This window comes from Bacillus sp. FSL K6-1106 (assembly GCF_038005245.1).
Classification (GTDB): Bacteria; Bacillota; Bacilli; order Bacillales; family Bacillaceae; genus Bacillus; species Bacillus altitudinis.
Map to the genome: position 1 here is coordinate 1 of NZ_JBBOSV010000002.1, position 230,686 is coordinate 230,686.

Below are 230,686 nucleotides of genomic sequence, written 5' to 3' on the forward strand. Positions count from 1 at the left end.
CGTCGATGATGATTTTTTCTGCTTTTTTCAGCATTTCTTCACGCTTTGTTTTGTCTGTTTCTTTTGCAGAATCATTCAATAATTGTTTGTACTCTTTGCTTTCCCATCCAGTGTCATTGTTTCCACCGTCTTTATCTTTGTAAAGCTCAAGGAAGTTCACTGGATCGTTGAAGTCTCCTAACCAGCCCATACGTCCGATTTGGTAGTCTCCACTGTGGATTTTATCGATGTATACGTTCCACTCAGAGTTATCAAGTTCAACGTTCACACCTAAATCTTTTTTCCACATTTCTTGAATTGCTTGTGCAATCTTTTGGTGGCCTTCATCTGTGTTGTAAGACAATTTCAATGTTGGAAGATCAGAAACTGACTTATAACCTAATTCTTTCGCACCTTTTTCAAGAAGTTCTTTAGCAGTCGCTACATCATGATCTTTGAAGTAACCAGTTTTGTTATCCGTGAATCCTTCCATTGTTGGAGGAACGATTGCCATCGCTGGAACTTGTTCACCTTGCGTAATTTTGTCAACGATTGCTTGACGGTTGATTGAGTAAGCAAGGGCTTTACGGATGTTCGCATTGTTTAAAGGTTTTACTTTTGTATTGAATTTGTAGTTATAGATACCAGCGATCGTTTGAATTTCAAGACCGCCTTCTTTTTTCAACGTTTTTAAAGACTCAGTTGGAAGGCTTCCAGTTGGAGAACCAGCCCAGTCAAGTTCGCCTTTTTTGAACATACTAAGTTCAGTGTTTGTATCTTTGATCATAGACATGTTAATCTTTTTCAATTTCACAGTGTCTTTATCCCAGTATTCATTGTTCTTTTCAAGTGTGATAGAACCGCCGTGTTTCCATTTAGAAAGAACGAATGGTCCATTAGATACGTAGTTTTCACCAGCATTTGTGTACCAGTTTTTATTCTTTTCAGCCACTTTTTTGTTGACTGGCATATACGTATAGAATGCAGTTAGTTCAGTAAAGAACGGTGTTGGGTTCTCTAGCTCAACTACAAGCGTTTTGTCGTCTTTTGCTTTAATGCCAACATCAGAAACTTTTGCTTCCCCTTTGTTAGCAGCTTCAGCACCTTTAATATAATAAAGCTGGTAAGCATATTGAGATTCATTTTTAGGATCTAATGCCCATTTCCAAGCATATTCGAAGTCTTGTGCTGTGACAGGGTCACCATTAGACCATTTTGCATCACGAAGTGTGAATGTGTAAGTTTTACCATCATCACTTGTTTTGATATCAGAAGCCATTGCGTTTTCTGGCTTACCTTCAGCGTTAATTCTTGTTAATCCCTCAAAAGTCTGACGGATGACACTTCCTGAAGTTGAATCATTTGCCAATCCCGGATGTAGAGAAAAAGGCTCAGTGGAGATATTCACATTTAATGTTGTTTTAGCCTCTCCAGAACTGCTCGTGCTGTCGCCTGATTTGTTTCCGCTGAAACCACAAGCGCTTAATACAAGTGTGAAAATAAGCATTAAAGTAACAACAGACCAACGCTTTTTCAACTGTATTCCCCCTTATAATATGTTTTTAGTTCAAAGGTCTCGATAGAAGATGAGATTCAGATTTAAGAAATAGCGTAAAAAAGTCCCTGAATAGCTTACTTTCTATTTCTTTTGTTTTTTCTGAATTTTCACTATGTAAAGAGCCTAGCACAAACGTGTGAACAAATTCATTATAATGAATAGAATAATTTATTGCAATATCAATTTCACATATTTTTAAAAAACGTAAATGGGGATAAAGATTGATTTTTATAAACTAAAGTCTCAATCACTTCAACAAATTAAAGCGTAAATTGATTAAAATAATTTGACAAATTCAGCAGGAATAATGTTTTATACATATAATTAATCATCCTTTTTTAAAAAATTCTGACAGATAGTTACTATTTTATCTAAAATTTTAAGTGTCAAACGACATGATGAGAAGGTCACAAATAGGCTTCGTGACTTTTTCATGGTCATCCTTTATAATAGATAGACATACTGTTGCGATGAAAAAGAAGAGTACATATATTCACCATTTACAGAGAGTCTGCGGTTGGTGCAAGCAGATAATGGCATGTATGGAATGGGCTTTGGAGCAGCTAACCGAACACTTGACAGAGTCAGTAGGCTTAGACGGAGCAGTCTCCGATATCAACGTCTTGAGTGATTTCGTATTGAAATAACAAGGGTGGTACCACGGTTCATTCGTCCCTTTTCTGTTGAAAAGTGATGGGTGGGCCTTTTTATATTGAAGAAAAGAGGTTTTAGTATGACAAAAAAGACGATTTTCTCAGGCATACAGCCTAGCGGTTCTGTGACATTGGGGAACTACATTGGAGCGATGAAGCAATTTGTCGATCTTCAGCATGATTACAACGGCTACTTTTGTGTGGTCGATCAGCATGCCATTACGGTGAGTCAGGATCGTTTAGCCCTTCGACAAAATATTAGAAGCTTAGCCGCTCTTTATTTGGCAGTGGGACTTGATCCAGAGAAGGCAACATTGTTTATCCAATCAGAGGTACCTGCCCACGCCCAGGCAGGATGGATGCTGCAATGTGTCGCTTATATTGGGGAATTAGAAAGAATGACTCAATTTAAGGACAAATCTGCTGGTAAGGAAGCAGTCGTTTCAGGACTATTAACGTATCCGCCATTAATGGCTGGCGATATTTTGTTATACGGTACGGACTTAGTTCCTGTAGGAGAAGATCAAAAGCAGCATCTTGAATTAACGAGAACGCTTGCTGAACGCTTTAACCGAAAGTATAACGACATCTTTACTGTACCTGAAGTCAAAATTCCAAAAGAAGGCGCTCGGATTATGTCTTTAACAGACCCAACGAAAAAGATGAGCAAATCTGACCCGAACCAAAAATCTTTCATTACCTTATTAGATGAGCCAAAACAGCTTGAAAAGAAAATCAAAAGTGCTGTGACTGATTCAGAAGGCATCGTCAAATATGACAAAGAAAACAAACCTGGAATAGCCAACTTGCTGACGATTTATTCTGTATTAGGGAACGTATCGATTGCAGAGCTTGAGCAAAAATACGAAGGCAAAGGTTATGGTGAATTTAAGGGAGATCTTGCGAACGTTGTCGTGGATGCGTTAAAACCGATTCAAGATCGCTATTATGAACTCATTGAGTCAGATGAGCTTGATCGCATTTTAGATGAGGGTGCTGAAAAAGCAAACCGTGCGGCAAATAAAATGCTGAAAAAAATGGAGAATGCAATGGGTCTTGGCCGGAAACGCAAATAAAACAAGCTTGCAGCATATTCAGCTGCAAGCTTTTTCTAATTCACTTTTGATTCGTTTTCCATTTCCCAAAGTTTTTCAAAAAATGGCTGTCCTTTAATCATTTTTTCACAAAAGGCTAAATGGTTTTCTGACCATCCATCAATGGTTTCGTTATAAAGCATGTTCCAAATTTCCTCGAAAGACATTCGTTTGATCTGGTTGTACATGCGCGGATTCCATTCTGTATACCAATAGGCAATTTCTGCTCGGTTTTGAAGCCCCTTTAGTTGATCTAGCGCCATAAACATCAGCTGCTTCAGCTGTCTTTCTTTTCTCGTTAATCCGCTGATATGCTGCGGTGGTAATGATAGGATGTGATATTCTTTCGTCGATTCAAGGCTGTCCAGCGTGAATTCATACTCCTCTGCCTTCACATCTTTCACCATTTCATAGACCAATTGCTCCTGTCTTGGAATCAATCGGCTCTTTCTCACAGGGATGGAATAACCAATCGTATCCACAGCGATGATTCTAATCCCGTCCGTAACCACAAAGCAATACTCTAATTTACGGCGTTCATGATTTTTTCGAATATATGATTTCTCAAATACAGTCTCTAGCAGCGTCTTTGGCAGCTCTGATAGATCATTCTCTATGTAATCAAACAAAGGACTCTGCACCTTGAGTAAAGGTACTTGATCTAACAGCTCCACGCTGTCCTCCTTGCGCCACTCATGAAAATGACACACATTATAGCCATTCTCTTCCCCTTCAAACCAATTCACCCATACGTCATGAAGAAATAACATAACCAATCCCTCACTTTTTAAAAACTGTTGTCCACAGTATGGGCAAGGGATAGAGAAATTATTCCAACTTTATTAAAACTTCGCCCTGACGGAAGGACGGCTTTATTTCCTGGGAAAAGGAGAACGTCTCACAGAGTCCTTTCACGATCTTCTATAAGCAGAACCTTATTTTAGCTTTTTAGGATCAAGGGCATCTCTCAGTCCATCACCTAAGAAGTTAAAGCATAAAACGGTAAGTAGAATCAGTAAACCTGGGAACAGTGGATACCACCATGCTTGCACCATTATGGAGAAATTTTGTGCATCTTGAAGCATGTTTCCCCAGCTCGCCGTTGGAGGCTGGATGCCGAACCCTAGATAGCTAAGTGTCGACTCAGCTAAAATAACAGAACCGACTTTCAATGTAGCAGACACAATGATAGGGCCGATACAGTTCGGTAAAATATGCGAAAAGATGATGACATGGTTTTTCGTTCCGATCGTTCTTGCTGCGAGTACGAATTCTCTTGTGCGAAGTGACAAGAATTCACTACGGATCAGTCTAGCAGTTGTTGTCCAGCCAGTCAGCGCAAAGATTAAAATCAATTTATCAATACCCGGTTTAAAAATTGTCACTAGCGTGATCAAGAGAAAAATATCTGGAATAGACAATACGACATCCACCATTCTCATGAGCACAGAATCAACAAAGCCTTTAAAGTATCCCGCTACCGCCCCAATGACGGTACCAATGGTGATGGCTCCGACTACTGAGACAAAGCCAACTAATAGAGACACCCTCGCTCCGTATAGCACCCTTGAAAAAATATCTCGACCAAACTTGTCGGTTCCCATAAAATGCTCTGCACTTGGAGGCTGTAGCCGTTTCAACAAGTCTTGCTGTTCCGGTGCGTAAGGTGCGATCACCGGAGCGAAAATAGCGGAAAAGATAATGACCAATAAAATAGCGGAGCCGGCAACCGCCAATTTATTTTTGAAAAATTTCTCGCAAAATAAACGAAGCATCGTCTCTGGTTTTGGCGGAAGGCCTTCTTTTAATTTGAGATCAACTGGAGGTGTTCCCATATTAGGTTGTGCCAATTGTGCTTCAGCTCCCTTCTAATATTCAATACGCGGATCAACGATCGCATAGAGAATATCCGCTATTAAGTTTCCAACGACCACGAGCACAGCAGAGATAACAGTCATCGCCATAATGACGGGATAATCTCTTGAAAAAGCAGAATCGATAAACAGTTTCCCAAGCCCTGGCCATGTGAAGATTTGTTCCACCACGACTGCGCCGCCAATAAAGGATGGAATCATGAGTCCAAAGATCGTAATAACAGGCATCAGACCGTTTCTCAATCCATGTTTGAAGATGACTTTGTTCTCTCTAAAACCTTTCGCTCGCGCCGTGCGAATGTAATCCTGCCGCATCACATCGAGCATACTTGACCTTGTATAACGTGTAAGGCCGGCCATATCAGCCGTTGCTAAAACAAAGGCCGGTAAAATAATATGATGAAGCCGGTCAAATAGATTAAAATCTGCATTTAAGGTAGAGACACCCCCGGTCGGAAACCATCCTAAATTCACCGATAACACCATAATAAGGATCAAACCAAACCAGAAATTCGGAATAGCCAGTCCGATAAATGATGTAACCGTAAAACCATAGTCAAGTTTTGTATACGGACGTTTTGCTGAAAGAACACCAAATGGGATGGCAATGATCAGGGCAACTAATGTAGAAAAGATCATGAGGATGAGGGTATTTGGTAGCCGGGCAAAAATCAAATCCGACACGGGCGTTCCTTTTTTTACAATGGATGTGCCAAAGTCACCTTGAAGCATATTACCGAGCCATTTCATATATTGCACATATTCAGGATCGTTCAAGCCGTACTTATCAATAAAGGCTTCCCGGTCTGCGGCACTAATGGTCGGGTCCATCATGAGTGACATCGGATCGCCTGGTGCTGCTTTCATAATCGCAAAGGACAAAATCGTAATACCAAACAAAATCGGGATGGAAAGAAGTGTCCTTCTAATGATATATGTAACCATGTGCACAACTCCTTTTTCATCGGATGGCCATACTATGATGAAAAAAGGGGAGACCCCTCCCCTTCTTCACTAGCAGACTACTGTTCAATCCACCATTTTTCAATTTTGTAATATTCATCTTTCGGGTGGTAAGAGTAGCCTTGTAGATTAGATGGCATCGCGCGATGTGAGTTGGCATAATAAAGGAACGTATACGGCTGGTCTTCTGCAATCAGCTCATAAATTTTTTCATACGCCTTTGAATACTCTTTTCGATCACTCAAGTTTTTGGCATCAACTAGCAGTTTATCGACTTCTTCATTTTTATACCAAATGTTATTTAAGCCTTTTTCAGACTGACTTGAATGGAAAATGCTGTATTGGTCAGGGAATGTCGCTAAGCTCCAGCCGAGTAATAACGCATCATAATCCCATTTTGGCGGGGTTGTTTGTTCGATTAATGCACTAAATTCTACAATTTGCGGTTTTGCTTCAATGCCAATTTCTTTGAGCTGCTGCTGGACAACGACAGCAATATCTTCACGGACTTTGTTTCCTTGGTTCGTCTTCAAGACGAAGGAGAACTTCTTACCGTCCTTATCAAGATAACCATCTCCATCTGTATCCTCCCAGCCTTCTTCTTTCAGCATCTTTTTCGCTTTTTCTTGATCAAATTCAAATACTGGGACTTTTTCATCTTTTGGGTAGTTCCATGACAGCGGGCTTTCTGGGATGTTGGCTACTTTCCCGTCTCCATCTAACACTTGATCGACAATCGTTTGACGATCAATGGCATGGGTAAGAGCTTGACGGACTTTTTTACTTTTGAACAGTTCGTTTTTCTGATTCCAGCCAATATATGAATAATTTAGCCCTAGATCAGATTCAATTTTGATGTTACTAACTTTTTCAGCTGTTTGCAGTTCTGCTCCAGGCACTGCAAAGAAATCAATATCACCTGCGGATAACTGAGCCATGGCTGCATTTTGATCAGGAATCGTTTTAATGGTGACTGTATCAAGGTATGGCCGTCCATCCCAATAGTCATCAAATGCTTCGAGTTTGACATAGTCTCCTTCTTTCCACTCGGCAAATTTAAATGGACCGGAGCCGATTGGATTTTTTCGGTTAAATTCATTTTCGCCAAGATCCTTTATAGGGACATCACCTAAAATATGCTTTGGTAAAATCCCATAGCTTCCTAGCGTGACATTATAAAAATATGGATCTTTTTTATTCAGCTTAAATTCGACCGAATAGTCCCCTGTTTTTTTGACAGACTCTAATACTTCAAAGCCTGATCCACGCTCACCATTGTAATCCTTATTAATCGGAATGCTGTATGTAAACACAACATCATCAGCAGTCAGTTCTTCTCCATCATGAAACTTCACGCCTTTTCTAATGGTCACATCAAACTGTTTGCCGTCATCGGATTCTTTAATATCTTCTGCCAACGCCAGCTGTGGGTTTAGCTTTCCATCTGTTTGTAGTAAAAAGCTATAGATTCTTTCTTCAATATCAGAACTTGCCACGTCTGTTGAGTAAAGTGAGTTAAATAATGTAGGCTCTGCAATCGAACCAATGACAAGATCGCCGCCTTGTACAGGTTTACCTGTGGATTTCTTTTCACTGTCTCCAGACGTTTTATTTCCACCAGAACAAGCAGCAAGGATCAATGTAAAGATCAGCAGCAAACTGACCAAAATGGACTTTCTCTTTTTATCTTTCATAGACAATTCCCCCTATCTTTTTTTAAAAAATGATGACAGAAGCCCGTTTTATCCCCCCTCTCAAAGATGAGATCATACAAGCGTGATCAAGCGTCGTAGAGGTGGCAGGCCACAAAGTGGTTCGTTTTTAATTCTTGAAATTGTGGTACTTTTTCTTTACAGACTTCTTTCGCTTGCGGGCATCTTGTATGAAACACACAGCCTTTTGGTGGATTTGCAGGGCTTGGTAAATCCCCTTGCAGCATAATCCGTTCCCTTTTCACCTGACCTTTTTTACGGGTGACTGGAACGGAAGATAAAAGCGCCTGTGTATACGGATGAAGCGGATCATCGTACAGGCTATGTTTATCCGCCAGTTCCATCATTTTCCCAAGATACATGACGCCCACTCGATCACTAATGTGGCGGACCACACTGAGATCGTGAGAGATAAAGAGATAGGTGAGGTCAAACTCTTCTTGAAGCTCTTCCATCAAATTGATGACCTGCGCCTGAATGGAGACGTCAAGCGCTGAAACAGGCTCATCTGCTATGATCATTTCAGGATTCATGGCCAGTGCACGAGCGATACCGATCCGCTGCCTTTGTCCGCCGGAGAATTCGTGCGGGTATCGATTCGCAAAACTTGGGTGAAGGCCGACTTTGGATAAAAGCTGTTCTACTTTTTCATTTCTTTCTTTTAAGGAATATAAGTGATGTGTTTTGTAGGGTTCTTTGATGATACTTCGAAGTGTTTTTCTAGGGTTGAGTGATGCAAAGGGATCTTGAAAAACCATTTGGATGTTTTTCCTTGTTGATTGTCTTAGTTTTGATTCAGATACATGAGAGATATCTTGCCCTTTAAATAGAATTTGTCCTTCTGTTGGTTCATATAAACGAATCATCGTCCGTCCTAATGTGGATTTACCGCATCCAGACTCTCCAACGATGCCTAACGTTTCTCCTTTATAAATGTTTAAGTCGATGCCGTCAACCGCTTTGACTGCTCCTACTTTCTTTTGCAGCACCCCAGCTTTAATCGGAAAGTGTTTTCGTATATTTTTTAATTCCAGGATGGTTTCTTTCTCAGATCGATCTGTCATGTATGGTTGATTTTCAGCAAGTGTCATGTTTGGCTTGCCTCCTCATATAAGAAACACCTGACGCTTCTACCATTTTCAAAGGTTGTCAGTTTGGGCAATTCACCTATGCAGCGTTCCATTACTTTCGGGCATCTAGGCGCAAAACGGCATCCTGCCGGAAGCTGATCTGGCGCAGGGACATTTCCTTTTATCGCCGTTAATGGCTGAATGTCTCCGTCAATGACTGGAATGGATTCAAGCAGTCCTTCTGTGTATGGGTGAAGCGGCTCATCAAACAACTCTTCAACGGTTCCATTTTCAACAACCTGTCCGCAGTACATGACAATGACGCGGTCTGCTACTTCCGACACAACACCTAAATCATGCGTAATGAGAAGTATAGATGTACCAAAGGTCGAACATAAATCTTTCATTAAGGTCAGCACCTGGGCTTGTATGGTCACATCGAGAGCAGTAGTCGGCTCATCCGCAATGAGGAGCTTCGGATCACAGCTTAGCGCAATGGCGATCATGACTCGTTGACGCATACCGCCGGATAAACGGTGCGGGTAATCTTTGATGATTTGTTCTGGCCTTGAAAAGCCTACAAGCTTTAGCAAATCAATCGCTTTTTTGGTCGCTTCTTTTTTTGAAAGTTTTTTGTGGTAAATGAGGATTTCTGTTATTTGTTCCCCGATGGTTAAGACAGGATTAAGTGAGGTCATGGGTTCCTGAAAGATCATGGATACATCATTACCGCGAATATTGCACAATTCCTTTTCACTATATGTAACAAGGTCTTTTCCATCAAGCTTAATGGAACCATCCATAATCTTCCCACCAGTCCCATTAATCAGACCCATGATGGATAAAGACGTAATACTTTTACCAGACCCAGACTCACCGACTAATGCGACTGTTTCCCCTTTTTTGATACTAAAATCAACGCCATCAACAGCAGGTATTGGTTCCTTTTTTCGAAAAAAATAGGTTTTTAAGTTTTGCACTTCAAGCAGTGTGCTCATGCATTCGCCCCTTTCTCCATAGATTAAATGAACCGAATCAAAAAATTCTGTCTTTTTAGAATAAAAAGAATTATCAAAATTTATATTTGTATATTATTACATCAGCATGACGAAATCAAGAATTATTTAGTAAAATTGTAATATGTCACTTTTTTTGTGAATGATTGTCTTTATGATTCTATCGCCTTTAAAAACGTTTCCGCTGGCTCCGCAATCATAGACTCCTCGCTGATTCGGTGCTCATCGAAATACTTTTTCACGATATAAAATCCAGTGGCATATCCAAGCATTTTGGGGTAGTTCCCTTTTCCATAAAGGAGATTCTGTATCAGCCTTTCGTCGTCCTGCACTTTCTGATAAAGGTGACTGGATACCCATTTCTTGTACATGCGCTGCAGCTGCGATTCGTCATATAAAGTCGTCCACTTTGCTGTATAGCTTTCTCCATATCTATGATACACAGCATATTCAGCGAGCCCCTCCATCATGATTGTATCAAGGAATGTAAAATCTTTTTCTTCTTTCGTGAGAAAATGCAACCTACATACATGGTGATATTCATGCGTCAGCAACGTACCGATTCGCTCCTTCGGTGTATTCGGGGATAAAAAAAGAAAGATTTTGTCATCAAATGCCATGCCTGATTGAAAGTAAAATTGTTCTCTGATCTCTTTGCTGCTCTCATTAACAGGCAAAATAAAGACGGGGACATCAGGACCTCCCCACTTTTTTTGCAGCGCTTTGTATTCTTTCATCACAAGCTTGAAATACCCTTTTTCTTTGAGCTTGTCGATCATTTCCTGGCAGGCGTTCCATGATCGCACCATTCCGTGATGTTGTAAATGGGCGAGAATAGATGATCCTTCTTTTTTCTCCGCTCCTTTAAAATAAGGGACAAAACGTGCCGCCAGCTCCTGAAATGATGATGATTGTTGGATGAGATATTGTGTATTGATCAGACCCATACCGCTGAACACCTCCATTTTCATCATATGCAAAAAGGCGGCGATCTGTTTATAGATCGCCGCCTTCTTAAGACATATTACGCTTCGTATTTTTTGAAGATAATTGTCGCATTGTGCCCGCCAAAACCAAGTGAGTTGCTCAATGCAACTTGTACTTCTTTTGAACGTGCTTCATTTGCTACATAATCAAGATCACATTCTTCATCTGGTGTTTCAAGGTTAATCGTTGGCGGAATGACACTGTCTTTAATCGCCAGAACAGAGAAAATCGCTTCTACTCCGCCTGCTGCACCAAGTAAATGACCTGTCATTGATTTTGTCGAACTGATCGCAAGCTGATTCGCATGCTCTCCGAACACTTCTTTAATCGCCATTGTTTCAAACTTATCATTATACGGTGTGCTTGTTCCGTGGGCATTGATATAATCAATTTCTTCCACTGTTAAACCTGCATCACGAATTGCTTCTTTCATTGCACGTACGCCGCCTTCTCCGTTTGGAGCAGGTGCTGTGATATGGTATGCATCTCCAGTTGAACCGTAGCCAACGATTTCTGCATAAATGGTCGCACCACGTTTTAACGCATGCTCTAATTCTTCAAGAACAACAATTCCCGCTCCCTCACCCATCACAAATCCGTCACGGTTTTTATCAAATGGACGACTTGCTGTATCTGGATCAGGATTTGTCGAAAGGGCTTTGTTTGCACAGAAACCAGCAAACGACATTTTCGTTAATGGTGCTTCTGTTCCACCTGTAATCATCGCATCTGCATCTCCGCGCTGAATCACTTTAAAGGCATCACCAATGGAGTTTGTTCCTGTCGCACATGCTGTCACTGTACAAGAGTTAACCCCTTTTGCGCCAAGTGCAATCGAAATTTGACCTGTCGCCATATCTGGAATCATCATTGGAACGAAGAACGGGCTTACGCGTCTTGCTCCTTTATTTGAATACACTTCGAATTGCTCTTCGAATGTTTCAAGTCCGCCAATACCAGATCCAACCCATACCCCAACACGAGGTGCGTTTTCATCTGTAATTTCAAGGCGTGAATCTTCTAAAGCCTTTTGAGCAGCAACGACTGCATATTGTGTGAAGCGTGCCATCTTTCTCGCTTCTTTTTTCTCCATGTAATCTTCGATGTTAAAATCTTTTAGTTCTGCTGCTACTTTTGCTGTATATTCACTTGAATCAACACGTGTGATCGGGCCAACACCTGATACACCTGCTACAGCATTTTTCCATGTTGTCTCTACATCGTTGCCAAGAGGTGTCAAAGCACCTAATCCTGTAACAACTACTCGTTTCTTATCCATTAATTTGTGCACCCCACTCTTTTATCGGCCCCATCGCATAGCGATTGCGCCCCACGTTAATCCTCCACCAAAACCAACCATTACAATCACATCGCCGTCATGAATTTTTCCGGCTTCGATTTCTTCACATAGTGAAATTGGAATGGATGCTGCTGATGTGTTTCCATATTTATGGACTGTTTTCGACATTTTTTCAACTGGCAGCTCTAAGCGTTCGCGTGCTGCTTCCATAATGCGAATATTTGCTTGATGCGGAATCAAGAAGTCTACGTCTTCTTTTGATAGTCCAGCTTTTTCAATCACGTTTACGCTTGACTCGCCCATTTGTCTAACAGCAAATTTAAATACTTCTCTTCCATTCATGATTGTATGATCTTTTTCATCTAAGTACAAGTGCTTCCCGCCTCTTCCATCGGCTCCAAGCTCAAATGATAGAATTCCCTTGCCTTCGCTGACTGTTCCTAGTACAGCAGCACCTGCTCCATCTCCAAACAAAACAGCTGTGTTGCGGTCATCCCAGTCGGTAATGCGAGAAAGCTTTTCTACACCAACGACAAGCACATGTTTGTAAGTGCCAGATTCGATAAATTGTTTTCCAGTAACAAGCCCATACATAAAGCCAGCGCAGGCAGCGCTAATATCCATTGCACATGCTTTATGTGCACCGAGCTGCTCTTGAATCATACAAGCGACTGTCGGAAATGCTTGATCTGGCGTAACTGTCGCTACAAGAATCATATCAATATCTTCTGCAGCCACATCTGCGTCAGCTAATGCTTTTTTTGCAGCAGCAAGCGCCATATGAGATGTATTGACATCATCAGATGCAATTCTTCTTTCTTCTATACCTGTTCTAGTACGAATCCACTCGTCAGAAGTTTCAACCATTTTTTCTAAATCACGATTTGTTAATACTTTTTCAGGTATATAGCGGCCAAGGCCAATAATTCCAGCATTCATTGAATAAGACTCCTTTTACTCATACGAGCATGTGATATTGTGATCTTATATTAGTATCTGGTACTAATTTTACCTTATTTTTTTCTCCTTGGCAATACAAACGTCTAACCTTTCCTCTCACTTTTTTCATAGATTAATGATATACCAATAGTAGAAAGGAACATGTGATATGGCGCAAAAGGATATTTTCTCAGCAATGATGTTTGGTCAGCCGCTTGAAAAGGAGAAAAGCAAGACAGAAAAAAAGGAGGAGCGTGCAGAGACTTCTTCAAGTGATGACTCCATTGACTACATGCATGTCATGAATCAAATTGGAAACATTATGAACTCCATCGATGAGCTGAAGCCTGTGTTTAAAGATGTCGGTCCTATGATTAGTGCCTTCAAGAAAAAATTATCATAAAAAAAAGCCACTATTCTGTGGCTTTTTCTGATGCTGCATCTGCTTTTCCAAGCTCATATGCCTCTTGCATGACAGATGTAAACAAAGAGAGAAGCGGCTGAAGTGCTTGTGGATCAAGCTGAATCCCTGCTTTATCTAATTCTTCTTTTGCTTGTGGAAAATACTTCATCGCAATTTGTAAAAACTCCATCGATTTTTCGTGCTGCATGTTCAACGTCCTCACTTTTCATTTGGCAATTTGCCTGTTTTTTTGTAATTCGCAATATCCTTCTCAATGTCTTTCACAAAAGCGCGGTCTATGGTTGAGCTAAATTTCCCCATTTCGATCACTCCTTCTTTAAAGTCAAAGGAGTACTCACCTTGTTCGTTTAGCTTGCCTTCATTAAACTTCTTCGCAATGATACTGTACGCTTTATCGACATGCTGTACAGTGCTAGTTAACACCGTATGGCTTCCAAGGTTGGATTGATCAGTGACATATCCGATCGCAGATAAATTGTCGGTTTTGATTTGTTCAATGACAGGGATATTATAACCATCACCTGCTGGATACACAACATCTACACCTTGTTTTTTCAATTTTTGATAGAGGTTCACCGCTTTGTCAGCATCATCCCAGTTTTCGACAAATTCCGCTAGGACTTGCACATGTTCGTCCTGATATTTTGCACCTTTGATAAAACCGTCTACTTCACTTTGCCAATCATATGTAGCCAGAATACCAATCTTTTTTGTTTTGGACATATGTGCTGCTGTCATGCCTCCGAAAAAGCCCATTGCTTCTCCTTTAAACGTGACGTTTGTGACATTATCAGCTTGAGGCTTGCCTCCATTGACCGTGATAAATTGTGTTTTCGGATAATCTTCACTGATCAAGTTGAAAATTTCGCTGTATTCATTGCCATGGCCAATAATCAAATTGACTCCTTTTTTATGAAATTCTTCAATGGCATCAACGATTTTCTCCTTGTCGACCATCCCTTCCTTATAATAAACATCTACACCAAATGTTGATTGGATATTTAATAAGCCTTTATAACCTTTCGTTCCCCAAACTTGATCATTAATCGTATCGGGGACGAGTAAACCCACCTTCTCAATATGTCCTTTTAACGGCGCCTGCGAGCAGGCAGATAGCATAAGAAGAAGGAACGAAAAGATCATGACAAGCCGCTGGTACTTCATGCCATGTTCAACTCCCTTTGCAACACGCAGGCATGAACCTGTATGTTAAATATAGGTTTATTTTATACTGAAAAAAGATAAGATGGAAGATCATTCTTGCTTTTTGTCGAAAAATGTTGAGTTTTGTCTTTTCCATTCTGCTATGATTTCTTCTGCTTGTTTGTCATCTGTTTGTCTTTCTACCTTCAATTGATGGATCATTTCCTGCCTTTGATCAGTCCGTGCCCACTTTAAAAGCTCCTTTGCGACATCTTCTACAAAAAATGCGTGATCGTCCTTTATTCGTCTCTCTTCATGGAGTGTCCACGGACCAAACATGCGTGGAAGGATAACAGTCGAAACGCTTTGTTCATGCGAATGGCTTTCGGGTTCTTCGTAAAACAAGCGGAATATGCCATGCTTCGCTTCGAGGTCTGTCTCTCTGTTCATTGAATCATCTGATTGAAAAAAGATCAGGTCATATGCCTCTTTCCTATCTTGACCATCAATAACGCGGACAAGATCATTGCGGCCGAGCCACATCATTCGCTCTTCTAATAACATTTTTTGCTCCTCTGACTGCTCCTTAGGATATGTGATATCCACTTGTATGCCCTCTTTCATCATATATTCACAAAGTGTCAGTCCAAAAAATTCATCTGCACCTATGATCAGTCCTGTTTCCATGTTCATGTCCCCTTTTTTAGCATATCGAATAAAAAGAAGAGCCCTTTCCATGAAGGGCTGTTATCATCCTATTCATTACAATTCTCTTTCATGCGATTTATAAAACTTGTGAATGGACTGAAAGATTCTTCTTGGATGATCAAACATATGCAAGGTAAGGTCCATCTGACAATGGTCTGGATTCATCATATGTTGATCAATAAAAGGCTTTGCATGTAGTTCATAGGCATACGGTGCGCCGTTTAGTCTCTGCCATATATGAATCGGTACATGAGCTGAATGAACGGGGCAAGAAGGAAGTGGATACGTTTCTGCTTCCTTTGCAGAGCACCCATAGCTCTGTGCGAGTTCTTTCATGAACTGTTTGTAGAAGAATTTGTGTTCCTTTTCTCTTTCTCTTTGTGCTTGCAGGTGTAAACATGGATTCATCATGGCTATAGACCTTAGCACTTCTGGCATTTCTTCGGCAAGACTCATGGCGACAAGTGCGCCCATTCCCTCTGCCAGCACATGAATTTCCCGGTTTAATATTTCTTGTTTTAATGTGTGATGAACAAGCTGTTTCGCACTAAAAACAGCATCTTCACATCCCCAGTGATTCCCATGAAGATGACTATTAAACAATGTATATCCTTCATCCTTTAAAGCAGTTAATAGCTGGTTTCTTCCGTAATGCTGAAGCCAGAATGATGTATTTTCCTGCACAAAGTGATTTCGGTCACCGAGGATTAGAATGCCAAAGCCATTTGGTTTTTGAGGAAGGTGAATGACGTTCCACTGGGAACCAAGCTGGAAAAAACGTTCGCTTACACCCATATGGCCAGCCTCCTTTCAGTGATTCTGCTTTCTATGATATGAACAACAACTCTTGTAGGAATAAGGAAATCCCCTAAAGACAGAAGAATTCTTTTTATTTTTATAGTAGAAGGTCTCAAAATGATCACATAAAGGCGGAAAACAGTCTTTTCTCTGAACTCGTATCTATGGTATGATAGTCAATAGATTGTTACATAAAGGACGGTGGAATAATGCATTACATTATCACCCTCATTTGGACTTTTCTGCTGACACATATGGCTGGTTACATCGTTTCATCTATGAATGGAGCTGCTTATGATTTTACGTTAACTTCCATTCTTGCCATAGTGTTTACGGTTATTTTATTCATCTTTGCTGAAGTAAGTCCAATGAAAGAAACAGAAAGTTCAACAGAACATTCTTAATATTGCTGGAAAAGAGCTAATGATTTGAGATTAGCTCTTTTTCTTTTTTTCAGAATGATGACTAGAAGTTGAGAGCGCACGCTAAAACCCCCTGCCGTCAATTACAGGGGGTTTTTGAGTTACACCTCAACCGTTTCGGACTTCTGTTTGTCTGCTGACAAATGGCTTTTCGCAAGCCCTGTGAACAGGAAGATCGCGATGCCCGATAAAATTTCAAGCACACCACCCCCCGCAATGACAGGTCCTGCTCCAAAGCGTTCTGCCAGGACGCCCGATATGACGGCTGCAAGCGGGAGAAAGACATTTGATGACGCATTGATCACGGCATATACTTGCGGCTGATCTTCTTGGTCAACAGACGTTTGAATAATAACCATCTCTGGGACATTGATCGCACTGACGGCTGCACCAAAAATAAAGGAAGCTAGAAGAACGACTGGAAGCCATGTACTCATTCCAGTGATAAAGAATGCAGCACCTTCAATCATGCCTGCGACAATAAAGAACAAGCCGAATCTTTTGATTTTCACCTTCGCCAGTGCAAAGCCCATCATAAACGCACCGACTGCAGCGACACCTCTTAAAATGGAATACACCATTGAATCACTTTGCAGCGCTTCTGCTACATATACAGCGGATAATGCCTGCCACGGAGCTGCAGCGACATTCATTAAAATACAATAAAGGGTCAGTGCAAATAAAATATGATGATTTTTAACGACTAGAAAGCCTCTTTTTAAGTTATACAGATATGTATTCTTTGCTTGTTTAATGTCTGCTGCTTTTTCTGCATCTGACTTTTGGAGTTTAACGCCAATAATGAACAAGCCCGATATGATAAATAAAGCAGTGGTGATCAGGAGCGTATCTGCAGGGCCAATTAATTTGACCAAAAGACCAGCGACCATCACCGCAGCAAGTGCGACAATTTCAAAAGATGATTGCAGGATCGCATTTGCTTTTTGAATGAGATGCTTTGGAACAATCTGCGGCAGGATGGCCACAGAAGCCGGGTTATATGCTGCACCTGTTGCCGATTGAATAACCATTAATGAGATCAATAACCATAGAGGCAATATGTGCGAAAAATGCAGTAGTGGAATAATGAGTACAATGGTTGCTCGAATGACATCTGAAGCAAACATCCATTTAGATAAATGATGTCTTTTCATAAGAGGTCCTAGTATTGGGGCCAACAATGATGAAGGAAGAACTGTCACTGCTAGAAGAAGTCCGGTACCAAGCGCTCCATCCCCTCTTAAAATCAATAACCAAAGAACGGATGTAAAAGCAAAACTTTCTCCTGTATTTTTTATGAGTCTTGATATGAACAATGAGGTGAAGCGTTTATTCCAAACACTTTCACTGAGATTCATCTTTTCCATCACACAAATCCTTTCAACCTTATACTATTCTTACATATTTTACCTTAATCTTTCTTTTTTTCATACTATTTATTTGAAAATTGGAACTTAATTGTTTTTTATTATAAAGAAAAAAGAGGCATGACACATGCCTCTAAAGACTTATTCATATGGACTCTTAGTCAATTGCTTACGGCTTTCTTTGGTACGTCCAAACACGGTTATGGTTCGAGTTATCCGGAAAGACGTCTCCTGCTTTAAGCTTTATCTTTAAAGGATCTTTCACCATACTACCGGTCTCACCGATTTCGATATAAACACCATTATTAGGTGCCTTATTACCAGATTTAAACTGATGCTGTTGACCCATTTCCATCCTCCTTTCTCGATTGATGTTATTATGTCCCGTCCATTGCCTCTCCAATCCAATATGTAAAAAGTCCCTGCTCAGTCGAGACAGGGACACTTGTGATTTATTTAGGTTGTTGATACATGAGCTCTTTGATTAACGCTTTTTGCACATGCAGGCGATTTTCTGCTTGCTGGAATACTTTAGAATGTGGTCCATCAATGATATCAGCCGTCACTTCTTCTCCGCGATGTGCCGGCAGACAATGAAGGAAGATATAATCTGCTGCTGCATGTTGCATGAGTTCCTCATTGACTTGATATTCTTTAAATTCAGCTAGGCGTTTCTCTGTTTCAGCTTCCTGTCCCATGCTTGTAAATACGTCTGAATAAATGACATCTGCATCCTGAACAGCAGCTACTGGATCTGTTGTGACGATGACTTCTGCGCCTGATTGTTTTGCAAACGCCTGAGCAGTGTCTGTCACCTCTTGAAGAGGTTCATAGCCTTTTGGTGATGCAACGGCAATGTCACAGCCTAACTGCGCGCAGCCGACCATTAAGGAATGAGCCACATTATTCCCATCACCGATGTACGCCACTTTCACACCTTTTAGTGTGCCTTTTGCTTCTTTAATCGTCAGTAAATCAGCCAGTGCCTGACATGGATGAGAGTAGTCCGTTAGTCCATTGATCACTGGAATAGAGGCGTATTTTGCAAGTTCTTCTACCTTCTCATGTTCAAAGGTTCGAATCATAATGCCATCTACATACCCAGACAGCACCTGCGCTGTATCACCAATCGTTTCTCCTCTGCCAATTTGCAGATCATTTGAGCTGAGGAAGAGCGCATGTCCGCCTAGCTGCGTCATGCCCGCTTCAAACGAGACACGGGTTCTAGTTGAAGATTTTTCAAAGATCATCGCTAATGTTTTTCCTTTGAATAAATCTTGATATGGATGTTGTTTCATTTCTTCTGCTTTTTCAATTAAGTACGCAATGTCATTGATCGAAAAGTCTTTTAACGATAAAAAGTCTTTTCCGTATAATGCCGGTTGCACGTCGACTTGGCTCATGCCGTCACTTCCTTTTTATATAATTCGTGGAGAGATAAAGGTGATACATCTCCATCTTTTCCTTGCAGGAACGCTTGCGCCGTTTCATATTCGGTTAGAACTTGAACACCATGTGTGAGTGCTTTTACACGCTGTTCTTTTGCCTCTTCATCATCACCTAAATGAATGTGGAGCGATTTATCGTCTTGTTGCAGCCACGATTCAAAGCTGCCAGTCCAGACGTCAAAGCCTGCTCGTTTTGCTTCATCTACGAATAATTCACTGCCTTGTATAAAGAGGCTTCCTTTATGTTTCCAGATCGGTGCAAACACTTTTTTCAAGGCGCTTTCGACGTTCTTTCCTACACACATTCCTTCACCCGTCGCCTTCATTTCAGGTGTGAGCTTTAAATCGATATCTTGAATGGCATGTGAGGAGAAGACCGGGAATTTAACAGCTGTGCCCCCCTTATTCTTCGTTGCCGGTTTCAATTCTTCAAGCATTGCACCAGCTAACAGCTGAGTCGCCATTGGAATCATGTCAACACCCATGACTTTACTTACAACTGGAACAGTCCGGCTTGCCCGAGGGTTCACCTCTAATACGAGCGCCTGGTTCCCTTTTATCACAAATTGAATATTCATAATGCCTTTAAAAGCTAATTTCTTTGCGATTTGTTCAGAAGCGTTATACACCTGTTGTTTGATGTCTTCACTAATAGAGACACTTGGTAAGATGGCAAAGCTGTCACCTGAGTGTACGCCCGCTTTTTCAATATGCTCAACAATGGTTGGAATGAATGTCGTTTGTCCGTCTGAAATGAGATCCACTTCCACTTCTTTTCCAGTGACATACTCATCAATTAAGATCGGATAAGGTAAATGATCTGGCTGATCAAGTAGTTCCTCCAATTGAGCTTCTGTTTGAACAACGATCATGCCCATTCCACCAATGACATATGATGGACGAATAAGAACAGGGTACCCGATGCTTGCAGCATGCCCCAGTGCTTCTTCTTTTGAATGAGCTGTATCTCCTTTTGCATGAGGAAGATTCAGTTCATCAAGAAGCTGATAGAATAAATCGCGATCTTCTAATGCATCTAGTGTGTCAAAGGACGTGCCTAACAAGGTAACGCCGGCTTTTTCTAATCCTTCCGCCACATTGATTGCTGTCTGCCCGCCAAATTGAACGATGACAAAATCAATTTGCTCCGCTTCAACTACGTTTAAAATATGTTCTAACGTGATCGGCTCAAAGTATAAACGATCTGCAATCTCATAATCGGTACTAACCGTTTCTGGATTATTGTTCATCATGATGGTTTCAAATCCAAGCTTTTGTAAAGTAAGAACGCCATGAACGGCACTATAATCAAACTCGACCCCTTGCCCAATTCGAATCGGACCAGATCCAATGATGAGTGCACGCTGCTTTGTTTTCTCTTGATGCTCTCCATCACTTTTGCCAAAGTACGTAGAATAGAAGTAATTCGTTTTTGCATCGAATTCAGCCGCACATGTATCGACAATTTTAAATGAAGCGGCAATGCCATACTCTTGACGAAGCTGTCTGATATCTTGTTCACTGCGATCCGTCAGAGAAGCGATTGTTTCATCAAGGAAGCCTTTTTCTTTCACCTTTTTTAAGGTGTCTTTGGATAGCGTCCCCTGATGATTCTTCAATTCTTGTTCGAGTGTGATCATATTCTTGAAGACATGTAAGAAAAACAGATCAATCTTCGTCGTTTCATGAATCGTTTCAACGGTTTCTTGTCTGGAAAGAAGCTCCATGACAGCGAAGAAACGGCGATCGTCCGGTGTTTTGATTAATTCAAATAACTGTTCAGTCGAATGTTCTTTCAGTTCAGGCAAGTGGAAGCCCTTTGTTTTGATTTCAAGTGATGCGACGGCTTTTTGAATGGCAGATTCTAAATTACGGTCAATCGCCATGACTTCACCAGTCGCCTTCATTTTTGTGCCTAATTTCCGGTCTGCCTGTTTAAATTTATCGAACGGCCAACGCGGGAATTTCACCACGACATAATCGAGTGCCGGCTCAAAGCTAGCATACGTTGTTCCTGTAAGCGGATTTTTCAATTCATTTAGTGTATAACCGACCGCAAGTTTTGCCGCCATTTTGGCAATCGGATAGCCTGTTGCTTTCGATGCAAGAGCAGAAGATCGGCTGACCCGAGGATTGACCTCAATGACAAAATATTCTTTGCTAAGTGGATCAAGAGCGAACTGGATATTACAGCCGCCAACGACATCAAGCGCTGAAATGATTTTTAAGCTCGCTGAACGGAGCATTTGATAATCCTGATCCGTTAATGTCTGTGACGGTGCAACGACAATCGAGTCGCCTGTATGCACACCAACTGGATCGATATTTTCCATGTTACATACAGTGATACACGTATTTTGACGATCTCTCATGACCTCATACTCGACTTCTTTAAAGCCAGCAATGCTTTTTTCAACTAAGCACTGATGAATCGGACTCGCTAGAAGAGCACCTTCAATCAGCGGTTTAAAAGCCTCTTCAGTTAAAGCGATGCCTCCCCCTTTACCACCAAGTGTGTAGGCTGGTCGAAGAATGACGGGAAAACCCACTTCTTTTGCAAATTGAAGGGCGTCTTTCGCATTATCCACAATTTCACTTTCTGGTACAGGTTCATTCAAATGCTTCATGAGAGCACGGAATTTCTCACGATCTTCACCGTTTTCAATTGTTTCAACTGACGTTCCGAGCAGTTTTACCCCATGCTTTTTCAGCACACCGGCTTTTTCCAGCTCGACAGCAAGGTTTAAAGCCGTCTGTCCGCCAAGATTGGCTAAAAGACCATCTGGTTTCTCTTTTTCAATGATTCTTGTCACTGAATCAACTGAAAGCGGTTCAAAATAAATTTCATCAGCAAACGACTCGTCTGTCATAATGGTTGCTGGGTTGTTATTCACTAAGATGACGTTGTAGCCTTCTTCTTTTAAGGCCATACAACCTTGTGTTCCTGAGTAATCAAATTCTGCTGCCTGACCAATGATGATTGGACCGGACCCGATGACTAGAATGGTTTGTATGCTTTGATCTTTAGGCATGTGCGACTTCTCTCCTTGCTTGTTTCACTTTCTCAATAAAATCATCGAATACCCATTCACTTTCTACAGGGCCTGGATGTGCTTCTGGATGAAATTGAACGGACATAATCAGCTTCTCTTTATGAATGAATCCTTCAACAGATCCGTCATTCACGTGGAGGAATTTGACGTCCACTTCTTTGTCATTCATGCTTTTTTCATTGACCACATAGCTATGATTTTGGCTTGTCATAAAGACACGTTTTGATTCTGTATCTTGTACAGGATGATTCGCCCCGCGGTGGCCAAAAGGAAGCTTATACGTATCCCCGCCAAGCGCAAGAGCAATTAATTGATGACCTAAGCAAATGCCTAGTGTCGGGAAGGTCATCATGATGTCATGAATGGTTTTTAAATATGGCTTCATTGTTTTTGGATCTCCAGGTCCATTTGACAAAAGGATCGCATCTGGCTTGATATCAAATACCTTTTCCATTTGTTTGTACGGAATCACTGTGACTTTACAGCCGCGCGCTTCGAGTGAGTCTGCAATAGATTTTTTAAAGCCAAAATCAATGAGCGCTACATGATCCTCACCGCTGCCTTGTGTGTATACTTCATCTTCTGTGACCTGCTCAACCACATTGTCTTGCTTCATTGCAGGTGGCGTTTCATTTTCGTCTAAACTAACCACTGCATTCATCGTTCCATTTGCTCGAATGTTCTGCACGACTGCGCGAGTATCTGTATGTGTAAGAAGCGGAATGTTCCACTTCTGTAAATAATCTTTTAAGCTTACGGCTGCAAGGTGATGAGAAAAATGGTCAGCTGCCTCATAGACAACGACCGCCTTCACTTGTGGTTTTTTGCTCTCAAAGTCTTCATGATTGATGCCGTAATTTCCGATGAGCGGATATGTGAAGACAATGATTTGTCCTTTATAAGAAGGATCTGTGAGCACCTCTTGATAACCTGTCATCCCTGTAAAAAAGACCACTTCACCTGTCATGCCAGCTTCTCCTGTCAGATCTCCTTCAAAAGAGGCTCCATCTTCTAAATTTAAATAACCTTTCATGCTTGTGTCACCCCATATTGAATAATTAATAATATAAATGCATGTTTATGCGTTCTGGTGTAAAAAAATTTAGACCGTTACTGCTTCATTTGCTAACACTTGAATGATTGCTTCAATGGCTTGATCCAATTCAACTTTTTTGACATTCAGCGGAGGTAATAATCGAATAACATTCGGACCAGCTGGAAGCACAAGCAAACCTTGCTCTCGAAGGGCTGTGATGTAATCACCTACTGGCTGATGACACTCAATTCCTGCCATTAATCCTTTGCCCCGTACTTCTTTCACGATGTTCAGCTGTTTGACTTCTTGCAGTCTCTTTAAGAGGTACGCACCCTTTTCTTTCACTTCTGAAAGAAAGTCTTCTTTGAATATTACATCAAGGGTTGCGTCCACAGCTGACATAGCGAGCATATTGCCACCGAATGTTGTGCCATGAGAGCCTGGAGAAAATGCATCCCCTAAAGCTTTTTTCCCTATCACTGCACCGACTGGAAACCCATTTCCTAAACCTTTTGCGGCTGAAATAATATCAGGATCAAGTCCCGATTGCTCATAGGCAAATGCTGTCCCTGTTCGACCAATACCCGTTTGGATTTCATCTACAATTAGCAGTGCTTGATGTTTTTTGCAAAACGTTTGAACGGCTTCTAGAAATTCAGCTGTAGCTGGATTCACTCCACCTTCACCTTGCACCACTTCCAGCATGACCGCTGCGACATCATCGATTTCACACGCTGTGATCGCTTCAGGGTCATTAAACGGTACATAATGAAAGCCTTCCAGCATCGGTCCAAAACCAGTTTTGATTTTATCTTGACCTGTGGCAGCCATACCAGCATACGTGCGCCCATGGAAAGAGTGCAAAAACGTCACAATATTTGTTTTACCTGTTGCTTTTCGGGCCAATTTGATAGCCCCTTCATTCGCTTCAGCCCCGCTGTTGCAGAAAAATACGAGATCTCCTGAACTGTTGGCTGCCAGCTTTTCCGCTGCTTTTTCTTGCAGTCCATTTTCAAATAGATTTGATACGTGCCAGACCTCGTCAAGCTGCTTCTTGATGGCTTGATTGACCTTTGGATGATTGTGACCTAAATTCGTGACCGCAATGCCTTGTATAAAGTCTAAATATTTTTTCCCAGTTGTATCAACTGCCCAAGAACCTTCTGCCTCTTTAATTTCAACATTCCACCGTCCGTACGTTTGAAAGAGATGACTCACAGGACCGCCTCCTTTTGTTTTACAATTCGAGTTCCTTTAAAGGTATCTCCTGTAAAAATACTGCCTTTTCCATTCACAATCATGACTTCATCCACATCTCCTGATAAAGCACTTAGCGCAGATTGCACTTTTGGAATCATTCCCCCGGAAATAATACCTTCATCGATGAGCTTGAGAGCTTCTTGTTCGGTGACAACGTCTAACAGCTCACCATTTTTTAAAATTCCTTCCACATCTGTGACAAACATGAGCTTATCAGCTTTCATAGCTCCTGCGACTGCTGATGCTGCAAGATCAGCATTCACATTTAACGTTTGGCATTCTTCGGTCATAGATAGCGGCGCAATGACGGGAATGAATTGTTTCTCCATTAGTGCTTTTGCCATCTCTGGATTGACTTCTTTGATTTCGCCAACGTACCCATATACATCTTGATCGAGAAAATCGGCGACAAGCATCTGTCCATCTTTACCAGATACACCGACAGATGATATATCATGCTTTGCCAACTCTGAAACAAAGTATTTATTCACCGTTCCTGAAAGGACCATTTCGGCTACCTCTAACACCGGCTTTGTTGTTTTGCGCTGTCCATCTACAAATTCCGTTTTCACTTCTAATTTTTGCAGCATGCTCGTGATTTCAGGACCCCCGCCATGTACGATAGCCAGTTTAAATCCAGCAGCTTGAAGTGAGCGGACATTTTCATAAAAGGTATCGGAAAGTTCTCGAATGACACTGCCTCCACACTTGAACACGATCGTTTTATCCATGTCTATCTCCTTCATTATGTGCGATAGCTCGCGTTAATTTTCACATAATCATAGGTAAGGTCACAGCCCCATGCTGCCGCTTCACCATTTCCTTCATTCATTTGAATGAAAATCGTAATCTCATCCTGCTCTAGATACGCTTTTGCTTCCTCTTCTGAGAAAGACTGAGGTTCATTATGTTTAAACAGACATTGCCCGCCTAAGTAAACTTCAACCTCTTCTGGCGTGACAGAAGCTGCGCTATGACCGATTGCTCCGATAATCCGTCCCCAGTTGGCGTCCGTACCGTATACGGCTGTTTTCACAAGACTTGAACCTACGATTTTTTTTGCAATAATTCCCGCTTCTAAGTTGTTTTTAGCACCAACAACTTTCGCTTCGATTAATTTGGTTGCGCCTTCTCCGTCTCTTGCAATCTCTTTTGCTAGATCTTCACAGGCTAGTTTTAATCCTTCTTTAAACAATGGCCATTCTGGATGTTCTTCATTCAGTGCCTGGTTTTCTGCCATTCCATTTGCCATCACAAGCACCATATCGTTAGTTGATGTTTCTCCATCGACGGTAATTTGATTAAACGTCACATCTGTAATGTCACGAAGAGCATTTTGCAATGCTTCTTGTTCGACATTTGCATCGGTTGTGACAAACCCGAGCATTGTTGCCATGTTCGGATGAATCATACCAGAGCCCTTTGCTGCACCTGAAATGAGAATCTCTTTCCCGTCTATCGTCAAGGAGTATGTCGTATTTTTAATGACTGTATCTGTTGTTAAAATCGCTTCTTCAAAGTGGCCATTTCCTGCTTTTGCTTCTTTTAGCTGAGCGATGCCTGTTTTGATTTTATCCATATCCAGACACTCTCCAATGACACCAGTAGAAGAAACAGCAATGTAATCAGGATCTGTGCCTAACATGTCTGCACAGGCTGCCTGCATGTCGTATGCATCTTTTAATCCCTGCTCACCTGTACATGCGTTGGCGATGGCACTATTGACAATGACACCTTTTAGTTTGCCCGTCTTTTTCAAGCTTTTTTGTGTGACTTGAAGAGGCGCAGCTTGAAAGTGACTTTGAGTGTATACCGCTGCACTCGCTGCTGGTACTTCACTGATGATCAAGCCAAGGTCTTTTTTTGAATAGCGTAATCCTATATGAATCCCCTTTGCTTCAAAACCTTTTGGTGATGATACGTCCCCGTCTATTTTGACAATACTTTTTTCATTCAATTCGATCATGTTTGTTGTCTCCCCTGTTCTTATGGATAGAGAGGTGTCATTGTGAGGCCCGCCTCTTCATGTAAGCCTTTGATGATGTTGAAGTTTTGAACCGCTTGGCCGGCTGCACCTTTCATGAGATTATCTATGACAGATACAATCGTCAGTCTACCTGTTCGCTCATCTAAATGAAAACCAATGTCACAGAAGTTACTGCCGTATACTTCTTTTGTTTGCGGATATATCCCATGATCTCTCACTCTTACAAAATAGGAATCTTCATAAAAATCCTTCATCTGTTTCATTAATTCTTCTTTTGTGACATCTGATTTCAATTGTGTATACATCGTCGCCATAATCCCTCTTGTCATCGGGACAAGGTGTGTTGAAAATGTGATGTTCGCCGTTTGCGGGTTCCATTCTCTAAGTACTTGTTCTATTTCAGGTGTGTGCTGATGTTCATTCACCTTATAAATTTTAAAGTTATCGTTCAGCTCTGAAAAATGTGTGCCAAGTGAGGCTGATCGTCCTGCACCGGACACCCCGGTTTTTGCATCTATTATGATCATAGATTCATCGATTAAATTCTGTTTCATCAGCGGTGCTAAACCTAGAAGAACTGCAGTAGGAAAGCAGCCGGGGTTTGCAATGACTTCCGCTTGCTTAATGGTTTCACGATTCAATTCAGATAATCCGTATACAGCTTGTTGAACCGATGCTTCATCCGCTGCCCTTCGTTTATACCACGCTTCATAAACAGTTCCATCTTGAATGCGCAAGTCACCTGATAAATCAATAATTGGCACCCCTTGATTCATGAGCTTCGGTGTGAGTTCACTTGAAACGCCTGCTGGTGTCGCTAAAAACACAGCATCTGTTTCTTGCACAATGGCCGCCGGATCAATGGCTTTTAATGTTTGGTCAGTAATCGTTGTCAGATGCGGATAAGATTGACTGTATAATTGCCCATCACCACTTGATGAATACAATATACATTCCTCCACATGTGGATGCTGCTTAAAGATACGAACTAATTCCGCACCGCCGTACCCTGTAGCACCTATAATACCTATTTTCAACGTCAATACACCCTCTTGATCTTTGTGAAATTATTTAACATTATAACATGTATAAAAATTAATTCAATTGTATATTTAATATTTGTTTTCATTTTTTTTCATAAAAAAATCCACATATCTTCGTGAGACATGCGGATTTTATCTATTGTTCTTCATATTGAGGACCAGAAGCGCACTGCATAAATATAATAGGGAACTTGCATAAAAAATCAAATGAATGGTGAAGAAATCAGCAAACAGGCCGCCAAGCATAATGGCGATCGATGAAAAAAGCGCTGTCCAAAAATGATAGTGCCCAACTTCTTTCATACGCTTTTTCTCGTTTGTGAGTTCGGTGACGAGTAATTTCTCTCCGTGCTTCTGAACACCACCTAGCACACCTAAGGCAAGCTGAATCATATAAACTTGCTCTACTTCTGTGATATGTGGAAAAAGTAGAAGAAGAAACGCCATACCAAACGCATGAATGATTAAAAAGAGACGCTTGTCGGTCGTTTCAGGAAGTTTTCCTAATAATAAATGAATGAACGCACCGCTCAAACCAAACAGACCATAAGCAAGACCAAATTGAGAATAGCTCGACCCAACATTTTTAATAAAAAGAATATAAAAAGGGAAAATGAGGCTACTGGCGAAAAACAGTAGACTTTGTGAATAGACGAACCATTTCATTGCTTTAGCATTCATTGTGTATTGTACCTTTCATAAAAGTAGTTGATAAATCTGCCATCTGGATCTGCTTGCTTTTTCTTTTGAAAGAATAGATCGGTTTTTGGATACGCTTGTTTCATTTGTGCTTTCGTTTGATACGGCATGTATGGTAAGTAATAGCTTCCATGGTGCCGCAAGGTGATATCTGTCATTTGCCGGATGACCCGCTCCGCTTCTGCCTTCTCTTCTTTCTCAAAACCATAATTCACTAACAAAACAAGTGCAAACATATCTTCTTTCGCATATGAGAGATCCGCTTTTTCATTTTTTTGTACGTAGCGGATCGTGATGTTCATTAAATTCAATTCTTCCTGTTGTAAAAAGCTTCTCATGTCATCGATATACGCACGAAAACGATCAACTGGAACAAAGTATTCTTGAAGCACATCGGTATCTGACTCATTTTCATATTCTAAAAAAGCAGAATCAGACCGCATCACGTTATTTCTTGTGATCAGCTGGTCATTTTGACTTTGAAAATACTTCTTTTGCAAGTTCCATAGCAAATCTTTCCCCATATCAAATCTTCTCGAAAGGCCGAGCATAAATTTTAAAGGGATGACGAGCTGATCTTCTTTGAGCTCGCGGTATGGATCGATCTGTTGATCAGAAGTAAGCGAATAATTCGTCACATACATCTCTTTCAAAAAATTTGTTTTCGCTGTAGAGATTCTTGCGAGATGCATGCGCACTTCTTTATTGTTCTCTACATGCTTTTGAAAATAATCAGTGTATTCATCGAAGTGTAGAGAGGTTGTCTCCATTTTATATAATTCATCCTTTGTTAAGGACAGCTCAACATCTAAAATGACACCGAATAAGCCGTATCCTCCAATCACGGCAGTAAATAAATCATCGCTAGGCTTTACTGTGATGATCTCTCCATCTGCTTTTAACAGTGTGAAAGAGCGCACAGTGTCAATGAGTGAGCCGTAGCGAATGTCACGTCCATGTGCATTTGCACTTAACGAGCCACCAATCGTAAAGATGTTTTGAGATTGCATCACCTTTACTGCAAGACCATATGGGTTCACATATTTTTGAATATCATCCCATGTGGCGCCGCTCTGGACCCGAATGGTCTTCTTTTTTTCATTAAATGATACGATTCGGCGAAATTTCGTCATGTCTAGTACAATGCCATTTTCATAATACGTGTGGCCGCCCATACTATGCTGCTTTCCGGCGATTGAAATGGGCAGATTCTTCTCTTTTGCTTCTTCTAATACTTCTTTTAAAGATTCTATTTCTTTTCCTTGCACGACTTTTTTTATTTTGACCGGCATAAGGTGACTCACATCTGTAAACGCCTCAAGTCCTTGTCTTTTGTGTGCTTGACCTTCACGTATAGAGACTGATGCAAAAAAGGCAGCGCCATATCCCATCAAAAGAACGATCCATATCCACTTTCGTTTCATTATAGGTACTCCGTTCTATAAAATTACATCCATTATATCAAGCCATACTCCTCCTCTACCTTAATTTTTCATAAAAAAACCTGGTACGAGTTCAACTCATACCAGGCATTTTTCGTATTTACTTATTGAATACCAAGCGCAATTTTAGCGTATCTTGACATTTTGTCACGTGTCCAAGGTGGATTCCAGACGATGTGAACTTCAGTTTCCTTCACTTCAGGCAAGTCACTTAATGCTTTTTTCACTTCATCGACGATAACTGGTGCAAGGGGACACCCCATTGATGTTAAAGTCATCGTGATATCCGCTTTTCCATTCTCATCAAGATCGACATCATAGACAAGTCCAAGGTTGACGATGTCTACGTTTAACTCAGGGTCAATCACCTGTTCTAGGGCGCCTAAAATATTTTCTTTCAATGCTTCATCCATGATATCCACTCCTTTTTCAACTAGTATAACGTACTTTTCCTTTTGGCTAAACGTTTGTGCTTTTCAGGTGTGTCACAAACCAGTCAATGGTTTCAAACATTGCTTGTCTTGAGACCTTATGGCCAGCCTGTCCATCTGTGATAAAACGAATCAGGTGCGGATCTTCTTTATATTGGGTTTCTGCTAACTCGTCATAAAGAGCTTTTGCATGTCTGTAAGGGACAACTGGATCGTTTTCTGCATGCCAGAATAACAGCGGTCTTTTGTTTAATCGATCTGTTTGCAGCGTTAAATCATAAGGGCGCAGCGCGTCTAATTGCTGATGAACCTCTTCATCTGTAATCTCTTTCATCAACCCTTTGTGCCGCATGTCCATAATTTGTGCTTGTAGGAATGTCGTATATTTCGGACTGCCCATCAAGCTGACTGCCGCTTTAATCCAATCATGTTTTGCGAGTGCACCAAAGGTCGTGATGCCTCCCATGGAAGTACCTGCAACACCTATTAGGTCGGCTTCAATCAATTGTTTTTCTTGAAAATGTGTCTTAAGTATATCGATTTCACGGATTTCGTTCAGGACGATTTCCCAAAACTTTGATGCCAGTTCCTCTAAGCTGAGGTTTTCTGATCTTACACCATGATAAGCACAGTCAGGCAAAATGACTCTCATGCCTTTTTCCGCCAAATGAAAGGCGAAGTGTAAGTTGTGCTCGCGTGCACTTGTAAATCCATGTATAAAAAATACAAGTGGCAGTGGTTTATCTTTATTTTCAGCTTTTACGATATGTAAAAATGGAATATCGTGCGTCATTTGCTCATCAATGGTGATCACAGCTTATGAATCCTCCTTTATCATTCCCGTCTTTGTTTATTTTAACATGTAGACAACGAAGATGTGATAAAGATACACTATAGGTGGAGGCACCCGCACCAGATGCCTCCTATTACTTACAGATCAAAGGAGATTTTATGGAGACTAAACCTTATCTAATCGCACTTGACCTGGATGGCACGTTATTAAAAGACGATAAAACGATTTCTGCACAAACACTTGATGTCATTCAAAAAGTGAAAGACAGCGGGCATCATGTCTGTATTTCAACTGGCCGGCCATTTCGTTCCAGCTCTCCTTATTATCAGCAATTGCAGCTCGATTCACCGATTGTGAACTTTAATGGAGCGTTTGTCCATCATCCTCTTGATGAAAAATGGGGCAGATTTCACACATCACTTGATCTTCAAGTCGTGAAACAGCTTGTGGATATTAGTGAGGAATATAAAGTGCACAATGTGTTAGCTGAAGTGCTAGACGATTTGTATTTCCATTATCATGATGAAAAGCTCATTGATATATTTAATATGAATGCAAACAAAGTGACCGTTGGTGACCTTCGGGACAATCTTGGAGAGAATGTCACAAGCGTCTTAATTCACGCAAAAGAAGAAGACGTCGGAGCGATCCGGAGCTATTTGACAGATGTTCATGCAGAAGTGATTGACCACAGACGCTGGGCTGCTCCGTGGCATGTCATTGAAATCATTAAAACAGGTATGAACAAAGCCGTTGGACTGCAAAAAATTAGTGATTATTACGGTGTGCCTCAGGAGCGGATTGTGGCATTCGGAGATGAAGACAATGATTTAGAGATGCTTGAATTTGCTGGATGCGGGGTTGCAATGGGCAACGGGATTGATGCAGTGAAACGCGTCTCTAATGAAGTGACAGATACGAATGAACAAGATGGGATTGCAAAATTCCTAACGAATTACTTCTCGCTTTAATTTTTCCATTCATACATAGCAGGTCGAAGCGGGCATACTACCGTTAGACAGGTTGTCCTGTCAGCTTGTGTAAAGGGGCGGATTCCGAATGGGTAAAAGAAGCAAATCGAAACGCTTTATACAACAAGGTAAAGATTCAGTCAGTCTGCATGACGCACGTTTTCCGTATCGTTCCACACTTGAAGAAGCTGCGGAGGACAGGGGAAATATGAAGACTGATGCTTCTGGAGGTTCATTGTGAGAAACGAACTTTTTGATCAAGCCAAATCATTTACTGAAGAAGCCCTTACTTCTTCATTTCCATCTGGTTTAGAGCGTCAACAAGCAGTTCAGCGAGCTAAAAACGCCGTATCATCTGCATTTGCTAATTCGACAGATGCAGAAAGAAACCAGCTGCATACGTTCCAAGACCTGCTTGATGATCTTTAACGAAAAAAGCTGTCCGCTTTGTGGACAGCTTTTCTTATGCTTATTTCACTTGGAACGTTTTCTTCTCAGTGATTTGCTTTAGCCCTTCTGCTTTTCCTTTAAATGTGACGACCGCTTCATACGTTCCTGGCTCCACACCGTTTGACCACGTATCTTGGAAGTCATATGTTTCATCTGCTTTCAGCACAAAGGATTGGATGGCTTGTGTGAACATACGGTCTTTCGAGTAACGGTATTTTTCATTTCCGTCTTCATCGTACACACTCAATTCGAATTTTTGGCTTGTGTTAAACGTGAATTCAATATCTCGATCTGATTCATTTTTTAGTGACATATGAAATTGAACCGAAGAACCTTTTTGGACGGGGTCTACTGTGAGTACAACGGTTTTTTCTCCCATTTGACCGGATACCTCCTTGTCTGGTTCATCCTTTTTTTGTTGTCCACAAGCTGTTAAAACCAATAGAACGAGAAAAAGCACTAACCCTTTTTTCATCTTCTACCCACCTTTTAATCTCGTCTGAAAAATCCAAGAATATTGGTTGTTTGAACAATATTTGTAAAGGCTTTTGGATCGACTTCCTTTATAATTTGTTCAAGTTCATACAGCTCATACCTTGTAATGACAATGACCATCATTTCTTTTTGTTCATTGGTAAATGCCCCTTTTGCCGGAACAGTCGTAATCCCTCTGACCATTTTTCCATAAATGGCTTCTTTGATTTCATCTGCTTTCTTTGTCACAATCATGGCGGTCAGCTTTTCATGTCTCGTATGGATGGCATCAATTACCCTAGTCGTCACATATAATGTGACAAGGGTATATAAAGCTTTCTCCCAACCTTGTAACAATCCTGCTGTAAAAATGATAATTCCGTTTAAAATGAAGAAATACGTGCCCACTGGTTTGTCTTTCCATTTCGCTAAAATCATCGCAATAATGTCAAGGCCGCCTGTAGATGCCCCATATTTCAGTGTAATCCCAATGCCAAGTGCAGAAATGACTCCGCCAAATACAGCATTTAATAAAATATCTTCAGAAACACTTGTCTCTGGTAAAATGCCGAGGAAAATCGTTGTCAGTGCCACACTAATAATGCTATACAAAGTAAAGGAACGACCAACCTTCATCCAGCCTAAAATGCCGACCGGAATGTTTAAAATAAATAATAGGATCCCTGTTGATAAATAAAACGGTGCATATTGATCGATTAAACTAGATAACAGCTGGGCAACCCCTGTAAAACCACTTGCATATACGTCAGCAGGGATTAAAAATAAATTCAGCCCAATCGCATTGAGTAAGGCACCAATGACGACGACGATGAATTTTTTTGCTTCTCCAATGAACATGTTGTCATTCCTCCACTTACCATTCTCTCTATGGTTTTCCCTAAAATTTAGAATTTGAACACGAAAAAATGATTTTCTATGATATAGTTAGGCTAAAAAGATGTAAAATATGGTTGATTTTTTAGAAAGAAGGGATTTTGATGACTGTTCATATCATAGCAGACAGTGCTGCTGATCTGCCTCTTTCTTATTATGATGAACAAAACATGACACTCATTCCGCTGCGTGTGTTACTCGGCGAGCAGGAATTTGAGGATTTGATCACCATTGAACCAAAACAAGTATTTGATGCGATGAGACAAGGTGCAAGTCCAAAAACATCACAAGCTTCACCGAACCGGATCAAAGAAGCCTTTGTTTCTGCGGCCCAAACCCATACATCCGCTATCTATGTTGCCTTTTCATCAGAGCTTTCAGGTACATACCAAACCGCTGTGATGATGGCAAACGAAGTGAAGGAAGAATACCCTGATTTCGATTTGCGAATCATTGATTCTAAATGTGCTTCACTTGGTTATGGACTAGCTGTCAAACACGCTCAATCACTTGCCATTGACGGAAATACAATACAAGAAATTGAAACGTCTGTAAAGCATTTTTGTGAATCTTTACAACATATTTTTACTGTAGACGATTTATCGTATTTAGCAAGAGGCGGAAGAATCAGTAAAGCGTCCGCATTTGTTGGCGGATTGTTAAGTATTAAACCCATTTTACACGTTGAGGATGGAAAACTGATACCCCTTGAAAAAATTCGTGGCCGTAAAAAATTGTTGAAACGCATTATCGAGCTGATGAAAGAACGCGGATCTGACTGGTCTAGTCAAACTGTTGGCATTAGTCATGGAGATGACCCTGCACTTGCAGAAGAAATGAGACAATTAATCGAAGCCGAATTTCACCCAAAAGAAATCGACATCCAGGTCATCGGCGCGGCTGTTGGGTCCCACTCAGGCCCTAGCACACTTGCCATCTTCTTTACAGGCAGCCCATCATAAAAAGCACCCTTCCCTGAAACATCACGGGAAGGGTGCTTTTCTTATGATAGCTTAAACCGGTGAACGGTTTCGTTTAACCTTGCTGTCATACTCATCAGTTCTTCTACTTGTTTGTTCATTTGATGGAAAGATTGCAGCTGTTCGTTTGCCGAGGCAGAAATTTCTTCGCTGCCCGCTGCCGTTTCTTCTACAACGGCACTAATATTTTCAATCGAGTGCAGCACTTGTCCGCCAAGCTCTGTTGATTGAATAATTTGGTCATTTAAGACCGCCATTTCTTGCTTAATATGTTGTGCTTTTGTTTCTATATCTTCAAAGGAGTGTGAGGTTTTGTCCATTGCATCTTGCTGCTGAAGTGATAGCTTGACCCCTTCTTGTACAGTTTGGCTAATGGATTGAATGCCTTTTTCAATATGACTCACCATGTCAAAAATTTGTCTTGTTGCACGAGACGATTCATCTGCCAGCTTACGAATTTCGTCCGCTACGACGGCAAACCCTTTGCCAGCTTCTCCTGCTCTTGCCGCTTCAATCGCCGCATTGAGTGAGAGGAGGTTTGTCTGGTCCGCAATATCAGAAACCGTTTTGGCCATTGCGGAGATTCCGCTTGCGTACTGAGTGAATTCTCCTGCTGACTCTTCAATTTGTCTCGTCGCACGTGTATTTTTTTCAATGGCTGCTTTTGTTTCTGTTAACGTGTGCTTTCCGCTTTCCACCGCTTCAATGGCATCCTCTGTACTACGGATGACTGTATGTGATCTTTCGGAATTCTTACGGCCATGTGAATCCATTTTCTCAATCAAACTAACGCCATGCTGAAGGTCTTCTGAAATCGCTTGTGAACCATTCGCCATTTCGTCTGTCGATACTGACACTTGATTGGCCGATTCCATAAGCTTTTTGTTTTCATCATCTAACTGAACCGAGAATGATTCTACTTGGCTTGAGACATGGCTGATTTCTTGAATCAAGCTAATCAGCTGATCCGTCATTTGATTGAACGACTCATTTAAGCCACCGATTTCATCTTTCCGCTTGATGTTCATCCGCTCCACAGCGAGGTTTCCTTCGGCAATCTGTTTTGCCCGGTAAGAAAGGGATTTGATTGGTGTCACAATGGATCTCGTTAAACCAATATTTAAAAAGACGGCGATGACAATCAGCGTGAGGGCTGCGACAGATGCGCTTGTGATGATCCTTTGCACATTGTCTGCCGCCTCCTCTAAATGGTATTCATACGCTTCTTGTGCTCTTTTATTCATCGTATGCACGTCGTTTAAAACACCGTCAATTCTGGCAGCCACTCGTCTGGCATCAGAGGCATTTTTTTCACCAATGGCATTGTTTGCTTCTTGCGTCCATGTGTCAAACTTTGAATTTAACCGTGTTAGGGCTTCTTTGTTCATATTTCCTGCGTTTTTGTTTAACGTTTGCAGCTGTTTTTTCGCTGTCGATATATCGCTTTGAACGACCTCTAGCTGTTCATCTGAAAGGGTCATGGAATAATTGGTCATGGCTTGTTCGACACTTTCAAAGCTGGCCTTCGTTTTTTGTACGTTCAGTAAGGTTTGAACTTCTGTTTCGCTTGATGACTGAATCTTTGTCATGCTCACAATAATAAAGGCAATTACGCCAACCGCTAAAAGAAGTGAAATGAGTGAGTTGAGCAAAATTTTGATGCGTAAGCTCATGATGCTGCCCCCTCTTCTTTCAGAAGTGTCTGCTTCAGTCCATTTAATTTTTTGGTCAATTTCTCAGCATCTTTGAGCACCCGGATTCTTGCCATATCGATTCCGTCATTACTTAAGTCATAGACGATATGCCCGCTTTTGATTTTGCTGCTTTTGACGAGCTGTTCGCTGAATTGATAAACGACTTCATCTACTTTTTTGACCATAGACGAAATAACGGCTTTTTCAGCTGTATAATACTGATCGCTGTCCACGCCAATTGCATATTTGCCTTGCGTTTGCGCTTCTTTTAATACACCAACACCCGTATAACCGGCTGCAGCATATAAAACATCTGCTTTCTTTTTGATCATGTCTTTCGCTATTTTACTGCCTTTACCTGCATCACTAAATGTGCCAGCATACGTGGATACGACCTTGATTTTCGGATTCACAGATTTTGCGCCTTTTTGATAGCCTTGTTCAAATCGGTGGATCACCTCTGCATCGACTCCGCCCACAAAACCAATAACATCACTTTTTGTTGTCATGGCAGCAAGTGCTCCCGCTAAATAGCTGCCCTGCTCTTCTTTAAAAGTCACTGATGTGACATTTTTCAGTTCAGACACAGCATCAATGAGTAAAAATTGCTTTTTCGGATATTTTTTCGCTACCTTTTCTAAGTCTTCTTGCATACTGAAACCTACACCGATGATCAGGTCATTTCCATCTTTCACAAGCTCGGTCAGCCCTTTTTCATATGTATCGGTTTCTGCAATTTCTCTATAATCGAATTCAATGCCAAGCTCATCACGTGCTTTTTCTAATCCTTTAAATGATGAATCGTTAAATGATTGATCACCAAGACCATCATCCGTCAGCATGACACCAATATGCTTCGCATTTGATATCGGTGGTCCTCCCTGCTGATTGCTGCATGAGGCGAGTACCATGATCATCGCTGCCATCAGAAGTAATGAAATCTTCACTTTCATCCAAAAACACACTCCTTTTATCATCCTACCCCTTATTTATCGGATTTGAGAGGCATTGTTTCAATGATAAAGTGAAGGATTTTCAGCTTTTTTCATGACTTTTTTCACTGAAAAAAACCATTATTTATGATAAAAATAAAAAAAGCGAGCAAATGCTCACTTTTTCTCGTATGTCCATCCTTCTTTTTGGTAAACAAGATCATTTTTCATCAGATGACCTAATGCTCGTTTGAAGGCTGCTTTGCTCATTTGAAATCTTTCCCGGATATCTTCTGGATCACTTTTATCCCCGTAAGGCATTGCACCGTTTCTCGTTCTCATGTAAGTTAAAATTTCTTCTGCATCGACAGATAATGCATCCTGTTTTCTAGGAAGCAGAGAAACGTTCACGGTTCCGTCCTCTTTCACTGCAATGACGCGTCCTGTCACGGTCGATCCTAATCTAGGCTCTTCCTTTCGTTCCGTGCGGTGGATAAATCCACGCACGCCTGTATCTGTCAGCATAAAAGAACCTGTCGCAATTAAGCGATAAATCGTTCCCGTCATTTCTTTGTTCATTAACGTTTCTGGCGCCTCAGTAAATAATTCACTGATCACATCTTCAGTGGCTGGTTTTGCGAACATTCTCCCGTAACTTGTCACTTTGAGCATACAGTATAGTTTGTCGCCTTTTTTCGGCCACGCTTCCTCAAAAGGCGGGAGGTGTTCAGTTGCAACAAGTGCATCCTTTGACAAACCTATATCGACAAAAGCACCCATATCTTCTACAACGTCTACGACTTCTACCCAGTCGTATGTATGTGCATTGATTTTAGGAATTTTCATCGTCGCTGCCAGTCTTTCCTCATGATCTACATATAAGTAGACCTCTACTTCATCACGATCTCCAATATCCTCTGTCATCTCACTGCGATGTAGGAGAACAGAATCTTCGCCATCTGTTAAAAAGTAGCCGTATTCCATCTCATTATCTATTTGCAAGGTCAGTTGCTCACCTGGTCTCATGTTCTCTTCCTTCCTATCTGCCCTTAAAAGAGCGTTCGTTCATCTTTTGATTCACTTTATTCTACTATACTTCTGTCATCATGAACATCTCTAGTTCTGTTAGCTAAAGTGGACAAACTGTACTTGAATTATACCGCATACATCTGAACTCTCTTCGATAAAGTTTCTTCTTCCCCTATTGGCATGATAAAATAGACGCAATATCTATAGTTGGAGGTCATATGTGATGGCAAAAGAAAGTTCATTTGATATTGTATCAAAGGTGGAGCTGCCAGAGGTGCAAAACGCCATTCAAGCAGCACTGAAAGAAATTAAAAACCGTTATGATTTTAAAGGAAGTAAAAGTGATATTTCACTAGAAAAAGAAGAACTCGTTCTCATTTCTGATGATGACTTCAAGCTGGAGCAGCTAAAGGATGTCCTTGTGACAAAACTGATTAAACGAAACGTACCGACTAAAAACATTGACTACGGAAAAACAGAACATGCCCTAGGTGGAACCGTTCGCCAGCGTGCAAAGCTGATTAGCGGGATTGATAAGGACAATGCCAAAAAGATCAATGCCTTGATCAAACAATCTGGTATAAAAGTAAAGTCGCAATTTCAAGATGACCAAGTGCGTGTGACAGGAAAAAATAAAGATGATTTACAAGAAGTGATGGCACTCATGCGCAAGGCAGATTTACCGATTGACGTCCAATTTATAAATTTTCGATAAATTTCAAATTTTCCATTGATTATTTCCGATTTTTTCGATACAGTTGATGGAAGTTCAATTCATTGACATGTTCATATCGCTTTCTTATCAAGAGAGGCAGAGGGACTGGCCCTGTGAAGCCTCAGCAACCGGTGTAGTAGAAATCTATTTTCTATGACCAAGGTGCTAAATCCAGCAAGCAACTGCTTGGAAGATAAGGAGAAGAATTTCAATACAGCCAAAAAGTCTTCTTCTTATCAGAAGGCTTTTTTTGTTACATAGAAATAAGGAGGAAACCAATGGGCCTATTACAAGACTTACAAAATCGCGTACTGATTGCTGATGGAGCAATGGGAACACTTTTATACTCTTATGGCATTGACCGCTGCTTTGAAGAATTAAATTTATCGAAAGAAGGTGAAGTCAAAAGAGTGCACGAGGCATATGTGCAAGCTGGAGCGGACATTATTCAAACGAACACATACGGTGCGAATTATATTAAACTATCCCGCTATGGCTTAGAGGAAGAAACAAAACGCATTAACACAAAAGCTGTACAAATTGCCAAAGCAGCCGCTGGCTCAGCTTATGTCCTTGGAACGATCGGCGGGATTCGAACATTTAACAAAAATGCCTACTCTTTAGACGAGATTAAACGGAGCTTTAGAGAACAGCTCTATATCCTTTTAAATGAAGAGCCTGATGGGTTACTGCTTGAAACGTATTACGATATTGAAGAAGCAAAAGCCGTTCTTGAGATTGCTCGCAAAGAAACAGCGCTTCCGATTGTCATGAACGTCTCCATGCATGAGCAAGGTGTATTGCAGGACGGTACACCGCTAAAAGACGGTTTATCTGAATTATCCTCACTTGGCGCTGATGTCGTCGGCATTAACTGCCGATTAGGCCCTTATCATATGATTCAGGCACTTGAAGGCGTTCCACTTTTGAAAAATTCGCATTTATCTGTCTATCCAAACAGCAGTCTCCCCTCCCTTGAAGAAGGCAGACTCGTCTATGATACAGATAATGATTATTTCCGAAAAAGTGCACTTGAGTTTAGAAATCAGGGCGCACGAATCATTGGAGGCTGCTGCGGAACAACCCCTCAGCATATAAGCGCCATGGCTGAGGCGGTCAAAGATTTAGCACCTATTACCGAAAAAGAAGTGAAAGTATTAAAAGAAGAAATCATTTCCATCCAAGATCAACGGACAGAACCAGGTCTTGACGAGCTGGCTGTGAAAAAACGTTCGATTATCGTCGAGCTGGACCCGCCGAAGAAACTGAACTTTGAAAAATTCCTCGTCGCAGCGAACGAATTAAAAAGTGCAGGCATTGATGCCCTCACACTGGCCGATAACTCTCTAGCTACCCCGCGTATTAGCAATGTGGCATGCGGCGCTTTATTAAAACAGCAGCTTGATATGCGTTCACTTGTCCATATCACATGTCGTGATCGCAATTTGATTGGACTCCAATCTCATTTAATGGGACTAGACACGCTTGGACTAACCGATATTTTAGCCATCACAGGCGATCCGTCTAAAATTGGAGACTTCCCAGGTGCGACATCTGTGTATGATTTAACCTCCTTTGATTTGATCCGTCTGATCAAACAATTTAACGAGGGACTATCTTTCTCTGGGAAGCCGCTCGGGAAAAAGACTAATTTTTCTGTGGCTGGTGCGTTTAATCCAAATGTCCGTCATATTGATAAAGCGGTCAAACGCCTTGAGAAGAAAATTGAATACGGTGCCGATTATTTTATTTCACAACCTGTTTACTCTGAGGAACAGCTTGTGAAGATTCATGAAGAAAGCCGACATTTGGATAAACCGATTTACATCGGTATTATGCCGCTAACAAGCAGCCGAAATGCTGAGTTTATTCATCATGAAATTCCCGGCATTAAATTGTCTGACTCGATTCGTGAGATTATGGCCAAGGCAGGCGAAGATAAAGAAAAGCAGCGGACAGAAGGGTTAGCGATTGCCCGCTCTTTATTAGATACAGCCTGCGAATTGTTTAATGGTATCTATTTAATTACCCCTTTCCTTCGATCAGATTTAACAGCAGAACTGACAACTTACATCCATCAGAAAGAAAAGGAGCCAAACATCCATGCCAACTATCACTGAACAGCTCAAAAAACGCATCCTCGTCCTTGACGGTGCAATGGGCACAATGATTCAAAACGCCGATCTCACAGCAGTGGATTTTGGCGGAGAAGAGTATGAGGGCTGTAACGAATATTTGAACGTCACAGCCCCTCATATTATCTCCACGATTCACCGGCAATATCTTGAAGCAAGTGCAGATTTAATCGAAACAAATACATTCGGCGCGACGAAGCTCGTTCTCGATGAATATGGACTTGGCCATCTCGCCTATGAATTGAACGTAAAAGCAGCTCAGCTGGCAAAGCGTGAAGCAGACCGTTTGTCGACACCAGACTGGCCCCGCTTTGTTGTAGGCGCAATGGGACCCACTACAAAAACATTATCCGTAACAGGCGGCACAACGTTTGAAGAGCTCGTTGCAAATTACGAAGAACAAGCCCGCGCCCTGATTGATGGGAAATGTGATGCTCTTCTTTTAGAAACGAGTCAAGACATGCTGAATGTCAAAGCTGGATTTAAAGGCATTCAAGAAGCCTTTCAAGCAACCGGTATTGAGCTACCACTGATGGTGTCAGGGACGATTGAACCAATGGGCACCACCCTTGCCGGTCAAGATATTGAAGCCTTTTATATCTCACTTGAGCATATGAAACCAATCAGCGTCGGACTAAACTGTGCAACTGGTCCAGAATTTATGACAGACCATATCCGTACACTCTCCTCCATCTCAAAGTCGGCTGTCAGCTGCTATCCAAACGCTGGTCTCCCTGATGAAGAAGGGCAATATCACGAATCCCCTGCTTCGCTTGCTAAAAAAATTGCCGCTTTTGCAAAAGAAGGCTGGTTAAATATCGTCGGTGGCTGCTGCGGTACAACGCCTGCACATATTCAGGCATTGTCAGATGAAGTACGTTCGCTTCAGCCCCGCAGCATGTCGCATGAGTCATCACCGCATACCGTATCAGGCATCGAGCCCCTCATTTATGAAGAAGCGATGCGCCCCCTCTTTGTTGGTGAGCGCACAAATGTCATTGGTTCACGCAAATTCAAACGGCTCATCGCAGAACAAAAGTTTGAAGAGGCAGCAGAAATTGCTCGTGCTCAAGTGAAAAATGGCGCTCACGTCATTGATGTGTGTCTAGCAGACCCTGATCGTGATGAGATAGCAGACATGGAAGGCTTTTTAAAAGAAGCCATGAAAAAAGTGAAAGCTCCTTTTGTCATTGATTCAACCGATAAACATGTCATCGAAAAAGCACTCATGTATTCTCAAGGAAAAGCCATTATTAATTCTATTAATTTAGAGGATGGAGAAGAGCGCTTTGAAGAGATTCTTCCGCTTGTCAAGCTATATGGCGGCGCACTTGTTGTTGGAACAATCGATGAGACAGGGATGGCCGTCACAGCAGATCGAAAACTTGAGATTGCCGTAAGATCCCATGACCTGCTCACGAAAAAATATGGAATCCCTGCGAGTGATATCATTTTTGACCCGCTTGTCTTTCCAGTAGGTACTGGAGACGAACAGTATATTGGTGCTGCTAAAGAGACGATTAAAGGCATTGAGCGAATCAAAGCAGCACTGCCTGAATGTCTCACCATTTTAGGCATTAGTAACGTGTCTTTCGGACTCCCGCCAGTTGGCAGAGAAATATTGAATGCCGTTTATTTGTATCACTGCGTAAAAGCAGGGCTTGATTATGCGATCGTGAATACTGAAAAGCTTGAACGCTTCGCTTCAATTCCAAAGGAAGAAATCAAGCTGGCTGAAACTTTACTTTATGAAACAAATGATCAAACCCTTGCTGAGTTCACCCAATTTTATCGCGGGAAAAAGAAAACAGAGAAGAAACCAAAGATCTCCTTATCACTTGATGAAAGGCTGGCACTCTATGTCGTCGAAGGGACAAAAGAAGGCCTGATTGATGATTTGGCCCTTGCTTTGGAGAAATTTGAATCACCTCTTCATGTCATCAATGGACCATTAATGCAGGGAATGTCAGAGGTTGGGCGCCTTTTTAATCAAAACGAATTGATTGTAGCTGAAGTCCTCCAATCCGCTGAGGTCATGAAAGCATCTGTTTCATACCTTGAGCAATTTATGGAGAAAAAGGACGCAAGCGGCAAAGGGAAGATTCTCCTCGCCACCGTCAAAGGCGATGTCCATGATATAGGGAAAAACCTGGTCGACATCATTTTGAGCAATAATGGCTTTCACGTCGTCGATCTCGGAATCAAAGTAACCCCACAAACATTGATTGAAGCGGTGCAAAAAGAAAAGCCAGATATGATTGGATTATCAGGTTTACTTGTCAAATCAGCACAGCAAATGGTCTTGACCGCTCAAGATTTACAAAAAGCAAACATCTCTGTTCCCATTTTGGTGGGCGGCGCGGCGCTTTCACGGAAGTTTACGAAGATGAAAATTTCGCCTCAATATGATGGCCCCGTCCTTTACGCCAAAGATGCAATGGACGGCCTGTCTTTAGCGAATGAATTAAGAGCGAACCCTCTTCAATTTCAAACAAAACCCTTAGAGGATCAAGAAACACTCCATAAGGAAAAAGAAACAACGCAGCCAAAAGCCGTGATTGAATTACTAGAAAAACGCGCGACACTTCCGGAGGCAGCCATTTTCACGCCAGAAAATACGAAACGCCATTATGTACGGGATATTGATTTGCACCACATAATGCCCTATGTCAATGAGCAAATGCTGATCGGCCATCATCTCGGCTTAAAAGGAAAGGTCAAAAAACTCTTGGCTGAACAGCATCCAAAAGCATTGGAGTTAAAACAGCTGATCACAGATCTTCTTCAAGAAGGCAGAGAGAAAAACTGGTTTGCACCTGCATTCGTCTATCAATTCTTCCCTGCCAGTTCAAATGGGAATGACCTGCATATCTATGATCCAGAAGCGCCTGACCGCGTCATTGAGACATTCCAATTTCCAAGACAGGAAAAACTTCCGTACCGGTCTATTTCTGATTATGTGCGGAAAAGCGGAGAGAACGAGAAAGATTATATCGCCTTATTTGCAGTGACGGCTGGTGCCCGCATACGAGAGGTTGCGCAGCAATTTAAACAAGAGGGTGACTATTTAAAAATGCATGCGGTCCAAGCTTTAGCACTTGAGCTTGCAGAAGGATTGGCTGAACGAACGCACCAAGTAATTCGTGATAAATGGGGATTCCCAGACCCAGTCGATTTCACGATGGAGAAACGGTTCCAAGCCAAATATCAAGGTCAGCGCTATTCCTTTGGCTATCCAGCGTGCCCTAATCTAGAAGACCAAGAAAAACTATTCCACCTGCTGCAGCCAGAAAAAATCGGGATTCATCTCACAGAAGGGTTTATGATGGAGCCCGAAGCATCTGTTTCAGCCATTGTCGTTTCTCATCCTGAAGCTCGATATTTTAACGTTCACTAAAAAAACCTCCTGAATTGGAGGTTCTTTTTATAAATAAAAATGGAATAAATATGAAATATTACGTTTATTTACCGATATTATAAATGAAAGTCATTTACTTAAAAGGAGATGTTTGTCATGTTCAAAAAGAAGATCGGGGTTTTATTGCTTACAGGCCTCTTTATCGCTGGCCCTCTTTTCCAATCACCTGCTCAAGCAAGTGAACCTTCTACGAAACAAACAAAATATTATACAGAAGAATTGGAGCATTTGTATCCAGACAGTGATTATGCAAACAATGATACGATGGAAAAAGCTCAATTCTTACAGCACTCTCTTCATCTAAACAAGACATATTTATATCACGAAGGCAGTATCTCTTCTATGAATGACATTGATTTTTACCGGTTCACCAGCTCTAAATTTGATGGAGCAGATGGCCGCTTTTCTATCAAACTCGTCAATGTGAAAGCTGGAAATGATTTCGATCTTTATCTTTACAATCAGAGCGGGTCACTCGTGTCTTCCTCTGTGCGGACAAACAACCAAAATGAAATCATCCATATGCCGAAAATTGCCGCAAGCACTGACTACTATTTAGCCGTCAAACCAAAGCAATTATTAAATGAAGAGGACAACATGTATCGTATTGTCTTTGATAAAAGTATTGAAAAAGGCACAACCAAACGATATGGATCACCTGCCACATTGAATAGTTTCAATGAAGCCGGATCTCCCAATTCTTCTTTTGATTTAAGCAGATTGCCGCAGGATGCCGTTGTCACTGGCCTGTCATTAGAAGCTGAAAAAGGCAGTACAAATGCATATAATTATGTATTCACCGTCTCTTCCTTAAAAGGCGGAACAGTGAACGTACCTTGGAACGGTCAAAAAGTTGACATCTCTTCTTATAAAACAAGTCAAGTGCCAGCAAAAGACCGCTTTTTTGTTTCTTTTAATGCAACCGAGGTTCCTCAATTGATCGGTGGAAGGTTAATCAAAGTAGGCGTTGTCTCAATTAAAAACTTACAGCTCACCTTTGAATATGAATACAACCGTGACCTCAATTATTAAACCATACAAAAGGAAAAGGGAGCACCGAAGCGCAGGACTGACACCAAATGCGAGGGTTTGTCTACACGCTGAAGGAAAAGGTATCCCCTTTTCCTTTTTCTTATGCGTTCTTATGGTACGATACATATAGTGAAATCAGCTAAGAAGGAGTTGCGTGTATTGCCAAACGTTATACAACGAACTTTAACCCTTGATGACATACCAGACCTTGTCGCATTGTCAAAAGAGGTCGACTGGCCTGATTACAATGCGGAAGAGCTCACATCTCTTTTAACAAATGGACATTTTACCGGTTTTACAACAACTGACGGACAAGTCATTTCATGCGCTGGACTTTTTCAGTATGACAGTGTGGCATCAATTGGGGCGGTGATTGTATCTGAGACACATCGAGGCCTCGGTCTTGCCCGTCAAATGATTGACACACTGCTTCGTCATAGTGATCCAAGTGTCCCTGTCGTTTTAACTGCTACTGTACAAGGACGCCCAGTTTATGAAAAAATCGGCTTTCAGACAGCCGGTTATATTCATACATACAAAGCACAAAAAACAAATCCTAGTGCCCTTCACCCGTCACATCAGATTCATCTTTTTCCCGCTGATCAAACGCACCTCCCGTCTATTGAAAGGCTGGATGAAAAAGGCGCAGGGACCAATCGATCAAACTTCTTAATAAAGCGAATGGAGCGAGCAGCATTTAAACTGATCGCAAAGGATGAACACCACGAAATCACCGGCTTCGCATTTGGTGTGGAAACACCAGCTAATCTGATGATTGGCCCGCTTGCAGCAAACGATGAACAAACGGCGCTATCACTCATTCAATCACTTCTCACGTCTTATTCTGGCGCCTTTCGTTTAGATATGCAGGAAGAAACAGCTGAACGCCTGCATGCATCACTTGTAGAAGCAGGATTTACGAAAACAAACGTCGCACATTTTATGATGATTCGCGGGAACGAAAAGCAGAACGATTCAGAGCTTCTCTATTTTCTGGCCTCACAAGCATTTTCTTAAAAAATCAAAAAGCTGTAGACAGATGTTGTCTACAGCTTTTCTTTTTTATTTTTCGCCTACGGATGAGAGAACTTGAGCGAGTGCATTTGTGACCTTGCCATGCTCTGATGCATGCGGCCGGTCATCTCCGTCTCCATAGCCGTAATCAATCATGCGATTACGGTTTAAGCAAAGCTTTGTCAGCTGAGGCTGGAATAGATCAAATAAAGCAAAACGATCTTTTAGCTGTGGAAATTGCTTTTGATACTGCTGAATTTCTTCTGCAAGCAAGCGCCAAAGCGTCGTTTCATCTAACAGATTGTGATTGTCTAACACGTTTGACACGTAACGAAGATTGCAAATAAACAGACCCGTAAAAATAAATTGTACAAGACCCTCAGGCGGCTCACTACGCAGCACTTCCTTTAGATCTTCTTCTAATGAAGCCAATTCCGGCAGCGGTTGATCACTAATGTTCACATCATCAACAAAATCTTTGATCGCCAAACGATGCGGCTTGTGATCTTTTAATACAAGAATTGTATTTTGTCCGTGCGGTGAAAACACCGTGCCATATTGATACATAAAGTGCAGAAGCGGCGGCATGACAACGTGGAAGAATGACGCCATCCATTCTTTTGCTGACAGACCCGATTTTTCAATGAGCTGCTTCAGATAAGGCTCGCCTTCATGATCTTCATACGTCAGTGCCGCCAGCGTAACAGGGCTCTCCCCTTCATCTAAATACGTATAAATGCTTTCTCTAAAAATGACCCCAAGCATTTCAAGGTATTGATACGGCGCACCAGGTAGCTTGCTGTAATAAGGATGATCAACATTGATACTCGCATTCTCACCCGGTAAAATCACGCGGCATACATCGGATAAAAAGGCGTCTTGATCGGCGATTCCTTTAATATGTGCTGTAATACGAGGAGCAATCACCGTACGTTCTGATGGGAGCCCCCGGTACACTAGCGTATTTAAAATACTCATTGGCAGTTTAATATGATGCTTGCCTTTATTTGAGATGTTTGTAAAGGTTCTGATCGATTGCTGTGGAATATATTGATCCAGCCCTTCTCCTAAATACACAATACGGCGCATGGCTAAATCTTCAGGGAAATGCTGGATGATCATATGCGTCCACTGCCATTTATGAACAGGCATCATATAATAATCAACCGCATTCAGCCCTTCATCCTTTAACACACGTTGGAATTGACGAATCGTGACTTCGTCTAATTCTTTGGCAATGATGTGCTCATAGTTCTCATGATCGACCGCATGGAAAGTCGCAAGTTCTCGGTGAACAGCAATCCAAGACAGCTGCACACATTCCTGCCTTTCAGGTGCATAGGCTAAGTAATCATCGTAGCTGAATCCAATACGCCCTTTGTTATAGACGATCCACGGATGACCAGTCATCTCGCCTTCAATCCATGCATAATCTGTATCTGTTAGCTCATCTGCACGAAGTGCTTTTTTCGACAGCAAATGAACATCCGCTAACAAGGTATGGTGAAGCTCTTTGATCAGATGGCCAGTTGTTTCAGAAGACATTGGGATGATTGGCTGAATGTCTAGTAAAAACACAATGGCACTAACGTCCTTTGTCCATGTTCCGTCTTGACAGCACTCGATCGATTCAGCAATCGTATCAAAACTATCAAACAAACGAGGTTTTGCGAGATAACGATATTTCTTCTGTTCGTGAATGATTAATTCATATTGGGCGATGCCATCCTGATGATTTAGCTGAACGGGATGCAGCATATCCTCATACATATATTCGGACAGCATTTTTGCCACCATTCGCTGGTTTGCTTTTTTCCAAGCAGCAGGATTGACCGCTTTTTTCAATTCATCTTGTACACTCATCGGTTCATCCTCCTTACCCTTTGATTTCTTCAAATGTATTTGCGTGTTTATGTGTACCGAATGTCTGGAAAACATGCTTTTGATAAAGTGGATACACAGGTCGACGAGCCAGTTCATTGATAATGACACTGTTTCGGTACGCCCCTAGCCCTAAATCTGGTGCGCCTACTCCATGTGTATGAAGCTCTGCATTTTGTACAAAAATATCATTCTCACCTAATGTGTTTGTTTTCAATCGATATTCACGTTCAACCTGGAAGCGTCCTTGATGATCCCACTGAATATGATGGGAAATCGGATCAATAAATGGCGGTAATACAGATTGATAGCCCGTTGCCAAGACGACAATGTCTGTCTCATGCGTAAAGGATTCCTCTTTGACCCATTGATTGCATGAAAGCGATAAGCCGTCCCTCGTTTCCTCAATCAAATTGACTTCCGTCATCGCCTGCAGCACGGTGTTCAGCTGCTCTCCGCAAGCAGAACGTTCATAAAGCAAGTGATAAATATCTCGGATCATCGCTGAACTGATGCCTTTATACAGCAAATCTTGCTGTTTTAATAGCGCATCTTTTTTAGGCTGCGGAAGCTCATAAAAGAAATCAATATAGTCTGGAGAGAAATACTCAAGACCCAAATTTGAATATTCCATTGGGAAAAACCCTTTAGAGCGTGTAAACCAATGAATATCCTTCGCCTCATCGTCTGATAAAATGTCATAGAATACTTCTGCCGCACTTTGACCAGAACCGATGACCGTCACGGATTTTCCTTTAAAACAGCCTTCTTTCTTTCGTTTCAAGTAATCAGCAGAATGAAACACCCGATCCCCTAAAGCTGGCTGAAGAGATGCTGGTACCGCAGGCTGTGTACCGATACCTAAAACAAGATGCTTACTCTCAAACACCTCTACCGTTTGATCTTTCACATGACGGACATGCACTTCATATCGTTTTTCTCCAGCTTTTTCAACGATGGAGACAGATTCGACATTCATGCCAAATCGGCAAGAATCTAATTGATCCGCGACCCAGCGACAATAATGGCTATATTCCTTGCGCGGGATATGGAAGTCTTCTAGAAAGTAAAATGAATACAAACGGTTTTGTTCCTGCAAATAGTTGAGAAAGCTATATTTGCTTTTCACATCCGCCATACTGACAAGATCCGCTAAAAAGGGGACTTGAAGTGTTGTCCCTTCAATGAGCATACCTGGATGCCAGTGGAACGCTTCACTTCTTTCAAAAAACAAAGCGTCAATTTCGTCTACTTCTTCAGATAATGCAGCAAGCCCTAGGTTAAATGGTCCAATGCCAATCCCAATGACATCCACTACATTATTTTGCTTGTTGAACCGCGTCATGGTTATACTTCCTTTCAAATCGATCTCGATGACAAAACATCAAAAGACCTGTTTTATCTGGTAAAGTGACTGGTTTCACACGTTCGAATCCACACTTTTCAAAGACATGAATCATTTTTTCGTTCCGAATATCTGGCTCAGCCACGATTTTTTCTGTTCGTTTGTTCTGCTCAAACTGAAATGCTGTCATGGCTTGAAGCAGCGGAGCCGCAAATCCTTTCCCTACATAATCTGGCTCTCCAATTAACAGGTGAATGCCTTGATCATGCGGAGAAGGCTCATAGTACGATTCAATGATATCCCCTTTCACATTGTATGCTTCAAAATAGCTCATCGGCGTGCCATCAATGGTTCCTAAATAAAGGGTTTGATGCGGATCATGAATGGCCTGATAAAAGTGCTTTTCAAAAGCAGGAAATGGAATATTCAAATGCCAAAATGGGTGGACATACTCTTCTTGCATCCACTTGTGGACAAGCTGGACGTCCCGTTCATATTCAGCGCGAATGAACCCAATTCGATGCCTCATCCAATCAGCGCCTCCTTATGTAAAAAGAGCGGATTCAATACAGACGTGTACCTGGATTGAGTTTCTAAAGAACCGGTCAGCTCATCCATATCTTCAAACCGCGTGAGTAAGTTCGCTTTTGAAGGCAGCTCCTGTGACCGAAGAAGACTGTTCGTCAGCTCAGATGCACCATATGTCTCTTCATGCGCAAGCAGTGTGTCTCTAATCAGGGCTAATAAATCTTCTTCTTTTGCAAGCCCCTCTGTACCAAAACCATTCACAAGACCAAACAAATGATTAAAGAAGAAATAGTAACGCAGTCTCTCAACCGCTACATCGTCTGCACAAATGGTTTCACTTCTGACGCTTAAGTTTTGAACAAGCTTCGCAAGCTGATCCTTTTTCGATTCGCTATAATAGTAGCCTTGGTTGTCACGATAATAGAATGTGTGCGGATATCCATTCTTTAGCTGTACGACAGCATTTTGCTGATGGGCTTCAAGGGCAAGTCCATACGTTTCAAACAGCCAAAGCATCGGCTCTAACGCAATCGATAAATATTGTGTGAACCAATCACGACTGACATCTTCTGTTGATCTGCCTTCAGCGTCTGCTAATTCATGGATAATGCCTGAAAGCCTTGATTTTCCTCCGTATGCATGATCCTGACATAGTCCTGCAATTAAGCTTGCCCCTTTTTCATGATGCAAAAATGGATTTTGACGAATGACGACTTCAAAGCCAGATTCCGCCTCATCCCCTTGAATAGATAGATACGCAGGATCTTCAATCACACGGAATCCAGAGAATTTGTCATATAAAGAAACGCCTAATTCTGTTTTTAAGATACGAGACATCTCAACTCCACGATCAAGTTCCTTTTGTTTGTTAACGCGTAAAGAGTTTGTGATCTTTACAGGGACAGAGAATTTAAGCATGTACGCAGAGTCTTTTTGATAGACCGTTCTAAAGGAAGATGTCGCTGTGTATTCAGATCCTAGCGGCCCTAAATACATCAGCATCCCGTCCTCTATATAACGCTTGACGAACGCTTTCTCCATGACCACTTGGACTTGTAGCGGATGAATCGGAATCAGGACATATTCACCGCCTTCTGTTAACGTCGTCAGTCTCTCTTTTTCTTCTGGCATCTGGCGCATGATCTCCTCAAACATGAGACTTGCCGCAGATTGTGAAAGAGAAGAATCCTGAAGCACAATTGACGGATGTGCTTTAAAGTAATGAAGCTGGAAAGAGCCTTTCAGCTCAGGAGAATAAATAGCTTCCTCCTCTTCTGTCATTCCTTGTCTGCTTTTTGGTGTAGGATGCGTTAAATGCCCAAGAAGAAGTGACTGCTCCGCTTCAATATATTCAAAATCAGCTGAAGAAAGAGCCGCTCGATCACTTTCTCTCTCTCTGATGAATCGTTCAATATTCCGGCAGCTTAAAATGATGCGAAGCATGAACTCATCCTCTGCATCTGTGCGGCCATATTCAATGAGAAGTTCCTTTGAACATAAAGCAACAAGTGTGGTGTAATCGATGATCGTTCCCTGTTGCTCACTGCCTTGCGGGCGAAAGCGAACGGGAAAATCAAAGAGATGACGGCCTACAGGCGAAAAATATCGAATCGGAATGACAAGCTCAAGATCTTGTTTTGCTAATGCTGCTACAAATACAAGTGAGCCGTCTGCTTTTGTCTCTTTCTTTGCAGATCGATCAATTCCTGTTTCACGTAAAAAACAGTTTAAAAAGCTTTGCATAGTTGCATTTTCAGCCATTTGTTTATATTGACTCAACGTAGTACCCTCCCGGATTGAATATGAGCGATCCCGATATCAACAATGTCAGAAAGGATTTCCTCAATATGTGTAATAGTCGTTCTCGGATTTAACAAAGTGAATTTTAAGCAAGTTTGACCATCGGCTACTGTTTTTGCTACGACAGCCGTTCCTGTTTGGAAAAGTGTGCGATGAATGATTTTATTGATGTCCTCTGCTTGTTGATCATCTATAAAACGAAACACGACTGCATTGATTTCTGGATCAGGATTGATCACCTCAAGATGCTCATTTTTCTCAATCAACGTAGCCACATCTTTCGCAAAATGGATGGTATGGTCAATGATACTTGCAAACCCTTCTTCTCCAATCATACGCAGAGAGAGAAGGAGTTTTAGCGCATCAAACCGGCGCGTCGTCTGAACAGATTTATTCACGAGATGCAGAATGCCTTCCAGTTCATCTTCCTTTGGATTGAGATAATCTGCGTGGTAATCAATCAAACCAAAATGTCTTTTATCCTTTAGTAAAAATGCCCCGCAGGAGATCGGCTGATAAAATTGCTTATGAAAGTCAATCGTGATCGAATCAGCCAGCTCGATGCCATCTAATTTTCCTTGGAAGGTTTTGCTTAATACAAGCGCCCCTCCATAGGCAGCATCTGCATGAATCCACAAACCGAAAGGCTTCACCATGTCATATATGTCACGTACAGGATCAATACTGCCAAAATCAGTTGTCCCGCAAGTCGCCACGACTGCAAATGGAAGCAAATCCTGCTCTTTAAGCTCCATAAGCTTCTTCTGCAAATCATGCAGATCCATTCGGTGATGTTCGTCCGTCTCAACTAACACAACAGCCTGTTCACCTAAACCTAGCTGAGATGCTGATTTTTTCACAGTGAAGTGGGCATTCTTGGAGCAAAGAATCCGCATACGGTTTGCCTCGCTCGGCAACCCTTTCTGCTGTACATTCCATTGCCAAGTGTTTTCACAAAATGCATCTCTTGCTAAAAGCAGTCCCATGTAGTTAGATTGGGTTCCACCGCTCGTAAAGGTCCCATCTGCTCGTTCTCCATAAGAAAACTTTTCACATAACCACTTGAGGATTTCCTCCTCAACCAAAGATGCAATGCCGCTTTGATCAAAGGAATCCATTGATTGGTTAAAGGAACTTACGATCACCTCTGCTGCCAGAGCAGGGATTAGAGGTGGGCAATGCAAATGTGCCAGGCATTTAGGATGTGACACATCAACTAAATGCGGTAAAAGGTGATTTTTTATATCTTGAAAAACAGACTCAATGGATTCACCAGCCGGTTGAATCTGGAATAACGATTCGACATGAGCCGCTAATTTCCCAGGCAATATTCCGCTATACGGTCCTCTGCTTGTTTGCCACTCTGCCAGTAAGCTGTCGATGGATGTGTAGAGAGCCGCTTGGAAGGACTCCCTCCCAAGCTGGCTTTGTTGAATAAATAATGAATCGACAGATGGTTTAGTTGACTGCATCGTAAACTGCCTCTTTAAAAATCGTGATGACTTTTTCAAGCTGTTCTTCTGTCATGATCAAAGGTGGTAAGAATCGAATCACACTTCCAAAACGGCCTCCTGTCTCCACAATTAAGCCTTTATCAAAACAATTCTTTTGAATGAGACTAGCTAGCTCTGGATTTGCTGGATAACTGCCGTCCACATCCTGTTTCTCATCTGGATTCACAACTTCAACACCAATCATTAATCCTCTTCCTCGCACATCACCGAGAGCAGGCACTTGTTTTTGAATGTCTTTTAGATTGGCCTGCATACGCTGACCAAGTGCTTCTACATGATCAAGCAGATTGGTTTCTTTTATAAATTTAAGCGTAGCAGTTCCAGCTGCCATCGCCATTTGATTTCCTCTAAACGTGCCAATGTGTGCACCTGGATTCCATTGATCTAAGTCTTTGTCATAAATCACAACGGATAGCGGAAGGCTTCCCCCAATTGCTTTTGATAACACGATGACATCTGGCACAATACCAGCATGTTCAAAGGCAAACATCTTACCAGTTCGGCCGATGCCTGATTGAACCTCATCAATAATAAGTGGAATTCCTTTTTCTTTTGTGATTCGTCTCATTTCTTGTATCCATTCAATTGATGCCGGGATGGAGCCGCCCTCCCCTTGTACCGCTTCAAAGATCATGCCTGCTGGCGGGAGAATTCCACTCTCAGGGTCATTTAATACACGCTCGATATAAGAGCTTGAAATGCGATGTGAGTCTTTACCGCCAATTCCAAATGGGCAGCGGTATTCATATGGATAAGGCAGGAAGTGAACATCTGGCATTAATCCTTGTACTTTTTCTTTTGGCGATAAGTTACCGCTTAATGACATCGTGCCATGTGTAGCACCATGATATGCTCCGTGGAATGATAGAATGGAACGATTTCCCGTTGCTGTCTTGACTAATTTAATTGCTGCTTCTATAGCATCACCACCAGTTGGTCCACAAAATTGAATTTTCGCTCTTTTTGCAAACTCCTCTGGCAAGTGAGAAAAAATCTCATTCACAAATTCTTCTTTAATCTCTGAAGTGATGTCCAGCGTATGCAACGGTCTTTTTTCATGAAGCATACGTTCAATAGCATCTATAACAACCGGGTGATTGTGACCAAGGGCAAGTGTTCCTGCACCTGCTAGGCAGTCATAAAATTCTCTACCATCTGCATCTGTCACGATCATACCTTCGGCTTTTTGCATGGCTAATGGGAACCGTCTCGGGTAAGACCTTGCATTAGATTCTCTTTGACTTTGTTGCTCTAAAAATTGCTGATTTTTAGAAACGGTTTTGATGGACATAATAAAACACTCCTCCAATTGATAAAGATTATCATTTTCATTTACTAGCCTAGAGGATGTAAGATACGAAAGTCAATTGTATTCAAAAAGATGATTCTAAAAGCATATGAATGCTATATTCTCTTTTTAACGAGTAATTTCGTGTATTTTTTACAAACATCTACAGCCATAAGGGCGATGTAACGTTTGAGTATGAAAAATATTGAAAAAAATTACAAAACAATTCTCCTGGTTCTTTTGCTCTATGCGTTGTAGCTCCCTTGTTTGATACGGGACGGCCGAATGAAATGAATGCAGTAAAACAAAAAATGAACGTTATTTTACCTTGATATAAATGGTTATGATGGTATAATTTCTCTGAAACGAAAGGGAATCGAGGGAGATCTGATGATTTTAACGAAGCATGACCTTCACCACTACTTGGCACAAGATCAGAAAGCACTTGCCATCAATCGAAAAAGACCAAAGTGGCTTGGGGATGATATTTGGAAATATCAAAGATATTTACGAAAATATGAGTACTATACGAATAGCGGTGCTACGTTACGCAAATGGTTTTATCGTTACTTACATAAAAAGAAAGGCATGCAGCTTGGCTTTGATATCCCAATTGGTGTATTTGGACCTGGGCTCAGAATCAACCATACTGGGCTGTTGATTGTGAACAAGCATGCCAAAATCGGCGCGTTTTGTGATATTCATCAAGGTGTGAATATCGGTCAAAACCATCATGAAAAAGATGTGCCCGTCATCGGAGATCATGTATGGATCGGCCCTGGCGCTAAACTGTTTGGAAATATTTATATTGCGAATCATATTTCCATCGGAGCAAATGCAGTAGTGAATCGCTCCTTTCATGAAGAGCGGATTGTCATTGCAGGTGTCCCAGCTCAAAAAATAAAAGAAAAAAGCCCTTCTTTATGAAGGACTTACTTGACCAAAGCAGTGAGCCACATGAGATAAAATAAGATGGATAAACATGAGGATCATCCTGCCCGAGCCCATCACCATTTATCCTATGATGCTTTGGCGCAATCAAACCATCAATCGGTAGCAACTTGAAGTGAAACAAATCACCACAGCCGTACTCTCTAATTTGCGTTGGAGTACCCGAAGACCAGCATGAGAAAGTACAAGACAAAGACGAGGATGGCAATCGCATAGATGAAAATGGACACAATCAGTACTGTCCAGCCCAACCCTTTTCTTCCTGTTTGAATGAGATATATTCCAAGTGTGAAGAGCCCGAGCAAAAGACCTAAGATGGCCCATAACCATTTATTTTTCCCGTGTTTTGGTGCATCAACGAATAGGTAGATTGCGACTAATATGGATACAAACCAACCTGTAATCCATTTCACATTCATCCGCCACCCTTCTTTTTCAATTTATTTAATCTTACTATACTTTTTTCCTAATCTTAAAAACAACTATTTAAATGAATGGTGCGGAAGGCTTTGCCATTCTTCTCTCAGCATCCCATACCGCATCGAATCATAATACTCCCCTTGATAGTAACGAACCTTACGCAGTCTTCCCTCAAGGATAAACCCGCATTTCTCTGCGCAACGCATCATGCGTTCATTTCCAGACCAGGTGGTCAGACCGATGCGTGGGATATCAATGTGTGAAAAGAGTTCATCGATCCATAGACGCAATGCCTTTGTTCCAACGCCCCCATTCCAAAAACGTGAGTCATAAATAAGAATCCCACACTCCAGCCAGCGTGTGCGTTCATTCTCCCAATAATAAGAAACTGTGCCCTTTAATTCACCTCCGACATCAATGCCAAATAGTTTTGGCAGGACAGAATCATCCTGTAAATAACGTTTTTTAAATGCAGCAAGCGATATGTCATGTTCAATAAAATACGGTGCATTCCACTTTCGATAGGCCTGGTCTGGTGCTTTAAACCTTAAATGCCATACCACTTCTAAATCGGTTTCGTCTAATGGACGTATGCTCACAATCTCTTCTTTTTTTCCTTTCATCTGTTCACGTTCCTTTACTTTGTCGTTCTTTTAGCAAGATGACGATACTCGATAGGCGTCATGCCTTCATTTTGCCGAAACAGCTTTGAAAAATACGTTGGGTCATCAATGCCTACATGTTCTGCAATGAGAGCTATTTTTTCATTCGTTGAAGCAAGCAGGCTTTTGGCTTTTTCAATTTTGAGTCGATTGATGTACTGGCTCGGCGTCAGTCCGTACACGGTCTGCATGCACCTTGTCATGTAATCAGGATGATAATGAAGAATCTCTGCCAGCTTCTCCATCTGTAATTTTTGTGTAAAATGACGTTCAAGATAGTGAACCACTTCTGAAGCGACAGTCTCCTTTGCACTTGGAATATGAAATGCTTCTTTTTGTAAATGAATGAGCATTTCCTCAAATTGAAGCTGCTTTTTGAGCTGAAGTTCAGACGCATCATCATTTAAAGCGCGCATCGCTAAAAGATGCTTCTGTAGCACGCTTTCCCCTTTCACTTTTCCTTTTCGGGGCAGACGAAATTCATAGCTTGCTGCTTTTTCAAAAGTGGCTTGATTTTGCTTCATGTCAAACCAGTGTTCTCTCGGCCGATCTGTAAACTCAAATGTATCAATTGAAAAATGCAGCCACTCATAAAGTGTTTCTTCTTTGCATGGCAGATGTCCACCATGGGCAAGTCCCGGTGATAAGATGATATATTCTCCCTCTTTTACGTGATGAGGCACCTCGTCTTCTGTGATCCACAGTTCACCTTTCGTGACATAAAGAAGATCAAATACGGTGAAAATTCTGGAGATATGTCGTTCTCCTCGATGGAATACACCTTTGCCTGAAGCAATATAGACTGGAAATGGTGGTACAGTAAATGTAATAAACGGACCCATATTCATCCCCTTATGAAGTCGGATTTCTCCAATAAGTTTCGGTTTCATCTCTTCTTATTATAGTCGATGCAAGGTACACTATAAATCGGATTTATACGAAAGAAGGCGATGTGATGAAACCACAAGCACTGACAATACAAAAGGTTCAAGCCAAAAGTGAAAAATCCCACCCTTCATTATTTGCATTAACTTGGCCTATTTTTATCGAAATCTCTTTATATATGCTGATGGGGAGCGCAGATACACTGATGCTCAGCCAATATTCTGACAATAGTGTTGCCGCAGTAGGGGTAAGCAATCAGCTATTAAATCTATTGATTGTGATGTTCAGCTTCATTACGACTGGGACGACGATTGTCATTGCGCAGCTTTTAGGAGCGAGCCGCAAGCAGGAAGCGACCCAAGTTGCCTATGTATCACTAGGCACCAACTTCCTCATTAGCTTTGTGATCAGTCTTCTTATGTTTGTGTTAGCTGTGCCCATCCTGCATATGATGGGATTATCAAGCGAGCTCATGCCAGATGCAACCGTCTTTTTACAGATTGTCGGCCTGCTTTCTTTTATTCAGGCGCTCATTATGACATATAGTGCTATTTTAAAAAGCTATGGATTCACGAGAGATACGATGTATGTCACCATCGGTATGAACCTGTTAAACGTTGCTGGTAATTATTTGGTCATCTTCGGACCATTTGGCTTCCCTGTATTAGGTGTCATGGGTGTCGCTCTTTCCACATCATTTGCACGGTTGATCGGTCTTACAGCCATGATTCTCATTGTTCGACACCGCATTGGATTGCGGTTTTCATTCAAGCGAATGTTTTACATCCAGCGAACGCATTTAAAAAAACTGCTAAAAATCGGCATTCCTTCTGCTGGAGAACAACTTTCTTATAATGGCTCACAAATGATTATTACGCTGTTTATCACATTTATGGGCACCCAAGCACTGGCAGCAAAAGTCTATACCCAGAATTTGATGATGTTCATTATGTTATTTGGTGCCGCCATTAGCCAAGGAACGCAAATCTTAATTGGGCGCCTGATCGGGGCGAAAGAATTTGATGCGGCCTATCGAAGATGCATGAAAAGCTTATACTGGGCCATTGCCATCTCACTTCTTTCTTCTACTGCTTTATCTTTATCATCGACGCATTTACTTACTTTTTTCACTAGCAACAGTGAGATCATTCAAATAGCGAGTCTCCTCCTCATATTGACAATTATTTTAGAGCCTGGACGTTCTTTTAATATGGTCATCATCAACTCCTTGCGGGCAGCTGGTGACGCGAAGTTTCCAGTCTATATGGCGATGATTTCAATGTGGGGCATCGGCCTTCCGATCGCTTATTTATTAGGCATTCAACTTGAGATGGGCCTTATCGGGGTTTGGATTTCTTTTATCGTGGATGAATGGGTAAGAGGTATCTTCATGTATAGGCGGTGGCGTTCAAGGGTATGGAAGGAGTACCGGTTTACTTCCACATAAAAAGGACTGCGGGTGCAGTCCTTTCAGATTGTTGACAAGGGGCTAAAACGAACGAACTCTATTTTACCCTTTGTCTTCTTTTCATTACGTAATATCTTCTAAAATAAGTGCTTTTTCTTGTGTTGAAATATATGACCGCTTCGTAAAGACGCGGTATTCGTTTTCTCTAGTTTTATCTAAAATAGCCTTATAAAAGTGAGCAGCTGCTTTCACTGGTATCCTTGAATAAAGTGGGAATTCATGGAGATGGTCAAAAAATTCCTCATAGTACGCCTCTGCCTCAAAAGCAATATATTCCCATACATGCTGGAAGGCTTGATTGACGATCCCTTCTTGTAATTCTTGCTCTGTATACCCAAATTGATCCATGACTTGTTTTGGCAAATAAATGCGGTTCCTTTCCGCCTTATCCTCACCAATGTCTCGAAGAATATTGGTCAACTGCATGCCAATCCCGAGGGAAATCGCAGCTTCTTTTAGCTGTTCTTTTTTACGCGGTGCAATGATCGGAAGCAGCATTAATCCAACTGTACTTGCGACATGATAGGAATAGATGAGCAGTTCATCTAACGTTTCATATCGATGTTGCTCTAAATCCATCTCCTGTCCTCGCAGCAGGTCACGGAATGGGGATTCATCCATACGAAACTGTTGAAATGTATACTCCAGCGCCACCCACATTGGATCATCACGATCTACTTCTCCTTGCAAGAAACGTTCAAATGCCTCCTGAAAAGACGCCAGTTCTTCCTTTGGTGAAGGAGACTCATCTACAATGTCATCCGCTCTCCTACAAAAAGAATATACGGCCCAAACAGCCTGTCTTTTCTTTTTAGGCAGCATGGAAAAGGCACGATAAAACGTTTTTGAATGGGTTTGAATGGTCTCTTCACATATTTTCAATGCTGTTTGCACATCAACCACTTAGCTTCACTTCCTTTCTGTTGTTCAACTCTTTAAGTAGTACAGAAGCCATGAGCTTTGCACTTTGCATCACGATCGGTACCCCGCCGCCGGGATGGATGGATGCACCTACCGCATATAGATTGTCTACATCTGCAACCTTTACTTGTGGGCGAAACACACCTGATTGAAACAAATTAGGAGCGAGGCCAAAGCTGCCGCCTTCAAACAATCCTTCTCGCATTGAATCATTCGGTGTTCTCACCTTTTGCCAGACAACCGCCTCTCGCAGCTGTGGAAAGCCTCTTTTCTCAAGACGCTCCACCATTTTATCCACAAAGTCTGTCTCTTGTTCCCAATTGATGTGATCTCCTGATGGAACAGGAATGAGCATATATAGGACACTGCTGCCTTCTGGGGCAAGGGATGGATCGATGGTCGATGGATTAAAAGTATAAAATGATGGATCTTGAGGTATCGTTTTCGTTTGGAACACCTCTCTCATATGCTGATCAAAGTGTTCTCCCATGAAAAATTGATGAACAGGTGCTTCATCGTATACTTTGTTTAACCCTAGATACACCATCACGCAGCCGGAGGATGGAACGTATTTACGCCGGTCTTGTTCACCTAAACCAAGCTGTTTTAACGCCGCTGGATAATCTCCGTTCATCACAAATGCATCAGCTGCTATGTGCTCATCATTTATTTTTGCCTTGACCACACGTTTCCCCTCAAACTCAAATTGTGCGACTTCTTCACTTTTTCTTATGTGTACACCCGTCTTTAAGAGCTGTCTCTCCAATATATCTACTAAACTCGCATATCCGCCTTTTAAATAGTAAATTCCGTGTGCGTGCTCACTATATGAAACAAGCGAATAAATGGCGGATGCTTCATACGGATTTCCTCCGACATAGAGGGTTTGAAGTGCATATGCATCTCGGAGGCGCTCATCTGAAAAATATTTTTTGAGAGAACTTTGAACGGTTCGATATGCTTTTAATTTCATTAAAATCTTCATGTTCGCTTTTGTAAAAAAGGTTCGTTTTTCATGAAATGATTTTTCTAGAAAAGCTTCCTGCCCTTCTTGAAACCGATCCGTCATTTCTTGCATAAATGTTAAATATCCCTGTTCTTCCTTTGGAAATACACGTTTGATTTCTTCTAGTTGTCGCAGTGTATCAGAGTATTTCGTATAGGAGGTTCCATCTTGATAGTGGATCGTATACAGCGGATCGAGCTGCAAGAGATCAAGAGATGTTTCATCAATGCCTACGTCATGTAAAATGCCTTTTAACATATCAGGAAGTAGGACAATGGTCGGACCTTCATCTACTTTATATCCTTTCTCACGTACAAAAGCAAGTCTCCCGCCGAGCCGTTCATTTTTTTCAACAAGGGTGACATCATGTCCAGCTTTTTTTAAATAGAGGGCTGAGATCATTCCGCCAATACCGCCGCCAGCAATCAATATATGTTTTTTCATGAGGCGCTCCCCTTTTCTTGATGTGGCACTCTTTTGTGCGTATGTTTCTCTTTTGACAGAATCGCATTTGTCGTAATACGCGCTGATTCTAAAATGGTTGGCAATCCGCTGCCTGGGTGGGTTCCTCCACCAACGAGCCAGCAGTGTTTCAACTCATCAAATTCATTATGCGGCCTGAGTACCATCATCTGCGTCAACTGATGACCAAGATTAAATGTAGCTCCTTCATATACATACAGCTCTTCTTCCCAGTGCTTCGGTGTGATCATCCGCTCGACTTCAATATGCTGCCTGATATTCTTAAAGCCTGTTTTCCGCTCCAGCGTATCCAGCACAAGCTCTCTAAATTCTTCTTGATGCGCTTCCCAGTCAATACCGCTTTGATTATTGGCAACAGGTGCTAACACATAAAGAGCGGACTTGCCTTTTGGCGAAAGCGAATCATCTGTCACACTTGCATTTTGAATATAAATGGATGGATCATCCGGCAGCTCAAAGGTTTTCGTAATTTCTTTGACGAACTTCGCATAGTCATCGGAAAAAACGATGGTATGATGTGGCTCATCATATATCGTATCTAAACCTAGGTACAGCATAAAGGTGGAACATGAGAATTTTTTCTTTTTCAGTTTCTTCTCGCTATATTTCTTTAAAAGACCCGGCTCTACAAGCTTTGTCATCACGTGTGCAAAATCACCATTTACGACCACCTCATCTGCTTGTATTTCTTCACCAGTTTCTAAGCGAATACCCTTCACTTTCCTGCCTTCCGTCAGCAACTTGTCAACTCCAGTTGATAGATGAAGGGTAGCCCCAGATTCAACAGCTGCCTTTGCCATCGCTTCTGACATCTGATTCACTCCGCCTTTCGGATGATAAACGCCTGTGTCATGCTCCATAAAGGAAAGAATTGAGAACGCTCCTGGGCATTCCCAAGGTGACATCCCTAAATATTTTGATTGGAATGTAAAGGCATATTTCACTGATTCATTTGAGAAATAATCCGACAGCACATCATATAAGCTTTTATTTAATGAGAGCTGAGGAAGTGCTTTGATGACTTTTGGACGCAAATAATGATGGAAACGATCCATTTTACTTTGTAGAATCGGCGTTAGGCGGTCCATTTTTCGTTTTGTATCATTCATAAAACGTACATACCCCTCTCCCTCACCAGGTGCAAAGGCTTCTAGCCGTTTGTACATTTCGTCTCGATCTCGAATCATATCAAGCTTCTCATCTTGAAAGATTAATCTATACATTTCTTTTAATTCAATCACATCTATATAATCATAGAGATTTTTACCGGCAAAGGTGAACAGTTCCTCTGCAATATGAATCATACTGAGAAAAGTAGGACCTGTATCAAACGTGAAATCACCAAGTTGAAACTTAGAGTTACGTCCGCCAACAAAGGACTGTTTTTCATATATATGAACATCATGTCCTTTGCTTTGCAACATCATAGCTGCTGCAAGTCCCCCTGGTCCTGCTCCGATCACAATGATTTTCATTATCCTTTTTCCTCCAAATTAATTCACTTTAAGTTAATTATACAAATTGAAGCGGTTAGATCAACTTTTGATGTGCTCTAAAAGTCTCATGTTATGTATCAAAAAAGCCGACTTCCTTTCAACAAGTGCAAGAAAGCCGACCCTTTGTTATGCTTCTATATCAATTCGATATGTTTCAAACCAATGATGAATCTGTGCCAAATGGGCAATGAGCTGTGGGCCTTTCATTAACTGACCATACCAAGGAACCTGGAAAGAAGCCCCTTCTGTTTCAATCAGCTGTTTTAATTCATGTGGATCTAAAAATTCATGAAGCACAGAATCCTTTTGCGCGAGACAATCTGTTAACATCTCTTTTACCGCCTGAGTATAAGCAGGATGATGTGTTTTCGGATAAGGGCTCTTCTTGCGATAAAGCACTTCATTCGGTAAAATTCCCTCTAATGCTTTTCTCAAAACCCCTTTTTCTCGATTTCCATACATTTTCATTTCCCAAGGAATATTCCATACATACTCAACAAGACGATGATCTGCGAATGGAACACGTACCTCAAGGCTCGCCCCCATGCTCATACGATCTTTTCGATCCAGCAGTGTTGTCATAAACCAAATCATATTTAAGTAAAAAAGTTCTCTTCGGGCTTTATCTACTCCAGTTTCCCCATCTAAAAGAGGGGTTTCTGCCACGGTTTCTTCATATTTGCTTTGCGCATATTCCTTCAGTGATAATTTCTTTTGCCATGAGTCTTGAAGAAGCTGAATGCGTGCTTCCGTTGATCTCATCCACGGAAATCCATTGGTTTCGCTTGCCATGTGAAACCATGGGTAACCTCCAAAAATTTCATCTGCACATTCACCTGATAAACCGACAACAAAATCCTTTTTAATTTCTCGACAGAACCATAGTAAGGAAGAATCAATATCTGCCATCCCCGGCAAATCTCGCACTTCAACCGCTTCTTTCAAATAAGAAGCCAGCTCTTTTTGCCCAATGATGCAGCTGTGATGATTCGTTTGAAACGCTTTGGTCATTCGATCAATCCACGGGCCGTCAGCATTGGGCTGGAATTGACTTGCTTCAAAGAATTGATCATTTCCGTCGTAATCAACGGAATACGTATGCAGCGGGGCTTTCCCTATTTTCTCAAAGTGCTTGGCGGCAATGGCCGTAATGGCACTAGAATCCACACCGCCCGATAAAAACGTACATACAGGCACATCTGAGACAAGCTGTCTTGTAACAGCATCGGTAAAGAGTTCCTTCACGTGCTGAGCGGTGTCATCAAGCGAATCTGTATGCTGCTTGCTTTTGACATTCCAGTACCTCCACACACGCAAACCATCTTTTGAAAAGGTTAGGGCATGAGCAGGTCTCAGCTCTTTCACCCCTTTAAATACGCCTTGCCCTGGTGTTCTAGACGGCCCTAAACCAAAGATTTCTGATAACCCTTCATGATCCACTTTGGCTTTCATTTCAGGATGAGCTAGAAGTGCTTTGATTTCTGAGCCAAACAAAAAGGAATGATGACGTTCTGTATAGAAAAATGGCTTGACACCGAGCCGGTCTCTCGCTGCAAATAATAATTCACGCTCACTATCCCAGATGACAAATGCAAAAATTCCATTAAAATGGGTCACACACTCTTCCTTCCATTCTGTATAGGCGTGAAGAAGAACCTCTGTATCAGAATGCCCAAGAAAGCGGTGCCCCCTTTTGAATAATTCTTTTCGTATATCCTCCGTGTTATAGAGTTCTCCATTGTATACCACCGTATAATCATGGTGTTGATGGGTATATGTCATCGGCTGCTTTCCGCCTTCAACATCGACAACGGCTAACCGTTTATGGCCGAAAAGAACGTGCTCACTTTTCCACGTATTTGTATCATCCGGCCCTCGTTTAGATAATGTCTCTGTCATTTGATTGATTACATGATCCTGTTGGATGAGCTGCTTTTTAAAGTCTGCCCAGCCTGTTATTCCACACATCATCATCAGCTCCCATCCGTTTTTCATCAAGTGTTCTCATTTAGCCTTTCTTAGTTTATGCATCGTCTCCTTGATAGTTGATTTGTCCTTTTTTCCCCCTGTGTATAGGACAAGCTTCATTTGGTAAGAAAAGAAAGAGGAAAGGAGGTTTTGCGAATGGAGAACCGAATGACATATCTTCAGCAAAACCACCCAAAATGGTGTAACGGGTTCTTACTGATGGAAAACGGTCATTGTCTGATTGTAGACGAAGAAGGAGACATCATGCTGCCTGAAAGCCTTCAAAGTTCTATGATCTGTTTGAAAGAAAAGGAGCGATGGACAAAAGGAGAATTGCTCGGGTCTGTCGTTCTTTGTGAGAATGGGAAGTTGATGGAGGTAAAAGGCGGTGAACGCATTCAATATACAGCGTCTCTTCCTAAAGGGTGGCTTGATTTGCTCATGTTCGTACCAGAAAGCGTCTTTTATCAGATCATTGACCATGTAGAACAGCTTGGCTTTTCCGTCTATGATTGTGTCTTCTCTTCCTTCCATCCTTCTCATCGCGTGTCTTTTTTTCAGTTTTCAGGAGACATGCAATCACTTGCCCTTCAATGCCACCATCATTCGGGTACAAATCAAGTTCAATTGGAATGGACGACATCTGACGGTCACCGGCTGATGTCTCAGTTTGATCTCACATAAAAAGGGCACTGCTTTTGATAAGCAATGCCCTTTTTATCTTAAAAGATATGGAAACCGATCGGCAGACGTAAGCCTAGAAGAATGGTCACAATGGCAACCACGATAAAACCAATGAATACACCCGTCACCGATTTTCCTTTTTTCTTGCGTACAAGGACCATTTCCATGAAACCAATCACAAGAATACCAAGTATCATTTTTCCAACATACTCGCCCCCGTAACCCGGGATTTTCATTCCTGTGCGAACATACAGCTCTACGCCTGTTGCAATAATAATCAAGTAGAACAGTCGTACGATCATATGCACAATTTTAGCGCCTTTATCGTTTTTACCTGCTAATGCAAAGGCAACGAAAAATAAAATAATACCTAGCACCCACGCTGTAATATGTAAATGTGTTCCCATTTGTGATTTCCCCCTTTATCAGAACAATTACCTTCTCATCGTACCACGAAATAAGTCGAACACAAAGCGACAATCCTGTGTCAACACGCCTTTATTTGACGCGATTTGATAACGTCCCAATTGGTTCAATTGTTACTTCAACCTGATCGCCTGAGGCTAAAAATTTTGGCGGTTCAAAACCTTTGCCGACTCCAGAAGGTGTACCTGTTGCAATGATGTCTCCCGCTTCCAGCGTCATCCCTTTTGAAAGAGTTGACACAATGTCTTCAATTGGGAAGATCATTAATTCCGTACTGGCAGACTGACGAACCTCTCCGTTTACCTTTGTTTCTACATGGAGTGCTCCATGATCCTCGATCACTGACTTGTGAACGATATAAGGTCCCATTGGACAAGTTGTATCTAAGCTTTTTCCTATGAAAAATTGTTTGTGTTTTTTCTGCAAATCTCTTGCCGTTATATCATTTAAAATGGTGTAACCGAAAATGTAATCGTGGACCTCTTCAGGAGCAATATTCTTTCCTGTTTTGCCAATGACAATGGCAAGCTCCCCTTCGTAATCCAATTCACTTGTCACATCTTCATGGAGAAGAATGTCCGCTTCATGCCCTACAACAGAGGTAGGCGCCTTTGTAAAGATCATCACGTCTTTAGGAATATCTGCCGCACTTCCCATTTCCATGACGTGATCTTGATAGTTTTTCCCAACACACATGATGTTTTTCGTTGGTTTTGGAATCGGTGCGTGGAGTGTCACGTCCGAAAGCGGATAGACATAAGAGCCACGGTCTTCTTCTTTTTTCTCCGCCCAATCAAGAAGCTGTTTGACATGTTCGACAAACTTGTCCCCCATGTTGATGCATTCAGATAAAGAGTTTGGCAATGTCTCCAGCTCAAATAGTTTTGCTTCTGCCTTTTTGACGTCCATCACCCATTCATCATCAATGACGACCCCGATAAACAATCTGTTATGTATCTCACCTGTAAAAAACTTCATGTCTTCCCCTCACAATCTTCATTTCACTACATTATGATGTCTCATTTTTATTTCTCTACGAAATAAAAAAAACCCTTTTTTATCATACTCTCTTTTAAAAAGGGTTTCAAAAATGAAGACCTGACATTTAGCGGTAGCGTCGATACTCCCACATATTCCCTTGATCCCATTTACGATCAACATTGCCTTGATAGCGGGAGTGATGTTTTTTCTTTCCGCATCTTCGGCAAGAGTGACTCCGTTTGTGGTGATGAGAACGTTTAGATCGATAGCTGCGGTGTGATTTGCGGCAGCTTTTCTTATGATGTGATCTGTGTTTGCTGCGGCATGATTTTTTTGGTTTACTCTTTTTACTGCGGTATGACTTTTTGCTTTTATACGACTTTTTGCTTTTGCATGATTTCTTGCTTCTATACGACTTTTTACTGCGGTATGATTTCTTGCTCTTTACACTTTTCTTTGAACAGCGACTTTTTTTAGAGCGATAGCTTTTTTTAGAGCGATAGCTTTTATGGCTTTTTTTGCTGCGATGTGACTTACGGCAGCCTCCTCCACCAAAGAACCAGTGACGGCGATTTGAATGACGAGAACGAGATGATTTGTGCGAATATCCCGATTCTGGTTCACGATCTAAGTGTTGATCACGCCCCTCACTTCGAAGTGAATCAACTGCATGTTCAATATGCGAATGATCAAATGTGCTCACGAACAATTCCCCTCCCAAACTGTGCTCTGACAAAACAAACAGACAAAGCTGTTTATCTTCTCTGCTTTATGTTACGAGACTCGGTAGACAAGTGTTCTTGGCGAATGCCTCTTTCTTAGAAAACTCCATGAATACCTACCAGCAGGTACAGGACATTCCTTCATTTTCATATAGTGGAGGAGATATAGGAGGGTGATGAACGCATGGACACAGAACCTTTAAAACAACTGGATATCTGGATTCATCCAAAAGATCTCATGGAATTAAAAAAGGACATATGGAACGATGAACCCGTCGAGGCCATTCTGAAAACCGGCCAAACGAAGTCACATATTTATGCCTCATACCGAGGATCACACATCCGAAAGCTCAAGAAAAAATCCTATCAAATTGAATATCGAAAACCAAAGCAAAGACAGGGTGAATCCCTTTTTCACTTAAATGCAGAGTACAATGATCCTTCTTTCATTCGCAACAGGCTGTCTTTTTATTTCTTTGAACAGATGGGTGTATTCAGCCCATCCGCTTCTCATGTGTTTCTGACCATTAATGGAAGAAAAGAAGGCATTTATTTAAAAATAGAATCTGTAGATGAGCTGTTCCTCCAAAAACGACAGCTGCATGGAGGCGGCATTTATTATGCTGTAGATGATGACGCCAATTTCTCTCTTTTAAGTTCATTTGATAAAAAGCCAAAAAAACATCTTCTTCTCGGTTATGAGAAAAAAACGGGAACTCCTGAACACGACAAGCAGCTGAGTGAATTTATTTACTTTTTGAACACCGCAAGGGACGACACGTTTGCAAATAAGATTGAGCAGTACCTTGATGTAACACAATATTTCCGCTGGCTCATTGGTGTCGTGTGTACCCAAAATTTTGATGGCTTTGTTCATAACTATGCGCTTTATGTGAATGATCAAGGAAGGTTTCAAGTAATGCCTTGGGATTATGATGCGACTTGGGGTCGTGATATTCACGGAGAAGAAATGGCGTTTGATTATATTCCAGTCAGCGGTTTCAATACATTAACCGCTAGATTGCTAGACATCCCTGCATTTAAAAGAGACTATTATGCCCTTTTCCAGCACGTACTAGATACACATTTTTTAGAAAAACGGCTTCTCCCCATCATTGAGTCATGGCATGCTTCGATTGAGCAGCGAATTGGAGATGATCCATATACGAAAAACCGACAAGACATGCTGCGTTCAGAGCGAGAATTAATCCGACAGTATATCAACAAAAGACGACGTTATTTACAAACTGAGATTAAAAAAGAGACATCGCGCCTGTAAAGACACTTTCGAATTTTGTCACTTTAGTTCTCATATTGACGAAAGAGCTTTTTTTATAGAAAAATAGGGTATACTAACCATATCCTTCTATTTGATAAAAAATGTGAGAGTTGGCGTCCGTTATGATCAATTATGAAATTGAACAAAAAAGATTACATTTGATTGAGACCGCAAAAAAATTCGGAATGAATGCCGAAGAAACTATCAGGTGCAGTCAAGAGCTTGACACACTCTTAAATAAAGGCATCAAAACCACCTCTAAAGAATGCTCGAATAAAGGGTAAACCATACACTTCATTCCTCTCATCAAAGTTCTTCAAAAAGACAATCACATATTAAAAGACCCATCATAAGCTATGGTGAAACGCCCAAAAACGAAGTGCCCTATTTTTCTAAAGGATGTGCACCGCTATGCCGGCTATTGTTGGAGCCTTTAAAGTAAATGCCGTCGGAACGAGCGGAGTCGTTCATGTTGGAGACTGCATCACCATTTCTCCAAATAGTCAGGTTAAAACGTTTGCCGGCGCAGGCAGTTTTAACACTGGTGATCAATTACGCATTAGCAACTATAAAAGTGTGACAAATACGTATGATAGTGATGTCATTGATCAACCGCTTGTTGGTAACTTGTAAGGAGTGAGAATCCATTGAACTTCTATATTAATCAAGCGATACAAATTAATTACTTACGTGTGGAGTCTGTGAGTAACTCATCCGTTCTGCAAATCGGCAGTGCTGGATCAATCAAGGCACTCTCCAATCTGTATAACACTGGAAGCTATGTAGAGTCAGCACCTGCCGCAGCAGGCACACAAGGAATTGAAGAGTCTCAAGGCGCAAGCACGGCACCTTTTGTACCGCTTCAGTCACCAACAACATAAGTTCATCTGCAATCCCCGGAGGTGTATGCATATGTATGACTATCAAAACAGCGCTTCACAAATGTATGGCATCATTCAAAAGCAAACACAGCAAATCATGATGCTTGAAAAAAGGCTTAACGAGCTTCAGCAGGAAATGCAAATGATCAAAGATAAACCGACAACAACGATTGAACGGATTGATTATCAATTTGATCAACTGAAAATCGAGCGGCTGGAAGGCACATTAAATATCGGCCTCAATCCATCTGATCCAAATAGTGTTCAAAATTTTGAAGTGGGCCAAACAACAACCCCGGGAATTGGAATGATGCAGCAAGAAATGGCTGATCAATTTTTCAATCAAACACGCCAGCTTGTCGATGCATTCTTAAATGAAGAAGCACCGCAGCTTCTTGAAGAACTAGAGCAGCGATACGAAGGCTCGCTTGATGAAAGCAACAAACACCATATCATTGAGGACATTCGAAAACAAATAGACAGCAGAATCAAATATTATGCGGGGCAGCTGCCACAAAGGGAAGATATGACCCCGCTTCAACGTTCCGAGCAAATTGCTGAATACGTGAAACATGATGTCAAACGGGCAATCGAGCACTTTTTAGCCCATATTCCAAACGAAACGAAAGGAGAGGAAAACGGATGAATTTCACAGTCGTCAACCGCAACATCGAAACTGGAAGCATTAAAGTAGTTGGGGTATCGTCCTCTTCCCTATTTATTATCGGGGACACGGACCATGTACAACTGTCATCGATTTTCGATACACCGCCAGAATCATTAATTATTGGCCCGTTTGTTCCTCTAGCCCCTCGATAATGATTAAGCGCACATCTCAAGTGAAGTTCTCGAAGGTGAATTCTGTCGGGATTGCAAGTGTTGTTCAAATTGGTGATACACAAGAGCTATGTCCGAACGTAAAGGTGCTAGCTGTCCAGCGAACGATTAGTTTATTTTATGGAAATGAAGCTGAAAACCTAGATGCAAAAGAATTTGAAGTGTATTATGAGCCGATCCCATTGATGCTGCCAGAACGAGCGGTTAGAACGGCCTTTTATCATGAAAAGCCTCTCATTAAAGTGTCGTCCATTCATGTAGAAGGGGTCTCTTCCTCCTCTATCTATCAAATTGGCTCTACGTGCGGAATAAATGCCGTTGCGCGAGTGAAGCATATTCGAGAGTTATTTAGCAACAATGACGAACATCCGCCAAACTCACAATTGGACCTACCTGCGCATATGATGGTGATATGACTTCGAATAAAGGATGTCGATTATGCCAGCAATTGTCGGACCCATTTACATTAACTCGATTTCTGGGGGCGTCGTAAACGTCGGTGACTCATTTTATCTTTCGCCTAAAAGTTCTTCAAAATCTGCTTTAGGCTCTGGAGCGGGGAATACCGGAGATTTCTTGATTTTAAATAATGGCATTAGCGCCACCAACTATGTGGATCCTGACTTAAATGATCAGAATATGGTAGGCAATGCATAAAGCGGCTCCTCTACACTCATTTCATTTAGAGGAGCGCTTTTTTATGCTTATTTCTTTCTGCGTTGTCTTGATTTCTTTGTTTTGACCAGCTTGCTTGCCGGCTGCTTTCGAATCCATTTGATGTACGGAACAAGCTTTTCATCTTGTCTTAGTGCATCCAGCGTATTCAAACGTGCGGCAAGCTCCTGGTTTGTATAAAGAGCATGTACTTGTTTATGGCAAGGGATACACAGGAAGGCAGTCGGTAGAAAAGCCCCTCCTTCTTCTCTTGGCGTTAAGTGATGTTCTGTAAGGACGACCTCTTGTCTTCCGCATAGCTCACATAATCCAATCGTTTGCTTTGCCATCCTGAGATCACCTCACTTTACATTAATTCCATCGAGACTGTTGTTCCTTTCCCGCTTGGATCTGCTGGGTGGACAATCAGTTTCTTTGGCAGTCTCATCTTTAATTCTTCCACATGGCTGATCACACCAACAGCTAAATTTTGAGATTGTAGCTTCTCTAATGCTGTAATCACCGTATCTAACAAGTCTTGATCGAGTGTACCAAATCCTTCATCTAAGAAGAAGAATTGCAGCGGGAACTCACCTCTCAGCTGAATTTGTGCAGACAGAGCAAGGGCAAGTGCTAAAGACGTCAGGAAAGTTTCTCCCCCAGACAAGCTGGATACCGGACGTCTGACACCTCCATTGGCATCATCCCGCATCACAAAACCGCCCTCTGAATCGACTTCAATGGCATACCTTTGTCTTGTCAAAATCCCAAGACGATGAGAAGCATCACGGCTGACACTTTCTAGCTGTTCTTCTGCTAGGAACTCAACAAACGTATTCCCTTTAAACACCGTTTGAAGCTTATCCAGCCGGTCAATTTCTTGTTGCAGTTCTTCAAGGCGTTCATGAATGCTTGCAAAGCGCTGATGGTTTGCTTCAATCACTCGCAGATGCTCCTGTGCAGATCCACTCAGCGCTGTCGCTTCTTCAAGCGCTTTTTCTGCCGCTTCTTTTTTTAGTTGAATGTCTGTCCACTCGTCTTCATCCAGCGACTCACCTTTTAACAGTTCAGAAATTCGCTTTAAATTTGCTGCACATTGCTTTCTTTTATCCTCAAATTCCTCAATTTCCTGTTTGACTGTAAGACGTACAGATCGATCCATTAAAGCAGGTACTATCTCCTGAGGATGAGCAAAAGGAGTAGAGGCTGTTTCTTTTTGCCACGCTTTCTCAGCTTCTTGTTTTCGCCGCTTCGCCTCTTGGAGCTGACGTTCACTGCTTGAGAAATGGCTTTGTGCCTCACTAAATAATTGCTGTGCATGCTTAAATTGCTCGTACGATTGCTGTTCTTTTTCATTTAGATGAGCAATAGATTGTTGAACTTCGTCCAGTTCATCAGAAAGAGAAGCGGCTTTTAAAGGATATCGCTGTAAATCTGTTTCATATTGATCGATCAGGTGTTGCTGGCTTCCCAGCTGATGTGCCAACTTATCGAGTTCCTTCTCTAGATCGTATATGGCTGTTTGCAGATGCTCTTTTGCCTGCTGTTTTTCCTCTAGAAAAGAAATACTCTTCTCAATACGCTCTTGATAACCTTCCGCTTGTTGATCCTTTTCGTCAATTTGTTGCTGCATTTCCTGCACTTGGTTGATTGTCAGGTGAGGAAAGGTCTGTTCAAATTGCGTCAGTTGTTCGGAAAGCTCAGATCGAAGCTCCTTGATCAGCATGTCTAATTCCTGCATGCGCTGCTGCTCAAATGTCAGTTGATCTTTTACTTTGCTCATTTCTGCCGCTTGATCATAAGTGACGTCCATTAAACGAGCTCGTTTGCTTTCGATTGCTTGAATATCTTGTTTTACGCCTTTCCATTCTTGAATCAGCTGGTGCAAAGACTGCGGATTCTGTACTGCTTCTACTGCTGCAGCTACTTCCGAATCGGGGGCTTTTTGAGATAAAAAGGAGAACTGTTTGACTAATTGATTGGCATGCGTTTCAAGCAGCTGCTTTGCAGCAAACATGTCTCTAGCATATTCCTCTGCCAGCTTGAGCTCTTTATCCATTTTTACAATCCATTCATCAATTTGGGCAACCGTTTCTTCATGGTCATTGTCTATCACAGCCTTTGGATCATGATGAATCGATCCACAAACAGGACATGGTTCACCGTCTACTAGCTCTGCCGCTAATTCTTTTCTTAATTCTGCAGATCTGACAACATCACGCTGTTTTAATTTTTCTTGTTTTTTGTCCTGCTCTTTATGACTCCATTCTGTAAGACCTCGTTCAAATTCACATACATAAAAATACAATTGCTCTATCGCTTGAAACGATTGATTTATTTTTTCATGATGATCTTTTTGCTGTTTTTGAAGCTTTTCATACGATTGTGTCGCCTGTGCTGAACGCTGTCTTAGCTCCTCAATCTTTTGTTCTTCCTTTTGAATGCTCACATTCATTCTTTGAACATTTTCACTGAAACGAAGTGCGTCTTGTACAAGTTTCCGCTCTTTGACAGAGACTTGTAATTGTTCCAGCTCATGCTTCAACTGTGTTTGTTTCGCAAGCGCACGCTCTAATAAAGATTGCACGTTTTCGGCTTCCGCTTTTTTTTGAGTCAATTGCTGCGCTTTTTCATTGTTTTGCTGCTCTAGTACGGTCTTTTCCTGAAGTGCTGTTTCTTTTTTTCGTTCAATTTCTTTTAATTGAATAAGCTGCTCTTTCTTTTGAAGAAGCCCTGGCTCATTTTCCATTTTCTTTTGCCGCGTTTGCTCATACTCCTGCGTCATTTGATCATAGATCGTTCGTTGATGAAGTAAACGTTTTTCTGCTTCCTGCTTCTCTTTTGATACTTGAGAGAGCTGCTTTTCAGCCTTTGTTAATGCATCCGCATAAGGCTTTAATGTCTCTGCCTGCTCTGCAATGTGAAGTTGATTCTTTTTCTCTTCCATTGTGGATGCCAGCAGATTGAGGTTGTGTTGTTCCTTCTCGTACGCTTCTTGTTCCTTTTGATACTGCCAGATGGCTTGCGCTTTTGTAAAAGCAGTGAACGCTTCGTCCCGCGTTTGTTTTTTCTCATGAAAAATAGCTTGCGCCTGCGCAGCTGCTTCTTTAGCTTTCGCTAATGCCTCTGGACCAGCTTCTCCTAATCCAGTCAGTTCAGCCAGCAGTTCGTTTTTCTGTCCATAGTGATTTTGAGCCTTTGCGCGTAAACGTTTGACGAGCTGATCACCATATTTCTCCAAATTAAACAAACGCTGCAGCATTTGGCGTCTGTCGGCTCCTTTCAATGAAAGGAATTCCGCAAACTTTCCTTGGGGTAAAACAACCGCTCTCGTAAAATCGTCAATGGTTAAACCAAGTAATTCTTCTATTTTACGATTGACCTCACTTGCTTTATCTGCAAGAACTGTCTGCGTATCACCAATTTCAATCAATCGGCATAACGTCGTTCTAACCTTCATTTCATCTGCCCGTTTAAAGGCACGTTCCACTTTATAAGAAATATGGTGTTCTCTTTGCAAAGCGAACGTAAAGGAGACAGACAGCTTTTCTTCAGCTTGGTTCAAAATACCATGCGTATTATTGAGTGCACGTTCGACCTTGCCATAGAGTGCGAGTGTCATGGCATCTAATATGGACGATTTTCCGCTTCCAGTCGGTCCAAAAATACCAAACACACCTGCATCACATAAGGAGCTAAAGTCAATGATTTGTTCTTCTCTGAAGCTATGAAGTCCTTTAATGGTTAACGTGATCGGCTTCAATTCGCTTCCTCCTCTTGCATGTCATTGGCAAGCTCTAAAAATAGCTTGACGGTTTTTTCATCAGGTAGACCTCCACCTGTCTGACGCTCATAAAATTTCACGAACCGCTCTTCAATCGAGAGCTTTTCCACTTGTTTTTGTTCTTCTTTTTGCTGTAACTCTTTAAACTTTGGTCTAATATGGACAAATCCACTATGCTGTTTTCTCAGCTGATGAATTTGTTCGATCGACAGCTGATCTGTTAAGTGAATCTCTAAATCAATCCAGGCTTGAAGATCCCGCTTTTCATCCAGCCAACTGTGTACTTGGCTCAGCCCTTCAGTCGCCTTCCACTTCATAAGTGGTTTACCGCTTGATAAAAACACTTCTTTCCAGCTTGCTGTTTCATTCGGTTTTGCATCCACAATGGTGACTGATTTGGCGTAGCCTGCTTCAGAAAAGCTGTATGCAAGTGGAGATCCAGAATAGCGGGCAATCGTTTTGGCACGTTTAATAGTTTGGGGGCGATGCAAATGCCCCAATGCGACATAACAAGCCGCCTCAGGCAGACTTTCGGCCGCAACGGTATATGCGCCTCCCACTTCAATCGGCCTTTCCGAATCCGTTTGACTGCCACCTGCCACATAAATATGACTTGTTGCGATATTGACCGTATCCGCCTGAAATTGGCTGCTTAAATGTTGAAACATTTGTTGTATTTTTAAATTGTACTGATCACGAAGCAGTTTCTCTTCAAATGTTTCAGCCAGCACCTCGTTTAGCCTTGCTTCAGACGGGTAAGCGAGTGCGGCAATAGATAGACGTTCACTTGCAGAAGAAACATCGACATGAATTAAATCATTTGTAGGATATCCAATTAAATGAATCCCCTGCTCATTCGTTAAAGGAGATGCGGCTGATAAACGGTCTGGGTTATCATGGTTGCCAGAGATCACAACCACCTGACGCTTTCCTTTATCAGATAATGCAGACAAACTTTCATAAAAAAGCTGTTCTGCGCGAGCAGGAGGGTTCACTGTATCAAAGGCATCGCCTGCCATCACAATGACATCAATGTGTTCATCCTTGACGATGTGATTTAATTCATCTAAAAACTCAGCCTGCTCCTCAAGCCGGCTTCGGCCTTCTAGGGTTTTCCCTAGATGCCAATCCGCTGTATGCAGAATCCTCATGTGATTCACCTCTCATTCATTCCACCTATAAAGAAATTTCTAGATTTCCATCAAAGAAATAAAGGATTTTCTCCTCTAATGTTCTGTTTGTTAAACGTTCTACCGCTGCTGAATACAACGATATTTGTGTTTCATAGCGTTTTTTTAACATCGCTTCAGCTTCCTCTAATCCACCTGAGAATCTGCCAGTCACTCGATCTGTTTTATAATCAAGTAAATAGAGCTTGCCATCTGCTTCAAATAAACAATCAATCATTCCTTGAATGAGCACAGGTTCACCTTCTGCATCAATATGGCTGTATACCTCTTTAACCGGTAAAACCATACTAAACGATACTTCTCGTTTCACCCAGTCCGCTTTCCGCAGTTTTTGACCAATAGCAGTAGAAAAGAAGGCCACAATTCCTTCTCGATTGATGGACTGGATTTGTTCATCTGTTAGTAAGTCTTTCTCTTTTAAAGAATGGAGCAGCTCTTCTACACGAGATTCATCATATGGTTCATTTGAAGGAAGAGGGATATGCTGCATGACTGTATGCATGGCCGTCCCTTGTTCTGCGGCTGTGAGTGTTTTTTTCTTCATAAAAGCCGGTCGTTCGTACAGTGTCGCATGAGCTTTTCGAATGGAAGAAGGCACACTGTATTCATCCTGTATTTCTTTCATTCTTTTGATCTCGGAAACTGACTGCTTTGTCCCTACTTGGGAGGCCGCTAAATATGGATAACGCCATGAAAGTCTTTCTTTTACTTCCTCCTCGTAATCGCCATATCCTTGAACAGGCATACCTTCCATTAATGCTTGTACCACTTCGTCTTGTTTTTGTTTTTCAAGTGACATGTCTTCTTGTAGAAGATTGGACGCTTGATGAAAGGTGATAGAAAATGATGATGGATGCGAGAGAACGACTTCTCTCGATTCTTCTAAAAGAGAAGACATCGCTTGATGACGGATAAGAGCAGGGCCAATAAAATCTAAGTATGTTCTCGCTTGATAACGTTCAAAATCAGGGAGGAGCCAGTCGTCTCCGTTTGCGGCATTTTGCCACTTGCTTAAAGCTTTCACTTGATTTTTGACAGAGCCGACTAAAAATAATTTTTCCTTCGCCCTTGTGAGCGCCACATATAGAACCCTCAGTTCTTCAGATAATAACTCTTTTCTCATCTTTTTTTTCATCGCGATCAGCGGTAATGTTGCATAACTAATTCTCAGCTCAGGATGAATATATTTGCTGCCAAAGCCTAATTCTTTGTCGAGCAAATAGGACTGGTTTAAATCCATCATGTTAAAGTTCCTGCCAAGTCCTGCAGTAAATACAACAGGGAATTCGAGTCCTTTACTGCTATGAATGGTCATCATGCGGACAACATCCTCTGTTTCACTGAACGTTTTTGCCGCTCCAAGATCATCTCCACGCTCTTGCATTCTTTCAATAAATCGAAGAAATCGAAACAGCCCTCTAAATGCAGCCTTTTCATACTGTTTCGCTCGATCATATAAAGCCCGAAGGTTTGCCTGTCTTTGCTTACCTCCTGGCATCCCGCCGACATAATCTAGATATTGTGTATCTCGGTACACTTCCCAAATCAGTTCTGCTACCGAATGCTGAATCGAAAAATCACGCCATTTGCGTAATTGAAGGAAGAATCGCTCCAGCTTTCTGCATGTCGGATGATCAGAGTGTGTCACACTCATAAATGCCTTCACAGCGTCATAATAAGTGCCTTTTTTATCACTGGTTCTAATCAGTGCCATCTCATTTTCGTCTAAATGAACAAGAGGTGACCTTAAAACAGCAGCGAGCGGAATATCTTGATATGGATTATCAATCACTTTTAACAAAGAAAGAATGACAGATACCTCTGTCGCTTCGAAATAGCCTGAGGAAAGATTCGCATAAACAGGGATTCCCTGCTTCTTCAACTCTTCCATCATTTGCGGAGCCCACGGCATTGAGCGAAGCAAGATCACAATGTCTCGATACTGCAAGTTGCGGGTCAGCTGCTGTTTTGCATCGTACACTTGAAAAGGCTGTTCTACCAATTCTTTTATTTTCTTTGCAATCACTCTCGCCTCAAATTGTACCGTCTCTAGCTCTTCTCGTTCTTCATCGCTTTCTGTGTCGTGCTGATCTAAATGAACAAGAAGCATTTCTGTCGTCGTGTCTTCGCTTTGCGGATAACTCGCTCCAAGCTTTAATTCAGCTTGTTCGTCATATTCAATTTCTCCAACTGTTTCTCCCATCAGCTGTTTGAACAGAAAGTTGGTACTGTCTAATACATCAGCCCGGCTGCGGAAATTTTTATTTAGATCAATTCTTTTACCTGTTTCTTTGCTATCTGCTTTAAATTGTTTATATTTATTTAAAAAGAGCATCGGCTCTGCAAGTCTAAAGCGATAAATGGACTGCTTCACATCACCAACCATAAAGCGGTTGCCTTCTGCAGGATGTTTCCCTTTAGACACGAGCTTTAAAATCGTTTCTTGGACAAGATTTGTATCCTGGTATTCATCCACGAGTACTTCTTCAAATTGCTTTTGATAGTATTTAGCCGCTTCTGTTTCAATGAGATTTCCTTCTGCGTCCTGCTTCGCTAAAATGCGCAAACAATAATGTTCTAGATCCGAAAAATCTACGATTGATTTTTCTTGTTTGGCTCTTTCGAAACGCTCTCCATATTGAATCACAAGCTCTACAAGTGTTTCTACAACTGGCTTCATTTCAGCCAAGCTTTTTAAATGCTGATCGGGACTGCGCATAAAGTATTCATCTTTTAGCTTTTCTAATTGTTTTTTGGCTTGATTGCGTGCATCTGTTGCTTTTTCTAACAGAGCTGGGTCATAGTCATCCCCTTTGCAAGTCTTTAACCTTTTAAAATTGATGTTTGGCAAAAGCTCATAAAGTGTACCAAAATCATCTTGATGCCTTATTAATTCATTTACTTGCTCTAAATCATCTATAAAATTCTCTGCTCTCGGTGCTGGACCGCCCGGCTCTTTTGATAAAGCGAGCGCTTGTTCCAGCAGTTCCTGGCAGCTTCTTAAAACGAGAGAAAGGTCCTCTTTGATATATGGATAAAAGGGTAATTCTTCTACCTTTGTCTGTGTATCCACATCATAAAGAGAAAGGAATGCCCGCATCCATTGTTCGGGCGCTGGATGTGATCTAGAAAACTCATAAATTCTTTTGACAAGCCATTGAAGATCTAAATCATGCCGATCAGATGTGTAACGATCAACGAGTTCAAAGAATGACGGCTTTCCAGCCTTATACTCATCCTCAAACAGTTCATCTAACACTTCATCTCCTAATAATTCTCCTTCTGTTTGATCAGCCAATCGAAAACCTGGATCAAGGTCAATCTCATAATAAAAGGTACGGAGAACTTGCAAACAAAAGGAGTGCAAGGTAGAAATATTGGCACGATTCATAAGTGACAGCTGTCTCCGCATATGAAGGGAACCAGGGTTTTTAGATAGTTCTTTTTCAAGTGCTTCAGTGATCCGGTGCTTCATTTCTGCTGCTGAAGCATTGGTAAAAGTCACTACGAGCAGCCTGTCCACATCAACTGGCTGCTCCGGCCGAGTCATTTTTCGAATGAGCCGTTCAACCAAGACCGCTGTTTTCCCTGACCCTGCCGCCGCAGCAACAAGAATATCTTGTCCTTCTGAAACGATGGCGTTCCATTGGTCATCTGTCCAAGTACTGTTATTCGGTTTTGGTATTTGCATACTGATCCCCTTCTTTTTTGATCCGGTCTAACATGACATCATCCTTCTCAGAGGTGAGCACCCTAAATTCATTATCTTCTATTGATTCATCAAATTGGCAAATAGACTTAAAGGAGCAAAAGCGGCAAGGGGTTTGATCCTTTAATTTATATGGGTTTATCTCTACCTCACCGCTTGTAATTCTTTCTCCTGCCTCTTCAAAGGTTCGCCGAACGTGTTTTGTGAGAATGTGAAAATGATCTTCACTTAATACCGCAGAGTCAGATCGGAAAGAACCATCCTTTTTCAAACCAGCTTGGATGACTTGTGATCTTCCTGATTCGAGTGTTTGATCCATCAACTTCACTGCTTCCACATCTTCGAGCAATAGACCCTTCATTTTAAATTTCTTCAATATTTCCTGCTCAATTGCATCTTCTCCAAGCGGAATAGGCGCTTGAATCAGCGGGTCATGAATATGGAAGTATAAAATTCCTGCCGGTGTCGCTTCCATGCCAAGCCATTCTTTAGAATACGTAATGGTTAGGTCTAAATAAGTGAGCATTTGCAAGGCTAAACCGTAGTAAACTTCTGCTAGATCAAGCCCCTTCTCACTGGACTTATAGTCGACAATTCTTAATAGAAGTCCTTTTGATCCTTCTGCTTTATCCACTCGGTCAATCCTTCCAACAAGCTCCATCGTGCAGCCGTTTTTTAATTGAAAAGTAAACGGCGGCAGAGGTCCTTGACCTCCAAAACCTAACTCAAGTCCAATCGGAGAGAATCCGCTCACTTTTGCATGTTCGCTTAATATAGAAGACACCCTGATGAGGATTTTTTGAAGCTTTTCTTTTATATAAGCATGCCGATTAGAGCTTAATAAAATTTCTTTTTGCAGACGTGGAGCCAGCTGTTCAATTGCATGCCTTGAGTAGGTCACACAATCTTCCTTCGTTAAGTTTTTCCAATCCTTTTTTTGTTCAATAAGCGTATCTGAAATCAGTTTTAAAGCCGAGTGAAAGAGCTGGCCGATATCAGGTGCTTCTAATTTGTAAAATTGTCGATCTTTTAGTTTTAGCCCGTGGGAAGCAAAATGAGAAAATGCACATGCATTGAATTTCTCCATTCTTGAAACACTGCCCTGAATATGGTCACCGTAAAGTTCTTTTGTGACATTCGGATTTAAACGTGTCGCTCTATTTGTAAAGAACAAGCTGGACATGATTTTTTTTGATACGTCGCGGTTGGACGAGGTCATCAAATGATTATATACACTCCACCATACGCCGCTGATCGGATATTGATTGAGCCATTGTTGCAGCTGCGAAACGGTATAGGATAACGAGACATGCTCGTTTGTTACAAATTTTAATTGCTCCTGATCATCCAACTGCTCTGGATCTAACACATAGAGGGCTTGCTGATGGTTTGGCATCAGTTCCTCACAATACTTGATGAGGGTCGAAGGCAAAAGAGACCGCCCTTCCGTATCTGAAGCTGAATAGGATAAATACAGGTAGTGCGATGGACTGGACAGCGCTTGATATATCAAAAATTGTTCATCCAGCAGCCGTTCCTTCCCTGTCTCTGCCAGCTCTGCTCCTGCCCGTTTTAACCATTCCCGGTCGTCTTCAGACAATACACTTTCATCAGAGGGCCGTGCAGGTATAACCCCATCATTTACTCCAATGACAAACGTACACTTTACTTGATACATTCTGGATAAATCCATACTTCCGATAAACACTTGATCAAGTGAAGGGGGAATCAAAGCGAACTTGAGAGAGGACAGTCCTGTATCCATCATCTGTTGAAATAATGGAAATGAGAGCTCCTCCTCGCCCAGCATTTCAACAAATTCATCCATCAATTGAACGACAGCATCCCACACTTGCCCATGCTGCATCGCTTCAGCTAACCTGCCTGCTTCTTCCGCCTCAAGCCTCGCCTTTTCAAGCTTTTCTGGCACTTGGGCTTCTTCTAGAAAGACATACACTGCCTCTACCATGTCTCTTAGCTTTTGCGCTTTTTTCAATCTTTTTTGCAATTGAAAGAGAGGCGGAACAATCCATTCTTTTACATCATTCAGCATTTGCTCCATTTCTATTTCTTGATCAGTTTGTCCAAAATCTTCATCTAGTGATTGGAAGCGGCGATAATGAAATCGTGAACCATTCGTCCAGCGTTCACCTTTTACACCGTAAGCAATACAATAGTTTTCAAGCTGATCCGCCTGTTCTCTCGCTTTGTTTTTGGCGAGTTCAAGCGGAAATAAGAACTCCGTTTTCACACAGCGAAACACCGCCTCATACCGCCAGTTCCCTTTTATGACATCGAGGCTCGAACGAATGAACTCAATGAGCGGATGATACTGCATCGATTCATTTCCATCAATAAAGAAAGGAATATCGTAATCTCGAAACACCTCTTTTAACGTATCTTTATAGTCGTCTACATGTCTTGCAACAATTGAGATGTCTCGTAACCTAAGACCTTCCCCTCTTACTAAATCAAGAATATCTCTCGCTACTCCCTCAATTTCAGCTCGTTTATTTGCACTTTTCGATACGGTAAGGTGAGGCGTTTCTTCTTGGTACGGCTGCAAAGGTCTCTGTTCATATTGATTTTCTAAATAAGCTAGATCTGGGGTATGAAGATGCCGCTTATTTCTCTCCAAAATGTTCTCAGAAATAGCCGCTCCGCACTCTTTGGCCAGCTGATAAAGCTGGGAATATGTCTTACCTGTCATGCGAAATAAATCAAGTTCATTTGGCTGCGTGTCATGATAGGAACGATCCACTGTGAATGCAGCTGTTATTTTTTCGGCATGTAGCAAAAGCTGTTCAATGACAAGAAGCTGCTGGGGGGTAAACTGATAAAAACCATCTATATAAATGTGTGCCCCTCTCAATTCTTCTGATAAAGGAATTTGCTGAGCCAGAAGTGTCAAGTAATCCTCTGAGTGCACATACTCATCTTGCAGATGCTGCTCCATCTGCTGATAAAGAACATGAAGATCATGCAATTTTTCCGCCGCACGTCTTTCTTCTGTATACTCTGAATGCATGCTGGAGGCCGAGATTTTTTCAATATCCTCCGGCATCATACAGTACCTTTTGAATTCAGCCATCGTCTTTTCTATTTGCTCAACAAATCCCGGTTTATCACTCGCCTTTTTGAATACCTTAAACTTGTCTTTCTGTTCTTCTATTACTTTTCTTAAGAGCATTTGAATCCCTGTGCTTGTGACAAATTGACGGTTCGCACCGCCAGTCTGCTGTAATATAGACCAGGCAAGCCGAGTAAAACTAAAGACTTTGGCCCTGATCATTCCACCAGCTTCAGACGTTTTTGCAAGCTCATATTCCATTAAAAATGTCATTTGATCCGGGACTAAAAAAATGATTGGCGGACCCAGCGGATCAAGCCGCAGTTGTTCTTTGATTTCTTCTAGAATTGCAGTCGTTTTTCCACTCCCCGATCTGCCTGCTAAAAACTGAATCTCCACGTTCCACAACACCTTTCTTATGTACTCATATTCTAGCGAAAATAAAGGTAAATAGCTATTTTCCTATCACCTTCCCTTTCTCCTCCGATTGAAAAGAAAATAGGCACCTTTCCCGACTCTTTTCATATCATAAACCATCATGATCTAAAAGGAGGCTGGCAATATCATGTATTACGGTTATTATGACTACTCGCCATATGACATGCGCCAAAACACAAGGATCATTGCAGACCTTGAAAAGGCCATCAATGGCGAATATTCTGCGATCCAATGCTATGAAAAACTTGCACAAAAAGCAAAAAATCCTGAAGCGAAAAAAATCATTCAAGAAATACGTCAGGATGAAGTCAGACATTATCAGCTATTTACAAAGCTATACTATTCTTTGACTGGTAAAAACCACAAACCAAGCATAACAGAGCCTTGTCCAGACCAATTTAGGGAAGGTCTCTTATTTGCCTTTAAAGACGAACAAAAAACAGTCGATTTTTACTTAACGGTATCAGACTATGTCCGTGATCAAGGAACAAAGGAATTAATGAAGCGTATTGCTCAAGATGAACAGCAGCATGCCGTCTGGTTTCTATATCTTTTAACGCACCATGTTTCTTAGTTACCCCTATTTTAATAGGAGATCGTATGTTCCGTCAAAAAATGAAATTGCTTTTTTGCTCATTCAATATGTGAAATAAAGGGCTGTCATCATCAAAACGCCTCTTCACTTTTCCTTTTTTAAGGATAAAACGACCTTTTGACCATAAAAAAACTCCTCTGCTACAAATCGCAGAAGGAGTTTTTTGTTATTTAATGAAATTTTGCTTCATTGCTTTGCTGCTGTTGTTTTAACAATCCATCAATCGATAGCATCTTGCTGCCACTAAGTGTCAAGTAAAGCGCCATGACCATTAAAGAAAGTTCAAATTCATAACCGCCCACAAATCCTCTTGCAAAACCAACTGTGATAATGGCTACAGCCATAATTGGCACAAATAAAGCTGCGAAAAGACGTGTGCCTAAACCTAGAATCAGGGCAATTCCACCAACCAGTTCAATTGTTTTGACAATATAGGCCATAAATTCTGGGACACCAATTTGACCAAAAAATGCAGCAGTGCCTCCTAGTCCACCTTGATATGCTTGAAGCCCATGTAAAAAGAAAATAATGCCTAAGATGACGCGTACAAAAAGTGTTCCTATTTCTTGATTTGTTTTCATATAGTGATTTCCTCCCATTTTTACACTACATCATGTAATGTTCATTCGTAAAAAAAATTAGTAATTTAAGTTGAGCATAATCATTAAGACCAGCATGAGGATGGTTGATGTCACAATTGGGATAAGTGGTACATTGAACGGTATGTTGTATGTTGGGTTTAAGATCTTTTGGATTCTTAAATTCAATGCTCGGTCTCCAAAGGACACGGCAAATTTCGTTTGTTTTTGAAACTGGGTTCTATTTTTAATGAGTTTCAAAAGGGCTTGCCCTACTCCAAGCTCAGTCCCTGTCTGCTGAATGGCATAGTCATCTGCAATGACTTCACGAAAAACGGAGTAACTTTGTCTCATATGCTTTAACACAGGAATGTACCAAATCACTTTTGTGAGCATAGAGAAAGCGAAAGTCTTTAAAGGATCGTAGCTGTATTTGTGATGTAATTCGTGATAGACAACAGCATCGATTTCCCCTTCATCCAGCATGTCTATAAGCGCTGTTGAGAGATACACTTTTGGCCGAAGCATCCCCATTGCGAAAGCAAGCGGTTCATGGCAATGAAACACAATGATCTCATTTCTATAATTGTCTGATAGACTTTGCGTTGAATGTTGATCGACTGCCATCATCATATTTCTTTTGAAATGAAGATACTTTCTGACCTGCTTTGTCATATAGAAAACGGCAAAACCAAGCGTATACAAGACGAACGCATCCAGAAAATACTTTAAAGGAGTGAATCCATAAAATTCGAGAACAGATTGACATACATGGATCAGGTTATATGCTTGATTCCAGCCAAAAAAGCTTGAGAGTACATAATAGCCCATCTGGTAAAAGATCACTAAGCCAATCAATATACCGCCTAAAAACAGCAGACTCGACTTCATTTTAATCATGTCGTTTCTCCTCTTTTTTGGATGCAAGCCTTGCTTCGAGTACCTTCAGTAATTCAGGATCAGCACTTTCAATTGCGTCCACCATATGATTGACTGCAAGGGGGCCGAAATCATCCATCAGTCCTTGAGTAATCCATTTCGTTTGCTCATTTAGAAATTCTTCTTTTGTTAAAACAGGGTTATAGATAGATGAACGCCCTTTTGTTTTCTTTTCCACAATTCCTTTTTCGGTTAATCGATTGAGTACCGTCATGACCGTGTTGAAATTAATTGGCTTCTCATCTGACAGCTTCTGCTGTACCTCTTTAATCGGCATATCCTCACCTTGATAAAGGATCTCCATAATCCTTCCTTCTAAAGGACCGAAAAAGCGGTTCAATCCCTTTTCGTTATATTTAAAAGAAGGAATTTTCATGTCATCACCTCACACTAAGCATTGTAGTGTAATTGAAAATGATAGTCAACAGATAACAAAAATAGGGGAAAATCGTTGTATATTGTATTTGTTTTTGGCGAAAATTATATGTCATTTATATCAAAAAAATCTCTTTTCTAACAGAGTTAACCATAAGATAATCTTATGAAAATACTAAAAAAATTCGTATTTTATTTATAGAGACTTTTGTATTATAGTGAAGATAACAACATTTCACTTACTGAACAAATATACAGGAAGAAGGTTTATACGTGATGAAGCAAGGAAACAGCCTTCGAACCGATCTCATTTTGATTGCGGTAAGCGGTTTAGGTGGATTCCTTTTGTCTCTAACAGGGATGTCTATCGGCTGGATGATTGGCACATTAATGACAGCTGCATTTATTGCCCTGCGCCGTCCCGCCCTGTTTCAGCGTAAAGGAAAGAATACCTTACGTATTCACAGCAGATGGCTACTCCTTGGTCAATTCATTCTCGGAATCGAACTAGGACAAAAAATGAACATGAAAGTCCTTCACATTTTCGCTGAAAATTGGCTTCCCGTGAGTTTCATGCTCGTTTTTTCTATTTTATTAGCCATGCTCTCCGGGTTTGTCTTATGGAAGCTGAGTAAAACAGATATGCTGACCAGCTTTGTAGGCACTGCCCCCGGCGGTCTTTCCGCTATGCCGGGCATCGCCCAAGAGGTTGGAGCAAATACAGCTGTAGTGAGTCTTGTACAAACGATACGCGTGTTAATGGTCGTACTGACCATTCCATTTACGGTATTTTATTTAAATACAAAAAGCCAATCAGATGTGGTAGTCGCCCAAGGCAGCGCCTTCTCATCAGGCGTTTTCACAATATCAAACATTTCTTGGACTGCTGCACTCATTTTAGGGGCATGGCTGATGTCACGCCTAGCCGTGCGTCTTCACTTTCCCGCCCCTTGGCTGATCGGCAGTATGTTAGGTGTGGCGGCTCTCCAAGTAGGGGCAGGCGCCTTGACAGGTCATGATTTGATTCCTTACTGGCCAGCCCAAGCGAACATTGCGTCACAAGTATTTCTAGGGGCAACCATCGGGTCAAAAATGAATAAACAAATGTTTGTCGGGCTAAAAAATACCTTGATTGTGGCCGTCGTCAGCTCAGCCGGATTGATTGCTGCGACCGTTCTCAGTTCAATTGCCATTGCAGAAATAACAGGTATTTCTGTCATTACGGCCATTCTTGCTTTTTCGCCTGGCGGTATTGCGGAAATGGCCACAACAGCTGTTACACTTCATGAGGATTCCACATTTGTTGTGGCTGTACAAGTCGTCAGAATTATTTTGGTCATCGCCATGCTGCCACCGTTTTTTCGTTTCTTACATCATGTCTGGGCAAAAAGACAGACTGATTATAAAGCCGCTAAATAAAAAGAGCCGCTTTGCATAAGCAGAGCGGCTTTCAGATGGTCTGACAACGGGCTAAAATGATGTTGATTTTAGCCCGTTGTCTTCTTTTCAGCGTGATAGAAAACCTTTGCAGTCTAGGAAGGTCGAGCACCAGAGCGGAGCGAATTTGACATTCGTGAGCACTGGAGCGCAGACATGACAACGAATGCGAGGGTTTGTCTACACGCTGAGCCGCTTTGCATAAGCAGAGCGGCTCTTTTTTATTCATCATGATTCCTTTTTACACCGACTACTTGATCCTTTGAGATCGTTCCAAAATGCCGGCTGTCAAAGCTATGTATTCGATTATCTCCGATCACGAAGTAATGATTGTTTTGTATGTTCTGACGACCGGTGATGGCTTTCAGCTGAAAATCACCTGTTAGGACGTTGCCCATTTTATGTTTTTTCTGCTCTTTTAAATACGGCTCTTTCCATTTTACACCATCAACAAACAGTTGATCATCTTCATATTTGATTGTTTCTCCTGGAAGTCCAATGACCCGTTTGATCAAGATTTGATTTTTAGGGCCATGAAATAATACATAGTCAAACCGGCTAATTTTCGTGAGTTTTGGCGAGAACTTGTTAATTAATAATTCTGTTCCATCTGTAAATGTCGGGTACATACTAACCCCTTCTACTTTGTACGTGACAAACATGAAATTCTTTACTTGGAACAACAAGACGATGCATGTAATAATCATGAACCATAGCAATGGCTTCTTTTTCATTAAGAGCCTCCTTTGTCCTCACGCTGACTCATCCGAATATTCAACCTATTTTCTACTCTCTTTCCAACATACCATAATAAAGCAATGACTAGAACCGCAAAAACACTTCTTAACGGATTCTTTACTAAAGCTGAAATGTCATAGCCAATAAAACTAATAATAAAGAGCATGACACACTTCCCTGATAAAGCAGCTAATGAGAACTGCCAGACGCTGATTCTTGATAGACCTGCTACGACATTAACGGCAGCAGAAGGTGTAAAAGGAAAGCAGAGTAAAATAAATAACGGACCAAATCCCCGTTTTTCAACCCAAAGCATTAGCTTTTGAATAGAAGGGTGTCTGCTAATAAAGTTCAGCATCCTCATCTGTCCAAATTTTCTGATCAGTAAAAAGACAAGGATAGACCCTGCACTTGCACCAATCCAGGTCAATAAAAAGCCTTCCCATAGCCCAAAAGCATTTGCATTGGCCACCGCAAATGCCACGAGAGGTAAAAACGGTAGAAATGCTTCTATTAAAGGGAGTAATATAGCCACAATGGGTCCAAAAGCCTTGTAGCTTTCAAAAAATGATGTGATATTTTCATGAGTAAATATAGAAAGAAATAATGGCAACTTGTTTGACTCCTTCAAGGTTTGTCTATCTTTCATTTTACATGGAAAACATAAAAATATACAAATGAATCCCTCTCATCCCCCCTTGAGATTTTTTAACTCATCCGATATAATAAATAAGAACAAATGTTCTATAAATAAAGAAAGCAGGCATGGACATGACGAGATTATCAAGCGTACAGCTTCAGATGATGGAACAGGCCATCTTTCTTCCAATGGTCATCTCCATCCTCAATCGTGATTTGACGTACCTTAAAAAACATCAAACATTCAAACTAAATGAACCATATATTCAGCTAGTCACCTCTTCATTAAAAGAAGCACAAAAAGCCCTTTATCAACTGAAACAACAGTTACGTAAAGAAAAAATGAACGTACAGCAAATTGAACACGATGAAGGATTTACGACATATTTATTTCTGATAAATGGCTATGAAGAAAAGCATAAATATTTTAATCCCCGTATACGTCATCGTGTAGAGGAAATGCTCACCCATTATTTCCTCCATTCAGGAAAATAATATGGTTATATTTTACATTTATAGAAGGAACTCTTCAGTTTTTGGCGAATTGATTGTTATACCAAAAATTAGGAGGTTCCAACTCATGTTCAAAAAAATAACAGCACTCACCTTAGCAGCAGGATTACTTGTGCCAAGCACAGTGTCAGCATTAGAACCACTCCAAACAGGAAAACAAGCCCCAGCAGCATCTGCACAAATAACAAGTGTAGCCTATACAACGGTTTCTATCGTTGGAAAACGAGTGAAGTTTGAAGTGAAAGCACTCGAAAATCCTTTTAACATGAATTACTATAATCGAATTGCTTGGACGAGTACGGACGAAGAGCCAAGTGTATTCAATGACAATATTCTATCGGTCATTGTCGCTAAAAAAACCGGACAGGCTTATCAAGTCTTTTCATACGAAGCACTCACTTCGGTAAAGGACAAGATTGAATCAGGTCAAAAGGTGTATGGCTGGGCGCTTGCTTTAAATGGTGTGTGGTACCCAACGATGCCTGCAACCCTCTATTATTAAAAAAAGCCTGCCACAGCGGCAGGCTCTTTCTCCATTATGACAATTCGAGCTGTTTTCTCAGCTCTTGTCTCACTTCTTCTAATCCTGGTCCATCTAACTCAAAGTAATACACATTCCCAGGCTGGTAATCGTGCCCTTTTAACTGGATAGTATCCACTGATTTTAATGAACTCAGTAAAGGGAATAGACCGATCAACTGCTTCATGGATAAATTGGTGGAGACGTTATCCCCAAGTGTATCAATGATGTTGTCATAAGACGGTATGGAAGAAATGGATTTGGATTTTTCAAAGATGGCTTGAAGTGCTTCCATTTGGCGCTTTCCACGCATGAGATCACTATCTGCCTTTCTCGTTCTCACAAACGCTAATGCTTCTTCACCACTGAGCGTATGCGTGCCGGTTTCCACATGAACTTTTCCTTTCGAATCCTTTTCCATTTGTTTTGCAATGCCTTCATCTTCAATCGTTACGTCAATTCCATTTAGCTCATCGACAATGTCTTGAAACGCCTTAAAGTTTCCTGCAATCACATAGTCTACCGGGATGTTTAACAAATTCTCTACCGTTTTGACTGATAAATCTGCACTCCCAAACGCATGGGCGTGAGCAATTTTATCATATCCTCTCCCCGGTATATCAACATAAGAATCACGAGGAATACTTAGGAGCTTGATCGTTTTGTCTGTTCGATTCACCGTCGCCAGTAAGACCGCATCACTTCTTGCTTCGTCTACCGTTTCACCTGGACGGCTGTCAATCCCTAAGAGCAGCACCGAAAAGCTATCCTTTCCTGGATCAAAAGCTTTCACACGCTTTTGCGAGGTCTCTCCTCTTTCTAAAGATACTTGCGCTTTATTCGACGCTTTTGAAATTTTATAGTATGCGTATCCTGTGACAGATACTGCCATGATCATGACAAATGCCATGATAAACAGCACGACTTTCACCCAAGGTCTTAGCCTTCTTTTTGATCTTGTTTTCTCCTTCATCCTTTCCGAACCCTCACTCTATCTTAGTCTCACAATGTAGGTTCCACTATAACATATTTTGATGAAAGTTTCCTGCACGCAACATATTTTTATGTATCCACAATAAAAAAGCTGCTCAAAATGAGCAGCTTCAGATTGCTGACAAAGGGCTAAAATGAACTTGATTTTAGCCCTTTGTCTTCTTTTCAGCGTGATAGAAAACCTTTGCAGTCTAGAAAGGACGAGTACTGGCGCGGAGCGAATTTCACATTCGTGAGCACCAGCACGCAGGACTGACAAAGAATGCGAGGGTTTGTCTACACGCTGAAGCTGCTCAAAATGAGCAGCTTTTCATCCATTACTTTTGTTCAATTCCTTTTTTCACTTCATCAATCATCGCATTCAATGATTCAAGGCCGCCGCCTGCTAAATACCACATGTCAGAGTTTAAATACACCACATGATTGTTTTTAACCGCTTTGACTGATTTCACATAATCATTTTCAACAAGCTGTTTCGCAGACGTTTCTTCTCCAATCGCCGCGCCGCGATCCACGACAAATAAGTAATCTGGGTTCGTTTTGACCATATACTCATACGAAATGCTTTGTCCATGTTTATCAGATGGCTCTAGCTTTTGATCTGCTGGTGTGATCCCAAATACATCATGGATCAGACCATATCTTGACTTAGGACCAAATGCCGTCATTTTGCTGTCGTTCGCCATAATGACGAGACCATTTTTCTTTAACTCTTTTGCTTGTTTCTTTAATGCAGCCACTTTTTGGTCAATGGCAGAAAGTTCTTTTTTGACTTTGTCTTCCTTATCAAAAATCTTTCCTAATGTTTCAGCATTCTTTTTAAATGAATCCATATAGTTTGCATTATCTACATCCATATAAATCGTCGGAGCAATTTTAGAAAATTCATCAAATGCATCTGCTTGACGGTGCTGAATTATGATCAAATCTGGCTTCATCTCTGCAATTTTTTCAAAGTTTGGTTCTTTTAACCCGCCGACATTCTCATATTTGTCACTTTCATATTTAGATAAATATGTAGGGATCACTTGTTTTGGTAAGGCTGTCACGTTGACACCAAGCTTATCAAGTGTATCGAGACTTCCCATATCAAAGACGACGACTTTTTTCGGGTTTTTCTTGACCTTCACACCGTCTTTATTCAACATATCCTTTACTGTTACGGTTTCCTCATTCGTTCCCGCTGTGTTCCCTTGGTTACCACAGGCAGCAAGGACAGCAATCGCTGTTAGTACTGTTATCATCCAAATCCATTTTTTCATGATTGATCACCTCTTCATTTTTTTAAGAAAAATATAAGCAAATACGCTCACCACGAATGACTTCGATCGGTATGCGCATGTCATAAATGTGTTCAAGTGCTTCTGTTTGAATCACTTCATCAACGCTTCCTTCTTTGATCACCTGACCTTCTTTTAAGGCGACGATGTGATCTGAATAGACAGATGCAAAGTTAATATCATGGAGAACAACAACAATCGTTTTTCCAAGATCTTTCACGAGCTGCTGAAACAGCTTCATCATTTCAACTGAATGGTTCATATCTAAATTATTTAAAGGCTCATCTAAGAAAATATAATCCGTATCCTGAGCCAGCACCATGGCAATAAAGGCTCTCTGCCTTTGTCCGCCGCTTAGTTCATCTAAATATTGATGCTGGATTTCGACGAGTCTCATGTATTGAAGCGACACATCTATCATGTTCTCATCTTCTTTTGTCAAGCGGCCTTGAGAGTAAGGAAAGCGGCCAAAGCTGACAAGCTCACGAACGGTCAAACGCACACTCATGTGGTTCGACTGCTTCAAGATGCTCATTTTTTTCGCAAGCTCCTGAGGAGAGTACGCACGATAAGGTTTATCCTCTAAATAAGCTTCCCCAGTATCAGGTTGAATCAGGCGGCTCATGATGGACAAAAGCGTACTTTTGCCTGCGCCATTTGGACCAATGAGAGAGGTCAGCTGTCCTTTTTTTACACTGACAGTTGTTTCGTGAAGCACTGTTTTTCCGTTATATGTCTTACTGACTCCCTTCATCACGACCATGAACGACTCTCCTTTAAAAGTAGATAAATAAAATACAGTCCGCCGACTAAATCAATCAGCACACTAAGCGGTGTTTGAAACGTAAATACCTTTTCCACAAGAAATTCCCCGCCTACAAGCGCAATGACACTAATGAAAAACGAGCCTAATAGCAAGTACGTGTGCCGATATGTACGAAACAGCTCTCTTGCCACATTGACAACGAGTAAGCCAAGAAACGTAATCGGGCCGACGAGGGCCGTCGCAATCGAAACAAGGACGGCAATGACGATCAGCATCTTTTTTGTGATCCCGTCATAGTCAATCCCGAGATTCACAGCCTGTTCCTTTCCTAATGACATGACATCTAATTTCGCGCGGAAGGTCCATATATAAAGACAAAGTGCCGCAAATAAAAGAGAAGCGAAGAGTAAAATATCTGTGTTCATGTGATTAAAGCTGGCAAAAGACTTGTCCTGTACGACTTGGTATTCATTCGGGTCAATGAGCATTTCCATAAAGGAAGAAAGACTTTTGAACAATGTTCCAAACACAATCCCGACAAGCAGGAGTAAGAAAATATGCTTGTTTTTGCGCTTGAACATGACCGTATAGAGCAGCACAGAAAAAAGAATCATTAATCCAACGCAGAGAAAGAAATTCAGATTCTTATTCGCGATCATCATATTGGTCGATCCAAAAAGATAAATAATCGCCGTTTGCAAAAACAAGTAAAGCGCGTCTAACCCTAAAATGCTTGGCGTTAAGATTCGGTTATTGGTCAATGTTTGAAACACAACAGAAGAAAAGGCAATCGCGCCTCCTGTCAAAGTCATGGCAAGCACCTTTTTTAAACGGCTCGGCACTGTGTACTCCCAGTACCCCATTTGAAAGGTGACGAAGATGACAACGAATACGGCTGCAATGGCTGCAATGAGAAATAATGTTCGTTTCTTATGCATAGCGCTTCCTCCTTAATAACATGTACAGGAAGATCGCACTTCCAATGATGCCGACCATAAGCCCAACAGATATTTCATATGGATAAATGATCACTCGTCCGAGCACGTCACATATGAGCACAAAAATGGCCCCTAATAAAGCCGTATGCGGCAGGCTTTTTTTCAAGTGATCACCTCGGTAGATCGATACAATATTCGGAATGATTAAGCCGAGGAATGGCAGCATGCCAACAGTCAAAATCGTTACAGACGTAATCATCGAAACAATCACCAAACCAACTGCCATGACACGTTTATACGTTAAACCTAAATTGACGGCAAAGCTCTCACCCATACCAGCCACTGTAAAGCGGTCAGCATATAAATACGCGATGATCAATAGAGGAACACTCACATAGAGCAGTTCATAACGCCCCTGAACAATAAGAGAAAAATCCCCTTGCAGCCATGCGGATACGTTTTGGATCAAATCATATTTATAGGCTATAAACGTGGAAATTGAACTAACAATTCCGCCAAACATTAAGCCGACTAACGGTACGTAGATCGTATCGTTCACCTTAATATGGCGTAAAATTTTTAAGAATAATAGATTGCCAGCTAACGTAAATAAAAACGCAATCGCCATTTTCATCAGCGGGCTTGCCTGTGTAAAAACAAGCATGGCGGTTAAAATACCCAGCTTGGCCCAATCCATTGTTCCTGCAGTCGTTGGAGAGACAAATTTATTTCTCGTCATGCTTTGCATGATAAAACCGCATAAGCTCAGGCTCATGCCAGCAAGCACAATACTCATCAGCCGCGGGATGCGACTTGAAAATAAGGTGTTCATTTGTTCATCTGATAGATGAAACAACTGTAAAAGAGACAGGTCCTGTACCCCGACAAACAGCGACGCACATGCCAAACACACAAACAACAAACTTAATTGGTACAACTTCATACAGGGTTCACACTTTCTATCAAGCTCTCTGCCACAAATGATTATCATTATCAATTAAGCGACAGTTCATATATTATCATATTTAGTGAAATATTCAATAGTAGAATGAGGGTGAAAACCGCATAAAAAAAACAGCTTTTGGGATCAGCTGCTTTTTTACGCTTCAATATTCAATTGAAACTGCCCTTGCAGTTCCTCTTCAGCCTCTTGAAATAACTGCCGCAAATTCTCTGCATAATCACCAAGCTCGTCTTTGCTTGCTTGATAATGAATCCACGTGAGCTCTAAAGGCAAGCTCACTTCTCCTGTTAAACAGTCCCAAAGGGCATCAAGATTTTTGCCGTAATGATCAGGAAGTTGTAACACTGTTTTTAGTTGATCATGAAGCTCCTCTTGTGATCTGCACATCGCACCATTTAGCTGTACTTTTTTCATTTCCCTCCCCCTCTTCTGTCTTTATTTTAAACGAATTGGAGAGGAAAGAGAAAGAATCCATTTCACTTTTGCCTCTCTCTGAAACTTAAACTAAGTAAGATCAGGCAGGCAGCCAGCACGAGCATGAAAAAGAGCGTTAACACTGTCTGAGTACCGTACATATCAGCAAAGAGACCAACGAACACACTTGGTATGCCAAGACCTAGATACGCAAACAAGTAATATCCAGCAACGGCTCTAGCCGCTTCCTTCTTCCCTTTCTCAACAATCAGCTGGAGACCGCCTAAGTAAGTAAATCCATAGCAAGCTGTGCCCGCTAAAAGAGTTCCAGCAAGGACAAGGAAAATGGACCCGCTATTAGCACCGAATAACAACAGGCCATATCCACACGGAAGACAAATAAAACCGATACGAAGCGCTGCACTGCTATTCATCTTTCGGACAAAAGGCTGCATCAGAACACCTGCCATATTAATAAAAAACAGCGCCGGGCCTACCCACAATTCATAGCCATTTAATTTAAGCTGTGCTGGCAAAATCGAAATGACAAGACCGCACACAGACCATGCGATAGCAATGGCTATGTTCGCAGGCATTGTCCCTTTTGGAAACCTCGGCATGTTCATTAGCGGTTTACTTGCCTCCCCTTGTACAGGCGGCACCAAAAAGAATACAGCAACAATCGTCAACATAATCAAGACCAACACAATCCAATAGCTAAGAGGCGTCAGTGACACTTGCTCAAAAGAAAGAATCGCTGTAAAAAGAGCACCTCCCCCAAATCCAATCGAACTGCATAATGCGATAAACGTTGGGATCCAGCCCGATTTCTCTGGATATAAAGCAATCAAGTAGGCAGTACATGTGCCAACACTTAACCCAAGTCCCACTCCTTGCAGCAGCCGGGCGACAAAGAGCATTTGTATGGTCGGATGCACGATCATGAGCAGGGTGGCACATAATGAAAAGCAAAGTGCGATCAATAAAATCGGTTTTCGTCCTGCCCGGTCAGACATGCCGCCAAGTAACAATAATACTGGAATCAGTCCGAAAACATACGCAGCAAACACAAGGGCTGTTGACGCCTTTCCGTATCCTGCGTGCTCTGCATATTCCGTATAAAGAGGGACTTGCAGGTTCACTGCTGTTGTAATCATAAAAAGGCTAAATAAAACGAACACAAACGGAATCATAGATAGCTGTGCTGTTTCTTCTTTTGATGCAGGAATCATGGGACTCTCTCCTCTGTGTAAATGATATGAACCAGTGTACACATCATTTGGATTTCTTCCCACATCCAAAAATGAAGCTATTGACCAGTCCATAATTCCATGTCATCATCATGATGACATGACAAAGGAAAGAAGGTGCACTGTGTACATTCATTTAGACCGTTCCAGCTCTATCCCGCTCTGGCAGCAAATCGTCAATGGCATCATTCAAAAAATTCATACAAACACACTGAATCCTGATGATCAGTTGACTCCGTCAAGAGTATTAGCACAAGAGCTCAACGTATCTCGATCCACCGTACAGCTTGCCTATGATGAACTGCTGGCAAGAGGCTATGTCAGCACCTCTAGAAGAGGCGGAACAAAGGTCATTTCAAGTGATCACAATGCTGCTTCTCCCCCACATCAAAACGAACCGCCTTTTGCACTTCCGACAAGACCTCACTTTGACGAGGCTGAGAAACAAATGGATCACTGGCTCTCGGCCAATCAATTTCATGACACACTTGAGATTGATTTCCGCCATCAAGAACCAGCCATCGACGACCATTTTCAAAACATATGGAAACGCTCGCTTCTAAAAGCATTACAGCGCTTAAATATGAAAGATTGGGGCTATTCTTCTCCGCATGGATTATGGGAAGTGCGTTCAGAAATTCGCCAATACTTATCGGTTGAACGCGGCATTGATATAGAAGAAGACCAAATGGTGTTAACAGGGGGCACACAACAAGCCATTGACTTGATTTCACAAGTCATGCTCAAAAAAGGAGATACAGTCGCTGTTGAAGATCCTGGTTTTCCTGGAGCTAGGTTGTCCTTTTTACATCGCGAAATGACTATTTACCCCACACCAGTCGATGAAGAAGGAATGATGGTGAATACATTGCCAGAACGTACAAAGCTGATCGCTGTAACGCCCTCTCATCAGCGGCCAACTGGTGTCTGTATGAGCGTCAATAGAAGACGGGAGCTGCTGCAGTTTGCTGCGAAGGCTCAATCTTACATATTGGAAGATGATTTTGATGGGGATTATCGTTATCATGGCGGACCGCTTCCTTCTTTATTTTCAGAAGCACCCGATCATGTGATCTATATTGTCAGCTTTTCCAAGGTACTTGCTCCAGGCATCCGCCTTGCTGCCATCATCGGCTCCAAAGCAGTCATTAAAGAAATCGCTGCACTGCAATCACTTATTCAAAGACAGCTGCCGATCATGGAGCAAATCACTCTTGCCTCTTTTTTCAGAGAAGGAGAGTTTACGCGATATGTCAGGCGGATGAGACAGGTGTATAAAAAACGGCAGGCAGCGATGATGGATGCTCTTTTGACACATCACTTTGACAAACACTTCCGTTTATATGGAACCGATACAGGCCTTCACGTCTTTTTGGAAGGAACATCAGACTTTGATGAACAAGGCACGATTGAGGCCGCAAAAGCGGCAGGTGTCGGCATTTATCCATTAAGCCCCTATTGTTATGAAAGCAAAAGGAAAGGGTTGCTGCTTGGTTTTGCCTGTACGGATGAAGCCATGATTCAAGAAGGTGTACGCCGATTAAAGCAAACACTGCACATCTAAAAAAGCCTGGAAGTCTCTCTTCCAGGCTTTTCATTGTGATTGCTGAACGTTTCCCACTTCTTCAATGAAAGAGGCTGTCTCTTGCAATCCATCTTGAAAATGTTGAGTAGCTGACATAAACAGCTTTTCTTGATCAGGACGCTTTAACAGCTGCTCTACCTTGCTAATTCCTTTTTCAAATGAAGCAAGACCTGTCTTTAATTGTTTGTCTGCCTTTTGATACACAGCTGGCACTTCTTGATGAGTAAGCCCTTTTTGAATGACACGGTCGAATGCTTTCGTCGCTTTTGTCAATTTTTCATTTACTTGAATTTTTCCATGTCCATCCGAAATAAATTGATCGGTCATGTTTTCATATGCTTCATTTAACTCATCCATATAACGCTGAACCCATTGTTCATACGCAGCTTCTTTTGTGTTTTGTTTTGAAGGCGGCTGACCTGCTTGATTGCAGGCCGTGAGTAGTGTCACTGTCACGGTAAATAGCAGCATCAAATGCCATCGTTTTTTCATACAGGGCCCCCATTTCTCTTTCCCATTTGTTCATATCGGTCAAATATGATCAACTTTTACCTCATACGAACACCTTGTAAGAAATGACTTATTTTTATTGTAACAGACCGCATGTATCACTTCTGTGATTTATGCGGAAATGAATGAAAATCCTTCTAATGGTTCACATTTCCCTGCCATTTCATGATGATACAGTCAATAGACGACGAGAAAGGCACATTTGGTTTCAATCTATTTCATCTTCGTCATTTTTTCTCAAATAAAAAAGACCCCTTTCGGCGCCTTTTCCTTAGATGTATGGATTTCAAATGATGATCTTTCTTGAATGGAAGCTACCTTATATTCTGCTCTGCATAGCGGCAACACCCTCTATGATCCTACCCATTTATTGCAGCTTTCCTTTACAAGCAATCTCCAGCTCTTCTACCACCTTGCCATCTTGAATGAGGTATGCTTTTTCATGAAGATTCACAGCAGGACAGATGTGATTCGGAATCATTTGCACCTTCTCACCAATCTGTACACTTTGACGAAAGCCTTCATGATAGATAATGGCATGCTCGTCAAATACGTTTGAAACAAATACATCATCATATTCTTTCACTTTGCCTAAGCCCTCTGTTTTGGTCAGCCCTTTTGTACGCGTTTGTGCCGTCAGCCCCTTGGCCCCTACATCTGTAATCACCCGGCGCTCTGTCGGTTTACTAATGACCGTCGTCAGCACAGATGCTGCACAATGTGAATATGTGCCGATTACATTGGACTGGGAAGCATCCATCAAGATGTATGTGCCTGGCCGTATTTCAGTGACTCCTTTTGGAATATCAAATTGAAATAAAAATGGCGGTGTTGATCCAATACTGACGACCTCTAGCGGCATACCAGCTTCTTCTGCAATCTGTGCAAAACGGAGCGTTCGATTTACAGCCTCCTTGTATAATGTCCGGCAATGTGCTTTACTTTCCGCTTGATACGTATGACCATCATGAGAAAAAATCCCCTTTAAATGAACGGCATCACTTGTTTGAATCGCCTCCAATATGTGGCAGAAATCACGTTCTTCAATGACACCAGACCTTCCCTCTCCAACCTCTATCTCAATTAAAACCTCCGCTTTTTTCTCTGATTCACGAAAGACTTGCTCAATCTGCTTCACATGCTCAACACAATCTATACCGAATGAAATCTGTATCGACTCTGCCAGTTTACGAATCCGCTTGAGTTTAGTCTCACCTACAATTTGATTGGCGATAAAAATATCTTTGAGCCCATGGGCTGCCATTACTTCAGCCTCTCCTACTTTCGCTACCGTAATGCCAGATGCACCTTTCTCTTCCTGCAGCTTGGCAAGTGCAGGCGTTTTATGCGTTTTCGTATGAGGGCGCAATTTGACATGCTGACGGTCTGCGTATTGCTGCATCGCCGCTACATTCTCCATCATCACCCGTTTATCAATGAGTAGTGCCGGCGTATCCAGTTCTTCATACATCATCCCCATGACCCCTTTCATTATATAAAAAATTATACGATATAGATAAATTATATATTTTTTTATACGATAATCAATGGTTTTTTCTGCAAAAAAGTGATGGCGATGAGTAAGCAGTCCAGCGGCTGTCTGCCGCTGGTCTCTCACTAATAACGATTACGAAGTTCTCTTAAGATAAAATCATACACAAGGTTGAGCTGCTGTTCCTTTGGATACAGCATAAATTCTTGTTTCTTAGGAAGACCTCCATCAAGTCGATCTTGAAATTTCGTTCGGAGATACGCTGTTCGGTGTACCTGACTCTCAAATGACTTATATGAGACATCTAGTTTGACCGATTGCTCATTTGTAAAAGTAACAACCGTGTCTCCGAGGGATGATTCCTGAAAGATATGAATGTATTTGTGGGAGATCCATCCGCATTGAGGGCGGTTGGATGAATAGGTTGGGAAGAAATACAGATGATTGGATGAGTCAATCACGATGGGAGGCTTGTGTGATATACCTGTTACTTCATATGTTCCCGCTTTTCTGCCTGCATAGCTTGAGCCAAAGAACCTGCAACTACGTTCTATAATTTGCAGCGGCTTTAATTCAACGTAAAAGCTTGTCTCTCTTTCGATCACTTTTGAATATACTCGTTTTCCTTCTTCAACCGGAAGGACCGCCATTGTTGTTTGATTAATGACGTATGAATCTAATGGTGTTTCACTAATTCCTGACACTTCATTTCCTCCTGTGTTAATTTTTGGTTATTTTAGATACTATTAATCTATCACCAACGTATAAGAAACGACAGGATTTTTTCAATATTTATTTAAAATTATCTTTTTATCATGTTATTTAGTACATTCGATCTATCTAAAAGCCATTTTTAAAGATATATCGCATCTTGTCGACTGGACAAGGGGTGTCGATATGGCTCAAAAATAAATTGTCTAAAAATTATAAATTCTTGTTGATTTTTTCTCCGCCAATCCATATACTATAAAAAAGGCATCGGGGGGATTCTTTATGAAAGAGAAAAAAACGTATGCTGAGCTCATGAAGTCCCGCAACACCCAAAAAACCGAAGAGAATGGCGTTACTATTTTAGACATTTATATTCAAATGGTTTTAGATGAGGCGCTTTATAAACAGCGCTTAACCTTCCTTAGAGAAGAGATTGACAAGGCTCTAGATCAGCGTGATGAAAAGCGTTTTAATGACCTGTCAGCTCAATATGCAGAACATTGCTTACATCAATCATGATGATTTTACTTGCGGCAGAGAGACAGAAACTTGTCTCTTTACCGCAAGTTTTTTGTTTTTATCCATTTAATATGGTTCCGCCATTCACATGAATCATTTGTCCATTCATATAAGAAGAGTCTTCGCTCGCTAAAAATAAATAACTCGGTGCTAACTCTACTGGCTCACCAGGCCGCTCCATTGGGACATCACCACCAAATTCAGACACTTCCTTTTCCGTAAAAGTGGATGGAATCAGCGGTGTCCAAATCGGTCCAGGCGCTACCCCATTTACCCGAATCCCTTGTTTGATAAGAGATAGAGATAATGATCTTGTAAACGTTACAACCGCCCCTTTTGTCGATGAATAATCAATTAAGGTTTCATGACCTTTATAAGCAGTGACCGATGCTGTATTAATAATACTGCTTCCTTTCTTTAAATGAGGGAGCACCGCTTTTGTTAAATAGAACATGGCAAATATATTCGTTTGAAATGTCCGAAGAAGCTGGTGAGAAGTAATCTGTTCAATGCTTTTTTGCGGATGCTGTTCACCTGCGTTGTTGACCAAAATATCAATCGAACCGAAAGCATCTTTTGTTTGTTTGACGACCTCGTGTGAAAAAGCTTCATCGCCTAGATCACCTGCTATTAAGATGACGCGGCCTCCCATCTTTTCAATATAGTCCTTCGTTTCTTCCGCATCACGATGTTCATTCAAATAAACAATCGCTACATTGGCTCCTTCTTTCGCAAATAAGACAGATACTGCTCTTCCAATCCCGCTGTCTCCACCTGTGACAATCGCCGTTTTCCCTGTCAGCTTTTTCCCTTGTACCTCTCGATCAAAGATAGGTCTAGGGTTCATTTTATATTCAAGTCCGGGACGTTCGTTCTGATGCTGAGGCGGTAACGTTTTCTTTGGCTGCTTTGTTGACACGTCAGACCACTCCTTCCTTTTTATCTCGTTTATTTTTATGTGTTGCTCATTTTTTTATGTATTTCGCTCTTGTTTTCATTAAAATGTATGATTTTCAGCATCGTGGAAAAATTATACACAATAAGTGACTGGAGGCGACAACATGGAACAAGAACATAAAGGATCGGAACAAGCAAAGTCGTTATGGCTAGCTGATAGTGTGAAGCCCTCTTTTCCTACTGTCAGCGAAGACCTTACAGCAGATGTCATCATTGTCGGTGCCGGTATTACCGGTATCGCTACTGCATTTGAAATGACAGAACGCGGACTGGATGTCATCATCATAGATGCTGATCAAGTATTGCAAGGAACCACTGGACATACGACAGCGAAAATTACCTCCCAGCATGATGTTTACTATCATGAGCTGATTCAGCATATTGGTATGCCGAAAGCCCGTTTATATGTAGAAGCAAATGAAAAAGCAAAGGAACTCATCCAAGCACGTGTGAAAGAGTATGGCATTGATTGTCATCTTGAGGTAAAAGATGCTTATCTTTATACAACAGAAGAAAACGGCGTCAAAAAGTTAAAGAAGGAATTAGATGCGTACAAACAGCTCGGTATCGATCGCGAATGGAAAACAGCGCTCCCGTTTGATGCTGGCATCAAGGCAGCCCTCGCCATGACGCAGCAGGCACAATTTCATCCTCTTTATTATCTTCATGCACTGATCGATCAGCTCATTGACCGAGGCGTGCGCATATTTGAACAGACAACGGCAGTCGATGTAAAAGAAGGAAAACACCCTGCTGTCATCACAAAAAGTGGCCATCATCTGATGGGGCGCTCTATCATTTCATGCTCACACTTTCCTTTTTACGATGGCAAAGGACTGTATTTCACGCGAATCCATCCTGAGCAATCTTATGTCGTCGCAGCCAAAACAAAAAAACCGCTTCCAGACGGCATGTACTTAGGAATTGATCAGCCTGCCCATTCATTAAGAACGGCAAAATTCCATGGAGAAGACGTCGTGCTCATCGGTGGACAAGGCCATAAAACCGGACAAGGCGGAGATGAATCCGCACACTATGAAGCACTAGAAAAGTTTGGTGAAGCCACCCTTGGTATAACGGAAGTCCTTTACCGCTGGTCCACGCATGATATGGTCACAATGGATCAAATCCCTTACATTGGCCGCCTGACATCACATCATTCGAATATCTTTGTGGCAACAGGCTTTAGAAAATGGGGCATGACCACTAGCCACGTAGCAGCGACACTGATCGGAGATTTGATCGAAGGAAAATCGAATCCTTACGAATCCATCTTTACTCCATCAAGACTCGTGTCAGACGCATTCGTAAAAGACTTTATCAAAGAAAACACCAATGTTGCAGCGAAGCTGATCAGCGGTAAATTAAAGCGAGCTGATCAAACAATTGATGATTTAAAACCGGGTGAAGGCGGCATTGTGTCTTATGAGCACAAAAAATGTGGCGCCTTTAAGTCTGAGGACGGCGATATCTTTCTTGTCGATACAACCTGTACTCATTTAGGCTGTGAAGTCGCGTGGAATAATAGTGACCGCACGTGGGACTGTCCTTGTCACGGGTCTCGTTTCTCCATTACGGGAGAAGTAGTAGAAGGTCCGGCTAAAAAACCACTAAAAAGGTCATATAAAGAACAGTAAAATTTCACTGTTTTCCCTTTAAAAAAACCAAAATTATCCGATAAAAAACATAAAGTCTGATATTTGTGATGATTATGGGGGGACAAACACATTGTTATTTAAAAAAGAGAGTAAAAAGAAAAACACTGCTTTTTTCACACAGCAGGATGATGGGATAAAACGAATCAATTTTCCGGAGAATACGGACATTGCCAAACAAATTAAAATGATTGATTTGACGCAGCAAGACCTTTTTATCTTGAAACAACTGAATCCAATCGTTCAAGATGAAATTGAACATATCGTCGATAAATTTTATAAAAACCTAGAAGTCGAGTCTTCCTTGATGCACATCATTCAAGATAATAGCTCAGTCGAGCGTCTAAAGAAAACACTACGCATTCATATTAGTGAAATGTTTGCTGGTGTGATTGACGAATCTTATGTGGCCAAAAGAATTAAAATTGCACAAGTTCATTTAAGAATTGGACTTCAACCTAAATGGTATATGGCAGCCTTCCAAGACCTATTGCTATCCATTATGGATTTATTTGCCCAGCATATCCAAGATTTCAAAGAATATCAGACGGCAGTGAAAGCGACGACGAAAATTTTAAATCTAGAGCAGCAGCTTGTCCTAGATACGTTCCAAAATGAATACTCTAAAGTTCGTGATGAAGCAGAACTACAGCAAAAAGAGCTTCATACAAAAATTACAGAAACATCTAATTCACTTGCTTCTCTCTTCTCAAACACAACAAATGCAGTGGACAAACTTGTATCAAAATCTGATGAGATGGCGGATATGTCACAGGCTGGCACAAAGATTTCAGCACAAGTTGAAGAGAAATCAATTGGCGGTAAAAAAGAGTTAGAAATTCAGCAGACGCAAATGAACCAAATTGACGGCAGTATGACAAAGATTGAAACAGAAATTAAACGCTTAGAAGAAATCGCGAAACAAATTGAACAAATTTTTGGGATCGTCACAGGTATTGCGGAGCAAACGAATTTACTATCTTTAAACGCTTCAATCGAATCAGCTCGAGCAGGTGAACATGGCAAAGGCTTTGCTGTCGTTGCAAATGAGGTTCGCAAATTATCAGAGGATACAAAGAAAACGGTTTCAACTGTATCTGAGCTCGTCAACAACACAAATTCACAAATCGCCATTGTGTCACAGCATATTGCTGATGTGAATTTACTTGTGACAGACAGTAAAGAAAAAATGACCCAAATCAACTCGCTATTCGATGATATCGTCAGCAGCATGAACTTAAGCAAAAACCAAAATGGAAAAATTGAAATAGATTTGCAAACATTCCTAAATGAATTGAAAGAAGTCAAACAAACAGTGTCCCAAGTGGCAAGTTCGGTCGAGTCCTTAACGAGTCTGACAAATCACTGATCCAGTCATTCTTCTTCTGTTTTAGTATAATAGAAGAAAAGATAGAAAAGGCGGGATTTGATTGACAGCAATTTGCCTAGTCAGACACGGTGAAACCGATTGGAATGCAGCGAAACGAATTCAAGGACGAACAGATATCCCTTTAAATGACACTGGTAAATGGCAAGCGGAACAAACCGGTCTTTACTTAAAAGATGCCCACTGGGATGTTGTCATTTCCAGTCCGCTATCAAGGGCAAAAGAAACAGCTCATTTGATTTTACAGCATGTACATGCACCGCTCGTGATCATGGACGATTTTATTGAACGTGACTATGGCGACGCTGAAGGCATGTCATTTGAGGAACGTCAGAAACTGTTTCCAAATAAACAGTATCCAAATATGGAACCACTATCGGCACTTCAAGATCGAATGCTAGAAGGTATCGAAAAAGTGAGAGCAACCTACCCAGATCAACGGGTACTAATCGTAGCACATGGTGCTGCCATCCATGCCTTACTCACCTCACTAGCTGACGAACATATGGGTATTAAGGATACAAGACTTGAGAATGCCTGCTTAAATTATGTGGAATGGACAGATGGTGAATGGAAGGTGAACGATTACAACGTGGTCAGCCATTTAACACAATCTGCCCCTTCTTAAAGAACCTGTTTTCATAGCAGGTTCTTTTTCATGTCAAAAACAATGATAAAATAATATTTTTTTATATCGAAATTCGAAATAGATGATAGCCTTTTCTACCTATTTTATGGCATTTCGGGTATCGAATGTTTATCCTCAAATGGATCATGAGAAAAAAAGCACGATTCCTTTTTAATAGGAAACCGTTGGAAATATAGAATAAACATATTTTACCATCATTTCCAAGCGACTTAATTCCCTATTTTTCGCTAGGACTTCCACAAAAATTCGGGCCTACTCTTATTTGCCTATCTCTATTAAACTGAAAATACAGAATAATCAAACGGATCATTCTTATAGACTACGGATGATTATTCTGAAATAAGAAAAAAGGGATGTGGAATGTGCGTGAAAAAGAAAAATGTGATGACAAGTGTTTTATTGGCTGTCCCTCTTCTGTTTTCAGCAGGGTTTGGAGGCTCGATGGCAAATGCCGAGACTGCCTCAAAGTCAGAAAGCGAAAAAAGCTATATCGTTGGCTTTAAAGCTTCTGCCACCACAAACAGCTCTAAGAAACAAGCAGTGACACAAAATGGTGGGAAATTAGAAAAACAATACCGCCTCATTAATGCTGCACAAGTGAAGATGTCTGAACAAGCCGCAAAAAAACTTGAACACGACCCTAGCATTGCTTATGTAGAAGAAGACCACAAAGCAGAAGCATATGCCCAAACCGTCCCTTATGGTATCCCTCAAATCAAAGCTCCAGCCGTACACGCTCAAGGTTATAAAGGTGCTAACGTCAAAGTAGCTGTCCTTGATACTGGAATCCACGCCGCACACCCTGACTTAAATGTTGCAGGCGGTGCTAGCTTCGTCCCTTCAGAGCCAAATGCCACACAAGACTTTCAATCACACGGAACTCACGTAGCCGGAACCATTGCTGCCCTTGATAACACGATTGGTGTTCTTGGGGTTGCGCCAAGCGCCTCCTTGTATGCCGTTAAAGTGTTAGATCGAAACGGCGATGGACAATACAGCTGGATTATCAGCGGTATTGAATGGGCTGTTGCCAATAACATGGATGTCATCAATATGAGCTTAGGCGGACCAAACGGCTCCACAGCGCTTAAAAATGCTGTAGACACAGCGAATAACCGCGGAGTAGTTGTCGTTGCCGCAGCAGGGAATTCAGGTTCAATTGGCTCTACTAGCACCGTAGGCTATCCTGCAAAATACGACTCTACAATTGCTGTTGCCAACGTGAACAGCAACAATGTCAGAAACTCGTCTTCTAGCGCAGGTCCTGAATTAGATGTTTCTGCACCTGGTACATCGATTTTAAGTACAGTACCAAGCAGTGGATATACGTCTTATACGGGAACATCAATGGCATCTCCTCATGTAGCAGGAGCAGCAGCGCTTATCCTTTCTAAGTATCCGAATCTATCAACGTCTCAGGTTCGTCAGCGCTTAGAAAATACGGCAACACCGCTTGGTAATTCGTTCTATTATGGAAAAGGATTAATTAACGTTCAAGCGGCTTCTAACTAAAATAATTGTGACAAAAAAATCCGGCGAACTGAGCCGGATTTTTTATTTATTGCTTTTTCGATGTTTCCTCTTTTTTTGCGGCTTTTTCCATATCGATGATTCTCTCCATCATCGTCGGGTGTCCATAGCGGAAGATTTTCACTAAAAGTGGCGGATTGACTTGGGAAAGCCCTGATTTTGCAAGCTTTTGAAATGACGTCACCCCCGCCTCTCCATCTTTCGTCAAGTTCACGGCGTATTCATCAGCTGCACGTTCTTGATGCCTTGACACAGCATTTGTAAAAGGAGAAGCAACAAATGACAGCATAGATACAATGATCAACAGAAGTGGAAGAGCAGCAACATCATGTGGTGCCTTCAGACGAAATGAAGAAGCGCCTTTTTGGTAAAGGGAAAAATAAAAACGGTCAATGGCAAAAAATCCAACCAGAGACAGCACTAAATATCCTGCTAAACCGATATACACATGCTTCATCACGTAATGTCCCATCTCATGCGCCATGATAAATAAGATTTCACGGTCTTTCAGCTTTTGAAGTGTCGTATCCCACAAAACAATACGCTTATTTTCACCAATTCCTGTGACGTAAGCATTCATCGTGTTTGTTTTCTCTGACATGTTGACTTCATATACATGATCTGCTGGAATGTTTGCTTTCTCTGCAAGAGTTAATATCTTTTTCTCAAGAGCTTGATCCTTCAATGGGTAAAAATCATTGTAGAGTGGATCAATAACGACCGGCTGTATAAAGAAGAGAAACAGTGTAACTGGAACGGTTAAACACCAAGCATACAGCCACCAATATTTCCTTTTCTTTTGAATGAGCCAAAAGAACACAATCGCGCATAGAACAAGCAGTGGATATTGAATCCAAAAATCAAGCGTTTGGTCTTTTAGCCAACTTGCCGTGCTTTGTGTTGAAACACCATAGTACAAGGACAACTGGTAGCCCACCCACTTGACCGGCAATGTGATCAGCATCGTCAAAAGTGACAGCACAAACACATACACAAGTTTGCTCAAAAGGTGAAAACGAGCTGCTGCCAAGCTCCAATCTGCTAATTTCCTTGAAAACCCTGAAATGAGCAAAAGGAAAAAGACATACCAATCTAAAGGAATTGTCATAAAGTACAACAGGTTACGAATGTTCGAGTAATTTCCACTGATCAAAAGCTCATGGCTTGTCATAAATGTATGCGGGTCTGCACTTGTCCCTTTCACACTGTCAGGGACAGATGAATCCCCCATTAGAAATAAGTAAGAATAAATAAAAAGACCGTACAATATGTATGCTACCGTTGCAAGAGCTACCCATTTGCGTACTCGCACTGGTCAGCCTCCTTTCCATTTCTCTCTCTATTGTAATCACGCACGTTTTTGTTTAGAACCTGTCTCATGTGGCTCCATCATAGCATGCCCTATCTGAAAAAGCTTGAGTGAAAAAAATGATTATGCTGTTCAAAAATCGGAGAAACTAACTATAAAAAAGTGAGTTGGAGGTTCATCATGAAGAAAATCCTTGCAGGAATTGTGATCTTTGGGCTTTTACTGATTACCTTCTTTTATGTGTTCAGCCGGACAAGTGACATCTTCGATGAAAATCGAGCAGAGAAATTATTGCTTTCACCGACGAACCAGTCCATTTCTTATGAAATAGATGATAAAGATACAACTGAGGATCTAATTGAACAATTAAACAAAGGGAAACAAACAAGCAGCCATCTCAAAAAGAATGTAAAGAAGCCAGATTATATCGCCAAGGTCATGTTCGGACGGACAAATGGCACTTCTTTTCAGCTATGGACCAACCGCTCTCAAGTTGTTTTTTTAGTAGACGGCACCTATTATGAATTAAATCAAAAACAGTCAAATTCCTTTCGAAAACAGGTACAAGAAGCGATTCAAAAAGGAGCCTCTTCATAAGAAGAGACTCTTTTTTTATTTACTTGTTTCTGCTTGGTACTTATCCTTTAGCGCTCTTCTTAAAATTTTACCAGTCGTGTTTTTTGGAATATCATCAATGAAATGGATCGTTTGGGGCTGCTTATATTTCGCCAAATAGCATGAACAATGTGTGATGATGTCTTCTTGATTGATGTGAGCATGTTTCTTAGGGGAAATGTAGCAGACAACAGCCTCTCCTGTGTTTGGATCGGGCACACCGATGACAACGGCTTCTGCTACAGCTTCATGTTGATAAAGCACTTCTTCTACTTCTCTTGGATAGACATTATACCCGCCAACGAGAATCATGTCCTTTTTTCGATCGACGATATAAATATATCCGTCTTCATCTCTTCTCGCCAAATCTCCTGTGTACAGCCAGCCATCTTTCAGTGCTGCTTCTGTGTCTTCTGGCATTTGATAATAGCCTTTCATAATGTTTGGCCCTTTTGCAATCAATTCTCCGACTTCGTTTGGTCCAACTTCCTCTCCAAGTTCATTCACGATCTTATTTTTCACATTCATAATATCAGTTCCGACTGAACCTGGTTTTCTTTTTCCATCAAGGGGATTGAATGCCGTCACTGGGGAAGCCTCTGACAATCCATAGCCCTCTAACACCGTGACACCGAACTTTTCTTCAAAACCGTGAAGTAAAGCAACAGGCATGGACGCACCGCCTGATATACAAATCCTCACCGACTTCATCGCTTCCTCATGACCGTCCTGACGATATAAATAGTTATACATGGTTGGAACACCAACAAATAGCGTTGGTTTTTCTTTCTCCATCATTCGTAAAAGCTCTGATGGGCTGAAATGCGGCAGGACATAGATGGTCGCTCCATGAATCAAGGGGGCATTCATACAGACGGTCAAACAAAACACATGGAACATCGGCAATGCAGCAATCACCTTGTCCTTCTCATCAATTGACAGGTACTCCGCAATGTCTCTTGCATTTGAATATAGGTTAACATGAGTGAGCATTGCCCCTTTTGGTTTTCCTGTTGTGCCAGATGTAAATAAAATAACGGCCGTATCGTCAGGTTGTATGGAAGGATGCTCAGTTTCCGGCGCATCTCCAGACACAAGCTTTCCGAAGAAAACAAGACGATCAGATACTTCTTTTAAACTTGACCTGCACGCAGATTCATTTTGTGCACAAATAATGACTCGTTCAATAGCTGGAAGCTGTTCATACACCTGCTCGTATATCGGCAGAAGCTGATCCGGTGCAACAATCCCTTTTACATCACCAGTGACCAGCATATAGCCGATTTCACTTGGCGTATATGTTGGATTGACAGGTACAACAACAAGCCCTGCCTTTAATGCACCAAAAAATGAAATCACAAAATGCGGTGAATTTCCTAAAATCAGCGCGATATGATCTCCCGCTTGAAACCCTTCGCTCACTAAACCATCTGCAAAACGTTCGATACTTGTCATCAGTTCTTGATAGGTCCACTTGTTCCCTTCAAAGATCAGTGCGACGTTCTCTCCCTTGGTCATCGCAGTCTGCTCAAGATTTTTGATCAAATCCATTCTCCCACCCCTTATACTTCATCAATGAATGAATAGCCATTCATTTTATGACCAAACATTCCTCCTTTCTATTATAATAGACAATCGAAAAAATTCACAAGATCAAATGTAAACCGCTTTCATCTCTTTCATTAGAAAAAGCACCGCTATCTCTAGCCGTGCTTGTCCTTGCTTAATAAATCAAATCCAGAAAATCTTCTTTTGATACGTTACCAAAATAATGGCGCATATCCATGTCTTCTAATACATCACTAATGGTTTTGCGATCATATTGCTGCCCAATGAGTCGTTTCTCAATATCAGCAATATCTCCTACACCGAAGAAGTCACCAAAAATTTTGCAGTCTTGAATGATGCCTTTTTTCACTTCTAATCGAAGATCAATCGATCCAGCTGGAAAACGCTTAGAGTGCTGCAAGTTAAACTTAGGTGAACGGCCGTAGTTCCATTCCCATTTTTGGTATCGATCACGAGAAATCTCATGAATCTTCTCCCAATCCTTTTCTGTCAGCTGATACTCAGGCACGTCTCCGTTCGTGTCAAAAATATAGCTTAAAAGAATTTTTCTAAATTCTTCTGTTGTCATCTTTTGATCCATCAGTTCACTAATATTCGCAACCCTGCTTCTAATGGATTTGATGCCTTTTGATTCGATCTTTTCTTTCTTCACATTTAATGCCGAGACAACATGTTCGATTTCTGAATCAAATAATAGGGTGCCATGACTGAAGATACGTCCTCGTGTAGCAAATTGAGCATTCCCAGAAATTTTACGCCCATCTGCCATGATGTCATTTCTGCCGCTTAATTCCGCTTTGACGCCAAGCTTTTCAAGCGCTTTGATGACTGGCTCGGTGAATTTTTTAAAGTTATGAAAGCTGTCCCCATCGTCTTTTGTAATAAAACTGAAGTTCAAGTTTCCTTTGTCATGGTAAACTGCACCACCGCCAGATAACCTGCGAACGACTTTGATGCCATTGTCTTCCACATATTTTGTATTGATTTCTTCTATTGTATTTTGGTTCTTTCCAATAATAATGGATGGCTGGTTGATGTAAAACAGCAAATACGTTTCTTCTGGATCTAAATATTTTAAGCAATACTCTTCAATTGCTAAATTAATCATTGGGTCATAATGTTGCTCGTTATCGATAAACAGCATCTCTATCTTCCTTCCTTGTTCCATCTAAGCCCTGATTGGGCAAGCTGTATATTGCCAGTATATAACGCCTGTGCTTCATTGACTAGGTCTTTATGCCGACCGAAATGAGGCAGATGGGTGATGATGAGCTCTCCAACATTTGCTTCACTTGCCAGCTTCCCTACTTCAGTGCTGTTCATATGTCCTGCACCCGATCCGTCTTGTCCGGCGTAAAAGTTGCTTTCGGCAATAAGTAAATCTGCATCCTTGCTAAAAGGGATAAATGCATCTTGATAGCTGGAGTCAGCTGTATACACAACCACAGCCTCATTTGCCTGAATTCTCATCGCATAGCATTCTGCCGGATGAACCGTTTTCAAAAAATCAATTTGAAATGGTCCGATTTGAATGCCCTCTTCCGGGTGATAAGGTTTTGTCTTTGTATGTACATCATCAGAGAGCCGCTGAAATGCTGCTTGATCCCCGGTATGTCCGTAGATCGTCAGCGGACCACTGCTTTTTCCTAAATGATAACCCACTAGCTTCGCGTATTGGAGAGGTCCGATATCTGCAACATGATCGTGATGATAATGAGAAAGGAGTACAGCATCTAGTTCTTCTATATCAATGTATTGCTGAAGCTTTGACAGAACTCCGCTCCCGCAGTCAACAAGCAGACGAAAACCATCTGATTCAAAAAGATAACCTGATGTGGCTTCACCAGCTGCTGGAAATCCTCCGTAGCAGCCAATCACGGTTAATTTCATCGTCATATTTCCTCCTTTTCAAAAAATCCCCTTCTTACAATATACCCATTTTTCATAAAAAAAGCATTCTTCTTGCCTATTGTTACAAAACAGATTGACAATTATCAATCTGTTATAATACAATGATAACAATAAAACGTATTGGAGGATGACAAATGCTAGGAAAAATCACTGAGTTTTTTAGAAATTTGCCTTCAAAAAAATGCACAAAATGTGGAAATGATTTAATGGAACAGCACGAGTGTTACGGTAATGAATGTGAGGAATGCTCACAAGTAAGTTATCTTAAATAAGGAAATAAATAGAACAAAAAAGCACTTTTTTCCTCCTTCGTCAGTTGGAGTCAAAAGTGCTTTTTATTTTTTCTGAAAAATAGGTAAAAAGGTAAAACCCTTGTTACAGAAGGGTTTTTTAGTATTTTCATATGATGACTTTTAGTTCAGAAGGCACTTTTTATTGACTCAAAACAACGAAGGGGGTTCGAAGTGTCCATTTTTTCAAATAATTTTGTATTTTCTTAATATAATTTAATCGTGGACGAACCTCTTTAATTTTAGTTATACTTTAATTCATATATTAAAACTTAATATAATGGGAATATTCCTTTAATGAATATGTTAGGGAGGAAATCTATGAAAAAATTAAAATTTGGATTAGCTACTCAAATCCTAATCGGTCTTATTCTCGGTGTCGTGGTTGGTGCGATCTTTTTCGGTAACCCTGGTGTTGAGACATATTTAAAACCAATTGGAGACTTCTTCTTACGACTCATTAAGATGATTGTCATTCCGATTGTCGTATCTAGCTTAATTTTAGGTGTTGCAGGTGCGGGTGATGGAAAAAAAGTAGGGAAGCTTGGTTTTAGAACCATTCTTTATTTTGAAATTATCACAACGTTTGCGATCATCCTTGGTCTTGTGCTTGCAAACTTTGTTCAACCAGGTGCAGGCGTTGACTTTGGACATACAGAAAAACAGGATATTAGCCAGTATGTTGAAACGGAAAAAGAACAAAGCAGTAAATCAGTTGCTGATACGTTCCTTCATATCGTTCCGACGAACTTCTTCCAATCATTGGCGGAAGGTGATTTGCTTGCGATTATTTTCTTCACTGTATTATTCGCACTTGGCGTTTCAGCGATTGGTGAACGCGGCAAACCAGTGCTCGCCTTCTTTGAAGGTGTGTCACATGCGATGTTCCATGTCGTCAATGTTGTGATGAAAGCTGCACCATTTGGTGTATTCGCGCTCATTGGTGTGACAGTATCAAAATTTGGTCTTGAATCTCTTGTTTCATTAGGTAAGCTCGTAGGTCTTGTTTATTTTGCGCTCGCTCTCTTCCTTATCGTTGTATTCGGAATTATTGGAAAGATGATTGGCGTCAATATTTTCAGATTTCTTGCTTACATGAAAGACGAAATGCTTCTCGCCTTTAGTACATCCAGCTCTGAAACAGTTTTACCGAGAGTCATGGATAAAATGGAGCGCATCGGGTGTCCAAAAGGAATTGTTTCTTTTGTTATCCCAATTGGTTATACGTTTAATCTGGACGGCTCCGTCTTGTATCAAGCCATTGCGGCGCTTTTCCTAGCGCAGGTATATGGCATTGACCTCACGATCGTACAGCAGCTCACACTAATCCTTGTATTGATGGTGACATCAAAAGGAATGGCTGCCGTTCCTGGTACATCCTTTGTTGTATTACTTGCAACACTTGGAACGATCGGTGTTCCTGCTGAAGGTCTAGCCTTTATTGCAGGTGTTGATCGTATCATGGATATGGCAAGAACCGTTGTCAACTTAACTGGTAATGCACTTGCAGCTGTCGTGATGTCTAAATGGGAAGGGCAATATGACCCTGAAAAAGGACACCGCGTGATGACTGGACAAGATGTACCTGAGCCAACACAACTTTCAAGCTAATCAAAAAGAACCCCGCGATCGGGGTTCTTTTTTTATACTGTGATTAATTTGCTTTGAACATAGTGGTACAGAAGATTGGCTGTATGAATCAATGAGTCTTCATGGGTTCTTTCAAAGGCATGCGAAGAGTCAATGCCAGGTCCAATCAGTCCATGAATGATATCATGCCCTGCTCGAATCGCTGCTGACGCATCTGAACCATAATAAGGGTATATATCAAGGCGGTAATCGATCTTATTTGCCTCAGCTAATGCTGCTAAATGTTTGCGCAGACCATAGTGATAAGGACCGCTAGAATCCTTCACACATATTGACACACTGTATTCATCGGTTGATTGACCGTCACCGATAGCTCCCATATCAACAGCCAAATATTCCACCGTTTCTTCCGGGATATTCGAGTTCCCACCGTATCCGATTTCTTCATTATTTGAAATTAAGAAATGTGTCGTATGCGGCAATGTGATGTTCTCTGTTTGAATGCGGTGAATCAATCTCAGCAACAACGCCACACTTGCCTTATCATCAAGGTGTCTTGATTTAATAAAACCTGAAGATGTCACTTCCACTCTAGGATCAAATGAGATAAAGTCTCCTACTTGAATGCCAAGTGCTTGCACATCGTCTGCATTTTTCACTTTCTCATCTAAGCGAATCTCCATATTTTCTTGATTTCGCTTCGCTTTTCCAGCATCCTCATATACGTGAACGGACGTTTGATGCATCAGAATGGTACCTGTGTATGTACGGCCTGTTACTGTTTCAATTTCACAATACTCGCCTTCTATCGAGTTATATTGAAAGCCTCCAATGAGTGCAAGACGCAGCCGGCCATTTGATTTAATTTCTTTGACCATCGCACCGAGCGTATCGACATGTGCTGTCAGCATGCGGTGTTCCTTGTCATCTGTTCCTTTTAGGGTGGCAATTAATCCACCTTTTCGATTTCGCTTCGTTTCAATATTTAAATCTTGTAAAAAACGTTCGACAAAGCCAATCACTTTCTCAGTATTTCCTGATGGACTTGGGATCGACACAAGCTTTTGAATAAGCTGAATCGTTTCATTTACTTCCGTTGTCATTCGGCATATCCTCCTTCATCTAAAAGAAATTCTTTCCAAGCATGCCTTTTTTCAGCATCCTTCTTAAAATATATCGCTTCGGGTTCCTGATGTCTAATTTCTAATAGAAAAACCTTTCTCATGAAAGAGAAAGGTTTCAGCGTGTAGACAAACCCTCGCATTCGGTGTCAGTCCTGCGCGCTGGTACTCACGAATGTTAATTCGCTCTGTGCCAGTGCTCGTCCTTCCTAGACTTCAAAGGTTTTCTATCACGCTGAAAAGAAGACAAAGGGCTAAAATAAAGTTCATTTTAGCCCTTTGTCAACAATCTGAAATAAAAAACCTTTCTCATGAAAGAGAAAGGTCTCATGAAAGAGAAAGGTTTTTTTGATTAAGCTTCTTCTTGTTTCATTTTTCTTATGTTCCAAGCAAAGTATGCTGTTGTTGCAGCCATCATGATGATGGCTACTGTTCCAAGAATCGCTGCTTGGTGCCATAAATAACTGTTATCACCGCTTGCAATGATCGTTCTAAATCCGTTGATGGTATACGTCATTGGAAGCAGACTGTGAATAACTTGGAAGAATTTTGGTACAAGCTCAAGCGGGAATGTACCCGCACTTGCTGCAAGCTGAAGAACCAAGATAATGACGGCAATAAAGCGTCCTGGGTTCCCCATCGTCGTCGCAAGAAGCTGAATGATCGCTAGGAATGTCAGACTGACGATGATCGCAAAGAGATAGAAGCGCCAGAGGCTTTCCACTTCAAGTCCAAGTCCAAAGATCAGCATGGAGCTTGCAATCACTGCCTGCAAGATACCGACTAAGAAAAGCACACTATATTTGCTGACAAACCATTCAAACGCATTTCTAGGGCGTCCTGCAGGATCTTTCATTGGGAATACAACAGTCAGCATAAGAGCTCCAACAAAGAGTCCCATTGATAAAATATATGGTGTGAGCCCTGTTCCATAGTTATCAATTTTTTTCGCTGTATCATTCTCTGTTTTGACTGGACTTGCAATCATATTGTAGTTGTCCTGCCCCGCATCAATGTCTCCTGTTTCATCTGCAGCGCTTTTTAGCTTATCAGAAAGCTTTCCAGTTCCACTTTTTAAGTCACCTAATCCTTTATCAAGGGATTTTGACCCTTCAGCCAGTTTAGATGAGTTGCTTTGGATACTCGCTGATCCACTTTCTAGTTTATTCAATGCTGCACTAAGCTGGCTTGAACCATTTGCCAGTTTATCCGCACCACTTTTCGCTGTATCAAGCTTTCCATTTGCTGTTTGCAGGCCATCTTGTAATTTCCCTTGGCCCGTTTGAAGCTTCAGTGCACCTTGATACAATTTATTCGTACCGGATGTCATTTGATCAATCGCATTTTGTATGGCGACTGTCGATGTATACAGCTGTTCTGTTTTCTCTGGCAGCTGCTTGACTTGCTGTAGCTGTGCTTTTGCAGATGCAACCGCAGACTGAACTTCACTTGCGTCAGGCAGTTCCTGCAGCGCCGCTAAGCTTTGCTCAAGACCAGACAAATCAGGCAGTTCAATTTTAGGAAGACTGTCTAGCTGATCCATTGCCGCCTTTTTCTCTTCATCTGTCATCGAGCTGTTTTGAATAATACTTTTTACTTTTGCATCTCGATTAGATAATGCTTCTTTTAAAGAAGCAAGTTTGGTACTGAACGTTTTTGCATCTTCTTTCACCTGATCAATCTTAGGCGCCATCTTTTCAAGATTCGCTAATTCAGGTGAAGACAATACTTTCTCCACAGCAGCGATTTTTTCTGAAAATGACTGCGCTTTATTGTTCAGCTGCTCAATGCCTGCTGTGAATTGCGGCATTTTAGAAGAAAGCTGCTCATGTCCTTCACGGCTTGTGTTTAACCCTTCGGTCAATGTATCAATTCCTGTGCCAAGCTCACCAAATTTCTGATCAATCGTTTGATAGCCTGTTAAGAGCTGACCAAGACCGCTATCAAGAGATTGAATTCCAGTGTTCAGTTCACCCATTTTTCCTGCAAACTGATGAACACCTTCGCTATACGTTAACGTTCCTTCTGCCAATTTCGCCAGATTGTCTTTTAACTTTTGGCTACCGTCTTTTGCGCTTTTTGTTCCGTCATCAATTTTCTTCGCTCCATCGCTTGCTTGATCTAATCCTTTTGCAATCGTTTTGAAGTTATCAAAGATGACCTCTGCATAATTTTCTGTGACTTCCTTTGAAACCGAATCTTTTAATTTGATAATGGCGTTATTCGCAATTTGAGACGCAGCATAGTTTGCGCCTGGATTCGTATAATATTTCAGATTCGATTTTTTCGGATGTTTGTCTAGTACTGTACTCGCATTTTTCGAGAAATCTTTCGGAATCTCGACGACGAGATAATAGTCTTCGTTATTTAACCCTTTGATGGCCTTTTCTTCACTATCAACAAAATGCCATTTAAAACTATCGTTTTTCTTCAATTCCTTCACTAAATCATCGCCCACTTGAAGGGTTTTGCCGTCATAATGACTGCCTTCATCCAAGTTGACAACCGCTACAGGTAATTGATCAACTGTACCATATGGATCCCAGTAAGCTTTTAAAAATACACCACTATAAATCAGTGGAATAAATAAGACAGCTAAAATCGGGATCAGTAGTTTTTTGCTCGTCACAATGTCTTTCCATTGATTCCGAATTAAATTCATTGCTGTTTTCCTCCCATTGATGAATGACTAAATTAAGAATTCGGTCATTTGAACTCAAAAAAAATTATGTTGTTGCAGACAGTCCTTTTAGTACATAAAGCTCGAGCGATTCAGCGACCTCTTCTTTTGTTAAAGGCTCATATCGCTTTTCCCAGTCAAAAATAAGTGCAATATATAGTTTCACCATCACAAATGCCGTCAATTCAGGATCACAGGGCTTAATGTCGCCTTTTTCAATCGCTTCTTTTACTTTTGTTTTAATATAGCGAATGATCATCTGCTCCATTTTTTCAATCATTTCTTTCACTGCTGATGTGCCAAGCTCCGCATTTTCCTGAAAGATTTTAATTGTAAGCTGGTGGTTTTTTCGAAATTCTAATATTGCAAAGAGTGCTAAATGAAGGTTTTCTGAGAAACTATTCTTCTCATCTATTGCTTCATCTGCAATTTTCCTCATCTCCATTAACAGTGATGTGAAAATTTCATCGAACAGCTCTTCTTTGTTTTTGAAAAAAGTATAAATCGTTCCTTTTCCAACGTTGGCAAGCTTTGCTACAAGGTCCATTGTCGTGGCTTTATACCCGAACTGGGTAAATGCCTTTGTTGCTCCATCTAAAATCATTTGTCTCCTATCAACACTCATGATCTCACTCCCAAAATGACTATTTGAACGTTTCGGTCATTAAGTACAGAAAGTAATATACCACATCCTTTTCCTCAGATGCAACAACTTTGTTCAATTTTATTATTCACCACTCTTTTCTAAACATACGAACATGAAAAACTCCCTTTCCATGACAGAAAAGGGAGTTTGTTTTTTATGAAAATAGATAAGATACAGCTTCTGAGATGGCAGCTTTTCCTTGATCAATACAATCAGGAATCCCAACACCTTCAAATGCAGCACCCGTGATATAAATACCAGGATATGATTGCTTAAACGTTTCTCGCATCGTCGAAATCTGTTTTTGATGACCCACATGATATTGCGGCATGCTTGTTTTCCAGCGAGTCACTGTCGTCAGCTCTGGATCTGCTTTAATATCCATGATTTTCTTCAAATCCTCCAGCACGATGCTCACGATTTGATGATCAGACTGTTCGACAATTGATTCATCGCCAGCTTTCCCAACGTATGCACGGAGCAATGTTTTTCCTTTAGGTGCAGTGTGAGGCCATTTCTTATTTGTCCACGTACATGCTGTAATGGAGAAATCACTATTTCTTGAGATGACAAAACCAGTACCATCATATTCATTGTGAACATCCTCTTCTTTAAATCCGAGTGCAACTGTTGCAACAGAAGTCGATGTCATGTCATGCAAGTACTCAAGCCCTGCTTCTTTTGGAAACATGGAATAGATCGATTGGTGAGGAGTTGTCACAATGGCAGAATCTGCAAAAAGCGTTTGACCGCTGTCTAATTGAACGCCATAGCCTCCCTCTGCTTTTTCGATCTGGGTCACTTTTGTCCCTTTGTAAATCTTCGTCAGCTTGAGTTTACTTTCGACCGCTTCAACAAGTGCTTGCAGCCCTTGATTGATTGTCTGGAACTGTCCTTGCTTTTTCGCTGTCACTTGTTGCGCTTTTGCATGCTGCTGTGATTTTTTCATCCCAAGAATCAAACTGCGATGCTTCTGTTCTGTTTGATAGAACTGCGGGAAGGTAGACATTAAGCTCAGGCGATCAATGTCACCAGCATAAATGCCTGATAGTAGCGGTTCAATTAAATTCTCCACCACTTCATCACCCACACGTCTTCTAAAAAATTCCCCCAGAGACTGATCTTCCGTCTGTTTGCTTTTTGGCAAAACGAAATCCATCGCTGCACGTGCTTTTCCGGCAACTGAAAAAAGCCCAGTTGTAATGAAAGGACTGATTTGAGTTGGAATGCCCATGACAGCCCCCTTTGGCATCGGATGAAGGGTTTCATTGACTAATACATACGCTTGCCCTGTTTCATTATTGACGAGCTGATCAGATAGACCAACATCTTTTGCCAGCTGGGGTCCACTGACCTTTCTTTCTAAAAATGAATCGGGTCCACGTTCAATGATATAACCGTCTTTATATAATGTTTGAATTTTTCCACCTAGCCTAGGACTCGCTTCAATAAGAGATATTTGGATAGGAAGGCCTTTTTCTTCAATTTCCTTTTCCAAATAGAAGGCGGCGGCCAAACCCGTGATGCCACCGCCAATGATGACAAGGTGTTTTTGATTGTCATGCATAGGATCGCCTTCTTTTATATGATTACTTGCTTTCATTAAGCTTCTTTAATACGACTGCTGCCAGTGCATCAATAAATGCTGGTTTCGCATTTGGCATTTCTGGACGATAGTAGGCTGCACCAATTTCATCCGTGACGACTTTACATTCATAATCATTGTCGTATAACACTTCAAGGTGATCAGCGACAAATCCAACAGGCACGTATACAAATGTTTTATAGCCTTTTTGCTCAAATAGATCACGTGTGAGGTCCTGTACGTCTGGTCCAAGCCATGGATCAGGCGTATTGCCTTCACTTTGCCAGCCAATTTCATAATGCTCAATTCCTGCACCTTCAGCAATCATTTTTGCAGATTGCGCAAGCTGATCAGGGTATGGGTCCCCTGCTGCAATAATTTTTTCAGGAAGACTGTGTGCAGACACAATCAGCACTGCTGAATCTCTTTCTTCCTGACTCATGGATGCATACGTCTCTTTCACTTGTTTCACCCAATAGTCCACAAACTTCGGTTCATCGTACCAGCTTTCAACAGAAGTAATGTTCAGATGGCCAAGCTTTTCTGCTTCATCTTGTGCACGTTTGTTATACGATTTCACACTAAATGTGGAGAAGTGCGGTGCAAGGACAATACTCACCGCTTCTGTGATGCCATCTCGGTGCATGTCAGCGACTGCATCTTCAATGAAAGGCTCAATATGTTTTAACCCAATGTATACATGAAATTCAATCTCGTCTTGGATCTCATTCAAATGTTCACACAAACCATTTGCCTGCTGTTCTGTAATTTTTGATAAAGGAGAAATGCCGCCAATTGCCTTGTAGCGGTCCTTTAAATCTTGCAGCATCTCCGGCTCTGGCTTTCTGCCTCTACGGATATGTGTATAGTAACGTTCAATGTCTTCTTCTTTATATGGGGTGCCATATGCCATGACAAGTAGCCCCATTTTCTTTTTCTCCACAACCAACACTCCTTCAGATCATTTGAAATCATTTAGATGGATGTTTTTTTATGTTTAGCTGAATAATCGTGAATAAAATCTGTCAGCTTCTTTAACGTGTCTGGTGAGACATCAGGAAATACCCCGTGACCTAAGTTAAAGATGAATTGATCTGATTTCATCCCTTGATCTAAAATCGCTGCTGCTCTTTCTTCAATCACTTCCCAAGGAGAAAGTAAAATCGTTGGATCAAGGTTTCCTTGTAACGTTTTTGTTAAGCCTTCTTTTCGCGCTTCGTCTATACTCATACGCCAATCCAGTCCAACGACATCAAGCGGCAAGTCATGCCAATCTTTGGCCAGATGGCTCGCACCGACACCATACATAATCATTGGTACGTTTTCAGACTTCAGCTCTGTGAAAATACGCTGCATGACAGGCTTAATGAACGTCCGGTAATCTGCTGCATTTAAAGCGCCAACCCAAGAGTCGAAGATTTGAAATGCTCGGACGCCTGCTTTTACCTGAGCGCGTATGTATGTGATCGTCATATCGGCTAATTTATTCATCAAAAGCATCCATGTCTCTGGCTCACTGTACATGAGCGCCTTTGTTCTATGATAATTTTTAGATGGACCGCCTTCGATCATATAGCTTGCCATCGTAAAAGGTGCACCTGCGAAACCAATCAGCGGAACATTCAACTGCTCCTCTGTTAACAGCTTGATCGTATCAAGCACATACGGCAGGTCTTCTTCAGGATGAAGCTCTCCAAGACGCTGGATATCTGCCTTTGTCCGAATAGGCGAGTCAATCACTGGTCCAATTCCATTTTTAATTTCAACATCCACTCCAATAGCTGGAAGCGGAGTCATAATATCTTTATATAAAATAGCGGCATCTACACCATATTGTTCTACAGGAAGTCTTGTTACGTAAGCACATAGCTCTGGCTGATGCGTAATTTCAAATAGCCCGTATTTTTCTTTAAGGGCACGATATTCAGGCTGCGAGCGTCCTGCCTGTCTCATATACCAAACCGGTACATGGTCTGTTTTTTCCCCTTTGCACGCCTTTAAGAACGTGTCATTAAAAGCCTTCGTTTTTCCCATTACCTTTCATTCCACCTTTCGCCTCACACTCTCTTTGTATAAGGCTCAAACACTGCTTTTACTATACCGCTTTTTCAAGGCTCGGTATACTAAAGCGGCTCAATGTTCAAAAAATCGCCGAATATTAACGTCCAAAAGCCTCTGGCTTGATATAAGCACTGCCTTCGCCTTCTTCTTGTGTTTGAGTATTGTATGGAACAACCTTATACTGCGCATCTGAAAACACATTTGCATACGGCATTGTGTAGCTGTTAGTTCCTGTTACAGAATCGATCAGGGTCTCGCTTCCATTTCTCTTTTCATAAATACGATATTCAACGCGTTTGTCTTCCTGTTCATCCCATGACAGCTCCAATGTAAAGAGCCCTTTGATTTTAAATGCATACCGTGCTTCAAAGCCTGACAGTCCTTCTAAATGGATTGGCGATTGAAGTTCTTTAATTCCCTCTGGTTTTTGGAATGTTTCATTGGTTATTTGGGCTGTCGTTAAAATATCTTTCATTAACTGCACTGGATACTGACTGCCGCCAGTTAAATAATGACTGTTATCCGTTTTGTCATACCCCATCCAGATTGCCCCTGTTGTACTAGGTGTGTAGCCAGCAAACCAAGCATCTTTCGTTGCCCCTTTGACACCGGAATACGTAGTTGTGCCTGTTTTACCAGCCAAATCTCCAGCGTATGATCCGCTCTGAGCGGTTCCGCCTTTGACGACCTGTTGAAGCATTCTTGTCATATTCCAAGCATTTTGTACGCTAAACACTCGTTCTTCTTTGTTTCGATTTTTTTCAACGGTTTCACCATCATCATTCGTGATTTTCTGAATGAAGAACGGCTTTTTATAGACGCCTTCATTTGCAAATGTATGAAATGCTCCAGCTATCTGCAATGGAGAAACCCCTTTTTCTAACCCGCCAAGCGCTATGGCAAGTCCTTTATCCGAAATATCCATCCCCATTTTCTCAAGATAGGATTTAGACGTATCGATGCCAAGCTGGCTTAACGTCCATACGGCAGATGTATTTTTACTTTTCATGAGAGCCTCTACCATCGTGACCCTGCCCTCGTACTGTCCATCGTAGTTCTTTGGAGAATAGCCGTCATAGCTTTTTTCCTTGTCCTCAAGCAGTGAATACGGTCTGAATTTTTTCTCCTGAATCGCTGGACCATATACTGCGATCGGCTTAAAGACAGAACCAGGCTGTCTAACAGCTGTGACTCTGTTATAGCCTCTTGCCTGATATTCTCGTCCGCCTATTGCTGCTTTTACACCACCAGATGCGTTGTCAATAAACACAGCGCTTCCTTCAGGTGACCCGCTTTTTCCCGGGAAATAACGATTGTTTTTCATTGCATCATAGGCAACTTTTTGCAAATTCATATCGATTGGTACCGTAATGGTATAGCCGCCTTGAAGCAATTGTTCATGCGAAATCGAATACTGTGATTCTGCTTCTTTAATCATGAGATCTACATAACTGTCCACCCAAGGGGTTTCTGATTTCTTTTTTAAATGAATACCAAGTGTTCTTCCTTTTGCTTCAACTGTTTCTGTAGAAGACAAATATCCTTGTTCATTCATTAAATTCAGGATGGTATCCCGTCTTTGTTTATTTTTATCTGGGTGTAGAACAGGGGAATACGTTGAAGGTGCCTTTGGCATGGCAGCAAGTGTAGCTCCTTCACTGACAGTGAGATCTTTTACATCTTTACTAAAATAGTAATTGGCCGCTGCTTGGATCCCATAGACGCCATGACCAAAGTAAAGCTGATTCAAATACATTTCAAGCAGCTTGTCCTTTGAATAATCTCTTTCTAAATTGATCGCAATAATGACTTCTTTTGTTTTTCGAAGAAACGTTTTATCATTTGTGAGAAAGATATTTTTGGCGAGCTGCTGGGTGATGGTACTGCCGCCTTCTACCTTTCCACCTGCTAATATATCTCGATAAACCGCCCTTGAAATCGATTGTGCATCAATTCCGTGGTGCTCATAAAAGCGCTTGTCCTCTACAGCAACAAAAGCTTTCGCCACTTTATCTGGGACCTCTTTTAATGACACAGGGTCCCGATTTTCTGAATACATGCTTGTGAGTTCTTTTCCATTCTGATCAATGATTTTCGAGGAAGCGTGAAAAACGAGCTTCTTCTCATCTATGACATAATGTCCTAAAAATAAAATGGTCAGATAGCCAATAAATGAAAGCACGATTGTACTTCCTGCAATGACTAATGGAATGATTATCTTCTTTTTCTTCAAATTAGGTCACCTCATTCCTTTATACGGATAGTATGGGATGTATTGCTTCATAATATGTTTTATGGATTGACTACCAAAGAATTATATATCATTCTTTTGTTATACTATCAAGCAGGAGGCGGTTTAGATGAATTTCTATATTACATATGGAACAGCAGACTTTTTGCAAAAAATCGCAAAAAAACATCATCTTGAAAATCTGCTTTATACGGTCGGTAAGGAACAAGCGGCTCTTTTTCATGAAACGGAGGGTGAGACAGTCTTTAAAGCACCCCATGCCTATGATGTGATTTATACAAAAGGTGAGCTCGTCCAATCTGGCTTTGTCACGCTGAATCATATCCCTGTAAAGCTCGAAAGCAGAGCACTTTTTGAATCCACCTTTCAGAAAAAAACAAACATGTCAGAACACCAGCGCGGCTTTCAGGCGCTTCGTGTGTTAAGACCAAAAAAGGATGAAGAGGTGTACTTAATTTTGACCCTTTGGGAATCTGAAGACTTATTTCAAGACTTCCAAGAGTCAGAAGCGTTCTTTCAGCCGCACGAGGATACTGGCTCCATCTTCTCTCGTCCTGCCTATCTGACATCCTATCATGCCGTCATAGACCATTAAGGAAGTGCTGCTTTTCGCACTTCTTTTTTTCATAAAAAAAAGCCCTTCTGCTGGGCTTTCAACGCTTATCTCTAAGCTCGTACCGATGAATGATTGGCTGAAGTACATAAAAATTCAGCAAGATCCATCCTAATAAGATTGGCCATTTGAGCATAGGTGAAGCACCTTTCATCTGAATAAGTAGTACCAACAGTGGAATCAAACAAATCATCAAAAAGCTCATCTTCGAAACGAACGTTTCTTTGATTTGATGCCGGCAGCTTGGACAAAGCATCATTCTCGTATGCGATAAATGAAATTTTTCGACGAAAGAAAATGCTTTTGAACAATTTGGACAGCTTCCCAATGCCACTCCCCCTTTTTCAAGCTTCATACTTAACCTTCGACTTTTATGTAAAATGACCTTTTCTGTCATTCTCGACATCCTCTTCTGTTGAAAGATTCTAACAATTACCATACAATCAGTAAAAGAGCCTAAAGGAGGTTTTCGGATCAATGACAGTATCCACTTTACACAAAAGGATCAATGAACGTCTTGATGAACATTATGAGGAAATGGTTGAAATTAGACGCCATCTCCATATGAATCCAGAACTTTCTTTTCAGGAAGAGGAAACCGCTGCTTACATCGCTCAATATTATGACAGATTACATATCCCAACACGCACACATGTAGGCGGACATGGTGTACTCGCTTTTATTGAAGGAGCTTCCCCTGGACCGACCATTGCACTGAGAGCTGATTTTGATGCACTTCCCATTCATGATGAAAAGGATGTACCTTACCGTTCAACAAAACCTGGCGTCATGCACGCATGCGGTCACGATGGCCACACAGCAACACTTCTCGTCTTAGCGAAGATCTTACATGAGCACCGAGATCAATTAAAAGGAAAAATCGTCCTCATTCATCAACACGCTGAAGAATATGCCCCCGGTGGTGCGAAACCAATGATTGAAGATGGCTGTTTAGACGGTGTTGACGTCATTTTCGGCACCCACCTTTGGTCCTCAGAGCCATGCGGCACTGTTCTTTATAAAAGCGGGAACTTTATGGCAGCCGCCGATCGTTTCTCTATTCAAGTGCAAGGTAAAGGCGGACATGGCGCACAGCCGCACCTGACGAAAGATGCCGTACTCATCGGTTCACAAATTGTAGCCAATCTTCAGCAGGTCGTGGCCCGTAAAGTCAACCCGATTGATTCTGCAGTGGTTTCTGTAGGGGGATTTGTCGCTGAAAATGCCTTTAATGTCATTGCAGATTCGGCCGTGCTAACAGGTACTGCACGTTCCTTTGAAGAGAGTGCACGCCATATCATTGAACGTGAAATTGAACAGGTGGTGAAAGGTGTCTGCCACATGCACGATGCCTCTTATACTTATGAATATATAAGAGGCTATCCTGCAGTCAAAAATCACTCTGCACCAACTGAATATATAACAGAAATAGCCAAACAGACAGAAGGAGTCACAGAAGTAAAAGAAGCCGAAACCCAAATGGGAGGAGAAGACTTTGCTTACTACCTTCAGCATGTTCCTGGTACTTTCTTCTACACAGGCGCTATGCCAGAAAACAGCCAAGATGTGTATCCACACCACCATCCGAAATTTGATATTAACGAAAACGCAATGCCTGTCGCAGCAAAGGTACTCGCTCATGCCGTCCTTTCCTACGATGAATGAAAAAAAGCCGCTGCCCAACAGCGGCTTTTCTATTTCAATTCTTTCAACACACGCAAGTGAAACACATGGCGTGCGACTTCACCAAGCTGTCCTGTCAGCTGATGATTTGCCACCCCACCAACAGCGGCACCGACCACAGGCATTAATTGAAACAGCTTCACAAGGTCAATATAATCTCGATATTCCTGCTGAAAGCTATACCAATCCATTTCTTCCCGGGTTGTTTCCCATTCTTCAATGAGTTTCATCATTTTTTGACGGTGTGCGCTGCTTGAAAAGGCGAGTTGAAAAATACAAAGCAAAAAGAGCCTTTCCTCTTTTTGAGACAAATCAAATCCATATATACAAGCAAGCTCATAAAGACATTTCATTTTAATACTCAAAAGGAGAGGGAAATCCGCCATTCCGAGAAACAATCCACCCGCACCTGTGCCAATTCCTTCAATCGCAGCGGCCTTTTGATAATATGTCACCTTTTCCTTTGCCAGCTCATTTCGCTCTACAAGAGACAATTGTTCATCAATGACTGTAAATGAAGTAAAATGGCTTCCTGATACGGTGGATTCAACCATTGTTTTCACCGCACTTGTGATGACTTGATGAAATCGAGCAGGGATTCGGCGATTCACTTGCTGCTGAACACCTTTTGAAAACCGCTCGATCTTGGATGGTTTTCTTAAAAAACGCATTTGAAAAAAAAATGGCCTCTTCATACAGTTCCCGTTCAGCTGCATTCATCCCAATTCCCTCCTTGGTGACATCATACACACGCTGTAAAAAATGCTTATCTCATCTTTTTTAATCTGCTTTGTACGTAAGGCTTGAATAGGACAAGCACAAATACCAATGAAATGAGAAGAGCAAGTCCGCTTCCCTTCCATCCACCTGCTAGGAAAACGGCGGAGCTCAGTACAATTGACTGGATGATGAGTACATTTCGTACGAGAACAAAAAAGCTTCGATCTTTTTCTTGCTGAGACACAGGATAAAGTGCCTGTAACGACAGATGAGCAAAGTGCTTTGTTAACGGGACAAGCTGTACACCTGTGATAAAGACTGTAAACAAGACAAGTAATGCCCCCACCCAGCCTGCTGCACCTGTATACAAGAGGATGAGCACAAACACGACCGTTAACCTAAACACAAGACCAAAATAGTCATTTGAACGTAAAAACGCCCTCACATACATATAAGAAAAAGCTTTACGCTGTTCATAAGGGACAAACTGCAAGACCCAGTCCATATACGCCCTTCTTTTCACTTGTTTCTTTAAATGAGGGACATCCGTAAATAAGTTTGCCAAGCGGTAAAAACGCTGTTTTCGTTTTAACTCATCAGAAATATGCAATTCCCATTGAAAAGGCTGTTTTTTTACTGCATTTGTTAGATAAATGAGATAGACAGCATATAAAAGATAAAAAACAATGGCAATGGCATAAGCTGCTTGTAAAACGGTATACATTAACATTGTATTGAGCAGAAAACGAATCACTGCATCAATCCATCTGACATGTTTCCTTTGAAAATAAGTGATTCTCCATTGAATCGCTGTATTCAGACCTTTTATTAAAATCATTTGCGCCAAAATGAGCACATAATATAGCATCAGATCGCCTGAGGAGACAGCCGAATATAGCGGAAGTGCAATAATGGACACGGCAATCAAAGGAAATAACTGAGAAATGAAGCTAAAGTTAAACGCTTGTTTTAAATAAGGGTCCATCTTAGCTTCCAAAGGAAGCATAAACACAAGATCTGCCTCTTTGATCAACGTTCGCACGTAAGAACTAGTCAGTACCAATGAGAAAACAACTGCCATGACCCAATAGGATGGGAAGTGAGCTGGAATATGCTTCAACCAATTACTGTACCAGCTCGCCCCGCCTGCAAGGAAAAAAATGAGCACAATCACAAGATGATCGTTGAACATATATTTTAAATATTTTCTTGTTTCTTGTACGTGTTCTTCTAATCGTGATTTCCAAATGGTTTGCGTTGTTTTACTCATAGCTTTCTTCCTTTGTTAATTCCAAATAAAGATCATCGAGAGTCGCATCTCTCATGTTGAACTGCTCTCTTAGTTCTGTCAGTGTTCCTTTCGCTCTAATTTCCCCTTCATGCAAAATAATAAAGGAATCACAATAACGTTCCGCTGTGGCTAAAATATGCGTTGACATCAGAACACTTGCGCCATTTTGTTTCGCCGCATTCATACGTTCTAATAGTGCGTTGATCGCAAGCGGATCAAGCCCTAAAAACGGCTCATCGATAATATACAACTCTGGCTCCACAAGAAACGCACACATAATCATCACCTTCTGCTTCATCCCTTTAGAAAAATGAGCAGGGAACCATTTCAATCGCTTCTCCATTCGGAATTCCTTCAGCAAAGACGGCAGACGTTCTTCTAATTGTTCTTTTGAAAGGCCGTAAGCCATCGCTGTCAGCTCTAAATGCTCTTTTAACGTTAATTCTTCATATAAGACAGGTGTCTCTGGAATAAACGTAAATTGTGAACGATACGCCTCTTGATCTTCTTGAAGGGTTCGTCCGTTCAGCTCAATGACCCCTTTATGAGGTTTCATTAATCCAATAATATGACGAATGGTTGTACTTTTTCCCGCCCCGTTTAAGCCAATGAGACCAACGATTTGGTTTCTTTCTAATTCAAATGAAATATTTTTCAGAACGGGATTCTTTGTATATCCACCCGTTACATCTTTTACAGTTAGAAGGGACATCAGTTCGTTCCTTTCTTTCTTTTTTCCTTTATAGTACCAAAAACGAAAGACAATTTGAAATGTTTACCTATAGACAACTCATGAATAAAATATCGGCATACTGGTCATCATAATGTATGTAGAAGAAATGAACTTGATGACCAATACGTAAATGAGGTGTTTGTTAAAGGCAATAACCGCATGACAAATTGGTTTTTCATCTAAAAACCTTAGCTACTGTTTTGCTTCACTGATTCTTGATTTTTGTGTCCTATACAAATATGTATACGACGAACCAAAACGTCAAATGAGGTGTTTACGGCAGAAATAGCAGGCATATGAATTCTTTATTTCAGTAAATAGAGAATTCAAAAGGCATATCAAATGAAAGCATCAGCATTTCTTCTGCAGGAGCAGGATGAGCGACCAAAGGAGTTCGCTTGTCCTGTTTTCTTTTTTGCTTCTTTTTGTGATACGATAAAGGAAAAATAATGAGGAGTGACATGGCGTGAGCGACTGCATTTTTTGCAAGATCATTGATGGAGACATTCCATGTGCAAAAGTATATGAAGACGAGCATGTATTGGCTTTTCTTGATATCAGCCAAGTAACAAAAGGACATACCCTTGTAATCCCGAAAATACATAAAGAAAACATTTATGACATGACACCAGAAGTGTCTAATCATTACTTCCAAGCGATTCCAAAAATCGCTAGAGCCATCAAACAGGAATTTGAACCAATTGGTTTAAACCTTCTAAACAACAACGGTGAAAAAGCCGGGCAATCTGTGTTCCATTACCATATGCACATCATTCCACGTTATGGCAAAGGCGACGGCTTTGGTGCCGTATGGAAATCTCACCAAGATCAATATACATCAGAGGATTTAAAAGACATTTCTTCTGCCATCCATACGCGCCTTACCTCATCTTAATTGATGAGGTTTTTCTTTTTTTCACTTCTTTTCTGTGCTTATCCTCTGAATCGTAAGATATTTAGGACGATTCAAATTTTTTGTCCAAATGCTTCAAATTTGTGATAGGATGGTTTTATCTTTTGATCCATTAACGCGAGAAATAGGGAGAGATTGTGATGAAGCGAACGACGAATTTTAATGCTGGTCCGGCGGCGCTGCCGCTAGAAGTGCTTCAAAAAGCACAGAAAGAACTTGTTGATTTTAAACAAACCGGGATGTCTGTGATGGAACTTTCTCATCGCAGCGGTGAGTATGAAGAAGTCCACAATAAAGCGAAAGCACTCTTGGTAGAATTGATGGACATTCCAGAAGATTATGAGGTCCTCTTTTTACAAGGCGGGGCAAGTCTTCAATTTGCAATGATTCCGATGAACTTCTTACATGAAGGCGAAACGGCTCATTTCATCCAAACAGGTGCTTGGTCAGAGAAAGCCTTGTCAGAAGCAAAAGGGTTTGGTGAAACATCAGTGTTTGCCTCAAGTGAAGACGACAACTATTCGTATATTCCAGATGTAGATGCTTCCGTTTTAACTGACGGTGCTTACTTGCACATCACATCGAACAATACCATTTTCGGTACTCAGTGGAAAACGTTCCCGAACACGTCACTCCCGCTTATTGCCGACATGTCCAGTGATATTCTCAGCAAAAAAATAGACGTGTCTTCATTTGATTTCATTTATGCCGGGGCACAAAAAAATCTAGGGCCTTCTGGTATCACGATTGTGATCGCGCACAAACGTTTATTAGAGAAAGAAAAAAGCGGCACACCTAAAATTTTAAAATATTCAACACATGCCAAAGCCAATTCTCTTTATCACACACCACCGACTTTTGCGATTTATATGCTATCCCTTGTCCTGGAGCATGTGAAACAGGCGGGCGGCGTAGAAGCAGCAGAAAAACGCAATGAACAAAAAGCAGCGCTTCTGTATGATACGATTGATCAAAGCGGCGGTTTTTACAAAGGACATGCACGTGCTGACAGCCGTTCACATATGAATGTCACGTTTACCCTGCGTGATGATGCACTCACTGCATCCTTTGTGGAGAAAGCAAAACAAGAACAAATGGTTGGACTCGCCGGCCACCGTTCTGTTGGCGGATGCAGAGCCTCGATTTACAACGCCGTCTCTATAGAAGACTGCCAAAAGCTTGCGGACTTTATGAAAAAGTTCCAGCAAGAAAATGAGTAAAAAGGCTTTTCTATCGTGAAATAAATTTGTTATAATAACGAGAAATATAAAGTCATGACTCTTGCAATAAATGATCAGCCATATTATTGGAGAGTTCTAAGAGCTTAGCAGAGGAGAGCATAGAAATGAAAACAAAAGAATTAGTGATTATGTCATTGCTTGCAGCAATGGGAGCTGTTTTGCATACGATTTTCCCGCCCATCTTTTTCGGAATGAAACCTGATATGATGCTGGTCATGATGTTTTTAAGCATCATCCTTTTTCCGAAGGTACAGCATGTCGTTGTGATCGCCCTAGTCACTGGGGTCATTTCCGCTTTGACAACAGGTTTTCCAGGCGGACAAATTCCCAATATGATTGATAAACCGGTGACAGCCTTTATCTTCTTAGCCCTTTTCTTATCTTGCCAGAAGATCAAGAACAAAGTCGTTCTGACCGCTGTACTCACCGCTGTTGGGACCGTCGTATCGGGCGTAATTTTCCTATCTGCCGCTTTACTGATTACTGGACTGCCGGCTGCGTTACCAGCACTTCTTGTAGGTGTTGTCCTACCAGCAACTGTGATCAATACGATAGCTATGGTATTTGTCTTCCCGATTGCTCAGTCGATATTAAAGCGTGCAAGAATGATTGAAGTCGCTTAACGAATAACTGAACCTCTTCATTGGATGAAGAGGTTTTTTTCATGCTTCTATAAAAGAAAAAGGGTAAGCAGCAAAATGGAGAGCGAAATCCCTGCACCTGCCGCACACACAATTGCTTTTTGTCTTAATACATGTTTTGGCGGATAAGACCCTGCATACCCAAGCTGTCTTACATAATGAATAGAACCACCTGCAAAAATCACACACATACACGTAAAAACGAACAGAAAGACAGACAACCTTCTCCCCTCCCTTTTCTTCAAAAGTATGCTAAAATAAAGCAAGCTATGTATGGAAGTTCAATGAAGCTGATCGTCAGCTCAGAGAGAACATGCGAATGTGTAAAATTTGACTAGAGGTGATTGGAATGGCTAGTGGACGTTCTTTATTAACAGGATTATTTGTAGGCGGTCTCCTCGGAGGTGCGGCAGTGCTCCTGACGACTCCCTCTTCTGGCAGAGATGTACGCGGAAAGATGAAAGACGGCTATGACAAATTCGAAGATACGCTGACAAGATTAAAAAGAGATGGACAAGCTTTAAAAGAGCAGATTGTTGAAACCGCAAAAGAAAGTGCTGAGGTCATTAAAGAGGTCGGAACTGAATTGCAAACATCCATTCAGCAATGGCGCGAGGAAATCAAACCTCATCAGCAGGACTTACAAAAGGAAATTCAGGAAATTGAGGAAAAGCTCAAACAACTGGAGAAAACCTTACAAAACTAATATACTCACAAAAAAATATTCGTTTACAAAAGTGTGCGGGGTGCGTATCCCGCACTTTTTTTGTTGAAAAAAGGTTATTTTGTCAATGTTTTTCATGACTTTTAAAAATTCTTGAATTTTCAGCTTTATTAATCTTTATTTTATTGGCATAATAGAATTACAAGAAAAAGAGAAGTAGGTGAAATGGATGAATCATTCGGAACAGCCTTTCGATGTAAAAGAAGCACTTTTATTCAGTCAAAGAATGGCCCAATTGAGCAAAGCTCTTTGGAAATCCATTGAAAAGGACTGGCAGCAGTGGATCAAACCGTATAACCTAAATATCAATGAACATCATATTTTGTGGATTGCGTATCAATTAAAAGGAGCTTCAATATCAGAAATTGCAAAGTTTGGCGTCATGCATGTATCAACGGCGTTTAACTTCTCTAAAAAATTAGAGGAAAGAGGATTTTTAAAATTTTCTAAAAAGTTAAACGATAAACGCAATACGTATATTGAACTAACGCCAAAAGGCGAAGAGACATTCCATAAACTACTCGAAGATTACGACCCGGCCCGAACTGGTATTGTCAAAGGCGCACAGCCGCTTCATGACATTTACGGAAAGTTCCCTGAAATTTTAGAAATGATGTGTATTATCCGAAACATTTATGGTGAGGATTTCATGGAGATTTTTGAGAAATCGTTTTCAAACATTGAGAAGGACTTTTTGAATGAGCGTGGGAAAGTCACGAAAAAGCCTGAAGAACTTGAAGACTCAGCGGAGGAAAAAGCGGCTAAAGCAAATCAAATTGTTTAATGATCTTTATAAATTCATTCATTAACGGCTGAAACAGCCCTTGATCATGCAAAGCAAAAATCGTCTCATGAACATCCAGCTTTTCAATTAACTGTCCCGCAAACAGCGCAAGGAGATCGTCGAACATGACGTAGCCTTGTGCTTTTTGCTTGTCCATTTCATCTGAGAGCTCAGCACAAATACGCTCAATGTCCTTTGCCTCTTCTTTCGATACACGCTGCCGGATCAATAGCGCATAATATGGATAACGGCTCATATCTGTCGCCGTCAGTAACAGTTCCATATAATATTCGAGCTGGCTCATTCGTTCCTCAATACTCATGTACGTTCCCTCTTTCTCTTAGTCACTCTATTTTAGCCGAAATTACTCATTGACGAAAGAGACGAACCTCCCTCTTATGTCTTTTTTTCTTGAAAAACCCAAAGTTTCCTCTCTTTATTCCATATGAATGTAACAATTTATTTTTTTTCTTGAAAACCATTGATTTTTATCCTCAGGAAGAGTAAATTATCTTGAGATATTCAATTAGTTTTTTTGAGATTGGAAGGATGAAAAATGAATTGTTGGAAGACCATTAATCTTGAAAAGGATTATGGTTATACGAGAATGATGATTTCAGCCATATGTCTGACTGTATTTTTTTTCATTATGGCATTTTTATGTTTTCAACTGACTCATCCTGAAACGAGGCTCAGCAGTCACAATGCACCGCTTTTTATCGTGCTTTTACTTGCGACATTGCTTGTCCACCGCGTGGTTCACTTGATCCCAGTCATGAAACATAAGAAAAAAATGACGTTATTTAAACGAAATTGCTGGCAGCGCGTGCCTAAGAGAGTGATGCTTTTCTCACTGCTCAGCCCGTTTTGTGTCATCTCACCTGTTTACTTTGTTTTAGGAATGGCATTTCCAATGTACGCACACTATTTTATCATGATCGCAAGTATTCATGCAGGCTATTGTTTGCCTGACTTTTTATTTGCTTGGAAACTGCTAAAAGCGCCAAAATCATGCATCATTGATCAAGCCCAAGACGAGTTTGATATTTTAGTTGACCCAACTTCCTCATCATGAGGTTTTTAAAGCCAACTTCTATCTTTTTCATAAAAAATTTGGTAATGTAGTATGGGAATAGCATAGAGAGGGGGGATCTCCGATAGTTTTATTTTACTTCATCGTCTTTGCCGCGTTTATTGTGTATTCAATAAACAGGCTTACTAATACATTATGCCTTGTCAGAGAGATTCCTGAAGAACGGCAAGATAAGGTGTTTCGCTTTATCAATGTATCGATACTGATCTTACTGATCTCATCATTTGTTGAAATTACCATATCTATTTAAGATCAAAGCAAAAGCTGCCTGTTTGATGGCAGCTTTTTGTGTATGATGATCTATTAGCAAATCCAAGATGCACCGATAATGATCAATAAGATAAATAATACGACGACTAGTGCAAAACCGCCAGCAAAGACTTCTCCTCCCATGTGAAAACACCTCCTGCCAGTTCTTCCTCTGTTCTAAGCTCAGTGTATGCAGAAAATTTTAAAACGTTTAGGCACTTGTCATCGTTTTAAAAAAGAACCGCCCGCACGCATGGCAGGACGGCTCCTTTCTGTCACAGCGATTTAATTAATAAAGATATGCTGCACCAACGATGATCAGCAAAATGAATAGCACGACCAATAAAGCAAACCCATTAGAATATCCTGCTCCCATATAATTCAGCCTCCTTTTTGTGATCAATATATGTGTATGTTGGTCGCAAAAATTTGACTAGACGAATGCCCTCCCATTTGCATTTCTTTTTACAGCATGTCACAATATGTTATGATACAAGCAATGATAAATAAATTGGAAAGATTAGGAGTGTTTTTTGAATGAAAAAAATGGCTTTAGCAGCTGTAACAGCAGTAAGTGTTTTAACTCTTGGCGCATGCAGTAGCGGTGACAAAGAAGTGATCGCAACAACAAAATCAGGAGATGTCACAAAAGAAGAGCTTTACACAACTCTTAAGAAACAAGCAGGTGGAGATGCTTTAAACCTACTTGTTCAACAAAAGGTTCTTGCTGACAAATACAAAGTATCAGATAAAGAAATTGATAAGAAATTGGAAGAATATAAAAAGACACTTGGTGAAGATCGTTTAAAACAACTTCAAGATGAATTCGGAAAAGATTACATCAAAGATCAAGTAAAATATGAGCTGCTGACTCAAAAGGCTGCCAAAGCTAACATCAAAATCACTGACAAAGAAGTAAAAGCGTATTACGATGACCTAAAAGGGAAAATCCGCGCAAGCCACATTTTAGTTGCTGACAAGAAAACAGCAGATGAAGTAGAAAAGAAATTAGATAAAGGCGAAAAGTGGGATGACCTTGTATCTGAATATTCAACTGACACTGCTTCAGCAGCACAAGGCGGCGATGTAGGCTGGTTCGCAAAAGAAGGCCAAATGGATGAGAACTTCAGTAAAGCTGCCTTCAAACTAAAAGTAAATGAAATCAGCAAACCAGTAAAATCTCAATTTGGTTACCATATCATTAAAAAGACCGAAGAACGCGGTAAATACGATGACATGAAAGCAGACTTGAAAAAAGAACTGCTTGATCAAAAACAAGCAGATAACAACGAAATTCAAACGATCTTAAACAAATTGGTGAAAGATGCTGATGTGAAAGTAAAAGATAAAGAACTTGAAAATACATTCAAAGAAAAATCTGAGCAAACCACACAACAAACACCAAACCAATAATGAACGAAAAACCCCTCTACATGAACTTGTAGAGGGGTTTTTTTATTCTTATTGATTATGCAATCGAATGGTCCTCATGCTTCGCCGTTTCCTGGGATCGTTTCATTTGCTGTCCTTGACGTCTACGCTCTCTCTCCTGCTCCATTCGTTCGATAAAGATTTCTCCCTCTTTTTCAATAAAGGATTGATCAATCTCTTGCTCCTCTTTGGCTGTCGTCATTAATTTATAGGCACAAAAAATAATGCCAATGATACATGCATATACCCACCATGGAAAAAATAACATTGTCTTCGCCTCCTTTTTCAGGACTAATCTCTCTTCCTTCGTGTTACATGCTTATGCGAAAAGAAGACAAGTTATGAAAAAAAACGCCCGCATCAAACGGGCGTTTTATCATGATGATTCATTGTGAAAGGTTGGTTTATAAAACGAACGATTCTCTAGTGCAAAAATACGCTCTGTATATTCTCCTGGCTTCACATGCTCAAGCGCACGATCCATCATGTTCATTTTTGCATCTAAATTATCTATATAGTGGAGAATTTCGGCTTCCTTCACCATTGGTGGTTTAGGACTGCCCCACTCCCCTTTTCCATGATGACTCAGCACTAAATGCTGCAGAATTAGAATTTCCTCAGAATCAATGCCAAGCTCCTCTGCGGCTTTCGCAATTTCTGTCACCATAATAGAAATGTGGCCAATTAAGTTCCCTTCTACTGTATATGTGGTGGAGACAGGACCCGAAAGCTCTTTGACTTTCCCTAAATCGTGTAGAATGATCCCTGAATATAAAAGATCTCGATCTAGTGATGGGTATAGATCAACAATGGATTTCGCTAAATGAAGCATCGATACCACGTGATAGGCAAGACCCGAGACAAACTCGTGATGGTTTTTCGTAGCTGCTGGGTAATCAGCGAATTCCTGTCCATATTTCTTCAGCAAATGTCTTGTGACACGCTGAATATTAGGGTTTTTCATATCAAAAATATATTGCATGATGGTATCCATCATATCGTGCTTTGGAATAGGAGCTGTTTCTAGAAAATCATCAATGCGGATTTGCTCGTTTTCAGCAACAGGACGTATATTCCTAAGCTTCAGCTGATTCCTTCCGCGATAATGATGAATATCACCTACTACCTTCACAATGGTTTGCGCAGCATATGTGAGTTCATCATTCTGCTTTGCATCCCATAGCTTCGCCTCAATATCTCCACTTTGATCTTGAAGAATTAACGTTAAAAATGGTTTGCCATTACTCGCAATCCCTTTAGTAGATGATTTAATTAATAAATGCAGGTCAACTTGTTCGCCGACGTCATAGGTCATGATCCCTTTAGCCATTCAATAAATGCTCCTTCCATGTTTCTGCTCATATAAGTATAACATAAGTCATAATTTGTCAATCATTCCACTGCTAAGCTCGTAATCTGCCCGTCTTCCGCTGCTTGTTTCATATAATGATGACAAGTGAAATAAAACAGCTGTGTTTCAAAACGAGTGAGTTCACTCATCAGCTCCAGCACCCTGTCTAGACGGACATGATCAAAGTGAACGAAACTGTCATCCATCATAAATGGGAGCTGACAATCTTGCTGGTGGGACAAAGCAAGTGCAAAACGAATCGAGAGATAAATTTGTTCACATGTTGCTTGTGAAAGCTCCTCCGGGCGGAATAGGCGTCCATCCCTCCGTTTCACAATCAGCCGGTCATCTTCGGCAGAAAATAAAATCACTTCATATCGATCATTCGTTAACGGCTGAATAAATCGGGAAGCTGTTTGGAGGAGTGCTGGTAGCCTCGTTTCTTTATGCTCATTGAGTTTCTCTCGAATGACGGAACGCACGAGCTGTATAGCCGCCCATTTTTCCGCTAGATGCTTTGCCTGCTCCTGCTCTACAGCAAGCTGATGAGTCAAATCAGACACTGTACCTGATGCTTCTATTTGGCGTATTTCTACTGCTAATTCTGCCAAGCGTTTTTTCATATTCGTCACATTCTCTTGCATGTCATTCAGATGTCTTTTTGCTTGTGCACACTGCTCCTCAAGGGTGCGTAAACCTTTACGGACAATGACCTCTTCCTCATCTATATAACCGCTTTTGTGCAGCTCTTGGTTCAGCTGCTGCAAATTGTACAGCCGCTCCCGGTATTCTTTGGATAGATGAGATAGGACATGATAATCTTCTTTTGACGCTGCTTCTACTTTTCGAAAAAGCTCGTCCGTTTGTTTTTCATAATATTGAACTTCTCCTTCTAATGTTGTCAGCTGCTGCTCTACATGTTGAATGGATACGTGCAATGTCTGACGTTCTTTTTCTCTTTTTTCCTCATCTTTCAATATCTCTTGAAAGGCTGAGATATTCTCTTGAATGGTCCCTTCTTTTCTTTGAAGGAGACTCATGAGCGCTGAAACTCTTTGCTCGTAGGTCGATTGCTGCTGTGTGAGCATCTCTATTTCCTTGTTAAGCGCCTCATATGCCGCTGTATTCGCTTTTAATTGTTTCAAGATATGGAAAGCTTCCACAAGGAATGAGAGCTCTGAGGACAAACCCAGCTGCCTTCTCATATCTTCTACTTGCTGCTGTACAGGTTCCAGTTCCCGCTCCCAGTCTTCATATTGCTGTATCATTCTTTCGTATAAAAGCTCCTTTTGCTTCACTAGCGTTTCAGCTGAAGCTGTTTGAACGTGAAAGGAATGATAGGCGTTACTGTCGTTTGCTTCCTTCAGCTGAGTCTGTTTAAGCACTGGATAAATAGCGATCAAGACAAAAACGGAAAATCCTGCAAACAGTAACGTCACCCAGCTCTCTGCTAAAACGAATAAGACCGTGAGAATGACAGCACATAGCACGAACATCAGCGGGAATAACCACACTCTGGAATGATTCTGTTTCACTGTAGCCCTTGTGCCCCTGACATCTTCTGCATCTTGCTGTTTAACGGGCTGCTCCTTTAATCCTTTTAGAGCGGTTTCCGCTTCTTCCAGCTCATGTCTTGCATGATCAAACCGGTCATCGAGCTGTGTTTTCCTATCCATTAAACGAACGTATTGGCTCACAGCCTCTTTTAATTCCCACTCAAAGTCAAGTGAATCATCCAGCTGGTCAAGCTTGATTGGACGCTGCCACTTCAGCTTCGCTGATGCTTCTTCTATTTTTTGTTTCAAAGAATTCTGCTCTGTTTTCCCTGCTGCTAAGCGTTTCTTCACAAGTTCAGCATCCGATGATTCAGCTATGACTCGCTTCATCTCCAATACCGTATCCTTGTCATAGAGTGGCTGAACTTGCGTGAGCGACGTTTGCAAATGATCTAATTTTTGTTTCAGTGCCGTCACTTGCGCCTTTTTTGGGTGAAGGTGTGATTCTAATTTATCAAGTTCATGCGCAGTTTCCGGTCTAAACCGTTTGACTCGTTCTGGATAACTAGCCAAATCTTTTTTTAACTCTATCTTGTTTTCTATCATAGGATAAAGTCGAATATGTTCCGTCAAAAGCTGAATCTCTTCTTCAGTCTGTCTCATTTCATGCTGAAGCATTTCTACCTTCTCGGTTAATTCAGCTTGTTCTTTTTTCTTTGCGGTATAACGACTTTCTACCAATTTGGCCTGTTTCAACTTACCTGACAGCTCTTTTACATGATCAAGCTGCTGATTTAATTCAGGCTTACGTCCATTGGGCTTAAAAAGCTGCTCCTGCTGTTTTAGCAGCCTGCTGTCCATTTTGGATGCCGCATCTGAGCCAAACAAACTTGAAAAGAGTAGAAATTCCCCTATTTGATCTTGATTTAATGCTTGTACATTTTGCAGACCAAACACGTCAAAAGAATAGATTGATTGGTATAATCTGCGATCTGTTCCCTTTAACATCGCATGTAGAAACGCTTCATCTTTCACTTCACCATTTGGTAGCAACACCTGAGCTTGGCCGCCATGATCAGATGTTCTTTCAATATGAATCACACCTAATTCCTCATCAAAACATGTAAGAGACCCGCCATAAAATGAGCCATGCTTTGGCTTATACATATGGCTTTTAGAAAAACCAAATAACATCGATTCAATAAACGCCTTCAATGTCGTTTTCCCCGATTCATTCAGGCCATAAACTAACTGAAAACCGTCATCAGAAAAGTGGAAGGTTTGATTGGAAAATTTCCCGAAATTCGCAATATGGAGTGAACGTATTTTCATCATGCCTCTCCTTTTCTCATAAATGCTTCAGCTGTTCTGCCAGCAGCCTTTGTGCCTCTTCTTTAATATCGATCTCGTCCTCTTTTGTAAAAGCTCTTCCTGCCTTTCTATAGGTTGGATGACGCTTGATCGGTGAAAGCAGCTCATCATACGCATCAAACTCGGCAATTTCTGCTGTTAGTTCTGTCAAAAAAGAATCTTCTGGATAGACGGCATCTTCATGTGTCCGGCAGTCAATCGACATCACCCAAACGAACAAGTCTTCATCTTCCTCCTGTTCATGAAGAACAGCCATCAGCTCCTCAAGCACTTCAAGCTGCGTGAGCTCCATATAAGCAGGAGCATCGCCAGTTAGTTCGATTTTCACAAAATGAGGAACACCTCTCTCTTTCAGTCCACTCATCTTTTTGTCCACAAGTATCACAAGATCGGTCATATGAGCGGTATGTGTGATATCTATTGTCAATGTCTCAAAGATGACATCTGAACAGCCCATAAACTCCGCTCTTTGAGCATCTTCAGATAGGTAAACGACATAACAGCCTTTCTCTCCTGTTTCTTTTATATGTCTTCCTTGCACGTTTCCAGGATAGATCACCATTGGGTCTTCATGCAGAAGAGCCCGCTTATGAATATGTCCAAGCGCCCAATAATCAAAATCCCGCGCTAGAAGCTGCTGAAGCTGAAATGGTGCATACGCATCATGCCCTTCTTGACCTGCTAATGTGCCGTGAAGCATTGCAATATGATAAGGGGCATCTGTTGTTTTTTCATAATAAGGTGTCATATTTTCATGGACAGCTCGATCTTTGTAGCTGAACCCGTAAATACTTGCCACAAGCTGACCTTCTCTATAAAAGGCTTGCTCACTTGGCGTACTGCTCAAAAAAACGTGAACATTCTCTGGCCACTCAATTGGTGTCCATTCACCACCTAAATGATCATGATTACCATAAATAATAAACACTTCAATCCCGTGTGATTGTAGCTGTAGAAACTGATTTCTTAAAAAAAGCTGTGCTTTTAGGCTGCGATTCGATTCGTCAAATATATCTCCGCTCAGCAGCATAAAGTCTACTTCTCGATCAATCGCAAGTTCAAACATGTTCTTGGCACTTTGAAATGTACTTTCTTTCAACCTCTTAAAAATTCGGTTCGGTATATTGGACATTCCCGCAAACGGACTATCTAAATGAAGATCTGCGGCATGAATAAAAGTGAGCTTCGTCAAACGTCTATCTCCTTGTACGTTACTGTAGTTGTCCATATTTTATCACGCCGTTTTTACGAATGCACGTTCTATCGCTCTCATTCTAAAAAACACATTTTTAGGGGTGAAAAAAGAGGTTTTAACTTCCTCCTTGTATAATTCATTAAAAAACAAGAAGGAAGGGAAGATCAGAGATGGAGAAAACCTACTATTTGACTGTATTTGATTCGTCAGGTGAAACCTTATTAAACGAAAAAATCACCACAGATAGTGATGAAAAAGCAAAAGAATTAGGACGTCATCGTTTAATCGAACAACAATACACAAAGCATTCTCACCGGCTCGTAAATGATGCAGGTAAACTTCTTTTATTTGAACGTTAAAAAAGCCGGCATCCGCCGGCCATTCATTCTTCTATTTAATGAAACACAGGACGTCTTTTTTCCAAAAATGCTTGAACACCCTCCTGATGATCACGGCTTTGTCTCAGTCTAGCTTGTGCAGCACGCTCTTTTTGAAGAACGGCTAACAGCTGTGATTCTGACTGCTGAAAATAAATCATCTTTGTTTCAACAAAGGCTTGAAGCGGCATATTTAAAAATGGCTTGACGCACGCTTTTTGATACGTATCCACCTCATCTTGAAACACGCCGTCTGCAAGGCGAAGCTTGAGCGCTTCTTCAGCCAGTAGCTTTTGTCCGCTCCAAATCAATTGTTTAGCGGTTTGTTCACTAACTCTTTTGGTGAGGAAAAAATGCCCTCCGCCATCTGGGATTAACCCGATTCCATTAAAGTTCATGGCAAGTTTAGCATCTTGATGCATAAACAAATAGTCACAGCTAAGGGCAAAGCTAAAAGCAAGACCAGCCGCTGCCCCGTGGACAAGTGCAATCGTCACTTTTTTCATACTGGCTAAAGAAAGTGTAATTCCCTCGATCAAATCCATCACGCGATGAAAATCTTCTTCACGATCTTGCTTTAGCATCATGCCAATATCTCCGCCTGCTGAAAACCCTTTGCCCATCCCCTTAAGAACAACAATTTTCGCACTGCTCTCACTCGCTGTATCACACGCTTCCTTCAATTCAGCAAACATGTCAACATGAAACGAATTATACGCTTCAGGTCTATTGAAAACGATTTCAAAAATATCCCCGTCTACCTGACAATTGATATATGTCATCATCCATTCCCCCTCTTTCTTTTCAAACTCATGACTTACTTCAATTTCCATCAAGTAATTCCTTTTCCTCTACACAAAAAAATTTCAAGATCAACTGATACTAAAATAAGCATAATTGTTGAAACGAGAAATATATTTTTATATAGTAAAATAAGAAATAAAACATCATATGAAAGGGGGAGAATGATTGATAAGAAGTTCCATATGTATATTGATTAGCTGCATCGTCATGTTTTCTCCCTTTTCAAATGTCGTTTTTGCTTCACAAGCAGAAGCGAGCACACCGAGCCTGATTTCTCCATCGATTTATGATGAAGAAATCAACGCTGTGAAGACACCTCCATTTTCAAAAAAACATGCATCCTCTCTTCTGCTAAAACAGAGGTTATCAATGGGCGCTTCAAAAGCTTTTCTTGTAAAGCTTGCACCAGCCACAGCGTTATCTATTGATTTATGTTTTTTAGAAATGAAGTGTGCAATCCCCATTATGTACCAATCAAATTACCTCGACTGATTCATTTTATTTCATCCGTACTCACTATATGAAAAACAAAACCTATCATATTCGGAGGGATAAAATGAACATTAAAGAAAATGATCTTCCTGGGATTGGAAAGAAATTTGAAATTGAAACGAGAAATAGAGAAAAGATGACGATTGTGATTCATGATGATGGCAGACGGGAGATTTATCGTTTCGACGATGAAGATCCAGATGAAGTACTGTCCACCATTTCTCTCGATGATGCTGAAGCCCGGCAAATTGCTGCCATTATTGGCGGTATGGTGTATAAGCCGCAAGCACTTGAAACGATTGAAATGGCGTTCAATGATTTGATCATTGAATGGTTTAAGGTAGAAAAAGACGCAAAAGCGGTTGGACATACACTCGGCGATTTAGATGTGAGACAAAATTATGAAGTCACCGTCATTGCGATCATTAAACATACAAATGAAAAATTACTCAACCCCGGTGCCGATTCGATAATTCAAGCAAATGATACGATGGTCATTTCAGGCGAAAGAAAACACTTGAAGCGATTGATACGTGATTTTCTTTCTAGAGGGGGAGAGTGATGAATGGATCATTTAGTCTTTGAAGTTGGAACGGCGCTTATTCTCATCGCCATTGCCAGCTTAATCGCCAATAAAATTAAATTTTCTATCATTCCTTTTCTCATTGTCCTCGGGATGATTGTTGGTCCGCATGCACCAACCATCGGGATCATTGATTTGAAGTTTATCGAGAGCACCGAGATTATTTCGTTTTTTGGTAGAATGGGTGTCCTGTTCCTTCTATTCTACCTCGGGCTTGAGTTCTCTGTCGGCAAACTCATAAAATCGGGTAAATCCATTGCAGTTGGCGGATCTATTTATATTTTGATCAACTTTAGCTTAGGATTGCTTTATGGGTTTATCACAGGCTTTGGATTCCTTGAAGTTCTCATTATGGCAGGCGTTATCACCATTTCATCCAGCGCCATTGTCGCCAAAGTCCTTGTCGATTTAAAACGGACAGCGAACCCTGAAACAGAGTTAATTCTTGGGATTATTATGTTTGAGGATATTTTTCTCGCCGTCTATTTATCTGTCGTATCCGGTCTTGTCCTTGGAGATGCCACGTCCGTTGGCGGTGCCTTATTATCTATTTTAATCGCTTTTGGTTACATGATGATTTTCTTTATCATCGCACGTAAGCTGCCAAAACTATTAAACAAACTATTCGATATCCGTTCAAATGAAGTATTTATCATTGTCATTTTTGCCGCTTTGTTCTTCGTGGCTGGTTTTTCAGAGACGATTCATGTCGCAGAGGCCATTGGCGCTCTCTTACTCGGTCTTGTGTTTTCAGAAACAGAGCACTCAGATCGCATTGAACATCTCGTTGTTCCTTTTAGAGATTTCTTTGGCGCCATGTTCTTCTTCAGCTTCGGATTGAGTATTGATCCATTTACATTAGGAGATGCCTTCTGGCTTGCGATCGGCGCTGTCATTCTCACCTTAATTGGGAACTTCACCGCCGGGATGTTTGCTGGAAGAAGAGCCGGTTTCTCTCATAAAGCTTCTTCTAATATTGGATTAACCATCGTATCAAGAGGAGAGTTTTCCATCATTGTAGCCGAACTTGGGATTGCAGGCGGTCTTGCCGCTACATTGAAGCCATTTGCTGCATTATATGTATTAATCCTTGCGATTTTAGGACCGCTAGTGACGAAAGAATCAAAGCGTATCTATCAAATCCTAAACAAAATCTTCAAATGGAAAACTGAAAAACCAAAAGTAAAAAGAGAAACAACCATTTAATTGAAAAGGGCCCAGTGCTGGGGCCCTTTTTTTATATCTATTCAAATTGCTGAAATGCTGTTTCTTGCTTCACTTGTTCTTTCGTATCCCCGCGAATGGTTCGGATGACTTTCTGATTGCGGTAGATCGATAGTTTTAAATTGGTCGCCGCTGTTCCATGAGAGTGATCGAGGTTCGTGAATGTAAAGAAATGATGAGACCGTTTGTCTTTAAACACAAGCCTGAAGTCGTCTGTCACTTTAAAATGCTCATCGCTCTCCCATTCAATCAATGGTTCATATGCGCTAAACCATTCCGGAATATTAGGCGTATATCCTGTAGCCAATACCACATGATCAGCTGTGATTTTCTTTTCTTTCTTGAGCTGCCATTGTTTCAAATGCAGCTCTAACTGCTGCTCATCCTCCATATGTATCGCTTCAAGCTCAGTCATTGGCTGAATGAGTACAGAAGGCTCTTCACCTGAAACGGAGCGATGGTACAATTCCTGATAAATACGAGAAAGCGTCGATGCATCTATGCCATTCCTTAATCCTGCCAGTCTAGGCAATGTGTTCATCCGTTCTTCATAAGGAAGGGAATGAAAATATTCAACATACTTAGGTGTAAATAGCTCCTGACCAAGCTCCGCTGTCTCTAGTTCTCTAAATTCACTTGAACGTGTAAACCACGAAATCTGCTGTCCTTTCTTCTGATGCTGAAGCAGGTCTAAGAAAATTTCAGCTGCACTCTGACCTGAACCAATCACCGCCACCGTTTCAGCTTCATGAAGTTCTTTTTGTTGATCTACATAACGGCTGCTATGGGTCACATGCGGCAACGCAGCTTCTGGCACATCGACAGGGACCATCGGCTTGCTTCCCGTTCCAAGGACGACATGCTTTGCACGATATTCAGAAAGCGCCCCATCTTTCAACCGCCGAACTTTTACAAGATACCCGTCTTCACAGTCGGTCACTTCTTCCACCTTCATCCCGAACTGACAGCTATCTAATTCACCTGCAACCCATGATAAATACTCATTGAATTCTCTCCGGGGGATATCAAATTGTTCAAATGTATAAAATCGGTGCAGCCTGTTTGATTCATGTAAATAATTTAAAAATGTATACTTGCTCCTTGGATTAGCCATTGTCACAAGGTCCGCTAGAAAGGAAACTTGTAAGTCCGTTCCTTTGATGAGCATACCAGGATGCCAAGCAAATTCGCTTTCCTGTTCAAAAAAACAGCATGTCACATCTTCATACTCCTCTAATAAAGCGGCCAATCCTAAATTTGCTGGCCCAATCCCAATTCCGATCACATCCATCATATGTACACCTGCTTTATCTTTTTACCCCCTATATACCCTTTTACAAATGAAAAAAACACTGCGTCACCGCAGTGTTTACATGTGAGAAACAAATAATGACTCAAGAAACTGAATCTTCTCTTCCGTATAGTGCTCATAACGATCATTATAAGACTTTGGATCTTTTGGATTGGCATACTGCGTAATTTTTCCGGTTCGCGGATCAATGAATTTACTCGCAGCGCCGCACCCAATGCCAATGATCGTCTGCACCTCTTCCATAATGATAATATTATACAAACTTTCCTGTCCATCTAACGAATACCCGACATTTTCGAGATTCCCCAAAATGTTTTTTTGTCTGTATAAATAGTACGGATGATAGTCATGTGCCTTTGTCCAAGCAACTGCTTCATCCATCATACGTGTGATCTCTTCTCGGTCTGCCACTTGATACTTTTCCTTATTGCGGGTCATTTCAGATGCTCTCTTAAAGGAAAGGGTATGCACCGTTAAAGATTCAGGCTTCAGTTCTTCTGTTTGCTGCAAGGAATGTTGGAATTCCTTTAGCCCTTCTCCTGGCAGCCCAATGATTAAGTCCATGTTAATATTATTCATGCCATACTGCCTTGATAAATGATACTTTTCAATCGTTTCTTCCACACTATGGTGCCGGCCAATCGCTTTCAATGTTTCATTCTCATATGATTGCGGATTGATACTAATCCGGTCAATATGATAACGGTTGAGCACCTCCAGCTTATCAGGTGAAATCGTATCAGGTCGTCCCGCTTCTACAGTGACTTCCCGAATATGTTTCACATCTGGAAAAGAGCGATACATCTCCTCATACAGCAAATCCATTTCTTCTGCTGTAATACTCGTTGGAGTACCTCCGCCAAAATAAACAGTCGTCACTTTAATCCCATGTTTCTTTAACCATTCGCCCATTTTTTGCATCTCATAATGCAGCCCAAAAAGAAACGTTCCCACTCTTCCAGCTTGTCCTTGAATGGCATAAGCAGGGAACGTGCAATAAGCACATTTTGTTGGACAGAAAGGAATACCGATATAAATACTCACTTCCTCCTGTAGATCGTACAGATCTGGAATGGCTTTGATTTGACGATCAACAATCTCCTGCATCAAATTGATCTTTTCATCATGAATCAAGTAATCGCGCTTTAACGCTGCATGTGCTTCTTCCTTTGTCATGCCTTCTCTTAGCATCTTATGAAGTAATTTCGTAGGGCGTATCCCCGTAAGAATCCCCCATTTTTGCGTCATTCCTGTATATTCCTGAAGCAGATGTAAATAAACAGACAGCACAGTGTTTTTGATTTGCTTCCAGCGCTCTTTATCGTTCAAGCCCTCCGGCATCTCTCTTGTAAAACAACTCGTCATATCTGATCCAGCAATATGGCCAGAAGCCTCCACCATACCGCCAGTTTCTTTCCAATCAAACACCATGACCAGACCATCGTTCGCTTCACCTGAATCAAACAGCACTTCACTATCTTCCTCGAATAAATTGGCTATATTGACAAGCGGTCGATGAAATCGTTCATCAGACAGCCCTTTAACTAAAATTCGCATCGTATCACCTTTATCTTCAAACTTGTTTCATTTTACAAAATTCATCTAGGAAAAGCAATGAAGAGAACAGATGAAGGCCCTGCCATTTCTTAATAGACAGGGCCTTCACTATATTATCGTTTAATATCAAATTGATGTAAAAAACCTTCCCTTTGCTGCATTCTAAAATATTCTTTGATCATATAAGCAACACCCTGTTCATCATGAGAACGTGTCACCCAATCGGCTTTACGTTTGACCGAGTGAGGTGCATTCCCCATCGCAACGCCTAAGCCAGCTAACTCAAGCATTGGGATGTCGTCTGTCCCGTGACCGATCACGACCGTATCTTCTAATGTAAAACCTAGTGCTGAAGTTAAAAGAGAAAGTCCTGCTTCTTTCGATACCCCTTTGCATACAATGTTCATTTTCTCATCACTGATCTTAATCAGATCAACAGATGGGAATGCTTGTTGAATGGTTGTGTGGATTTCAGGCTGAAGTGCTGCCGTCGAATACACTTCAATGACAGGTGTGCTAACCGGTTCATCCATGAGCATATCACTTAATGATTCAACAAATTGAACGGGATAGAAAATGGGATCAGACGGATGAATCAACGTTTTTCCCATCAGTTGAGACTGTGTTTTTTTCCGATTGCCGATTGAGAATTTTTCATGTAACAAGCGAACATTACAATCAAAGCTTTCAAGGATCTGCACAAGATTAAATGTTTTCTCTTCCGTTAATTTCTTCACATGGAGCGGCTCATCAAGCTTATCAGCGATAAATGCACCACTATGCGTCACAAGAGTTGAAGTTGGTATTTTCAACGCCTTGGCAATTTTTTGTGCAGATCGAAAATGACGGTTGGTAACAATCGTCACGTAAACCCCTTTTTTCTTAACATATTCCACAGCTTCTTTTGTAGCGGAATGGATTTTCCCATTGGAACGAAGCAACGTTCCATCTATATTGAGTGCAAGTAGCTTTTTTGACACTGAGGCATCCCCCTTCTTGATGACTGTACTTACGATGAGGATATGCCCTAGCTTATCGCTTTAGAACATGCAGTTGAAGCAGCCCTTGTTTTATGCCTCTCAATCACAAATAAAAAAAGCCTACCCCTAGGCTTTTTTTTATGTATGGTTTGGATGCGTAACAATGGCGTGATGAAGCTCCCCATGATCCCCTCATCTTTCACACACCAAAGCATTGCTTATATCATATCCCCTTATGCTTTGCTTTTCTCCCAGAAGCGCTTCTCTCTCATTTGGCTCATCGCCGTAAATCCAAAGTGGAACGCACCCAATTCATCACGATAGCGCTTTTTGAAAGCACTTTCAATAAGTATTATCGCAGAATTTACGAGCTTCGACAACCCTTTTTTTAAAGATATACAAGCGGCGATATGAATGAAAAAAAGGGCGAATATGATCGCCCTTTCAATTAATTTTCTTCAGTATTTCCATAAAGCTCTTCAAGAGGCTTCATGATAATTTTATTTAATTCACCGATAAGAACACTTACGCGTTGTTCTGCTTCCATCAACTGAGAGATTTTATCGTGCTGCTGCACAAGTGCAACCGTTTTTTGCGCTTGCTCTACTTCTTCTTGTGTAATCTCTTGACCAGTCATTTGTTTTTGTTGAAGGTTTACTTGAATGTCACGGAAGTTCTCAAACATTCTTTTAGAGGATTCATCCCCGTTTACCTCATCATAAAGATTTCTTAACGCTGAATATTCTTCGCTATGACGCAGTGCTTTTTCAAGGTCATATGCAACATCATAAAGATTTACAGACATGTTATGTCTCCTTTCTATCCGTTATCACCGATATGGATCGGCGGACACCACTCCACTATAACAAACTATGGCTTTCGTTTCACATATATACAATAAATTCATCGAAATTTCTCGATCTTGCCTTAGAATAAGGTGACAAAAATCGCTTGGACAGCACCGATCAATCCACCTAAAAGACCGCCTAAAAATGTGATCATCTTCAGCTCCTTATTAGATATGCTGATCACAAGCTCTTCCATTTTTTCAAGCGGGAAAAGTTCAATTTGTTCACGAATAATTTCTTCAAATTGGAGCTTTGCGAGCAGTCCCTCAAGCGCATTAGATGCGGCTTCAATCCCTTTATCAATGAAAGATGGAGCAAACTTGGTCTTAAGATCATCCGCTACTGCACTGATGTAAACTCCTACTGGTCTATCTAACAGCACCTTTGTAGAAAAATGTGAAAGCAATTGCTTTTTCAAACTAAATAGAAGCTCCTTCACATTCCATTTTTCATCAAGCTCATGTAAAGAAAATTGCTTTACCTTGTCCCATTCTTGAACAAGTAAATCTGATAAAAACCTTTTTGTCTCTGCATTCTTTAAGAACTTCATCATTTCAGGATGCACGCGATCAATTAAGCTTGAATTCCCTAAAAACATTTGGACCATACTGCCAAGCATTCCTCGTTCTTTTAAGAAATCGTCTATCATATGACCGAGTCTTGCTTTTCCCTCATCACTTTCAAAATAATGAATGCCTCTCTTTAAAATATAATCTGCGGCATCTGGAATTTTTGATGCAAGCTTATTTTCTACATCCTGTGGCAACAGCTCAGACAACGTTTGCTGGTCATACTTTTCAAGCAGTGAGTGGAGCTTATGATCAGTCCACTGATGAAGCCATGCGTCAGCTTTAACGTCAGCCTGTGAAAAACCGTATTTTTCTAACATGGAGAAAACCGTCATTTCCATATTAGCACCTTTATCAATATATCGGTGCACTGTCCGCAATATCTCTTGCTTTGCCTCTGATGATTCAAATCGTTTTTTAATACCCTCTGGCGTTAGTAAATGCTCCATCACCATGACGCCAACCTGCTTGGCTACTTCATCTCTTCTTTTAGGAATGAGACCCGGTGTAAATGGGAGCTGCTTCCCAAATAAATAATATGGCTTATACGGACGAAAAAGCATTTTAATCGCGAGATGGTTTGTTGCTGCCCCTATCACTGCACCTATCACAATCATAAAGATAAACGTTGTGAATATATCCAAAGTCGTCATCTACCTTTCAAACAACACCTGAAGTTTATTGTTTTTATCTATACGTATTATAGTTGTTGTCAAGAGTCCAAGCAAATGAAGCATTCAATGTGACATATGAGACAACGATCTGTCGTAATGATATAGGAACGCCAAGTTTATATAAAATCAACAAAAAGTGTTTTTCAGATGTTAAAAAAAGAATTTGAAAAGTAGGTGTTGTTTCATGACGTCAACGCTCGGCATTGTCACTCTTTCTCCGAAGCATGAAGAAGCATTCACACATCAGCTTGCCAAAGCAGCCTCTTCTTTTGATTTAGAATTTGTTCGTTTTTCACCTCTAGATTTAAAGCCTGCTTCAAATGTCATTCACGGTCAAAAATTTAAGACTGGCAAAGGATTTGAAGCGTCAGAATTTCAGATTCCTGACTTGATTTATGATCGTTGTCTTTATCAGCATGACGCACAATCTAAAAAAGCAAAACCTATCATGAATTGGTTAAAAAAGTATCCAAAAACCGTTTTTTTGAATACTGGAATTTCAAATAAAATGCGGCTATTCGAGCAGCTCCGTCTCCTCCCTTCTTTACAACCATACTTACCTGTCTGCTCTCTATTGACAGAGCCTTCAGACCTGCTCAACTTGGTCAGAAAGGGCGGATATTGTAAAATACAGCCGCTTTCTCAACAGCACGCAGCACCCTCTTGCTTCATTTCTTTAAAAGACAAATCACTCATTACTGTGCAGCTAAACGCTAAGCAAATCATCACCTTTTCACATTCAGCAGAGGTTGAACGCTGGTGCAAAAAGTATATCGGCCGATCTTTCCTTCAATTTTTTAACACGAATGATCAAAAAGACGTTATATTCAATGAAATTAGGATTTTTCTTATAAAAAATTCACAAAATCAATGGAATAGCATGGGGATTCATACAAAACCATCAGTAGAAAACAGCCTTTTAAGCAATACACAAAATTCCATTCATGTGGTAGCCTTTGATCACTATTTAAACTCATTAAAGCCACACATCAAGGAGCTGTTGTTAGATGATATTGCCTCTATTCAATCATCTCTTCCAGCGTTTATAGACAAAACTTTCTCACCGTGTATTGAATTCGCTATAGACTTGCTTCATACAAATGAAGGCAGACTTTTCATCTCAAATGTAAGATCAAAGCCAGGACGATCCTCTTTTTTAAAAGCTTACCCTGAAAGGGAGAATCAATTGATTCTGACCATACTTGAACATGCCAAATCGATGATGGCTGAAGAAAAGGAGGTTCCTTATGAAGAGAAAACGCTACATCATCGCTCCTCACTCAGCAAGTGAAAAAACAGTATATCTCCCTGCTCAGTTTAAAGAGCAGGAGGCAATTTTATCTATTGCTTTAGGTTCTTGTTTAGTAGATGATTTCACCATTTCCTATCATCATCAATCACAAAGGATTTTATTATCAGAAGACCTTTATCGCGCTTTACTCATTCCATACAAAACGAAAGCTGATGTCATATTAGTTCAACATACACTCTATATAGGACCTCTCATCGGCATTTTCACTGCAGGATTCGAACAAAATACAGCACCTTTAGGCACAAGATCTTCCTATTTTATGAAATTGCTGCAATCTTGCAGGCAGCATGCTGGTTTTGCATATCTTTTTGGTACTCATTCTATCGATTGGGATAAAGGAATAGTAGAAGGTTTTCTTTACCAAGAGGAGCGCTGGGTAAAAAAGCAGATGCCCCTCCCATCCGTTGTTTATGACCGGCTGCCTAATAGAAAGGCTGCTCAGTCGGCATTCATTCAAGAAACAAAACGAAAACTCACTCAAGACTACGATATCCCTTGGTTCAATCCTTATTTTTTTAATAAATGGGACATTCATGAGCAGCTATTAACAGATGAAAAAACAAGCTCTTTCTTACCACATTCTATACGATTAGATCCTGTTGATGCTTTAAATAAAATAGAAACACTCCTTCATCTGCATCATGTCATTTATTTAAAACCAACAAACGGCAGTCACGGAGACGGTATTTATCAGTTAAAGAAGACGGAAAACGGGATCACTGTCTGCTCAAATAAAGGGAAATCCACTTCATATCATTCCGTAGACCATTTCGTGAAAAAACTGCGGGAAGATTGTGCAATTCAAGACTTGATTGCACAACAAGGCATTGAGCTTCTTCAAATAGACAATCAACCACTGGATTTTAGAATTCATACGAATAAAAATAAGTATGGTCATTGGACTGTTACAGCCGCTGCTGGAAAAGTTTCAGGAGATCACACTGTCACAACCCATCAACTGCATGGTGGTTCAGTAAAAACACTATATGATATCTTTCCTGATGCAGAGAAACGTTTGAAGGTTTTGCAAGAGCTCTCTGATACTGCCCTCGCACTTAGTCGTGTGATAGATGAAAAAATGCCCGGTCTGATTGGCGAAATTGGTTTTGACTTAGGTATTGATCACTTAGGTGCTATCTGGATGTTTGAAGCCAATTCTCGTCCAGGCCGCGAGATTTTTCTGCATGCACCATTGAAAAACTCAGAATGGCTGATTGGGAAAAGAATCGTTGAATACGCATCTTACCTAACACAAATGGCTCTTACTCCTATAGACCATGCAAACGCCTACTGATGTTTTCTTTTCATGTCTCTGAAATCTATGCTTTCCCTATGCTCTTTTCATCAGATGAGATACAATAAAACCAAGTTCAAGGTTGTTTCCGTATTGTCGTGTGTATTTATTGTTTCATCAATAAAAGCAAGGAGGCAATGATGATATGATTTCTCATTTTCAATGGAAACCTCTCTTTAAAAAAGCGCAATTACCTGGCTGGAAAATATCCTTTTTTCATAATGGTTCACACTATGAAGGCATTTATCACAAAACGGGTGATATTGAATGGGGCTCTCAGCTTCCGCCTCATGAAGTTGAACCAACCTTAAAAGAAGAAATCCACGAATTAATGCTATTCCATGTGTATGATTAAACTGTTTAAGGAGCCTCGCCATGTTAGAAAAACTAAAACTTGTTTACGGACACCATATCATCAGTTCACCAACAAATGATAAACAAATTCTCTGGTATCAAACAGACGAAGGCGAAATTTTTGGAGTAAACAAAACGGAGCTAACAGAAAGGGAAACGCTTCTTCTCAATTCATTCCTCACACCAATTGATGTACCTCATACGCAGGAAACGGAAGAAGAACAGAAATGGTACAGCTATCTCTTTGAAAACAAATCAATCACCATCGATCGATCCGTCCGTGTTCATTTTTTAAAAATGGATCACCAAGCAGAACAAAGGCAGCAAATAAAAGAGGCTGTGAACAGCAGCCTCGAACATATTCATTTCATATGGACAGGCACTGAAACAGCTATGCTCATTCAAACAAACGCTACATCAGAAAATGGTCAACTTGAACAGCTACATGATCTGTCTCAAGCCATCACAAGTGATTTTTTAACAGACGTTGTCTTTATGCAAGGACAGCTGCATTTGCCGAATGGAAATTTAAAAATGAGATTATTAAATGAACATCAGCTCTTTTTATGGCATCTGAAGCAAGGAAAACTTAGGTCAGGGGTTGCAACATTTTATCAATGTCTACCTGCTTTCATTCGCCATGATACAGACATGGTTTCTGCCGCTATTTCAGATGCATTTATAGAAACAATCTTTGATCGGGACGTTTACCGGACTCTCACGACCTATATGCAGTGTAATTTAAATGCATCGCAGGCAGCAAAAGCGTTATATGTTCATCGAAACAGCCTCCAGTATCGGATTGATAAATTTATTGAACGGACAGGACTAGATATACGGCATTTTCAAGAAGCGTCAGCTGCTTATTTCATGATGAATCTTCTCGATCTTTCTTAAATGATCCTAACATGAGCACCTTGCCTAAAAATGAAGATAAGATGTTGTGCACGTTGTCCATTTACAGACACCCTTCCTTTTTATACACTTCATTTATAAGTAAAGCGCTTTCAAAAAGGACTGGGAGGCTACCACCTATGGCTGAAATGATGCTGAATCAAATTTATAAAGTGTACGATAACAAAGTAACAGCAGTAGATAACTTTAATCTACATATTGAGGATAAAGAATTTATTGTGTTTGTTGGTCCATCTGGATGCGGAAAATCAACAACTCTCCGCATGATTGCAGGCCTTGAAGAAATTTCACAAGGGGATTTTCTATTAGACGGCAAGCGAATGAATGATGTGGCACCAAAAGATCGGGATATTGCGATGGTTTTCCAAAACTATGCCTTATACCCTCATATGAATGTGTACGATAATATGGCTTTTGGATTAAAGCTTCGAAAATTTCCTAAAACAGAAATTGATGAGCGGGTACGAAACGCTGCGAAAATATTAGGGCTTGAACAATACTTAGATCGAAAACCTAAAGCATTGTCTGGAGGTCAAAGACAGCGTGTTGCACTTGGAAGGGCCATTGTACGCGATGCAAAAGTCTTTCTTTTGGATGAACCTCTCTCTAATTTAGATGCTAAACTTCGTGTTCAGATGCGTGCCGAAATTTCTAAACTTCATCAGCGGCTGCAGACGACATTCATCTATGTCACACACGATCAAACAGAAGCCATGACAATGGCTACTCGGCTTGTTGTCATGAAAGATGGCTTTATTCAGCAGGTTGGCGCACCAAAGGATGTGTATGAAAACCCAGAGAATGTCTTTGTAGGAGGATTTATTGGCTCTCCAGCGATGAACTTTTTTACAGGAAAACTGTCTGACGGAGCCATTGCCATTGGGAATACGCACATTCGTGTACCAGAAGGAAAAATGAAAGTATTACGCAGTCAGGGCTATATCGGAAAAGATGTGATTCTAGGCATCAGACCAGAAGATTTCCATGATGAGCCTGTGTTTATAGAGGCTTCTGAAGGAACAAAAATTGAAGCAAACGTAGAAGTGGCTGAATTAATGGGAGCCGAAACGATGCTTTATTCTTCTCTCGCTGGTCAAACGTTTATTGCACGTGTTGATTCTCGCACAGATATTCAGGCAGGTCAGACGATCCCTCTTGCCATTGATATGAATAAAGCGCACTTCTTTGATACAGAGACTGAGCTGCGCATTCGCTCAGCTGAATAAGAAGACATTCCACAAACCATCACCATTGGGTGGTGGTTTTTTGTATATGAAAACAACATTTACCATGTTCTTTTTCCGTATGTTTTTTTCGTTGCGAACCATAATATTTAGTACAAAGCAGTTACCGCATTGGGTTTCGCCAAGTGGCAAATGACTTGGTCATTTCGCTGGTGCGAATCCAGCAAACCCAACCAAAAAAATCATATATAAAAAGGAGATTCACATCATGGCAAATTCTAATAGTTCAAATCAATTACTAGTTCCTGGAGCAGCGCAAGCAATCGATCAAATGAAATACGAAATCGCTTCTGAGTTTGGTGTAAACCTTGGAGCAGAAACAACAGCTCGTGCTAACGGTTCAGTTGGTGGAGAAATCACGAAACGTCTTGTATCTTACGCTCAGCAAAACCTTGGCGGAACAAAAGCTTAATTTCATATCTGGATCATAGAAGGCACCTCTTATGGTGTCTTCTTTTTTTGGTTTTATCCCTCACCGATTCCTTTTGAATTCATATGATGTATTAGAAAGGAGCGGATCTTTATGGACATTATTTCAGGTGTGAATTTTGAACTTCTACAATTTGTCGGTCTCTCTCTATTATGTGAATATGCTCATAGTATTCGGTCCTTTCATCTTTATAAAAAAAGCATGACATAAAACTGTACCATTTTAAGTTCTTTTCACTTATAGTATGTAGTGGAGGGATCGATCAGATGAAAATAGCTCTTTTCGGTGCTCATGGACGTGTAGGACAAGCATTTCTTCGTTTCGTAAAAGAAGATGATCGTTACATGGTTCGCTCGTTAATTCGGACAAACCGGGAAGAAATGCTTGCGGGTATGTTTCAAGTCACCGGCAATTCCAGAAATCAAGAGGATGTGCTTGAAACAATTAAAGGATCAGATATTGTCGTGAGCTGTCTATCAACAGATGGTGATGATACTTTATCTGTTTCAATGGAGCATATCGTACAAGCCATGAAGCAAACAGGAACATCAAGAATTATAACGATTGGCACTGCTGGGATTTTGAAAGCAAGGCAGCAGCCTGAGCTTTACCGCTTTGAAACAAATGAATCAAGGCGAACCACTTCCCGAGCTGCTAAAGAACATGCCAAAGCATTTGAAATTCTTCAATCAACTGAACTAGATTGGACAATCATTTGCCCAACCTATTTACCAGATGGAGAAGTGACACGGTCATATCGCTATGAAAAGAATTTTCTCCCTATAGATGGACAGAAAATCTCAGTTGAAGATACCGCACACTTTTTGTATCAGCAGTTAAACTCAAAAGAATTTGTGCATCAACGTGTCGGTATCGCTTATTGACCATTTAGTTCGTGTAAATGATATACAACCAGTAAAAGTCGAGATCATATCATGAAGCCTCGACTTTTTTCATTGCCATGAAAAAGCCTCTTTCAAATTGAAAGAGGCTTTTGCTACTCATCCTATAAGCCGCTCGTCACAGCTCCCTTTTGTAATTCGTACATTTGCGCATACAGTCCGCCTTGCTCCATGAGCTCTTCGTGGCTGCCGCGCTCGACAATCTCACCCTTTTCTAACACCAAAATCATGTCAGCTTTCTTAATAGTAGATAATCGGTGCGCAATGACAAAAGTGGTTCGTCCTTCTTTGACGACATCTAGTGCCCGTTGAATGATGGCTTCTGTTTCTGTATCAATGTTAGCCGTCGCTTCATCTAGAATTAAAATCGCTGGATCATATGCCAGTGCACGGGCAAATGAAATCAATTGACGCTCCCCAGAGGAAAGAGTACTCCCCTTTTCAACAACTGGTTCATCAAACCCTTCAGGCAAATGCTTTAATAGTTCTGCTGCGCCCACCTGCTTTAACGATGTTTCAATCGTTTCTCTTTTAATGTCTTCATTTCCCAAACTGACATTGGATGCGATCGTTCCAGAAAATAAATAAGGATCTTGAAGTACAATGCCCATTTGTTTACGCAGCGTTTGGCGCGACTGATCATAGATGCTTTCTCCATCAATGAGGATGTCCCCATGCTGAATATCATAAAAACGTAGCAGCAAATTCATGATCGAACTTTTCCCAGAACCGGTATGTCCAACGAGTGCCACCGTCTGACCTTTTTTCGCCTCAAAGGTGATGTTCTTTAATACATTTTTCCCTTCATTATACGCAAAGGTAACATCCTGAAATTGGACGTGTCCCTCTAGTTTCTTCTGAATTGGTTCTTCCACTTCAGTACCTGGCTCATCTAATAATCGAAAGACCCGTTCAGATGAAACCCTGGCTAATTCTAATCTAGAGAATTGATTCACAATGCCTGTAATCGGCTGGAACAAACGATTTAAATAATCGACAAATGCATAGAGCACCCCAATCGACACAATGCCCGTCGCACTTAAGGACGCGCCGCCAAAATACCAAATGAGTGCGACATATGCTAAGTTCCGAAGCAGATTCACCAAGTTATGTGAAAGCAGTGAATTTAAATGAAGCATCTTTCGCTGATATCGAAAGTGATTGTTATTCAGCTCATCAAATTCTTCTTTCGTTGCTTGTTCATGTCGAAATGCTTGAATAATCGTCATTCCTTGAATGGCTTCATTTAGCTTGGCATTAATTTCACTGATGATGGATCGAATGCGATGATTGTAAACTGACGCAAACTTTCGGTAAGTCATCGACCATAGGAAAATAATCGGAACAGCCACTAAACAAATAAGCGCCAGCTTCACATTTAATAAAAACATGGCGGTATAAATGCCAATCATGTAAATGGCACTTGTGACGAAATTCGCTAGTACTGTAACATATAAATCACGAATGGTTTCTGTGTCATTCGTAATCCGCGCGACAACCTTTCCAGCCGGTAAATTATCAAAATACCGAATCGGAAGCGTTTGAATATGTTCAAATACGTCCACTCGCATTTTTTGAATAATGCGATTTGCAATACGCTGGAGTAAATAGTGTTGCCCATATTGAAAGAAAATCGCAATGACGAGCATCCCAAAATAAAATAGAACAAGCTGTACCAAACCACTGATTTCCGGCTGATAAAAAGCAAAGATTTCCTCTTTGGATAAACGCTGTACCTGATACGTCTCACGCTCGCTCCCATTTTCAATGGTGAGCTGATCCCCTTCTATTGTCCGGCTCCCGTCAAATCGAATCTTTTCATTCACAAAATAGTACCCAAATCCGACTTGCACGACATTGATTTGCTTTCCAGCTTCATTTTGATTCTGTAGCCGGTCACTTCTTATATAGTTATTTCCCTGGTAATAAACCGTTTTATCTGTTTTTTCATTTACCTCAACATACGGTTTTTCTACACCTAAAATATGATCATCAATCATTTTTTTCCCAATGAAAGGTCCTGTCAACTCAGCACCAACTGCAATGATCAGAAAGATCAAAGCAACAGACAATACTTTTTTATACAGGAGTGCATAGGCAAGAAGTCTTCTCCCTGTTGTCATGCCTCATCCCCTCCTTCCAGCTGATTTGTCAGCTGCTGACGCAGAAATTGCTCTTTATACCATCCATCTTGCTGAATAAGCGCTTGATGGGTTCCCTTTTGAACAATACGTCCTTCTTCCATGACAAGAATGAGATCCGCATGCTCTACAGCTGATAGACGGTGGGTTGTAATAAATGTCGTTTTCCCATGACGATTTTGTCTTAAATTCTCTAAAATAGCCGTTTCTGTTTTTGCATCAACTGCAGATAACGAGTCATCCAAAATCAAAATGTCTGGATCAATTAATAAAGCACGTGCAATGGAAATCCGCTGCTTCTGTCCTCCTGACAGCGCCACTCCCTTTTCTCCAACCATGGTTTCCAAGCCTTCTGGTAAAAGGCGTAAATCCTTTTCAAAGTAAGCATCTTTAATCGCTTGTGCTAATTCAGCTTCTCTCGCGTCTCTATGACCGAAACGCATATTCTCTTCTACACTTTTTGAGAAAAGGACATGATCTTGCGGAACATAGCCAATCCATTGGAACAGTTGATCCAATTCAATGTCCTCAATTGGAACACCTGAAAGCAAGATCTTCCCATCACCTGTCGGATACTGACGAAGAAGCTGTTTGACAATCGTTGTTTTTCCGCTTCCCGTTTTTCCTGTAATACCAATCGTTTGCCCTTTTCGTACAGTAAAGGAGACATCCGTTAGATTATCTTTAGAGGAAGTTGGATACCTAAATGTCACATGTTCAAATTGAATATCGCCAGGCTCTTGTAATCTTTTTGGCTTGGCTGCGTCAGTTACATCCGGTTGATAACTGAGTGTATGATTCAACCGGTCTAATGAGGCATTTCCTCTTTGCATGATATTAATCAATTCACCAATGGCAAACATTGGCCAGATCATCATCCCCAGATAGACGTTAAATGCGACAAGCTCACCAATGGTTAAATCACTTTGGAACACAAGATATGCGCCGTAACCGATACCGATTAAATAACTGATCCCCACAAGCAATTTCACCGTCGGCTCAAACAATGAATCAATGATCGCTACTCTCATATTTTTTTGAAAGACATCGTCTGTCATTTCTCGAAAGCGATTCACATCTTGTTTTTCCTGCACAAAAGACCGAATCACCCGAACGCCGGCAACTGATTCTAATACACGATCATTCATATCACCAAATGCATCTTGAGCGACTGTAAAGCGTTCATGAATTTTACTGCCATAAAACGCTATCAAAATCGCCATCAGCGGCATCGGAATAATGGCCATTAAAGTTAATTTCCAGCTGATCGTCAGCCCCATCGTAAAAAAGATCATCAGCATGTAAGCAGTGGAATCGACTAATGTTAAAACGCCAAAGCCTGTTGTTAAAGCCACAGCATTCAAATCATTTGTACCTAGCGCCATTAGATTTCCGGTTTTTTTCTTTTCATAAAAGGTGGGTGTCATCTTCAGTAAGTGGCGCATTAATTTTCCGCGCATCACACGCTCCATGACATTCGCGCCGCCAAATAACTGATACATCCAAAAGTAGGTGAGCGCATAGACACTGACACCAAGTAAGCAAAAAATGGTTACGTAAAATAAGATACTGGATGTTGTAAATTGACCAGACCGAATGTCATCAACTGCTTGACCTAGATACCTCGGTGGCAGCATTTCAAGCACATTCACAATGAGCAGCAGCGTAATGGCGATTGTATAGCGCCTCCACTCTTGTTTAAAGAACCAGCCTAATTTCACAAATACTGAAAACATGTTTGTCTCTCCTTTTAAAGCTAGCCGCTTTCTATATTTTCCTGATTGTCACCTTGTTTCGTTTTTTGAACTTTTGTCATTTGTCTTGCCTTTGGCATGTTCACATGCTTTCACTCCTCTTCATTTAGTTGTTGATGCATTCCATTATTTCGATATACGAAATGCATACAACAAAAAAAGAGGCAACCAGCTGACTGGTACGCCTCTTTTATACATGATAAAAAGGCGCATGTTGACAAATACGCAACATACGCCTTGATTCATCCGATCAATTGGAACATACGAGTCCCTTTTCAATGACCAATGAAGGTGTAATTGTCACGTGAATCAACCCATTCATGCAGTTTGATTTCATTCTTCCAATGATGTTGCACATGACATTTCCTCCTTTTGGCTCTTGAATCTTTTTTTATCTTATAGTGGCTGTCACCATTTTGTCAATAAATATTTTTCAATAAATGAAATTTTCTAACAAAAACACAATCGTTTTCATGTGTATCTTTTTCTCATAACGGGTATACCATGAACGTATAGACTCCTTTTGAAAGGAATGAGGACATTGTTTCAAGCTGATCGGATGGTCGTTGCGTTTGATGGACATGAAGACAGTAAGAAAGCATTAAAGAAGGCAATCGCTTTAGCCAAAACGTTGAATGCCAAGCTGACCGTTGCCTACGCTCATGATGGGAAATCCAGCAGACAGGTGTTTGATGCACCTCGCCCAATGACTGGCGGCGCTTATATCGGAGGCGGCATGGCAGACCTTCAAACACCCCCTGTGTACGTACCTCATGATGAACAGCAAAGTCCCTTGATTTTTGAAGATCATACAGAAGAGGTCGTTGCAGAAGCAAGAATGCTGTTAAATGAAGAGCAGTTTGAAGCTGCGATTGAAATTGTTGAAGGGGAGCCTGCAGAAGCGATTATCGAATACGCTGAAAAGATTTCAGCAGACCTCATCGTCATGGGAGCACGTGACCAAAGCAGATTGAAAAAAATGCTCTTTGGCAGTGTGAGTGAAAAGTTATCGTCCAAATCAGATATACCTGTACTGATCGTGAAATAAATGTCATCACAAAAGGCTAAAATGAACTTTATTTTAACCTTTTGTCTTCTTTTCAGCGTGATAGAAAACCTTTGCAGTCTAGGAAGGACGAGTACTGGAGCGGAGCGAATTTGAATTCGTGAGCACCAGCACGCAGGACTGACACCGAATGCGAGGGTTTGTCTACACGCTGAAAGGCTGTAAACATTGGTTTACAGCCTTTTTCCTTTTACGAAGAAATAGATGCTTCGCTTTCATGCTTAATTTTTTTCTGGAACCCTTCCTGTACACGCTTCGTGATCTCTCCTGGAACACCTTCCCCAACTGGCTGACCATCTATCTCTACAATTGGAATCACTTCAGCTGTCGTTGAACTGATGAAAATTTCCTGTGCATGCAAAAGTTCGTCTTTACTCATGCGGGTTTCTTCCACACGACATCCTTCTTCCTGACAAACCTCTAGCAGCTTTCTACGTGTAATGCCGTTTAAAATCAGGTTATTTGCTGGGTGTGTACGAATGACACCGTCAATGACGGCATATACATTCGAGGACGTCCCCTCTGTCACAAAGCCGTCTCTTATTAAAATCGCTTCAAACGCACCAGCTTCAGACGCTTTCTGCTTTTCCATGACGTTATATAAAAGGTTTAAGCTTTTAATATCACACCTTAACCAGCGAAGATCTTCAGACAATAGAGCTTTCACACCAGCTGTCTGCTCTTGAATAGGCTTTTTCACTTGAAATGTATATGCCGTAATCTGAGGGGTAAGTACACCATATTGATGTTTACGAGGTGCGACGCCTCGCGTGACTTGAATATACACGCCGCCATCAATCACTTGATTATCTGCGACTAGCTTCTTCAAATTCTCTTCCATATCGGATACTGTACCTTGCAGATGAATGCCGATTTCCTTTGCACTCTTGAATAGACGCTCAGTATGCTCTTTTAATGTAAACAAAGTCCCATTATATACGCGGATGACTTCATAGACTCCGTCGCCAAATTGATAGCCTCTGTCTTCAATATCAACATGTGCATCTTTTTTTTCAATAAAATCCCCATTGTACAATACTTTCATATGGAATCTCCCCTTCGCTTTGCTTAATGGTTGAATCTGATGCTATCTTAGCGGATAAATGTAAACGTTTCAATGATTATTCAGAATTATTTCATATCCATTTGACTGGATAACCTTCTATTGTAACAAATATAGATTCATAACCAAAAAGATTCCAATTTTTTAGCATCTTCTATATTCATAGGCTCTTTTTTCCTGTATACTTACTCCATATGAGCACGACAAAAAACAGCGAAAAAAGACAGAATCCACTACATGATTCGACACAAACTACTGATTTATTGGAGCGATTGTAATGCAACGGGTTACGAAAAAACAGACACCTTCAAACACGATGCTGCTCTCAAAGGCGATTGGTCTAGTCATTCTGACATTGATCCTTTTTTTCATTTGGGATATGTCTAAAACCAATATGCAGGCAGCAGATCAACCGAATGAAGTGTCTGCGAGCAGTCCATTTCGAGACACAAGTACAAGTCTGAAACCAAAAGATGATTCGCCAAAAACATTAGATGCACATTTTAAGATCAATCCAAACAAACATGTAACGGATCAAACGATCTTTTTAACCTTTGATGATGGCCCTTCTGCTACATCAAATCAGCTGTTAGATGTGCTAAAGTCACAGCAAGTGAAGGCCACATTTTTTATGCTCGGACCGCAAATCAAAGAACACCCAGCAGCTGTGAAAAGACTTCATCAAGAAGGTCATCAATTAGGACTTCATGGCATCACGCATGATGTGAAACGCTTTTATCAAAAAAGTGATTCTCCTGTAAATGAGATGAAAGAAGATCAGCGCATATTGGCTTCTGTTACTGGTGAATATACACATCTTGTGAGAACACCTTATGGCAGTTCTCCAAACTTAACAGACCAGCAAAAAACACGTTTAAAACAAAAAGGCTTTGTATACTGGGACTGGACCATTGACAGTCTTGACTGGAAATATAAAAGCTCAAAATATGTACCAGAAGTATTAAATCAGCTGCAAGTGCTTGAAACCAAGTACCCGAAAGAGCCAAAAATCATCTTAATGCATGATCAGCCAGCTACCGCAAAATACTTAAACAGTCTGATCACACAATTAAAGGCGAAGGGCTACACGTTTGAAGTCCTTGATGAAACAATGAAGCCACTACAACAATAAAGCAAACCCGCACCTATTGGATGCGGGTTTTTTATGATTTATAAAGCATTCACAAGCTCGCCAATTCGTTCGTGAAAGACAAGATCAAACAGCGGATCGAAATCCGTTTCACTTAAATTCATCATGACCTTAAAGATGGAAGGATGATGAGCAGCATCTTCTGGAATATATCGGGCTGGTGCCACTTCTAAGGAAGTTCCCATGACGAGTAGCATGTCCGTTTGCTGGAGCGATTTCTCCACTTGATCAAAGTGCTTCACCATGTCCCCAAAAAGGACAACATCTGTTTTAAGTACTCGTCCACATGTACGGCCGTCTGATGAGATCCGCTCACAAACCGGTACCTCTTCTTGTAATAAATAAGGCAGTTCGTATGTTGACCCGCATGATGGACATGTAGCTGTTTGAATGGAACCATGCAGTTCATACACATGCTGGCTTCCCGCTTTTTTATGCAGACCATCGATATTTTGCGTGAAAATATCCACGCGTTTTCCTTGCTTTTCTAAATTGGCTAAAAAAGCATGTCCAGCGTTTGGCTCGTACTCTCCACTCATCTTCATTTGAAACAATTCTTTGAATTTCGGCCAAAATTGATGCGGATGTGATAAAAAGTAGGACCGGCTCATTGCCTCCATGCGAGAAGTATCTTCTGTCCATAGTCCACCCGTTGATCTAAAATCGGGAATTCCCGATTCTGTGCTCATCCCAGCACCTGAAAGGACTGTAATATGTGAGGCCTTTGATAATCTCTCTCTTAGCGCTGCCACTTTTGTTTGATCCAACCACCATTCCTCCTTTATTCACCGAGCTGTTTCTCACCTTTTTGTTTCATATAAATGGTCTGTCCAGGGAAAGCAAATTCTACCCCTTCTTCATGGAAGATATCAATAATGCGATAGTTAATATCCTGCTTAATATCCAGGTTTTCAGACCAAGCCGTTGTGTTTGTATAAAAGTTAAAGAATAAGTTTAAATAGCTGTCTGCCAGCACATCGAAATTCACCATAATCGTTTCCTTATGAACCCCATCATGCTCATAAAGCATTTGCTTCAGACGTTTGATGCACTTATCAATGTTTTCTTTCGGTGTATTGTAAGATACGCGAACGGAGAACGTAATTTGACGTTTATTCATTCTCGTCCAATTTGTGATCGGCTCCTTTGAAAGGGTCGAATTTGGCACGGTCACCACCGCTTCAGCAGGTGTTCTAAATTTTGTGCTTCGGAAGGTAATGTCCTCTACAGTCCCAAGTACACTTGGAGTCTCTACAAAATCGCCCATTGTAAAAGGCTTCTCTGTAATAATCACAATTCCTCCAAAAAAGTTCGCCACTGTATCCTGCGCAGCGAGTGCAAAAGCAAGACCACCTAGGCCAAGCCCTGCCACAAGTCCGTTCACATCATAATTAAATTCTTGTGCAATGACGCTAATACTCAGTGCAATAATCATAAACCGAAGAACCTTTGATAAAAATGGGGCTAAAATATCATCCATCTCTAATTCAAATTTTGAATTCACTTTTTGAAATAAGAAGGAAGAAGCTGCGGTTAGATTACAAAGCCCCCACGTCAGCATCAAAATAATAGAAGATCTATACAATTTGACAATGACATCCATATGGTGCTCAAAGTATGGGGCTTGTCTTAACGCAAAATATAAACCTAGTGCCACAAAAAACAGTCTCGCAGGTTTTTCAAACGCCACGACAATTTGGTTAATGACTTCGGTTTTAGACCGATTTGTCAGCTTAAAGAGCAGGTGAAACAAGTATTTCGTAAATACTTTTCGAAGTAATAAAAAAAGCAATAAAATACAAAGGCTAATGCCTATTTGGATCGCAATATCGACTGTAAAATATGTATCCATCCATTTTTGTGTAAACATCTCTGTCTCTCTCCTTTAAAACAATCCTCTCTAGTTTATAATATAACCTTCGTTTATGTCCTCTCTTAAATGTCTGACCTCTATATAAAAAGCCTCGGGACCTATCCCGAGGCATGATGTTCAATTATGAAATTTTGGCTTGAGACATATCGACGGGCAGCAAACTACTTTTTCTTCTGAGCCTGATCAAGGAGAGTCGCTTTAAACATTTCAGCATCCGTTTCGGCCTTAATACGTTCTTCCACTCTAATTCTCCCTTTACCCAATCATCTCGCCTCCTTTTCATCATTATAAAACATCAGAATTTTCAGTCAACATGACGAAAGCACTAATATTTTGACGAACGCTGACGATTTGGACAAAATTGATCGAAGAAAAATTGATGTAATTCAGGTTTACTCAATCAAAGCTTGCTCTATTCCTGTAAATTTTTCAAAATGATACATCAAGCTTTTTCGGTACATGAGGTTCCATGATAATACGGCGCTCTTCTTCTCCATATAGTAAAGAAGGAAAACCACCAAAGCATTTGATATGATAAGACCAGAACTTATGTCAGGGAGCTGGAGCAAGTGTATATTATCGCACATAGAGGGTCATCAAGCGCAGCCCCAGAAAATACAATCGCTGCGTTTGATGTAGCTGTCGAGCAAGGAGCAGATTATATTGAATTAGACGTACAAATGACAATGGATCAGCACGTCGTCGTCATCCATGATGATACCGTTGAGCGAACGACGAACGGAAACGGCTTAGTCAAAAGCTATACACTTGATCAGTTGAAAAAACTGGACGCAGGAAGCTGGTTTGACCAACAGTATACGAATGAACGAATTCCAACATTACAAGAAATTCTTGAAAGATACAGTCAGCGGATTGGGATATTGATCGAGATCAAACACCCAAAACGGCAGATAGGAATCGAAAAGGCCGTTGTCGACATCATCAATCGGTTTGCCTATTCTCGTCATATCATCATTCAATCTTTTGATGTTCATGCACTACAAAGAATCAAAGCATTCGCCCCTTCTCTTCGCACAGCTTTGATTATCAAGCATGATGCATTTAAACTAACGAAACGAAAGTTAACGACATACAGCTCGTTTGCAAATTGTCTTAATATGAAGAAAACGATGATCAATATATGGTGGATAGACCGCATCCACACATTCGAGATGGATGTGTTTATATGGACTGTAAAAGATCAAAAAACAGCGGATCGAATCAAAAAATATCCAATTGATGGTGTGGTAACCGATAACCCGCTATTTTTTCAAAAGGAGAAATGATGCAGATGAAAACTTATTTCGCCGTTTTTATCGGTGGATTGATTGGTACACTTTGCAGATATGAACTAAGCCAAACTGTCATCAGCCAGACATTCCCCTATGCAACGATGATTGAAAACATTTCCGGCAGCCTGCTTCTTGGTTTTGCGACAGGATACTTTCTATTTCAGAAAGGAAAAAAATATCTTGCAGCTTTGATTGGAACAGGGTTTTGCGGCGGGTTTACGACCATGTCCACCTTTTCTAAAGAGACAGTTCTTCTGTTACAGGCAGGGCAGTTCAATTTAAGTATGATGTACATCCTGCTCTCAGTCATTGCTGGAGTAGCCGCTGCTTTAGCAGGCCTGATCCTTGCTGAACGGCTCTTTCATCAAAATAAGCAGCAGAAAGGAAGCAGATAAATGATTGTTTTTTGTACAGCTGTAGCTGGAGGGATCGGTAGTGCATGTCGTTTCTTCATCAGCCAAACAATCCAGAAAACTCCATCCCATGCCCTTTTCCCGTACAGTATTATTTTCATTAATTTATTAGGTGCAGCCGGTTTAGGTTTTCTCACAGGCGCTGTAACGTCCAATCATCCACTGCTAGTGATCATAGGAACTGGTTTTTTTGGCGGCTTTACCACATTCTCTACGTTTAGTGTAGAATCTGCGACGATGCTGATGCAGCGTCAAATAGGAAAGCTTGCTGCCTATTTACTTGTGACAATCATCGGCTCTTTATGCCTTTTTGCGGCGTTTTATCAAATAGGACAACTTCTGTTTTAAATATCTGTGATGGCAGCTAGGCTGATGAGCAGTTGATCCATCAGCTGGCGCTTCATTAAAAATAGTGTCTTCTCACTATAGCCGATTTCGATTGCACATTTTGCCATGCGCCAATCTCGAAAATACTTATAATCAATGAGCTGCTGCTCTATTTCATCCAATTCTTTTAAAGCCGTTTCAATACAAGCAACAATCAGTTCATACTGACTTTTCTGCTCTTCTAATTTTTGACGTGCCATATGATGATGTTGGAGAGAACTTCGCTTTTCAAGCTGTCTTTCAATATTTAAAATGGCTGCTTGATAGTTCTTGAAATTTTTTAAATGAAACTCAATACGTTTCATTGAGGTTTTTTTCTCCGTGATACTTGCTGTTTCATACCAGAGCATGTCCATCCCCCTTTTACGAACGTTTGTTCTTATTATATACGAACATATATTCTCAAAAAAGAGGCTAAATACCTAAAAAAACCTTGAGCTTATTTTTCGCTCAAGGTCATTTCATTTACTAACAGCGGCTCTTTTATATCAAGCCCTGTGCGTGTATTTTCTTTTTCTGATGATGTGACGCCTTTTTTCAGGTCGATCTTTTTCACATAGCGTCCATCCATCTCCAAGACCTTCATCCGAATATCATCAAGATAAATGGATTGTCCTTCTCGGATATCAATGTTCTCATTTAAGATTAGCCCGCCTATCGTATCAATTTCTTCATCATGATATGACATTTCGATCAAATCTTGAACTTCCTCTAATCTCACTTTTCCATCTAATATATAATGATGCTCCGCTCTCTTTTGAATGACCGGCTGCTCATCTTCATCGAATTCATCTCGAATGTCTCCAACAATCTCTTCTAAAATATCCTCCGTTGTGACAAGTCCAGATGTCCCGCCATATTCATCCGTTAAAATCGCCATATGCATTCGATCGCGCTGCATCTTGACGAGAAGCTCTTGAATTGGAATCGTGTCAATCACTTCAATCACTGGATAAATATAATCTTGAAGCTTCAGTTGATCTTTTTCTCCTAGATACACAATATCTGCAAAGAGCTGCTTTTTGTTGAGCATGCCAATGACATGGTCTTTATCCCCTGAAAACACGGGGAAACGTGTGTACTTTTCCTTTGTCATGATTGCCAGTATTTCGTCTAAAGCCATATCTTCTGGAATCGCACAAATTTCTCTTCGCGGTATCATAATTTCTCTAGCGATTCGATTATCAAAATCGAATATCTTGTTCATATAATTATACTCTGATGAGTTGATTTCCCCATTTTTTAAGCTTTCAGATAATAAAATCTTTAATTCCTCTTCGGAATGGGAATGTTCTTTTTCAGACCCCATATCGATGCCCATCATTTTCGTTAGTACACGGGCTGACCCGTTCAACACATAAATGAAAGGGTACATAAGGATATAAAATGCATGCAGCGGTCCTGACAGCCAAAGCGTCATTTTTTCTGCCTTTTGTATGGCAAGTGTTTTTGGTGCAAGCTCGCCAACAACTACATGCAAAAAGGTAATAATAGAGAACGCAAGTGTTGCTGAGATCAGGCTGATTGCTGAATCAGGAATGTTTGTCAAACCAAAACCTCGAACTAAAAGTTCTTTTACTGCCGGTTTACCGATCCACCCTAAACCAAGGGATGTCACTGTAATACCGAGCTGGCAGGCTGACAAATATTCATCTAGCCTTGATGTCACCTTTTTCGCCATGATAGCCTTTTTGGACCCTTCGGCAACAAGCTGATTAATTCTTGAACTTCTCACCTTTACAATGGCAAATTCAGATGCAACAAAGAAAGCTGTTAAAGCAATCAAAACTCCGACTATACTCAGATTAACAATATCGTCCATTTAACCTTGCTCTTTCTTAGAAGAACAAGGAGTCACCTCCTGATTGATGATGTTGTCTTTTGCAAAACGGTTAACTGATTAAATAAGACTACTTTGAGGGCCCCACTTAACCACCTCCGGTTCACGTAAAATCCGTCTCTCTACATATATATGAAACGGTATTCATTTTATCTTACCATAAATAATCTGAAAATTCCTGTATCGCTACAGTATTTTAGAGATGACAACCTAAATTGATGGAAATGCCCTTTGTTTCTTCATATTGGCAGGAAATCTGAACAATTATCTTGTATTTCAGACTCGAATTATATTAAACTATTTTCATAAACTATAACGTGACGGTTAGGAGGAGATGTTCAGATGGGGCTGAGAAAAAGTATCGTATTGGTGAACTAGCACAGATTGCACAGGTGACGAAACGAACTGTAGATTATTATACGAATCTAGGGTTGCTTGCGCCTGTTAGATCTTGCTCTAATTATCGTTATTACGATGAACATGCTTTAAAACGATTACAATTAATCGTTCTTTGCAAACAGCAGAGATTGGCTCTTTCTGACATCAAATCCAGATTAGATGAACAATTCCCTTCTCAAAAGGAAGAACATGACGAACTTGTCCATTTAACCTCTGATATCGATCGGATGAATGAGCATATGGACCGCATTTTGGCACGTTGTAAGCAGCTTCAGCCAGAACAACGTGAAAAACTAAAAGAGCAGCTTACTCCTGAAAAAATGACGGCTGTCCAATCATTTTTACTGCTGTTAAGTTAAAATTTTTACTAAACAGGAGGTGTTACCTTCGTTCTCAAAGTCAGAACGAAGGCCTTAATTGGACATAGTTAATTTACTTATAGTTGCTTTGCTTATAGCTTTAACCGCATTTTTCGTTGCATCAGAGTTTGCGATCATTCGCTTAAGAAGCTCAAGAATTGATCAGTTAATCGCAGAAGGTAATAAAACAGCAGTTGCTGTCAAGCATGTCACGACTCACCTTGATGAGTATCTGTCGGCCTGTCAGCTCGGTATTACCATTACCGCCCTTGGGATTGGTTGGTTAGGGGAAGAAACAATTGCGCACATGCTTGCTCCACTATTTGTAGAGCTGTCGATTCCTCAATCAGCTAGTTCTATTGTCACTTTTATTATTGCGTTTAGTATTATGACGTTTTTACACGTCGTGGTTGGAGAGCTTGCACCAAAAACACTCGCCATTCAAAAGGCTGAGCAAGTGTCCCTTCTATTTGCTAGACCGCTTATGGTTTTTTACAAAGTGATGTTCCCTTTTATCTGGGTATTAAATGGATCTGCTCGTTTATTAACAAAAGCGTTCGGTCTTCAGCAAGTTTCTGAGCATGACATGGCGCACTCTGAAGAAGAATTGCGGATTATTTTATCAGAGAGCTATAAGAGCGGCGAGATTAACCAGTCTGAATTCAAATATGTGAATAAAATTTTTGAATTTGATGACCGTCTGGCGAAAGAAATTATGATTCCTCGTACCGAAGTTGTCAGCTTCCCTCATGATATTACCATTGAGGAAATGCTGAAAGTGACCAAGGTCGAGAAATATACACGTTATCCAATTGAAGATGGCGATAAAGACAACATCATCGGTGTTGTGAATATTAAAGAAGTACTCACTGCATGTATTAGTGGTGAATGTTCCACAAGTGATACGATCGAACATTTTGTAAACCCGATTATTCATGTAATTGAAACAGTTCCTGTTCATGATCTACTGCTTAAAATGCAGCGTGAGCGTGTACACATGGCCATTTTATCAGATGAATATGGCGGTACAGCAGGACTTGTAACAGTTGAAGACATCCTTGAAGAAATCGTCGGTGAAATTCGTGATGAATTCGATATTGATGAAATCAACGAAGTGCGTAAACTGGGAGAAGACCACTATATCTTTGATGGAAAGGTCCTTGTAGATCAAGTTAACCTGCTACTAGGTATTCAGCTTGATAACGAAGAAGTCGACACAATCGGCGGCTGGTTCCTTACACAAAAATATGAAGTCGAGAAAAATGACGCGATTCGTGAACAAGGCTATGAATTTATCATTAATGAAGTCGATGGACACCATGTGGCATACATCGAAGTCAAAAAACTAAACGAACAACTATTAGAAGCAGCTGAAGAAGGCGCTTCTTAAGAAAAAAAACGACCCTTGCCTTAGCAAGTGGTCGTTTTCTTTATCCCTTTTCGATTAACTTAGCTTCAAGTTCTTTGATTCTTGTGTTTAATACTTCTGTCATCGCACCTAATCTTTCTTTTGGCGGCAGATGATCAAATTCAGACAGCTCAATCGGTTCACCAATGATTAAGCGCATTTTCCCCTTCTTAAAAAGGCTTTTTGCATTAGAAGGTCCTTTGTACGCTGCTGGAACGATTGGTGATTTGCCGAGCTGCGCAATCGTAACGGCCCCTCTTTTTAAAGGAACATCTTCTGTTGTACGTGTTCCGCTTGGAAAAATCCCAACGATTTTCCCCTCTTTTAATAATTTAATGGGCGTTTTAATACTGCTTGGCCCAGGATTCTCTCGATCAACTGGAAAAGCATGAATCTTCTTTAAAAATCCGCCGATCCATTTATTTGCAAACAATTCTTTTTTCGCCATGTAGTGGATCTCAAACGGAAGAATTCCTGCGCCTAATGCAAGAACATCCACAAAACCCTCATGCGTACAAGCAATGACAAACCCCCGGTCTGTTGGCAGATTCTCTTTTTGATATACTTTGATTCCGCCTCGGAGAGCAAAAAATGCTTTGACGGTATAGCCTGAAAATTTATACATAGTGCACTTCCTTTGTTTGAAGAATGAAGGATTTGTTTCTATTATAACAAATTTTTTATTACCTGGTACTAAAAATTTTCTCCTGCTGATAAAATTGAGACGGTTCACTAAAATCATCTTTTCACTTAAGATGACCGCTCTTCTGTATTCAAGCATGTGTTTTTAGGAGAGAATAGAGGAAGAAATGTGTCCAAAATTGTCGTTTTTTGAGTTTTTTTCCTGATTTGTTCTATTGAAAACACTTTATAAATGATGCAAATTTCGCTATGATAAGGAGAAATGATTTTGATTCGGTGAAAGAGATGAGTAATGTACGGCCTATGAGAAGTTTCGTGCAACTTTATGCCTTTCTTATGCGTGTATAACATAGAGGGGAGAAAAATCAGTGACGATCGATGAAATTTATCAAATGTATATGAACGATGTTTACAGGTTTCTGCTCTCCATGACAAAAGACAAACATTTGGCAGAGGACTTATTGCAGGAAACCTTTATGCGTGCTTATATACATATTCATTCCTACGACCATAGCAAAGTGAAACCTTGGTTATTTCAGGTGGCACGAAATGCTTTTATTGATTATGTCAGGAAACATAAAAAAGAAGTGACCATATCGGATGATCTCATTGGCGGCCTTTTACAAACGTCTGTACAAAGTCCCGCTGAACAGATTGAAATAAAAGAAGTCCTCAACATGTATTTGGAGCAGCTTCCAGATAACTACAAGGAAGCGTTGACATTGTATTATTTAAAAGAGCTGAATTACAAAGAAGCATCCAAGGTCATGAATATTACTGAAGCAAATTTTAAAAGTGTTTTATTTCGTGCAAGGCAGCGCCTAAAAGCACTATATAACAGAGGTGTTAATGATGAATGAAGAGTTTAATAAGCGATGGGAACAATATAATAATGGCGAGATGAATGAAGAAGAAATGATGGCGTTTGAAGAAGAGCTCGAAGAAAATGAAAAACGCTTAAGCCAAGAACTGAATGACTCAGATTGGACAGACTTCTCCATCAGTCCTGAAAAACAAAAAGCCATTTTACAATACGGAAAAAGAAAGTCCTATTTACGTATTTCTGTGCTTGCTGTCATATCTACGCTGATTATTTTACCGCTTTGTACACTAGGTAGTTATCTATACTACGGCGTTGGCGGAGCAGACAGTAAAGGCAATCATTTTATGGAAACGGCCGCTGTAACAGTCGCCCTAACAAAACCGAATGTCGCCATTGATATGAAGGATTTAAAAGGGCAAGTCAAACTATTCGGTATGAACACAGAACTTAAGCTACAAAAACAAATTGGCAATAAAACAGAAGCCATCGGCAGTGAACAAATCGAAATGTTTTTCGATAAATTAAAGCAGCCTACGATCTCTTATTATGGCGACAGCGCACGTAATACGGAGGATTTCTTTACGCACCCTTCGTCTCAGGCAGATACATCTAAAAAACAAACACTCACTACTCTAGACAAGCTGCCTGAAGGAACAGTGAGTGAAGTGTATGTATCCTATGACAAAGCATACACACCGAAAGACGTGTATTCATTTGCTAAAAAATATGATATGAAAGTGCTTTGGAATGCGATAAAAACAGAAGATTCATTAAGTGGAAATCAGCGTCCAATCGGTTTTCCCGGGAAAGACTCTGAATTTTTAAAAGAGCTTCAGCACACATCAAAAACAGAGGTTGATCAGTTCAAAGATGCCCTCGCCTATGTCAACCAGCATCCATCCTGGGCAAAAACGATCTCTGGCAGACCTGAACTTGACCTCTCTAACCGAATACGCTACATCAATCAAAATGGTGTCACGGTTTACGGTTCTGTTGTCACAGGTCCTTCTAAAGAAATAGAGAAATTTGTGAAGACAAAACGCATTAAAACGGCCAAAGTGAGCGAGGTGGAATTATGGAATTGGTAAGAATCTTTAAAGAGCATAATGTGTTTGGCTGGATTTCAGTCGGCACCGCTATTTTATCGCTGCTCATGCTGAACCTCGCCATTATTAGCAATGTGACATTTTATTCGTTTCAAATGCTTCCTTTTGCAATGGCCGCAGTTCCATTCGGTGTGATTGAACTGTTCATTAAAAAAGGCCGCACTGGACCAGGTTTCCTAGGCGTCGTTCTGAATATTTTTGTCATCGTTTGTGTCTATGCGATCGTATCCATTGATGTCGATCTTCAATTAGGTTTTTAATACTAAAAAGCCAGTCATACTTGACTGGCTTTTTCTGTACACTCTTATTTTTTGTTTAATTCGGAGTGCTTTCTTGAATATAAGAAATAGACAACAAGTCCAATGGCAAGCCAGATTAAGAAACGAACAAATGTGATGGTGCCAAGCTTATAAATGAGCAGTCCGCAAGATAGAATAGCCAAGATTGGAATGAGCGGCACTGCGGGGCATCTGAATGCTCTCGGTAAATCAGGCTGTGTTTTTCTCATGACAATGACAGCAACTGAAATCAAAATGAAAGCTGAAAGTGTTCCGATGTTCACTAGACTTGCCAACTCATCAAGCGGAATGAATCCACCCATTAATGCTGACAATGTCCCAAAGAAAAGAGTATTGATATAAGGTGTTTTATGTTTTGGATGAACCTTTGAAAGAACCTTTGGTACCAAGCCATCACGAGACATGGCAAACATGACACGTGTTTGGCCGTACAGCATGACAAGCATGACCGTGGTCATCCCTAAAATCGCCCCAACATCTACAATACCCGCCACCCAATTTTGACCGGCTACTTGTAAAACAAGAGACACTGGATGGGATACTCCCTCAAAGTTCATAAATGGAACAATGCCTGTCATGATGGCACTGACTACCACATACAACATGGTACAAATCAATAAGGAAGTGATGATTCCTCTTGGCAAGTTGCGGGATGGATTTTTTGTTTCCTCTGCCGCAGAAGCAACTGCATCAAATCCGATAAATGCAAAGAATACGAGAGCTGCTGCACTTAACACGCCTGAAGTTCCAAAAGGAACGAATGGTGTCCAGTTTTCAGGTTTTACATATTTCACAGCGACTAAAATAAAGAGCAGAATCACCGCAATTTTCATAATGACCATGATGTTGTTGACTCGTTTTGATTCTTTAATACCGAAGTACAGCAAGAAGGTGATGATCATTAAAATAATAAATGCAGGAAGATTAAAATATGTCACTTGACCCTTTAAACCACCTGGTGCTGCTGTTAATTCAACCGGTATATGAATCCCTATCCCTTTTAAAAACGACACAAAGTAGCCTGACCAGCCTGCTGAAACGGCACTAGCGGCTAGCATATATTCTAATATCAAATCCCAGCCAATGATAAACGCTAAAAATTCTCCCATGGATGCGTACGTAAATGTATAAACAGATCCTGATACTGGCACTGTGGAAGCGAATTCCGCATATGACAATGCCGCAAATAAACATGCAAGACCTGCAATCACAAATGATAAAATAAGTCCTGGTCCTGCTGTAACGGCGCCTGTACCTGTCAGAACAAATATCCCTGTACCGATAATCGCTCCAATACCAAGCATCGTTAAGTCAAATGAACCTAATTCCTTTCTTAACGCTTTTTCCCCTTGTGTTGCCGCAATAAGCTCTGAAATGCTCTTCTTCCTAAACAACGAATTGCTCATACCATCACTCCCAAAACTTAGTATCCGTCTAAAGACGCCACCACTTCGTAATTCACTTTATTTTCTGAATATTTAGATTTAATTTAGCGCAATAAATTGGTGGCGTAAAATTATTATATATGAAAATTAAAAAATGAAAACACTTTTTTTCAAAATAGAGTGAAAATTCTTATTTATCAACAAAATACTTGTCAATATTCATGGTAGATTTTCTTCAATCTTTATTCAAATCATAGCTTGGCCTCTTCTATTTATTATACAACATACAAAATTATACTTTTTTTGATATAATTTTTATAAAGTGAAAATAAAATTATTCTTTTGATAACTTGTCTTCACTTTTGCTTATTTAAAAGCCTTTAGACTCATAGAGAGCTATGATAAAGGACTGTTTTAGCTGCGCAAACGATATACAAAAAAAGAGACTGCCTAGTAAGCAGTCTCTTAAGATCCATTATTAATTTACAAATGTCTTTGCGCCAAGGTAAATTGGCTTCCAATAGCTTGAAGTCATATCGCTGATCGTCACACCATCAGAAGCAGCGTGGATAAACTTGTTGTTCCCAAGGTAGACACCCATGTGAGATGGGCCAGATTTATAGGTTGTAAAGAAGACAAAATCTCCAACTTTAGGTGTTGAGACGCTTTTCATTGATCCCCAAAAACCTTCAGTCGTTTGTCTTGAAATCTTTGTTTGTTTGTTAATGATATACCACATAAAACCGCTGCAATCAAAGCCTTTCGGTGTCGTTCCACCCCATTTATATGGTGTACCGTTTTGTGCTTTCGCATCTGCTACGAGTTTAGACGTATTTAAAGAAGAAGTAGCAACTGTTTTTTCTTTGACAGGTGTTGGTTTCACTTTGGATGTCTTTTTCACTTTCAGCTTTTGTCCAATTTTAATCAGATCTGTTTTGAGTTTATTTAACGATTTCAGCTCTTTCACTGTCATTCCATATTTTTTGCCGATTTTAGATAAAGTATCACCTTTGACAACTTTATGAGTGGCTGTCGTTGAAGACGCTTTTACTTTTGTTGTTGTTTTTGATGTTTTCGTTACCTTTTTTGAAGAAGTACCATTCACTTTTAAAGTTTGTCCAACATAAATCGTGTTAGATTTCAGTTTATTGTCTGATTTAATCTTACTCACGGTTGTTTTGTATTTTTTCGCTAGAACAGAAAGAGAGTCACCTTTTTGAACCTTTACTGATTGTGCTGAGGCAGCTCCGGCAAATAATGTCGTCCCAAGTAGAACTGCACTTGCAGCTGTGATCAATTGTTTTTTCATTTGTTCCTCCTGTATGTATCTATCGTGATCCGAATTTTTATCTACTTTCTATTATAAGGATCGAATACCAGAAGAAATAGTCTTGACTTCCTACGACATTATGCTTATTAATTCGGCAAAAAATATTTTTTTTTAGGGTTCTTTTTATTTCATTTTTATTACACAATCATGACAAAACAAATGCATCTTGTCATAGATAAATCATACATTCATTTCTCTTTTTGGTTCATTCTATGTAAAGTGGACCTTTACAATTTTAAAGTGAACTTTACGGTGCTGTCATTTGGAATCCACACTTCTGCTCTACCATTGTAAACGTGAGAGCGATACATAAACAATGAGGAGGCAAAATGAATGAGTGTGTTGAAAAGCTCGAAAACGAAAATAGCTGCAATCGCAGCCGCATCAGTGTTATCGATTGGTATTTTTTCAGGAATTGAATTTGGACAGGCTGACAAAGCTGAGGCTAAAAAGAAACCAAAAAATGACGTACAAAATGTGATCGTGCTCATTGGAGATGGCATGGGAACACCTTACCTTTCAACTTACCGCTCATTTAAACACAACGGTGATCTTTCCAAGCAAACAGCGTTTGACCCTTACCTCACTGGCATGCATAAAACATACCCTGATGATTCTAAAAGTAACATTACTGATTCAGCAGCAGCTGGGACAGCCATGGCAACTGGTCAAAAGACATACAACAACGCCATTGGTGTAAACAAAAATGGCAAAAAACTAAAAACAGTATTGGAAGAAGCAAAACGCAAAGGAAAGTCTACTGGTCTTGTCGTCACATCTGAATTAACCAATGCGACACCTGCTGCGTATGCCGCTCACGATGTTTCTAGAAAAAACACAGCAGCCATTGCTGATGATTTCTTCGATGAGAAAATTGGCAAACAGCATACAGTCGATGTCATGCTTGGCGGAGGACTGATCGATTTTGTCCGCAAAGATCGTGATTTGACGAAAGAATTTCAAAAAGCAGGCTATCGTTACGTAACCAATAAAGCGGACTTACAAAAAAACAAACAGCAAAAATTGTTAGGCATTTTTGCTGACGGTGGTCTCGATAAAGCAATTGATCGTGATAAAACGACCCCTTCCTTGCAAGACATGACATCCTCAGCCATCAAACAGCTGTCTAAAAACAAAAAAGGATTTTTCCTCATGGTTGAAGGCAGTCAAATTGACTGGGCTGGACATGACCACGATATTGTCAGTGCGATGAGTGAGATGAAAGATTTTGAAAAAGCATTTGAAGAAGCCATTCGTTTCGCAAAAAAGGATAAAAACACGTTAGTCATCACGACAGCAGATCATTCAACTGGCGGCCTTTCCTTCGGGGCAGACGGCTCGGGCAGCTGGGATTATCAGCCTGTCAAAGCAGCAAAAAAGACACCTGATTTCATTGCAAACAAAATTGTTGGGGGTATGACGGTCGAGACTGCGCTCAAACAATACATCGACCTTGATTTCACAAAAGAGGAAATCGCCTCTATTCAAAAAGCAGCTGAAACAAAAGATCCTGTTCAAATTGATGATGCCATCGAAAAGGTCATCAATACGAGGTCTCATACAGGCTGGACCACATCGGGTCATACAGGGGATGAAGTACCATTTTATGCTTATGGGCCAACAAGCGAACAGCTAAAAGGGCTCATGGAAAATACAGATCAAGCGAAACACATTTTCAAACTGCTGAAAAACCAATAAAGTGCTAATCACAAAAAAAGATGTCTAGTCGTAGACATCTTTTTTGATCATTAAGTGAGATACTTCCTATGAACCCCTTTTCCATCGTATGAAAACATCACTTCTTTTCCTTCAAGAACTGACTCGATATGCACACTTCTTCCCCATAGCTGATACAAATATGGAAGCACCTTTTCTAAGTATTTGAGATCGAGCTCAATGCCTTCATACCAATGTTTAATATAGAGTTCATTGTTTTTTAAATAGTCGCCATCGATGACTGTCAAATACGGAAAGCCGCCATTGACCCTCATGCTGACTAGCTGATCACGGACTGCCTTCCATTCTTTATCAATGACTTTATAGTCTCTCCCCTGCTTTTGAAACAAGTACAAATCTTCCCTCATCACAAGGTCTTTCGTTAAGTAATTTCGAATAAAAGAAATGTCTGATTCAATTTCTCGCACTTCAAACATTTTGCTGCGACCGGACCCTTCCGTCACTCCTGCTTTTTTTAATTCCTCGCATGGATGATCGTAGCGCTCTTCAATATCTTCAAAAATCTTCAGCCCTAAATAGTAAGGATTGATTCCTGTCTTAGATGGCTGCACGACACCTGCATTTAATTTGGCAAATTCAATCGATTCACTTGAATCTAAATCAAGTTCACGCATAATCCGCTGGTGCCAATACGATGCCCAGCCTTCATTCATGATTTTCGTTTCTAGCTGTGGCCAAAAATAGAGCATTTCCTCTCTCAGCATCGTCAGCACATCCCGCTGCCAAGGCTCTAGCTCCCGGGAGTGTGCCTCGATAAAGAGCAAAATATCTTTTTCTGGCTTTGGGGGGAATTGCTTGATCGTTTTCTTTTTCTCACGTGTTTTCGGTTCATCCATTCCCCACAAATCATCATATGGCGTTTGACGTTTTGGTTTGTCCTCTTCATATTCATCTTCATCGTCGAGATTCCAGCTTAATTTTGAACGAACAAGCGACGGATCAATATGCTCCTGCAATGCCAATACAGCATCTAAAAAGGACTCGACTTCTTTTGTACCGTGGATATGTTCATATTCTTTAATTCGCTCTGCTGCCGCTGACATACTTTCCACCATATCTCGTTTTGTGTTTTGGAAACGGCAGTTGTTTTTAAAGAAATCGCAGTGTGCCAAGACATGAGCCACAATTAGTTTATTTTGAACAAGCGAATTGTTATCAAGGAGAAAGGCATAGCAAGGATTTGAATTAATCACCAGCTCATAAATTTTGCTTAATCCTAAATCATAATGAAGCTTCATTTTGTGAAATTGCTTTCCAAAGCTCCAGTGGCTAAATCGTGTTGGCATGCCATATGCACCGAATGTATAAATAATCTCCGCGGGACAGATTTCATACCTCATCGGATAAAAATCCAGACCAAATCCTTCTGCAATTTCTGTAATTTCATCAATGGCTCGTTGTAAAAGACGCTTTTCAGATACGCTCAAGGAAACCATCCCTCCTCATCGGACTTATCCCTACTATATGAGCGTACCTAATAAAACATGATGTTCAGCCAGTTGTTTAGACGACTTCCATCTCTTTCATGGACTGCCCGCCGAACGCTTCAAAATGGATATTCTCTTCCGGAATGTCCAACGCTTTTAGAATAAGGATCATCTCCTGTGTAAATACTGGGGAACCGCAAACATAAAATTGGCCTTTTCCTTCACTAATGACTGATTGAAGGAAAGGTCGGTCAATCCGCGTAGCCACCTTCTCAACCAGCTCACTCTTTACACTCTTTTCAAATTGTTCGTTACAAAGGATAATACGCCCCTCTGGAGATGAAGTGAGAACGTGTTCATACTCTTGTTCAAAAGCGGTTACATCCTCTAGTCTGTCTGCATGAATCATCGTGAATGGCTGATTGTTATGCGATGCTGTTTTCACTAAACCAATCATTGGTGTGACACCAGAACCGGCACTAATCAAATAAACGGGTTCTTTTGTGTCATCTCGCAAGCAAAACATTCCCTGCGGCATACTGACGTGAAGAACATCGCCTTCTCTCATTTCATCATGCAGGAATGTGGAGACATGCCCATCTCGTTTCACTGTGATGCGATAGTAAGATGGGTGATATTGATCTGATAAACTGTATTGTCTGCTGCATACATAGGCTTCACCCGGCATATCTACCTGCACCGTAATGTATTGACCAGCTTCATACATTGGTAGCTCAGATTCATCCTCTGGTACTAAATAAAAGGAAATGAGTGATGGAGATTCTTGTTTCTTTTTCTTCACAATAAACGGTTTGACATCTGCCCATCCACCAGTTTGTTTCACATTTTCAGCCATCATTTCTGCCTCAATGGTGATGAATATATTCGCAATGATGTCATATGCAGCCTTCCAAGCCAACAATGTGTCATCTTCCTCTGATAACCCAAATACCTCTTTCATTGCTTCAAGAAGGTGATATCCGACGATTGGGTACTGCTCTTTTTTCACCATGACACTGACATGCTTATGGGCAATTTGTTTCACAGCAGGAAGCAAGTCTGCCAAGCGGTCAATGTGCAGTGCAGCTTGATAGAGTGTTGCGGCAAGCGCCTCTGGCTGGCTTCCATTCATGAGATTTGTTTTATTAAACTGATTGAGTAGCTCTGGATGCTGTCTAATCATATTTTGATAAAAAACTGTCACAAGTTTTGTTCCCTCAGCTTTTAGAAGAGGGGCTGATTGTTTAATGGCATTCATTTGATCTGTGGATAACATCGTTATTCCTTCTTTCAAAAGATGTATTTTAAATACATCTTTATCGTAATGGAAGACAACGTATAAAAGCAATATTTATAATACATGTTTTAAATGTTGTCACATTTAGCACTTTCTCGAACAGTTTTTGTCTAAAATGTGTTACGATGATACAAAACTCTATTAGGTTTAGAGGTCGTCCAAATGAAACTTACGAATTATACAGATTTCTCATTAAGGGTACTCATTTATTTAGCTTCGAGAGAAAACAATGAACTGTCAAATATTCAGCAGATTGCCGATATTTATGGCATTTCGAAAAATCACCTGACAAAGGTAATTTACCATCTAGGAAAACGTGGTTATGTAGAAACGATCCGCGGAAGAAATGGTGGGATTAGGCTGGGGAAAAGCCCAGAAAGCATTAATATTGGTGAGGTTGTCCGCTATACAGAGGATGATTTAGTCATGGTTGAATGCTTTGATCCGAAGAAAAACAGCTGTATTATCTCCCCGATTTGTTCATTAAAGCACGTACTTCATGAAGCACTCACTGCTTATTTACGCGTTCTTGACCAATACACATTAAATGATTTAACACAAAACAAAGATGCTCTAAGAGAGCTTCTGCTCTAAGGCGAAAGAATTTATTTCTTTCGTCTTTTTCTTTACCTCCTTGTAATAATAATTTATTTAAAATTATTATAAATAAATATTGACTATCATGTTTGATTCAATATAATTAGGGTATATAGATTGCTAGAAACCATTTTTTGTTTACAGGAGGAGAAAAAGAATGACAAATTCTAATCATAAAAATTTGACAACGAATCAAGGCGTGCCAGTTGGCGATAATCAAAACTCAAGAACTGCTGGTCACAGGGGGCCTTCATTTCTTGATGATTACCATTTGATTGAAAAACTTGCACACTTTGACCGTGAACGTATTCCAGAGCGTGTCGTTCATGCAAGAGGCGCCGGCGCTTATGGTGTATTTGAAGTAGAAAATAGCATGGAGAAACATACAAGAGCAGCCTTCTTAAGTGAAGAAGGAAAACAAACAGACGTTTTTGTCCGTTTCTCAACGGTTATTCACCCTAAAGGTTCGCCTGAAACATTACGTGACCCTCGCGGCTTCGCTGTCAAATTTTATACAGAAGAAGGCAACTATGATCTAGTTGGGAACAACTTGCCGATCTTCTTCATTCGTGATGCACTTAAATTCCCTGATATGGTTCACTCTCTCAAGCCAGATCCTGTAACCAACATTCAAGATCCTGACCGTTATTGGGATTTTATGACGTTAACACCTGAATCTACTCACATGCTCACATGGCTCTTCTCTGACGAAGGTATTCCTGCGAACTACGCTGAAATGCGCGGTTCTGGTGTTCATACGTTTAGATGGGTAAACAAATACGGAGAAACAAAATATGTGAAATACCACTGGAGACCATCAGAAGGCATTCGCAATTTATCGATGGAAGAAGCTGCAGAAATTCAAGCAAACGACTTCCAGCATGCGACAAGAGACTTGTATGATCGTATTGAAAAAGGAAATTATCCAGCATGGGATCTTTACGTTCAGCTTATGCCGCTCAGTGATTATGATGAACTAGATTATGATCCATGTGATCCGACGAAGACATGGAGCGAGGAAGATTATCCGCTGCAAAAAGTGGGCCGCATGACACTGAACCGCAATCCAGAAAATTTCTTTGCTGAAACAGAGCAAGCTGCTTTCACGCCAAGTGCCCTAGTACCAGGAATTGAAGCATCTGAAGACAAACTGCTTCAAGGTCGTCTGTTCTCTTATCCTGACACGCAGCGTCACCGCCTAGGTGCAAACTACATGCGCATCCCAGTGAACTGTCCTTATGCGCCTGTTCACAATAACCAACAGGATGGCTTTATGACTACAACTCGTCCAAGCGGTCATATTAACTATGAACCAAACCGTTATGACGATCAGCCAAAAGAAAACCCTCACTACAAAGAAAGTGAACCGGTTCTTCACGGTGACCGTATGGTGAGACAAAAAATCGAAAAACCAAACGATTTCAAACAAGCTGGAGAAAAATATCGAAGCTACTCTGAAGAAGAGAAACAAGCATTGATCAAAAACCTGACAGCTGACTTGAAAGACGTAAATGAAAAAACGAAATTACTTGCGATCTGCAACTTCTATCGTGCAGATGAAGATTATGGACAGCGTTTAGCGGATTCACTTGGTGTGGATATTCGTTCATATCTTCAAGGAAGCATGAAATAGATCTTCTTTTCAGCTGGAGCACCTCTTTTTAAAAGAGGTGCTTTTTTATAACCGAAACACGTTAATACTAATCAAATGACCCGTCACCGGATGAAAATAAATTTCTGCATGTGCTGCAAATCGTGTGGAGCCTTCCTTCACGGTCACACGAAACACATCTTTTGTTTGATCTTCATTCACTTGTGTACGTCCAATGTAATGATAATCGTTTAAAGCGGCGCCTTCATATTCATCTTGCAAGGCAGTATACGCAAGTCTTTCCCAATTCTCTGCCGGCTGCACAGCTGCTTGTGAAGATAGATGAACCATGAGACTGCCGAATAAAACAATTCCTGCTGCAAAAAGCATCCATAATTTCGGGTGCATAATATCAATATTCTCACTTTCATGTCTATTTTGTTTAGGTTTTGCTGGTTGGTTCTTTTTCATACATCAAGCATTTATTCAGCCTATAATTCCCGGTACCCTGTTTATGCAGACACCAACTTTTCCCCTGAAAAAGTCGATCTGATCCGAGCAAACTAAGTAAGACTTCTCAAGGGAAAGGAGAAGGTTTAATGAATGTGGCAGATTATGATAAGGCACTTTATTATACGCATCGCTCGCAATGGGATAATTTACTTATTCTTATGGTCCGTACGCAAGATGATTTGCTCTCGAAACGTATTGAGCATTTCTTACATGCGTATCAATTTAACCGGAACGATGCAGATGTTGAAAAATGTTTATACGGACTCCTGCAGTATATCGACCATGCTTCAGAGGCTGCCGTTGCTGAAGCATATGCTGAACCGATGTACACATAAAGGAAAAGGCTGATTTTCTTTCAGATTGTTGACATAGGGCTAGAATGAACTTTTTTTTAGCTCTTTGTTTTCTTTTCAGCCTTAAACTAACGCCTTTCATAAAGAAGAAAAGACTTCATGAGAAATACTCATGAAGTCTTTTGGAATGTCCACCATGACTGTTTACAACAGCTCTTTCGGCTGATTTTTTTGATAATCTACCGCATATAGAGCGGCCTGAGTTCGATCTGCCAGCTCTAACTTTGATAACACATGAGACACGTGAGTTTTCACAGTCTTTTCAGAAATAAAAAGCGATGAGGCAATTTCTTTGTTACTTTTCCCTTTCGCAATCTCAAATAAAACATCACGTTCCCTATTGGTCAACTCGTTCATCAGGGCCCATTTTTGCTCTTTAGGTTCAGTTAGATGCTGGACAAGAAACGCTGTAATATGACCATCTAGCTGGTACGTACCATTTTGCACCTCAATCATTGTCGTGAGAAGCTTTTCAGGTGCGACATCTTTGAGCTGATAAGCCTTTGCTCCCGCTTGGATAGCAGGGATCACATAGTCCTTATCTGCATAGCTTGTCAAAATGACAATGCGGACATCCGGCATATCCAGCGTCATTTGCTTTGTCGCCTCAATCCCATTCATTACAGGCATAGAAAGATCCATCAAGACAATGTCAGGCTTTGTCTGCCTCACTACCTGTAGTGCCTCTTCTCCATTGGATGCTTCACCAACGATGTCCACATCTGGCTGGGTTTGCAAGAAAAAGACCAGTCCTTTTCGGACAATGTGATGATCATCTGCAATGACTACCCTCATGACAATCCCTTCCTTTCTTGAGAAAATGGTACTTTCACATCAATCGTCGTTCCCTTCCCTAGCTCAGAATTGATGCAAAATGTACCTCCTGCTCTTCGGATACGGTCAGCCATCCCTTTCAGCCCAAATGAAGGAAGACTCATTTGTTCATCATACTGAAATCCCTTTCCCTGATCGATGATTTTCATACCAAACGTATCTCCTGATTGCTCCAGTTTGACCTCTACTTTCTCAACGCCCGCATGCTTTTGGCAATTATTTAGAGCTTCTTGGCATACGCGAAATAAGGTTTCGTGCTTTGAATGATCTATTTCCATACAGCCTGATAAAGACAATGAACAATTTAGACCTAAAAGCTGTGCATACTCTTCAATCGCTGTCGTAAATCCTTTTTCAAGTCCTTTTGGTCTTAACTGCCAGATGAGTGAACGCATTTCAATGAGGGCATCTTGTGATAAATGCTGAATAAAATCAATCATTTCCCCTAAATGTTGATCACTGGTCATTTGACGCGCTGCCTTTGCAGTCAAACTCACGGAAAACAGCATTTGATTCACAGAATCATGTAAATCCTGCGCAAGCCGGTTTCGTTCTTCTAAAAGTGCATGCTGCTGCTCATTTTGCACAAGCTTCATGCGCTGAATAGCCGTACCAATTTGCAGTGCAATACTTTCAAGCAGATTCAGCTCCTCCTGTGTAAATGTGACCTTCCCTTTTGCCGCCACATTTAATAAGCCAAACGTACGCTTACATGCTTGGAGCGGAACGGTTGCATGATGGGTAATTCCTTCTGTATCTCCAAGCTTTTGCTCAATCGCCGTTTCAATCCGTTTACAATTGATGATATTGGTAGCTGATTGCAGTGAGCCTTTCGTGTAGCGGTTGATGCAATAGCAATCGTTTTGACACATCAATTGCTTTCGATCCTTTGCCAGCGCTTCAGGTAAGCATACTTCTGCCATTAGTTCATACGATCCGTCTTCTTCTATAAAATAAATCCATGCTGTTTGAAAGCCTGTCACTTCCATAAGCATATGAAGCACTTCATGAAGCGTTTCCTTCATTTCCATCCCTTCATTTAGCTTTTCAGCAATTTCTTTTAACGTTTTTAATGTTTTGACTTTTTCTTGGTAATCTCCCATCGTGTGTACCCCCGGCTTTTACTGCCTCTCTTATCAATATGTTGATTATACCATGAGCATCTGTGCGGCTCTTTCTCAAAAAGGATGATTTTTTCTCATCCTTTTGACTGAGAAAAAGCCATCATGCATGACATGATGGCTTTGTGATGTTTTATTTAGCTGTTTCTTCCACAATGTCATAGACGACTTTCATGACTTCTTCTGATAAGTGTTTCAGCTTTTCTTCGCTGTCTGTTAACGATGTGCCTTTGACTGCAATATAAAATTTGACTTTAGGCTCAGTACCAGAAGGTCGTAAACAAAACCATGAGCCATCTTCAAGAAAATATTTCAGAACGTTTGATGCCGGCAGATGAATCGTTTCTTCTTTCTTTTCAGCCACAAGGTGCCTTTGACTTGATTGATAATCCTCAATGACCGTAATGCGCTGACCAGCGATAGAAGCTGGCGGGTTTGATCTAAAGGTATGAAGAATAGCAGAAATCTGCTCCGCTCCTACTTTCCCCTTTAAGGTTAATGACTTTAACCCTTCTCTGTAAAATCCAAATTCCTTAAAAATATCAACAAGCGCATCATATAATGACTTCCCTTGTTTCTTATAAAAGGCTGCGACTTCAACTGCTAATAACGCAGCTTGAACTGCATCTTTATCTCGTGCAAAATCACCGATCAAATAGCCGTAGCTTTCTTCATAGCCAAATTGAAACGTGTATTTTCCGCTTTCCTCGAACTGCTTGATTTTTTCTCCGATAAATTTAAAGCCAGTGAGCGTATCAATCGTGTCAGCTCCAAATGCTGAGGCAACAGCACGCCCAAGCTCACTTGTCACAATCGTTTTCATCACAACGGGGCGAGGCGGCAGCTGACCTAGTTTTTGTTTTTCAGATAATAAATAATGAAGTAGTAAGGCGCCTGTTTGGTTGCCGGTCAAAACGGTAAATTCACCATCATGATTTTTCACAGCGATACCTAATCGATCTGCATCTGGATCTGTCGCAATCAAAATATCAGCATTTTGCTTTTCGCCAAGCTTGATGGCGTATTCAAAAGCGGCATGCTCCTCTGGATTTGGAGACGTAACCGTCGAGAATTGCGGATCTGGTTTTTCCTGTTCAGGTACAACCGTCACATGCTTATAACCAAAGGCCTGAAGTCCGTTTCGGACAGGTTTATTCGCCGTCCCATGAAGCGGGGTAAACACCACTTTGACATCGACTTCTTTTGCAAGCTCAGGGTGCACACGAATCGTTTTTAATTTTTCCATATACGCTTGATCGATTTCTTCACCAATCATGCGGATCAAACCATTTTGCTTCAATACTTCTTCTGATTCCACTGAAATGGCTAATTCATTTTCGATGGCATCTACTTCTTTAATGACTTGATCTGCTTCAAATGGGGGCATTTGGCCTCCATCTTCTCCATAAACTTTATAGCCATTATATTCTGGCGGATTGTGACTTGCTGTCACAACAATCCCTGCAAAAGCATTCAGTTCTCGAACTGCAAAAGAGAGTTCTGGTGTCGGACGCAGTTCGTCAAATACGTATGTTTGAATGCCATGTGAAGCAAGTGTTTTGGCCGCTTCCATCGCAAATTCAGGAGATTTATGGCGTGAATCATAGGCAATGGCGACGCCTCTTTTTTTTGCATCCTCTCCATGTGCTGCAATATACGCAGCAAGACCAGCAGATGCTTTTCGAACAGTGTAAACATTCATTCGGTTCGTTCCAGCACCAATTTCTCCGCGCATTCCTCCAGTACCAAACTCAAGGTTTTTGTAGAAGCAGTCTTCAAGCGCTTGATGATCATCTTGATGTGCCTCCAGCCATTCCCTTAGTTCAGTATCCAGGTGCTTCTCATTGATCCAACGCTCATAATTCGCATTCCAACTCATGGTCGTCCTCCCAGCTCTTATCATCAATAAAATAACATCTACTGTTATTTTATATGGAATTATCCTTCATGTCATGTTATATCATGAACATATGAAAAAACGATGAACAAAATAAAAAAAGCCGATACACGATCGGCTTTTTACTTATTCAGCATCAAGCGGTACGACTGCTTCATGGAATAGTCGGTCTAATTCAGTTTGATGTTTCTGTTTTGTCGCTTCATCCCAGCCAAAACGATCTGCCATATAGTCAACAACAGGCTGTGCATACGTTTTTGCCCAATTGATATTAAATAATAGGCTGCCTGTTCTTCTCAAGAAGAAATCGACAGGTGTAACAGCCAATTCTTCTTCGATCGCATAGACAAGTTCAGCCAACACATATGCGGGAATATTTCGTTTGTCTGCTTCCCCTTGAAGCTGCTCCACACGCTTGAAGACATTGCTGACGTTTGAGCCGTATTTCTCAGCTAATTTTTGTGCAATCGGTTCTGTCAAACCAACGGATGCTCCTTCTGCCGTTTTCGCTTGAACAAAGGATGCCATATTTTTTGAACCGCCTACATGCCCGCCTGAAATTGGCATATGTTTCGTTTTACATGGTCCGAAATCTTTTCCAGTTTCCTCTTTAAGTCCATCACGTACAAGATTCACAATGTGTTCAGCCATTTTACGGTAACCTGTTAATTTACCGCCAGCAATCGTGATTAAGCCTGAAGATGATGTCCATACCTCATCCTTACGAGAAATTTCTGAAGGATCTTTGCCTTCTTCATGAATGAGTGGACGAAGACCAGCCCAGTTAGATTCAACGTCTTTCTCTGTAATATGAAGATCTGGGAACATATATTGAATGGCTTTGATCACGTAATCACGATCTGCTTTTGTCATACGCGGATGTTCCAGCTGTTTTTTGTAAACGGTATCTGTTGTTCCCACGTACGTTTTTCCTTCTCTTGGAATCGCAAAGACCATTCGTTTATCAGGTGTGTCAAAGTAGATTGCTTGTTTTAATGGGAAAACAGATTGGTCAAATACTAAGTGAATTCCTTTTGTATGTTGTAAATGTTTCCCCTCTTTTGAGTGGTCCTTGTCTCTTAGCTGATCGACCCATGGACCTGTCGCATTGACGATTTTTTTCGCATATACATCGTATGTTTTCTGTGTTGTGACATCTTCAATGACAACACCGACAACTTTGCCTTTATCATAAATAAATTCTTTTACTTTCGCATAGTTGACCGCTTCTGCCCCGAATTTCACAGCCTCTTTCATGACTTCAATTGTCAGGCGTGCATCATCTGTACGGTATTCAACATAGTAGCCCCCGCCTTTTAAGCCATCCTTTTTCACTAGCGGTTCTTTTGCAAGTGTCTCTTTTGCACTTAGCATACTTCTGCGTTCACTATGCTTAACGCCAGCTAAAAAGTCATATACTCTAAGTCCGATTGAAGTTGAAAACTTACCGAATGTCCCGCCTTTATGCATCGGAAGAAGCATCCATTCTGGCGTTGTCACATGAGGACCGTTTTCGTATACGATGGCACGCTCTTTACCGACCTCTGCGACCATTTTCACTTCAAATTGTTTTAAATAACGAAGTCCGCCGTGTACAAGTTTCGTTGAGCGGCTAGACGTACCTGCTGCGAAGTCCTGCATTTCCGCAAGACCGACACGCATTCCGCGTGAAGCCGCATCAAGTGCTGTACCAGCGCCAGTAATACCCCCACCAATGATAAACACATCATATGGTTTTTTTGTCATGTCCTGAAGCATTTGTTCTCTTTCTAAGCTAGAAAAAGTCATCTCTTGTTCCTCCCATGTTGTACGGTAAAGAAAAAGAGACCGCAAACACCCAAAGCGTATTTCTACACTTCGGTGCTTGCGGTCTCTCCAGTTCTCCAACCGTTCTATTAACTTACTTGAAGTATACCATACTTTTTGTTTATTTGAAAGCTTGAGCTGCTTTTACAGCCTTTTTCCACCCGCTGTATAACGAGTCACGGCTGTCTTCTTCCATTTTAGGTTCAAAGCGCTTGTCAAGGTTCCATTGTTTTGCAATGTCTGAACGGTCGTTCCAGAAGCCAACTGCAATTCCCGCAAGATAGGCCGCACCGAGTGCCGTCGTTTCATTAATTTCTGGACGTTCTACTGGTACATCGAGCAAATCACTTTGGAAGCCCATTAAGAAATCATTCTTTACAGCCCCGCCATCGACGCGCAATGTTTTAAGTGAGATGTTTGAATCTTTTTCCATCGCATCTAAAACATCTTTCGTTTGATAAGCAAGTGATTCTAACGTTGCACGAACAAAGTGCTCTTTAGAAGTACCGCGTGTTAAACCGAATACAGCGCCTCGGACATCACTATCCCAGTATGGTGTGCCTAAACCAACAAATGCTGGTACGACATATACGCCGTCTGTTGACTCAACGCGCTCAGCATAAGCTTCACTGTCTTTTGAGTCTTTAAACATTCTAAGTCCATCACGCAGCCACTGGATCGCTGAGCCAGCAACGAAAATACTTCCTTCTAAAGCATATTCAACTTTGCCGTCAATGCCCCATGCAATCGTCGTTAACAATCCATGATCCGACTTAATTGCTTTTTCCCCTGTATTCATCAACATGAAACATCCTGTACCATATGTGTTCTTCGCCATTCCTTCTTCAAAGCAAGCCTGACCGAATAACGCAGACTGCTGATCTCCTGCCGCTCCTGCAATCGGAATATTTTTACCGAAGAAGTGATAGTCTGTTGTTTCACCATAAATGTGTGATGATGGTTTGACGTCTGGCAGCATGGAAGCTGGAACACCTAAAATATCAAGTAGTTCTTCATCCCATTTCAGATCGTAAATATTGAACATTAACGTTCTTGATGCATTCGAATAATCTGTCACGTGTGATTGACCGCCAGTCATTTTCCAAATGAGCCATGTATCAATTGTGCCAAACAGCAAGTCACCATTTTCTGCTTTCTCACGAGCACCTTCTACATTGTCTAAAATCCATTTCACTTTAGTACCTGAGAAATAAGCATCAATGAGTAGACCCGTTTTATTTCTAAACGTTTCATCATGCCCTTGCGCTTTTAGCTCATCACATATACCAGATGTTTGTCGTGACTGCCAAACAATTGCATTGTAAACGGGTGCGCCTGTATGTTTATCCCAAACGACAGCTGTCTCACGCTGGTTCGTAATTCCGATACCGGCGATTTGATCTGCTTCAATTCCTGATTCGATTAAAGCAGTTGAAATAACTGATAGAACAGAGCTCCAAATTTCATTTGCATTGTGTTCTACCCAGCCTGGGTTCGGAAAATATTGATTGAATTCCTTCTGAGCTGTATGGGCAATTTTACCTTCTTGATCAAATAAGATCGCTCTTGAGCTTGTTGTCCCTTGATCTAATGCGAGAATATATTTTTCTTTTGCCATGGTGTTTTCCTCCCCTTACATACTTTCATTGACAGCATTTGTCTGGTTTTTCGTAGAAACATAGAGTCCTAACAATACCACAACTAAAATAACGCTTACAATCCAAAAGGCTGGTGTGACGTTCGCTTTAAAGGCTGCATTATAGAAAACACCGCCAAATGCACCGCCCAAAATTGGACCAACAACAGGAACCCAAGCATATTTCCAATTTGATGGACCTTTACCTGGAATCGGCAGAATGGCATGTGCGATTCTTGGACCTAAATCACGTGCAGGGTTAATTGCGTAACCAGTTGTACCACCTAATGAAAGACCAATTGCGACAATTAAGAAACCAACAATCAGCGGATTGACTCCGTCTGCAAATTTATTTGCACCAATCGCTAAAATTCCTACCACCAATACAAATGTACCAATGACTTCACTGAGCACGTTTGCAAAAGTATGCGGAATCGCAGGACCAGTTGAGAATACGCCTAGTTTTGCACCTGGATCGTCTGTCGCTTTCCAGTGTGGTAAGTAATGTAAGAAGACAATAATAGCTCCGAGTAATGCGCCAAGCATTTGACCGACAATATACATTGGAACATCAGCCCAAGGAAAACTTCCTTCTAATGCAAGACCTATTGTCAGCGCCGGGTTTAAATGTGCACCGCTAATTCCTCCAGTGGCATAAGCTGCAATCGCTACTGCAAATCCCCATCCGAAAGCGATTACAATCCAGCCGGACTGGTAAGCGAGCGATTTCTTTAAACTGACTGCCGCACACACACCGCCACCGAAAATAATAAGAAGCATTGTACCAACGACTTCACCCCAAAATGGTGTCATGAAAAATTCCTCCTCTGGTTCAGTTGCCATCCCCTATAAATGTGTAGAAAAGATAAAGAAAAAAGATCCACAACAAACATACTTTACATCAGGGTCATTTGTCACCTAGTAAAGCGTCGTTGTGGATCTCCGTTTCTCCATCACATGATATTAACTTAGTGCTATAGTAACAGAGGATGAAAACGTTGTCAATCAATTTTCACATTTTATCTTTTTCACTTTTGGAATGCTTTCCAAAGCTCTGTATTCGATGTAGTGACAGCTGTCGCCCCTGCTGCAAGCGCCCTTTCTACATCTTCTTTTGTTCGGATAAATCCTCCTGCAAATATTGGTATTCCAGCTCTTTCGCGCACTTCTGTAATTAAATCTGGCACGACACCCGGCAATACTTCAATAAAATCTGGACGATGTTTCCCGACAAACTCCATGCTTTTTTCCATCGCACTTGTATCAAGTAAAAACATTCGCTGGATGGCATATACCTTTTTCTGCTTGGCTTTTACTATGACAGAAGACCTAGTAGAAATAATGCCAGCTGGTTTCATTTCTTGACAAATAAATTCCGTTCCGTACTCATCATGTTTGATTCCGTGAATGAGATCGACATGGACAAACATTTTTTTATGATGCGCATTCGCCTCATTCATGATGCCCTTAAGCCGCCCTAAGTGAACATCTAGTAAGACCCCATATGTAAATGGACTTTTTAAAAATTCCTCAAATTGCTTCATATTGCGAACAGCAGGTAGAATGGGTTGATCATGAAAACTCATATGCCGTCTCCTTCTCGTGTGTGTATTGGTTCTATCTTCTCCTTACAGTAATAGAATCGCATGTTTTTTTCAATACACCTAGTGTGCCCATTGACCATTCAGCCTAGCAGATCGATTCAGACCTGATCCTTTCTGGACATAGAAAAAAGCAGAGAAATCTCTCTGCTACAGCGTGTAGGCAAACCCTCGCATTCTTTGTCAGTCCTGCGTGCTGGTGCTCACGAATGTCAAATTCGCTCCGCGCCAGTACTCGTCCTTTCACGCTGAAAAGAAGACAAGGGCTAAAATAAATAACATTTTAGCCCTTTGTCAACAATCTGAAGCAGACTGCTATAATTGTGCCATGCTTTCTTTTAAAGTATGAATAATGAATGAGGCGTCTTCATCAGTGATATTTAGCGGTGGTGCGAGCTGTGCCACGTTATTATAGCCAGCCACTGTATCGCCATTTTTCCCGATGATCAATCCCCGCTTTTTACATTCTGCAATCAATTGACCGACTACACTTGGATCAGCTGGCTTTTTTGACGCCTGATCCTGCACAAGCTCAATTCCAAACAGCAGGCCTTTTCCTCTCACATCACCGACAAATGGATGCTCTTTTAACTCTTGCAAACGTTCGAGCATGTCTTGGCCAAGCGTGCCTGACCGCTCCACTAATTGCTCGTTTTCCATGATCTCTAGGTTAGCAAGTGCCACCGCACAGGAAGCAGGGTGACCGCCAAATGTATTCACATGCCGTAGCCTGTCATACGTATCTTCTCCTGCATACGCTTCATAAATGTCTCGTTTCACGCACGTTGCAGATAGCGGTAAATATCCACTTGTGATCCCTTTTGCCATGGTGATGATATCTGGCTTCACTTCCTCATGCATAAATCCAAACCGCTTTCCTGTCCGGCCAAAGCCGCATATCACTTCATCCACAATAAGGAGCGCTCCATGATCTTCACAGATTTCTTTCACCTTCTTCAAATATCCTTTTGGCGGCATTAAGATACCGCCTCCTGTAATCATCGGCTCCATGATGACGCCAGCAATGGTCTCACTTAATTCCCACGTCATCGCTTGATCGATTGCATCAGCACTTGCCAAGCTCTCTTGATCTTCAGGATGCCGGTACATATCAGGCGGTGCGACATGGATAAACCCCTGCCCTAACGGTTCATATTTGTACTTACGCTGCGCTTGACCCGTTGCGGCTAGAGCTGCTGCTGTGTTGCCATGATACGATCGATATCGGGAAATAAATTTTGTGCGTGTACTCTCTCCCTTTTGCGCATGATATTGTTTGGCAATCTTAAATGCCGCTTCATTCGCTTCAGAACCACTGTTAGAAAAGAAGATCACATAGTCCCCGTCTAGCCATTCATTGAGCTTCTCAGCCAGCTGAATCGCTGGCACATGGCTTTGTGTCAGTGGGTAGTAAGGCATCGTATTTAATTGCTTATACGCCGCTTCTGCAAGCTCTTTACGTCCATATCCGGCATTTACACACCATAGTCCTGACATCCCGTCTAAATAGCGATTTCCATGAATATCTGTCACCCATGCGCCTTCTGCCTCATGAATCACCATACTTTCATTTTCTTTGTTTGTCCCTTTCATATGATGCCAAATGAACTGATCATCTTTCGCCTGAAGATCTTGTGCGTTATGTGTTTTCATCTTCCCACGCCCCCATGTATCCGTTTTCATCATCAAAGAAACTTAAACCGGTCCTGCATATGACCTCTCCATTCATTATATGGATAAAAGTGAGGCATATGAAACTGAAACAAGACCGCCCGTGTCGTTACTCTCATTATAAAAAAGGGGCCAGACACATTACATTAGACAGATCGTCAACTGATTGAAAAGAACCATGAGACACTCTACTTGATCCCTTGGCAAATCTAACATATACCATTAATGGCGATTCCCCTGTAAAAATTCATAAGCAAGGATCGCAAATTCAAGCGCTTGACGTTTTGGCGCTTGCATCATATCCTCACCAAGTAAAGCATGAAGCTTATCCAATCTGTGATAAAGCGTCTGCCTCACAATATAGAGCTGGCTTGCGGTTTCTTTTTTAGAACCGTTTGTCTGTAAAAAGATATTCAGCGTCTGATAGAGCCTGCCGCTATTTTGTTTATCATATAAAATCACCGGCTCTAAATACTCTTTCACCATGCATTCTAATAACCCGCTTTCTTTCATGACAGGCATCAACCGAAGCATATGTAAATCTTGATAAAATGGGCTTTTGATCCGTTGCGGCATCACTTTCTTTAAATGCAGCACTTCTTTCGCTGCTTGAAAGCTTTTTCTCATGTGCTGAAACTGCTCACAATATGAACCGATTGCATAATTGATGACTGCCTCGCCGGGCTTCTCACGGTCATATAATTGCGTGATGTCGTTTGCCGCTTTTTCTGCACGCTCTTTCCAGTCCTCAACTTTTCTTGTATTCAATAAAATAAATAAGGTTTGTCCTTGATGCTCGTACACAATCAAATAGAAACCAGCACGCTGAAAAATAGAACGGCAAGAGACAAGAAAATAAAGATTCCCTGCGATTTCTTCTATTTGGTGGTTTTTTTGAAAGAGCATCACCACACAGCCGGTCGGTTTTTTCAGTCCTTCTGTTTCCTCAAGGTGTTCTATGATTTCTCTTTCTGTATGCTCTTCATGAAACCATTTTTGCAGCCATTCATTCTCTTTTGTCTTCTTCAGCTCTTCTGTATACAGCTCTCTTAAAGTTTGCTGGGCAAGGGCATTCGCTCCTTTATCCATCACAAGCAGTTCAAATTCCGAGAGCGTGTTCGATTGATGAATGAGGACGAGGTCTGCAAAGGTTTGTTTGAGTGCAAGGACTTGTTTTTGCGTCACTTCATATCCTTTTGGTAATGAAGCATATTGCAAATAATTCATCACAAGCTCTTCTGTTTGTTTGGATGAATCACATAAAATAATCGGTTCACCTTGAACAGGGATCAACAAAAGAATCCCTCTCACGTGCTGATACACTTGATCCAAAATATCCATCTGCGGATGAGGAGTCAATAAAAGCTCATTCAACTTGGACGACAGTGTTTCTAAATCCGCCATCATCTGATACTGACGCTCAATCATCATCGTATGGAGATGCTGTGTAATATTGACGAACTTCACTTCTTTTGTAAACAGAATAAGCGGAAAATCACGTTCTTCTGCATAAATAATCAGTTCTTCCGGTACATCAAACCGGAGCGGTACAAATTCAATACATAGTCCAGCCGCACCTGAGTCAATCAACTGCCTTAAAAACGCCTGAAAGACTTCCAATTGATCATGGAAGCCCGCGGCCGTCGTTAAGATCAGCTCGCCTCCGTTTAACAAATCCTCTACAGCAGGCACTTCAAGTACATGTACCCATTTTACCTGCCGAAACAATCCCTTTTCCCCAGTTAACACTTTCGCATGCGTAAAATGCTTCGTTTTTAACACATCACTTACTTGAAAATGAACATCTACATTCATTCATAAGTCCCCCTTTGTTTGCCGTCCCCTATCCCAGAGGGTGCATGGATAAAATCCATAATAAAACAGGTAAAGTCACAATACTTAAAATCGTACTGAGAAACGTCGTGCTTGAGACAAACTCAGGCTTCGTTCGAAATTGCACAGCCATCAGCGTTGTATTCGCCGCTGTCGGCATCGCTGCAACTAAAATCATAATTTGTTTCACCAAATCATCTACAGGTAAAATAAGTGTAAAACCAAAGGCGATGAGAGGTGAAATAAACAGCTTGAGCAGCACCGCATAGGAAATATTGCGATAATCCACTTGTTTAAAAGAAATCACTGCGAGCTGCATACCTAAAATCAGCATAATCGTTGGTATCGCTGCATCCCCGACCAGCTGAACACCTGTCATAAGCTCTTTAGGTAATGAAAGGTCAATGAGCTGAAATAATAAACCAAGAAGAGCCCCGTAAGCAACCGGCATACGCAGCACTTTTTTTAGAACGACCTTCAAGTCTCCCGCGTCCTCTCCACCTTTTGCTGCATAATACATGCCGATCGTACTCATGACGAGCTGCTGAAGGACCATTAGCACAATCGCAATATCTAAACCAGCTGCTCCAAAAACAAGAAGGACAACAGGCGTGCCGTAATTTCCATTATTCATAAATGCTGATGACAAAATCATGGCACAATACGTTTCATTCGAATACCCGTAAATTCGAGATAAAATGAAGACACATAAAACAAGTGAAAGACAAAGCCCTACGACAAATATAGATAAGTACACATAGTCCATCGATACTTTATTTTGATAAAAGGTTTCAAACGCAAGAAAAGGTGACATTAAATATAAAGACATAGATGAGAGCGTATGTATATCAAAACCAATTGTCTTCTGCCCAATATACCCTATAAGGAATATGCCGAACACTGGCATTAAGACAAGTAAAAACTCCATGCAGCACCTACTTTTCTCTAGATGAATTCCTATTTTTTACCCTCTTATCATACCACTGATCATCAATAAAAAAGAAGCACCCTTATGAAAGGTCGCTTCTCTCCTCATCCATATAAAACACTTCCCATAAATGACCATCACGATCCTGAAAGCTCCAGCCATACATGAAATCATGGTCTTGTTTTTCCTTAAACGGTGAACCACCAGCTGCGATCGCACGCTCTACAAGCTCATCAACCTCTTCCCTCGTCTCGACCTGTAAAGAGATAATGACCTCTGCGCCATTTCTGGCATCTACCAATTCCTTCTCTGAAATGGATTGGAAATGCTTAAGTGATAACAGCATGACTGTGATCGTCTCATTCATCACAAAACAAGCAGCATGTTCATTCGTCAGTTCTTGTTGAAAGTCAAAACCTAGCTGTTCAAAGAAATCCTTTGACTCATTTACATGCTTAACCGGCAAATTGATATACAGATGTTTAGATTCTCGCCCCATATCCCTCTCCCTTTGTAAATCATCATTTCCATTCAGTATATTCGTCTTTTCATTTGGCATCCCTTTGTCGCATGAAAAAATAAGCGGTAAGCCTCATTACCTTATTTTAACAAAAATATATAATAAATCTCGTGCACAATACTAAATGAACTAGGAGGTTTTCTTAATGAAAACAATCGCAAAATCTTTGATGCTCTCCACCTCTGTCCTTTTATTCGCTTCACCTATTACACAAACAGCTGATGCTGCATCTCTTCAAACGAAGCAGGTGACAGCAGAAAGTGATTTTCAGCTTCCTTCAACAACAGACACCATTAAACAAAACATCGAACAATCTTTCCAAAAACAAGAAAAGTGGCTACAAAAATTAGAAGTGATTGCCGGACAAGAAAAACGCGAACAATTTGAACAGTTTTTCAACCAGCATGTAGGACCTGATTTAAAAAATCTTTTAGAAGAGCCTGCTCTTACATGGAAACAAGTAGAAAAAACGATTTATCAATCTCTTGTCAAATCAGACGTTCCATTTTTAGCTGCCAAAAGCATTGCCCACTTTGCTACACTCGCATTAAAGAAAATGTAAACATAAAGAAAAGCGCCTCGCATAATTGCGGGGCGCTTGTTTTGGTTATTTCTTATATTCAATATGGTACACGTCTCTTCTTCGGTCTTTCAGCTGACGAACCGTCCCATCTTGACGCTGTCTTCTTAATATTTCTAAGTCGACATCACCGACAACCACCATTTCAATATTCGGGTTGCATTCCCCTACAATGCCATCTCTTGCGAATTCAAAATCAGATGGTGCAAAGATTGCTGATTGTGCATATTGGACATCCATGTTTTCTGTTTGCGGAAGGTTTCCGACCGTTCCAGAAATGACCGTATATATCTGATTTTCAACCGCTCTCGCCTGCGCACAGTAACGTACTCGTAAATAGCCTTGACGGTCTTCTGTACAGAATGGAGTGAAAATAATTTTCGCTCCTTTGTCAGCTGCAATTCGAGCAAGCTCAGGGAATTCAATATCGTAGCAAATTTGGATCGCAATTTTCCCGCAGTCCGTATCAAATACCCGGACTTGGTCACCAGCTGAAATCCCCCACCACTTTCTTTCATTCGGCGTGATATGCAACTTATATTGCTTTTCAATTGTTCCATCACGTCTAAATAAATAGGCGATATTATAGATTTTCCCTTCCTCTTCAACGAAATGAGAACCACCGATGATATTAATGTTGTACTTGACCGAGAGATCTGTAAACAAATTAATGTAGTCCTCGGTATATTCTGTGATCCGCTGCACTGCTAGACTTGGTGATCTCTCTTCTAAATATGACATAAGCTGCGTTGTAAAGATTTCCGGGAAAACGGCAAAGTCAGCTGACGCATCTGATGCCACATCCACGTAATACTCCACTTGATTCATAAACTCTTCAAAGGAATGAATTTGCTTCATTGCATATTGAATGACACAAATTCGTACTGGGAACGCCGATTTATAATATCTTTTCGATTGCGGGCGATAATCGACATTGTTCCATTCCATTAGCGTTGCGTACGTACTGGAAGCTTTATCATCCGGCAAGTAATTCGGATTGATCCGCATCAGGCTAAATTCATTTAACAGCTGAAAAGATAGCACAGGATCATAAATTTGGTGCAGCATGACTTGCTCTACATATTGGCGAGGCGTCATTTCCTCTTGATATTTATGATAATTCGGGATACGTCCGCCAATGATGATGCTTTTTAAATTTAATCTTCTCGCTAAGTCTTTTCTTGCTTCGTATAAACGATGACCGATTTTCATCCGGCGGTACTCAGGACTGACCATTACTTCAATTCCGTACATATTCATCCCATCTGGATTATGGTTTGTGATATATCCATCATCTGTGATGTCCTGCCATGTGTGACGATCATCGTATTCATCAAAGTTAATTAATAAACTTGAACATGAGCCAATGATTTCTCCCTCGAATTCCGCACAGAACTGGCCTTCTGGGAAATGTTCAAGGTGGCTTTCAAGGTGCTCTTTTTTCCAAGGGTCCATGCCTGGAAAGCATACCTCTTGCAATGCGATGATTCGGTCGATATCTTCTTCTCTAATATTTCGAATCACCATTCTTTTTTCAAATCGCGTTAAATCTAGTTTTTCTGCCATGATGTATTGCCCCCTTACTGATCCTCTTTTTCAAGCTGATGGAATAGCTGGAGCAATTCGATTTCAGCCATGGATTCTAATCTCGCATCATATTCTTCAAACTGCAGTGTGCTCGTCACTTTATTTGGCACGATGACACATTTCATACCCGCTCGTTTGGCAGCGATTGACCCATTCACAGAGTCCTCAAATGCCACGCAATCTTTTGGCTCAACGCCTAAGCATTGTGCGGTTTGCAAATAAAGTTCTGGGTGAGGTTTCACTTCTTCCACATCGTCTGACGTGCGGATACATTCAAAGTAATCGAAAAGTCCAATTTGTTTCAGGTGATCAGACACCCATTTATAATCTGAGCTGGAAGCAAGTCCAATCTTAATTCCAAGCTCCTTTGCCGCTTCTAAATAAGCTTCTACACCAGGTCTTGCTGCTTCGTCCTTCATTCTCTTTTGAAAACGTGAACGCCGGTCTTCTGTGAGTGCCTCATGATCTAATGTCTTCCCTAACTGCTCTTCCAAATATTCAAAAGGCTTAAAACCTGCCTGCGTTCCAATCACATTTCCCCATACAGACAGAGGCAACTCCGATTCATGCTCCGCAAACATTTCCTGCAGAACCTCATATTCATGTGTTTCTGTATCTAAAATTAATCCATCAAAATCAAATATAATCGCCTTTACCAAAGAGGCCACTCCTTTTTTCCGAAAGTCTGAAATATCTTCCATACTGCTATCATATCGTGAATAAAATTGACTTTCAAAGATGAATGTCTGCTAAAATGATTATGTATAAAAGGAGCCTGCATCGTTTTGTCAGGCTCCTGTCATGTTCGATTCTTTCTGCAAGAGATCCAAGCGCTCCGATTCGTGGAGAATAGACATTGTTGAAAAAGAGCGGAATTGGTATTACAGATCTTGAAGGTTTCTCCGTTCCCTTAAAAATAGTATGTGCGACGACCTTGTAAGTTAACAAGGAAGTTCACACCAACTTTTACGCATTTTGAAGGTGACGGCCTGCAAAATCATCTAAATCAAACGGGAAAGAAAAACCGCACGCATTAACTTGTTCACGGTTGAGTTCAAATAACTCACGATCTCGTTTTGTGATATGTCGCTTCGGCTTTAAAATAATGGTATGTAATAGCTGAAGACCTGATAAGATACGAAAAGCATCATCCATTGTCCCGTTATACACACCATCAATGAATGTAAGCGGGGGTAGTTTTTCCTGCGCTTCTCCATTGACAGAATGGGATAAAAGATCTTCAATTTCCTTTGATACTTCTTCAATTGCCTGCTCTTGAAGGTCTGTCGCAGCTTTCATTAATCTCACGTGGCATCTACCTCTCTGTCGTTATTACTCCATTCAGAATAGCACAGAAAAAAAGTCATTCGCTAAGGTAAGTGTTTCCTATATATACCCAAAGAGAGGACGAATATCATGATCATAAAAGGACACATGCTCTCCCTAAAAGTAGGTGAGCAGCAAAATGGCATTTCCTTAAGTCAATTTTTAAAAGAAGAAGTGTCTGCTTCTAAACCGATTATCCATTTTTGGATGGAGCACCAAAAAGTCCGTCTCAATCAAAAACCTGCCCACCATGCTGCAAAAGTGAGTACAGGTGATCAGATTCTCATTGATTTATTTGAGACGGAAGAAAGTGATGTGACGCCAGAATACGGTGAATTAGAGGTACTCTTTGAAGACGAGCATTTATTAGTTGTCCAAAAGCCTGCTGGAAAGCCGACGCATCCAAATGAAAAAGGACAAACAGGTACGCTGGCGAACCTAGTCGCTTTCCATTTTCAAGCAAATGGAGAAGAAAAGCGGGTCAGACATATACATAGGCTGGATCAAGACACAAGCGGCACCGTTATTTTTGCCAAACACAGGTTGGCACATGCTGTACTCGATCAAATGCTTTCAAAAAAAGCGATTAACAGAACGTATCTTGCCATCGCACAAGGACTGTTTAAGAAAAAGAAAGGAACGATCCAAGCAGCCATTGGACGTGATAAACACCATGCCGTCAGAAGGAGGGTTTCTCCTACTGGTCAAAGCGCCAAGACTCATTATGAGGTCTTCCATCTCAATAAACGTTTACAGATGACGGCCGTTAAGCTGCGATTAGAAACAGGCAGAACGCATCAAATTCGGGTCCATCTTAGCAGTCTCGGGCATCCTTTAGCTGGCGATACATTATATGGCGGGAAGCGTGACCTGATAAACAGATGCGCCCTTCATGCCAAACAAGTAGACATGAACCATCCATTCACAGGTGAAAAGCTGACGATAGAAGCACCGCTCCCACCTGATATGGCTGAATTAATGGACAATATGTAGAAAAAAGAGCCTGATCATACAGGCTCTTTTGACGTTAGACAGATGCTCTTTTCGCATAAATAATGTACCGCTCTGGTGCATTGCCGACAAAATGAAATGGATAGCATGTGGTTAACACAAGCTCTTCCTTTTTATTTTGTAAGGTAATAATGGATGTATCATGCTGATCCACAATTTTCGTATGCGTGATTTCATAAACAAACTCACCATACGGTACAGTGATTTTCAGCTGATCCCCAATATCCAGTTCACCAGTCCGGCGGAAGACCGTATCCCTGTGTCCCGACAAAACGATTTGTCCATTTTGATCAGGGTAATAACTGCCTTTATAATGACCGACGCCTTTGGCAAGGTCGTCCGCATCTGTCCCTTCAACAATCGGCAAATCGGCTTTTAATTTCGGAATGGTCAGGATGCCAGAGGCTTTCCCCATTTCAGGTGAAAATTTTTCCTTTGTCATCCCTTGATCAGTTTCTACGACCTTCTTTGCTTCCTCTAAAGAATGTGCTGTTTGTAAGTGAGTAGAAGCCATTTGCCAGATTCCCCAGCCAAGCACCACAATCCCCACTGACATGACAATCACTGCAAGCCATTTTTTCATGCGTTAACTCCTTTGTCTTTGCTGATGATTCTTTAGCTTGCTGCTGCCTTTTCTTCTTGTTTCGCTTGTTGAATTCGGCCCTCTTTTTGATACACAATAGAAGCTCCCTCGAAGCTCTTTACAAAAGCGACCGTTGCTTCTAAATCTTCTGGGCCTGTTTCCGGATTTTTCCCTAGCCGCCCAATCGGTGCATACTTACTTCCAGTGGCAGTCGCCATGAAGTTGTTCACTGTGAGTGTATACGTTTTATCGAAATCAACGGAAGAACCATCAGGCAGTTTTAAGTCGACTACTTTATATGTTAACGGATTGTACGAATAAGAAAAGCCTGAAATGCTATAATCCGGTCCAAATTGAGGAGATATTTGAGCTTCAATGATATCAACTAAATCTTTCCCCTTAATGTCCAGCTTCACTAACACATTTCCAAATGGCTGAATATTAAAGAGGTCTCCCCAAGTAATGGGTCCTTTTTCGAGATTTTGTCTGATGCCGCCACCATTCATCATGGCAAAGTCACTTTTCATTGAATATCTCATGCCATCCGCAATGAGATTGCCAAGTGGTGTATCACCATCATTTGAATAGCCGCCCTCCATCTTGACCCCTGCTTCTCCAACAACCTCACTAATAATCGGCTCCACTTCTTTTCCGTAACGAGCTAAAATGTCCGCTGCCTCCTGATCCTTTTCAATACCAGCCTGGTCCACATACTGGATGTTTGCACTCTTTTTGACAATATCCTTTGTTTTCCGGTCAAGTGTGACATTGACTTCTCCAATTGCCTTTCCGTATTCAAAGGCTTGGACAATTAATTTTCCATTCACCTCTCCATTGACCACTTCGTGATTATGGCCAGCGAAAATGACATCGATTTCGTCATCACCTTCTTTGGCAAGCCTTGCGCTTTCTCCAGTAATGGTATCACCATTTTGAGAGGCGGTCATATGAGCCAGAACTGCGATCGCTTTAATCCCTTTTTGCTTTAATTCCTTCGCTGCTTCATTGACAGCTTGGACTTCATCAGTAAATTGAATGTCTTTAATTCCTTCTGGCATGACCATACCTGCCGCTGATGTTGTCACAACCCCGATAAAAGCCACAGGAATTCCTTCGACATCCATGATTTCATAGGCCGGTAAAAGTGGTTTGCCAGTATCCTTGTATTCACAGTTTGCACAAACAAGCGGGAAGTTCTGCCCATCGTATCCTTTTGTGCCTTTCGGGTGATCTCCACCTTTTAAGATTCGTAATAGTTCGTCTACACCTTCATCAAACTCATGGTTGCCAACTGTCCCAACGTCAAAGCCGATGTTCTCCATTAGTTCAACGGTTGGTTCATCTTGTAAAAGAGAAGATATTGGCGAGCTTCCGCCTATCATATCTCCTGCATGAACTGTCAGTGTATTTTTTTGCGCAGCTTGCTTTTGTTTTATATAAGCCGCCACATAATCCATCCGTCCATATGTTCCTTTACTGCCATCACCTTTTACATCCAGCTCATATTGCTGATCAATTTTCCCATGCAAATCATTCATGCTTAAAATGGTTAATGGGACTTCACTGGATGATGCTGACGCCTGATATCCAGCCTGCTCTGCTTCTTCTTTAGAAGCAAAAAAGACACGTTTATCTACATCGATCTCATTCCAGCTGTCAGGTGATACGTAGGTTTTTGCAGATGAATCCCCCACATAACGTGTGAGCCCTTTTTTCTGCTCGCGTGCTCTAAATTCAAACGGCTGTTCTAGCAGAGGATCTTCTTCATTCCAAATACCAAGCCCTTTTTCCTTGGCATCTTTCACTGCTTGCTGGAACATCTGATACTCTTTTTCATCTCCAACAGGCCAGATGAAATAAGTAGGGGCATATCCTTTTTTCACAAGCTCTAGGTTCGTATTCAGCCCTTTTTTGGTTTTGACTTGAGCTAAAAGACGTCCATATCCATCCTTTGCTTCCGGGCCAATCTTTAATGTGACTCGATCACCACTTGAAAGAAGCGTTTTTAAATAATCCGTCGCTTTTTGTCCAAAGCGCAGCTGGTTTTGATCTAATTCATTCTTTGGCTTGTGGTAGGTTTCTGGTGTGTCCATATTCACGAAGCGTACCTTTGTTGTGCCGAGCACAGGCTTCTTCAAATGAATGGTATCTCCATCCACAACACGATCTACCGTTGCCTCATATTCTTTTTTGATTTTTGGCGGCTTTGGCTGGTACTTCAGCAATTTGACATCGGTTTTGTGTCTTGGAAGTACTTGCAGCGTATTATATCTGCTTAAAACGCCAGTAAACTCATACCATTTTCCGGTCTTCACTTGATCAATGGCACCCGTATCAACCATGACTCTAAGGACTGTGCTATGATATTTTTTATCGATGATGACCACATTGTATCCACCGCCAGCTGGCTGATCTGGCGCTTGTTCTACATAGCCTTTTACCTTCACTAATCTTCCTTCATATTTGCTTGCTTGATCCGATTCCAATTGTTTAATGGAAACTTTCTTTGGCGAAGGCAATGGCTGATTCACAGCCTCTATCTTCAGACGATCTTGATCTGGCACAATTTCAACGAGCCCTTTATAAGTCGTCACCTTGCCAGTCACCGTGACCTTCATGCCTGCTTTCAGTTCTGGAAAATTCTTAGGCTGCGCAGAATAAATATTGAGACCAGCTGTTTTGTCTTGAATATATGTTGATAGTTTCCCATTCCCTATAGCGGATTGATCTGCTGTTACGATTCCGCTCACCGTTACCGTTTCTCCTATCAGTTTTCGGGCTTTTTTTATGTTCATCGGCTTTGTTTGTTTCCATAAAGTCTCCTTTTTCTCAGAAGAAGAAAACGCCTCAGCTGTCATGATACTAGGCAGTAAAGATTGCAGACTAAATATCACCAAAATCAAACAACAGACCATTCGAATAGATTGTATACGTTTCATTAGATTTCTCCCCTTTGAACTTCATCTCTTCTAGTGTACAAAGCAATTATTAAGACTGGATGGATTTCATGTAAAACTGATCTCAATTACTTGGAAACGTAATAATCACACGTGTCCCTTCAAAGCTTTTGCTCTCAAAACGAATGGTACCGCCATGGCTTTCAATAATCTTAATGGTCATCATTAATCCAAGACCCGTGCCTTTTTCTTTCGTTGTGTAAAAAGGTTCACCTAATTTCCCAATCTCCTCTTCTGGTATGCCCTTTCCTTGGTCTTCAAATATCAGCATCATTTGGTCGTTTTTCAATAATGAAGTCACTTGGATCACACCTGTTACTCCATCCATCGCTTCAATTCCATTTTTAAGAATGTTAAGGAACACTTGTTTCAATTCATTTGGAATGCCTTGAATATGTGGCAGTGAGGGCGCCAGATTCTTTTGAATCGACACTCCTTTTAAGACCGCCTGAGATTCAACGACCATAATGACTTCTTCGAGCAGAAGATTCACATTCACCGGTTCAAATTTAACAGATTTACTTCTAGAGAGCACAAGAAATTCGTTAATAATAGACTCAAGCCGATTAAACTCTGACATCATCACATCGGCATAATCCTTCTGATACTTTTTACTTTGAATCATTAGCTGTAAAAAGCCTTTTAACGACGTAAGTGGGTTCCGTATCTCATGGGCAATACCAGCTGCAAGCTGTCCAACTGCTGACAGCATTTCAGACTTCATCAGCATTTTCTCAGACTGTTTTTGACTTGTAATATCCTCTGAAATCCGCATGACAGTAGACTGCATTTTGTCAGGGTCATCGATTCGGTGTAAAGAGACTCTTTCCCATCGCTCACGCCCTGATAAGTCCTGAAAATACAGCTCACCTGTCCAGCTGCCCTCTCTTAAACACACGTCCCATTGTTTCGCTAGATCATCACATTGACACAACGCATAATAGACAGAAAAAATATCTTTTCCGATCAAGTCATATTCATGCTGTTGTACAAACTGACAAAAGCGCTGGTTGACACACTGAATGACACCTTCTCCTGTTGCAACCACAATATGAATATGGCTGTTATCAAGTGCTGTCACCGCAAGATGAAGAGCCTGCTTCAATTTCGTCATTTCGGTCATTTTGATCCAGGTCATCACTGCTCCCTCGCGATCTTGATCATAGAAAGGCGTCATATGAACCGTGAATTGTTCTCCTTCGTTCGTTTCAATTTCACGTTCGATCACGCGCCTATCTGAAATGACAGATTGAATATCATGATAGAGCATTTCCTTCGATAACTTCTTCACCATCGACTGAAACGTTTGCTGGTGCCGGGTTTGAGCTGAAGTGAATAAAGAGGTAGCTGTAGGAGTGTGATAGCGAATATTCATTTCCCGGTCCACAAACAACGTGGCAAGTTCTGGCTTCACAGACGGCCGGTACAGTTCTTCTCTTGTCACCTTTAAATTGTTTATAATATTAATAAAATGCTCGTTTGTTTTCTCGCGCCCTTCTATTTGCTTGTTTTTTTCTTTTAATTGAGCCCTTGCTTCTTGCTCCTTTTGTTTGACCTCATTGAGCTCGTTTTCTAAATCGACAATTCGCTGTTGATAAACCGAATTCTGCTCTAACATCCCTTTGTCCCTGCCGTTCTTTTGATTTTTTCCTCTCTCACTCTTCCGAATGAGAATGACGTATACTCCTTTAAAACGGCGATCAAAATGTTTCACTGTAAAATCTGCATACTGCTTTCTTCCATTTTCCGAAATGAGGACATGTTGAAAAACAACCTTAGTCTCTTCAGTCCATACCTTTTCAAAGCTTTGACTTAGTATCTCTTTCATATAATCAGGGGTTACATATTCACATAATTCATCTGAGACTTCTGCATGCGCTAAGAAAGAATAGGCACCGTTTGATATCGCGAGGATTTTCTCGCAATCGTCTATGATGAAACATGCATCATACTCCTGCTCTACTTCTTTCATATATTGAACAGCTCGTTCTTTTAACTCCGTATGACCTGCATTGTATTTAGGAACGTTTGAGTGGGTGTAAATGTTCCACTTTTCATTGAACAAATGAAATAAACGAGGGATATTGGGTACCTTTTCATTCGGCCCTAATATCAACATCCCTTGATCCTTTAGTGCATATTGGAATCGAGATAAGACTCGTTTTTGTACTTCTGGCTGGAAGTACATCAGAACATTTCGGCAACTGATAAAATCGAGGTGGATAAAAGGTGAATCGATCAATAAATTGTGAGGAGCAAAGACTATATGTTTTCTAAGCGACTGCTTCACAATAAAAGCGTCACCTTTTTTTTCAAAATATCGCGCCCTCCATTTTTCTGGCATCCGTGTCATAGACTCAAGCGAATAAACACCTTTGCTTGCACTTTGGATGGCTTTCCGATTGATGTCTGTTGCAAACACTTGAAGTTCAATGGACACTTGTCTTCGTTTCATTTCTTCTAAAAATAACAAAGCAAAAGAATAGGCTTCTTCACCTGTAGAACATCCTGCAATCCAAATGCGGCATCGAGATTTCCCATTTTTCATTGTATTATCAATGATCGACGGAATGATGTGATGTTCACATACTCGAAAGGCTTCCATATCTCTAAAAAAGGAAGTCGTGCCGCTTAAAAGCTGTACATGCAGACGATCAAGCTCATCTGGTTCTCTCTCTAATAAACGATCGTACTCGGACAATAAGGAGATCGATTGGTTCGCACTCCTCATTCTTTTTTGAATGACAGAGAGCAGTCTGCGCTTCTCATAGGTTGAAAATGCAATTCCTTTATGCATTTCAAGACGTTCAATGATTCTGATCAAAACAGGGTCTGCAACATCTGTATGCGGAACGTTGATGATGTTGGCTATATATGACGCAAGTGCAGAAGGGTCTTGAAATGTTTGATGATACATACGATCAAACCCACTATTTGTCTCACTGCACGATATGGCTGTACCGCCTTGCTCAACGATTTGAAGCAAACCACTTCCTACACAATAGCCTTTTTGAAAAAAGATCGCATAGGCCTCTTCCTTTTGCACATTGGCAAGTGACTGAAACAACGAATTTACAGCACACGCCTTGTTCGTAGGATGCTGCTCTGTTATGTGTAGCCGTTTGTCTTCTGTCAATGTCACAGCTGCATGCTGCGGACAAACATAAATCGTATTTTTCATGACTTTCTCACCATGCTTAATCGGCTTTGCCCGGTAGCCAATCGGTAAAACAAGTGCTTCCAAATCAGTTACACAATCGCCTGTCACATGATTTTGCACAACAATAAAAGAGGCATTTAATTCATGCGGAAATGATTGAAAAAAAGCCTCAAGATGATGCTGTTCAAACGGCGAAACACCGATGCCAATCACTGGTGCCTGCACATGTTCGTCTTCTATCAAACGATTAATGATTTTGTCCTGCATCTGGTACCCCCATGTTCATTCGTCTGATACATTTTTTCGACAAAAAGGAAGAAAACCCTCTAATTGTAAATAATGTTTTTTGCATGAAAGGAGGAAAACTTCCTCACATTAAAACAGACTGTATAAACAGAAGGAGGATTCTTTATGCAAAACGATCAGCAACCAAACGTTCAAGGACATGTCCAGCAGCCCCAATTCAATCATGGCGGGCATGAGTTATTTGATTTACATGAGGTATTAGCAGGGACCATTAATATTTTGGATCAATACATGATCTTTCGGCAATTTATCCAAGATCCCGCATTATCCGACATGTTAGATCGACAATATCAATTTGTATTGTCCCAGTACAACGTCACGGTAGATTGCTTTTCTACTGGTCAAAAGCCTAGTGAAGAAACATCTACTTATATGATGAAAGAACAGACACAGGTGACATACGGAATAAAACCATCTCAGCCTAAGAAGCCTAATCAATCAATACAGGATGTAAAAGATGCGGGAATTACAGGGCATATGCTTGGTCTCGTGAAATCTCATGCTGGATTACTCTCAATGACTGCATTAGAGGTCACAAACCCTGTGGTGCGACGTGTGCTTGCAGCGCAAATCCCGAACTTTATTGAAATGGCGTATGAAATTTTCTTATATCAAAACAAACATAGCTATTATCAAGTTCCGCAGCTTACAGCTCAAGATATGCAGGCGATGACGTCTACATTTGCCCCTATGCAGGGACAAGTGCAGATGCCGCCAAGCAAAGCCAATCAGCAAAAACCGCTTCATTAACCAAAAACAACGGCCGACCTATTTACAGGTCAGCCGTTGTTTCTTTGATAATTCAGTTTAAATTGCTCTTCAAAATCTGTGAGACGTTGTCCTGTCGCTTGTTCAAATCCTCTATCAAAACGACTAGTTTTCGCCGTTTCCTCCATGATCTCATGTATGACATCTCGTCCATAAAGCTGCACAAGCTCATAGATCATATAGTAGCTTTGTAAATAAACATCTGTCTCATACGTCGTGCGAGATTCTTGCCAGTCTTGATCAGAATAAAGAGATTTAAAAGGAATGACGTCAAACCGTTCAGACGTGGCGTTCAGCACATCATAGGCCGTCCATTCTGCTGTTCCTTCATGGAACCAAAGGGGAAAGACGACTGGAGATACATTGTATGCATGCACCTTTTCATAGAAAACAAAATGGGCATACTCATGAATGAATAACGTGTTGAAAAAGTATAAAGGCAGTGTCTCTTTCTTCAACAATTCTTCCCGTTTATCTGGGTATAATCCAATCATATGATCAACATCAGAATAAAAACCTGTAATATGCTTGATACCGGCAAATTGCTCAATCGTCTCTTTATCATCAAAATAAATGATATCTAACGGTTTGTCAGCTTCATACTGAAACACTGACATCGTTCTCTTCTTTGCCTGTTCCAGCGCTTCTATGGTCAAATCGACAAAGGCGCCCTCATCCTTTGCATAGTAGATTCGAATATGTTCATAGACTTGCTTATTGAGTCCTTCCGTTAAGACCGTTTTAGGCGAAGAATGCTGCTCTAGATATTGCTCTGCCAGCTGGAACCCTACATAAATCAAGTACGCAGTGAACGCATAAAAAATCAAACCTGCTGCAATCATTCCGCTTACAAGTTTTTTATGAATTAATGACGGTTTTGCTTTCATTTACTCCCCACCTGAATTCATCCTGCAACCTCTTTCTCTTTCTATGAAAAAACAAAGATCAACAAGAGGTGATATATTTTTTACTTTATGCAGTCAGGTGCGCAAGGTGCGGTTCCAAACAAAAAAGCCGCATATGACATACGGCTTTTGTCGTAGCTATTTTGATTCAGGGAAGACACGTCGAACCGTTTCAGTAAACTCGTCGAAGAATCCTGAAATTGGCTCTCCACTTCTAATACGTTTTCCGTACCCTGCCATACGATCGACAAAGTCTGGATTAGCAGATACATACACATTATCAATTTGTTGATCCGTCGATTTGACTTTGTCAGAAATTTTCTTTTTCAAATCGTCTGTTACATCTCCGCTTTTATTGCCTTCAAGCACGACAGCAACAAATGCATTTTTCCCTGTGACAAGTACGTTCGCTGTTTTCACTTCAGACATGTTGGCAACAAGCTCTGATGCCTTATCTGCCACTTTCACCTTCTGAGGTGTTTGCACATTTGGTTGATCCTGTCTCATGTTGTCGTTCTTATATGTGACATTTTCGTACTGTCGTTTCATTGTTCCTCTTCGTTCATCGCCTTGGTTGTTCATTCCACACCCAGCAGTGATCAATGTTGGAACGAGTAATAAAGATAGCATCCATTTCTTATTCATCAATTTATTCCCTCCTTTTGCTCATAGGTTTTTCATCCAGCAGACTTTTTATGCACACATCCTCTATTTCAGCAATGAATTCATAAATCAGCCTTGATTGGTCATCCTAAACATGATGAAGAAGTATCATCACGATCAAATGGAGGGATTCGTTTGTTTAAAAAGAGAAAAGGTATGAGTACTGGTGCAATGATCGCAGCATCAACAGCCATCATTGCATTATTTTCACCACTATTACGGAGAAGACTAAGCAGCATGACTCAAATGAATTTGTCCTCAATGATGAAAGGCAAAGATCAACACCAGCATGAGTCATCTCGTCATGAGTCCCATTCGCATTCACGTAAAGACTCAAAAGGCACAGCTGAAGTAGGACAAATGATCAAGCAGGCATTCACCGCTGTCCAGCCTAATGAAACAAGCCAGCATCAAACATCATCAAAAACATACCAAACTCATCAGCCGCCGAGAGAGTCTTACGCCCAGTCTCTTCACATTGATGAAAGTGTCATGAATGTAATGGATGATGAATCTATTCAGCAAGTACTCAATGACATCGAGCACAAATAACTAAAACAGGAGCCTTTTTTCAGAAGGCTCCTGTTTATTCACCTGAAAAATGCTCTTTCACCATGATGCAGAAGGAAGGCAAGAAGGTGATTTCGATCGTGATAACAAACCGTTCCACACCATCTAATAGTATCAACAGCTCTTTTTCATGCTGCCGATCCTTTTTTATTTCTACATGTCGCACAGTTTTAAAGGCATATACTCCTAAAACGGATGCGTCCTTTTTTCGAACAGCCTTCAAAGAAAATTCTTGTACTCCAAGAGACCTCGTCACCACAAATCGCTCTTCCTCATTCTCAAACCGAAACGTTAGATCTTGATATTCAATGGGCATATCTCGTTCAAATCCTTCATCAGGCCACGTCTCAAAAAAAGAAAGCCAGTCCGTTCGATCTGGAAATTGTTCCCTCCTCATTTTAAACCCCTCATAAGTGAAATTTTTATTAATTATCTTGTTTCCCCTTTTCTTTTGCAACAAATTTTAGTAATTTTAAAAAGGTGATTTTATTTTGCTAAGAGACCTCTTTATTAATTTAACAATTCTTGTCACTTTCCATTATTTATTGATGCTTGTGTTTAAAGAGAATTTTTTAAAAAAGGAAGACACCCTGCTCAGACAAATTTATAAAGGAATGATTTCTGGGTTACTCGGTGTCCTCTTAATGTTTTTCTCTATTAAAGCAGGACCAGCCATCATCGATTTAAGACATATCCCCCTTATTTTAACGGCATTTTATGGAGGCATTGCACAAACGTTCATTGCAGCCTGTGTGATCATTATTGGCCGATTATTAATCGAAGCCAATGTCGCTTCTTTCATTAATATTTTTTCCATGATATTTATCGCCACAGCTTCTTTTTTAATTGCTGAGCGTCATATCAATCACGTCGTAAAAATGCTGTTATCTATTACCATGAGCAACGTCATAGCGACTAGTTTATTTATTATCATCATCAATGAAAGATCATTTGAACTGCATGCTGCCTATTGGATGTTCTCGTATATTGCCGGTTTATTTAACTTTTATGTCATTGAGCATCAAACAAAAGCGTATCAGATGTTAAATTTGTATAAATTCCAAGCTCATTATGACTTTTTAACTGGTGTTTTAAATAAACGGAAATTCGATGAAATATTAAGTGATGCTTTTTCTCTGAACTTAAAGCAACCTATCCATCAAATGTCCTTGATTTATCTAGACATCGATTATTTCAAAACCATCAATGATCAGTATGGACATCATGAGGGAGATATCGTTTTAAAAGAAATCGGAACAAGGCTAATTAAAAACACAAGAAGCTCTGATTATATTGGGCGAATCGGCGGTGAAGAATTTGCTGTGCTTTTACCGAATTGTTCCGTTGAAAAAACATGGCAAATTGCGGAACGTTTACGAAAAAAAATGGCGGATCAGCCAATTTATTTACAAAACGGAACATCGATTCACATTACGGTGTCAATTGGATGTGCCTATGATGCAGGAACAAGTGAAAACATGAAACAATTACCGATTATTGCAGACCAGGAGCTCTATAAAGCGAAGCAGTCAGGCAGAAACCAAGTGAGCTTTTCTGGACGAAAAAGAGAACACTTAACATAGGCTTTTTCCTCAATTTGTTAGCGCTAATTATTTTTAAAAAAGTTTTCGTATAACAGTTGTTTTTTCCCGCAAACACTGGTAAAGTAAAGGTAATTATTTTTGTTCGTATCATCTTTAAGAAGAAAGTTTTGAAAGAGTTTTCGTCTTTGAAGTTTGTGTAAGAGCAAGAATAGTGAATTTAAGCGTTAAGATCGCTTTAGGAGGAAATTTCATGTTAGAAGGTAAAGTAAAATGGTTCAACTCTGAAAAAGGTTTCGGATTCATCGAAGTAGAAGGTCAAGACGATGTATTCGTTCACTTCTCTGCTATCCAAGGCGAAGGCTTCAAAACTTTAGAAGAAGGTCAATCAGTTTCTTTCGAAATCGTTGAAGGTAACCGTGGACCACAAGCTGCTAACGTTAACAAAGCGTAATTTAAGAGCATCTGCTCTTTTAGCACTTTATAGAGTGAAGGAAAACCGCTTGGCTTTTATGCTGGCGGTTTTTTTGTGCAATAAAAAAAGAGAACCTGACGAGAGGTTCTCTTTTTATTTGTCCTTCTGCTTTAGTTTCTGTAAAGCAGAACGATACATATCATCATTCATTTTCGTCTCTGGTTCTACTTCTTTGACAGGTGGTTCTGGCTGTTTAAACTTTTGAAGCGCCTGTCTATAGAAATCATCACCTGACGGAGCATCATCTGTCTGAGAAGGCTCTGACGCTTTTTCTTCCACTTCAGGCTCTACAGGTCTCGCCGCAACTTCTGGCTCGCTATGCGGCACGTCAGGATGATTCGATACATCTTCTTTGATCTCTTCCTTCTCGGCCGAAGCGTGTCTGACATTGAACGCTACTAATCCGATAATGACTAGAACAGCAGCTACTAACGCTACAATAATCGTCGCCAAAAGAACCCTCTCCTTATCGCTTAAATGACGCAGTGACTGATGCTACACGTCTTCCTAATGCTTTCCCCAGCTCAATGCCTTCTGCAGAAATCACTTCATCAGAATCAATCGGGCACGTCACACCTGCTCCATAATAAGAGCCGTATAACGCATTTTCTGGAACATTTCCAGGAAGGCCGACCACAAGCATCCCTTGATGGAACATTGGCGTAATCAAATTATGCATCGTCATTTCTAATCCGCCGTGTGTTGTGGCAGTGGTACAGAAAACGGCACCGACTTTATCGATGAGTTTTCCTTCTGCCCATAAATACCCAAGACGGTCAATCCATGTCTTTAATCCAGAACTTATGGTACCAAAGTGACCAGGGCAGCCCCAAATGATTGCATCCATTTGATCAAGCTTGCGGATATCCGCATCTTTCACATGATCAATGAACACTTCAGCGTGCTCTGTTTCACCTGCGCCAGCTGCAATCGCTTCTGCAAGTGCTTTTGTATGGTCACCTTCACTATCGTATACGACATAAATTTTCATGTACGGTCCCTCCACACTTATCTTGCATCTTGGTTTGCTTCCTTAGGTGCTGGAAGCAATGTCATTTCTTGTTTCTTATCCTGCTTTTCTTTTCGCTTTTTATCCTTACGTACATCTCGCAGGAACAAGCTGAGAATCACACCCGCTGCACAGAATAATGTCACCCACATGTAAGCATCATTGATGCCCATCACATTGGAATCGACTTGTGCTTTCGTAAAGAGCTGGGTCGACACATATTTTTGAGCAGCTTCTGCTGTCATGCCCATATGGTGCATCACATGAGAGACAGCCGCCTGGAATGAATTCATAAAGAACGGATCAGCTGTATTCGTTTGATCTGCCATATTGGAATAATGGAATGTCGTGCGATTTGTATAAATCGTCGTGATCAAACTCGTACCGATCGAACCACTGATTTGTCTCAGTGTGTTTGACATCGCTGTACCATGACTGTTTAAATGCTGCGGTAATTGGTTCATCCCAGCAGTCATGACTGGCATCATCAAGAGTGACATACCAAAGGCACGTACTGCATACATGAGCACAATGTGACTATAAGATGTATCAATCGTTAGCCTTGTAAACTCGTATGTGGTGACAACCGTAATCAGCATCCCCACAATGGCAAGTGGACGAGGTCCAAATTTATCAAACAAGATCCCTGAAATTGGGGACATAATGAGCATCGCAAGTGCCCCTGGAAGCATTAATAGCCCCGATTGCAGTGCAGTAAACCCAACGAGGTTCTGCAAGTAGATCGGTAGTAAGAACATCCCAGTGTATAAGGCAACGGTAATAATAATGTTAATAACACTTGATAATGAGAAAATGCTGTATTTAAACACGCGGAAATCAAGCATCGGATTATCCGCTTTTAACTGTTGGAAAATAAAGAGAATGATCGCAATCGCACCAATGATAATCGTAGATAAAACGATTGGATCTGTCCAACCATCACTTCCCGCTTCACTCACTCCGTATAGAAGCGAAGCAAAACCAACGATCGACAGAATCGCACCAAGAGTGTCCAGCTTGATTTTTTTAGGCTCTACAATATTTTTAAACATAAAGAAAGCCGCGATAATGACAATCGCACCGATTGGTACAAGTCCATAAAACATAATACGCCATGAATAGTGTTCAATAATATAACCAGATAACGTTGGTCCGACAGCTGGCGCAAACATCATCGCAAGACCAAAAATCCCCATTCCTTTCCCTCTGTTTTCTGGAGGGAAAATAAAAAGGATTGTTGTCATGACGAGCGGCTGTAAGATACCGCCACCGACTGCCTGAATCAAACGACCAATCAGCATCGTAGAAAAGTTTGGCGCAATACCGCAAATAAAAGTCCCTAGTGTAAATGAAATCATCGCCACGAGGAATAAGCTGCGCTGGCCAAAACGTGTGATTAAAAACGCAGATAACGGAATGAGCACACCGTTGACAAGCATGTAACCTGTTGTAAGCCACTGAATTGTCGTCGCACTCACATTAAATTCAGTCATTAAATGGGGCATGGCTACGTTCAAAAGCGTTTGGTTTAAAATCGCTACGAACAAACCGGCCATTAAAATGATCAGTAAAGACAAGGAGCCTGTTCCCTGTTTTGTCGCTGCAGGTTGATTTGCCATCTCAGACAACCTCCTTTCATTTTTTGATATCAGTCATCATTAAGAAGAAATTTTGACAGAAGCATTCATACCTGGAAGTACTTTGTCAGATGGATTTTTAATTGAAATTTTCACTGCTACTTTTTGTGTCACTTTCGTGTAGTTACCACTTGAGTTTGTTGCTGGCAGCATATTGAATGTTGAGTTTGTTGCATAACCAATTTGTTCAACTGTTCCTTCAAATGTTGTATCAGGATCGCCGTCTACAACGATGTCCACTTTGTCACCTTTTTCAATGTTCTTAATGTCTGTTTCTTTAATATTCGCTGTAATGTAAAGCTTGCTTAGGTCAATCGTTTCACCAAGAACTGTCCCAGGCTGCACTTGTTGGTTGTTTTGTACTTCTTTTTTGACTAATGTGCCATCAGCCACTGCTTTAATGTTTGTTTTTGCTTCTCCTTCAACTTTTGCAACTGTGCTGTCTTTTTGCACTTCGTCACCTTCATTGATGTCCCAGCCTTTGATTTGTCCAGCTGCTGGCGCTGTAATTTGGTACATGTCACCTGTCACTTTTGCTTCATCTGTTTTTACGAAGTTTGTGCTTTCGTAGTAGTAATAAGCACCTCCGGCAATAATGGCAAGAATCACAATAAGGCCAATAATATTCGTTAGCAATAAACGCCCTCTGTTCATGTTTTGTTTCTCCTTTCATGTATAAAAATATAGTGTCATCTGCTTTAGCAAACTTAGAATGCCCATCATCTGACAGATTATGAAACAAGCTCATAGAGCTGCCTGTTTCCCCTTTTTCTACTCCGCTGAAAATGGTGTGCAGCCCATTTATACTTATTGTTCACTTATGAGCAAAAAGCAGAAAAAGAAGAAAAGACAATCGGCATCTTTTTTGAAAAACTTATATTTAACAAGATTAAATATTAATAAATGAAAATTGAAATGTCAAAGAGAAAGTTTTACTTTTTTTCTGGTGATCCCTTCCTTCTCCACACAAAAAACCTTTCAGCCCTTATGCTGAAAGGTTTTTTTGAATGTTCTCTTTAAGAAAGAACTTCTTCCTGCTGAAAAAATTTTTTTAATGCGAGAAAAACGTCTGATTTTTGCTTCAAAATATAATGCTTAAATTTCTCATCCTGAATATGTTTATATGCTGACATTAACGTAGAATGCCGATTATATTGATTCACTTCACCATAACAAAATAAATTGGCTTTTTTCATAATTTCAGAAACGAGCTTCACGCACCGTGCATTATCAGAGGTCAAATTGTCACCATCAGAAAAATGGAAAGGATAAATATTATATCGTGACGGAGGATATCGTTCGTCTATGAGCTCTAGTGCCTTTCGATAGACAGAAGAACAAATGGTTCCCCCGCTCTCTCCCCGAGAAAAGAAGTGCTCCTCGTCTACGACCTTCGCCTCTGTATGGTGGGCAATGAATTCGATCTCGACTGTCTCATACTTTGTCCGCAAGAAACGTGTCATCCAAAAGAAAAAGCTTCTCGCCATATATTTTTCCCAAAGCCCCATACTTCCGCTCGTATCCATCATCGCTAGGACAACCGCTTTTGATTCTGGTTTGGTGACTTCATTCCACGTCTTATACTTAATATCCTCTGGATAAATGGGATAAAAGGAAGGGCTTCCTGTCATGGCATTTCGTTTAAATGCTGACAGCATTGTTCGTTTTTTATGGATATTACCGGTTAACCCCGTTTTGCGAATATCATTAAACTCAATTTCCTCGACAACGATATCATCAAGTTCCTTTTGTTTAAGATTTGGTAGCTCCAGCTCACGAAATAACGCTTCCTCTAAATCCATTAATGAGACTTCTGCTTCGTAATAATCATCACCGGCTTGATCTCCAGCACCTTGCCCCTTTCCCTGCCCTTGCTTACTGTCAGATCCATCCCGAGCGACCACATCGCCAACCTGGCTGTCTCCATCCCCCTGACCTACATGCTTATTCTTATCATAGTTGTACCGAATTTTATATTCATCTAAAGAACGGATCGGAATTTTGACCACATCTTTGCCATTAGACATGATGATACTTTCCTCTGTGACAAGATCCGGCAAATTGTTTTTAATCGCCTCTTTGACTTTTTTCTGATGACGCTGCTGGTCATCAAAGCCTTTTCGATGGAGGGACCAGTCTTCCTGAGACACAATAAACTGACTTTTTTCTTGCCGGGACATCCATCCCCCTCCTCACCTTTTTGGACAATTCTTGTACCCATCGATTCCATTATCGTATGCTGGCCGTCGTCGAAATGACGACGATTTCTAAAAAAGACATTACCGGTGCTGGTTTGCGCCAATAATGCCTCCTTCATTTATTAACGATTCAGAAGACTACCTACATATTTTAAGAGTTCATTTGCACTTGTAGAATTATAGCCATGCTCATCAATCAATCGCGCCACTACTTCATTGACCTTTTTCAACTGTTGCTCATCCGGCGTTTTCGTCGATGTCGTAATTTTCACGACATCTTTCAAATCGGCAAAGAGCTTCTTCTGAATAGCTTCTCGTAATCTCTCGTGAGAATTATAATCAAAGCGTTTGCCCTTTCTCGCATAAGCCGAAATCCGAATAAGGATTTCTTCTCTGAATGCCTTTTTGGCGTTTTCAGAAATGCCGATCTGTTCCTCAATTGAACGCATGAGCTTTTCATCAGGATTCATTTCTTCACCTGTTAACGGATCACGCAGTTTGTTTTTATTGCAGTACGCCTCGACATTATCTAAGTAATTATCCATGAGAGTTTTCGCAGACTCCTCATAGGAATACACAAATGCCTTTTGAACTTCCTTCTTCGCCATATCGTCATACTCTTTTCGTGCGACAGAAATAAAATTCAAATAACGTTCCCGATCTTCACTTGAGATCGATGGATGCTGATCGAGTCCTTCTTTTAAGGAACGGAGGACATCCAGTGCATTGATGGATTCCATGTTCTTTCGAATAATAGTGGATGAAATGCGGTTAATGACATATCTCGGGTCAATTCCGCTCATTCCTTCGTCATGAAATTCCTTTTTCATCTCATCAATATCAACAGATTGGAAACCTTCGACACTTTCCCCATCATACAGTCGCATTTTTTTCACCAAATCGATATCAGACCGCTTCGGCTCTTTCAGCCTTGTCAAAATAGAAAACATCGCAGCCACCTTTAGCGTATGCGGTGCAATATGAACATCTGAGACATCACTTTCTGAAATCATCTTATGATAAATGCGTTCTTCCTCTGTCACCTTTAAATTATAAGGGATCGGCATCACAATAATTCTTGAGTGTAAAGCCTCGTTCTTTTTATTCGAAATAAATGATCGGTACTCCGTTTCATTCGTATGTGCAACAATCAATTCATCCGCACTAATCAACGCAAAACGCCCCGCCTTAAAATTTCCCTCCTGCGTTAATGAAAGAAGATGCCATAGAAATTTCTCATCACACTTTAACATCTCCTGAAATTCCATCATTCCACGGTTCGCTTTATTGAGCTCTCCATCAAACCGGTACGCACGCGGGTCTGACTCTGAACCAAATTCAGCAATCGTTGAAAAATCAATACTTCCTGTTAAGTCAGCAATGTCCTGAGATTTCGGATCCGACGGGCTGAAAGTACCAATGCCGGTCCGTTTGTCCTCTGAGAAAAAAATTCGTTCCACTCTCACATCCTCAATGCGGCCACCATATTCCTCTTCGAGCCTCATCAAGTTCAAAGGTGATAAATTCCCCTGCACACGTATGCCGTATTCTCTATAGAAATCCTCCCGCAGATTTTGCGGAATGAGATGAAGCGGATCTTCATGCATTGGGCAGCCTTTAATCGCATAGACTGCGCCATGATCTGTTAGTGAATACTCTTCCAGCCCTCTTTTTAGCCTTGTGACAAGCGTCGATTTTCCGCCGCTGACTGGACCCATTAATAATAAAATACGCTTTCTGACATCTAAACGTTTAGCCGCAGGGTGAAAATACTCTTCCACTAGCCTTTCCAATGATTCCTCTAAACCAAAAAGCTCCTGATCAAAAAATTTGTAGGTTCTGACCCCATTCTCCTCTTCAATCCCGCTGTCCTTAATCATATGATAAACGCGAGAATGAGCAGATTGAGCGACAAGTGGATTTTCTTTAATAATATCTAAATATTCGCTGAAGGTGCCTTCCCATTTCAGTCGCTGCTCTTCTTCTCTGTGCTGTTCAATTTTCTTTAAAATATCCATATGAACCTCCTCTTTCAAGATTGAAGCTAGAAATCAGATACTGTTTTACAATCTATGCGGAGGCGTCCTATTACATGCTTTCGTTCTTCAAAATGACGAATTGGCAAACTGAATTGACAACCATCCGCAAGACCCTTCATAATAAAGGAAAAACAGGAGAAAAATGATCTTCATCTCCTGCTTTTCAAGGCGAACTTCACAACATATGAAACCGGCAGCAAAGGAACAAAGGGATAAGGGGGAGCTTATATGAGAACGGTCATTATGATGGGCGTCATCATTACGTTTTTAGTATCCATTTTCACAGCTGGCTACGAAGGCAAGCCTGGTAAATGAAAAAAAGGATGTTCCATCAGCGGAACATCCTTTTTCATTTCGTTCATATTTTCAGCACTTACATATTCACTGAAAGCGAGATGGGATCTCGGCTTTTTATCATGTTCTTATATCAAATCTCGGTATTGCTGCTGGCGAAGCGCCTCATACACAAGAATCGCTGCCGTATTCGATAGATTCAGTGAACGAACATGCTCTGTCATCGGTAAACGTAGACAGCGATCCATATTCCGTTCAATCAAATCTTTTGGTAATCCACTCGTTTCTCTGCCAAATACGAAGAAGTAGTCTTCATCTAGCTGCGAGTAATCGAACGTTGTATGCGGCTTTTGCCCAAACTTTGTGATATAGAAAAATTGCCCCTTCGGATGAGCCTCAAACAACTCATCTAATGAATCATGATAGACGACATTGGCATATTTCCAATAATCGAGTCCTGCACGCTTCAGCATTTTATCATCTGTCGAAAAACCAAGCGGACGAATCAGATGAAGTGTTGTATTTGTTGCTGCACATGTTCGCGCAATATTTCCAGTATTAGCTGGAATTTCTGGTTGATATAAAACGACATGAAGTCCCAAAAAAGTTCACCTCTAATTTTCTTTTCCGCTCAACATTATACCATTAACTATCCTTCGGAGCATCGTCCAAAATGTGAAAAAACGTATAACGAATACTAGGTGTATAAGCCGTTGAATCTTCATACGACCAGTAACGCATACGGCTGTCATACGTTTGTGCATTCACAAGAGGCATTCCGCCTTTATCATGATCAACGACAATGGTTGTATGATTATACCTACCGTCACCTTCAAAATCGTAACAAATAACATCACCTATTTGAAGCTCCTGCGGCTCCTTGAGCTTCTTCGCTCTCAACCCCGCTTTGGAATTCGCTAAATAATTTTTCATCGAATGTGCCACCGTCCAGCTGTAGCTCCACGTATGTGGACGAACCCACCAGCCAGATCCACGGTTCGGATATCCTCTCGTTGGCGCATTCCCTGCTTTTAGACATTGTGAAATAAAATTCGTACAGTTATCTTCAAAATTTTTATAGGCTGGATTCCGTTTATTCCAATACGTCTCAGCATATTGAACAGCTGCACGCCGGTCATAGTGAAAAGCTCTTCCAAATTGGTCTTCATTTTGGAAGCGCTCATCCACCTGACCTTCCTTTTGTCGTTCTTCTAACATCATCCGATCTTTCACAAGCATGTCGTTATAAAGAAACGCTTCTCTTTTCTCAACCTGTTCCTCTAAATAAAAAGAATCGTCTATATCCTTACAGACATAAGTGAGGTGCGCGAGATATTGTACTTGCTGAGCTCCATCATCTTGAATAGCTGAATCGAGAAGTTTTGCTTTTGCTTTCGCCTTGACAATCTCAACTTGTCTTCTTGCAAACAGCTCTTTCTTTCGCTCCACAGCGTCCACATCAGACATCAGCTGGGGTTGTTTGATCGTACTGCCATTTAATAAATATGCCAGTCTGTCTTCTAACGTTTGTTCTAATAATTGTTTCACACAGACACCACCAAACTTTTTTTAACATCTCTGTTTGGTTCATTCTATGTTCAATGGGAGGTTATTTAGTATTTAAAGGTGTTTGTAACAATTCAATCCCTTTGATGATCTCTTGTTTTGCTTCTTCATCACTTTCCCGCTCAAGGGCTTTTTCCAGTTCTGAAAGCTGCTGACCATCGCCAATTTTACCGATTGCCCAAGCAGCCGTGCCTCGAATGACCGGTCTTGGATCTTTATGCATCAGGTCAACCAAATCTGGCAAAGCAGATGCATCTTTAAAGTGAGCAAGTGCCAAAATGGCATTCCGCTGAATAGGCTTTTTCCCTCGCCATGATCCAGAAACATGACCATACTTCTCTTTAAACTCACGATTGCTGATTGTCAGCAGTGGCTTTAAGAGCGGTTTTGCAATTTCAGGGTCCGGCTCCATTTCAGGATGTAGATGAAAGTCTTTCCCTTTATTAATTGGGCAGACCGTTTGGCACGTATCACATCCATACAACCGATTCCCTATTTTCGAGCGAAATTCGTCAGGTAAAAACCCTTTTGTCTGTGTTAAAAACGAAATACACCTTTGAGAATTGAGCTGGCCTGGATTCACAAGAGCACCCGTTGGGCATGAATCCACACATTTATTACAAGTTCCGCACTGGTCTTCTATTTTCTCATCCGGTTCAAATGGAACATTTGTAATCATCTCAGCCAAATAGACATAAGATCCGAACTCTGGTGTGATAATCATACAGTTCTTTGCACTAAAGCCAATGCCAGCACGTTCGGCTACAGCACGGTCAGACAATTCACCTGTGTCCACCATTGATTTTGTCCGAATATCTTCGTGTTTACTGCGCAAAAATTCTTCAAGCATGTCGAGCTTTTTTTTCAGCACAACATGATAATCAGTTCCCCATGAAGCCCTGCAAAAAATCCCTCTTCTTGCATCCTTTGTACTTCGGGGAGCATCTTTCATTTTGGAAGGGTATGCGAGCGCAATGGCGACAATTGATTTTGCTTTTGGAAGCAGCAAAGCAGGATTTGTTCGTTTTTCGATATCAGGCTCTTCAAAACCGGACAAATACCCTAACGATTCATGTAAGATGAGGCGGTCCTTTAATGAATCAAATGTATCAGCACTTGCAAATCGAATTTTATCGACACCAATTTCATTCGCATATTGAATTAACTCTTCTTTTAATTGTCCAACATGAATCACCTTGCAAACCTCCTTTCTTTGTTTCTTCAGTTGTTTTCAGTATAATACGAGTGTATCATGACCGATTGGAGTGAGTCACTGTGAAGATACAAATGGAAATCTCCCAACCTCAAAGCCCGTCTATCCATGTTGGACAGATTGAATATTCACATATTGAGATAGGAAAATCCCCTCAAATGTTAAAAGGCCGACTGCGACTGTTTCAAGAATCTTTGTTTTTTGAATATGAAGATCAAACTTTGGAAGAAGTACCAGCGATCAAAGAATGGACGAATCTTCTAGAAGGTGTCCCCTTTCTTCCGCTTCTTGCTGATATTCAAAAAGAACAATTTATTGACTCGACCAATTCCGTACAGGATTTGTCGATATTTTTTTCATTAAAATATTTCTTGCCTATCCTTACATTAGATGCCGATCAATTGAAAGGACCTCTTTCATTATCCAAAAATGAAACTGGTCATATTGAATGGCAGGATGGCGCAGAGCTTAAAGGGTTATTTTCTCAAGCAAGTAAAGCTCAAATTTCTCAAGATACAAAAAGCATTCTTCAAATCATTCTCTTCCCACCATCTATTTCCCGGGAAAAGAGTGAGGCACTTATACAATCCTTGACGAAGATGTTTATACAAATACATGGTGGAGAAAGTAAATATGAACTCATTGAAAAAGCACTGTAGGTCACAGTGCTTTTTACATTATACTGACATAATAAAAAACGCAACACTTCGTTTATCTATGAAACGAAATACTGCGTTATAAACAAAATTATGTATTGGAGCGGGTGATGAGAATCGAACTCACGACATCAGCTTGGAAGGCTGAGGTTTTACCACTAAACTACACCCGCATCAATCTTTTAAAGACAACATCATTGCGTTGACTTTTATTATGTTACAACTTTCTTAATAATTCGTCAAGAGAATATGAAGATTTTTCGTCAAAAAATTTCATATTCTCCATATATATTACGATAGTTATTTATCGAGCTGGATATAAAATAAGTAGGCATGTGACTTATTCTTCAGCGCTTGCTTAGGATTTTTCTCAATCACTTCAAGCATCGGTGAATTTCCGTCTTTCCCCATTGCCGCAGTATACGCAATCAGTGCCTTTCCTCCAGGAGAGACTTTGACAGTATCAGATTGTGCAGAAAAAACATAATCACTTACTTTGAACGGAAAACTTGCTGTTGCTTTTGTCATTCCCTCATTCTTGTTGTCTGACCACATACTAAATTGTGATTCATATGTATCTTTCTCATCTCTTAATTGTAAAAGTATATTCATCGTTTGGTCAGTTCCATCCTGATGTAACGTAAAAGTCGAAGAAGATACTTCCTTATCAACTAGCCGGCCATTTTTGTAGTGACTCCCGATAAACGTAATACTCTTATCATTCTTCGTTAATCCTTTAAGTGTAAGAGCTACTATTTCATTCGTCGTTGATGCCTCTAGTAAGTTTTTTTCTTTCTTTGTCAATTTCATTTTTTCAATCGTTACTTGGTTTTTAGAGTCAGACTCTGTTTCTATTTTAGAGACCGTTTTCTCTGTCGTTGTTGTTTCTGCAGCCTTCTCGCCGCATCCTGCTAATAGAAAAACAGTCAATAAAAGAATGCTCCATTTCTTAATCATTGATATCCCCTTTTATACTTTTGTTTTTTATTATACTAAAATTTGGTTGATTATACAAAAAAAGATTAGGAAAATTCTCCTAATCTTTCGCTTTTTTCTGTTTCATGGCTGATAGGAATGCCACAATGAGAAAACTGACAGCAAAAATGACAACCATATAAATAAAAAAGTTTGGTTTGATTTGGAACGTAAATGCAGACGAACCTTCCATCTCAAAAGCAAGACTGTTAAATAATAATTCATCATTTGTTTTTGATTGAAATAAGTGATAGAACAGAACACCAATGGTCAGCATCGGAAAACCTAAGAAACCTAGGAAACTACCAACAATTGCACCTTGTTTCATTGCCTGAACGTTCATGATCGTTGTCCTCCCATTCCACCAAGCAATAACTGCTTCATAATAGACTTACCATCCCCCATAAACGGAAGAAGGTAGAGTAATTGAATAAAATACGTGATTGAAAAAATGAAAAACCCTGTCGAAATTGGATTTTCTTTTAGAAATAAAACAGTCACAATGATTCCGGCTGCGCCAATGAGCCCCGGCAAAAGCGGACCAAGCAGTGTAATCCACACCTGTTTTTTCTGAAACGGATCTAAAACAGGCCTCACAAATTTCACAGACATCATATCGCTCGCAAAAAAGCCTTGAGGACCATCCCGGCCGGCGAACTTCCGATGTGCATACCCATGTGCCGCCTCATGCAAGGCAGTTCCAGTAATTAATCCAAAATAAATAATCGTAAAATATATTGCAATGGCTGCAATCGATGGATCAGGAATAAATAAAAAGGCGATTCCCGCCATGATCATAAAGAGCACCCAGAAAAAGATGATTTTGCGCGTCACCATCAGCAGAGCCGTACCCAATATGTGAAGAAATGAATGACCCGTGCAGTCAAACCGCTCTTTCATCTTTACTTGATACTGCTTAAAAAATTGACAGAAGGCTGTGACAGTCCGATATGGTGATTGATAATGAATCGACAGCAAGTGATGCTGATTCAGCCCCATCATCAATTGATAAAAATCGCGGGCAATCACAGACTCATCGACCTGAAACAAATCGGCGAGTTCTGCCGTAATACTCGCCTCTGTCCTTTGACCATCCACTTTCGTTAACATATGATATGCACTTTCGTTAATTGGAAGTGAGCTTCCGTACTGCGTATCAGTCAAATGCCTTTTTTGTAAAGTCACATATGGCGCAAGTGCCGGTACCCGCTCAATCTTTAGCTTATTGTTAAGAAGTTGAATCATGTGAATACCTCCATGAAAAACCTTTATATATGGCAAAGATGAGCAGACATTCAAATCCTGCCACAAGCAGCCACTGAAGCATTTGACTCGATTCCCCTATCACATAGTTTCCAATAAATACAATCGGAATCATGATTAAAATAAGCGCTCCAAACGAGAA

General features: G+C 40.9%; 222 protein-coding genes, 1 tRNA gene, 1 pseudogene, 1 riboswitch and 1 other annotated feature (1 of these 226 cut by a window edge). Of the genes and pseudogenes, 78 read left to right on the forward strand and 146 right to left on the reverse strand.

Annotation, left to right across the window (positions count from 1 at the left end; translation table 11 throughout):
* Window positions 1-1,516, reverse strand: a 1,516-nt coding sequence (locus tag MHI20_RS14630) for a peptide ABC transporter substrate-binding protein (RefSeq protein WP_340939386.1), incomplete at its 3' end; no start/stop codon positions are given.
* 482 nt (window positions 1,517-1,998) lie between these two features.
* Window positions 1,999-2,217: a binding site (T-box leader), on the forward strand.
* A gap of 53 nt (window positions 2,218-2,270) precedes the next feature.
* Between MHI20_RS14630 and trpS the strand changes: the two genes are divergently transcribed.
* The gene (trpS, locus tag MHI20_RS14635; RefSeq protein ID WP_008348488.1) at window positions 2,271-3,266 is read left to right on the forward strand and encodes a tryptophan--tRNA ligase; all 996 of its coding nucleotides are present in this window, start codon (window positions 2,271-2,273) and stop codon (window positions 3,264-3,266) included.
* 35 nt (window positions 3,267-3,301) lie between these two features.
* On the opposite strand, the gene MHI20_RS14640 is transcribed toward trpS, so the two are convergent.
* The 9 genes from MHI20_RS14640 to MHI20_RS14680 all read right to left on the reverse strand — a co-directional run bounded on the left by MHI20_RS14640 (window position 3,302) and on the right by MHI20_RS14680 (window position 13,145).
* Complete coding sequence (locus MHI20_RS14640) at window positions 3,302-4,054, reverse strand: YjbA family protein (RefSeq protein ID WP_340939390.1); 753 nt, start codon at window positions 4,052-4,054, stop codon at window positions 3,302-3,304.
* 165 nt (window positions 4,055-4,219) lie between these two features.
* Window positions 4,220-5,119 carry an oligopeptide ABC transporter permease gene (gene opp4C / locus MHI20_RS14645; RefSeq protein ID WP_008348491.1) on the reverse strand — a complete coding sequence of 300 codons (900 nt, stop codon included), beginning with the start codon at window positions 5,117-5,119 and terminating at the stop codon, window positions 4,220-4,222.
* Between the two features lie 33 nt (window positions 5,120-5,152).
* A complete protein-coding gene (locus tag MHI20_RS14650) occupies window positions 5,153-6,103 on the reverse strand; it encodes an ABC transporter permease (RefSeq protein WP_340939391.1) in 951 nt (316 codons plus the stop codon).
* A 77-nt stretch (window positions 6,104-6,180) separates the two neighbouring features.
* Complete coding sequence (locus tag MHI20_RS14655) at window positions 6,181-7,815, reverse strand: peptide-binding protein (RefSeq protein WP_039167353.1); 1,635 nt, start codon at window positions 7,813-7,815, stop codon at window positions 6,181-6,183.
* Between the two features lie 86 nt (window positions 7,816-7,901).
* The gene (locus tag MHI20_RS14660; protein ID WP_160757968.1) at window positions 7,902-8,897 is read right to left on the reverse strand and encodes an ABC transporter ATP-binding protein; all 996 of its coding nucleotides are present in this window, start codon (window positions 8,895-8,897) and stop codon (window positions 7,902-7,904) included.
* A 23-nt stretch (window positions 8,898-8,920) separates the two neighbouring features.
* Entirely contained in the window at window positions 8,921-9,901 is a 981-nt protein-coding gene (locus MHI20_RS14665) for an ABC transporter ATP-binding protein (RefSeq protein WP_047945538.1), read from the reverse strand.
* 170 nt (window positions 9,902-10,071) lie between these two features.
* Entirely contained in the window at window positions 10,072-10,866 is a 795-nt protein-coding gene (locus MHI20_RS14670; RefSeq protein ID WP_163116390.1) for a DUF2268 domain-containing protein, read from the reverse strand.
* Window positions 10,867-10,943: 77 nt separating this feature from the next.
* Window positions 10,944-12,185: a beta-ketoacyl-ACP synthase II gene (gene fabF, locus MHI20_RS14675; protein WP_008348501.1), complete on the reverse strand. Its 1,242-nt coding sequence runs from the start codon at window positions 12,183-12,185 to the stop codon at window positions 10,944-10,946.
* Between the two features lie 21 nt (window positions 12,186-12,206).
* On the reverse strand, window positions 12,207-13,145 hold the full coding sequence (locus MHI20_RS14680) for a beta-ketoacyl-ACP synthase III (RefSeq protein ID WP_024720058.1): 939 nt from the start codon (window positions 13,143-13,145) through the stop codon (window positions 12,207-12,209).
* Between the two features lie 169 nt (window positions 13,146-13,314).
* Between MHI20_RS14680 and MHI20_RS14685 the strand changes: the two genes are divergently transcribed.
* Window positions 13,315-13,548 (forward strand): hypothetical protein, encoded by a 234-nt coding sequence (locus MHI20_RS14685; protein ID WP_008348506.1) that lies wholly within the window; start codon window positions 13,315-13,317, stop codon window positions 13,546-13,548.
* A gap of 10 nt (window positions 13,549-13,558) precedes the next feature.
* Here MHI20_RS14685 and MHI20_RS14690 read toward each other — a convergent pair whose 3' ends face one another.
* From MHI20_RS14690 to MHI20_RS14705, 4 genes are all read right to left on the reverse strand, one after another.
* A complete protein-coding gene (locus MHI20_RS14690) occupies window positions 13,559-13,756 on the reverse strand; it encodes a ComZ family protein (RefSeq protein ID WP_008348507.1) in 198 nt (65 codons plus the stop codon).
* Window positions 13,757-13,767: 11 nt separating this feature from the next.
* Window positions 13,768-14,733, reverse strand: coding sequence for a BMP family ABC transporter substrate-binding protein (locus tag MHI20_RS14695; protein WP_017360174.1), 966 nt, complete (start codon window positions 14,731-14,733; stop codon window positions 13,768-13,770).
* Between the two features lie 90 nt (window positions 14,734-14,823).
* Entirely contained in the window at window positions 14,824-15,399 is a 576-nt protein-coding gene (locus MHI20_RS14700) for a hypothetical protein (protein ID WP_024720056.1), read from the reverse strand.
* A 75-nt stretch (window positions 15,400-15,474) separates the two neighbouring features.
* Entirely contained in the window at window positions 15,475-16,215 is a 741-nt protein-coding gene (locus tag MHI20_RS14705; RefSeq protein WP_007499048.1) for a hypothetical protein, read from the reverse strand.
* 212 nt (window positions 16,216-16,427) lie between these two features.
* Between MHI20_RS14705 and MHI20_RS14710 the strand changes: the two genes are divergently transcribed.
* Window positions 16,428-16,622: a YjzD family protein gene (locus MHI20_RS14710; protein ID WP_024720055.1), complete on the forward strand. Its 195-nt coding sequence runs from the start codon at window positions 16,428-16,430 to the stop codon at window positions 16,620-16,622.
* Between the two features lie 119 nt (window positions 16,623-16,741).
* Here the strand turns inward: MHI20_RS14710 and MHI20_RS14715 are convergent, their stop codons facing one another.
* From MHI20_RS14715 to MHI20_RS14775, 13 genes are all read right to left on the reverse strand, one after another.
* Window positions 16,742-18,007, reverse strand: coding sequence for an MFS transporter (locus MHI20_RS14715; protein WP_007499050.1), 1,266 nt, complete (start codon window positions 18,005-18,007; stop codon window positions 16,742-16,744).
* A 169-nt stretch (window positions 18,008-18,176) separates the two neighbouring features.
* On the reverse strand, window positions 18,177-18,356 hold the full coding sequence (locus tag MHI20_RS14720) for a YjzC family protein (RefSeq protein WP_008348517.1): 180 nt from the start codon (window positions 18,354-18,356) through the stop codon (window positions 18,177-18,179).
* Window positions 18,357-18,459: 103 nt separating this feature from the next.
* On the reverse strand, window positions 18,460-19,410 hold the full coding sequence (argF, locus tag MHI20_RS14725) for an ornithine carbamoyltransferase (protein ID WP_057079702.1): 951 nt from the start codon (window positions 19,408-19,410) through the stop codon (window positions 18,460-18,462).
* Window positions 19,407-22,487, reverse strand: coding sequence for a carbamoyl phosphate synthase large subunit (locus tag MHI20_RS14730; protein ID WP_340939410.1), 3,081 nt, complete (start codon window positions 22,485-22,487; stop codon window positions 19,407-19,409). Before MHI20_RS14730 ends, argF begins: the two co-directional genes overlap by 4 nt.
* Window positions 22,480-23,541, reverse strand: coding sequence for a carbamoyl phosphate synthase small subunit (locus tag MHI20_RS14735; protein WP_340939413.1), 1,062 nt, complete (start codon window positions 23,539-23,541; stop codon window positions 22,480-22,482). Before MHI20_RS14735 ends, MHI20_RS14730 begins: the two co-directional genes overlap by 8 nt.
* 69 nt (window positions 23,542-23,610) lie before the next feature.
* On the reverse strand, window positions 23,611-24,762 hold the full coding sequence (locus tag MHI20_RS14740; RefSeq protein WP_340939415.1) for an acetylornithine transaminase: 1,152 nt from the start codon (window positions 24,760-24,762) through the stop codon (window positions 23,611-23,613).
* Entirely contained in the window at window positions 24,759-25,535 is a 777-nt protein-coding gene (gene argB, locus MHI20_RS14745; protein ID WP_340939417.1) for an acetylglutamate kinase, read from the reverse strand. The genes MHI20_RS14740 and argB overlap by 4 nt, the downstream gene beginning before the upstream one ends.
* A gap of 14 nt (window positions 25,536-25,549) precedes the next feature.
* The gene (gene argJ / locus MHI20_RS14750) at window positions 25,550-26,770 is read right to left on the reverse strand and encodes a bifunctional ornithine acetyltransferase/N-acetylglutamate synthase (protein ID WP_340939418.1); all 1,221 of its coding nucleotides are present in this window, start codon (window positions 26,768-26,770) and stop codon (window positions 25,550-25,552) included.
* Window positions 26,771-26,790: 20 nt separating this feature from the next.
* Window positions 26,791-27,828 (reverse strand): N-acetyl-gamma-glutamyl-phosphate reductase, encoded by a 1,038-nt coding sequence (gene argC / locus MHI20_RS14755; RefSeq protein WP_340939420.1) that lies wholly within the window; start codon window positions 27,826-27,828, stop codon window positions 26,791-26,793.
* Between the two features lie 138 nt (window positions 27,829-27,966).
* Window positions 27,967-28,515 (reverse strand): MFS transporter, encoded by a 549-nt coding sequence (locus tag MHI20_RS14760; RefSeq protein WP_178930025.1) that lies wholly within the window; start codon window positions 28,513-28,515, stop codon window positions 27,967-27,969.
* A complete protein-coding gene (locus tag MHI20_RS14765; protein WP_340939423.1) occupies window positions 28,512-29,957 on the reverse strand; it encodes an FAD-binding oxidoreductase in 1,446 nt (481 codons plus the stop codon). Before MHI20_RS14765 ends, MHI20_RS14760 begins: the two co-directional genes overlap by 4 nt.
* A 122-nt stretch (window positions 29,958-30,079) precedes the next feature.
* The gene (locus MHI20_RS14770; RefSeq protein ID WP_003211530.1) at window positions 30,080-30,388 is read right to left on the reverse strand and encodes a metal-sulfur cluster assembly factor; all 309 of its coding nucleotides are present in this window, start codon (window positions 30,386-30,388) and stop codon (window positions 30,080-30,082) included.
* A gap of 46 nt (window positions 30,389-30,434) precedes the next feature.
* Window positions 30,435-31,220, reverse strand: coding sequence for an alpha/beta fold hydrolase (locus MHI20_RS14775; RefSeq protein ID WP_008348536.1), 786 nt, complete (start codon window positions 31,218-31,220; stop codon window positions 30,435-30,437).
* A gap of 137 nt (window positions 31,221-31,357) precedes the next feature.
* On the opposite strand from MHI20_RS14775, the gene MHI20_RS14780 reads away from it, so the two are divergent.
* From MHI20_RS14780 to MHI20_RS14790, 3 genes are all read left to right on the forward strand, one after another.
* Window positions 31,358-32,170: a Cof-type HAD-IIB family hydrolase gene (locus MHI20_RS14780; protein ID WP_340939425.1), complete on the forward strand. Its 813-nt coding sequence runs from the start codon at window positions 31,358-31,360 to the stop codon at window positions 32,168-32,170.
* Between the two features lie 88 nt (window positions 32,171-32,258).
* Window positions 32,259-32,411, forward strand: coding sequence for a hypothetical protein (locus tag MHI20_RS14785; RefSeq protein WP_008348539.1), 153 nt, complete (start codon window positions 32,259-32,261; stop codon window positions 32,409-32,411).
* Entirely contained in the window at window positions 32,408-32,599 is a 192-nt protein-coding gene (locus MHI20_RS14790; protein WP_008348541.1) for a DUF3813 domain-containing protein, read from the forward strand. Before MHI20_RS14785 ends, MHI20_RS14790 begins: the two co-directional genes overlap by 4 nt.
* A 40-nt stretch (window positions 32,600-32,639) precedes the next feature.
* Here MHI20_RS14790 and MHI20_RS14795 read toward each other — a convergent pair whose 3' ends face one another.
* Entirely contained in the window at window positions 32,640-33,095 is a 456-nt protein-coding gene (locus MHI20_RS14795) for a BsuPI-related putative proteinase inhibitor (RefSeq protein WP_008348542.1), read from the reverse strand.
* Window positions 33,096-33,109: 14 nt separating this feature from the next.
* Entirely contained in the window at window positions 33,110-33,952 is an 843-nt protein-coding gene (locus MHI20_RS14800) for a YitT family protein (RefSeq protein ID WP_007499067.1), read from the reverse strand.
* A 140-nt stretch (window positions 33,953-34,092) separates the two neighbouring features.
* Between MHI20_RS14800 and MHI20_RS14805 the strand changes: the two genes are divergently transcribed.
* Entirely contained in the window at window positions 34,093-34,950 is an 858-nt protein-coding gene (locus MHI20_RS14805; RefSeq protein ID WP_008348544.1) for a DegV family protein, read from the forward strand.
* A gap of 41 nt (window positions 34,951-34,991) precedes the next feature.
* Here MHI20_RS14805 and MHI20_RS14810 read toward each other — a convergent pair whose 3' ends face one another.
* The 3 genes from MHI20_RS14810 to MHI20_RS14820 form a co-directional block, all read right to left on the reverse strand.
* Window positions 34,992-36,641, reverse strand: a complete 1,650-nt coding sequence (locus MHI20_RS14810) for a methyl-accepting chemotaxis protein (RefSeq protein WP_098680893.1) — start codon at window positions 36,639-36,641, stop codon at window positions 34,992-34,994.
* Window positions 36,638-37,615 carry a BMP family lipoprotein gene (locus MHI20_RS14815; protein ID WP_025207132.1) on the reverse strand — a complete coding sequence of 326 codons (978 nt, stop codon included), beginning with the start codon at window positions 37,613-37,615 and terminating at the stop codon, window positions 36,638-36,640. The genes MHI20_RS14810 and MHI20_RS14815 overlap by 4 nt, the downstream gene beginning before the upstream one ends.
* Before the next feature lie 156 nt (window positions 37,616-37,771).
* The gene (locus MHI20_RS14820) at window positions 37,772-38,620 is read right to left on the reverse strand and encodes a CvfB family protein (RefSeq protein ID WP_024720045.1); all 849 of its coding nucleotides are present in this window, start codon (window positions 38,618-38,620) and stop codon (window positions 37,772-37,774) included.
* Window positions 38,621-38,846: 226 nt separating this feature from the next.
* Here MHI20_RS14820 and MHI20_RS14825 point away from each other — a divergent pair, with 226 nt between their 5' ends.
* The 5 genes from MHI20_RS14825 (at window position 38,847) to MHI20_RS14845 (ending at window position 46,940) form a co-directional block, all read left to right on the forward strand.
* Window positions 38,847-39,338 (forward strand): YajQ family cyclic di-GMP-binding protein, encoded by a 492-nt coding sequence (locus tag MHI20_RS14825; RefSeq protein ID WP_076821901.1) that lies wholly within the window; start codon window positions 38,847-38,849, stop codon window positions 39,336-39,338.
* Window positions 39,339-39,419: 81 nt separating this feature from the next.
* Window positions 39,420-39,538: riboswitch (SAM riboswitch) on the forward strand.
* A 78-nt stretch (window positions 39,539-39,616) separates the two neighbouring features.
* Window positions 39,617-41,458: a bifunctional homocysteine S-methyltransferase/methylenetetrahydrofolate reductase gene (locus tag MHI20_RS14830; protein WP_340939440.1), complete on the forward strand. Its 1,842-nt coding sequence runs from the start codon at window positions 39,617-39,619 to the stop codon at window positions 41,456-41,458.
* Window positions 41,442-44,870 (forward strand): methionine synthase, encoded by a 3,429-nt coding sequence (gene metH / locus MHI20_RS14835; protein WP_340939441.1) that lies wholly within the window; start codon window positions 41,442-41,444, stop codon window positions 44,868-44,870. Before MHI20_RS14830 ends, metH begins: the two co-directional genes overlap by 17 nt.
* 117 nt (window positions 44,871-44,987) lie before the next feature.
* A complete protein-coding gene (locus tag MHI20_RS14840; protein ID WP_340939443.1) occupies window positions 44,988-45,923 on the forward strand; it encodes an anti protein in 936 nt (311 codons plus the stop codon).
* A gap of 159 nt (window positions 45,924-46,082) precedes the next feature.
* A complete protein-coding gene (locus tag MHI20_RS14845; RefSeq protein ID WP_340939446.1) occupies window positions 46,083-46,940 on the forward strand; it encodes a GNAT family N-acetyltransferase in 858 nt (285 codons plus the stop codon).
* 45 nt (window positions 46,941-46,985) lie between these two features.
* Here the strand turns inward: MHI20_RS14845 and MHI20_RS14850 are convergent, their stop codons facing one another.
* Genes MHI20_RS14850 through MHI20_RS14875 form a run of 6 tightly spaced genes read right to left on the reverse strand, consistent with a single transcriptional unit; the run spans window position 46,986 to window position 55,296 of the window.
* The gene (locus tag MHI20_RS14850) at window positions 46,986-48,800 is read right to left on the reverse strand and encodes an IucA/IucC family protein (RefSeq protein ID WP_340939448.1); all 1,815 of its coding nucleotides are present in this window, start codon (window positions 48,798-48,800) and stop codon (window positions 46,986-46,988) included.
* Between the two features lie 13 nt (window positions 48,801-48,813).
* A complete protein-coding gene (locus tag MHI20_RS14855) occupies window positions 48,814-50,163 on the reverse strand; it encodes a lysine N(6)-hydroxylase/L-ornithine N(5)-oxygenase family protein (RefSeq protein WP_039167398.1) in 1,350 nt (449 codons plus the stop codon).
* Entirely contained in the window at window positions 50,138-50,692 is a 555-nt protein-coding gene (locus MHI20_RS14860) for a GNAT family N-acetyltransferase (protein ID WP_007499091.1), read from the reverse strand. The genes MHI20_RS14855 and MHI20_RS14860 overlap by 26 nt, the downstream gene beginning before the upstream one ends.
* Window positions 50,689-52,470: an IucA/IucC family protein gene (locus MHI20_RS14865; protein ID WP_340939451.1), complete on the reverse strand. Its 1,782-nt coding sequence runs from the start codon at window positions 52,468-52,470 to the stop codon at window positions 50,689-50,691. Before MHI20_RS14865 ends, MHI20_RS14860 begins: the two co-directional genes overlap by 4 nt.
* Entirely contained in the window at window positions 52,467-53,963 is a 1,497-nt protein-coding gene (locus MHI20_RS14870) for a pyridoxal phosphate-dependent decarboxylase family protein (protein ID WP_327872435.1), read from the reverse strand. Before MHI20_RS14870 ends, MHI20_RS14865 begins: the two co-directional genes overlap by 4 nt.
* Window positions 53,950-55,296, reverse strand: a complete 1,347-nt coding sequence (locus MHI20_RS14875; protein ID WP_008348573.1) for an aspartate aminotransferase family protein — start codon at window positions 55,294-55,296, stop codon at window positions 53,950-53,952. The genes MHI20_RS14870 and MHI20_RS14875 overlap by 14 nt, the downstream gene beginning before the upstream one ends.
* 387 nt (window positions 55,297-55,683) lie before the next feature.
* Here MHI20_RS14875 and MHI20_RS14880 point away from each other — a divergent pair, with 387 nt between their 5' ends.
* A complete protein-coding gene (locus MHI20_RS14880; RefSeq protein WP_017360201.1) occupies window positions 55,684-56,220 on the forward strand; it encodes a serine O-acetyltransferase in 537 nt (178 codons plus the stop codon).
* Between the two features lie 167 nt (window positions 56,221-56,387).
* Here MHI20_RS14880 and MHI20_RS14885 read toward each other — a convergent pair whose 3' ends face one another.
* The 3 genes from MHI20_RS14885 to MHI20_RS14895 all read right to left on the reverse strand — a co-directional run bounded on the left by MHI20_RS14885 (window position 56,388) and on the right by MHI20_RS14895 (window position 58,168).
* Window positions 56,388-56,663, reverse strand: coding sequence for a hypothetical protein (locus tag MHI20_RS14885; protein ID WP_035392471.1), 276 nt, complete (start codon window positions 56,661-56,663; stop codon window positions 56,388-56,390).
* Window positions 56,664-56,726: 63 nt separating this feature from the next.
* Window positions 56,727-57,287: a GNAT family N-acetyltransferase gene (locus MHI20_RS14890; protein WP_340939459.1), complete on the reverse strand. Its 561-nt coding sequence runs from the start codon at window positions 57,285-57,287 to the stop codon at window positions 56,727-56,729.
* A 14-nt stretch (window positions 57,288-57,301) separates the two neighbouring features.
* Window positions 57,302-58,168, reverse strand: coding sequence for an AraC family transcriptional regulator (locus MHI20_RS14895; protein ID WP_340940396.1), 867 nt, complete (start codon window positions 58,166-58,168; stop codon window positions 57,302-57,304).
* Between the two features lie 113 nt (window positions 58,169-58,281).
* Here MHI20_RS14895 and MHI20_RS14900 point away from each other — a divergent pair, with 113 nt between their 5' ends.
* A complete protein-coding gene (locus MHI20_RS14900) occupies window positions 58,282-59,658 on the forward strand; it encodes an MATE family efflux transporter (protein WP_340939461.1) in 1,377 nt (458 codons plus the stop codon).
* Window positions 59,659-59,742: 84 nt separating this feature from the next.
* Here MHI20_RS14900 and MHI20_RS14905 read toward each other — a convergent pair whose 3' ends face one another.
* The 4 genes from MHI20_RS14905 to asnB all read right to left on the reverse strand — a co-directional run bounded on the left by MHI20_RS14905 (window position 59,743) and on the right by asnB (window position 65,553).
* Window positions 59,743-60,582, reverse strand: coding sequence for a phytoene/squalene synthase family protein (locus MHI20_RS14905; protein ID WP_024720032.1), 840 nt, complete (start codon window positions 60,580-60,582; stop codon window positions 59,743-59,745).
* On the reverse strand, window positions 60,575-62,050 hold the full coding sequence (locus tag MHI20_RS14910; protein ID WP_024720031.1) for a phytoene desaturase family protein: 1,476 nt from the start codon (window positions 62,048-62,050) through the stop codon (window positions 60,575-60,577). The genes MHI20_RS14905 and MHI20_RS14910 overlap by 8 nt, the downstream gene beginning before the upstream one ends.
* Window positions 62,047-63,564 carry a phytoene desaturase family protein gene (locus tag MHI20_RS14915; RefSeq protein WP_340939468.1) on the reverse strand — a complete coding sequence of 506 codons (1,518 nt, stop codon included), beginning with the start codon at window positions 63,562-63,564 and terminating at the stop codon, window positions 62,047-62,049. Before MHI20_RS14915 ends, MHI20_RS14910 begins: the two co-directional genes overlap by 4 nt.
* 147 nt (window positions 63,565-63,711) lie before the next feature.
* The gene (asnB, locus tag MHI20_RS14920) at window positions 63,712-65,553 is read right to left on the reverse strand and encodes an asparagine synthase (glutamine-hydrolyzing) (RefSeq protein ID WP_340940397.1); all 1,842 of its coding nucleotides are present in this window, start codon (window positions 65,551-65,553) and stop codon (window positions 63,712-63,714) included.
* Window positions 65,554-65,709: 156 nt separating this feature from the next.
* On the opposite strand from asnB, the gene MHI20_RS14925 reads away from it, so the two are divergent.
* Window positions 65,710-66,237 carry a DUF2777 family protein gene (locus MHI20_RS14925; protein WP_041507487.1) on the forward strand — a complete coding sequence of 176 codons (528 nt, stop codon included), beginning with the start codon at window positions 65,710-65,712 and terminating at the stop codon, window positions 66,235-66,237.
* Between the two features lie 38 nt (window positions 66,238-66,275).
* Here MHI20_RS14925 and MHI20_RS14930 read toward each other — a convergent pair whose 3' ends face one another.
* The 3 genes from MHI20_RS14930 to cotG form a co-directional block, all read right to left on the reverse strand.
* Entirely contained in the window at window positions 66,276-66,644 is a 369-nt protein-coding gene (locus MHI20_RS14930) for a YisL family protein (RefSeq protein WP_007499115.1), read from the reverse strand.
* Window positions 66,645-66,735: 91 nt separating this feature from the next.
* Window positions 66,736-67,641 carry a fumarylacetoacetate hydrolase family protein gene (locus MHI20_RS14935; RefSeq protein ID WP_007499116.1) on the reverse strand — a complete coding sequence of 302 codons (906 nt, stop codon included), beginning with the start codon at window positions 67,639-67,641 and terminating at the stop codon, window positions 66,736-66,738.
* Between the two features lie 127 nt (window positions 67,642-67,768).
* A complete protein-coding gene (gene cotG, locus MHI20_RS14940) occupies window positions 67,769-68,347 on the reverse strand; it encodes a spore coat protein CotG (RefSeq protein ID WP_159145581.1) in 579 nt (192 codons plus the stop codon).
* A 203-nt stretch (window positions 68,348-68,550) separates the two neighbouring features.
* Here cotG and MHI20_RS14945 point away from each other — a divergent pair, with 203 nt between their 5' ends.
* From MHI20_RS14945 to MHI20_RS14980, 8 genes are all read left to right on the forward strand, one after another.
* Entirely contained in the window at window positions 68,551-69,645 is a 1,095-nt protein-coding gene (locus MHI20_RS14945) for a CotH kinase family protein (RefSeq protein ID WP_056705138.1), read from the forward strand.
* Window positions 69,646-69,767: 122 nt separating this feature from the next.
* Window positions 69,768-69,929, forward strand: a complete 162-nt coding sequence (locus MHI20_RS14950) for an aspartyl-phosphate phosphatase Spo0E family protein (protein ID WP_008348605.1) — start codon at window positions 69,768-69,770, stop codon at window positions 69,927-69,929.
* A gap of 127 nt (window positions 69,930-70,056) precedes the next feature.
* Window positions 70,057-70,278, forward strand: a complete 222-nt coding sequence (locus MHI20_RS14955; RefSeq protein ID WP_003211745.1) for a spore germination protein — start codon at window positions 70,057-70,059, stop codon at window positions 70,276-70,278.
* Between the two features lie 14 nt (window positions 70,279-70,292).
* Complete coding sequence (locus tag MHI20_RS14960) at window positions 70,293-70,526, forward strand: spore germination protein GerPB (protein ID WP_035392485.1); 234 nt, start codon at window positions 70,293-70,295, stop codon at window positions 70,524-70,526.
* A gap of 31 nt (window positions 70,527-70,557) precedes the next feature.
* Window positions 70,558-71,172: a spore germination protein GerPC gene (locus MHI20_RS14965; RefSeq protein WP_008348607.1), complete on the forward strand. Its 615-nt coding sequence runs from the start codon at window positions 70,558-70,560 to the stop codon at window positions 71,170-71,172.
* Window positions 71,169-71,345: a germination protein GerPD gene (locus tag MHI20_RS14970; protein WP_003210893.1), complete on the forward strand. Its 177-nt coding sequence runs from the start codon at window positions 71,169-71,171 to the stop codon at window positions 71,343-71,345. Before MHI20_RS14965 ends, MHI20_RS14970 begins: the two co-directional genes overlap by 4 nt.
* Entirely contained in the window at window positions 71,345-71,779 is a 435-nt protein-coding gene (locus MHI20_RS14975; RefSeq protein ID WP_008348609.1) for a spore germination protein GerPE, read from the forward strand. Before MHI20_RS14970 ends, MHI20_RS14975 begins: the two co-directional genes overlap by 1 nt.
* Before the next feature lie 22 nt (window positions 71,780-71,801).
* Complete coding sequence (locus MHI20_RS14980; RefSeq protein ID WP_003211468.1) at window positions 71,802-72,020, forward strand: spore germination protein; 219 nt, start codon at window positions 71,802-71,804, stop codon at window positions 72,018-72,020.
* 47 nt (window positions 72,021-72,067) lie between these two features.
* Here MHI20_RS14980 and MHI20_RS14985 read toward each other — a convergent pair whose 3' ends face one another.
* From MHI20_RS14985 to addB, 5 genes are read right to left on the reverse strand one after another with little or no spacing between them, the layout of a single operon-like run.
* Complete coding sequence (locus MHI20_RS14985) at window positions 72,068-72,367, reverse strand: hypothetical protein (RefSeq protein WP_017360217.1); 300 nt, start codon at window positions 72,365-72,367, stop codon at window positions 72,068-72,070.
* Between the two features lie 17 nt (window positions 72,368-72,384).
* On the reverse strand, window positions 72,385-75,780 hold the full coding sequence (gene sbcC, locus MHI20_RS14990; protein ID WP_061418621.1) for an exonuclease subunit SbcC: 3,396 nt from the start codon (window positions 75,778-75,780) through the stop codon (window positions 72,385-72,387).
* The gene (gene sbcD / locus MHI20_RS14995; protein WP_056705134.1) at window positions 75,777-76,952 is read right to left on the reverse strand and encodes an exonuclease subunit SbcD; all 1,176 of its coding nucleotides are present in this window, start codon (window positions 76,950-76,952) and stop codon (window positions 75,777-75,779) included. The genes sbcC and sbcD overlap by 4 nt, the downstream gene beginning before the upstream one ends.
* A gap of 25 nt (window positions 76,953-76,977) precedes the next feature.
* Window positions 76,978-80,682 (reverse strand): helicase-exonuclease AddAB subunit AddA, encoded by a 3,705-nt coding sequence (gene addA / locus MHI20_RS15000; protein ID WP_173407933.1) that lies wholly within the window; start codon window positions 80,680-80,682, stop codon window positions 76,978-76,980.
* Window positions 80,660-84,169, reverse strand: coding sequence for a helicase-exonuclease AddAB subunit AddB (addB, locus tag MHI20_RS15005; protein WP_340939484.1), 3,510 nt, complete (start codon window positions 84,167-84,169; stop codon window positions 80,660-80,662). Before addB ends, addA begins: the two co-directional genes overlap by 23 nt.
* Before the next feature lie 166 nt (window positions 84,170-84,335).
* Here addB and MHI20_RS15010 point away from each other — a divergent pair, with 166 nt between their 5' ends.
* Window positions 84,336-84,782 (forward strand): ferritin-like domain-containing protein, encoded by a 447-nt coding sequence (locus tag MHI20_RS15010; protein WP_007499129.1) that lies wholly within the window; start codon window positions 84,336-84,338, stop codon window positions 84,780-84,782.
* Between the two features lie 191 nt (window positions 84,783-84,973).
* On the opposite strand, the gene MHI20_RS15015 is transcribed toward MHI20_RS15010, so the two are convergent.
* The 3 genes from MHI20_RS15015 to MHI20_RS15025 are packed head-to-tail and all read right to left on the reverse strand — an operon-like array spanning window position 84,974 to window position 86,696.
* The gene (locus tag MHI20_RS15015; RefSeq protein WP_008348626.1) at window positions 84,974-85,384 is read right to left on the reverse strand and encodes a DoxX family protein; all 411 of its coding nucleotides are present in this window, start codon (window positions 85,382-85,384) and stop codon (window positions 84,974-84,976) included.
* Between the two features lie 57 nt (window positions 85,385-85,441).
* A complete protein-coding gene (locus MHI20_RS15020) occupies window positions 85,442-86,281 on the reverse strand; it encodes a M56 family metallopeptidase (protein WP_025207106.1) in 840 nt (279 codons plus the stop codon).
* Complete coding sequence (locus MHI20_RS15025) at window positions 86,274-86,696, reverse strand: BlaI/MecI/CopY family transcriptional regulator (RefSeq protein ID WP_007499135.1); 423 nt, start codon at window positions 86,694-86,696, stop codon at window positions 86,274-86,276. Before MHI20_RS15025 ends, MHI20_RS15020 begins: the two co-directional genes overlap by 8 nt.
* A gap of 275 nt (window positions 86,697-86,971) precedes the next feature.
* On the opposite strand from MHI20_RS15025, the gene MHI20_RS15030 reads away from it, so the two are divergent.
* Window positions 86,972-88,114 carry an AbrB family transcriptional regulator gene (locus tag MHI20_RS15030; protein WP_007499137.1) on the forward strand — a complete coding sequence of 381 codons (1,143 nt, stop codon included), beginning with the start codon at window positions 86,972-86,974 and terminating at the stop codon, window positions 88,112-88,114.
* A 239-nt stretch (window positions 88,115-88,353) separates the two neighbouring features.
* Here the strand turns inward: MHI20_RS15030 and lepB are convergent, their stop codons facing one another.
* On the reverse strand, window positions 88,354-88,866 hold the full coding sequence (gene lepB / locus MHI20_RS15035) for a signal peptidase I (protein ID WP_159145575.1): 513 nt from the start codon (window positions 88,864-88,866) through the stop codon (window positions 88,354-88,356).
* Window positions 88,866-89,483, reverse strand: coding sequence for a TVP38/TMEM64 family protein (locus MHI20_RS15040; protein WP_017366969.1), 618 nt, complete (start codon window positions 89,481-89,483; stop codon window positions 88,866-88,868). Before MHI20_RS15040 ends, lepB begins: the two co-directional genes overlap by 1 nt.
* Before the next feature lie 158 nt (window positions 89,484-89,641).
* On the opposite strand from MHI20_RS15040, the gene MHI20_RS15045 reads away from it, so the two are divergent.
* Both MHI20_RS15045 and MHI20_RS15050 read left to right on the forward strand, forming a co-directional pair.
* Complete coding sequence (locus MHI20_RS15045; RefSeq protein WP_017360224.1) at window positions 89,642-90,004, forward strand: hypothetical protein; 363 nt, start codon at window positions 89,642-89,644, stop codon at window positions 90,002-90,004.
* 85 nt (window positions 90,005-90,089) lie between these two features.
* Window positions 90,090-90,524 (forward strand): hypothetical protein, encoded by a 435-nt coding sequence (locus MHI20_RS15050; protein WP_039167431.1) that lies wholly within the window; start codon window positions 90,090-90,092, stop codon window positions 90,522-90,524.
* Between the two features lie 34 nt (window positions 90,525-90,558).
* On the opposite strand, the gene MHI20_RS15055 is transcribed toward MHI20_RS15050, so the two are convergent.
* The 7 genes from MHI20_RS15055 to MHI20_RS15085 all read right to left on the reverse strand — a co-directional run bounded on the left by MHI20_RS15055 (window position 90,559) and on the right by MHI20_RS15085 (window position 97,129).
* On the reverse strand, window positions 90,559-91,515 hold the full coding sequence (locus MHI20_RS15055) for an LCP family protein (RefSeq protein WP_007499147.1): 957 nt from the start codon (window positions 91,513-91,515) through the stop codon (window positions 90,559-90,561).
* A gap of 337 nt (window positions 91,516-91,852) precedes the next feature.
* Window positions 91,853-92,797, reverse strand: a complete 945-nt coding sequence (locus MHI20_RS15060; protein ID WP_340939496.1) for a siderophore ABC transporter substrate-binding protein — start codon at window positions 92,795-92,797, stop codon at window positions 91,853-91,855.
* 22 nt (window positions 92,798-92,819) lie between these two features.
* Window positions 92,820-93,578, reverse strand: a complete 759-nt coding sequence (locus tag MHI20_RS15065) for an iron ABC transporter ATP-binding protein (RefSeq protein ID WP_019743341.1) — start codon at window positions 93,576-93,578, stop codon at window positions 92,820-92,822.
* Window positions 93,569-94,519 carry an iron chelate uptake ABC transporter family permease subunit gene (locus MHI20_RS15070; protein ID WP_045034717.1) on the reverse strand — a complete coding sequence of 317 codons (951 nt, stop codon included), beginning with the start codon at window positions 94,517-94,519 and terminating at the stop codon, window positions 93,569-93,571. The genes MHI20_RS15065 and MHI20_RS15070 overlap by 10 nt, the downstream gene beginning before the upstream one ends.
* A complete protein-coding gene (locus MHI20_RS15075; RefSeq protein ID WP_017366964.1) occupies window positions 94,512-95,462 on the reverse strand; it encodes an ABC transporter permease in 951 nt (316 codons plus the stop codon). Before MHI20_RS15075 ends, MHI20_RS15070 begins: the two co-directional genes overlap by 8 nt.
* 156 nt (window positions 95,463-95,618) lie before the next feature.
* Window positions 95,619-95,897: a barstar family protein gene (locus MHI20_RS15080; protein WP_041507495.1), complete on the reverse strand. Its 279-nt coding sequence runs from the start codon at window positions 95,895-95,897 to the stop codon at window positions 95,619-95,621.
* 62 nt (window positions 95,898-95,959) lie between these two features.
* On the reverse strand, window positions 95,960-97,129 hold the full coding sequence (locus MHI20_RS15085; protein WP_159145571.1) for an MFS transporter: 1,170 nt from the start codon (window positions 97,127-97,129) through the stop codon (window positions 95,960-95,962).
* Between the two features lie 142 nt (window positions 97,130-97,271).
* Between MHI20_RS15085 and pdxR the strand changes: the two genes are divergently transcribed.
* Window positions 97,272-98,711: a MocR-like pyridoxine biosynthesis transcription factor PdxR gene (gene pdxR, locus MHI20_RS15090; protein WP_281201498.1), complete on the forward strand. Its 1,440-nt coding sequence runs from the start codon at window positions 97,272-97,274 to the stop codon at window positions 98,709-98,711.
* Window positions 98,712-98,741: 30 nt separating this feature from the next.
* Here pdxR and MHI20_RS15095 read toward each other — a convergent pair whose 3' ends face one another.
* From MHI20_RS15095 to MHI20_RS15105, 3 genes are all read right to left on the reverse strand, one after another.
* Entirely contained in the window at window positions 98,742-99,224 is a 483-nt protein-coding gene (locus MHI20_RS15095) for a hypothetical protein (RefSeq protein ID WP_008348662.1), read from the reverse strand.
* A 385-nt stretch (window positions 99,225-99,609) separates the two neighbouring features.
* Window positions 99,610-100,716 carry an alanine racemase gene (locus tag MHI20_RS15100; RefSeq protein ID WP_193804204.1) on the reverse strand — a complete coding sequence of 369 codons (1,107 nt, stop codon included), beginning with the start codon at window positions 100,714-100,716 and terminating at the stop codon, window positions 99,610-99,612.
* Between the two features lie 143 nt (window positions 100,717-100,859).
* Window positions 100,860-101,438 carry a competence protein ComK gene (locus tag MHI20_RS15105; RefSeq protein ID WP_017366958.1) on the reverse strand — a complete coding sequence of 193 codons (579 nt, stop codon included), beginning with the start codon at window positions 101,436-101,438 and terminating at the stop codon, window positions 100,860-100,862.
* Window positions 101,439-101,727: 289 nt separating this feature from the next.
* Between MHI20_RS15105 and MHI20_RS15110 the strand changes: the two genes are divergently transcribed.
* Window positions 101,728-101,964 (forward strand): IDEAL domain-containing protein, encoded by a 237-nt coding sequence (locus MHI20_RS15110; protein ID WP_008348804.1) that lies wholly within the window; start codon window positions 101,728-101,730, stop codon window positions 101,962-101,964.
* A 58-nt stretch (window positions 101,965-102,022) separates the two neighbouring features.
* On the opposite strand, the gene MHI20_RS15115 is transcribed toward MHI20_RS15110, so the two are convergent.
* Complete coding sequence (locus MHI20_RS15115) at window positions 102,023-102,883, reverse strand: SDR family oxidoreductase (protein WP_046343106.1); 861 nt, start codon at window positions 102,881-102,883, stop codon at window positions 102,023-102,025.
* Between the two features lie 142 nt (window positions 102,884-103,025).
* Between MHI20_RS15115 and MHI20_RS15120 the strand changes: the two genes are divergently transcribed.
* From MHI20_RS15120 to MHI20_RS15135, 4 genes and pseudogenes are all read left to right on the forward strand, one after another.
* Window positions 103,026-104,558 carry an FAD-dependent oxidoreductase gene (locus MHI20_RS15120; RefSeq protein WP_163116413.1) on the forward strand — a complete coding sequence of 511 codons (1,533 nt, stop codon included), beginning with the start codon at window positions 103,026-103,028 and terminating at the stop codon, window positions 104,556-104,558.
* A 79-nt stretch (window positions 104,559-104,637) separates the two neighbouring features.
* A pseudogene (locus MHI20_RS15125) lies at window positions 104,638-105,945 on the forward strand (globin-coupled sensor protein); the annotation flags it as partial.
* Between the two features lie 61 nt (window positions 105,946-106,006).
* Window positions 106,007-106,591 carry a histidine phosphatase family protein gene (locus MHI20_RS15130; protein ID WP_025207047.1) on the forward strand — a complete coding sequence of 195 codons (585 nt, stop codon included), beginning with the start codon at window positions 106,007-106,009 and terminating at the stop codon, window positions 106,589-106,591.
* A gap of 387 nt (window positions 106,592-106,978) precedes the next feature.
* Window positions 106,979-108,124, forward strand: a complete 1,146-nt coding sequence (locus MHI20_RS15135; RefSeq protein WP_045034875.1) for a serine alkaline protease SapB — start codon at window positions 106,979-106,981, stop codon at window positions 108,122-108,124.
* Between the two features lie 46 nt (window positions 108,125-108,170).
* Here the strand turns inward: MHI20_RS15135 and MHI20_RS15140 are convergent, their stop codons facing one another.
* Window positions 108,171-109,454 (reverse strand): M48 family metallopeptidase, encoded by a 1,284-nt coding sequence (locus MHI20_RS15140; RefSeq protein WP_193804203.1) that lies wholly within the window; start codon window positions 109,452-109,454, stop codon window positions 108,171-108,173.
* Window positions 109,455-109,631: 177 nt separating this feature from the next.
* Here MHI20_RS15140 and MHI20_RS15145 point away from each other — a divergent pair, with 177 nt between their 5' ends.
* Window positions 109,632-110,048: a hypothetical protein gene (locus MHI20_RS15145; protein ID WP_007497192.1), complete on the forward strand. Its 417-nt coding sequence runs from the start codon at window positions 109,632-109,634 to the stop codon at window positions 110,046-110,048.
* A 15-nt stretch (window positions 110,049-110,063) separates the two neighbouring features.
* On the opposite strand, the gene MHI20_RS15150 is transcribed toward MHI20_RS15145, so the two are convergent.
* The 3 genes from MHI20_RS15150 to MHI20_RS15160 all read right to left on the reverse strand — a co-directional run bounded on the left by MHI20_RS15150 (window position 110,064) and on the right by MHI20_RS15160 (window position 113,525).
* The gene (locus tag MHI20_RS15150; RefSeq protein WP_340939519.1) at window positions 110,064-111,617 is read right to left on the reverse strand and encodes a fatty acid--CoA ligase family protein; all 1,554 of its coding nucleotides are present in this window, start codon (window positions 111,615-111,617) and stop codon (window positions 110,064-110,066) included.
* Between the two features lie 172 nt (window positions 111,618-111,789).
* The gene (locus MHI20_RS15155) at window positions 111,790-112,779 is read right to left on the reverse strand and encodes a lipoate--protein ligase (RefSeq protein WP_008348846.1); all 990 of its coding nucleotides are present in this window, start codon (window positions 112,777-112,779) and stop codon (window positions 111,790-111,792) included.
* Between the two features lie 2 nt (window positions 112,780-112,781).
* A complete protein-coding gene (locus MHI20_RS15160; protein WP_045034874.1) occupies window positions 112,782-113,525 on the reverse strand; it encodes an MBL fold metallo-hydrolase in 744 nt (247 codons plus the stop codon).
* A gap of 155 nt (window positions 113,526-113,680) precedes the next feature.
* Between MHI20_RS15160 and yhfH the strand changes: the two genes are divergently transcribed.
* Window positions 113,681-113,818: a protein YhfH gene (yhfH, locus tag MHI20_RS15165; RefSeq protein WP_008359029.1), complete on the forward strand. Its 138-nt coding sequence runs from the start codon at window positions 113,681-113,683 to the stop codon at window positions 113,816-113,818.
* 339 nt (window positions 113,819-114,157) lie between these two features.
* Window positions 114,158-115,447 carry a cation:dicarboxylate symporter family transporter gene (locus MHI20_RS15170; protein ID WP_008348850.1) on the forward strand — a complete coding sequence of 430 codons (1,290 nt, stop codon included), beginning with the start codon at window positions 114,158-114,160 and terminating at the stop codon, window positions 115,445-115,447.
* A gap of 32 nt (window positions 115,448-115,479) precedes the next feature.
* Here MHI20_RS15170 and MHI20_RS15175 read toward each other — a convergent pair whose 3' ends face one another.
* From MHI20_RS15175 to MHI20_RS15205, 7 genes are all read right to left on the reverse strand, one after another.
* A complete protein-coding gene (locus MHI20_RS15175; protein WP_024720001.1) occupies window positions 115,480-116,529 on the reverse strand; it encodes a M42 family metallopeptidase in 1,050 nt (349 codons plus the stop codon).
* 370 nt (window positions 116,530-116,899) lie between these two features.
* Complete coding sequence (locus MHI20_RS15180) at window positions 116,900-119,209, reverse strand: YhgE/Pip domain-containing protein (RefSeq protein ID WP_193804202.1); 2,310 nt, start codon at window positions 119,207-119,209, stop codon at window positions 116,900-116,902.
* 64 nt (window positions 119,210-119,273) lie between these two features.
* Window positions 119,274-119,852: a TetR/AcrR family transcriptional regulator gene (locus MHI20_RS15185; RefSeq protein WP_007497184.1), complete on the reverse strand. Its 579-nt coding sequence runs from the start codon at window positions 119,850-119,852 to the stop codon at window positions 119,274-119,276.
* A 175-nt stretch (window positions 119,853-120,027) separates the two neighbouring features.
* Window positions 120,028-121,440, reverse strand: a complete 1,413-nt coding sequence (gene hemY / locus MHI20_RS15190; protein WP_008348859.1) for a protoporphyrinogen oxidase — start codon at window positions 121,438-121,440, stop codon at window positions 120,028-120,030.
* Between the two features lie 22 nt (window positions 121,441-121,462).
* Window positions 121,463-122,401, reverse strand: a complete 939-nt coding sequence (gene hemH, locus MHI20_RS15195) for a ferrochelatase (RefSeq protein ID WP_017366949.1) — start codon at window positions 122,399-122,401, stop codon at window positions 121,463-121,465.
* Window positions 122,402-122,433: 32 nt separating this feature from the next.
* A complete protein-coding gene (gene hemE, locus MHI20_RS15200) occupies window positions 122,434-123,492 on the reverse strand; it encodes a uroporphyrinogen decarboxylase (protein WP_073415410.1) in 1,059 nt (352 codons plus the stop codon).
* 124 nt (window positions 123,493-123,616) lie between these two features.
* Window positions 123,617-125,752: a transglycosylase domain-containing protein gene (locus MHI20_RS15205; RefSeq protein WP_340939535.1), complete on the reverse strand. Its 2,136-nt coding sequence runs from the start codon at window positions 125,750-125,752 to the stop codon at window positions 123,617-123,619.
* Window positions 125,753-125,879: 127 nt separating this feature from the next.
* Here MHI20_RS15205 and MHI20_RS15210 point away from each other — a divergent pair, with 127 nt between their 5' ends.
* Window positions 125,880-126,365: an antibiotic biosynthesis monooxygenase family protein gene (locus MHI20_RS15210; RefSeq protein WP_007497177.1), complete on the forward strand. Its 486-nt coding sequence runs from the start codon at window positions 125,880-125,882 to the stop codon at window positions 126,363-126,365.
* 58 nt (window positions 126,366-126,423) lie between these two features.
* Here MHI20_RS15210 and MHI20_RS15215 read toward each other — a convergent pair whose 3' ends face one another.
* Window positions 126,424-126,717, reverse strand: a complete 294-nt coding sequence (locus MHI20_RS15215) for a hypothetical protein (RefSeq protein ID WP_224562986.1) — start codon at window positions 126,715-126,717, stop codon at window positions 126,424-126,426.
* 143 nt (window positions 126,718-126,860) lie between these two features.
* Between MHI20_RS15215 and MHI20_RS15220 the strand changes: the two genes are divergently transcribed.
* On the forward strand, window positions 126,861-128,048 hold the full coding sequence (locus MHI20_RS15220) for a M20 family metallopeptidase (RefSeq protein ID WP_100325424.1): 1,188 nt from the start codon (window positions 126,861-126,863) through the stop codon (window positions 128,046-128,048).
* Between the two features lie 29 nt (window positions 128,049-128,077).
* On the opposite strand, the gene MHI20_RS15225 is transcribed toward MHI20_RS15220, so the two are convergent.
* The 3 genes from MHI20_RS15225 to MHI20_RS15235 are packed head-to-tail and all read right to left on the reverse strand — an operon-like array spanning window position 128,078 to window position 130,789.
* Window positions 128,078-128,782, reverse strand: coding sequence for an EcsC family protein (locus tag MHI20_RS15225; RefSeq protein ID WP_340939539.1), 705 nt, complete (start codon window positions 128,780-128,782; stop codon window positions 128,078-128,080).
* A 50-nt stretch (window positions 128,783-128,832) separates the two neighbouring features.
* Window positions 128,833-130,056, reverse strand: coding sequence for an ABC transporter permease (locus MHI20_RS15230; RefSeq protein WP_340939541.1), 1,224 nt, complete (start codon window positions 130,054-130,056; stop codon window positions 128,833-128,835).
* Window positions 130,049-130,789, reverse strand: coding sequence for an ABC transporter ATP-binding protein (locus MHI20_RS15235; RefSeq protein ID WP_008348877.1), 741 nt, complete (start codon window positions 130,787-130,789; stop codon window positions 130,049-130,051). Before MHI20_RS15235 ends, MHI20_RS15230 begins: the two co-directional genes overlap by 8 nt.
* 487 nt (window positions 130,790-131,276) lie before the next feature.
* On the opposite strand from MHI20_RS15235, the gene MHI20_RS15240 reads away from it, so the two are divergent.
* From MHI20_RS15240 to MHI20_RS15250, 3 genes are all read left to right on the forward strand, one after another.
* Entirely contained in the window at window positions 131,277-131,705 is a 429-nt protein-coding gene (locus MHI20_RS15240; RefSeq protein WP_008348883.1) for an HIT family protein, read from the forward strand.
* A gap of 158 nt (window positions 131,706-131,863) precedes the next feature.
* Window positions 131,864-132,943, forward strand: coding sequence for a 3-phosphoserine/phosphohydroxythreonine transaminase (serC, locus tag MHI20_RS15245; RefSeq protein WP_340939544.1), 1,080 nt, complete (start codon window positions 131,864-131,866; stop codon window positions 132,941-132,943).
* A gap of 125 nt (window positions 132,944-133,068) precedes the next feature.
* Window positions 133,069-133,587, forward strand: a complete 519-nt coding sequence (locus tag MHI20_RS15250; protein WP_008348886.1) for a tryptophan transporter — start codon at window positions 133,069-133,071, stop codon at window positions 133,585-133,587.
* Between the two features lie 47 nt (window positions 133,588-133,634).
* Here MHI20_RS15250 and MHI20_RS15255 read toward each other — a convergent pair whose 3' ends face one another.
* The gene (locus tag MHI20_RS15255; protein WP_008348888.1) at window positions 133,635-133,826 is read right to left on the reverse strand and encodes a hypothetical protein; all 192 of its coding nucleotides are present in this window, start codon (window positions 133,824-133,826) and stop codon (window positions 133,635-133,637) included.
* A 128-nt stretch (window positions 133,827-133,954) separates the two neighbouring features.
* Between MHI20_RS15255 and MHI20_RS15260 the strand changes: the two genes are divergently transcribed.
* Both MHI20_RS15260 and MHI20_RS15265 read left to right on the forward strand, forming a co-directional pair.
* A complete protein-coding gene (locus tag MHI20_RS15260) occupies window positions 133,955-134,311 on the forward strand; it encodes a YtxH domain-containing protein (protein WP_007497160.1) in 357 nt (118 codons plus the stop codon).
* 187 nt (window positions 134,312-134,498) lie between these two features.
* Window positions 134,499-135,113, forward strand: coding sequence for an HTH-type transcriptional regulator Hpr (locus tag MHI20_RS15265; RefSeq protein WP_008348891.1), 615 nt, complete (start codon window positions 134,499-134,501; stop codon window positions 135,111-135,113).
* Here the strand turns inward: MHI20_RS15265 and MHI20_RS15270 are convergent.
* Window positions 135,091-135,435 carry a YhaI family protein gene (locus tag MHI20_RS15270; RefSeq protein ID WP_007497157.1) on the reverse strand — a complete coding sequence of 115 codons (345 nt, stop codon included), beginning with the start codon at window positions 135,433-135,435 and terminating at the stop codon, window positions 135,091-135,093. The genes MHI20_RS15265 and MHI20_RS15270 overlap by 23 nt on opposite strands.
* A 234-nt stretch (window positions 135,436-135,669) precedes the next feature.
* Between MHI20_RS15270 and MHI20_RS15275 the strand changes: the two genes are divergently transcribed.
* Window positions 135,670-136,188 (forward strand): DUF3267 domain-containing protein, encoded by a 519-nt coding sequence (locus tag MHI20_RS15275; protein WP_008348895.1) that lies wholly within the window; start codon window positions 135,670-135,672, stop codon window positions 136,186-136,188.
* An 82-nt stretch (window positions 136,189-136,270) separates the two neighbouring features.
* Window positions 136,271-136,456 (forward strand): hypothetical protein, encoded by a 186-nt coding sequence (locus MHI20_RS15280; RefSeq protein ID WP_072368131.1) that lies wholly within the window; start codon window positions 136,271-136,273, stop codon window positions 136,454-136,456.
* Between the two features lie 53 nt (window positions 136,457-136,509).
* On the opposite strand, the gene MHI20_RS15285 is transcribed toward MHI20_RS15280, so the two are convergent.
* The gene (locus tag MHI20_RS15285; RefSeq protein WP_017360317.1) at window positions 136,510-136,599 is read right to left on the reverse strand and encodes a YjcZ family sporulation protein; all 90 of its coding nucleotides are present in this window, start codon (window positions 136,597-136,599) and stop codon (window positions 136,510-136,512) included.
* Between the two features lie 145 nt (window positions 136,600-136,744).
* Window positions 136,745-136,831 (reverse strand): YjcZ family sporulation protein, encoded by an 87-nt coding sequence (locus MHI20_RS15290; protein WP_008361129.1) that lies wholly within the window; start codon window positions 136,829-136,831, stop codon window positions 136,745-136,747.
* 161 nt (window positions 136,832-136,992) lie between these two features.
* Here MHI20_RS15290 and MHI20_RS15295 point away from each other — a divergent pair, with 161 nt between their 5' ends.
* Entirely contained in the window at window positions 136,993-137,868 is an 876-nt protein-coding gene (locus MHI20_RS15295; protein WP_024719991.1) for a peptidylprolyl isomerase, read from the forward strand.
* Window positions 137,869-137,923: 55 nt separating this feature from the next.
* Here the strand turns inward: MHI20_RS15295 and MHI20_RS15300 are convergent, their stop codons facing one another.
* From MHI20_RS15300 to MHI20_RS15315, 4 genes are all read right to left on the reverse strand, one after another.
* Window positions 137,924-138,154, reverse strand: a complete 231-nt coding sequence (locus tag MHI20_RS15300) for a sporulation YhaL family protein (RefSeq protein ID WP_017360318.1) — start codon at window positions 138,152-138,154, stop codon at window positions 137,924-137,926.
* A 108-nt stretch (window positions 138,155-138,262) separates the two neighbouring features.
* Window positions 138,263-139,216, reverse strand: coding sequence for a 3'-5' exoribonuclease YhaM (gene yhaM / locus MHI20_RS15305; protein WP_007497151.1), 954 nt, complete (start codon window positions 139,214-139,216; stop codon window positions 138,263-138,265).
* 62 nt (window positions 139,217-139,278) lie between these two features.
* Window positions 139,279-142,065, reverse strand: a complete 2,787-nt coding sequence (locus tag MHI20_RS15310; protein WP_340939558.1) for an ATP-binding protein — start codon at window positions 142,063-142,065, stop codon at window positions 139,279-139,281.
* Window positions 142,066-142,081: 16 nt separating this feature from the next.
* Complete coding sequence (locus MHI20_RS15315; protein ID WP_047946609.1) at window positions 142,082-143,296, reverse strand: metallophosphoesterase family protein; 1,215 nt, start codon at window positions 143,294-143,296, stop codon at window positions 142,082-142,084.
* Window positions 143,297-143,469: 173 nt separating this feature from the next.
* Between MHI20_RS15315 and MHI20_RS15320 the strand changes: the two genes are divergently transcribed.
* Window positions 143,470-143,658: a YhzD family protein gene (locus MHI20_RS15320; RefSeq protein ID WP_024719988.1), complete on the forward strand. Its 189-nt coding sequence runs from the start codon at window positions 143,470-143,472 to the stop codon at window positions 143,656-143,658.
* 35 nt (window positions 143,659-143,693) lie between these two features.
* Here MHI20_RS15320 and MHI20_RS15325 read toward each other — a convergent pair whose 3' ends face one another.
* Window positions 143,694-144,509, reverse strand: a complete 816-nt coding sequence (locus MHI20_RS15325; protein ID WP_340939562.1) for an enoyl-CoA hydratase — start codon at window positions 144,507-144,509, stop codon at window positions 143,694-143,696.
* Between the two features lie 136 nt (window positions 144,510-144,645).
* Here MHI20_RS15325 and MHI20_RS15330 point away from each other — a divergent pair, with 136 nt between their 5' ends.
* The 3 genes from MHI20_RS15330 to MHI20_RS15340 all read left to right on the forward strand — a co-directional run bounded on the left by MHI20_RS15330 (window position 144,646) and on the right by MHI20_RS15340 (window position 146,761).
* Window positions 144,646-144,972, forward strand: coding sequence for a potassium:proton antiporter (locus MHI20_RS15330; protein WP_234710318.1), 327 nt, complete (start codon window positions 144,646-144,648; stop codon window positions 144,970-144,972).
* Between the two features lie 64 nt (window positions 144,973-145,036).
* Window positions 145,037-145,534, forward strand: a complete 498-nt coding sequence (locus MHI20_RS15335) for a cation:proton antiporter regulatory subunit (protein WP_017366937.1) — start codon at window positions 145,037-145,039, stop codon at window positions 145,532-145,534.
* Between the two features lie 3 nt (window positions 145,535-145,537).
* Window positions 145,538-146,761, forward strand: a complete 1,224-nt coding sequence (locus MHI20_RS15340; RefSeq protein WP_007497140.1) for a cation:proton antiporter — start codon at window positions 145,538-145,540, stop codon at window positions 146,759-146,761.
* 37 nt (window positions 146,762-146,798) lie between these two features.
* Here MHI20_RS15340 and MHI20_RS15345 read toward each other — a convergent pair whose 3' ends face one another.
* The 5 genes from MHI20_RS15345 to MHI20_RS15365 all read right to left on the reverse strand — a co-directional run bounded on the left by MHI20_RS15345 (window position 146,799) and on the right by MHI20_RS15365 (window position 152,689).
* Window positions 146,799-148,073: a lysine N(6)-hydroxylase/L-ornithine N(5)-oxygenase family protein gene (locus tag MHI20_RS15345; RefSeq protein ID WP_340939568.1), complete on the reverse strand. Its 1,275-nt coding sequence runs from the start codon at window positions 148,071-148,073 to the stop codon at window positions 146,799-146,801.
* Between the two features lie 75 nt (window positions 148,074-148,148).
* The gene (locus tag MHI20_RS15350) at window positions 148,149-149,648 is read right to left on the reverse strand and encodes a coproporphyrinogen III oxidase (protein ID WP_340939570.1); all 1,500 of its coding nucleotides are present in this window, start codon (window positions 149,646-149,648) and stop codon (window positions 148,149-148,151) included.
* A gap of 113 nt (window positions 149,649-149,761) precedes the next feature.
* Window positions 149,762-150,628, reverse strand: coding sequence for a Cof-type HAD-IIB family hydrolase (locus tag MHI20_RS15355; RefSeq protein ID WP_008348923.1), 867 nt, complete (start codon window positions 150,626-150,628; stop codon window positions 149,762-149,764).
* A gap of 448 nt (window positions 150,629-151,076) precedes the next feature.
* Entirely contained in the window at window positions 151,077-151,433 is a 357-nt protein-coding gene (locus MHI20_RS15360; RefSeq protein ID WP_008348927.1) for a YlbF family regulator, read from the reverse strand.
* Between the two features lie 122 nt (window positions 151,434-151,555).
* Window positions 151,556-152,689 (reverse strand): DUF445 domain-containing protein, encoded by a 1,134-nt coding sequence (locus tag MHI20_RS15365; protein ID WP_039167584.1) that lies wholly within the window; start codon window positions 152,687-152,689, stop codon window positions 151,556-151,558.
* 214 nt (window positions 152,690-152,903) lie between these two features.
* On the opposite strand from MHI20_RS15365, the gene MHI20_RS15370 reads away from it, so the two are divergent.
* From MHI20_RS15370 to MHI20_RS15400, 7 genes are all read left to right on the forward strand, one after another.
* The gene (locus MHI20_RS15370) at window positions 152,904-154,010 is read left to right on the forward strand and encodes a YheC/YheD family protein (protein WP_340939572.1); all 1,107 of its coding nucleotides are present in this window, start codon (window positions 152,904-152,906) and stop codon (window positions 154,008-154,010) included.
* Complete coding sequence (locus MHI20_RS15375) at window positions 153,967-155,325, forward strand: YheC/YheD family endospore coat-associated protein (protein ID WP_340939574.1); 1,359 nt, start codon at window positions 153,967-153,969, stop codon at window positions 155,323-155,325. The genes MHI20_RS15370 and MHI20_RS15375 overlap by 44 nt, the downstream gene beginning before the upstream one ends.
* Before the next feature lie 145 nt (window positions 155,326-155,470).
* Complete coding sequence (locus tag MHI20_RS15380) at window positions 155,471-155,680, forward strand: YheE family protein (RefSeq protein ID WP_008348933.1); 210 nt, start codon at window positions 155,471-155,473, stop codon at window positions 155,678-155,680.
* Window positions 155,681-155,700: 20 nt separating this feature from the next.
* A complete protein-coding gene (locus tag MHI20_RS15385) occupies window positions 155,701-156,576 on the forward strand; it encodes a helix-turn-helix domain-containing protein (RefSeq protein ID WP_256689145.1) in 876 nt (291 codons plus the stop codon).
* A gap of 137 nt (window positions 156,577-156,713) precedes the next feature.
* Window positions 156,714-157,820 (forward strand): ABC transporter ATP-binding protein, encoded by a 1,107-nt coding sequence (locus MHI20_RS15390; RefSeq protein ID WP_008348937.1) that lies wholly within the window; start codon window positions 156,714-156,716, stop codon window positions 157,818-157,820.
* Between the two features lie 226 nt (window positions 157,821-158,046).
* The gene (locus MHI20_RS15395; protein WP_008348940.1) at window positions 158,047-158,250 is read left to right on the forward strand and encodes an alpha/beta-type small acid-soluble spore protein; all 204 of its coding nucleotides are present in this window, start codon (window positions 158,047-158,049) and stop codon (window positions 158,248-158,250) included.
* 284 nt (window positions 158,251-158,534) lie between these two features.
* Window positions 158,535-159,152 (forward strand): NAD(P)-dependent oxidoreductase, encoded by a 618-nt coding sequence (locus MHI20_RS15400; protein ID WP_008348943.1) that lies wholly within the window; start codon window positions 158,535-158,537, stop codon window positions 159,150-159,152.
* A 122-nt stretch (window positions 159,153-159,274) separates the two neighbouring features.
* Here the strand turns inward: MHI20_RS15400 and MHI20_RS15405 are convergent, their stop codons facing one another.
* Window positions 159,275-161,293 (reverse strand): ABC transporter ATP-binding protein, encoded by a 2,019-nt coding sequence (locus MHI20_RS15405; protein WP_340939580.1) that lies wholly within the window; start codon window positions 161,291-161,293, stop codon window positions 159,275-159,277.
* Window positions 161,290-163,047, reverse strand: coding sequence for an ABC transporter ATP-binding protein (locus MHI20_RS15410; protein WP_024719974.1), 1,758 nt, complete (start codon window positions 163,045-163,047; stop codon window positions 161,290-161,292). The genes MHI20_RS15405 and MHI20_RS15410 overlap by 4 nt, the downstream gene beginning before the upstream one ends.
* Before the next feature lie 559 nt (window positions 163,048-163,606).
* Here MHI20_RS15410 and MHI20_RS15415 point away from each other — a divergent pair.
* Window positions 163,607-164,113 carry a universal stress protein gene (locus tag MHI20_RS15415; RefSeq protein WP_017360333.1) on the forward strand — a complete coding sequence of 169 codons (507 nt, stop codon included), beginning with the start codon at window positions 163,607-163,609 and terminating at the stop codon, window positions 164,111-164,113.
* Window positions 164,114-164,321: 208 nt separating this feature from the next.
* On the opposite strand, the gene dat is transcribed toward MHI20_RS15415, so the two are convergent.
* Window positions 164,322-165,176, reverse strand: a complete 855-nt coding sequence (gene dat, locus MHI20_RS15420; RefSeq protein ID WP_024719973.1) for a D-amino-acid transaminase — start codon at window positions 165,174-165,176, stop codon at window positions 164,322-164,324.
* Window positions 165,177-165,471: 295 nt separating this feature from the next.
* Between dat and MHI20_RS15425 the strand changes: the two genes are divergently transcribed.
* Entirely contained in the window at window positions 165,472-166,326 is an 855-nt protein-coding gene (locus MHI20_RS15425; protein WP_039169286.1) for a polysaccharide deacetylase family protein, read from the forward strand.
* 38 nt (window positions 166,327-166,364) lie between these two features.
* Here the strand turns inward: MHI20_RS15425 and MHI20_RS15430 are convergent, their stop codons facing one another.
* The 3 genes from MHI20_RS15430 to MHI20_RS15440 form a co-directional block, all read right to left on the reverse strand.
* A complete protein-coding gene (locus MHI20_RS15430; RefSeq protein WP_414642622.1) occupies window positions 166,365-167,096 on the reverse strand; it encodes an NAD-dependent protein deacylase in 732 nt (243 codons plus the stop codon).
* A gap of 29 nt (window positions 167,097-167,125) precedes the next feature.
* Entirely contained in the window at window positions 167,126-168,214 is a 1,089-nt protein-coding gene (locus tag MHI20_RS15435) for a mechanosensitive ion channel family protein (RefSeq protein WP_024719970.1), read from the reverse strand.
* Between the two features lie 164 nt (window positions 168,215-168,378).
* Window positions 168,379-168,480 (reverse strand): YhdX family protein, encoded by a 102-nt coding sequence (locus MHI20_RS15440; RefSeq protein ID WP_017360338.1) that lies wholly within the window; start codon window positions 168,478-168,480, stop codon window positions 168,379-168,381.
* 306 nt (window positions 168,481-168,786) lie between these two features.
* Between MHI20_RS15440 and MHI20_RS15445 the strand changes: the two genes are divergently transcribed.
* Genes MHI20_RS15445 through MHI20_RS15455 form a run of 3 tightly spaced genes read left to right on the forward strand, consistent with a single transcriptional unit; the run spans window position 168,787 to window position 170,270 of the window.
* Complete coding sequence (locus tag MHI20_RS15445) at window positions 168,787-169,503, forward strand: glycerophosphodiester phosphodiesterase (protein WP_340939586.1); 717 nt, start codon at window positions 168,787-168,789, stop codon at window positions 169,501-169,503.
* Window positions 169,503-169,904: a fluoride efflux transporter CrcB gene (crcB, locus tag MHI20_RS15450; protein ID WP_034647784.1), complete on the forward strand. Its 402-nt coding sequence runs from the start codon at window positions 169,503-169,505 to the stop codon at window positions 169,902-169,904. Before MHI20_RS15445 ends, crcB begins: the two co-directional genes overlap by 1 nt.
* A complete protein-coding gene (locus tag MHI20_RS15455) occupies window positions 169,905-170,270 on the forward strand; it encodes a CrcB family protein (RefSeq protein WP_007497111.1) in 366 nt (121 codons plus the stop codon).
* Here MHI20_RS15455 and MHI20_RS15460 read toward each other — a convergent pair.
* On the reverse strand, window positions 170,267-170,659 hold the full coding sequence (locus MHI20_RS15460) for a hypothetical protein (RefSeq protein ID WP_017360342.1): 393 nt from the start codon (window positions 170,657-170,659) through the stop codon (window positions 170,267-170,269). The genes MHI20_RS15455 and MHI20_RS15460 overlap by 4 nt on opposite strands.
* Before the next feature lie 89 nt (window positions 170,660-170,748).
* Entirely contained in the window at window positions 170,749-172,131 is a 1,383-nt protein-coding gene (locus MHI20_RS15465; RefSeq protein ID WP_340939591.1) for a hemolysin family protein, read from the reverse strand.
* A gap of 335 nt (window positions 172,132-172,466) precedes the next feature.
* Between MHI20_RS15465 and MHI20_RS15470 the strand changes: the two genes are divergently transcribed.
* Together MHI20_RS15470 and MHI20_RS15475 are read left to right on the forward strand one after the other, a co-directional pair.
* A complete protein-coding gene (locus tag MHI20_RS15470) occupies window positions 172,467-172,907 on the forward strand; it encodes a MerR family transcriptional regulator (protein ID WP_076821966.1) in 441 nt (146 codons plus the stop codon).
* 58 nt (window positions 172,908-172,965) lie between these two features.
* The gene (locus tag MHI20_RS15475; protein ID WP_041090332.1) at window positions 172,966-174,297 is read left to right on the forward strand and encodes a hemolysin family protein; all 1,332 of its coding nucleotides are present in this window, start codon (window positions 172,966-172,968) and stop codon (window positions 174,295-174,297) included.
* 40 nt (window positions 174,298-174,337) lie between these two features.
* On the opposite strand, the gene MHI20_RS15480 is transcribed toward MHI20_RS15475, so the two are convergent.
* On the reverse strand, window positions 174,338-174,940 hold the full coding sequence (locus tag MHI20_RS15480) for a lysophospholipid acyltransferase family protein (protein WP_017360344.1): 603 nt from the start codon (window positions 174,938-174,940) through the stop codon (window positions 174,338-174,340).
* Between the two features lie 385 nt (window positions 174,941-175,325).
* On the opposite strand from MHI20_RS15480, the gene MHI20_RS15485 reads away from it, so the two are divergent.
* From MHI20_RS15485 to MHI20_RS15495, 3 genes are read left to right on the forward strand one after another with little or no spacing between them, the layout of a single operon-like run.
* Window positions 175,326-175,817 carry a sigma-70 family RNA polymerase sigma factor gene (locus MHI20_RS15485; protein WP_008348979.1) on the forward strand — a complete coding sequence of 164 codons (492 nt, stop codon included), beginning with the start codon at window positions 175,326-175,328 and terminating at the stop codon, window positions 175,815-175,817.
* Entirely contained in the window at window positions 175,810-176,868 is a 1,059-nt protein-coding gene (locus MHI20_RS15490; protein ID WP_024719964.1) for an anti-sigma factor, read from the forward strand. The genes MHI20_RS15485 and MHI20_RS15490 overlap by 8 nt, the downstream gene beginning before the upstream one ends.
* Window positions 176,856-177,146, forward strand: a complete 291-nt coding sequence (locus tag MHI20_RS15495; RefSeq protein WP_008348984.1) for a hypothetical protein — start codon at window positions 176,856-176,858, stop codon at window positions 177,144-177,146. Before MHI20_RS15490 ends, MHI20_RS15495 begins: the two co-directional genes overlap by 13 nt.
* Window positions 177,147-177,190: 44 nt before the next feature.
* Here MHI20_RS15495 and MHI20_RS15500 read toward each other — a convergent pair whose 3' ends face one another.
* Window positions 177,191-178,591 (reverse strand): amino acid permease, encoded by a 1,401-nt coding sequence (locus MHI20_RS15500; protein ID WP_340939601.1) that lies wholly within the window; start codon window positions 178,589-178,591, stop codon window positions 177,191-177,193.
* A 457-nt stretch (window positions 178,592-179,048) separates the two neighbouring features.
* Window positions 179,049-179,879, reverse strand: a complete 831-nt coding sequence (locus MHI20_RS15505) for a C40 family peptidase (protein ID WP_007497097.1) — start codon at window positions 179,877-179,879, stop codon at window positions 179,049-179,051.
* 354 nt (window positions 179,880-180,233) lie between these two features.
* On the opposite strand from MHI20_RS15505, the gene MHI20_RS15510 reads away from it, so the two are divergent.
* The gene (locus MHI20_RS15510) at window positions 180,234-181,598 is read left to right on the forward strand and encodes an alkaline phosphatase (protein WP_041507529.1); all 1,365 of its coding nucleotides are present in this window, start codon (window positions 180,234-180,236) and stop codon (window positions 181,596-181,598) included.
* Between the two features lie 50 nt (window positions 181,599-181,648).
* Here MHI20_RS15510 and MHI20_RS15515 read toward each other — a convergent pair whose 3' ends face one another.
* Both MHI20_RS15515 and MHI20_RS15520 read right to left on the reverse strand, forming a co-directional pair.
* Window positions 181,649-183,073 (reverse strand): SpoVR family protein, encoded by a 1,425-nt coding sequence (locus tag MHI20_RS15515; RefSeq protein WP_007497093.1) that lies wholly within the window; start codon window positions 183,071-183,073, stop codon window positions 181,649-181,651.
* Window positions 183,074-183,140: 67 nt separating this feature from the next.
* A complete protein-coding gene (locus tag MHI20_RS15520) occupies window positions 183,141-184,340 on the reverse strand; it encodes a globin domain-containing protein (protein WP_340939609.1) in 1,200 nt (399 codons plus the stop codon).
* A gap of 183 nt (window positions 184,341-184,523) precedes the next feature.
* On the opposite strand from MHI20_RS15520, the gene MHI20_RS15525 reads away from it, so the two are divergent.
* On the forward strand, window positions 184,524-184,955 hold the full coding sequence (locus MHI20_RS15525; RefSeq protein ID WP_041507532.1) for an Rrf2 family transcriptional regulator: 432 nt from the start codon (window positions 184,524-184,526) through the stop codon (window positions 184,953-184,955).
* Between the two features lie 160 nt (window positions 184,956-185,115).
* Entirely contained in the window at window positions 185,116-186,591 is a 1,476-nt protein-coding gene (locus MHI20_RS15530) for a catalase (protein ID WP_041091807.1), read from the forward strand.
* 45 nt (window positions 186,592-186,636) lie between these two features.
* Here the strand turns inward: MHI20_RS15530 and MHI20_RS15535 are convergent, their stop codons facing one another.
* Window positions 186,637-187,020 (reverse strand): YqzG/YhdC family protein, encoded by a 384-nt coding sequence (locus tag MHI20_RS15535; protein WP_159145547.1) that lies wholly within the window; start codon window positions 187,018-187,020, stop codon window positions 186,637-186,639.
* Window positions 187,021-187,148: 128 nt separating this feature from the next.
* On the opposite strand from MHI20_RS15535, the gene MHI20_RS15540 reads away from it, so the two are divergent.
* Complete coding sequence (locus MHI20_RS15540; RefSeq protein WP_008349000.1) at window positions 187,149-187,397, forward strand: YhdB family protein; 249 nt, start codon at window positions 187,149-187,151, stop codon at window positions 187,395-187,397.
* A 162-nt stretch (window positions 187,398-187,559) separates the two neighbouring features.
* On the opposite strand, the gene MHI20_RS15545 is transcribed toward MHI20_RS15540, so the two are convergent.
* The 11 genes from MHI20_RS15545 to MHI20_RS15595 all read right to left on the reverse strand — a co-directional run bounded on the left by MHI20_RS15545 (window position 187,560) and on the right by MHI20_RS15595 (window position 201,241).
* Window positions 187,560-188,210, reverse strand: coding sequence for a response regulator (locus MHI20_RS15545; RefSeq protein ID WP_007497084.1), 651 nt, complete (start codon window positions 188,208-188,210; stop codon window positions 187,560-187,562).
* Window positions 188,207-189,352 carry a GAF domain-containing sensor histidine kinase gene (locus MHI20_RS15550; RefSeq protein WP_017366920.1) on the reverse strand — a complete coding sequence of 382 codons (1,146 nt, stop codon included), beginning with the start codon at window positions 189,350-189,352 and terminating at the stop codon, window positions 188,207-188,209. The genes MHI20_RS15545 and MHI20_RS15550 overlap by 4 nt, the downstream gene beginning before the upstream one ends.
* A 151-nt stretch (window positions 189,353-189,503) precedes the next feature.
* Window positions 189,504-191,249, reverse strand: coding sequence for a phospho-sugar mutase (locus tag MHI20_RS15555; RefSeq protein WP_340939622.1), 1,746 nt, complete (start codon window positions 191,247-191,249; stop codon window positions 189,504-189,506).
* 144 nt (window positions 191,250-191,393) lie between these two features.
* Window positions 191,394-193,055 carry a glycerol-3-phosphate dehydrogenase gene (glpD, locus tag MHI20_RS15560; protein WP_039169256.1) on the reverse strand — a complete coding sequence of 554 codons (1,662 nt, stop codon included), beginning with the start codon at window positions 193,053-193,055 and terminating at the stop codon, window positions 191,394-191,396.
* Window positions 193,056-193,194: 139 nt separating this feature from the next.
* The gene (gene glpK, locus MHI20_RS15565) at window positions 193,195-194,691 is read right to left on the reverse strand and encodes a glycerol kinase GlpK (RefSeq protein WP_007497075.1); all 1,497 of its coding nucleotides are present in this window, start codon (window positions 194,689-194,691) and stop codon (window positions 193,195-193,197) included.
* 15 nt (window positions 194,692-194,706) lie between these two features.
* Window positions 194,707-195,522: an MIP/aquaporin family protein gene (locus tag MHI20_RS15570; protein WP_008349011.1), complete on the reverse strand. Its 816-nt coding sequence runs from the start codon at window positions 195,520-195,522 to the stop codon at window positions 194,707-194,709.
* Window positions 195,523-195,737: 215 nt separating this feature from the next.
* Window positions 195,738-196,295 (reverse strand): glycerol-3-phosphate responsive antiterminator, encoded by a 558-nt coding sequence (locus MHI20_RS15575; RefSeq protein WP_017360356.1) that lies wholly within the window; start codon window positions 196,293-196,295, stop codon window positions 195,738-195,740.
* 330 nt (window positions 196,296-196,625) lie between these two features.
* Window positions 196,626-197,963, reverse strand: coding sequence for an aspartate aminotransferase family protein (locus MHI20_RS15580; protein ID WP_144666981.1), 1,338 nt, complete (start codon window positions 197,961-197,963; stop codon window positions 196,626-196,628).
* 240 nt (window positions 197,964-198,203) lie between these two features.
* A complete protein-coding gene (locus tag MHI20_RS15585) occupies window positions 198,204-199,796 on the reverse strand; it encodes a PucR family transcriptional regulator (protein ID WP_340939633.1) in 1,593 nt (530 codons plus the stop codon).
* A gap of 28 nt (window positions 199,797-199,824) precedes the next feature.
* The gene (locus MHI20_RS15590; RefSeq protein WP_007497064.1) at window positions 199,825-200,742 is read right to left on the reverse strand and encodes an AEC family transporter; all 918 of its coding nucleotides are present in this window, start codon (window positions 200,740-200,742) and stop codon (window positions 199,825-199,827) included.
* A gap of 82 nt (window positions 200,743-200,824) precedes the next feature.
* Window positions 200,825-201,241, reverse strand: a complete 417-nt coding sequence (locus MHI20_RS15595) for a VOC family protein (protein WP_024719950.1) — start codon at window positions 201,239-201,241, stop codon at window positions 200,825-200,827.
* Window positions 201,242-201,407: 166 nt separating this feature from the next.
* Here MHI20_RS15595 and MHI20_RS15600 point away from each other — a divergent pair, with 166 nt between their 5' ends.
* Window positions 201,408-201,824: a hypothetical protein gene (locus MHI20_RS15600; protein WP_135009109.1), complete on the forward strand. Its 417-nt coding sequence runs from the start codon at window positions 201,408-201,410 to the stop codon at window positions 201,822-201,824.
* 45 nt (window positions 201,825-201,869) lie between these two features.
* On the opposite strand, the gene MHI20_RS15605 is transcribed toward MHI20_RS15600, so the two are convergent.
* From MHI20_RS15605 to MHI20_RS15615, 3 genes are all read right to left on the reverse strand, one after another.
* Window positions 201,870-203,408, reverse strand: coding sequence for a bifunctional GNAT family N-acetyltransferase/carbon-nitrogen hydrolase family protein (locus tag MHI20_RS15605; RefSeq protein WP_007497061.1), 1,539 nt, complete (start codon window positions 203,406-203,408; stop codon window positions 201,870-201,872).
* Window positions 203,409-203,422: 14 nt separating this feature from the next.
* On the reverse strand, window positions 203,423-204,088 hold the full coding sequence (locus MHI20_RS15610) for an HAD family hydrolase (RefSeq protein ID WP_017366913.1): 666 nt from the start codon (window positions 204,086-204,088) through the stop codon (window positions 203,423-203,425).
* 307 nt (window positions 204,089-204,395) lie between these two features.
* Window positions 204,396-204,737 (reverse strand): DUF5365 family protein, encoded by a 342-nt coding sequence (locus MHI20_RS15615; RefSeq protein WP_340939642.1) that lies wholly within the window; start codon window positions 204,735-204,737, stop codon window positions 204,396-204,398.
* Window positions 204,738-204,845: 108 nt separating this feature from the next.
* Here MHI20_RS15615 and MHI20_RS15620 point away from each other — a divergent pair, with 108 nt between their 5' ends.
* Window positions 204,846-205,748 (forward strand): RluA family pseudouridine synthase, encoded by a 903-nt coding sequence (locus MHI20_RS15620; RefSeq protein ID WP_340939645.1) that lies wholly within the window; start codon window positions 204,846-204,848, stop codon window positions 205,746-205,748.
* 34 nt (window positions 205,749-205,782) lie between these two features.
* Here MHI20_RS15620 and MHI20_RS15625 read toward each other — a convergent pair whose 3' ends face one another.
* The 3 genes from MHI20_RS15625 to MHI20_RS15635 all read right to left on the reverse strand — a co-directional run bounded on the left by MHI20_RS15625 (window position 205,783) and on the right by MHI20_RS15635 (window position 212,733).
* The gene (locus tag MHI20_RS15625) at window positions 205,783-206,349 is read right to left on the reverse strand and encodes a class D sortase (protein ID WP_217967402.1); all 567 of its coding nucleotides are present in this window, start codon (window positions 206,347-206,349) and stop codon (window positions 205,783-205,785) included.
* A gap of 32 nt (window positions 206,350-206,381) precedes the next feature.
* Window positions 206,382-209,288: a 5'-nucleotidase C-terminal domain-containing protein gene (locus MHI20_RS15630; protein WP_340939653.1), complete on the reverse strand. Its 2,907-nt coding sequence runs from the start codon at window positions 209,286-209,288 to the stop codon at window positions 206,382-206,384.
* 82 nt (window positions 209,289-209,370) lie between these two features.
* Window positions 209,371-212,733 (reverse strand): CheR family methyltransferase, encoded by a 3,363-nt coding sequence (locus tag MHI20_RS15635; protein WP_340939656.1) that lies wholly within the window; start codon window positions 212,731-212,733, stop codon window positions 209,371-209,373.
* 144 nt (window positions 212,734-212,877) lie between these two features.
* On the opposite strand from MHI20_RS15635, the gene MHI20_RS15640 reads away from it, so the two are divergent.
* Window positions 212,878-213,522 (forward strand): spore coat protein, encoded by a 645-nt coding sequence (locus tag MHI20_RS15640; protein ID WP_058337542.1) that lies wholly within the window; start codon window positions 212,878-212,880, stop codon window positions 213,520-213,522.
* Between the two features lie 29 nt (window positions 213,523-213,551).
* Here the strand turns inward: MHI20_RS15640 and MHI20_RS15645 are convergent, their stop codons facing one another.
* The gene (locus tag MHI20_RS15645) at window positions 213,552-214,427 is read right to left on the reverse strand and encodes a hypothetical protein (RefSeq protein ID WP_138278319.1); all 876 of its coding nucleotides are present in this window, start codon (window positions 214,425-214,427) and stop codon (window positions 213,552-213,554) included.
* A 156-nt stretch (window positions 214,428-214,583) separates the two neighbouring features.
* The gene (locus MHI20_RS15650; RefSeq protein ID WP_008349054.1) at window positions 214,584-215,090 is read right to left on the reverse strand and encodes a YhcN/YlaJ family sporulation lipoprotein; all 507 of its coding nucleotides are present in this window, start codon (window positions 215,088-215,090) and stop codon (window positions 214,584-214,586) included.
* Between the two features lie 153 nt (window positions 215,091-215,243).
* Between MHI20_RS15650 and MHI20_RS15655 the strand changes: the two genes are divergently transcribed.
* On the forward strand, window positions 215,244-215,660 hold the full coding sequence (locus MHI20_RS15655; protein WP_041507545.1) for a hypothetical protein: 417 nt from the start codon (window positions 215,244-215,246) through the stop codon (window positions 215,658-215,660).
* Window positions 215,661-215,694: 34 nt separating this feature from the next.
* Here the strand turns inward: MHI20_RS15655 and MHI20_RS15660 are convergent, their stop codons facing one another.
* Window positions 215,695-216,075 carry a hypothetical protein gene (locus MHI20_RS15660; protein ID WP_340939666.1) on the reverse strand — a complete coding sequence of 127 codons (381 nt, stop codon included), beginning with the start codon at window positions 216,073-216,075 and terminating at the stop codon, window positions 215,695-215,697.
* Between the two features lie 94 nt (window positions 216,076-216,169).
* On the opposite strand from MHI20_RS15660, the gene MHI20_RS15665 reads away from it, so the two are divergent.
* Together MHI20_RS15665 and cspB are read left to right on the forward strand one after the other, a co-directional pair.
* Window positions 216,170-217,261 (forward strand): GGDEF domain-containing protein, encoded by a 1,092-nt coding sequence (locus tag MHI20_RS15665; protein ID WP_338706054.1) that lies wholly within the window; start codon window positions 216,170-216,172, stop codon window positions 217,259-217,261.
* 211 nt (window positions 217,262-217,472) lie between these two features.
* The gene (cspB, locus tag MHI20_RS15670; protein ID WP_008349061.1) at window positions 217,473-217,673 is read left to right on the forward strand and encodes a cold shock-like protein CspB; all 201 of its coding nucleotides are present in this window, start codon (window positions 217,473-217,475) and stop codon (window positions 217,671-217,673) included.
* Between the two features lie 114 nt (window positions 217,674-217,787).
* Here the strand turns inward: cspB and MHI20_RS15675 are convergent, their stop codons facing one another.
* The 9 genes from MHI20_RS15675 to queG all read right to left on the reverse strand — a co-directional run bounded on the left by MHI20_RS15675 (window position 217,788) and on the right by queG (window position 227,629).
* Entirely contained in the window at window positions 217,788-218,147 is a 360-nt protein-coding gene (locus MHI20_RS15675) for a hypothetical protein (RefSeq protein WP_135009115.1), read from the reverse strand.
* 13 nt (window positions 218,148-218,160) lie between these two features.
* A complete protein-coding gene (locus tag MHI20_RS15680) occupies window positions 218,161-218,685 on the reverse strand; it encodes an NAD(P)H-dependent oxidoreductase (RefSeq protein ID WP_135009116.1) in 525 nt (174 codons plus the stop codon).
* Window positions 218,686-218,702: 17 nt separating this feature from the next.
* Window positions 218,703-220,322 carry a DHA2 family efflux MFS transporter permease subunit gene (locus MHI20_RS15685; protein WP_138278317.1) on the reverse strand — a complete coding sequence of 540 codons (1,620 nt, stop codon included), beginning with the start codon at window positions 220,320-220,322 and terminating at the stop codon, window positions 218,703-218,705.
* A 39-nt stretch (window positions 220,323-220,361) separates the two neighbouring features.
* Window positions 220,362-220,994, reverse strand: a complete 633-nt coding sequence (locus MHI20_RS15690; RefSeq protein ID WP_007497037.1) for an HlyD family efflux transporter periplasmic adaptor subunit — start codon at window positions 220,992-220,994, stop codon at window positions 220,362-220,364.
* Window positions 220,995-221,356: 362 nt separating this feature from the next.
* Window positions 221,357-222,520, reverse strand: coding sequence for a sporulation protein YhbH (gene yhbH, locus MHI20_RS15695; protein ID WP_007497035.1), 1,164 nt, complete (start codon window positions 222,518-222,520; stop codon window positions 221,357-221,359).
* A gap of 140 nt (window positions 222,521-222,660) precedes the next feature.
* Window positions 222,661-224,556 (reverse strand): PrkA family serine protein kinase, encoded by a 1,896-nt coding sequence (locus MHI20_RS15700; RefSeq protein WP_017360374.1) that lies wholly within the window; start codon window positions 224,554-224,556, stop codon window positions 222,661-222,663.
* Between the two features lie 443 nt (window positions 224,557-224,999).
* The gene (gene trmL, locus MHI20_RS15705; RefSeq protein WP_003211950.1) at window positions 225,000-225,473 is read right to left on the reverse strand and encodes a tRNA (uridine(34)/cytosine(34)/5-carboxymethylaminomethyluridine(34)-2'-O)-methyltransferase TrmL; all 474 of its coding nucleotides are present in this window, start codon (window positions 225,471-225,473) and stop codon (window positions 225,000-225,002) included.
* 43 nt (window positions 225,474-225,516) lie between these two features.
* Window positions 225,517-226,419 carry an amidase domain-containing protein gene (locus MHI20_RS15710; RefSeq protein ID WP_076822001.1) on the reverse strand — a complete coding sequence of 301 codons (903 nt, stop codon included), beginning with the start codon at window positions 226,417-226,419 and terminating at the stop codon, window positions 225,517-225,519.
* Window positions 226,420-226,480: 61 nt separating this feature from the next.
* Window positions 226,481-227,629 carry a tRNA epoxyqueuosine(34) reductase QueG gene (gene queG / locus MHI20_RS15715; RefSeq protein WP_041093435.1) on the reverse strand — a complete coding sequence of 383 codons (1,149 nt, stop codon included), beginning with the start codon at window positions 227,627-227,629 and terminating at the stop codon, window positions 226,481-226,483.
* A gap of 83 nt (window positions 227,630-227,712) precedes the next feature.
* On the opposite strand from queG, the gene MHI20_RS15720 reads away from it, so the two are divergent.
* A complete protein-coding gene (locus MHI20_RS15720; protein WP_017360378.1) occupies window positions 227,713-228,309 on the forward strand; it encodes a hypothetical protein in 597 nt (198 codons plus the stop codon).
* A gap of 96 nt (window positions 228,310-228,405) precedes the next feature.
* Here MHI20_RS15720 and MHI20_RS15725 read toward each other — a convergent pair.
* The 5 genes from MHI20_RS15725 to MHI20_RS15745 form a co-directional block, all read right to left on the reverse strand.
* Window positions 228,406-228,479 (reverse strand) — tRNA-Gly (locus tag MHI20_RS15725).
* A 127-nt stretch (window positions 228,480-228,606) separates the two neighbouring features.
* Window positions 228,607-229,263, reverse strand: a complete 657-nt coding sequence (locus MHI20_RS15730; RefSeq protein ID WP_025206994.1) for a hypothetical protein — start codon at window positions 229,261-229,263, stop codon at window positions 228,607-228,609.
* Between the two features lie 79 nt (window positions 229,264-229,342).
* Complete coding sequence (locus MHI20_RS15735; RefSeq protein ID WP_309173642.1) at window positions 229,343-229,624, reverse strand: hypothetical protein; 282 nt, start codon at window positions 229,622-229,624, stop codon at window positions 229,343-229,345.
* Window positions 229,621-230,526, reverse strand: a complete 906-nt coding sequence (locus tag MHI20_RS15740) for a PqqD family protein (RefSeq protein WP_008349091.1) — start codon at window positions 230,524-230,526, stop codon at window positions 229,621-229,623. Before MHI20_RS15740 ends, MHI20_RS15735 begins: the two co-directional genes overlap by 4 nt.
* Window positions 230,510-230,686, reverse strand: the end of a protein-coding gene (locus MHI20_RS15745; protein WP_340939695.1) for a hypothetical protein. The gene runs 1,290 nt beyond the window's last position; only the last 177 of its 1,467 coding nucleotides appear in the window; the start codon falls outside the window, past its right edge; the stop codon is at window positions 230,510-230,512. Before MHI20_RS15745 ends, MHI20_RS15740 begins: the two co-directional genes overlap by 17 nt.

Excerpts from the sequence above, each read along its gene's own strand:
- MHI20_RS14880 (WP_017360201.1), top strand. The coding sequence starts at position 55,684 with ATGATTTTAACGAAGCATGACCTTCACCACTACTTGGCACAAGATCAG.
- sbcD (WP_056705134.1), bottom strand. The coding sequence starts at position 76,952 with ATGAGGATTCTGCATACAGCGGATTGGCATCTAGGGAAAACCCTAGAA.
- MHI20_RS15085 (WP_159145571.1), bottom strand. The coding sequence starts at position 97,129 with ATGATTCCTGCATCAAAAGAAGAAACAGCACAGCTATCTATGATTCCG.
- MHI20_RS15425 (WP_039169286.1), top strand. The coding sequence starts at position 165,472 with ATGCAACGGGTTACGAAAAAACAGACACCTTCAAACACGATGCTGCTC.
- MHI20_RS15175 (WP_024720001.1), bottom strand. The coding sequence starts at position 116,529 with ATGACAACGGAAGTAAATGAAACGATTCAGCTTATTCAAAAGCTTGTG.
- MHI20_RS15505 (WP_007497097.1), bottom strand. The coding sequence starts at position 179,879 with ATGAAAAAACAATTGATCACAGCTGCAAGTGCAGTTCTACTTGGGACG.
- yhfH (WP_008359029.1), top strand. The coding sequence starts at position 113,681 with ATGCTAGGAAAAATCACTGAGTTTTTTAGAAATTTGCCTTCAAAAAAA.
- MHI20_RS14685 (WP_008348506.1), top strand. The coding sequence starts at position 13,315 with ATGGCGCAAAAGGATATTTTCTCAGCAATGATGTTTGGTCAGCCGCTT.
- MHI20_RS14730 (WP_340939410.1), bottom strand. The coding sequence starts at position 22,487 with ATGCCTAAAGATCAAAGCATACAAACCATTCTAGTCATCGGGTCCGGT.
- MHI20_RS14805 (WP_008348544.1), top strand. The coding sequence starts at position 34,093 with ATGACTGTTCATATCATAGCAGACAGTGCTGCTGATCTGCCTCTTTCT.
- MHI20_RS15110 (WP_008348804.1), top strand. The coding sequence starts at position 101,728 with ATGAAAGAGAAAAAAACGTATGCTGAGCTCATGAAGTCCCGCAACACC.
- MHI20_RS15620 (WP_340939645.1), top strand. The coding sequence starts at position 204,846 with ATGATCATAAAAGGACACATGCTCTCCCTAAAAGTAGGTGAGCAGCAA.
- yhbH (WP_007497035.1), bottom strand. The coding sequence starts at position 222,520 with ATGTCCCGGCAAGAAAAAAGTCAGTTTATTGTGTCTCAGGAAGACTGG.
- MHI20_RS14640 (WP_340939390.1), bottom strand. The coding sequence starts at position 4,054 with ATGTTATTTCTTCATGACGTATGGGTGAATTGGTTTGAAGGGGAAGAG.
- MHI20_RS14710 (WP_024720055.1), top strand. The coding sequence starts at position 16,428 with ATGCATTACATTATCACCCTCATTTGGACTTTTCTGCTGACACATATG.
- yhaM (WP_007497151.1), bottom strand. The coding sequence starts at position 139,216 with ATGGCTAAAGGGATCATGACCTATGACGTCGGCGAACAAGTTGACCTG.
- MHI20_RS15640 (WP_058337542.1), top strand. The coding sequence starts at position 212,878 with ATGCAAAACGATCAGCAACCAAACGTTCAAGGACATGTCCAGCAGCCC.
- MHI20_RS14935 (WP_007499116.1), bottom strand. The coding sequence starts at position 67,641 with ATGAAGTTTTTTACAGGTGAGATACATAACAGATTGTTTATCGGGGTC.
- MHI20_RS14930 (WP_007499115.1), bottom strand. The coding sequence starts at position 66,644 with ATGGGAACACATTTACATATTACAGCGTGGGTGCTAGGTATTATTTTA.
- MHI20_RS14980 (WP_003211468.1), top strand. The coding sequence starts at position 71,802 with ATGCCAGCAATTGTCGGACCCATTTACATTAACTCGATTTCTGGGGGC.
- MHI20_RS15265 (WP_008348891.1), top strand. The coding sequence starts at position 134,499 with ATGAATCATTCGGAACAGCCTTTCGATGTAAAAGAAGCACTTTTATTC.
- MHI20_RS15155 (WP_008348846.1), bottom strand. The coding sequence starts at position 112,779 with ATGCTGTTTATCGATAACGAGCAACATTATGACCCAATGATTAATTTA.
- MHI20_RS14695 (WP_017360174.1), bottom strand. The coding sequence starts at position 14,733 with ATGAAGTACCAGCGGCTTGTCATGATCTTTTCGTTCCTTCTTCTTATG.
- MHI20_RS15030 (WP_007499137.1), top strand. The coding sequence starts at position 86,972 with ATGAAGCAAGGAAACAGCCTTCGAACCGATCTCATTTTGATTGCGGTA.
- MHI20_RS15320 (WP_024719988.1), top strand. The coding sequence starts at position 143,470 with ATGGAGAAAACCTACTATTTGACTGTATTTGATTCGTCAGGTGAAACC.
- MHI20_RS15220 (WP_100325424.1), top strand. The coding sequence starts at position 126,861 with ATGACAGTATCCACTTTACACAAAAGGATCAATGAACGTCTTGATGAA.
- MHI20_RS14875 (WP_008348573.1), bottom strand. The coding sequence starts at position 55,296 with ATGTCCATCAAAACCGTTTCTAAAAATCAGCAATTTTTAGAGCAACAA.
- MHI20_RS15500 (WP_340939601.1), bottom strand. The coding sequence starts at position 178,591 with ATGAGCAATTCGTTGTTTAGGAAGAAGAGCATTTCAGAGCTTATTGCG.
- MHI20_RS14945 (WP_056705138.1), top strand. The coding sequence starts at position 68,551 with ATGGACACAGAACCTTTAAAACAACTGGATATCTGGATTCATCCAAAA.
- MHI20_RS15170 (WP_008348850.1), top strand. The coding sequence starts at position 114,158 with ATGAAAAAATTAAAATTTGGATTAGCTACTCAAATCCTAATCGGTCTT.
- MHI20_RS14950 (WP_008348605.1), top strand. The coding sequence starts at position 69,768 with ATGATCAATTATGAAATTGAACAAAAAAGATTACATTTGATTGAGACC.
- MHI20_RS15020 (WP_025207106.1), bottom strand. The coding sequence starts at position 86,281 with ATGATTAAAATGAAGTCGAGTCTGCTGTTTTTAGGCGGTATATTGATT.
- lepB (WP_159145575.1), bottom strand. The coding sequence starts at position 88,866 with ATGAAAAAGAAGCCATTGCTATGGTTCATGATTATTACATGCATCGTC.
- MHI20_RS15460 (WP_017360342.1), bottom strand. The coding sequence starts at position 170,659 with ATGCTCTGGTATGAAACAGCAAGTATCACGGAGAAAAAAACCTCAATG.
- MHI20_RS14955 (WP_003211745.1), top strand. The coding sequence starts at position 70,057 with ATGCCGGCTATTGTTGGAGCCTTTAAAGTAAATGCCGTCGGAACGAGC.
- MHI20_RS14915 (WP_340939468.1), bottom strand. The coding sequence starts at position 63,564 with ATGAAAATCATTGTGATCGGAGCAGGACCAGGGGGACTTGCAGCAGCT.
- trpS (WP_008348488.1), top strand. The coding sequence starts at position 2,271 with ATGACAAAAAAGACGATTTTCTCAGGCATACAGCCTAGCGGTTCTGTG.
- MHI20_RS14825 (WP_076821901.1), top strand. The coding sequence starts at position 38,847 with ATGGCAAAAGAAAGTTCATTTGATATTGTATCAAAGGTGGAGCTGCCA.
- MHI20_RS14765 (WP_340939423.1), bottom strand. The coding sequence starts at position 29,957 with ATGAAACGAAAGTGGATATGGATCGTTCTTTTGATGGGATATGGCGCT.
- MHI20_RS15530 (WP_041091807.1), top strand. The coding sequence starts at position 185,116 with ATGACAAATTCTAATCATAAAAATTTGACAACGAATCAAGGCGTGCCA.
- MHI20_RS15060 (WP_340939496.1), bottom strand. The coding sequence starts at position 92,797 with ATGAAAAAATGGATTTGGATGATAACAGTACTAACAGCGATTGCTGTC.
- MHI20_RS14855 (WP_039167398.1), bottom strand. The coding sequence starts at position 50,163 with ATGACGCGGTTCAACAAGCAAAATAATGTAGTGGATGTCATTGGGATT.
- MHI20_RS15225 (WP_340939539.1), bottom strand. The coding sequence starts at position 128,782 with ATGCAGCTGAACGGGAACTGTATGAAGAGGCCATTTTTTTTTCAAATG.
- MHI20_RS15260 (WP_007497160.1), top strand. The coding sequence starts at position 133,955 with ATGGCTAGTGGACGTTCTTTATTAACAGGATTATTTGTAGGCGGTCTC.
- hemE (WP_073415410.1), bottom strand. The coding sequence starts at position 123,492 with ATGGGAAAAACGAAGGCTTTTAATGACACGTTCTTAAAGGCGTGCAAA.
- MHI20_RS15270 (WP_007497157.1), bottom strand. The coding sequence starts at position 135,435 with ATGAGTATTGAGGAACGAATGAGCCAGCTCGAATATTATATGGAACTG.
- serC (WP_340939544.1), top strand. The coding sequence starts at position 131,864 with ATGAAGCGAACGACGAATTTTAATGCTGGTCCGGCGGCGCTGCCGCTA.
- MHI20_RS14715 (WP_007499050.1), bottom strand. The coding sequence starts at position 18,007 with ATGGAAAAGATGAATCTCAGTGAAAGTGTTTGGAATAAACGCTTCACC.
- MHI20_RS15010 (WP_007499129.1), top strand. The coding sequence starts at position 84,336 with ATGTATTACGGTTATTATGACTACTCGCCATATGACATGCGCCAAAAC.
- MHI20_RS15590 (WP_007497064.1), bottom strand. The coding sequence starts at position 200,742 with ATGGAGTTTTTACTTGTCTTAATGCCAGTGTTCGGCATATTCCTTATA.
- MHI20_RS15455 (WP_007497111.1), top strand. The coding sequence starts at position 169,905 with ATGATTGTTTTTTGTACAGCTGTAGCTGGAGGGATCGGTAGTGCATGT.
- MHI20_RS14860 (WP_007499091.1), bottom strand. The coding sequence starts at position 50,692 with ATGAGGCATCGAATTGGGTTCATTCGCGCTGAATATGAACGGGACGTC.
- MHI20_RS15295 (WP_024719991.1), top strand. The coding sequence starts at position 136,993 with ATGAAAAAAATGGCTTTAGCAGCTGTAACAGCAGTAAGTGTTTTAACT.
- MHI20_RS15390 (WP_008348937.1), top strand. The coding sequence starts at position 156,714 with ATGGCTGAAATGATGCTGAATCAAATTTATAAAGTGTACGATAACAAA.
- MHI20_RS15740 (WP_008349091.1), bottom strand. The coding sequence starts at position 230,526 with ATGATTCAACTTCTTAACAATAAGCTAAAGATTGAGCGGGTACCGGCA.
- MHI20_RS15480 (WP_017360344.1), bottom strand. The coding sequence starts at position 174,940 with ATGTATAAATTTTCAGGCTATACCGTCAAAGCATTTTTTGCTCTCCGA.
- MHI20_RS15290 (WP_008361129.1), bottom strand. The coding sequence starts at position 136,831 with ATGGGAGCAGGATATTCTAATGGGTTTGCTTTATTGGTCGTGCTATTC.
- MHI20_RS15075 (WP_017366964.1), bottom strand. The coding sequence starts at position 95,462 with ATGAAGTTGTACCAATTAAGTTTGTTGTTTGTGTGTTTGGCATGTGCG.
- MHI20_RS15525 (WP_041507532.1), top strand. The coding sequence starts at position 184,524 with ATGAAACTTACGAATTATACAGATTTCTCATTAAGGGTACTCATTTAT.
- MHI20_RS14885 (WP_035392471.1), bottom strand. The coding sequence starts at position 56,663 with ATGAATGTGAAATGGATTACAGGTTGGTTTGTATCCATATTAGTCGCA.
- MHI20_RS14925 (WP_041507487.1), top strand. The coding sequence starts at position 65,710 with ATGGAGAACCGAATGACATATCTTCAGCAAAACCACCCAAAATGGTGT.
- MHI20_RS14795 (WP_008348542.1), bottom strand. The coding sequence starts at position 33,095 with ATGAAAAAAGGGTTAGTGCTTTTTCTCGTTCTATTGGTTTTAACAGCT.
- MHI20_RS15015 (WP_008348626.1), bottom strand. The coding sequence starts at position 85,384 with ATGAAAACAAATCAAGAAATAGGAACACTTTTTGTACGCGTCATCTTA.
- MHI20_RS15685 (WP_138278317.1), bottom strand. The coding sequence starts at position 220,322 with ATGGCAAATCAACCTGCAGCGACAAAACAGGGAACAGGCTCCTTGTCT.
- MHI20_RS15520 (WP_340939609.1), bottom strand. The coding sequence starts at position 184,340 with ATGTTATCCACAGATCAAATGAATGCCATTAAACAATCAGCCCCTCTT.
- MHI20_RS15210 (WP_007497177.1), top strand. The coding sequence starts at position 125,880 with ATGAATTTCTATATTACATATGGAACAGCAGACTTTTTGCAAAAAATC.
- asnB (WP_340940397.1), bottom strand. The coding sequence starts at position 65,553 with ATGTGTGGAATAACAGGCTGGGCAGACTTTAAAAAGCAGCTCATCCAA.
- MHI20_RS15660 (WP_340939666.1), bottom strand. The coding sequence starts at position 216,075 with ATGAGGAGGGAACAATTTCCAGATCGAACGGACTGGCTTTCTTTTTTT.
- MHI20_RS15625 (WP_217967402.1), bottom strand. The coding sequence starts at position 206,349 with ATGAAAAAATGGCTTGCAGTGATTGTCATGTCAGTGGGGATTGTGGTG.
- MHI20_RS15730 (WP_025206994.1), bottom strand. The coding sequence starts at position 229,263 with ATGATTAAGAAATGGAGCATTCTTTTATTGACTGTTTTTCTATTAGCA.
- MHI20_RS15145 (WP_007497192.1), top strand. The coding sequence starts at position 109,632 with ATGAAGAAAATCCTTGCAGGAATTGTGATCTTTGGGCTTTTACTGATT.
- hemY (WP_008348859.1), bottom strand. The coding sequence starts at position 121,440 with ATGCATGACAATCAAAAACACCTTGTCATCATTGGCGGTGGCATCACG.
- MHI20_RS15650 (WP_008349054.1), bottom strand. The coding sequence starts at position 215,090 with ATGAATAAGAAATGGATGCTATCTTTATTACTCGTTCCAACATTGATC.
- MHI20_RS15160 (WP_045034874.1), bottom strand. The coding sequence starts at position 113,525 with ATGAAATTAACCGTGATTGGCTGCTACGGAGGATTTCCAGCAGCTGGT.
- MHI20_RS15360 (WP_008348927.1), bottom strand. The coding sequence starts at position 151,433 with ATGTCTGTAAATCTTTATGATGTTGCATATGACCTTGAAAAAGCACTG.
- MHI20_RS15515 (WP_007497093.1), bottom strand. The coding sequence starts at position 183,073 with ATGGTTTCCTTGAGCGTATCTGAAAAGCGTCTTTTACAACGAGCCATT.
- MHI20_RS15230 (WP_340939541.1), bottom strand. The coding sequence starts at position 130,056 with ATGAGTAAAACAACGCAAACCATTTGGAAATCACGATTAGAAGAACAC.
- MHI20_RS15545 (WP_007497084.1), bottom strand. The coding sequence starts at position 188,210 with ATGAGGGTAGTCATTGCAGATGATCATCACATTGTCCGAAAAGGACTG.
- MHI20_RS15325 (WP_340939562.1), bottom strand. The coding sequence starts at position 144,509 with ATGGAAATTGAAGTAAGTCATGAGTTTGAAAAGAAAGAGGGGGAATGG.
- MHI20_RS15370 (WP_340939572.1), top strand. The coding sequence starts at position 152,904 with ATGACGTCAACGCTCGGCATTGTCACTCTTTCTCCGAAGCATGAAGAA.
- MHI20_RS15630 (WP_340939653.1), bottom strand. The coding sequence starts at position 209,288 with ATGAAACGTATACAATCTATTCGAATGGTCTGTTGTTTGATTTTGGTG.
- MHI20_RS14705 (WP_007499048.1), bottom strand. The coding sequence starts at position 16,215 with ATGGGTGTAAGCGAACGTTTTTTCCAGCTTGGTTCCCAGTGGAACGTC.
- MHI20_RS15635 (WP_340939656.1), bottom strand. The coding sequence starts at position 212,733 with ATGCAGGACAAAATCATTAATCGTTTGATAGAAGACGAACATGTGCAG.
- MHI20_RS15345 (WP_340939568.1), bottom strand. The coding sequence starts at position 148,073 with ATGATGGATGTGATCGGAATTGGGATTGGGCCAGCAAATTTAGGATTG.
- glpD (WP_039169256.1), bottom strand. The coding sequence starts at position 193,055 with ATGACTTTTTCTAGCTTAGAAAGAGAACAAATGCTTCAGGACATGACA.
- MHI20_RS15235 (WP_008348877.1), bottom strand. The coding sequence starts at position 130,789 with ATGTCCCTTCTAACTGTAAAAGATGTAACGGGTGGATATACAAAGAAT.
- MHI20_RS15535 (WP_159145547.1), bottom strand. The coding sequence starts at position 187,020 with ATGAAAAAGAACCAACCAGCAAAACCTAAACAAAATAGACATGAAAGT.
- addA (WP_173407933.1), bottom strand. The coding sequence starts at position 80,682 with ATGCAAATACCAAAACCGAATAACAGTACTTGGACAGATGACCAATGG.
- crcB (WP_034647784.1), top strand. The coding sequence starts at position 169,503 with ATGCAGATGAAAACTTATTTCGCCGTTTTTATCGGTGGATTGATTGGT.
- MHI20_RS14800 (WP_007499067.1), bottom strand. The coding sequence starts at position 33,952 with ATGTTCATTGGAGAAGCAAAAAAATTCATCGTCGTCGTCATTGGTGCC.
- MHI20_RS14850 (WP_340939448.1), bottom strand. The coding sequence starts at position 48,800 with ATGAGTGTACAAGATGAATTGAAAAAAGCGGTCAATCCTGCTGCTTGG.
- MHI20_RS15700 (WP_017360374.1), bottom strand. The coding sequence starts at position 224,556 with ATGGATATTTTAAAGAAAATTGAACAGCACAGAGAAGAAGAGCAGCGA.
- MHI20_RS15080 (WP_041507495.1), bottom strand. The coding sequence starts at position 95,897 with ATGAAAAAAGTACAGCTAAATGGTGCGATGTGCAGATCACAAGAGGAG.
- MHI20_RS15045 (WP_017360224.1), top strand. The coding sequence starts at position 89,642 with ATGACGAGATTATCAAGCGTACAGCTTCAGATGATGGAACAGGCCATC.
- MHI20_RS15065 (WP_019743341.1), bottom strand. The coding sequence starts at position 93,578 with ATGGTCGTGATGAAGGGAGTCAGTAAGACATATAACGGAAAAACAGTG.
- MHI20_RS14970 (WP_003210893.1), top strand. The coding sequence starts at position 71,169 with ATGAATTTCACAGTCGTCAACCGCAACATCGAAACTGGAAGCATTAAA.
- metH (WP_340939441.1), top strand. The coding sequence starts at position 41,442 with ATGCCAACTATCACTGAACAGCTCAAAAAACGCATCCTCGTCCTTGAC.
- MHI20_RS14655 (WP_039167353.1), bottom strand. The coding sequence starts at position 7,815 with ATGAAAGATAAAAAGAGAAAGTCCATTTTGGTCAGTTTGCTGCTGATC.
- MHI20_RS15185 (WP_007497184.1), bottom strand. The coding sequence starts at position 119,852 with ATGAGTGTTGATAGGAGACAAATGATTTTAGATGGAGCAACAAAGGCA.
- MHI20_RS15575 (WP_017360356.1), bottom strand. The coding sequence starts at position 196,295 with ATGAGTTTTCATGATCAACCCATTCTACCTGCTGTTCGCAATATGAAG.
- MHI20_RS15250 (WP_008348886.1), top strand. The coding sequence starts at position 133,069 with ATGAAAACAAAAGAATTAGTGATTATGTCATTGCTTGCAGCAATGGGA.
- MHI20_RS15410 (WP_024719974.1), bottom strand. The coding sequence starts at position 163,047 with ATGTTTTCAGTATTTGTGAAATTAGGCTGGTTCTTTAAACAAGAGTGG.
- MHI20_RS14830 (WP_340939440.1), top strand. The coding sequence starts at position 39,617 with ATGGGCCTATTACAAGACTTACAAAATCGCGTACTGATTGCTGATGGA.
- MHI20_RS14840 (WP_340939443.1), top strand. The coding sequence starts at position 44,988 with ATGTTCAAAAAGAAGATCGGGGTTTTATTGCTTACAGGCCTCTTTATC.
- MHI20_RS15350 (WP_340939570.1), bottom strand. The coding sequence starts at position 149,648 with ATGCGAATTTTAGTTAAAGGGCTGTCTGATGAACGATTTCATCGACCG.
- MHI20_RS14895 (WP_340940396.1), bottom strand. The coding sequence starts at position 58,168 with ATGGGTCCGTTTATTACATTTACTGTACCACCATTTCCAGTCTATATT.
- MHI20_RS15180 (WP_193804202.1), bottom strand. The coding sequence starts at position 119,209 with ATGAATTTAATTCGGAATCAATGGAAAGACATTGTGACGAGCAAAAAA.
- MHI20_RS15385 (WP_256689145.1), top strand. The coding sequence starts at position 155,701 with ATGTTAGAAAAACTAAAACTTGTTTACGGACACCATATCATCAGTTCA.
- MHI20_RS14735 (WP_340939413.1), bottom strand. The coding sequence starts at position 23,541 with ATGAAAGGTTATTTAAATTTAGAAGATGGAGCCTCTTTTGAAGGAGAT.
- MHI20_RS14975 (WP_008348609.1), top strand. The coding sequence starts at position 71,345 with ATGATTAAGCGCACATCTCAAGTGAAGTTCTCGAAGGTGAATTCTGTC.
- MHI20_RS15070 (WP_045034717.1), bottom strand. The coding sequence starts at position 94,519 with ATGCATAAGAAACGAACATTATTTCTCATTGCAGCCATTGCAGCCGTA.
- MHI20_RS15055 (WP_007499147.1), bottom strand. The coding sequence starts at position 91,515 with ATGAAGGAGAAAACAAGATCAAAAAGAAGGCTAAGACCTTGGGTGAAA.
- MHI20_RS14815 (WP_025207132.1), bottom strand. The coding sequence starts at position 37,615 with ATGAAAGTGAAGATTTCATTACTTCTGATGGCAGCGATGATCATGGTA.
- MHI20_RS15340 (WP_007497140.1), top strand. The coding sequence starts at position 145,538 with ATGGATCATTTAGTCTTTGAAGTTGGAACGGCGCTTATTCTCATCGCC.
- MHI20_RS14770 (WP_003211530.1), bottom strand. The coding sequence starts at position 30,388 with ATGGATGAAGCATTGAAAGAAAATATTTTAGGCGCCCTAGAACAGGTG.
- MHI20_RS15600 (WP_135009109.1), top strand. The coding sequence starts at position 201,408 with ATGAAAACAATCGCAAAATCTTTGATGCTCTCCACCTCTGTCCTTTTA.
- MHI20_RS15580 (WP_144666981.1), bottom strand. The coding sequence starts at position 197,963 with ATGAAAACACATAACGCACAAGATCTTCAGGCGAAAGATGATCAGTTC.
- MHI20_RS15540 (WP_008349000.1), top strand. The coding sequence starts at position 187,149 with ATGAATGTGGCAGATTATGATAAGGCACTTTATTATACGCATCGCTCG.
- MHI20_RS14785 (WP_008348539.1), top strand. The coding sequence starts at position 32,259 with ATGGGTAAAAGAAGCAAATCGAAACGCTTTATACAACAAGGTAAAGAT.
- MHI20_RS15095 (WP_008348662.1), bottom strand. The coding sequence starts at position 99,224 with ATGAAAAAACGATGGCATTTGATGCTGCTATTTACCGTGACAGTGACA.
- MHI20_RS14670 (WP_163116390.1), bottom strand. The coding sequence starts at position 10,866 with ATGGGTCTGATCAATACACAATATCTCATCCAACAATCATCATCATTT.
- argJ (WP_340939418.1), bottom strand. The coding sequence starts at position 26,770 with ATGATCGAATTGAATGAAAAAAGTATTGTCAAAATAGACGGGGACGTA.
- opp4C (WP_008348491.1), bottom strand. The coding sequence starts at position 5,119 with ATGGGAACACCTCCAGTTGATCTCAAATTAAAAGAAGGCCTTCCGCCA.
- MHI20_RS15120 (WP_163116413.1), top strand. The coding sequence starts at position 103,026 with ATGGAACAAGAACATAAAGGATCGGAACAAGCAAAGTCGTTATGGCTA.
- MHI20_RS15555 (WP_340939622.1), bottom strand. The coding sequence starts at position 191,249 with ATGAGTTGGAATGCGAATTATGAGCGTTGGATCAATGAGAAGCACCTG.
- MHI20_RS14820 (WP_024720045.1), bottom strand. The coding sequence starts at position 38,620 with ATGAGACCAGGTGAGCAACTGACCTTGCAAATAGATAATGAGATGGAA.
- MHI20_RS15585 (WP_340939633.1), bottom strand. The coding sequence starts at position 199,796 with ATGAATGTAGATGTTCATTTTCAAGTAAGTGATGTGTTAAAAACGAAG.
- MHI20_RS14965 (WP_008348607.1), top strand. The coding sequence starts at position 70,558 with ATGTATGACTATCAAAACAGCGCTTCACAAATGTATGGCATCATTCAA.
- MHI20_RS15435 (WP_024719970.1), bottom strand. The coding sequence starts at position 168,214 with ATGTTTACACAAAAATGGATGGATACATATTTTACAGTCGATATTGCG.
- MHI20_RS15570 (WP_008349011.1), bottom strand. The coding sequence starts at position 195,522 with ATGACACCATTTTGGGGTGAAGTCGTTGGTACAATGCTTCTTATTATT.
- MHI20_RS15380 (WP_008348933.1), top strand. The coding sequence starts at position 155,471 with ATGATTTCTCATTTTCAATGGAAACCTCTCTTTAAAAAAGCGCAATTA.
- dat (WP_024719973.1), bottom strand. The coding sequence starts at position 165,176 with ATGAAAGTATTGTACAATGGGGATTTTATTGAAAAAAAAGATGCACAT.
- MHI20_RS15495 (WP_008348984.1), top strand. The coding sequence starts at position 176,856 with ATGGAATTGGTAAGAATCTTTAAAGAGCATAATGTGTTTGGCTGGATT.
- MHI20_RS14680 (WP_024720058.1), bottom strand. The coding sequence starts at position 13,145 with ATGAATGCTGGAATTATTGGCCTTGGCCGCTATATACCTGAAAAAGTA.
- MHI20_RS15275 (WP_008348895.1), top strand. The coding sequence starts at position 135,670 with ATGAATTGTTGGAAGACCATTAATCTTGAAAAGGATTATGGTTATACG.
- MHI20_RS15550 (WP_017366920.1), bottom strand. The coding sequence starts at position 189,352 with ATGGGAGATTACCAAGAAAAAGTCAAAACATTAAAAACGTTAAAAGAA.
- MHI20_RS15645 (WP_138278319.1), bottom strand. The coding sequence starts at position 214,427 with ATGAAAGCAAAACCGTCATTAATTCATAAAAAACTTGTAAGCGGAATG.
- MHI20_RS14700 (WP_024720056.1), bottom strand. The coding sequence starts at position 15,399 with ATGGAAACAGGACTGATCATAGGTGCAGATGAATTTTTTGGACTGACA.
- MHI20_RS14900 (WP_340939461.1), top strand. The coding sequence starts at position 58,282 with ATGAAACCACAAGCACTGACAATACAAAAGGTTCAAGCCAAAAGTGAA.
- MHI20_RS15680 (WP_135009116.1), bottom strand. The coding sequence starts at position 218,685 with ATGAAAATTTATGTCGTATACGATAGTGAAGGTGACCATACAAAAGCA.
- MHI20_RS15050 (WP_039167431.1), top strand. The coding sequence starts at position 90,090 with ATGTTCAAAAAAATAACAGCACTCACCTTAGCAGCAGGATTACTTGTG.
- MHI20_RS15595 (WP_024719950.1), bottom strand. The coding sequence starts at position 201,241 with ATGGGGCGAGAATCTAAACATCTGTATATCAATTTGCCGGTTAAGCAT.
- MHI20_RS15735 (WP_309173642.1), bottom strand. The coding sequence starts at position 229,624 with ATGAACGTTCAGGCAATGAAACAAGGTGCAATTGTTGGTAGTTTCCTA.
- MHI20_RS14910 (WP_024720031.1), bottom strand. The coding sequence starts at position 62,050 with ATGAAAAAACATATATTGATTGCTGGCGGCGGTATTGGCGGAATGATC.
- MHI20_RS14690 (WP_008348507.1), bottom strand. The coding sequence starts at position 13,756 with ATGCAGCACGAAAAATCGATGGAGTTTTTACAAATTGCGATGAAGTAT.
- fabF (WP_008348501.1), bottom strand. The coding sequence starts at position 12,185 with ATGGATAAGAAACGAGTAGTTGTTACAGGATTAGGTGCTTTGACACCT.
- argB (WP_340939417.1), bottom strand. The coding sequence starts at position 25,535 with ATGGATAAAACGATCGTGTTCAAGTGTGGAGGCAGTGTCATTCGAGAA.
- MHI20_RS15300 (WP_017360318.1), bottom strand. The coding sequence starts at position 138,154 with ATGTTATTTTTTCCATGGTGGGTATATGCATGTATCATTGGCATTATT.
- MHI20_RS15025 (WP_007499135.1), bottom strand. The coding sequence starts at position 86,696 with ATGAAAATTCCTTCTTTTAAATATAACGAAAAGGGATTGAACCGCTTT.
- MHI20_RS15400 (WP_008348943.1), top strand. The coding sequence starts at position 158,535 with ATGAAAATAGCTCTTTTCGGTGCTCATGGACGTGTAGGACAAGCATTT.
- MHI20_RS15285 (WP_017360317.1), bottom strand. The coding sequence starts at position 136,599 with ATGGGAGGAGAAGTCTTTGCTGGCGGTTTTGCACTAGTCGTCGTATTA.
- MHI20_RS15375 (WP_340939574.1), top strand. The coding sequence starts at position 153,967 with ATGAAGAGAAAACGCTACATCATCGCTCCTCACTCAGCAAGTGAAAAA.
- MHI20_RS15605 (WP_007497061.1), bottom strand. The coding sequence starts at position 203,408 with ATGGCAGAAAAACTAGATTTAACGCGATTTGAAAAAAGAATGGTGATT.
- argF (WP_057079702.1), bottom strand. The coding sequence starts at position 19,410 with ATGAGCCAAGTCGACGTGCAACCGGCATTATACGGAAAAGACTTTTTA.
- cspB (WP_008349061.1), top strand. The coding sequence starts at position 217,473 with ATGTTAGAAGGTAAAGTAAAATGGTTCAACTCTGAAAAAGGTTTCGGA.
- MHI20_RS15510 (WP_041507529.1), top strand. The coding sequence starts at position 180,234 with ATGAGTGTGTTGAAAAGCTCGAAAACGAAAATAGCTGCAATCGCAGCC.
- MHI20_RS15100 (WP_193804204.1), bottom strand. The coding sequence starts at position 100,716 with ATGATGTATGAAGAACTGGATACGCCGGCACTACTCATTGATAAACGG.
- MHI20_RS14720 (WP_008348517.1), bottom strand. The coding sequence starts at position 18,356 with ATGGGTCAACAGCATCAGTTTAAATCTGGTAATAAGGCACCTAATAAT.
- MHI20_RS14760 (WP_178930025.1), bottom strand. The coding sequence starts at position 28,515 with ATGAATGCTAAAGCAATGAAATGGTTCGTCTATTCACAAAGTCTACTG.
- MHI20_RS15335 (WP_017366937.1), top strand. The coding sequence starts at position 145,037 with ATGAACATTAAAGAAAATGATCTTCCTGGGATTGGAAAGAAATTTGAA.
- MHI20_RS14870 (WP_327872435.1), bottom strand. The coding sequence starts at position 53,963 with ATGCAGTCAACTAAACCATCTGTCGATTCATTATTTATTCAACAAAGC.
- MHI20_RS15150 (WP_340939519.1), bottom strand. The coding sequence starts at position 111,617 with ATGGATTTGATCAAAAATCTTGAGCAGACTGCGATGACCAAGGGAGAG.
- MHI20_RS15405 (WP_340939580.1), bottom strand. The coding sequence starts at position 161,293 with ATGACAACAGGGAGAAGACTTCTTGCCTATGCACTCCTGTATAAAAAA.
- MHI20_RS14660 (WP_160757968.1), bottom strand. The coding sequence starts at position 8,897 with ATGACAGATCGATCTGAGAAAGAAACCATCCTGGAATTAAAAAATATA.
- MHI20_RS14985 (WP_017360217.1), bottom strand. The coding sequence starts at position 72,367 with ATGGCAAAGCAAACGATTGGATTATGTGAGCTATGCGGAAGACAAGAG.
- MHI20_RS15690 (WP_007497037.1), bottom strand. The coding sequence starts at position 220,994 with ATGAACAGAGGGCGTTTATTGCTAACGAATATTATTGGCCTTATTGTG.
- glpK (WP_007497075.1), bottom strand. The coding sequence starts at position 194,691 with ATGGCAAAAGAAAAATATATTCTCGCATTAGATCAAGGGACAACAAGC.
- MHI20_RS15490 (WP_024719964.1), top strand. The coding sequence starts at position 175,810 with ATGAATGAAGAGTTTAATAAGCGATGGGAACAATATAATAATGGCGAG.
- MHI20_RS14890 (WP_340939459.1), bottom strand. The coding sequence starts at position 57,287 with ATGAAAGGAAAAAAAGAAGAGATTGTGAGCATACGTCCATTAGACGAA.
- MHI20_RS14665 (WP_047945538.1), bottom strand. The coding sequence starts at position 9,901 with ATGAGCACACTGCTTGAAGTGCAAAACTTAAAAACCTATTTTTTTCGA.
- MHI20_RS14650 (WP_340939391.1), bottom strand. The coding sequence starts at position 6,103 with ATGGTTACATATATCATTAGAAGGACACTTCTTTCCATCCCGATTTTG.
- MHI20_RS15310 (WP_340939558.1), bottom strand. The coding sequence starts at position 142,065 with ATGAAAATACGTTCACTCCATATTGCGAATTTCGGGAAATTTTCCAAT.
- MHI20_RS14810 (WP_098680893.1), bottom strand. The coding sequence starts at position 36,641 with ATGAGCTTACGCATCAAAATTTTGCTCAACTCACTCATTTCACTTCTT.
- MHI20_RS15395 (WP_008348940.1), top strand. The coding sequence starts at position 158,047 with ATGGCAAATTCTAATAGTTCAAATCAATTACTAGTTCCTGGAGCAGCG.
- MHI20_RS14780 (WP_340939425.1), top strand. The coding sequence starts at position 31,358 with ATGGAGACTAAACCTTATCTAATCGCACTTGACCTGGATGGCACGTTA.
- MHI20_RS15465 (WP_340939591.1), bottom strand. The coding sequence starts at position 172,131 with ATGGACGATATTGTTAATCTGAGTATAGTCGGAGTTTTGATTGCTTTA.